This is a genomic window from Prevotella veroralis, from assembly GCF_018127765.1.
GTDB lineage: Bacteria > Bacteroidota > Bacteroidia > Bacteroidales > Bacteroidaceae > Prevotella > Prevotella veroralis.
This window is the reverse complement of sequence record NZ_CP072331.1, coordinates 807,402-998,136: the sequence shown is the minus strand read 5'-3', so window position 1 is coordinate 998,136 and position 190,735 is coordinate 807,402. Positions and strand designations below refer to the sequence as shown.

157 protein-coding genes, 1 tRNA gene and 3 pseudogenes (1 of these 161 running past the window's edge) are annotated in these 190,735 nt (G+C 43.1%); 105 read left to right on the top strand and 56 right to left on the bottom strand.

What is annotated here, in order from left to right; all coding sequences use genetic code 11:
* Positions 1-337 precede the first annotated feature (337 nt).
* Complete coding sequence (locus J5A55_RS12225; RefSeq protein WP_004381972.1) at positions 338-2,410, top strand: GDSL-type esterase/lipase family protein; 2,073 nt, start codon at positions 338-340, stop codon at positions 2,408-2,410.
* A 627-nt stretch (positions 2,411-3,037) separates the two neighbouring features.
* Here the strand turns inward: J5A55_RS12225 and J5A55_RS12445 are convergent.
* Together J5A55_RS12445 and J5A55_RS12220 are read right to left on the bottom strand one after the other, a co-directional pair.
* A pseudogene (locus tag J5A55_RS12445) lies at positions 3,038-3,223 on the bottom strand (hypothetical protein); the annotation flags it as partial.
* A 322-nt stretch (positions 3,224-3,545) separates the two neighbouring features.
* A complete protein-coding gene (locus J5A55_RS12220; RefSeq protein ID WP_234396046.1) occupies positions 3,546-4,745 on the bottom strand; it encodes an esterase in 1,200 nt (399 codons plus the stop codon).
* 354 nt (positions 4,746-5,099) lie between these two features.
* Here J5A55_RS12220 and trxA point away from each other — a divergent pair, with 354 nt between their 5' ends.
* Both trxA and J5A55_RS12210 read left to right on the top strand, forming a co-directional pair.
* Positions 5,100-5,621, top strand: a complete 522-nt coding sequence (gene trxA / locus J5A55_RS12215; RefSeq protein ID WP_004381977.1) for a thioredoxin — start codon at positions 5,100-5,102, stop codon at positions 5,619-5,621.
* A 17-nt stretch (positions 5,622-5,638) separates the two neighbouring features.
* Positions 5,639-5,998, top strand: a complete 360-nt coding sequence (locus tag J5A55_RS12210; RefSeq protein WP_004381978.1) for a MarR family winged helix-turn-helix transcriptional regulator — start codon at positions 5,639-5,641, stop codon at positions 5,996-5,998.
* Positions 5,999-6,416: 418 nt separating this feature from the next.
* Here the strand turns inward: J5A55_RS12210 and J5A55_RS12205 are convergent, their stop codons facing one another.
* A complete protein-coding gene (locus tag J5A55_RS12205; protein WP_004381979.1) occupies positions 6,417-6,716 on the bottom strand; it encodes a hypothetical protein in 300 nt (99 codons plus the stop codon).
* 49 nt (positions 6,717-6,765) lie between these two features.
* Positions 6,766-6,996, bottom strand: coding sequence for a YecH family metal-binding protein (locus J5A55_RS12200; protein ID WP_004381981.1), 231 nt, complete (start codon positions 6,994-6,996; stop codon positions 6,766-6,768).
* Between the two features lie 266 nt (positions 6,997-7,262).
* On the opposite strand from J5A55_RS12200, the gene J5A55_RS12195 reads away from it, so the two are divergent.
* Positions 7,263-7,703, top strand: a complete 441-nt coding sequence (locus tag J5A55_RS12195) for a hypothetical protein (protein WP_004381983.1) — start codon at positions 7,263-7,265, stop codon at positions 7,701-7,703.
* A 581-nt stretch (positions 7,704-8,284) separates the two neighbouring features.
* On the opposite strand, the gene rpsA is transcribed toward J5A55_RS12195, so the two are convergent.
* Together rpsA and J5A55_RS12185 are read right to left on the bottom strand one after the other, a co-directional pair.
* On the bottom strand, positions 8,285-10,060 hold the full coding sequence (gene rpsA, locus J5A55_RS12190; RefSeq protein ID WP_004381985.1) for a 30S ribosomal protein S1: 1,776 nt from the start codon (positions 10,058-10,060) through the stop codon (positions 8,285-8,287).
* A 110-nt stretch (positions 10,061-10,170) separates the two neighbouring features.
* Positions 10,171-14,640 (bottom strand): translocation/assembly module TamB domain-containing protein, encoded by a 4,470-nt coding sequence (locus J5A55_RS12185; RefSeq protein ID WP_039850872.1) that lies wholly within the window; start codon positions 14,638-14,640, stop codon positions 10,171-10,173.
* A gap of 136 nt (positions 14,641-14,776) precedes the next feature.
* Between J5A55_RS12185 and J5A55_RS12180 the strand changes: the two genes are divergently transcribed.
* The 7 genes from J5A55_RS12180 (at position 14,777) to J5A55_RS12150 (ending at position 21,497) form a co-directional block, all read left to right on the top strand.
* Positions 14,777-16,126, top strand: a complete 1,350-nt coding sequence (locus tag J5A55_RS12180; RefSeq protein ID WP_004381988.1) for a Na(+)-translocating NADH-quinone reductase subunit A — start codon at positions 14,777-14,779, stop codon at positions 16,124-16,126.
* Positions 16,127-16,383: 257 nt separating this feature from the next.
* Positions 16,384-17,535 (top strand): NADH:ubiquinone reductase (Na(+)-transporting) subunit B, encoded by a 1,152-nt coding sequence (locus J5A55_RS12175; protein WP_004381990.1) that lies wholly within the window; start codon positions 16,384-16,386, stop codon positions 17,533-17,535.
* 17 nt (positions 17,536-17,552) lie between these two features.
* The gene (gene nqrC, locus J5A55_RS12170) at positions 17,553-18,266 is read left to right on the top strand and encodes an NADH:ubiquinone reductase (Na(+)-transporting) subunit C (protein WP_004381991.1); all 714 of its coding nucleotides are present in this window, start codon (positions 17,553-17,555) and stop codon (positions 18,264-18,266) included.
* Between the two features lie 29 nt (positions 18,267-18,295).
* Positions 18,296-18,925, top strand: coding sequence for an NADH:ubiquinone reductase (Na(+)-transporting) subunit D (locus J5A55_RS12165; RefSeq protein WP_004381992.1), 630 nt, complete (start codon positions 18,296-18,298; stop codon positions 18,923-18,925).
* A gap of 2 nt (positions 18,926-18,927) precedes the next feature.
* Positions 18,928-19,554: an NADH:ubiquinone reductase (Na(+)-transporting) subunit E gene (gene nqrE, locus J5A55_RS12160; RefSeq protein WP_004381993.1), complete on the top strand. Its 627-nt coding sequence runs from the start codon at positions 18,928-18,930 to the stop codon at positions 19,552-19,554.
* 7 nt (positions 19,555-19,561) lie between these two features.
* A complete protein-coding gene (nqrF, locus tag J5A55_RS12155; RefSeq protein ID WP_004381994.1) occupies positions 19,562-20,830 on the top strand; it encodes an NADH:ubiquinone reductase (Na(+)-transporting) subunit F in 1,269 nt (422 codons plus the stop codon).
* 232 nt (positions 20,831-21,062) lie between these two features.
* On the top strand, positions 21,063-21,497 hold the full coding sequence (locus J5A55_RS12150; protein WP_004381995.1) for a hypothetical protein: 435 nt from the start codon (positions 21,063-21,065) through the stop codon (positions 21,495-21,497).
* Between the two features lie 255 nt (positions 21,498-21,752).
* On the opposite strand, the gene J5A55_RS12145 is transcribed toward J5A55_RS12150, so the two are convergent.
* The 3 genes from J5A55_RS12145 to J5A55_RS12135 form a co-directional block, all read right to left on the bottom strand.
* On the bottom strand, positions 21,753-22,334 hold the full coding sequence (locus J5A55_RS12145; protein WP_004381996.1) for a DUF417 family protein: 582 nt from the start codon (positions 22,332-22,334) through the stop codon (positions 21,753-21,755).
* 191 nt (positions 22,335-22,525) lie between these two features.
* On the bottom strand, positions 22,526-23,233 hold the full coding sequence (locus tag J5A55_RS12140; protein WP_004381997.1) for a DUF4230 domain-containing protein: 708 nt from the start codon (positions 23,231-23,233) through the stop codon (positions 22,526-22,528).
* Positions 23,234-23,902: a DUF4230 domain-containing protein gene (locus tag J5A55_RS12135; protein WP_004381998.1), complete on the bottom strand. Its 669-nt coding sequence runs from the start codon at positions 23,900-23,902 to the stop codon at positions 23,234-23,236.
* Between the two features lie 311 nt (positions 23,903-24,213).
* On the opposite strand from J5A55_RS12135, the gene J5A55_RS12130 reads away from it, so the two are divergent.
* Positions 24,214-25,422 (top strand): L-serine ammonia-lyase, encoded by a 1,209-nt coding sequence (locus J5A55_RS12130; RefSeq protein ID WP_004381999.1) that lies wholly within the window; start codon positions 24,214-24,216, stop codon positions 25,420-25,422.
* Positions 25,423-26,054: 632 nt separating this feature from the next.
* Here the strand turns inward: J5A55_RS12130 and hisS are convergent.
* The 3 genes from hisS to J5A55_RS12115 form a co-directional block, all read right to left on the bottom strand.
* On the bottom strand, positions 26,055-27,416 hold the full coding sequence (gene hisS / locus J5A55_RS12125) for a histidine--tRNA ligase (RefSeq protein ID WP_004382002.1): 1,362 nt from the start codon (positions 27,414-27,416) through the stop codon (positions 26,055-26,057).
* A 189-nt stretch (positions 27,417-27,605) separates the two neighbouring features.
* A complete protein-coding gene (locus J5A55_RS12120) occupies positions 27,606-28,880 on the bottom strand; it encodes an adenylosuccinate synthase (RefSeq protein ID WP_004382004.1) in 1,275 nt (424 codons plus the stop codon).
* Complete coding sequence (locus tag J5A55_RS12115; protein WP_004382005.1) at positions 28,877-29,383, bottom strand: Fur family transcriptional regulator; 507 nt, start codon at positions 29,381-29,383, stop codon at positions 28,877-28,879. Before J5A55_RS12115 ends, J5A55_RS12120 begins: the two co-directional genes overlap by 4 nt.
* 852 nt (positions 29,384-30,235) lie before the next feature.
* Here J5A55_RS12115 and nrfH point away from each other — a divergent pair.
* The 5 genes from nrfH to pncB all read left to right on the top strand — a co-directional run bounded on the left by nrfH (position 30,236) and on the right by pncB (position 36,552).
* The gene (gene nrfH / locus J5A55_RS12110) at positions 30,236-30,865 is read left to right on the top strand and encodes a cytochrome c nitrite reductase small subunit (protein ID WP_004382008.1); all 630 of its coding nucleotides are present in this window, start codon (positions 30,236-30,238) and stop codon (positions 30,863-30,865) included.
* Between the two features lie 23 nt (positions 30,866-30,888).
* Entirely contained in the window at positions 30,889-32,385 is a 1,497-nt protein-coding gene (nrfA, locus tag J5A55_RS12105) for an ammonia-forming cytochrome c nitrite reductase (RefSeq protein WP_004382009.1), read from the top strand.
* A 212-nt stretch (positions 32,386-32,597) separates the two neighbouring features.
* On the top strand, positions 32,598-33,911 hold the full coding sequence (locus tag J5A55_RS12100; RefSeq protein ID WP_004382010.1) for a cytochrome c biogenesis ResB family protein: 1,314 nt from the start codon (positions 32,598-32,600) through the stop codon (positions 33,909-33,911).
* On the top strand, positions 33,908-34,696 hold the full coding sequence (ccsA, locus tag J5A55_RS12095) for a cytochrome c biogenesis protein CcsA (RefSeq protein ID WP_004382011.1): 789 nt from the start codon (positions 33,908-33,910) through the stop codon (positions 34,694-34,696). Before J5A55_RS12100 ends, ccsA begins: the two co-directional genes overlap by 4 nt.
* Positions 34,697-35,346: 650 nt before the next feature.
* Positions 35,347-36,552, top strand: coding sequence for a nicotinate phosphoribosyltransferase (pncB, locus tag J5A55_RS12090; protein ID WP_004382014.1), 1,206 nt, complete (start codon positions 35,347-35,349; stop codon positions 36,550-36,552).
* A gap of 329 nt (positions 36,553-36,881) precedes the next feature.
* Here the strand turns inward: pncB and J5A55_RS12085 are convergent, their stop codons facing one another.
* The 4 genes from J5A55_RS12085 to J5A55_RS12070 form a co-directional block, all read right to left on the bottom strand.
* Complete coding sequence (locus J5A55_RS12085) at positions 36,882-38,237, bottom strand: MATE family efflux transporter (RefSeq protein WP_004382017.1); 1,356 nt, start codon at positions 38,235-38,237, stop codon at positions 36,882-36,884.
* Between the two features lie 256 nt (positions 38,238-38,493).
* Positions 38,494-39,072, bottom strand: coding sequence for a porin family protein (locus J5A55_RS12080; protein ID WP_004382018.1), 579 nt, complete (start codon positions 39,070-39,072; stop codon positions 38,494-38,496).
* A 299-nt stretch (positions 39,073-39,371) separates the two neighbouring features.
* The gene (locus J5A55_RS12075) at positions 39,372-40,373 is read right to left on the bottom strand and encodes a 2-hydroxyacid dehydrogenase (protein ID WP_004382020.1); all 1,002 of its coding nucleotides are present in this window, start codon (positions 40,371-40,373) and stop codon (positions 39,372-39,374) included.
* A 207-nt stretch (positions 40,374-40,580) separates the two neighbouring features.
* Complete coding sequence (locus J5A55_RS12070) at positions 40,581-42,566, bottom strand: OPT family oligopeptide transporter (protein ID WP_004382021.1); 1,986 nt, start codon at positions 42,564-42,566, stop codon at positions 40,581-40,583.
* Positions 42,567-42,651: 85 nt separating this feature from the next.
* Between J5A55_RS12070 and tsaA the strand changes: the two genes are divergently transcribed.
* Both tsaA and J5A55_RS12060 read left to right on the top strand, forming a co-directional pair.
* Positions 42,652-43,317 (top strand): tRNA (N6-threonylcarbamoyladenosine(37)-N6)-methyltransferase TrmO, encoded by a 666-nt coding sequence (tsaA, locus tag J5A55_RS12065; RefSeq protein ID WP_004382022.1) that lies wholly within the window; start codon positions 42,652-42,654, stop codon positions 43,315-43,317.
* 230 nt (positions 43,318-43,547) lie between these two features.
* Positions 43,548-43,994, top strand: coding sequence for a hypothetical protein (locus J5A55_RS12060; protein ID WP_249118610.1), 447 nt, complete (start codon positions 43,548-43,550; stop codon positions 43,992-43,994).
* A gap of 486 nt (positions 43,995-44,480) precedes the next feature.
* On the opposite strand, the gene J5A55_RS12055 is transcribed toward J5A55_RS12060, so the two are convergent.
* Both J5A55_RS12055 and J5A55_RS12050 read right to left on the bottom strand, forming a co-directional pair.
* A complete protein-coding gene (locus tag J5A55_RS12055; protein WP_004382024.1) occupies positions 44,481-44,801 on the bottom strand; it encodes a hypothetical protein in 321 nt (106 codons plus the stop codon).
* Positions 44,802-45,380 carry a hypothetical protein gene (locus J5A55_RS12050; RefSeq protein ID WP_004382025.1) on the bottom strand — a complete coding sequence of 193 codons (579 nt, stop codon included), beginning with the start codon at positions 45,378-45,380 and terminating at the stop codon, positions 44,802-44,804.
* 62 nt (positions 45,381-45,442) lie between these two features.
* Here J5A55_RS12050 and J5A55_RS12045 point away from each other — a divergent pair, with 62 nt between their 5' ends.
* The 6 genes from J5A55_RS12045 (at position 45,443) to J5A55_RS12020 (ending at position 52,708) form a co-directional block, all read left to right on the top strand.
* On the top strand, positions 45,443-46,039 hold the full coding sequence (locus tag J5A55_RS12045) for a DUF3256 family protein (RefSeq protein ID WP_004382026.1): 597 nt from the start codon (positions 45,443-45,445) through the stop codon (positions 46,037-46,039).
* A gap of 74 nt (positions 46,040-46,113) precedes the next feature.
* Positions 46,114-47,379, top strand: coding sequence for a nucleoside permease (locus J5A55_RS12040; protein ID WP_004382027.1), 1,266 nt, complete (start codon positions 46,114-46,116; stop codon positions 47,377-47,379).
* A gap of 15 nt (positions 47,380-47,394) precedes the next feature.
* Positions 47,395-47,946: a UvrB/UvrC motif-containing protein gene (locus J5A55_RS12035; RefSeq protein ID WP_004382028.1), complete on the top strand. Its 552-nt coding sequence runs from the start codon at positions 47,395-47,397 to the stop codon at positions 47,944-47,946.
* 38 nt (positions 47,947-47,984) lie between these two features.
* The gene (locus J5A55_RS12030) at positions 47,985-48,752 is read left to right on the top strand and encodes an RsmE family RNA methyltransferase (RefSeq protein WP_004382029.1); all 768 of its coding nucleotides are present in this window, start codon (positions 47,985-47,987) and stop codon (positions 48,750-48,752) included.
* A gap of 275 nt (positions 48,753-49,027) precedes the next feature.
* Entirely contained in the window at positions 49,028-52,288 is a 3,261-nt protein-coding gene (locus J5A55_RS12025; protein WP_004382030.1) for a TonB-dependent receptor, read from the top strand.
* An 87-nt stretch (positions 52,289-52,375) separates the two neighbouring features.
* Positions 52,376-52,708: a cupin domain-containing protein gene (locus tag J5A55_RS12020; protein ID WP_004382031.1), complete on the top strand. Its 333-nt coding sequence runs from the start codon at positions 52,376-52,378 to the stop codon at positions 52,706-52,708.
* Positions 52,709-52,799: 91 nt separating this feature from the next.
* Here the strand turns inward: J5A55_RS12020 and J5A55_RS12015 are convergent, their stop codons facing one another.
* Complete coding sequence (locus tag J5A55_RS12015; RefSeq protein WP_004382032.1) at positions 52,800-53,183, bottom strand: DUF1573 domain-containing protein; 384 nt, start codon at positions 53,181-53,183, stop codon at positions 52,800-52,802.
* 247 nt (positions 53,184-53,430) lie between these two features.
* On the opposite strand from J5A55_RS12015, the gene aspS reads away from it, so the two are divergent.
* The 5 genes from aspS to J5A55_RS11990 all read left to right on the top strand — a co-directional run bounded on the left by aspS (position 53,431) and on the right by J5A55_RS11990 (position 58,448).
* Complete coding sequence (aspS, locus tag J5A55_RS12010; RefSeq protein ID WP_004382033.1) at positions 53,431-55,188, top strand: aspartate--tRNA ligase; 1,758 nt, start codon at positions 53,431-53,433, stop codon at positions 55,186-55,188.
* Between the two features lie 174 nt (positions 55,189-55,362).
* Positions 55,363-55,650: a winged helix-turn-helix domain-containing protein gene (locus tag J5A55_RS12005; protein ID WP_004382034.1), complete on the top strand. Its 288-nt coding sequence runs from the start codon at positions 55,363-55,365 to the stop codon at positions 55,648-55,650.
* A 65-nt stretch (positions 55,651-55,715) separates the two neighbouring features.
* Positions 55,716-56,042 carry a hypothetical protein gene (locus J5A55_RS12000; protein WP_004382035.1) on the top strand — a complete coding sequence of 109 codons (327 nt, stop codon included), beginning with the start codon at positions 55,716-55,718 and terminating at the stop codon, positions 56,040-56,042.
* A gap of 222 nt (positions 56,043-56,264) precedes the next feature.
* Positions 56,265-57,332 (top strand): mannose-1-phosphate guanylyltransferase, encoded by a 1,068-nt coding sequence (locus tag J5A55_RS11995; RefSeq protein WP_004382037.1) that lies wholly within the window; start codon positions 56,265-56,267, stop codon positions 57,330-57,332.
* Between the two features lie 90 nt (positions 57,333-57,422).
* Positions 57,423-58,448: an esterase-like activity of phytase family protein gene (locus tag J5A55_RS11990; protein ID WP_039850874.1), complete on the top strand. Its 1,026-nt coding sequence runs from the start codon at positions 57,423-57,425 to the stop codon at positions 58,446-58,448.
* A 72-nt stretch (positions 58,449-58,520) separates the two neighbouring features.
* Here the strand turns inward: J5A55_RS11990 and J5A55_RS11985 are convergent, their stop codons facing one another.
* Both J5A55_RS11985 and J5A55_RS11980 read right to left on the bottom strand, forming a co-directional pair.
* A complete protein-coding gene (locus J5A55_RS11985) occupies positions 58,521-58,982 on the bottom strand; it encodes an HU family DNA-binding protein (protein WP_004382039.1) in 462 nt (153 codons plus the stop codon).
* Between the two features lie 470 nt (positions 58,983-59,452).
* A complete protein-coding gene (locus J5A55_RS11980; RefSeq protein ID WP_039851056.1) occupies positions 59,453-62,146 on the bottom strand; it encodes a valine--tRNA ligase in 2,694 nt (897 codons plus the stop codon).
* Between the two features lie 146 nt (positions 62,147-62,292).
* Here J5A55_RS11980 and mazG point away from each other — a divergent pair, with 146 nt between their 5' ends.
* The 3 genes from mazG (at position 62,293) to J5A55_RS11965 (ending at position 64,764) form a co-directional block, all read left to right on the top strand.
* Complete coding sequence (mazG, locus tag J5A55_RS11975) at positions 62,293-63,168, top strand: nucleoside triphosphate pyrophosphohydrolase (RefSeq protein WP_004382041.1); 876 nt, start codon at positions 62,293-62,295, stop codon at positions 63,166-63,168.
* Positions 63,169-63,188: 20 nt separating this feature from the next.
* Entirely contained in the window at positions 63,189-63,746 is a 558-nt protein-coding gene (locus tag J5A55_RS11970; RefSeq protein ID WP_039851057.1) for a lipocalin-like domain-containing protein, read from the top strand.
* A gap of 103 nt (positions 63,747-63,849) precedes the next feature.
* Positions 63,850-64,764, top strand: a complete 915-nt coding sequence (locus tag J5A55_RS11965; RefSeq protein ID WP_004382043.1) for a ribonuclease Z — start codon at positions 63,850-63,852, stop codon at positions 64,762-64,764.
* Between the two features lie 315 nt (positions 64,765-65,079).
* Here the strand turns inward: J5A55_RS11965 and J5A55_RS11960 are convergent, their stop codons facing one another.
* The 12 genes from J5A55_RS11960 to pyrB all read right to left on the bottom strand — a co-directional run bounded on the left by J5A55_RS11960 (position 65,080) and on the right by pyrB (position 76,252).
* On the bottom strand, positions 65,080-66,555 hold the full coding sequence (locus J5A55_RS11960) for a glycoside hydrolase family 125 protein (RefSeq protein ID WP_039851058.1): 1,476 nt from the start codon (positions 66,553-66,555) through the stop codon (positions 65,080-65,082).
* Positions 66,556-66,574: 19 nt separating this feature from the next.
* On the bottom strand, positions 66,575-67,672 hold the full coding sequence (locus J5A55_RS11955) for a DegT/DnrJ/EryC1/StrS family aminotransferase (protein WP_004382045.1): 1,098 nt from the start codon (positions 67,670-67,672) through the stop codon (positions 66,575-66,577).
* A gap of 24 nt (positions 67,673-67,696) precedes the next feature.
* Positions 67,697-68,683 (bottom strand): GNAT family N-acetyltransferase, encoded by a 987-nt coding sequence (locus J5A55_RS11950; protein WP_211802947.1) that lies wholly within the window; start codon positions 68,681-68,683, stop codon positions 67,697-67,699.
* A 46-nt stretch (positions 68,684-68,729) separates the two neighbouring features.
* Positions 68,730-69,149 (bottom strand): sugar 3,4-ketoisomerase, encoded by a 420-nt coding sequence (locus J5A55_RS11945; protein WP_004382047.1) that lies wholly within the window; start codon positions 69,147-69,149, stop codon positions 68,730-68,732.
* Between the two features lie 25 nt (positions 69,150-69,174).
* Complete coding sequence (gene purT, locus J5A55_RS11940) at positions 69,175-70,359, bottom strand: formate-dependent phosphoribosylglycinamide formyltransferase (RefSeq protein WP_004382048.1); 1,185 nt, start codon at positions 70,357-70,359, stop codon at positions 69,175-69,177.
* 85 nt (positions 70,360-70,444) lie between these two features.
* On the bottom strand, positions 70,445-71,599 hold the full coding sequence (rfbB, locus tag J5A55_RS11935) for a dTDP-glucose 4,6-dehydratase (protein WP_004382049.1): 1,155 nt from the start codon (positions 71,597-71,599) through the stop codon (positions 70,445-70,447).
* Between the two features lie 26 nt (positions 71,600-71,625).
* A complete protein-coding gene (locus J5A55_RS11930) occupies positions 71,626-72,126 on the bottom strand; it encodes a metallophosphoesterase family protein (RefSeq protein WP_004382050.1) in 501 nt (166 codons plus the stop codon).
* The gene (locus J5A55_RS11925; protein WP_004382051.1) at positions 72,123-72,740 is read right to left on the bottom strand and encodes a cytidylate kinase-like family protein; all 618 of its coding nucleotides are present in this window, start codon (positions 72,738-72,740) and stop codon (positions 72,123-72,125) included. The genes J5A55_RS11930 and J5A55_RS11925 overlap by 4 nt, the downstream gene beginning before the upstream one ends.
* Before the next feature lie 30 nt (positions 72,741-72,770).
* Positions 72,771-74,129 carry an MATE family efflux transporter gene (locus J5A55_RS11920; RefSeq protein WP_004382052.1) on the bottom strand — a complete coding sequence of 453 codons (1,359 nt, stop codon included), beginning with the start codon at positions 74,127-74,129 and terminating at the stop codon, positions 72,771-72,773.
* 252 nt (positions 74,130-74,381) lie between these two features.
* Entirely contained in the window at positions 74,382-74,837 is a 456-nt protein-coding gene (gene pyrI, locus J5A55_RS11915; RefSeq protein WP_004382054.1) for an aspartate carbamoyltransferase regulatory subunit, read from the bottom strand.
* A gap of 13 nt (positions 74,838-74,850) precedes the next feature.
* Positions 74,851-75,270, bottom strand: a complete 420-nt coding sequence (locus tag J5A55_RS11910) for a BACON domain-containing protein (RefSeq protein WP_004382055.1) — start codon at positions 75,268-75,270, stop codon at positions 74,851-74,853.
* A 37-nt stretch (positions 75,271-75,307) separates the two neighbouring features.
* Positions 75,308-76,252, bottom strand: coding sequence for an aspartate carbamoyltransferase (gene pyrB, locus J5A55_RS11905; RefSeq protein ID WP_018910029.1), 945 nt, complete (start codon positions 76,250-76,252; stop codon positions 75,308-75,310).
* Positions 76,253-76,416: 164 nt separating this feature from the next.
* Here pyrB and J5A55_RS11900 point away from each other — a divergent pair, with 164 nt between their 5' ends.
* Positions 76,417-78,720 (top strand): transglycosylase domain-containing protein, encoded by a 2,304-nt coding sequence (locus J5A55_RS11900; RefSeq protein WP_039850875.1) that lies wholly within the window; start codon positions 76,417-76,419, stop codon positions 78,718-78,720.
* 631 nt (positions 78,721-79,351) lie between these two features.
* Here J5A55_RS11900 and J5A55_RS11895 read toward each other — a convergent pair.
* Together J5A55_RS11895 and J5A55_RS11890 are read right to left on the bottom strand one after the other, a co-directional pair.
* Entirely contained in the window at positions 79,352-80,515 is a 1,164-nt protein-coding gene (locus tag J5A55_RS11895; RefSeq protein WP_004382059.1) for a penicillin-binding transpeptidase domain-containing protein, read from the bottom strand.
* A 145-nt stretch (positions 80,516-80,660) separates the two neighbouring features.
* Positions 80,661-81,371 carry a glycoside hydrolase family 25 protein gene (locus tag J5A55_RS11890; RefSeq protein ID WP_039850876.1) on the bottom strand — a complete coding sequence of 237 codons (711 nt, stop codon included), beginning with the start codon at positions 81,369-81,371 and terminating at the stop codon, positions 80,661-80,663.
* Positions 81,372-81,541: 170 nt separating this feature from the next.
* Between J5A55_RS11890 and J5A55_RS11885 the strand changes: the two genes are divergently transcribed.
* The 13 genes from J5A55_RS11885 (at position 81,542) to crcB (ending at position 97,788) form a co-directional block, all read left to right on the top strand.
* Entirely contained in the window at positions 81,542-82,486 is a 945-nt protein-coding gene (locus J5A55_RS11885) for a serine O-acetyltransferase (RefSeq protein WP_004382061.1), read from the top strand.
* Positions 82,487-82,536: 50 nt separating this feature from the next.
* A complete protein-coding gene (locus tag J5A55_RS11880; RefSeq protein ID WP_004382062.1) occupies positions 82,537-84,024 on the top strand; it encodes a THUMP domain-containing class I SAM-dependent RNA methyltransferase in 1,488 nt (495 codons plus the stop codon).
* Positions 84,014-86,218: a S9 family peptidase gene (locus tag J5A55_RS11875; protein WP_004382063.1), complete on the top strand. Its 2,205-nt coding sequence runs from the start codon at positions 84,014-84,016 to the stop codon at positions 86,216-86,218. The genes J5A55_RS11880 and J5A55_RS11875 overlap by 11 nt, the downstream gene beginning before the upstream one ends.
* 8 nt (positions 86,219-86,226) lie before the next feature.
* On the top strand, positions 86,227-87,495 hold the full coding sequence (gene purD / locus J5A55_RS11870; protein WP_004382064.1) for a phosphoribosylamine--glycine ligase: 1,269 nt from the start codon (positions 86,227-86,229) through the stop codon (positions 87,493-87,495).
* Between the two features lie 3 nt (positions 87,496-87,498).
* Positions 87,499-88,440 carry a hypothetical protein gene (locus tag J5A55_RS11865; protein ID WP_004382065.1) on the top strand — a complete coding sequence of 314 codons (942 nt, stop codon included), beginning with the start codon at positions 87,499-87,501 and terminating at the stop codon, positions 88,438-88,440.
* On the top strand, positions 88,416-88,868 hold the full coding sequence (locus J5A55_RS11860) for a YqaA family protein (RefSeq protein ID WP_004382066.1): 453 nt from the start codon (positions 88,416-88,418) through the stop codon (positions 88,866-88,868). Before J5A55_RS11865 ends, J5A55_RS11860 begins: the two co-directional genes overlap by 25 nt.
* Positions 88,869-89,505: 637 nt before the next feature.
* Positions 89,506-90,252 carry a nucleotidyltransferase family protein gene (locus tag J5A55_RS11855; RefSeq protein ID WP_004382069.1) on the top strand — a complete coding sequence of 249 codons (747 nt, stop codon included), beginning with the start codon at positions 89,506-89,508 and terminating at the stop codon, positions 90,250-90,252.
* 2 nt (positions 90,253-90,254) lie between these two features.
* Positions 90,255-91,079: an ATP-grasp domain-containing protein gene (locus J5A55_RS11850; protein WP_004382070.1), complete on the top strand. Its 825-nt coding sequence runs from the start codon at positions 90,255-90,257 to the stop codon at positions 91,077-91,079.
* Between the two features lie 53 nt (positions 91,080-91,132).
* Positions 91,133-92,809 carry an HAD-IA family hydrolase gene (locus J5A55_RS11845; protein WP_004382071.1) on the top strand — a complete coding sequence of 559 codons (1,677 nt, stop codon included), beginning with the start codon at positions 91,133-91,135 and terminating at the stop codon, positions 92,807-92,809.
* A 91-nt stretch (positions 92,810-92,900) separates the two neighbouring features.
* Positions 92,901-94,208 (top strand): inositol-3-phosphate synthase, encoded by a 1,308-nt coding sequence (locus J5A55_RS11840; RefSeq protein WP_004382072.1) that lies wholly within the window; start codon positions 92,901-92,903, stop codon positions 94,206-94,208.
* 160 nt (positions 94,209-94,368) lie between these two features.
* Positions 94,369-97,026 carry a DUF5686 and carboxypeptidase-like regulatory domain-containing protein gene (locus tag J5A55_RS11835; RefSeq protein ID WP_394357747.1) on the top strand — a complete coding sequence of 886 codons (2,658 nt, stop codon included), beginning with the start codon at positions 94,369-94,371 and terminating at the stop codon, positions 97,024-97,026.
* 243 nt (positions 97,027-97,269) lie between these two features.
* A complete protein-coding gene (locus J5A55_RS12500; RefSeq protein ID WP_004382075.1) occupies positions 97,270-97,401 on the top strand; it encodes a hypothetical protein in 132 nt (43 codons plus the stop codon).
* Between the two features lie 9 nt (positions 97,402-97,410).
* Positions 97,411-97,788 carry a fluoride efflux transporter CrcB gene (gene crcB, locus J5A55_RS11830; RefSeq protein WP_004382076.1) on the top strand — a complete coding sequence of 126 codons (378 nt, stop codon included), beginning with the start codon at positions 97,411-97,413 and terminating at the stop codon, positions 97,786-97,788.
* A 687-nt stretch (positions 97,789-98,475) separates the two neighbouring features.
* Here crcB and J5A55_RS11825 read toward each other — a convergent pair.
* Both J5A55_RS11825 and nspC read right to left on the bottom strand, forming a co-directional pair.
* On the bottom strand, positions 98,476-99,171 hold the full coding sequence (locus J5A55_RS11825; protein ID WP_004382079.1) for a DnaJ domain-containing protein: 696 nt from the start codon (positions 99,169-99,171) through the stop codon (positions 98,476-98,478).
* 60 nt (positions 99,172-99,231) lie between these two features.
* A complete protein-coding gene (gene nspC, locus J5A55_RS11820) occupies positions 99,232-100,398 on the bottom strand; it encodes a carboxynorspermidine decarboxylase (protein ID WP_004382080.1) in 1,167 nt (388 codons plus the stop codon).
* Positions 100,399-100,471: 73 nt separating this feature from the next.
* On the opposite strand from nspC, the gene J5A55_RS11815 reads away from it, so the two are divergent.
* From J5A55_RS11815 to J5A55_RS11785, 8 genes and pseudogenes are all read left to right on the top strand, one after another.
* Positions 100,472-101,080 (top strand): beta/alpha barrel domain-containing protein, encoded by a 609-nt coding sequence (locus tag J5A55_RS11815; RefSeq protein ID WP_039851063.1) that lies wholly within the window; start codon positions 100,472-100,474, stop codon positions 101,078-101,080.
* Positions 101,081-101,137: 57 nt separating this feature from the next.
* On the top strand, positions 101,138-102,076 hold the full coding sequence (locus J5A55_RS11810) for a ribose-phosphate pyrophosphokinase (RefSeq protein WP_004382082.1): 939 nt from the start codon (positions 101,138-101,140) through the stop codon (positions 102,074-102,076).
* A 953-nt stretch (positions 102,077-103,029) separates the two neighbouring features.
* Complete coding sequence (locus J5A55_RS11805) at positions 103,030-103,623, top strand: TetR/AcrR family transcriptional regulator (protein ID WP_004382086.1); 594 nt, start codon at positions 103,030-103,032, stop codon at positions 103,621-103,623.
* Between the two features lie 26 nt (positions 103,624-103,649).
* Entirely contained in the window at positions 103,650-104,396 is a 747-nt protein-coding gene (gene fabG, locus J5A55_RS11800; RefSeq protein ID WP_004382087.1) for a 3-oxoacyl-[acyl-carrier-protein] reductase, read from the top strand.
* A 159-nt stretch (positions 104,397-104,555) separates the two neighbouring features.
* Positions 104,556-105,227, top strand: a complete 672-nt coding sequence (locus J5A55_RS11795; protein ID WP_004382089.1) for an RluA family pseudouridine synthase — start codon at positions 104,556-104,558, stop codon at positions 105,225-105,227.
* A 164-nt stretch (positions 105,228-105,391) separates the two neighbouring features.
* Positions 105,392-105,439: pseudogene (locus J5A55_RS12615) on the top strand (hypothetical protein); the annotation flags it as partial.
* 6 nt (positions 105,440-105,445) lie between these two features.
* Entirely contained in the window at positions 105,446-106,291 is an 846-nt protein-coding gene (locus J5A55_RS11790) for an IS256 family transposase, variant Zn-binding type (protein WP_039851358.1), read from the top strand.
* Positions 106,292-106,459: 168 nt separating this feature from the next.
* Positions 106,460-107,074: a DNA alkylation repair protein gene (locus J5A55_RS11785; RefSeq protein ID WP_155813770.1), complete on the top strand. Its 615-nt coding sequence runs from the start codon at positions 106,460-106,462 to the stop codon at positions 107,072-107,074.
* Between the two features lie 782 nt (positions 107,075-107,856).
* Here the strand turns inward: J5A55_RS11785 and J5A55_RS11780 are convergent.
* Positions 107,857-108,666: a hypothetical protein gene (locus tag J5A55_RS11780; RefSeq protein ID WP_039851066.1), complete on the bottom strand. Its 810-nt coding sequence runs from the start codon at positions 108,664-108,666 to the stop codon at positions 107,857-107,859.
* Between the two features lie 779 nt (positions 108,667-109,445).
* On the opposite strand from J5A55_RS11780, the gene J5A55_RS11775 reads away from it, so the two are divergent.
* The 4 genes from J5A55_RS11775 (at position 109,446) to J5A55_RS11760 (ending at position 114,723) form a co-directional block, all read left to right on the top strand.
* Positions 109,446-112,157 (top strand): C10 family peptidase, encoded by a 2,712-nt coding sequence (locus J5A55_RS11775; protein ID WP_004382096.1) that lies wholly within the window; start codon positions 109,446-109,448, stop codon positions 112,155-112,157.
* Positions 112,158-112,221: 64 nt separating this feature from the next.
* Positions 112,222-112,767, top strand: a complete 546-nt coding sequence (locus J5A55_RS11770) for a hypothetical protein (protein ID WP_039850877.1) — start codon at positions 112,222-112,224, stop codon at positions 112,765-112,767.
* Positions 112,768-113,299: 532 nt separating this feature from the next.
* A complete protein-coding gene (locus J5A55_RS11765; protein WP_004382099.1) occupies positions 113,300-114,091 on the top strand; it encodes a Cof-type HAD-IIB family hydrolase in 792 nt (263 codons plus the stop codon).
* On the top strand, positions 114,091-114,723 hold the full coding sequence (locus J5A55_RS11760) for a cation diffusion facilitator family transporter (protein WP_004382100.1): 633 nt from the start codon (positions 114,091-114,093) through the stop codon (positions 114,721-114,723). Before J5A55_RS11765 ends, J5A55_RS11760 begins: the two co-directional genes overlap by 1 nt.
* 41 nt (positions 114,724-114,764) lie before the next feature.
* On the opposite strand, the gene J5A55_RS11755 is transcribed toward J5A55_RS11760, so the two are convergent.
* The gene (locus tag J5A55_RS11755; protein ID WP_004382101.1) at positions 114,765-116,780 is read right to left on the bottom strand and encodes a TonB-dependent receptor plug domain-containing protein; all 2,016 of its coding nucleotides are present in this window, start codon (positions 116,778-116,780) and stop codon (positions 114,765-114,767) included.
* A 175-nt stretch (positions 116,781-116,955) separates the two neighbouring features.
* Between J5A55_RS11755 and J5A55_RS11750 the strand changes: the two genes are divergently transcribed.
* From J5A55_RS11750 to J5A55_RS11730, 5 genes are all read left to right on the top strand, one after another.
* Positions 116,956-119,619 (top strand): endonuclease MutS2, encoded by a 2,664-nt coding sequence (locus tag J5A55_RS11750; RefSeq protein ID WP_004382102.1) that lies wholly within the window; start codon positions 116,956-116,958, stop codon positions 119,617-119,619.
* 101 nt (positions 119,620-119,720) lie between these two features.
* Entirely contained in the window at positions 119,721-121,808 is a 2,088-nt protein-coding gene (gene porE / locus J5A55_RS11745; RefSeq protein ID WP_004382103.1) for a PorE family type IX secretion system protein, read from the top strand.
* Between the two features lie 35 nt (positions 121,809-121,843).
* Positions 121,844-123,238, top strand: a complete 1,395-nt coding sequence (locus tag J5A55_RS11740) for a methyltransferase RsmF C-terminal domain-like protein (protein WP_039851067.1) — start codon at positions 121,844-121,846, stop codon at positions 123,236-123,238.
* 15 nt (positions 123,239-123,253) lie between these two features.
* Positions 123,254-124,048: a thymidylate synthase gene (locus J5A55_RS11735; RefSeq protein ID WP_004382105.1), complete on the top strand. Its 795-nt coding sequence runs from the start codon at positions 123,254-123,256 to the stop codon at positions 124,046-124,048.
* A gap of 5 nt (positions 124,049-124,053) precedes the next feature.
* Positions 124,054-124,539, top strand: a complete 486-nt coding sequence (locus J5A55_RS11730; RefSeq protein WP_004382106.1) for a dihydrofolate reductase — start codon at positions 124,054-124,056, stop codon at positions 124,537-124,539.
* Positions 124,540-124,642: 103 nt separating this feature from the next.
* Here J5A55_RS11730 and J5A55_RS11725 read toward each other — a convergent pair whose 3' ends face one another.
* Entirely contained in the window at positions 124,643-125,245 is a 603-nt protein-coding gene (locus J5A55_RS11725) for a DUF4890 domain-containing protein (RefSeq protein ID WP_234396049.1), read from the bottom strand.
* Positions 125,246-125,509: 264 nt separating this feature from the next.
* Here J5A55_RS11725 and J5A55_RS11720 point away from each other — a divergent pair, with 264 nt between their 5' ends.
* A complete protein-coding gene (locus J5A55_RS11720) occupies positions 125,510-126,001 on the top strand; it encodes a DUF4112 domain-containing protein (protein ID WP_004382109.1) in 492 nt (163 codons plus the stop codon).
* A gap of 27 nt (positions 126,002-126,028) precedes the next feature.
* Here the strand turns inward: J5A55_RS11720 and J5A55_RS11715 are convergent, their stop codons facing one another.
* The 3 genes from J5A55_RS11715 to J5A55_RS11705 are packed head-to-tail and all read right to left on the bottom strand — an operon-like array spanning position 126,029 to position 128,614.
* A complete protein-coding gene (locus tag J5A55_RS11715; RefSeq protein ID WP_004382110.1) occupies positions 126,029-126,784 on the bottom strand; it encodes an SDR family oxidoreductase in 756 nt (251 codons plus the stop codon).
* A gap of 29 nt (positions 126,785-126,813) precedes the next feature.
* A complete protein-coding gene (locus J5A55_RS11710; protein WP_004382111.1) occupies positions 126,814-127,683 on the bottom strand; it encodes a DMT family transporter in 870 nt (289 codons plus the stop codon).
* Positions 127,684-127,696: 13 nt separating this feature from the next.
* The gene (locus tag J5A55_RS11705; protein WP_039850881.1) at positions 127,697-128,614 is read right to left on the bottom strand and encodes a DMT family transporter; all 918 of its coding nucleotides are present in this window, start codon (positions 128,612-128,614) and stop codon (positions 127,697-127,699) included.
* Between the two features lie 737 nt (positions 128,615-129,351).
* On the opposite strand from J5A55_RS11705, the gene J5A55_RS11700 reads away from it, so the two are divergent.
* The 6 genes and pseudogenes from J5A55_RS11700 (at position 129,352) to J5A55_RS11675 (ending at position 141,440) form a co-directional block, all read left to right on the top strand.
* Positions 129,352-129,828, top strand: a complete 477-nt coding sequence (locus J5A55_RS11700) for a low molecular weight protein-tyrosine-phosphatase (RefSeq protein ID WP_039850883.1) — start codon at positions 129,352-129,354, stop codon at positions 129,826-129,828.
* 220 nt (positions 129,829-130,048) lie between these two features.
* Positions 130,049-130,138: pseudogene (locus J5A55_RS11695) on the top strand (low molecular weight protein-tyrosine-phosphatase); the annotation flags it as partial.
* A gap of 492 nt (positions 130,139-130,630) precedes the next feature.
* Complete coding sequence (locus J5A55_RS11690; RefSeq protein ID WP_004382119.1) at positions 130,631-135,757, top strand: translocation/assembly module TamB domain-containing protein; 5,127 nt, start codon at positions 130,631-130,633, stop codon at positions 135,755-135,757.
* Positions 135,744-138,158: a translocation and assembly module lipoprotein TamL gene (gene tamL, locus J5A55_RS11685; RefSeq protein ID WP_004382120.1), complete on the top strand. Its 2,415-nt coding sequence runs from the start codon at positions 135,744-135,746 to the stop codon at positions 138,156-138,158. Before J5A55_RS11690 ends, tamL begins: the two co-directional genes overlap by 14 nt.
* Before the next feature lie 17 nt (positions 138,159-138,175).
* The gene (locus J5A55_RS11680) at positions 138,176-138,865 is read left to right on the top strand and encodes a peptidylprolyl isomerase (protein WP_004382121.1); all 690 of its coding nucleotides are present in this window, start codon (positions 138,176-138,178) and stop codon (positions 138,863-138,865) included.
* Between the two features lie 73 nt (positions 138,866-138,938).
* Positions 138,939-141,440: a zinc-dependent metalloprotease gene (locus J5A55_RS11675; protein ID WP_004382122.1), complete on the top strand. Its 2,502-nt coding sequence runs from the start codon at positions 138,939-138,941 to the stop codon at positions 141,438-141,440.
* 409 nt (positions 141,441-141,849) lie between these two features.
* Here the strand turns inward: J5A55_RS11675 and J5A55_RS11670 are convergent, their stop codons facing one another.
* Positions 141,850-142,281, bottom strand: coding sequence for a hypothetical protein (locus J5A55_RS11670; RefSeq protein WP_004382124.1), 432 nt, complete (start codon positions 142,279-142,281; stop codon positions 141,850-141,852).
* A 159-nt stretch (positions 142,282-142,440) separates the two neighbouring features.
* Between J5A55_RS11670 and J5A55_RS11665 the strand changes: the two genes are divergently transcribed.
* Entirely contained in the window at positions 142,441-143,862 is a 1,422-nt protein-coding gene (locus J5A55_RS11665; RefSeq protein ID WP_004382125.1) for a PepSY-associated TM helix domain-containing protein, read from the top strand.
* A 33-nt stretch (positions 143,863-143,895) separates the two neighbouring features.
* Here the strand turns inward: J5A55_RS11665 and J5A55_RS11660 are convergent, their stop codons facing one another.
* The 3 genes from J5A55_RS11660 to J5A55_RS11650 form a co-directional block, all read right to left on the bottom strand.
* Positions 143,896-144,570, bottom strand: coding sequence for a phosphatase PAP2 family protein (locus J5A55_RS11660; RefSeq protein ID WP_004382126.1), 675 nt, complete (start codon positions 144,568-144,570; stop codon positions 143,896-143,898).
* Positions 144,571-144,638: 68 nt separating this feature from the next.
* On the bottom strand, positions 144,639-145,334 hold the full coding sequence (locus tag J5A55_RS11655) for an HAD family hydrolase (protein ID WP_004382127.1): 696 nt from the start codon (positions 145,332-145,334) through the stop codon (positions 144,639-144,641).
* Positions 145,335-145,337: 3 nt separating this feature from the next.
* Positions 145,338-146,375 carry a hypothetical protein gene (locus J5A55_RS11650; RefSeq protein ID WP_004382128.1) on the bottom strand — a complete coding sequence of 346 codons (1,038 nt, stop codon included), beginning with the start codon at positions 146,373-146,375 and terminating at the stop codon, positions 145,338-145,340.
* Between the two features lie 312 nt (positions 146,376-146,687).
* Here J5A55_RS11650 and J5A55_RS11645 point away from each other — a divergent pair, with 312 nt between their 5' ends.
* Positions 146,688-146,879: a hypothetical protein gene (locus J5A55_RS11645; RefSeq protein WP_004382129.1), complete on the top strand. Its 192-nt coding sequence runs from the start codon at positions 146,688-146,690 to the stop codon at positions 146,877-146,879.
* 613 nt (positions 146,880-147,492) lie between these two features.
* Here the strand turns inward: J5A55_RS11645 and J5A55_RS11640 are convergent.
* Both J5A55_RS11640 and J5A55_RS11635 read right to left on the bottom strand, forming a co-directional pair.
* Positions 147,493-149,598: a dipeptidyl-peptidase 3 family protein gene (locus J5A55_RS11640; protein ID WP_004382132.1), complete on the bottom strand. Its 2,106-nt coding sequence runs from the start codon at positions 149,596-149,598 to the stop codon at positions 147,493-147,495.
* 26 nt (positions 149,599-149,624) lie between these two features.
* Entirely contained in the window at positions 149,625-150,083 is a 459-nt protein-coding gene (locus J5A55_RS11635) for a helix-turn-helix domain-containing protein (RefSeq protein ID WP_004382133.1), read from the bottom strand.
* A 375-nt stretch (positions 150,084-150,458) separates the two neighbouring features.
* Here J5A55_RS11635 and hcp point away from each other — a divergent pair, with 375 nt between their 5' ends.
* From hcp to J5A55_RS11585, 10 genes are all read left to right on the top strand, one after another.
* Positions 150,459-152,111, top strand: a complete 1,653-nt coding sequence (gene hcp, locus J5A55_RS11630) for a hydroxylamine reductase (protein WP_004382134.1) — start codon at positions 150,459-150,461, stop codon at positions 152,109-152,111.
* A gap of 661 nt (positions 152,112-152,772) precedes the next feature.
* Positions 152,773-153,864 (top strand): GDP-mannose 4,6-dehydratase, encoded by a 1,092-nt coding sequence (gmd, locus tag J5A55_RS11625; RefSeq protein ID WP_004382137.1) that lies wholly within the window; start codon positions 152,773-152,775, stop codon positions 153,862-153,864.
* Between the two features lie 17 nt (positions 153,865-153,881).
* Positions 153,882-155,084 (top strand): GDP-L-fucose synthase family protein, encoded by a 1,203-nt coding sequence (locus tag J5A55_RS11620; protein WP_004382138.1) that lies wholly within the window; start codon positions 153,882-153,884, stop codon positions 155,082-155,084.
* Positions 155,085-155,105: 21 nt separating this feature from the next.
* Positions 155,106-157,220, top strand: coding sequence for a prolyl oligopeptidase family serine peptidase (locus J5A55_RS11615; RefSeq protein ID WP_004382139.1), 2,115 nt, complete (start codon positions 155,106-155,108; stop codon positions 157,218-157,220).
* Between the two features lie 170 nt (positions 157,221-157,390).
* Positions 157,391-158,161 (top strand): YaaA family protein, encoded by a 771-nt coding sequence (locus J5A55_RS11610; RefSeq protein ID WP_004382140.1) that lies wholly within the window; start codon positions 157,391-157,393, stop codon positions 158,159-158,161.
* 33 nt (positions 158,162-158,194) lie between these two features.
* The gene (locus J5A55_RS11605) at positions 158,195-158,392 is read left to right on the top strand and encodes a hypothetical protein (protein ID WP_004382141.1); all 198 of its coding nucleotides are present in this window, start codon (positions 158,195-158,197) and stop codon (positions 158,390-158,392) included.
* Positions 158,393-159,093: 701 nt separating this feature from the next.
* Entirely contained in the window at positions 159,094-162,426 is a 3,333-nt protein-coding gene (locus tag J5A55_RS11600) for a DUF2723 domain-containing protein (RefSeq protein WP_004382144.1), read from the top strand.
* Between the two features lie 139 nt (positions 162,427-162,565).
* Complete coding sequence (locus tag J5A55_RS11595) at positions 162,566-163,198, top strand: polysaccharide deacetylase family protein (protein ID WP_004382145.1); 633 nt, start codon at positions 162,566-162,568, stop codon at positions 163,196-163,198.
* Positions 163,195-164,172, top strand: a complete 978-nt coding sequence (queG, locus tag J5A55_RS11590) for a tRNA epoxyqueuosine(34) reductase QueG (protein WP_004382146.1) — start codon at positions 163,195-163,197, stop codon at positions 164,170-164,172. Before J5A55_RS11595 ends, queG begins: the two co-directional genes overlap by 4 nt.
* An 83-nt stretch (positions 164,173-164,255) precedes the next feature.
* Positions 164,256-164,579, top strand: coding sequence for a cupin domain-containing protein (locus J5A55_RS11585; RefSeq protein WP_004382147.1), 324 nt, complete (start codon positions 164,256-164,258; stop codon positions 164,577-164,579).
* A gap of 124 nt (positions 164,580-164,703) precedes the next feature.
* Here J5A55_RS11585 and J5A55_RS11580 read toward each other — a convergent pair whose 3' ends face one another.
* A complete protein-coding gene (locus J5A55_RS11580) occupies positions 164,704-165,084 on the bottom strand; it encodes a hypothetical protein (RefSeq protein ID WP_039851073.1) in 381 nt (126 codons plus the stop codon).
* A gap of 209 nt (positions 165,085-165,293) precedes the next feature.
* On the opposite strand from J5A55_RS11580, the gene glyA reads away from it, so the two are divergent.
* Complete coding sequence (glyA, locus tag J5A55_RS11575) at positions 165,294-166,574, top strand: serine hydroxymethyltransferase (RefSeq protein WP_004382149.1); 1,281 nt, start codon at positions 165,294-165,296, stop codon at positions 166,572-166,574.
* 211 nt (positions 166,575-166,785) lie between these two features.
* Here glyA and J5A55_RS11570 read toward each other — a convergent pair whose 3' ends face one another.
* The gene (locus J5A55_RS11570; protein WP_004382150.1) at positions 166,786-167,196 is read right to left on the bottom strand and encodes a hypothetical protein; all 411 of its coding nucleotides are present in this window, start codon (positions 167,194-167,196) and stop codon (positions 166,786-166,788) included.
* A 484-nt stretch (positions 167,197-167,680) separates the two neighbouring features.
* On the opposite strand from J5A55_RS11570, the gene J5A55_RS11565 reads away from it, so the two are divergent.
* Together J5A55_RS11565 and J5A55_RS11560 are read left to right on the top strand one after the other, a co-directional pair.
* Positions 167,681-167,753 (top strand) — tRNA-Lys (locus J5A55_RS11565).
* Between the two features lie 255 nt (positions 167,754-168,008).
* Entirely contained in the window at positions 168,009-169,178 is a 1,170-nt protein-coding gene (locus tag J5A55_RS11560) for a site-specific integrase (protein WP_004382152.1), read from the top strand.
* A 56-nt stretch (positions 169,179-169,234) separates the two neighbouring features.
* On the opposite strand, the gene J5A55_RS11555 is transcribed toward J5A55_RS11560, so the two are convergent.
* Complete coding sequence (locus tag J5A55_RS11555; RefSeq protein WP_199879816.1) at positions 169,235-169,393, bottom strand: hypothetical protein; 159 nt, start codon at positions 169,391-169,393, stop codon at positions 169,235-169,237.
* A 407-nt stretch (positions 169,394-169,800) separates the two neighbouring features.
* Here J5A55_RS11555 and J5A55_RS11550 point away from each other — a divergent pair, with 407 nt between their 5' ends.
* Together J5A55_RS11550 and J5A55_RS11545 are read left to right on the top strand one after the other, a co-directional pair.
* Positions 169,801-170,181, top strand: a complete 381-nt coding sequence (locus J5A55_RS11550) for a hypothetical protein (RefSeq protein WP_004382154.1) — start codon at positions 169,801-169,803, stop codon at positions 170,179-170,181.
* A gap of 68 nt (positions 170,182-170,249) precedes the next feature.
* The gene (locus J5A55_RS11545; RefSeq protein ID WP_004382155.1) at positions 170,250-171,812 is read left to right on the top strand and encodes a relaxase/mobilization nuclease domain-containing protein; all 1,563 of its coding nucleotides are present in this window, start codon (positions 170,250-170,252) and stop codon (positions 171,810-171,812) included.
* Between the two features lie 6 nt (positions 171,813-171,818).
* Here the strand turns inward: J5A55_RS11545 and J5A55_RS11540 are convergent, their stop codons facing one another.
* Positions 171,819-172,385 (bottom strand): hypothetical protein, encoded by a 567-nt coding sequence (locus J5A55_RS11540; protein ID WP_004382156.1) that lies wholly within the window; start codon positions 172,383-172,385, stop codon positions 171,819-171,821.
* A gap of 448 nt (positions 172,386-172,833) precedes the next feature.
* On the opposite strand from J5A55_RS11540, the gene J5A55_RS11535 reads away from it, so the two are divergent.
* The 17 genes from J5A55_RS11535 (at position 172,834) to J5A55_RS11455 (ending at position 188,544) form a co-directional block, all read left to right on the top strand.
* Complete coding sequence (locus J5A55_RS11535; RefSeq protein ID WP_004382157.1) at positions 172,834-173,523, top strand: ParA family protein; 690 nt, start codon at positions 172,834-172,836, stop codon at positions 173,521-173,523.
* Positions 173,520-173,927, top strand: a complete 408-nt coding sequence (locus J5A55_RS11530) for a hypothetical protein (RefSeq protein ID WP_004382158.1) — start codon at positions 173,520-173,522, stop codon at positions 173,925-173,927. The genes J5A55_RS11535 and J5A55_RS11530 overlap by 4 nt, the downstream gene beginning before the upstream one ends.
* Positions 173,920-174,522: a helix-turn-helix domain-containing protein gene (locus J5A55_RS11525; RefSeq protein WP_004382159.1), complete on the top strand. Its 603-nt coding sequence runs from the start codon at positions 173,920-173,922 to the stop codon at positions 174,520-174,522. Before J5A55_RS11530 ends, J5A55_RS11525 begins: the two co-directional genes overlap by 8 nt.
* A 12-nt stretch (positions 174,523-174,534) precedes the next feature.
* Positions 174,535-174,915 (top strand): hypothetical protein, encoded by a 381-nt coding sequence (locus tag J5A55_RS11520; RefSeq protein ID WP_004382160.1) that lies wholly within the window; start codon positions 174,535-174,537, stop codon positions 174,913-174,915.
* A gap of 103 nt (positions 174,916-175,018) precedes the next feature.
* Positions 175,019-175,381 (top strand): DUF4134 domain-containing protein, encoded by a 363-nt coding sequence (locus J5A55_RS11515; protein WP_039850887.1) that lies wholly within the window; start codon positions 175,019-175,021, stop codon positions 175,379-175,381.
* A gap of 62 nt (positions 175,382-175,443) precedes the next feature.
* Entirely contained in the window at positions 175,444-175,722 is a 279-nt protein-coding gene (locus J5A55_RS11510; RefSeq protein WP_039851074.1) for a DUF4133 domain-containing protein, read from the top strand.
* A 5-nt stretch (positions 175,723-175,727) separates the two neighbouring features.
* Complete coding sequence (locus tag J5A55_RS11505) at positions 175,728-178,613, top strand: TraG family conjugative transposon ATPase (RefSeq protein WP_004382162.1); 2,886 nt, start codon at positions 175,728-175,730, stop codon at positions 178,611-178,613.
* Positions 178,595-179,323, top strand: a complete 729-nt coding sequence (locus J5A55_RS11500) for a hypothetical protein (RefSeq protein WP_004382164.1) — start codon at positions 178,595-178,597, stop codon at positions 179,321-179,323. Before J5A55_RS11505 ends, J5A55_RS11500 begins: the two co-directional genes overlap by 19 nt.
* Before the next feature lie 14 nt (positions 179,324-179,337).
* Positions 179,338-180,033 (top strand): hypothetical protein, encoded by a 696-nt coding sequence (locus tag J5A55_RS11495; RefSeq protein WP_004377175.1) that lies wholly within the window; start codon positions 179,338-179,340, stop codon positions 180,031-180,033.
* On the top strand, positions 180,030-180,707 hold the full coding sequence (locus J5A55_RS11490; protein WP_004382166.1) for a DUF5045 domain-containing protein: 678 nt from the start codon (positions 180,030-180,032) through the stop codon (positions 180,705-180,707). Before J5A55_RS11495 ends, J5A55_RS11490 begins: the two co-directional genes overlap by 4 nt.
* 17 nt (positions 180,708-180,724) lie before the next feature.
* A complete protein-coding gene (locus tag J5A55_RS11485) occupies positions 180,725-182,083 on the top strand; it encodes a TraJ family protein (protein ID WP_004382168.1) in 1,359 nt (452 codons plus the stop codon).
* A 16-nt stretch (positions 182,084-182,099) separates the two neighbouring features.
* Positions 182,100-182,696: a conjugative transposon protein TraK gene (gene traK, locus J5A55_RS11480; protein ID WP_039850888.1), complete on the top strand. Its 597-nt coding sequence runs from the start codon at positions 182,100-182,102 to the stop codon at positions 182,694-182,696.
* 4 nt (positions 182,697-182,700) lie between these two features.
* Positions 182,701-183,180: a hypothetical protein gene (locus tag J5A55_RS11475; protein ID WP_004382170.1), complete on the top strand. Its 480-nt coding sequence runs from the start codon at positions 182,701-182,703 to the stop codon at positions 183,178-183,180.
* 1 nt (position 183,181) lies between these two features.
* On the top strand, positions 183,182-184,567 hold the full coding sequence (locus J5A55_RS11470; RefSeq protein ID WP_004382171.1) for a conjugative transposon protein TraM: 1,386 nt from the start codon (positions 183,182-183,184) through the stop codon (positions 184,565-184,567).
* 31 nt (positions 184,568-184,598) lie between these two features.
* Entirely contained in the window at positions 184,599-185,522 is a 924-nt protein-coding gene (gene traN / locus J5A55_RS11465) for a conjugative transposon protein TraN (protein ID WP_039851076.1), read from the top strand.
* 18 nt (positions 185,523-185,540) lie between these two features.
* The gene (locus J5A55_RS11460; RefSeq protein ID WP_004382173.1) at positions 185,541-187,874 is read left to right on the top strand and encodes a type IV secretory system conjugative DNA transfer family protein; all 2,334 of its coding nucleotides are present in this window, start codon (positions 185,541-185,543) and stop codon (positions 187,872-187,874) included.
* Between the two features lies 1 nt (position 187,875).
* Positions 187,876-188,544, top strand: coding sequence for a TraX family protein (locus J5A55_RS11455; RefSeq protein WP_004382174.1), 669 nt, complete (start codon positions 187,876-187,878; stop codon positions 188,542-188,544).
* On the opposite strand, the gene J5A55_RS11450 is transcribed toward J5A55_RS11455, so the two are convergent.
* The 3 genes in view from J5A55_RS11450 to J5A55_RS11440 are tightly spaced (at most 4 nt apart) and all read right to left on the bottom strand, a layout consistent with a single transcriptional unit that may run on beyond the window.
* Positions 188,541-189,242 carry a hypothetical protein gene (locus J5A55_RS11450; RefSeq protein ID WP_004382175.1) on the bottom strand — a complete coding sequence of 234 codons (702 nt, stop codon included), beginning with the start codon at positions 189,240-189,242 and terminating at the stop codon, positions 188,541-188,543. The genes J5A55_RS11455 and J5A55_RS11450 overlap by 4 nt on opposite strands.
* Entirely contained in the window at positions 189,242-190,234 is a 993-nt protein-coding gene (locus J5A55_RS11445) for a PD-(D/E)XK motif protein (RefSeq protein WP_039851077.1), read from the bottom strand. The genes J5A55_RS11450 and J5A55_RS11445 overlap by 1 nt, the downstream gene beginning before the upstream one ends.
* Before the next feature lie 4 nt (positions 190,235-190,238).
* A protein-coding gene (locus tag J5A55_RS11440; protein WP_004382177.1) for a Z1 domain-containing protein crosses the window boundary here: on the bottom strand, positions 190,239-190,735 show its end. Its footprint extends 1,693 nt past the window's final position; only the last 497 of its 2,190 coding nucleotides appear in the window; its start codon lies off the right edge, out of view; its stop codon occupies positions 190,239-190,241.

Genomic DNA, 190,735 nt, shown 5'->3' with positions numbered 1-190,735 from the left:
TTATCCTTTATTCATTTCTACCCCTGTTGATTATCTGAAAGATACAATCTTCTTGAGTCTTTTGCGGGCTTATTCCTCATTATCGTGTTGTTATTGCTACCATAAAGGTACATATTTTCGAGCAAAACACAACTTCTCCGACTTATATACTGACGATGAAATAGTTGTTGTTGCTACCATAAAGGTACATAATTTCAGGTAAGTTACAATGCTAATAATGCTATTTAATGACACTTTCTCTTGCTGTTTAATAAGAAAATAATTAACTTCGCAGATGTTCTGATATAATTAAAACAAGGTGAGGAGACGCCGATCTACTCACTTAGAAGAATCTATTATGCGAAGACTTGCTATATTATTAATAGTGCTCTTGACGGCTGTCTTGGCTTTTGCTGACGGTTGCATTAAGGTGGCATGTGTGGGTAACAGCGTTACATGGGGCTATGGTTTGACCAACAGGGAGGCGGATTGTTACCCTGTGCAGTTGCAGAGGATGTTAGGAAATAAGTATGATGTGCGTAATTTCGGACACTCTGGTAGTACGCTTTTGAGCCACGGTCACCGTCCATATATCGACCAGCAGGAGTATAAGGAGGCGTTGGCTTTCAAGGCAGATAGGGTTATTATCCACTTAGGACTCAATGACACGGACCCGCGTAATTGGTCGGAATACGCCGAGGAGTTCAATGCTGACTATATAAAACTCGTCAACTCGTTCCGCAGAGTGAACCCGAAAGCACAGATATGGATATGCTTGATGTCGCCTATCTTCGAACGTCACCCTCGCTTTGAGAGTGGAACAAGGGACTGGCACACGCTTATCCAGCAGCATATCAAGCAAGTGGCAGTGGCAGAGAACCTCCCGTTAATCGACCTCTATACGCCTCTTCACAGTCGTCCCGACCTCTTTTCCGATGCGCTCCACCCCAATGCTGAGGGCGCAAAGATCATTGCCGAAACCGTTTATAAGGCTCTGACGGGTAATTATGGAGGTCTTTCTCTTGCGCCACTCTATACCGATGGGATGGTAATGCAGCGTCATGCGCCTATCAGCTTCCGTGGTCTTGCCAATGTGGGGAGCGTTGTCAAGGTCACTTTCGATGGTCAGAACCAGTCAACGACAGCGGCTACAGACGGCACATGGAGCATTCGCTTCCCTGCTCATGAGGCTGGCGGACCTTATAAAGCGGTGATAATTGCAGGGAAAGAGAAGCTGATTTTGAGGGATATATACGTTGGTGAGGTGTGGTTGTGTTCGGGTCAATCGAACATGGAATTGCCCGTTTCTGCCGTACAAAGTCGTGAGCAAGACTTGGCGGAGGCTGATCAACAATCGTTGATCCACCTTTTTAATATGCCAACACGCTATCCGACGGATGCAAAGAGTTGGTCTTTAGCAGCGTGCGATTCGGTGAATCGGCATCAACTCCTGCGTGTTGGACCCTGGAAAAACTGCTCGCACGAGTCGTTGTCGGGCTTCTCTGCGGTGGCATATCACTTCGGTAAGACCTTAGCGGATAGCCTGCAAGTGCCCATCGGACTGATTTGTAATGCTGTGGGAGGCACTACCACCGAGTCATGGATCGACCGATCGACGCTCGAAAGGGCTTTCCCAGCCATCTTGCGCAACTGGTTTCATGGCGACTTCGGTATGAAGTGGGCGCGAGAACGTGCCTTGCTGAATGTCGCCAACAGCACGAATCCTTTGCAGCAGCACCCTTATTCGCCTGCATATATGTACGAAACGGGCATGACGCCATTGTCGGGTTATGCGGTGAAAGGTATTGTATGGTATCAAGGAGAGTCGAATGCGCATAATATCGAACTGCATGAACGCCTCTTCCCATTGCTTGAGAAGAGTTGGCGTAACTTCTTCCACCAATCGAATCTACCCTTTTATTTCGTACAATTATCTAGTCTGAACCGTCGTTCTTGGCCGCGTTTTCGCGATTCACAAAGGCGTATGGCATCACAATTAGAGCACACTTGGATGGTGGTAACGAGCGACTTGAGCGATTCACTCGATGTGCATTACACGAATAAGAAACCCGTTGGTGAGCGATTGGCAATGCAGGCTTTGCACCATAGTTATGGGCGAAATATCACGTCCGAGGGTCCTGTCATAGAGCGAGTGGAGCCTGTTGATGGAGGGTTGTTATTGACCTTCTCGAATGCAAAAGGGCTCCACGCCGCGGATAACCGATTGATTGGTTTTGAATTAGCAGGTGCTGATGGCATCTATTATGAAGCGCAAGCAACGATAGAGAATAGCAATCAGGTGCGTGTGACCAGTGCGCCTTCAGTGCCTCATCCTGTTAGTGTTCGTTATGCTTGGCAGCCCTTTACTCGTGCCAACTTAGTTAATGATAAGGGGTTACCGTGCAGCACATTTGAAATAGAGGAACATTAGGATAGAGTACATAGTAGGGGATAGTTAAGATAGAGTAACATATTAACAGAGGTGCTGGTAACGGATCCTTTCGACAGAAGAAATGTGTTTTAACGACAGAGTAACATATTAACAGGGGGATTAGTAACAGGGTATTAGATAGGAAGTGTATCATGAATAGAACTTGGTGGAACGCATTTTTATCACGGAAGGAATATAATGAACAGAACTTAATGGGAATACAGAGTTCCTAAAGGATCATGGGCGTGTACTGGATCTGATGCCATCGCATAATTCAAGAAAGCCTCTTCTTCATTTGACGAGGGCGTTTCTTCATAGTGAAGAGAGGCTTTCTTCACATCAAGGAAACGCCCCCTTTGTTTTAAGGATACCTTTTCCTAACCTGCTCCCGCTAGGCACTCCTCCCCTTGGGGGAGGCTGGGAGGGGTTATTCCATTCGGAGAATGGTTTGGGGGAGAGGCTTCAAAGTAGGGACAGACGCCCTCGTCTGTCCGCTTTTTCATTCCTTTGTGGCATCCCATCAGGCAACAGACCCTCCCTCAGAGGGGGTGGGGGAGGCTTTTATTAGCTGCGTTCTGGCGGACAGACGAGGGCGTCTGTCCCTACTTGTTGCTATGTCTTCCATCTTTAGAGGGGGCTGGGTGGGGTTTCAGGAAGCACCACCACACCCTCTTGTCGTTTACCATCCATTATAATCTTAAGCGGCTTTTGGAAACGAACATGGCGTACCCATTGCGTTTCCTCTACAGCTGGAAGAGCATCAAGAACGCTCCGTTGATAGAAGCCATCAGCCTTATAAGGATTGATAGTGAAGGTGGGAGTATCTTCCTTATAACATCTTTAAAGTAGGGACAGACGCCCTCGTCTGTCCGCACAAATAGAATATTGAGACAACAAGGAAGATGTCATTACAACAATATATCCTTAATCATTCTGTCGTAAAATCACGTTGTTTTGCGGACAGACGAGGGCGTCTGTCCCTACTTTGTGGCTTCATTGGGTAAGAAAAAACATCCTAACTAATTTCTGCTAAGCACTCCTCCCCCTTGAGAGAGGCTGGGATGGAATTCCATCCAAAGGCGTCTGTCCCTACTTTGAAAACTCTCCTTCGTTCCTTTTTCGGGTTCCCTCACCTCTACTCCTTAAACAACTTCTGCGCAAAGGTGGTTAGATAGATGCGCCAGTTACGCCAAATATGACCGCCATTGGTCTCGAGGTAGGTGTAAGGATGATGCTTGGAATCAAGGTAATGACGTAAGTCTGCATTCTCTTTATATAGGAAGTCGGTGTTGCCGATACCTATCCAAAGGAGCTTAGGAGAGTGCTTGAAGAGGTTGTCAACCTTGCTTTCTGGATCCTTGTATATCGGTGATGAGACCTCTTTCTGACGAGGTTTAATGGCTGCAGAAAACAGTCCGATGTAATCGAAGGAACTGGGGTTATTGATGGAGATGTACAATGAGTGGAATCCTCCCATTGATAAACCTGCGATTGCCCGGTGCGCCTTGTCCGCCTTTACTCGATAGTTTTGTTCAACGAAATTAACCACATCTTGGAAGGCAGTTTCAAAGTTTCCATCCATCGTCTTAGGCAGTTGCATGGATGGAATCTTCAGTCCTTCGGAAGATTCACCGGGTGCTGCTTCCTGCGAAATGTTGCCATTTGGCATCACAACAATCATTGGTTTCGCCTTGCCGGAAGCAATGAGATTATCCATAATCTGCGTTGCCCGACCTAGTTCCGACCACGCATTTTCATCGCCACCCATACCGTGTAAGAGGTAAAGAACGGGATATTTCTCCTTACTCTGTTCGTATCCTGCAGGCGTATAGATGGTTAGGCGGCGTGTCATATTAGCCGTTGGACTCTTATACCAAGTCTTTGAAACGGTGCCATGAGGTACATTCTGCACCTGATATAAGCCGTCAACACCTCCCTTAACCATAAAGATACTGAAGGTACTAGAGACATCTCGGATTGCATAAACATTGAGTGGATCGGTCACCTTGACGCCATCAACGAGGATATTATACATGTAGAGTTCTGGTTGGAGGGGTGCAGAAGTGAATGACCACACGCCCTTTTCATTCTTTCTCAAGGCTTGTGGACCTTGGTGTTCAGATTCTCCTTGATCAGTCTTCACCTTCTCTATAGGGAGAAAATCGCCCACAATCTCCACCTTTTGAGCCTCGGGAGCAGCGACATTAAAGGTTACGGAGTTGTCAGCATTTACCACTGGCGATGCCAGAGGAGCCTTGTTCCAATCGAGCGCTTGCTGTGCGAATCCCGTTGCAGCAGCCATTGTGCAGGCAAGGGATAAGATAATTTTTCTCATACCAGTGATGTTTTTTATGATTGATAATTTGTTATCTCAGCTTCTAAAGACCCTCTTCTGGGTCAGATATACAGCCCATTATAAATACGATTGATTGTTTACAAAGGTACAAAAAATAATGGCTAGTACGTCAGGAGTTTGTAGGCAGGAGTGAAGAAGAGAGCCGATTTTAACAAAAATAAGTCTCACGTGCGATATTGTTAATACTTAATAATTTCCATTGGAAATTTGGTTGTGTCGGTAAAAGTACGTATATTTGCACCGTTTTCCATAGGAAACAATATTAAAAGAGTAATTCTTTAAGGATGCTCGAAACCTTTAAGTAATAATAAAAATAGGTAATATTAAAAGAATATGAAGCGTAAATCGACCCTTGCATTAGCCTTCATGCTATTAGGAATGACGGCATGCACTGCAAATAGTAAGCCTGCCAATGGTGCTGATAATGGTACAACTGGGGGGAAGACAACGGAACAAACAAATACAAATAACCATAACGAAGGAAAGGAAACAGAAATGAATGTAACTGAAATGACCGCTGAGATGTTTAAAGAGAAGGTGATGGACTATGAGAAGAACCCACAGTCTTGGGTTTTCAAGGGTGACAAGCCCGTCATAGTAGACTTCTATGCGACATGGTGCGGACCCTGTAAAGCAACGGCTCCAGTGCTTGAAGAGATAGCAGGAGACTATGCCGGTAAGATCGACGTATATAAGGTTGATGTCGATAAACAGCCTGAATTGGCTTCTCTCTTTGGCATTCGTTCAATCCCATCATTGCTCTTTATCCCTAAAGAAGGTAAGCCCACAATGCAGACGGGAGCAATGAATAAGCCACAGTTTGAGGAAGCTATCAAGTCAACCTTACTGAAGTAAGGGTATAGAAGGGGCTAATGAATAGTGAATGTATTCGTAAGATCCGTGATATATCACGTGTTGTAACCGTCTTCGAAACTGACTTGCAGCAGCGAGTAGGGCTGAACATCAATGAGGCTGCACTGCTTTGTTTGCTCTCCGAACACGATGATCCCATGTTAGCAAGTGAGATTGCTGATGAGCTGGAGATGACTCGTTCGAATGCTTCGAAGGTGATTGCAGCACTTGAGCGATGCTCGTTGATTCGTCGCCGAGCCTGCTCGGAGGATGGACGGTGCCAACGATTCCACATTACCAAACATGGTTTAGAGAAGTTGGCACAGATACATTGCGATTCGATTGTGGTTCCTGAAGGATTGAAAGGACTTATCGAGTAGTTGCTTGATAGGTTCTTTTAAAGTGGTAAAATGGTGGCAGTTCTATTTAAGCAAGGGTATTTTATCTATTAAACGATAGCTTTTATTGTCGAATGATTGACGTATATCAAAAAGTAAGGGAAGCTCTTCTATCTTTCTGAAACTATGACAATGACTATCAATTATTTGTAGTATCTTTGCAAAAGGAGGATTGAGAAGGTTAGAGATAAGTAGTAATATGCAACTGTTCCCATCTTCTTTGATTAAATAAATAGTGATTGTTACAATAGAGGAATTGGTTTATTAAGATTAGATTAATTATTGTTCAAGAGAGACACGTTAGACTGTCTGTCGACAGTCAAGGGGAGGCATAATCACAGGTAACTGTGGCTATGTCTCCTCTCATTATATATTACTTTTGTTGAAAAGAGCTTTTCGCTTAGCAGCCAGAGCCATCCAAACGGCAAGAAGCTGCTGCGGGTGCATCATCAAGATGGATACCGGCCTCCTCGGGAGATAGCGTCACGGTGCCATCTTCAAGTAGGAAACAAGGAATACCAGCGTAGCCATGCTTCTTCGCATCGTCGAAAACAGGGCTATTGTCACGTAGACGGAGGAATTCCTTGAGGTTTCTTACGTGTGCGCCAATGTCTATCACTTCATAGCGATCGTCTCCTTTTACATGCTTGTCAACGGCTGTGCAGTCCGGACAAGTGCTCATTCCATATATCTTTATCATGTTTCTTTGTTTTTATTAAATGCTTGATTATTAATTAAAAGACCTTTGTTTAGTGATTACAAATCTTTGTTGTATCCACTGTGAATCCGTCAGTTGCAGGTATAAATTTGCCTTTTTTTGTGAGGAAATCAACTAATTCTGTTGCATTCATGCCCTCTCGAGAGCAGGTGTGAAACTCCTCCTCTGATCCGAAGTGCTCAATGATTGCTTTTACTAAATCCTCTTTTGTTTTGTAACTATTGCCCTCCATCATGTGGAGAACATCATGTCCATGTGCCATATTATTGATAGTTTGATATGTTTATAATATTTGTCAAAGAAAGAATCTTTGTACGTTATATGTACTAACAAAGGTTATGCCATTAAGAGTATTAACCTCTTTTAAGGGCAAAAGTGTACTTTTTTAGCGATAAAGTGGTTACTTTTGTGATGATAGATAGCTTATTATGGCATTCTGTCAGTTGTGTTACAGGGATTGTGATAGGCTTTAGGACGATATGAGGAGGATATTTATTTTTAATAATTAAATGATTTTGATTTTAAGAGATGAAGAGACTTTTAATTGTTTTTAGTGTTGCATTAATGTTGTTATCATCATGTGTAACAAGTAAGAAGACGTCTAATACTGGTAATCCTGTAGCTTTTGTAGAGGCGAGAAATTACTTTCATATTGGTGACGAAACGAAACCTATCATCAAAAAAATTACTTCTCAAACTGAGTTTGAAAAGCAATTTGGTGAAGCAGCATATATGGGGAAGGGTGGTCAGCCTACCCACATTGATTTTAAGAAAAGCTTTGTAGTGGCTTACATCCTACCTGTTACGAATCTAAAGACTGATCTTCGTCCTATTTCTCTCACGGAGGTTGGCAACAAGGAGTTGCTTTTAACTTATGATTTAAAGCAAGGCGCAAAACAGAGTTATTCTACACAACCGTTCTTTATCCTCATTGTTAATAGGAAATATGAGGGGTACAAAGTAAAGTAAATGTAGTATTTTTATTTACAGAAAACTTCTCTCTTAATGCTTGCTTAAGTGTAGAAAGAAGACAAGAGTAAAGGATGATAGATTGATATGAAGGTTAACTGAAAATCATCAGTTTTCATTTTCCTGTCACTTCTGTCATCCTTTTGCTATGTATAATTCATTAATAACCAGCAAATTAAGCGAAACGTTAAAACTGACAGTAACCATGATTAAAATATAACTTGCATATTTAGGGAAAGTAAGGAACCTGTGTAACATTGTAGAAAGTATAATAGAATGCACCTCTCAATATTTACTTCATCTTCTATCAATACTATGAAAATACTTTATCTCAAGTAAATTACAAAAGAGTTTATCAATCCTATAATCTATAGTGTTGGATGAAAAGAATGGTTTTAGGATTGAATTTCTTTATTTGCGTTTGTTGGTTATGTAGGAATAGATGGTGTTTTGCATGGTTACAGGCGCTTACTTGATATCATACTAACACCTAATTGATATGGTGCTAACACTTTAGAAACAAAAAAGGTATCAGGCTTTACAGCCTGATACCTCATATTTATCAGATGTGCAAGTAGTAATTACTTACCCTCTTCCATCTTCTTCTTCAAATCAGCAAGTACGTCAAGATCGCCGAGAGAGGTGCTAGCAGCTACATTGTTAATGCCAGTTGCATCCTTCTGTGCCTTTGGTGCGCGTTGACGACGTGGCTCTTCCTTAACCTCTTCGAATGTACGAGAGTGAGAAAGGATAATACGCTTTGTGTCCTTAACAAACTCGATTACCATGAATGGGAGAACCTCACCAAGCTGAGCCTGTGTGCCATCCTGCTTAACAAGGTGCTTTGGTGTTGCGAAACCTTCGCCACCTTCTGTAAGAGTAATCACTGCACCCTTATCCATAGACTCGGTAATCTTACCTTCGTGGATAGTACCTGGAGTGTAGATCTTCTCGTATTCATCCCAAGGATTAGTCTCTAACTGCTTGTGACCGAGGCTCAAACGACGATTCTCCTTATCTATTTCGAGAACAACAACATCAATATCTGCACCTTGAGTTGTAAACTCTGATGGGTGCTTAACCTTCTTAGTCCAAGAGAGATCGCTGATGTGAATCAAACCATCAACACCTTCCTCTAACTCTACGAAGATACCAAAGTTAGTGAAGTTACGAACCTTTGCTGTGTGCTTAGAACCTACAGGGTACTTAACCTCGATGGTCTCCCATGGGTCTTCTTTGAGCTGCTTGATACCGAGAGACATCTTGCGCTCCTCGCGGTCGAGTGTAAGGATAACTGCCTCAACCTCATCACCAACCTTCATGAACTCCTGTGCAGAACGTAGGTGCTGACTCCAACTCATTTCTGAGACGTGGATCAATCCCTCTACACCTGGCTGAATTTCTACGAATGCACCATAGTCTGCCATAACGACAACCTTACCCTTAACGTGGTCGCCAACTTTGAGGTTAGGATCGAGTGAATCCCAAGGATGTGGAGTGAGTTGCTTCAAACCGAGAGCAATACGCTTCTTCTCTTCATCGAAGTCGAGGATAACAACGTTGATCTTCTGGTCGAGAGCAACAACCTCATGAGGATCACTTACGCGACCCCAAGATAGGTCTGTGATGTGTACGAGTCCGTCAACACCACCGAGGTCAACGAATACGCCATAAGAAGTGATGTTCTTAACAGTACCCTCGAGGATCTGACCTTTCTCCAAGTGAGAGATAATCTCCTTGCGTTGTGCTTCAAGTTCTGCCTCAATAAGTGCCTTGTGTGATACGACTACGTTACGGAACTCTTGGTTGATCTTAACGACCTTGAACTCCATTGTCTTACCAACGAATACATCGTAGTCACGTATAGGATGAACGTCAATCTGGCTACCAGGAAGGAATGCCTCAATACCGAATACGTCAACAATCATACCACCCTTAGTGCGGCTCTTGATGTAACCTTGGATAACCTCATCGTTCTCCAAAGCCTTGTTGATATTCTCCCAGCTCTTCTGGAGACGAGCTTTTTTATGAGAGAGAACGAGTTGACCACGCTTGTCTTCTTGGCTCTCTACATAAACCTCAACCTTGTCACCAGGCTTGAGATCTGGGTTGTAACGGAATTCAGAAGCAGGGATAATACCATCGCTCTTGTAGCCGATGTTAACAACTACTTCCTTCTTGTCAGCTGAAATAACAGTACCTTCAACTACTTGGTGTTCCTGGATCTTGTTGAGTGTTTCGTTGTAAGCCTTTGCAAGGTCATCCTTACTAGCTTCGGTTTGTGTACCGTTTTCGAACTCATCCCAGTTAAAGTCAGCTAAAGGCTGTACATTCTGGACGTCTTTGTAATTTGTCATAAAGTGTTTAAAAAATAATTTAATTAATAAAGTTTGACTTTATATTACCTTGTACGAATGGGCTGAGTACGCCCAAATCGGGTGCAAAGATACTAATAATATTCTGTATATCAACGTTTTTGATTGCCTTTTTTTACCTTTTTCCTCTTCTTCTTCCAAATATCACTTAACTTATTGAAGTCTTTTTTCAGGATAAGTCCTATTCCCTGTGTTGTAAGTGAGTTGCGAGTAAAATAGCGATCATTCGTTTGATTATAAACTCTGAAAGCGAAATTTCCGTTTGGTGATAAGAGATAACGGATGTCAAAATCACCAATGAAAGAAGAGCTGTTCTTCGCTACATTATCACGATAACCGAATTGCCCATTGAATAAAAGTCGATTATTGAGTATGCTACCAGATAAAGTTCCTTCGTATTCAGCATTATCGAATCCTTCGTTACCTGTGGCAATATTAGCACCGAAGTTCCAGTTATTCGTGTTGATTACATTTGACAACACAGTGTTAATCTGTTGAGATATTGTTCCCGATAAGAGGCTCTGCATAGCGAGTGAAGTCCCACTTGGAGCTCTATTCCCTTGTGCTGTACTGTTATTGTTACTCTGCGGATAAAAGCGTCCTACAGCAAGTAGATAAAGCACCTGCTGGTTAAGTTCTTGTTCCGAATTTAATACAGATCGAACCATTTGCTGTGCATCAGAAGAGAGACTGGGGAGGTCGAGCCCAAAGGTAACTGTAGGCGAAGCTGGTGTACCTTTTATATCTAATAAACAATTGACCTTTGTGTTGTTAGAACTAAAAGAATTGCCAAGTCCAAGGTCACTCAATGGTACGGAGTTGATAGTGTAGACTCCCTTTAGATCCAATGCTGCATTGAAAGGGTCACCCCCAAATGCAATAGTAGAGCCTTGTTGGAATGTAAACTGCTTCTTAATGATGTTCTGTATAGTGAGGTTATATTGCCCGTAGTTTACATTGTAATTGCCAAAGAGTTGGAATGCTCCTTTATTATAATAGGTCGCACGGATGATACCAGAGCCGTTGAGTTTGATATTATCACCTGTTGCTTCATCCATTAAGACACCTAATGTTAGGTTAGGATTGGTCTTTAAGATGAAGTTCATACGCAAGTCACTTGATATGTTAGCAAGTTCGGAGTTGATTATTGGATGTCCTGAAGAGGTCGTCTTAGCCATTGATGGTGTCTCCTTAGTCTCTACATTCTCTTTTTGTGTACTATCTTTCGGGATGTTCACCCAATGGATAAAGTTGTTCGTTCCAGCTTCATTGGTTGATACCGCATTGTAAGTAATAAATGTATTCTTACAAGGTTTCAATTCAACATCCAATGTCGTTGTACCTGGAGCCCCCTTAATATGACAATTGCCAGTGGCGTATACCACTCCCCAGAACGATTCCTGTCCCAGATGTTTAGGGAAGTTATAAGAGAGAAGGTTCTGTGCTTCGATATTTATATCATACGTGAGGTGTCGCAAGCTATTGTGGTGTAATCCTCCTGTTACAATACCAAGATGCCCATAGGAATCTGTAATTGTGTCATTGGCAAAGATAATCTCGTTTGGAATGATACGCACATGCCCATGCGTTAAATCGTAGGTCGTTCCTGTTGGCTTGATATAAACATTGCCATAAGCCTCCATGTCTCCCTCAAGATTTACGTCACTTAGAGGTCCAACAACCTTACACCATCCGTTAGCTCTAAGTTTTATCTTGTCCATGAAAGAGTTACAAAAAGTCTTGAGGAATGATAGATGAGTGTTATGTGCATAAATAGGAAGGTTGATATAACTGTTCTTTATGTCTACATACCCCTTGATATCAGTTATAGCCCCATCGTTTGTGTCGGCGTGTGCATCAATCCCAATCTTACCCTCCTTGTCGTAATTTGCATTAGCATAGAGGATCCCCATGTCTCCATCCTCAAACTTAAAGTTATGTACTTCAAGGTTCGCTTCCATCTTTGGTTGATGGAAGAAAGATTTGATAGATGCTGTTCCTGATGCGATACCAGCAAAACTAACACTATGGAAGTTAACGAGATCGAGAATATATGGTACATCAATTTCCTTGAACTTTACGATGATAGAATCATTCATACTACCTGAAGTAACACCATTCACAATAATGTGTTGATTGCGATTGGATACCTCGAAATGACTGATATTGAGGTTGTTTTTACGATAAGATAAGTCGGATGGTAATACACTTAATGTGATAGTATCAATGTTAATCTCAGACGGATTGAAATGTAATTGTGTCTCCAAATCACCATTATGACGTGAAAAAGCAGTAAAACTACTGATATTCCCGTGCATTATCGTATGACCTGGTATTTGAAATTTAATGTCGGAATTGATCGTATTGTTTTTAATGAGTCCCTCTGCATTGACCGTTATATGAGGTCCTTTAGTTCCCTTTCTTTCTCCACAAAGTCGAGCGTGTAGTCCTTCTGGCTGGGTGGAGAGGTTAATGGACAAGTTCTGTAATAGTTGTCCTGCGTATGTAACATTAGCTGCACCAATAGATAAGTTTATCTCATTCCGCCCCTCGTTAATCATACCATTAGCTGTGATAGGATAGGGGGAAACGATGGTGGTGTTTAGTAATTGATTGATTAATTGTGTGTTGTTAAGCCTTAGTGAGAATGTATAAGCATTTCTCCCTTTTGCTATAGAATATTTTGGATGTGAATAGACAATACTCGGGAGGTAATGTCCTAATACACTTTGAATACTCTGAGGAAGTGTTTGGTAATCGTATTGCCCATTAATATCAATCTCTCCGAAATCGGTCTTTGCCTTTATTGATTTGGCAAGAAGTCCGTTGTTCATTGCCACATTGATATGGTCTAAATTTATATTCTGTTGCTCTCCACCCATAGCGATTTGGGAGACATCCAACATACCTATTATATTATCAAGGTTCGATCCGGCTCCCTTAATATGACTTCTGAAAGAGAAGGTTCTGTTTCCCAGTGCGTTGGTTAAATGCAATGCAGAAAGATTGACACTTTGAGCATTGATAGATATATCTACAGACAGTCTCTCTCTCTTTTTGATAAAGGCTAAAATATTATTGGCTTTACCCTCGATTGCTAGTTTCCCATTAGGATCATTGATTGCTATTTTTCCTATAAAAGCATCATTTCTGAATAAACCATCAAGGTGAATGTTTTTATAGCTGTATCCTTTATATCCGAAAGAATGAATATCACCCTTAGCTAAGATATACGAAAGGTCTGCTTTACCATCAATAAGGATGTTTGTACTAATGGTACCAAAGTCAGGGTTGGCGATTACTCGTCCAATGTTAAAGTCAGATGTGTTTACCTTAGCACGGATATTCTTACCATGTATATTGGTCGTTAATTGTGCTGTTCCAGCACTACTCCTTAATATTCCATGTGCATTGAGATTACCCCGAATAGAGGAGATAGAACCTTTATAATAAAGGTCACCAAGGTTGTTAAGTGCCGATGGTAGTGTTTGGTGTGCAAGTTTCGCAATGATATTTAATGTTTCATTGTTGACTTTTACAGGATTAAGGAAGAACTTCCAATTGGGCTTATTGCCAATATTATTAATCCAACCTTTGGCATGCAATAGTGTTGATTGTGCGTTGTTGTTTATCGACAGATGATTGATACTAAGTTTACGATATGTACCATTTGCTTCTACTATGATTGAATATCTGGTGTAGATATTCCTTAAGTTGGTTGACAAAGGGGCGAAGTCTGTGGGTGTTATCTCTGCTTTGAATCCTTTTATAGCGTATTTCAAGCTATTGTCTACAAGCTTTTTATCTTTTAATTTGTAATTAGTAGATAGCTTTTTAAAACTTATATAACTATTGGATAATGTGAGATCAAAGTCTTTAATAGTAGCATGCTGTTGGTTTGCTTTCGTTTCAAAAGCAAGTTGTTTAACCGTTGCTCCAGAAGCATCACTAAATGATAAGGATTTAAGATGAAGCCAAAGATTATTGTCATCTAGTTTGTTTAAGATAATATGTGAAGAAATATTACTTAATTCAAGATGGCTTATATTGAGCTTATTGGGTGTCTTCGGAGCATCGAATACATCATATTTTAATTTACCATTGCGAATGACAAGACTATTAATAGATAAGTGCAATGGCGATTTCTTGCTATTGTCTTTGGAAGCTAAAGAATCTAAGACAAATTGGAAGTTGGACTTAGCATCTCTGTTTGTCTTGTATAAGTTAGCATCTAATCCAAAGATTTGTGCAGATGAGATGTTTATGTCCCCAGTACGGAGTAAGGGTAGAATGTCAACTTTCGCACCAATACGAGAAGCTGAAATCATCTTCTTTTTACTTTGATCATATATGAGAATATCATCAAGAATGAATCTGTTGAGAATGCCTAAGTTTATGCGTCCAATGCGAACTTCTGTTCCTAATTTTGTCGAAGCGGCGTCAGCTACCTTATGTGCAACAAAAGCTTGTATCGTTGGTATGTGCAACAATACGATCAAGGTAATATAAAGACCCACTAAAGTCCATATAATCCATCGGAAGGTAGTTCTAAGCTTCTTCAATGCGTCTGCAAAACTACTAAAAAAAGACTTCGTGCTGAAATAAATACATATAAATGTTCCTAATGTCCTTAAATTTTGCTACATTTGCACAATATTCATGAATGAAATAAGATAATATCGCATTTATATCATTGTTATGGCAAATGTAATTAAGTTACGAAAGGGCTTAGACATTAACCTTACAGGACGTGCACAGGAGCAGATGTTGTCTGTGAAATCACCTACGGAATATGCTTTGGTTCCTGATGATTTCCCAGGATTGACACCTAAGGTGACCGTCCGTGAAGGTGACCATGTTCGAGCTGGTGACCCCTTATTTGTTGACAAAGGGTGCACTGAAGTTAGCTTCGCTTCTCCTGTGAGTGGTACAGTCACAGCTATTGAACGTGGAGAAAGACGTAAGGTGTTGCGTGTGAAAATTGCTGCCGATGCGCAGCAAGAGTATGCTGACTTTGGTGTGAAGGACGTGGCGGGCTTATCCGCAGATGATGTCAAGGCTTCATTGCTGCAGGCAGGATTGTTTGGTTATATCAACCAGCTACCTTATGCTATTGCTACACGTCCAGACACAGAACCAAAGGCAATCTTCGTGTCTGCACTTCGTGATAAACCTTTGCAGGGCGACTTCGAGTTTGAGTTGAATGGTCAGGAGAAGGACTTCCAGACGGGTTTGACTGCTCTTGCCAAGATTGCAAAGGTTTATTTGGGTATTGGTGCTAAGCAGTCGGCTGCTGCTTTGATTAGTGCAAAGGACGTAGAGGTAACAGTTTTTGATGGTCCTTGCCCAGCAGGTAATGTTGGTGTACAGGTAAATCATATCGACCCAGTCAATAAAGGTGAAGTGGTATGGACTGTTGACCCAACAGCCGTTATCTTCTTTGGTCGCTTGTTCAATACAGGTAAGGTTAACCTCACTCGTCGTGTTGCTATAGCAGGTAGTATGGTAAAGCAGACAGGTTATGTTGATGCCCTCGTGGGTACTCCATTGAAGCAGATTCTTACAGACAACATCGTTGATGGTTGTAGCGTTCGTATCCTCAATGGTAATCCTCTCACTGGCGTTATTGCTAACGACGAGTCTGTGCTTGGTGCACATACTTCAGAGGTTACTGTTATACCAGAAGGTGATGATGTAAATGAAATCTTTGGCTGGATATTACCCCGTTTCAATGATTTCTCAACCTCGCGTAGTTACTTCACTTGGTTACAGGGAAAGAAGACCTATAACCTTGATGCTCGTATAAAAGGTGGTGAACGGCACATGATTATGAGCGGAGAGTATGATAAGGTTTTACCCATGGATATATATGGTGAATATCTCGTTAAATCAATTATCTCTGGTAATATTGACCGTCAAGAGGAATTAGGAATTTATGAAGTAAGTCCTGAAGACTTCGCTCTTGCAGAGTTTGTTGATAGTTCAAAATTACCATTGCAGAAGATTGTTCGTGAGGGATTAGATATCCTTAGAAAAGAGAATGCATAGGGGGTCAAAAGCCCACAATAACTTTAACTATAGTTTTAAATGAAGTTTCTCAGAGTGTTATTAATGATAATTCCATCAGCTGTTATAGACGTAAAAGGATGTAAACCATGCTTGATGAGTGCATTACAAATGCTTTGTAGTAACATTACAAAATGCTTGTAATAACATTACAGCTAACTTGTAATAGCATTACAAATGCTTTGTAACAATTTGGAAACTGAAACTTTGGACTTTAAGAACCCTATAATAAAAGTATTATGAGTTTAAGAAATTATCTCGATAAGATACGCCCGAACTTTGAAGAGGGCGGAAAGCTTCACGCTTTCAAGAGTGTCTTCGATGGTTTCGAGACGTTCCTTTATGTTCCTAACGAGACATCAAAGAGCGGTGTATCCATCCATGACGCTATTGACTCGAAGCGAATAATGAGTATAGTAGTACTTTCGTTGGTACCAGCTATGCTCTTCGGTATGTATAATATCGGCTATCAGAACGCTTTAGCAGCTGGTAAGCTGGCTGATGCTACCTGCTGGGGAATGTTCCTCTATGGTATGCTTGCCCTGTTGCCAAAGATTCTTGTGTCTTACATTGTCGGTCTGGGCATTGAGTTTGCTTGGGCACAGTGGAAGGGTGAGGAAATTCAGGAAGGTTATCTTGTGTCAGGTATTCTGATTCCATTGATTATTCCTGTGACCACACCACTTTGGATTCTTGTGCTTGCAGTAGCCTTTGCTGTTATCTTCACGAAGGAAATCTTCGGTGGAACAGGTATGAATATCTTTAACGTTGCATTGGCTGCACGTGCATTCCTCTTCTTCTCTTATCCAAGTAAGATGACTGGCGATAGTATATGGGTAGCAAAGGATTCTATCTTTGGGCTTGGTTACACCTTGCCTGATGGCTTCACTATGGCAACCCCACTTGGGCAAATTGCACAAGGTACTCACATTGGTCACAATCTGAACGATATGATCATAGGATTGATCCCTGGCTCTGTCGGTGAGACATCTGTTATTGCCATTGCAATAGGTGCTATCATTCTTTTATGGACCAATATTGCAAGTTGGAAGACAATGTTAAGTGTCTTTATCGGTGGAACAGTCATGGGGCTTATCTTCCAATCAAGTGGTGCAACGCCAATCCACTGGTATGAGCACCTCGTACTTGGTGGCTTCTGTTTTGGTGCAGTCTTTATGGCAACCGACCCAGTTACCTCTGCTCGTACAGAGACTGGTAAGTGGTTCTATGGATTCTTCATTGGTGCAATGGCTATCATTATCCGTGTGTTGAATCCAGGCTATCCAGAGGGTATGATGCTCGCCATCCTCTTTGGTAATATGTTTGCACCACTTATTGATTATTGTGTAGTTCAGTCAAACATCAGCAAGCGTGCAAAGCGTGCTAAATAAATAAGGAGGAGAAAGAAATGAAAACAAATAGTAATTCTTATACAATTACCTATTCTATCATCCTCGTGCTGATAGTGGCTTTCTTACTTGCCTTTGTATTCCAAGCATTAAAACCAATGCAGGATGCTAACGTACAGCTTGATCAGCAGAAACAGATCTTGTTTGCACTCAATCAGGATCGTAACATGACCAATGAACAGGCTGTTGAGCTATGGAAGAAGATTATCATTGCGGATGATATTATCAATAGCGATGGCAAAGTGGTTGAGGCTGGTAAGCAAGGGGGCGTTGATGCTGGTTTTAAGCTGAATAGTAAAGATGCTAAAGAAGGTAAACTCGCCTTATTCCGTTGTAAGGTAAATGGAGAGGTTAAGTATGTCATTCCTGTCTATGGTAATGGCCTTTGGGGACCTATCAATGGCTTTATTGCTATTAATGGCGATAAGAAAACTATCTTTGGAGCTTATTTTAATCATGAGAGTGAGACAGCTGGTCTTGGAGCAGAAATAAAAGACAATGCTGACTGGCAAGCTAAGTTCAAGGGAAAGAAGCTCTTTACTGATGATAACAATCAGAAGATTGCCTTGTCTGTGGAGAAGAAGATAGAAGATCCAAAGACACAAGTCGATGCCGTTACTGGTGCTACACTTACCAGTAATGGTGTGACAGAGATGTTCCATTCAGATAAAGGTGGACTTCAACCTTACGTTAAATTCCTGACAAGCAAATAACATTCATAATCTTTTAGAACGATAAGAAAATGGATTTATTCTCAAAGCAAAATAGAGAAGTGTTCAGTAATCCGCTGAATCTGGATAACCCAATTATGGTTCAGGTACTCGGTATCTGTTCTGCACTTGCTGTAACTTCACAGTTGAAGCCAGCAATTGTTATGGGGCTTGCTGTGACCATCATTACAGCTTTCTCCAATGTTATTATTTCACTCATCCGCAACACAATCCCTAATCGTATCCGTATCATTGTACAGTTGGTGGTTGTTGCTGCACTTGTAACCATCGTAAGTCAAATCCTCAAAGCAGTAGCTTATGATGTTAGTGTACAGCTCTCTGTCTATGTCGGCTTGATTATTACCAACTGTATTCTTATGGGTCGCTTAGAAGCTTTTGCCATGACTAATAAGCCTTGGCCTAGTTTCCTTGATGGCATCGGAAACGGCTTGGGGTATGCTATGATCCTCGTTATCGTTGGTGCTTTCCGAGAGTTCTTCGGTCGTGGATCATTGCTTGGTTTCAAGATTCTCCCACAGAGTCTTTATGATGCAGGCTATATGGATAATGGTATGATGACAATGCCGGCAATGGCGCTCATCCTACTTGGTTGTGTTATTTGGATTCATCGTTCATATTTCTATAAAGAAGACAAGAAGTAATTATGGAACATCTTATTAGTTTATTCTTCCGGTCCATCTTTGTGGACAATATGATTTTCGCATTCTTCCTCGGTATGTGTTCTTACCTTGCTGTATCAAAGAGTGTGAAAACGTCATTAGGTCTTGGAGCAGCCGTAACATTCGTATTGCTCGTTACGACACCAGTCAATTATCTACTATTAACAAAGGTTCTCGGACCTGATTGTTTAGCTGATGGTGTCGACTTGACCTACCTTAGTTTTATCCTCTTTATCGCAGTCATTGCAGGTATCGTTCAGATAGTTGAAATGGCAGTAGAGAGGTATTCTCCTTCTCTCTATGGTGCTTTGGGTATCTTCTTACCATTGATTGCAGTGAATTGTGCTATCATGGGAGCATCGCTTTTCATGCAACAGCGTATAGGTCTTGATCCATCAAGTACACAATATATCGGCTCTTTCTGGGATGCTCTCATTTATGGTCTTGGTTCTGGTTTGGGCTGGACTTTGGCTATCGTGGCAATGGGTGCTATCCGTGAGAAGATGGAGTATTCAGATGTACCAAAGCCTTTGCAGGGACTTGGTATCACGTTTATCACAGTAGGACTGATGGCTATGGCAATGATGTGCTTCTCTGGTCTTAAAATCTAAGTAAACAATGGGACAATTCATAACAACAAGTATTATAGTATTCTTGATCACTATCCTTGTATTAGTGATTCTGCTGCTTGTGGCTAAAAAGTATCTCAGTCCAAGTGGGAAAGTGACGATAACTATTAATGGTGACAAGCAGATGACTGTTGATCAGGGTAGCTCGGTTATGGCTACACTGAATGAGAATGGTGTCTTCCTTCCATCTGCCTGCGGTGGAAAGGCTAGCTGTGGTCAATGTAAGGTACAGGTAGTTGAAGGCGGTGGCGAGATACTCGATTCTGAACGTCCACACTTCAGTCGTAAGGAGATAAAGGATCATTGGCGCCTTGGATGCCAGTGTAAGGTAAAGGGTGATATGTCACTCAAAGTACCTGAATCTGTCATGGGCGTTAAGGAATGGGAGTGTACAGTTATCTCTAACAAGAACGTTTCTTCCTTCATAAAGGAGTTCAAGGTTGCATTGCCTCCAGGCGAACACATGGACTTTATTCCAGGCTCTTATGCACAGATCAAGATCCCTGCATACGATTGCATTGACTATGACAAGGATTTCGATAAGAATGATATTGGTGAGGAATATATCGGTACATGGAAGAAGTTTAACATCCTTTCTCTAAAGGCTCACAACCCTGAAGAGACAGTGCGTGCCTATTCCATGGCGAACTATCCAGCTGAGGGTGACATCATCACATTGACGGTTCGTATTGCTTCAACCCCATTCCTCCCACGTCCACAAGTAGGTTTCCAAGATGTACCAACAGGTATTGGTTCATCTTACATTTTCTCACTTAAGCCAGGAGATAAGGTTATGATGAGTGGACCATACGGTGACTTCCATCCTAACTTCACCTCAGGTAAGGAGATGATATGGATTGGTGGTGGTGCTGGTATGGCTCCTTTGCGTGCGCAGATCATGCACATGACAAAGACCTTACACACTCGTGATCGTGAGATGCACTTCTTCTATGGTGCTCGTGCATTGGGTGAGGCCTTCTTCTTGGAGGATTTCTGGGAGCTTGAAAAGGAATATCCAAACTTCCATTTCCACCTTTCTCTTGACCGACCAGACCCTGTTGCTGATGCTGCAGGTGTGAAGTATTACACTGGTTTTGCAGTTAATTGCATTCGTGATGAGTACTTGAAAGATCACGAGGCACCTGAGGATTGCGAGTATTACCTATGTGGACCTCCAATGCTTATTAAGACTGTTACCGATTATCTCGATAGTCTTGGTGTTGAAAAGGACGCAATTATGTACGATAACTTCGGATAATTTAAAACTGATAAAGCATGTTCTGTGAAGTAAGTCATAGGACATGCTTTTTAAAAATAGGGATGACTCCATGTGAGTATCTCCGTTTCTTGATTTGTAGAAAAGGTTATGTGCGCTTTTTTCATCGGTCGGTAAAGTTCTATTGTGGTATCATCATCCAAAGAACTTTCTCTTTTAATTTGAATAGATAATGCTTACAAAGAATTTAGTTTATAAATAAAGAGTCATAATTATGAAGAATCTTTTGATTAAAGCTAACATATTTCTGTGTCTGTCATTGATGACAATTTGCGCTCATGCACAATCTGGCAAAGTCGTAATAGGCAAGGGAGGCATAGAAGCTCGTTACTTAGGTGAATCGAAGACAATGTATCATTGTGAAGTGCAAGACGATTTTTGGATTTCTAAGACGAAAGCTCGTGTTATTGTGTACAGGGCTGTGAAGGGACAGGGTTTTGTTATTCCTAATTTTGAAAAGGTTCTTGTTTATCAGCAACCGAGGAAGTCTAAAGTTCTAGCAATTATAGTGACACCCCAAGGCGACTTACCTGATTGTTATCGTTGTCTTGGTGTTGTTAATAACTATTATAAGGTTCAAACAGTACGTGGTATTGTTGGTTATGTGTTGAAAAGCCGTTTCTTTTGGGATTCTATTTGTACATTTTAATACTTCATAGCGGTACTATCAGTTTCTGTAATTTATCTTTATGAGGATGAAATATCTAAAACTTATTTGGAGGCATTGGTAATATCGAACACATCTGTTTTATAATTTAGAACCTTTCGATGTGTTTCAATGAGTGTAGTCGTGTAAATCTTTATTGCAGATACAAGACAAGAAAGTGTGCCAAAATGCTGATTTAGCATCCGACACACTTTCTATTATAATTAAACTCTTTAGTCAGGCAATATAAGATATTACCTACTTGCGTTTTAAGATACGCTGTGCACAATCTGATAAGACTACTACCGCGGATGCTAAAATACAGACATCCTTGATTACTAATCGCCCTGCACCTGTCAATAACGGGAATCCATGTTCGCCACTACCAAGGTCGGGTACCCATGCTTCGGGCGTTGTGACAAGGAACGACAGAGTACCTAAAGTCATTAAGATGACTAACCCCGTACCAACGAAACCAACCTTTGGAAACCATATACCTAATAATGTCAAGATACCGAAAGTCATAATTGCAATACCCAAACCATGTGAGAAGGTATAAGTGTTGTTAGCCTCGTGCCACTCGTGTTTAACCTTATCGAACTCACCTTCCTTTAGCTTATAATCCTTGTATTCAGGCGCATCTTTCGTATAAAAGAAGCTCATAAACGGACTGTTAGCAACGAATGGAACGATTCCTTCTGCCTCATAGTTCCAGAACTTCAAACCGCCTATCCATACGAAGATAATGAATATCGCAATACGTATAAAATTAATTCCCACGCCCTTAATTGAGGCTGCAATCTCAAGTACTGTATGCACCAGTGCTGTGATCTTATTCATAGATTCTTAACCTTTTAATTAATTGATAAATATTCTTTTAACGCCTGCAAAGATATATACTTTTGCCCAATTAAAACGAAAGAAGTTGTATTTATTACAAAAAATACCGCATTCATGGTATGTAATCATGCTGTAAGAGGATGATAGCTAACCCTGATGTGTAAAAGAGGTGAGTGCTTGAACGTTAATTCCTATCCCTCTTTTTGCATCAACGACTTCGGGCTTTGTGGAGCAGATAACGTCACTTTCACATTCTTATAACCCATTGCCTTTAGGAATTGAGTGAACTGTTCGCGTGCATTCTCTTCGGCTATCTTGATATTTGCAGGCGTCATGCAGCGTGCTATCATCTTGTTATATGCACGTCGATAAAGGGCTTCGCGGTCGGCTGATGACCAATTTCCTTTCTCAAAGAACGAGCGTGTGTGCGCTTCATCAATGAAGTTTCTGTCCAAGAGTTCGATAGGAGGTAGCTTGGCAACTACGATACTGTCATCCTCAACTTGCAGCCATTGCGGTTCTGCGTGATGCAGGTCTATTCCCATGCGAATCGTTCCGTAATAGATTCTTACCAGTTCGTCGTCGGAAAAGAAACCATGATTAATGGTGTCAATGAGTTCCTCATCATTGATAGAAAGGAACTCCCACTGTCCGATGTCTTGTATTTCTTGTATGCGAGTAGGCGTTATGTCAATCTTATTGTCAGTTTTTATACCAATCTCATTGGACGCATTCAACCATGAGAAAGCACCAATGAAGATAATAACAAAGACTCCGAGAAGCAACAGACAACCTATTGCTTTCTTCTTCTTTGTGATGAAATCAACCATCTTTTGCCCTTTCTTTTCTTGCTGATGAGCCTTGGGTAACTTGTTCATAGGCGTTTTCTCTTCCATCATTTAGTCCTCCTTGTTAGCTTCAATAAAGTTACGTATATCATTGATGGTAAACTTCTTGCGGAAAGAAATCGTCACATCGGAATCTTTATAACCAAGTTGTGTGAAGATAGGAACCAACTGCCGGGCAGCACTCTTCTGTGCTTCTTCAATAATTCCCATCTGTGGGATAGCATTAAGAATCTCTTTCCTGCCTTGCGCCTCATAGTTAGTTAGTTCAGCATCAGAGAAGTTCTGCCGTGTTAAAGCTACATATTTCTTTACTTCCTGATGGTCTATTTTAGTCGAAGTAAGTACAATCTTAGGGTCAGGAAGTGTGATAATAATCTGCTTCCCATGGCGTTGCACGTTCTTCGCGTCGAACGATGAGAGATCAATATACGCTTTTATCGTCGCCGTCATGGGGATGGCAATGCGGCGTTCACCCAATGGCAGGTTCACACTGAAGTCTTTTTTCATAAACGAACCAGACACTTTCATCTCGTCATCGTGCGTGATAATCTTATGAATATGGTATTCTGTCGTATAGAGTCGGGAGCATTCTTGTACCTGCGTGACCAACATCGGTATTGTATCGAGAGCCTTATTGGTTGCACCATCATCAGTGTTCTTGTTCTTACAAGCCCCCAATGTGAGAACCAGTAAAGCAATTATAGGAATTATTCTCTTCATCTTCTTCGTTGTTAAACACCGCAAAGATACAAAAAATAGTTGTCTCTTTTCATTCAAAATAATAATTAGTTTAAGTTGACGTATTAATGCGTTGGCGAGTAGACACAACTCTTTTACCTTTTTACTCTTTTACCTTTTTACTTTTCAGAGTCCCTGTTTCCTTGTCAACCAGTCAATTCATTATCCTTTCCCAATTATGAATTTTAATTGAGGAAGTGTGTTTTTTAGATGTTACCAGCATCTCATTGCCTTTTTTTTCGTACTTTTGCACCTTTAAAAATCATAGTTTGAAGTATTGAGGATAATAGTCAATGGAGTCACTCAAGGAAATCTTTAGAATAGGAAAAGGTCCATCCAGTAGCCATACGATGGGGCCTCAGCGCGCTGCAATCATCTTTGCCGAGCGTCACTCGGAGGCGTCACGTTTTGAGGTAACGTTGTATGGCAGTTTGGCAGCAACAGGCAAGGGGCACATGACGGATAAGGCGATTATCGATGTGCTAAAGCCCATTGCACCTGTTAACATCATCTGGCAACCAAGCATCTTCTTGCCCTATCATCCCAACGGGATGGAGTTTAGGGCTTATAATGAGGCTGGGGAGGAAATTGAAGAATGGATTGTTTATAGTGTCGGAGGTGGCGCGCTATCGGAAGGAAAGGCTACGGATGATTACTTCAAACATCCAGAAGTGTATGATCTGCATACTCTGAAGGATATTCAAGCATGGTGCGAACATCACGGAAGGGGCTATTGGGAATATGTAAAGCAGTGTGAGGATGATGATTTCTGGGACTATCTTCGTGAAGTGTGGCATACTATGCAGGCGGCTGTTGAGCGTGGATTGGATAGCGAAGGGGCATTGCCTGGTCCATTGAATTTGGCTCGTAAAGCTCCAACTTATTATATCAAAGCACGTGGTTATAAGCCTTCCTTACAGAGTCGCGGTATGGTTTATGCCTACGCCTTGGCGGTGAGTGAAGAGAACGCATCGAACGGTACGATTGTTACAGCACCTACTTGCGGTGCGTGCGGAGTAGTTCCAGCGGTGCTTTATCACCTCTCCAAGGGGCATGACTTTACAGAGACAAAGATCTTACATGCCCTTGCAACGGCAGGACTCTTTGGTAACATTGTGAAATATAATGCGTCTATATCAGGAGCGGAAGTAGGTTGTCAAGGTGAGGTGGGGGTTGCTTGTGCTATGGCATCAGCTGCTTCTTGCCAGCTATTCGGTGGTAGTCCGTCACAGATTGAATATGCTGCGGAGATGGGACTTGAGCACCATTTGGGAATGACCTGCGACCCAGTTTGTGGTTTAGTACAGATTCCTTGTATTGAGCGTAACGCCTTTGCAGCCTGTAGAGCATTAGATGCTCAACTCTACGCATCGTTTAGTGATGGTAGTCACCGTGTATCTTTTGATAGGGTTGTAGAGGTGATGAAGCAGACAGGACACGATATCCCGTCATTGTACAAAGAGACGAGTGAGGGTGGATTAGCGAAGGATTATCAGGTATAAGACGAGGACGTAAGCCCCACCCAGCCTCCCCCAAGGGGAGAGAAGGAGCCTCACCCCCAGCCCCTCTCCGAATGGAGAGGGGAGTAAATACTACTATTAGCAAACAAAGAGGGCGTTTCTTCGAGATGAAGAGATGCCCTTTTCATTGCAAGGAAACGCCCTCTTCGATTGAAAGAAGGCGTTTCTTTCATTTTAAAATACTATTACCTCTGTATCTGTCAGGTATTGGCGTACATGTAAATGGGAGTATTCACGCCCCTCTCCATTCGGAGAGGGGAAAGGGGGTGAGGCTTCAAAGTAGGGACAGACGCCCTCGTCTGTCCTCCCATTTACCCCTATGTATCATCCCGTCAGGCAACATCTTCTCCTTTTGAGGGGCTTGGGGAGGCTTTCGCTGGTTGTGTTCTGGCGGACAGACGAGGGCGTCTGTCCCTACCTTGTGACATTATCTTTAATTAAAGAAACGCCTTCTTCGCTTTGAAGAGGGCGTTTCCTTGCAATGAAAAGGGCGTCTCTTCACATCGAAGAAACGCCCTCTTTGTTTGCAAATAATGCTATCTACTCCTCTCTCCATTCGGAGAGGGGGCGGGGGTGAGGCTGGTTGTTGACGGGGGTGAGGCTTTTCCTCTTTATTACTTTACCCTCGCTATCAACTCTTCTGGCGTTACAAGCGTTTGTTCACCAGTAGTCATATTCTTCAAAGTAACCTTTCCCTCTTTCATTTCCGACTCTCCAGCAAGAGCCACGAAACCGATGTTCTTTGCATTCGCATAGCTCATCTGCTTCTTCATCTTTGCTTTATCGGGGAACATCTCGGTGCGAATACCCGTACGACGAGCGGCTGCTACGATTGGAAGACAGTATGCTGTCTCCTGCTCACCGAAGTTGATAAAGAGTAATTGAGTGCCTTGTACACTCTCTTTTGGATAAAGGTCTAAGGTGTTCAAAACGTCATATATGCGGTCAGCACCAAAGCTGATACCAACGCCAGAGAGCCCTGGCATACCGAAGATACCCGTGAGATTGTCATATCGACCACCACCAGTAATAGATCCAATCTGCACATCTAACGCCTTAACCTCAAATATGGCGCCAGTGTAATAATTAAGTCCTCGTGCCAAGGTAAGGTCGAGTTGTATCTCATTCTTTAGTCCGGACGTCTTCAACATATCAAGGATAAAGCGTGTTTCCTCAACTCCCTTTAGTCCAGTCTCACTCTCCTTCAAGGCTTCCGCAATTACTGCTAACTTCTCTTCGTTGGTTCCTTCTAACTTAATGATAGGTTGCAACTTAGCAATAGCATCCTCTGATATACCATCAGCACGCAACTCTTCGTTTACATTCTCAAGTCCTATCTTATCGAGCTTATCAATGGCAACAGTGATATCAACAATCTTATCCTTCTCACCAATCACCTCGGCAATACCCGTGAGAATCTTTCTATTGTTAATCTTTATCTGTACTCTCACTCCCAACTTGGTGAAGACTGTGTCCACAATCTGCATTAGTTCCACCTCATTTAATAGTGAGTCAGAACCTACAACATCGGCATCACACTGGTAAAACTCACGATAACGACCCTTTTGTGGGCGATCGGCACGCCATACTGGTTGTATCTGATAACGCTTGAAAGGCAACTGTAATTCTTCACGATGCATGACTACATAGCGTGCGAAGGGGACTGTAAGATCGTAACGAAGTCCCTTCTCGCATAGTTTCGTTTGCATCTTCAACGTGTTACGCTCCTTTAATTCATCGTCACTAACCGACTTCAGATAGTCACCAGAGTTCAACACCTTAAAGAGGAGTTTGTCTCCTTCATCGCCATACTTGCCCATTAAGGTGTGTAAAGTCTCCATGGCAGGTGTCTCAATCTGCTGAAATCCATACAAAGCATAGACACTTTTGATAGTATCGAATATGTAGTTACGTTTTGCCATCTCCTCTGGTCCGAAGTCACGGGTGCCCTTTGGGATGGAAGGTTTATTTGCCATTGTCTGTTATTGTTATTCTTCTAAATATAAAAAAGGAGTTAAGAGCGTCAAAAGAGATAGAGAAGTGAAAGAAACGATATTGTCAGTTATAGAGGAGAGAACCATCTAATGACCTTATATCCTTGTTCTTTTACTTCCCTAACAACCTTATTCTCTTAACTATTCAAAATTCTTTTGTTCCTATATTGATTATAAAACGATTGTCTGCTCGCGGTCAGGACCGATAGAGATAATACCGATTTTTGTCTCAAGATACTCCTCCAAGAAAGCAACATAATCGCGGAACTCCTGTGGAAACTCTGCTGCTGAGCGACATTGAGTCATATCCTTCTTCCAGCCACGGAACTCCTTATAGACAGGCTTAACATCGTCTATCTCGTATGGGAAATCCTGTGTTTGCGTACCGTCAGGAAGCTCGTATGCAACACAAGCCTTGATGGTTTCGAAGGTATCAAGTACGTCACTCTTCATCATAATAAGCTCTGTCACACCATCAACCATTACTGAGTAACGAAGCTGAACAAGGTCTATCCAACCGCAACGACGCTCTCTTCCAGTTACAGCACCATACTCATGACCAAGGTCACGGATCTTCTTTCCAGTCTCATCAAACAGCTCTGTTGGGAATGGACCAGCACCAACTCGAGTGCAGTAAGCCTTCATAATGCCATAGACATTACCTATCTTATTAGGTCCAATACCTAATCCCGTGCAAGCTCCGGCACATATAGTATTGGATGAAGTAACAAATGGATAAGAACCGAAGTCGACGTCAAGCATCGTTCCTTGAGCACCTTCGCAAAGAATGTTCTTACCGTCACGCAATAGGTGATTGATTACATGTTCTGAGTCGATGAACTCAAACTCTTTCATGTACTCAATACCTTCCATCCATAGCTTCTCGGTCTCTTCAAAACCCTCAAAGTCAGTCCAGCCCAATGCTGCCAACATCTTCATGTGACGTTCCTTGTGCTCCGTATATTTGCGCTCAAAGTCACATAAGATATCACCAACACGCAATCCATTACGGCTAACCTTATCTGTGTAGGTAGGACCAATACCTTTTCCAGTTGTGCCAACCTTATCCTTTCCCTTTGCAGCCTCGTATGCTCTGTCAAGGATGCGATGGGTAGGCATGATGAGATGAGCCTTCTTTGAGATGCGCAAGCGTTGCTTAAGTGGGTGCCCACTAAGCTCTAAGTCCTTTGCTTCTCCCATAAAGAGATCTGGAGCCAATACCACTCCATTGCCAATGATGTTGACCTTTCCTCCCTGGAAGATACCCGATGGAATGGAACGCAAAACATACTTCTCTCCCTCGAATTCAAGCGTATGTCCAGCATTAGGACCACCCTGAAAACGGGCAATAACATCATAATGTGGTGTGAGCACATCTACGACCTTTCCTTTACCTTCATCACCCCATTGGAGACCCAACAGGACATCAACTTTACCTGTGTTCATTTGCTTTTATGTGAGTTTTTACCTTGCTTTTGGGTTAAGAACTTGCTCTTCTGACGTGACAGAACAGCCTGGCAACGAGAGCATATACCATATATATATAAGGAGAAACCATCTCTGCGGAACCGATGAAACTTAGTGTTCTTAATCGCCTCAGTGATCTCCGGAGATTCAACTTCAGTCACTGTTCCACAGACAGTACATATCTGGTGGATATGATCTTCATTATCGTAACAAGCCTCATACTTGGTTTGTCCGATGAAACGATGTCGAACAACAAGGCGCAATTCTATGAACAGGCGCATTGTATTGTACAGTGTTGCACGGGATACACGAAAGTTCCTTGCCTCAAGTTCTGTACCCAACTCTTCTAAAGAGAAATGCCCTTTCATGTCATACACCGCATCAAGAATGGCATACCGCTCTGATGTCTTGCGATGATTATTCGCTTCGAGGTACTCATCCAGAATATCTCGAACTCTTTTCTTGACTATGTCTTTAGTCACAACTAACTGATTAAATTCGCACAAAGTTAGTATTTTTAAATGATATAACTATTATGTGGTAATAAAAAAAAGTTAAAGGGTTGCGGAATGACTATAACTCTTATGAGCACTGATATATGGTGAGTTCCTCTACGATGAGGCTTATCTATGACAGTGCCTATTATGGTTTAATATAGTTGATGGTTATTGTCTAAGCTTATTGGAATGTAAGATGGGTAGACGATAGTGTTCCTTCTAAACCACTCAAAACCCTATTTTATTTTTAATTTTAGTTGCTGTCATTTTTAACATTTGCGTTAGTATGTTGGTAATCAGCGTGTTATTTGCTTTAAATGAGTGACAGAAGTGACAGCAAAATTATTTTCCGTCTTTCGTTCCTGACCTTTATCTCTTCTCTTTCTTCGCTCCTTATGTCTACTTCTGAAGAGTAGAATCCTATTCAGAACGTACTGATACTTTTTAAGTAAGATTGCTTGTTTTGTTCACCAATGATACCATTATACAACTACTTTTACTACCCTCTATATTAATAATGTGGTGTTTGAGAAAGCCGTGATAGATACGTCAGTATCGTAGTTGAGATTTTCTTCCATTTGAAAGAGGTGTTCCCTTGATGTGAAGAGAGCCTTTCTTCAACTACAAGAGGGCGTTTCTTGCGCATGAAGGAACGCCCTCTTCAAATGGAGAAGAGCCTCTCTTTGTGTCAAAGGAATAGTGAAAAACGTCCGTCTTTATGGTATTTGATGACCTTAATAAAACTTTCTCATCATTAATAATGATGTTTTCTGATTTCTTTACAAGACTTTTGAGAGTTATTGTTTATATTTACAAACGAAACATTATGTGATACACATGAACCTAAAAACAACTCTAAACAAGCTAAAGACTAAATGGTTTAACTTTCTGGAGAGGATGTCCTATCGTCAGAAAGTGTCGTTAGTAATGCTTTGCGGTGTTATCGTTGGACTGGCAGGGCTGTTCTTTTACCTCCTTCGTATGCATACATATATAATAGGTGATGACCCTGCAGCATGTATAAACTGCCACATCATGTCGCCTTACTATGCAACGTGGTCACATTCAGCACATGCCCGCAATACCACATGTAACGATTGTCACGTGCCTAATAACAATATAGCTTCCCATTACGCATTCAAAGGAATGGATGGAATGAAGCATGTTGCTTATTTCGTAACACATAGTGAATCGCAGGCTATCGAAGCAGAGGATGCATCGGCAGAGGTCATCATGGATAATTGTATAAGGTGTCATAAGCAGCTGAATCAAGAGTTTGTGAAGACGGGGCGTATCGACTATATGGAAGCAAAACGAGGCGAGGGCAAGGCTTGCTGGGATTGCCATCGCGATGTAGCCCACATGAGAAAGAACTCCTTGTCGAGTACTCCTGGGGCAGAGTTTGTCGAACCCATGCCTCCGTCCCCAGTCCCTGATTGGCTTCAGAAAGTGTTAGGTAGAAAATAAAATAACAATAAAAACCGATATTTATGGCAAAAACATTAAAGAAATGGCAGGGCTGGTTGCTCTTCGGAGGAGCAATGGTCATCGTGTTCTTCCTTGGTTTGCTGTGCTCGTCCATGTTAGAACGAAGGGCGGAGATAGCAAGTGTGTTTAATAATCGACGTACCCAGATGACTGACTCTATCGTAGCTCAAAACGAGAAGTTTGCTGAAGACTTCCCCCGTGAATACGAGACTTGGGCGATGACAGAAGATACCAGTTTCGTTAGTAAGTATAACTCTTCACAGGAAGTCGATGTATTAGGACAACGACCAGAGATGGTGATCTTGTGGGCAGGATATTCTTTTTCACGTGGATATAACACCCCTCGTGGACACCGCCATTGCGTTGAAGACTTACGTAAAATAATGCGTACTGGTAGTCCAGGAGTGGATGGGCAAGATGATATGCAGCCTGGTACGTGCTGGACATGCAAAGGTCCTGATGTGCCAAGGTTGATGAGAGAGAAGGGAACAGACAAATTCTATGCTGCCAAGTGGAGCAATTGGGGACCAGAGGTCATGAACACCGTCGGTTGCTCTGACTGCCATGATGCACGGACGATGGAGCTTCGTCCCGCTCGTCCTGCACTCTATGAGGCATGGGCTCGCGTAGGTAAAGACGTGAAAAAAGCCACACATCAAGAGATGCGTAGCCTGGTCTGCGCACAGTGCCACACGGAGTATTACTTCGAAAAGGACAATGGTAACTATCTACACTTCCCTCAGGAGAAGGGTATGACGTGTGAGGCAGCAGAAGAATATTACGATAGTATAGGCTTCTATGACTATATCAATCCACTCTCAAAGGCTAAGATCTTGAAGGCACAGCACCCTGGTTATGAACTTTACTTACAGGGTATTCATGGACAGAGGGGCGTTTCTTGTGCCGATTGTCACATGCCTTACATCTCTGAAGGTGGTGTGAAATACACTGACCACCACGTTATGAGTCCATTAGCTCACATTGATCGTACCTGTCAGACATGCCATCGTCAAGATGCAGAGACACTTCGCCAGAATGTTTATGAGCGTCAGCAGAAGATTTATGACTTCCGTACTCATGTGGAGAAAGAGCTTGCTGCAGCACATATCGAGGCTAAGTTTGCTTGGGATAAGGGTGCTACAGAAGCGGAGATGCAGCCTGTTTTGACCGATTTACGTAAGGGGCAGTGGCGTTGGGACTATGCCGTTGCGAGTCATGGAGCAGCTTTCCATGCACCTCAAGAAGTAATGCGTTTGCTCGCAAGTGCTATGGAGTTTGCTAAGGATGCACGCCTACAAATAGCACGAGTTGTCGCTCGTCATGGCTTTACAGGACAAATTCCTCTGCCTGACATATCGACTAAAGCAAAGGCTCAGTCATATATAGGATTAGACATGCCAAAGATTAACAGTCAGAAAAAGCAGTTCCTCGACACAATCGTACCGAAGTGGATTGAGACTGCAAAGAAGAACAAACGGTTTATAACTAAGCCGATGTAAGTTAGTGAAAAGTCCAAAGATAGTTGGTAGCTAACGGATGATTCCGTTGCTATCGACTATCAGTTTTTAAATTCTAATCTATTAATGTGATAGAAACAAGTGGTAGTCTTGTATCTGAAAAAGCATGAGAAATGCAGCAGAAACAGTGCAAGTATTGAGGATAATATCAAAGATTACAACTGAAGATACCATTTCTTTTCCTTAAAATAACAATGTGGAATAAACCTTATACATTAAAAGAAGGGACGGCAATCGTCGTTGGCTTGCTCATAACTGGTCAGTTATTACAGTTTACAATGGGACCTTTGGAGTGGGCTATCTTCGCTTGGTCGGCTAATATCGAGGCGCTCCTTTTCCTATTGATAGCTATAGTTGTTGTTTATGCCATGCGTAAGAAGGTGTACTTCTTCCGCTTTATGACCACCATGCAAGCGGCTATCCCTGCCATAGCAAGTGCTGCTTTGCTAACGTTGATCATGGGTGTTACGAAGCAAGTAGCCGAAGGGAGGAACCCAGCAGACCCCATCGGACTAACGAAAATGCTGAACTATTGGCCTTTCGTACTCGTCTATCTCTGGTTGACCATCATAGTGGGTGAGGTCACACTGAACCATATCTTCCATTTTTCTTGGCGTCGTTTGCCGTCTTTTGTGAGCCATGCAGGATTGTTCATAGTGCTCACCTGTGCAACACTCGGTAGTGCAGATATGCAGAAAGTGAAGATGTATTGCGAAAAAGGGCAGCCTGAATGGCGTGGACTGGACGCTATGGACAATGTGCATCACCTACCAGTTGCCATTCAGTTAGAGAAGTTTACCATTGATGAATACCCTCCCAAACTGGTGTTAATAGGGCGTGGTGGCTTCCCACTCCCTAAGGATAAGCCTGAGAATCTATTGTTAGATAAAGGTATGCGAGTAGGTCAGTTGCTCGATTGCAAGGTAGAGGTTCTTAAACGAATAGATAATGCTGTCCCTGCCATGTTGAGCAAGATGATAGGCAAGATGCCCACTGGAATGATGGGAAATATTCGAATGGATTCACTCGGGCAAGCACGTAATAAGGATGGATATATAGCCTCGGATGCAGCTGGTTCGGCTTGTGCTTTATTGGTGAAGGTCACTACTGGCAACGTTCCCTACAAGGGGGTACAACATACCTACACAGGTTGGGTGACCAGCGGAAGCTACCTCTTCCCTTATCAAGCCCTACGTTTGGATGATGGGCGCATGTTGGCTATGCCTAACCGAGAGCCTCGCCGTTTTGCATCCCTTGTCGACATCTATACGAAGAGTGGGCAGAATATCCAGACAGAGATAGAGGTTAACAAGCCATTCAGCATTGAGGGATGGACGATCTATCAGCTCAGTTACAACGAGCAGATGGGTAAGTGGAGTAATCTCAGTATCTTTGAGTTAGTCACCGACCCATGGTTACCAGTGGTGTATGTCGGTATTTTCATGTTATTAATAGGTGCTGTAGGAATGTTCCTAACGGCCAGTCGTAAGAAGGAGAATCAGTTATGATCTGGAGTTATTTCGTCGTTTTCGCAATCATCTCAGTATTGTTATGGGCAGTCGGAGCATGGGCTTCGTGGCGTAATCGCCGTAGTCTTGCCTTCATAACAACAGGTCTTGGACTCTGTGTGTTCTTCTCTTACATCCTTATCATGTGGATAACTCTTGAGCGACCACCGCTCCGCACGATGGGAGAAACGCGTCTTTGGTATAGCTTCTTCCTCCCTTTAGCAGGCGTGATAGTGTATAGTCGATGGCAATACAAGTGGATTTTGAGCTTCTCAACACTCCTTGCAACCGTCTTTGTATGCGTCAATCTCTTCAAACCAGAGATACATTCAAAGACGCTCATGCCTGCTTTGCAGAGTCCATGGTTTGCCCCTCACGTCATCGTTTACATGATGGCTTATGCCCTCTTGGGTGCAGCTGTGGTCATGTCGGTGTATCTGCTCTTCTTCAAGAAAGGCACAGATACCACGAAAGAGATGGAGATTACGGATAATCTCACCTATGTTGGGCTCTCCTTCATGACGCTTGGAATGCTCATGGGAGCGCTCTGGGCAAAGGAAGCATGGGGTCATTACTGGGCATGGGATCCAAAGGAAACATGGGCAGCTATCACTTGGTTCTCTTATCTCGTTTATGTTCATTATCGCCAGTATCGCCCTCATCATCTGCGCCCAGCCCTCATCATCCTCATTATAGCCTTCTGCTTGTTACAGATGTGTTGGTGGGGTATCAACTACCTACCATCTGCGCAGGGTATGAGCGTGCATACTTATAACTTGAATTAAGGTCTTTTTATAACCCTATTCAGCCTCTCCTTTAATTCAAAATTCATAATTCATAATTCAAAATTATGATTAGGTAGAGTGGACGAGTGGACGGGTTGACGAGTAAACAAGTTATTAGTTCTATTGAATGTAGTGCCAAAAGTAGGGACAGACGCCCTTGTCTGTCCGCTCCAACATTCCACGTTACATTACAAGTAGCCTCTCTTATGCGGACAGACGAGGACGTCTGTCCCTACTTTGAAGCCTCACCCCCTTTCCCCTCTCCGAATGGAGAGGGGAGTGAATACTCCCATTTACATGTACGCCAATACCTGCCAGATACAGAGGTAATAGTATTTTAAAATGAAAGAAACGCCTTCTTTCAATCGAAGAGGGCGTTTCCTTGCAATGAAAAGGGCGTCTCTTCACATCGAAGAAACGCCCTCTTTGTTTGCTAATAGTAGTATTTACTCCCCTCTCCATTCGGAGAGGGGAGGGGGTGAGGCTCCTTCTTTCCCCTTGAGAGAGGCTGGGAGGGGGGGCAGACGAAAGGCGTCTGTCCCTACTATGGTACCAACTGCAATATTTGATGTGTATGTTTTCCTGTAAAATACTTTGTTTTTCGGTTTCTTTTTTATACTTTTGACGACAGAAAAAGACTTACAAGATAAATGAGACAAATCATCAATTATTTCACTGACGATGACCTTTATAAGCTGACAATGTGCTGTGCTGTCATCGATAACTTCCCTCGTGCACATGTTTGTTACCAGTTTGTTGATCGTGATGACACGGTTTATCCCGATGGATTTGCGCGTGAAGTGGAACATCAGATAGAGCTTTTAGAGTCGGTTATCATCACTCAGGAGGAGATAGACTTCCTACGAAGAAAGTGCAACTATTTGCCTGAATGGTTCTTAACTTACCTACGTGGTTTCCGCTTCTCACGCGATTGGGTGAAGGTGTGGCAGACCTCGGAAGGGCACTTGCACATAGAGTTTGAAGGCTTATGGGCCGACACTATCTTGCTTGAAGTGAAGGTTCTTGCCATCGTATCAGAGCTTTTCTATATGTTTAATGAGCAAGCACAAAGTTTCGATTATCAGCTCCTCTACGATAAGACTTACCATAAGGCGGAACGCTTATTAGAGGCTGGTTGTGTCTTCTCCGACTTCGGTACGCGTCGTCGTGCCAGCTTGAAAGCAGAAGAGATAGCCGTTCGCGCGATGAAAGACTGTTATGAGAGTAAGGTGTGGAAGGGCAAGTTTGTGGGTACTAGCAATATACACCTTGCGATGAAGTATGACCTCATGCCAGTGGGTACAATGGCGCATGAATTCATCTGTGCAATAGGTGGTATGTTTGGTCCGCAGATGGCTAATTACATGGCAATGGAGGCTTGGCGCAAGACTTATAGGGGTGCTCTAGGTACTTATTTGTATGATTCTTTCGGTTGGGACATCTTCTCTTACAACTTCTCGGAAGACTTTGCTAATCAGTTCAAGGGACTTCGCATTGATTCAGGCGACAATCATGAGCAGTTGGATAAGATTATTGCTAAGTATAAATCGTTCGGTATCGATGCCCGCGACAAACAGATTCTTTTCTCCAATGCACTCGATACTGATCGTGCGATAGAGTTACAAAGCTACGCCGAAGGAAAGGTAAAACCTGCATTCGGGATAGGCACTCACTTCACCAATGACTTCCCACATGTAAAGCCCATGAACATCGTTATTAAGCTCGTTGCTGTTAAGATAACTGAGTCGTGGCCATACTATAATGACACCTGCAAGATATCGGAGGATAAGGGCAAGCATACGGGTAAGCCCGAGGTTATCAAGCGTTTTATGGAGGCGATACATTATAAGGAGTGAGGTGTATTAGATGGTTATTTCCAATCAAAATAGTACACCAAAGTAGGGACAGACGCCCTCGTCTGTCCGCCCATTTACCCTTATATGGCTTCCCGTTAGGCAACATCCCCTCCTTTGGAGGGGCTTGGGGAGGCTTTTATTTGCCGTGATTTGGCGGACAGACGAGGGTATCTGTCCCTACTTTGTGACATGTTTTTTAATCAAAGGAACGCCCCTTTCAAAATGGCGAAGGCGTTTCCTTGATACGAAGGAGGCGTTTCCTTACAATGAAGAAGGCGTTTCTTCGTATCGAAGAAACGCCCCCTTTGTTTACTAATAATAGTATCTTCCTATTCAGCAGACTCTTCTATGCGCTTCAAACCCTTCTGGTAATAAATGTAATAAAGTATTCCTGCGGTCGTTAAACCAAATGGGAAGGCATACCAAATACCCAGAAGTTGATAATTCATAACCACTCCGAAGAGGTAACCCAATGGCAATGACACGATGAAAAAGGCGATGAATGCAATCCAAATTAGTGGTTTCACAACAGCGATTCCACGCATGGCATTGGCGTAATTACTCTGCATTCCGTCGCCAAACTGGTAGATCATAAAGGGGACAATAGTCATGGATACCATCGAGATAACATCTGTATTGTCTGTAAATAAGCCTCCAATGCTATGGCGGAAGAGGAAGACAGGGATAGAGGTCGTCATCGCAAGGAGGAAAACAAGGTGTATGCCAGCTGTCGCCGTATGCCTAACTGCGGTGTAATCACGCTGTCCCATGAAGTTACTGATGCGTACCGCTACTGCTGCCGCAAGCCCATAATAAATCATATAACCCAGTTGGGAGATGGTCAACATGACCTGATGTGCAGCTAAGGCGGTTGTTCCGAACCATCCAACCATGATACTCGATAAGCTGAAAGCGGCGGTTTCCATACCCATTTGTAAGGCTAATGGCAATCCGAGAACAGTGATTTTTCTGAAGTCAGGGCGGTTTGTGTTGCCCAGACTCCAGCCCTTTCTGTATTCTTTGTACTTCTTACTAAAGAAGAAGATACCCACCATTACGATTGCCATCGCTATACGAGAAATCATCGTAGAAAGCCCTGCTCCGATCAGACCTAACTCACTCATTCCAAGGTGACCATATATGAGAACCCAGTTACCGAATATATTCATAACGTTGCCACTGATCAGTATCCACATAGCCACTCGGGTGTCTGTAATGCCATCCGTGAACTGTCGGAAGGTGTTAAACCAACATACGAAAGGAAGTGAAACAAGCTGTATGATGAAGTAAGGACGTATAAGAGGAAGAAGCTCTTTGGGCTGTCCCAAATGTTCGAGATTAGCGTATAATAACCCCATGATAGCCGATAAGAACACCGCCATACAAGTGTTAGCTGCCACCGCACTCTTCATGAGTTCGCCAATACGGTGCGTCTTTTCCTGTCCGTAAAGCGTACCGACAAGAGCCGTGATAGCGTAAGTGAAGCCCACAGCAAAGATGATTACCAACGTAAACATATTGTTGACAAATGCCGCAGCAGCCAACTCCTTGGTGCTATGATGCCCAATCATCAGGGTGTCGGCGAAGTTAAGAATGAGGTTACCTAACTGTCCGATGATGATAGGTACACCTAAATAAGTAAGGTTGCGATAGTGTGTTTCGTATCTTGAAAACTGATATGACATACTGTTGTATCCTGCTTTTATATGATTAATGGTGCAAAGGTACGAAATAAAAACGTATTGTTATGCGCTTTTATAATAATCTTCTCTCATCTAATTGAATACTGTAAGTTTTCCTCCCGTTGCTTTTCTTGGTTTGAATGAACCTTTTTCTTTTTGTAACAAAACCTATCCACTCGGTACCAGATAGGCTGGGGTAGGTACGAAAAAGAGGAAACCTGTGGGCTTCCTCTTTGTTATTTCATTTGTAAATAAGGGTTTACAAGTCGAATTTATAGCCCAGTGTAATCTGGAATACACTGTTCTTTGCTTTGTTACCTTCGTACACCTTTGTTAGCCCCCAGTTGTAACGAGCATCCAACTGGAAGTTGTTATACTCATAAGAAAGACCTACTGGGACAGAAAGGTCAAATGACTTTGCCTTGCCAGGAACGGGTATGTTACCTCCCTGTGCAGCATCAACTGAAACATCATCACTAACCTTGAAGCCTGGTTGGAGACCTAACTTCACTGCAAGACCCTTAACAACATAAACGTTAGCAGTTATTGGAACGTTGATGTAATCGAGCTTTTGTGTAATAGTAGCAAGTGGAGTCTTTGCCTTTGCACCTTGCATAGAGTAGAGTAAACCAGCACTAACTGAAACGATGTCGGTTGCTTGGTACTCACCTTCAGCACCTGCAACAAGACCTACGCGGGCGTCTGGTTTGCCGTCACCAGTTAGATTTGCAATGTTCAAACCAACCTTTGGCTGGATGTTAAAAGAACCTACTGCGTGTTGTGCGAATGTAGCTACTGATGATAACATCAGGGCTGCTACTAACATAATCTTTTTCATAATCGTTATGAATTAATTGTAAGTAAAATTGTTATCTATACTTTGTTACTTTCTTGTTAATTACTTAGTCTATTGGTTCTAACCGAACTTCTCCCTTTAAAGATACTACCTACTAATAGTGAGAGCAAAGTTATGTTTTATAAAGAAAACGGCAAATTATTTCCAATTAATAAGTGTTAAAGAAGGTATTTGGATAACATTTATCATAAAAAAAGGCGAGTATTGGAGATCAATCAACCAGCACTCACCTTATTATATATATGCTTTGAAACTTGTTTATAACGGATAGTTACAATGCTTTATGCGTTCTTTACTTCACAAGTCAAATCTTTGCCATCAGCAAACTCCTTCACACTGTTGAGTGTAGAAATGGCTATGTTGTGCAAAGCCTCCGCTGTGAAGAAAGCCTGATGAGAGGTTAGAACCACGTTAGGAACCATCAACAAGCGAGCCAATACATCGTCATCTATCATCTTATCACTTCTATCTTCATAGAAGTAGTCACGCTCTTCTTCATATACATCAAGCCCTGCGGAACCCACTTGCTTGCTACGAAGTCCCTCAATAAGATCCTCTGTGTGGATCAGTTTTCCACGCCCAGTATTGATGATCATAACGCCTTTCTTCATCTTAGCAATGCTATCCTTATTAATCAGGAACTTTGTGTCTGGCGTCAGTGGACAGTGCAGAGAAATAATGTCACTATGGGTATATAACTCGTCAAGACCAACCACTTTCACATCATACTGTTTAGCAAACTCGTGGTCAGGATACAAGTCGTAAGCCATCACATTCATACCGAAACCATGCAGGATCTTGATGAGTTCTTTTGCAATACGCCCCATTCCGATGATACCGGCAGTCTTTCCATACATGTCAAAGCCCAACAATCCGTGTAGAGTAAAGTTACCTTCACGGGTGCGATTAACGGCTCGGTAGATCTTACGATTTAGACTTAGCATGAGCGAAACAGCATACTCTGCCACTGCATGTGGTGAATAAGCAGGAACGCGCGTAACCCTTATTCGTCCCTCAGCTGCTTTAAGGTCAACGTTGTTAAAGCCTGCACATCGCAATGCAACTAACTTGACTCCATTGTTGACCAACTCATCTATCACCTTTGCATCACACTCTGCATTCACAAAGATACAAACGACATCTGCATCCTTAGCAAGTGGTACCGTGCTAATACTCAGGCGTTCCTGATAATAGCGAATATCGAAGTTATAGTCCTTGTTAACTGCGTTGAACGACTCTATATCGTATGACTTTGCGTCGAAGAAAGCGATTCTTAATGCCATGTATCCTAAATATTATAATTGTTATGAGTGTTTGATAAAATTCTTATCAGCCTTTTCTCTTATTGAAACAATGCAAAGGTACGCATAAATTGTAATATTTGCAAGTGTTGGACTATAATTCATTTCATTAATAGATATGGGTCAAGTGGGCTGCTCCTTATCGTGCCTTACAGCCTACTTGACCTCCCTTTCGTTACATTGTACAATCTATTCCAACTCTTTTTTACTAAGCTTTGTTGCAAGAATAAAGTAGAATATAAGCGCAATGTAAGCAACAAGTGACAGAAGTTCAGATAGATGATTTTCCCACCAAGTAGCATATTGGAACTCAATACCGCCAAACTTCAGTAGGGCAGAGATAACTCCCATCAATGCTCCACCGGCAATAAAGCCTGAAGCTATTAGTGTTCCCTTCTCGCCTCTCGCCTTGTTGATCGTTTCTTCCTTAGAACGACTTGTGACATACCAGTTAATTGCTCCACCAACTAATAATGGAATATTCAATTCAAGTGGGATGAACATACCTAAAGCGAAGGCAAGGGCAGGAACTTTGCATCGGTCTAATACTAAAGCGATGACTGCACCAATAGCATAAAGAATCCAAGGCGCACCTTGACCGCTCATCAAAGGTTTGATAACTGCTGCCATAGCATTTGCTTGAGGAGCAGCTAATTTACCCGAAGTGAAGCCATAAGTCTTATTTAATACGATCATAACACCAGCTACCGTTGCGGCTGAAATGATGGTTCCGAGGAACTTCCATGTCTCTTGTTTCTTAGGAGTTGTTCCAAGCCAATAGCCAATCTTTAAGTCAGTAATAAACGATCCAGCCATTGATAACGCTGTACAAACAACTCCGCCCATAAGTAACGCTGCCAACATACCAGCATTCCCTTTCAATCCAACGGCAACCATGACCACAGATGCTAAGATAAGCGTCATAAGTGTCATACCAGATACAGGATTACTTCCGACAATTGCAATCGCATTAGCTGCAACTGTTGTGAAAAGGAAGGCAATGATTGTTACGAGAATAATACCCACAACAGCGTGGAGTAGGTTGAAATTCATTACTCCGAAATAGAAGAATAAGAAGGTAATAATAAGCGTTGCGATACTTCCAAAGGCTATAATCTTAAAGGAAATATCTCTTTGAGTGCGTAACACTTCTGCCTGATCGCCGCCTTTGCCCTTCATTTCCCGAGCGGCTAAGCCAACTGCACTCTTAATGATACCCCAAGACTTTACAATTCCAATGATTCCTGACATTGCGATACCGCCAATACCAATTGAGCGAGCGTATGCTTTGAAGATTGCTTCAGGTGCCATTTGCCCGACGGCAGTAGTGATTGTTGGATCCCATTGGTTCAAAACCGTGTCAGGGAATAGGAGAGCCATACCAGGAACTATAAGCCACCAAACAGCAAGTGAGCCTAAGCAGATGATGAAAGCATATTTAAGTCCGATGATATAACCCAGACCTAACACAGCCGCACCCGTATTTACCTTGAAAACCAGCTTAGCTTTATCGGCAATCGTCTCGCCGATTCCAATCATTCTACTTGTTACATTCTCATTCCAGAAACCAAAAGTTGCAACAATGAAATCGTATAAACCACCAACAAGTCCCGCAAGAAGTAATGGTTTTGCCTGACTGCCTCCTTTCTCTCCACTAACAAGAACCTGTGTCGTAGCCGTCGCTTCAGGGAAAGGATACTTGCCATGTTGGTCTTTCACAAAGTACTTTCGGAAAGGAATTAGGAATAAAATGCCCAAAACGCCACCCAAAGCTGCTGCAATAAATATCTTGAGAAAGTCGGCTTGCAGATCCAACATATAGATAGCTGGCATAACAAATATGCCACCCGCTACTACTGCTCCCGAACAAGCACCGATACTTTGGATGATAACGTTCTCTCCAAGTGCGTTCTTTCGCTTAGTGGCTGAGGACAATCCGATGGCAATAATAGCAATAGGGATGGCTGCTTCAAAGACTTGTCCAACCTTCAAACCCAGATAAGCTGCGGCTGCGGAAAACAAGACGGTCATAAGAATACCCCAAGTTATAGACCACGGACTCACTTCTCGATAAGTCTTTTGAGGAGACATGATCGGCTCATATTCCTCCCCATCCCTTAATTCTCTGAAAGCATTTTCAGGGATTTCAATGTTTTGTTCTGTTTTATTTTCCATTGTTTAATAGTATTATTTGGTTGCAAAGATAAATAAAAATCGTTTATTCGATACCAAATAAAAGCAAAATATTAACTTTGCATTCGTGAAAGAAATAGAACCGATAGCATTTTTCCGCTCACCGCTTACGTCGAAGTTTGGTATTCCTCGACAAAGCGGATTAGCCAATAACCTCGTAGGGCGCATTGTCTTTGAGAAGAAATATCAGAGGGAAGAGGCGTTACGAGGCTTAGAAGACTTCGATTACCTATGGTTAATATGGGGATTTTCAGCCAATCCTCCGTCAGATGAGATTAAGTTTACCGTTCGCCCACCACGCTTAGGAGGCAATAAACGCTTAGGTGTTTTCGCAACCCGCTCACCTTTCCGCCCTAACGGACTCGGTTTATCTTCGGTTTTTATAAAGCAGATAACCGAAGGCGAGATAGAAGTCGTTGGTGCCGACCTGATGGATGGCACGCCAATCTATGATATCAAACCCTATATTCCCTACGTTGATAGTCATCCAGAGGCTAAGGGAGGATTCACTGACAAGAAGGAATGGCAGAAACTTTCGGTGGTTATTCCCGATGATATTGCCATTCTGTTTAAATCAGACGAGCTGGCAGCCTTGAAAGAAGTCTTGGCACAAGACCCCCGTCCGCAATATCAACACGATGCGGAGCGCATTTACGTTATGCCTTTCGCTGGGAAGGAAGTACATTTCCGCGTATTTGATGACCAATTAAAGGTCGTTCGTGTGAGTCATTAAGATAGGATATTTACATTTAAAAAGCTAAAAATATGCACTACAAACGTATCATCTTTTGTATAATTTCATTCCTTTTACCCTCAATGATGCTTCATGCTCAGATAACTTTCCAGTCTCTCCACGTGGAAAAAGGAATAATAAAAGGATATTACGAGCTATCCTCCAGCGGATTATGCTATGATCGCAAGGGGCATACGATATCAATAAATGGTAAAACCTACCCATTTTATATGCGGATCGAAGATAACAGTACCATCCGTAAATGGGAGAATCCATTAGATTCGTTAGGATGGAAGGAGTTTATCAATATGGATTTTGCTTTGGATGCCCAAAGAGAAATCTATAAACGAGATTTGTATTTATCGCCGTTTGAGTATGGATATGATGGAACGCTCGTTCATTCTGCTGGTGCGCTCTATTATTCGAAGCGCAATCGCCGTAAGATTGTTGCCTGTTATTACTTTTCGGGTGATGTGATCCTCTATAAAATCAACCGATTTTGTACTAAAAAAGACGATGAAAAACTCTCGTTTATTCTAAAAAAGATGCTATCCGAACGGGAATTTGTCATATTGAAAGAGGCAAATTCGGTAAGCCACTTATCGAAAAAGGATATTTCGTTAATGGGACTTGAACCTACTGCTATTTATTCTTTTTTCTATTGCTTGGACGAATAGAAGGGTACAAATCATTGTAATGTATTAGTAGATTGGTTAGGAATATTCTTTACATTGAGTTTTTTCAATCTAGGATTTTCTAAGTAAGAATATTGGTGTAAAATCATTCAAATATCATGTTTTTCAGAAACGTATATACGTTTTTACTAAAATGTATATACGTTTTTGGTGAAACGTACCTCCGTTTTTAGTAAAACGTACCTCCGTTTTGGGTGAAATGTACCTCCGTTTTTAGTAAAATGTACCTCCGTTTTGCCTAAAACGGAGGTACGTTTTGCCAAAAATGATAGTACTTTTTGATGGAAACAATTATATAATTCTATAAGTTGCTGTATATCAATCGTTTATAAAGATGGTGCAAAACTCTCTCAAAATTCGCGTATTTGAGCGAGAATAGGGGATTGGTGAATAAAAACGCAGTTACAGCGTCGGAAATGACAATATTCTATTACAAAATTCTCGCTATATCAAATGCCCTTAAACCTATTATGATATTAGATATTTGAACCATGCAAATGGCTTGCGATGTTCTAAGTAATTGAGGTTATCCATATTCTTATATGCCTCTTTTTCAAATGATAAATTCATATAAGCGCGACCGGGAAGGGGCAAACGGATAAGCCATTCAAGCAAATACCATAGATAAAACGGGATAATGAGCATTTCAATCATCTGGCGTGTATGGATGCGTTCATGATTAATAAGCTCCTTGGTGAGAATTATCTCGGGATGAACGAAAAGAAACCCAAGAATATTGATGGCATCATAATTCTTGGGTGGGAGATATTTGGTTCTAATAATAATCATTTATTCCATTTCGATTGACTCGATGTGAGGCTTGGTTGGGGCTGGCGGAGGGGTTGGACTTGGAGAATTTGAAGGAGTTTCCGGCTCGTTGCTCCCCTCATTTGTTGATCTTGAAGCCTCGCTATGACTGCGATTGTGGCGAGTGTGACTGCGTCCGCGGATACTATTATACACCTTTTCAGCCTGCTGTTCCTCCTGTTTGTCAGTAGAATCCGTCTTGGTTGTATCTACAGGCACGGTATCAAACTTAGCCTTATTGGTCTCGGCTAAATTAGAATCTGGCTCAATCGAAGTTTGGGTATATTCCGGATCATTCTTGTGCTGACCATAATAGATGAATCCAAATGCCACAAGAAATATAGTGCCTAAGATGATAAAGATAATCATTCCGCGCCCTAAGGTCGGTTCGTCGTCATAATCTTTACGCTGATTGTTCGCACCATTCTTAAGGTTATTCTGCTCTTTATCATGCTCTTCCGTATGATTCTCTGGACTTTTCATATCTATTGTACTTCTGATTTTGGCAACAAAGGTAAGCGAAAAGGTAGAGATTCCAAAACGATTTAGGTTTTTATTCATTTGTTCTTTTCTTTTTTGTACCTTTGCAATCGAATTTAATAGATATTATTCTGAAAATAGATATGAAGAAGTATTTAATAATCATTTGTTTCCTTACTTGTTGGCTGGGTGCATCTGCGCAAAATCTTCGTGAGGTTTGGATTAATATGCCCGATACAATCTCTCCTTATTTGAATAAGAATTTGCGAACAGAGTTAGTCGATGATGTGAAAATGGGCGTTGAGCCTGCGGTAAAGAATCTATTGGATGATACGACACGGATAGACCGAATAACGAAAGATTATATGCTTGTGAGGCTGAGCGATGCGAGCTCTATGGAGATAAAGTTATTAGATAATTCGACTATTGCGCTGATTCAGACTTGGAATGCTCCTGTCGCAGAGAGTAAATTGACCTTGTTTAATCAGCAATGGCAACCACGGGGGACGGTAATTCTTCCTCAAGAAACGATTGAAAAACCAGACACAATAACTGAAACTAAGTTTAACGATATAAAATCTTTAATGACTCCTTGCTTGAGAGAATTGCATTTTAATGCAGATGATAACTCTTTAATTGTAAGCTATGACTATCCGCTTCTGTCGAAAGATGAGAGAAATAGAGTGAAAGCCTATCGCAAACCAGTGATTTTGCATTGGTCGGGAAAAGATTTTCGTTAGTAAAAATGATTGAAGATTTGGTGGTTTCTTAGAAAGTTACTACTTTTGTCGGCACAAAATTAATAGCTGAAGACATGAATTTGAAGGTACGTTTGGCCTTAATGAACTTCTTGGAGTTCGCAGTTTGGGGAGCCTATTTGACTTCTATGGGGCGTTATTTGGGGAATATTGGTATTGGTTCGGAAATAGGTTGGTTCTATTCTATGCAAGGTATAGTGTCAATATTCATGCCTGCCTTGATGGGAATTGTAGCTGACCGATGGGTTCCAGCTCAAAGACTATTAGGTTTTTGTCATTTACTTGCTGGAGTATTCATGTTTGCCACCGCTGGTTATGGTTTGAGCGTCGGAGGAAATGCCAATTTTGCTACGATCTTTACCTTATATTCATTGTCGGTTGCTTTCTATATGCCTACGTTGGCACTGACAAATTCCGTTGCGTATAGTGCTTTAACCAATGCGGGAATGGATACAGTGAAGGACTTTCCTCCGATTCGTGTATTCGGAACGATTGGTTTTATCCTTACAATGTGGCTGGTTGATATTATGGGATTCCAAAGCAATCAGAACCAATTTATCACATCAGGCGTTGTAAGTATCATTCTTTTCCTCTATACATTTACATTACCTAACTGCGAAGTTAGTAAAGGGACGAAACAGAAGAGCTTTATTGATGCTTTCGGATTGCGTGCATTCTCTCTCTTTAAGCAAAAGAAGATGGCTATTTTCTTTATTTTCTCCATGCTATTGGGTGTAAGTCTTCAGATTACGAATAGTTTTGCTAATCCATTTTTATTTAGTTTTGGTGCTCAACCGGAATTTGCTGATAGCTTCGGCGTGCAGCATGCTAATATATTGATAAGTCTTTCGCAGATTAGTGAAACCTGTTGCATACTACTTATTCCTTTCTTTATGCGTCATTATGGTATAAAGAATGTGATGTTAATCGCAATGTTTGCTTGGGTTCTCCGATTTGGATTATTCGGAGTTGGTAATCCGGGCTTCCCTGGAATCTTATTGTTCGTACTTTCAATGATAGTTTATGGTGTGGCTTTCGACTTCTTTAATATCTCGGGGTCATTATTCGTTGATAATAGTACCGAACCTTCTATCCGGTCTTCTGCACAAGGACTATTCATGTTGATGACAAATGGCGTTGGTGCAACGATAGGAACGCTGGCAGCTCAGGCGATTGTAAATGTCTATACTCATCCACAGGCAGTTGGTTCGGATACATTGACAGTCGGTGATTGGTCATCCTGTTGGTTCATCTTTGCTGGTTATGCTTTCGTTGTAGGTGTTTGCTTTGCACTGATATTCCGTCCGAAGAAAGCTAAATGAATTGAATACTATTAGATGGGTAAAGTTCAATTAATACATGTTGGTGTTTCTCAGATTGTAGGAGGTTCAGAGTTTGGGCTTTTAGTTCTTTCTGATATGTCGGAGACTCGGCAAATAGCTATCGTCTGTGATGAACACATGGAGTATGAATTTGGACTTAGAACAGATAAAAAGGTAAATACGGAGCGATTATTACCTGAAGTGCTTTGCAGTATTAACCCATCTATGACAAGTGAGCATTATGAGATTCTCTTTAATTCAGTTGTGAATGGGCAATATAAAGCCTTACTTGTAAATAAGGATGACTTGAGTCTTACCCCTATGCGTGCTTCTGATGCTATCCTTTTAGCGTATATTGCTAAATTGAATATCTTTATGGAAGAGAACTTATTTAAACGTCAAAGCGTTGTTTGTGGTTCTACTAAGAATAAATTGGCTGTACCTATTAATACTTTGACTTTGGATATGCTGCAAAAAGCATTGGACAAAGCAATCGAAGATGAAAATTATGAGTTGGCTTCTTTATTGAGAGATGAACTAAAGCATAGAAAGACAGAAACAGAATGACAAGCATTGCCCCTTGTTATGAGGGAAATATATAGATAATGAAAGAAGTTAGATATTTCTTTGTGCCTAATGCTAATGTAGAGAAAGAACTTCCAACAGAGGAAGCTATTCATGCTTTGCGTGTTCTTCGATTGAAAGAAGGGGATGAAATCTTTTTGATGGATGGTGAAGGATCTTTCTATCAAGCAGAAGTTTCATTGGCTACATCGAAAAAGTGTTTCTATACTATCAAGCAAGTATTAAAGCAAGAACCTACTTGGTGTGGGAAAATACATTTGGCTATTGCTCCAACTAAGGATATGGGGCGTATGGAGTGGATGGTAGAGAAAGCTACAGAAATAGGTTTTGATGAGATTACCTTCTTAAATTGCAAGTTCTCTGAACGTAAGGTCTTACGTACTGATCGTATCGAAAAGATAGTTATATCGGCTGTTAAACAGAGTCATAAGGCTTGGAAACCTGTTGTAAATGATATGACTTCATTCTGTAAGTTTATAGATAATCATAAATGCAATGGGCAGAAATATATTTGTCATTGCTACTCTGAAATAGATAGAGATGATTTCTTCACTTTGATTGATACCTTCGCTCACAATGTTCAAGACATTAAGCCTTCTATTGGAAATGATATAACCGTATTAGTTGGTCCTGAAGGTGATTTCTCTATTGAGGAGGTACGTTATGCTATTGATCATGGTTTCAAGAGTGTTACTTTGGGTAACAGCCGTTTGCGTACAGAGACAGCAGGGCTTAGTGCCGTAATGATGTCACAGCTTGCACGAAGAGTATGTACTGGAGGTATATAAGACATACGATTTTGGACAGACGTGTCCAATCAATTGGACAAACGTGTCCAAGAAGCTGGACAAACGTGTCCAATCAATTGGACAGATGTGTCCAAAAGGCTGGACAAACATGTCCAACATCGTTAATACGGAATATGATGATAGGATATACTTCTCTGTGAACAAGAGCTTAGAAACATTTTCACATTGCATCATGTAGGAGTCGAATATTTTATTTATATTTGCAACATACATTTAAATAACGTTATTATTTCATTTTAATCTCTTAGCTAATTATGCAGAAAAGATTACTCTTCTTGGTTACGTTGTTATTAGCAATGACAACTTCGGTCATGGCGCAGATAACGACATCAGGAATCAGTGGCAAGGTGACGTCTCAAGGTGAAGACGTGATTGGTGCAACCGTTACAGCTACCCACTTACCATCAGGGACTATTTACAGAGCTGTGACCAACATTGATGGTCGCTACACTATTCAGGGTATGCGTGTTGGTGGACCTTACAAGATTCAAGTGGCTTATATTGGTCAAAAGACTAAGACATTTGAAAATGTAACGCTTCGTCTTGGTGAGACGGAGGATTTCTCTTGTTCGCTTCAAGATGATTCTAAGGAACTTCAAGAAGTTGTTGTAACTGGTAATGCGGGCGTCAATGGGACGAAGACGGGAGCAGCACAGAGTATCTCGTCTAAGCAAATTGCAGACATGCCAAGTATTACTCATGGTATTGCTGATGTAGCTCGTCTTAATCCTCAGCTTACGACATCAAGTAATGGTGCCATGTCATTTGCAGGTGCTAGCAATCGTTATAATTCATTTATGATTGATGGTGCGATGAATAATGACGTGTTTGGTTTAGCAGCTGATGGTTCTAATGGTGGTCAGGCTGGCACACAACCTGTATCAATGGAAACGATTGAGCAGATTCAAGTAAACGTTGCTCCATTCGATGTTCGTCAAAGTGGTTTCACTGGTGGTTCTATCAATGCTATTACTAAGTCTGGTACTAACCAGTTCCATGGTAGTGTCTATGGTTTTGGTAACAACCAAAGTCTTATCGGTCATCATTATCCCTACTCTGATGGAACAGGTTATGCACCAAAATATCAGAAACAGGAGCAGTATCAATGGGGTGTAACATTGGGTGGTCCTATTATCAAGAACAAGTTGTTCTTCTTTGTAAACTATGAGAATGCAAATAAGACTTATCCAAATCTTAATGGCTATCGTCAGGCAGGCTCACGTGTAAATCCAGATGAAGCTGATGATGTTCTTCAGAAGGTTAAGGATATGGCTCAACGTCAAGGTTTATCGTATGATGGCACCTTCGCAAACCCTGATATCTACACGAAGAGTAATAAATTAGGTGCAAAGATTGATTGGAATATCAATGACTTCAATAAGTTCTCTTTCCGTTGGAGTTATGTTGATGCTAAGCAGTTGAATGTTGTAAGTTCTTCTTCTTCTTTGAATGATGATCATTATTACTTCCCATTTACTAGCAAGACAAATTCTTTCACAGCCGAGTTACAGAGCCGTATCTCTCCTACAATAAGTAATGAGGCACGTGTAAGCTATGTACGTGTTCGCGATAAACGTAATGTTGCTTCTGCATTCCCAATGATTTCTTTGCAAGTAACTGGTGGATCAGTAAATATTGGTAACGAACGCTCTTCAATGGCTAACTCTCTTGACCAGGATATCTATACTGTAGAAGATAACTTGACTTGGTATAAGGGTAATCACACCTTTACTTTCGGTACTCATAATGAGTTCTATAAGTTTGCTAATCTCTTTATTCAGGATGCGTATGGTTCTTATAACTTCACCGATAAGGCGCATTTCGATAAGTATTATACAGACTTTATGGCTGGTACGATTGATCCAACCTATAACTACTTCCGTCAGTATCGTTATGGTGTAGCAAATGTTGATGTTACTGGTGACCCACGTTGGAAGACACCTTTCTCTGCTGGTCAGCTTGGCTTCTATGCACAAGATAAGTGGAATATAACTCCATCATTCCAGTTGACTTATGGCTTGCGTATGGAGATTCCTCTTTTCTTCAAGACTCCAACGGCTAATGAACCTTTCAATACTTATGCTGCACAGCATAATTGGAACGTTCGTACAAACCATAAACTTTCTAGTACTCCTTTGTGGAGTCCACGCGTTGGCTTCCGTTGGGATATTAATAAGGATCGTCAGTTTATTCTCCGTGGTGGATTGGGTATCTTCACAGGACGTATACCATACGTATGGATTAGTAACAACTTCGCAAAGACTGGTTTGCAGATGCAGACCTACTCTGTAAATAGCCCTAAGGGACTGGAGCTTATTCTTAATCCTAATGGACAGGAAGCTAATGCTGCTCGATTGAGAGCTGCTGGTAGTCAGGAAGTGAATGTGTTTGAAGATAAGTTCAAGTTTGCCCAGACCCTGAAAGCTAACTTAGGTTTTGATTTCCATCTCCTTGGTATTGACTGGACAGCAGAAGCCATTTACTCAAAGACTTTGAACGATATCTATTATAAGAATCTTGCTGTTGATAAGACAGGACAAACATTTGCACAGGTTACAGGTTACGAATGGGATAATCGTCCAATGTATGAGCGTACAACCAACGGCACTCCTTATTCTTATGTCTATGCACTCTACAACACAAGCAAGGGATATACAACGAGTCTTTCGCTAAAGGGTGAGAAGCATTTTAACTTCGGTCTCGATCTTATGGCAAGTTACACATGGACTCGTTCTATGAGTGTTAATAGCGGAACTTCATCTGTTGCTGGTAGTAACTGGATGTATAATGCAACTTATCGTGATGTTAATGATCCTGAACTCAGTCTTAGTGCATATAACGTTCCCCATCGTCTTCAAGCAAGTGCTTACTATCATGTAAAGTATGGTGCAAGGAAGCAATGGGAATCAACAATTGGAGTGATTTATCAAGGTCGTAGTGGTTCCCCTTACGTAATCGAAGTTTATGGTGACATGAATGGCGATGGGGCTAATGGTAACGACCTGATGTGGATTCCTACAGATGCACAGATCGATCGAATGAAGTTTGCAAGTGGCGTAAAGGTTAATAATAGTAAGGATATCTACCCATTGATTACGAAGGTTCTTGGCTCTGGCTTCAATGGAACTCTCACAGAGGCACAGCAACGTGCTTTGATGAAGCAGTGGATTGCTGATGATCCTTATATGAGTCGTCATCGTGGCGAGTATTTCAAGCGTTATGCTGATAACCTTGCTTTTGAGAATCACTTTGACGTACACCTCGCACAGAAGTATAGCTTCAAGGTTGCAGGTCAAACCAATTCTCTCGAGCTTAGCTTTGATATCATAAACGTTGGAAACCTCCTAAACAAGGATTGGGGACATACATACGGTGACGGATTCGGTCGTTACTTTAGTCCTTTCAATTATGAAGGTAATGGAGTATTCAAATTTGATGGTACACACGTTGCACGAAACTATGATACATATTATAGCCGTTGGCGTGGTCAGTTAGGCTTACGTTATACCTTCTAATAACGCATATATATAAAAAGAGCAGAGACCAAGTTTGAGTCTCTGCTTTTTTAATTATCTTTGCATCATAATTAAAACTCAAACATTATGATTATTGATTTCGATAAGATTGCTGAAAAGCATATAGAAGGTTTCAAAGGCGGGAAAGGGAAACTTGATATGCGTGCGTTTGTTGATGATAACGCTCGTATCATGTATTCAACATTGCGACCAGGTGCATGTAGTGGAAAGCATCAGCATGTTGGTACTTTTGAAGCGATGTTTGTTATTAGTGGTGAGTTGACTGTACACTATGATGATTGTACGGAGGTTGCAAGGGTGGGGCAGTTACATTATTGTCCAGAGGGGCACTTCCATTGGTTTGAGAATTGTACAGACCATGATGTCGTATATCTTGCTATTGTACCAACATTGGGATAGTAATTGCCAGTAGGGTATATACAGAATTAGCGGCAGACAGTAATGTCTACCGCTAATTCTGTATTATTTCCAATGGTTTATTCTATCCTTATTATCTTTCCATTACACCTTCAATGTAAAGACGAGTCATTTCATTTTTACCATTCGTGCGTACAGTAATGCTTTTCTTAAAGTGCCCTGCGAACTTTCCCGTACCATTATAAGTTACCTCTATGCTACCCTTCTGACCAGGAGCAATGGGACGCTTGTCGTAACGTGGGATGGTGCAACCACAACTAGCAATTACTTGATTGATTACCAATGGTGCATTACCAACGTTTGTAAAAGTGAATGTAGTCTTGTGTACTGGATCATTCTCACTGAATGTACCAAAGTCGTAACTTACCTTATCGAATTTAATTTCTGCTTGATTCTGTGCAACTGCGAAAGTTACTCCCATAACAAGTAGCAGTGTTATTAATAAGAACTTTTTCATATCGTATAACTTTTTAGTTGTTCCGTATTATTATGATGCAAAAGTAATCAGAAAGTTTATAGTTACCATGGTGTTTTACAATAATTAAGGTGGAATTATTAAATATTAGTCATCAAATTAGCATTAGAACTGAAAGTTTTGTTTGCATTCTTATATTTTTATAAGGTAACTCCTGTTTCTCATTTAAAGTTAGTATCTTTGCATAACTTTATAGTTCAGAGGATAAATATAATCAACATAATCAATTATGTATAGAACGAATACTTGTGGAGAGCTGCGCCTTTCGGATGCAGGCAAGGAAGTAACCCTAGCTGGCTGGGTACAGCGCTCGCGTAAAATGGGAGGTATGACCTTTATTGACCTCCGTGATCGCTATGGTATTACTCAGTTGGTATTTAATGAAGCTGATGATGCTAGTCTGTGTGGTGAAGCCAACAAGTTGGGACGTGAATATTGTATTCAAGTAAAAGGTATTGTTAGCGAGCGACAGAGTAAGAACAACAAGATTCCTACAGGGGATATTGAGATAATAGCAAAGGAACTGAATGTTCTTAGTCCTTCTTTGACGCCTCCTTTCACCATTGAGGATAATACTGATGGCGGTGATGATTTGCGAATGAAGTATCGCTATCTTGATCTTCGTCGTGAAGCTGTACGTAAGAATCTTGAGTTACGTCATAGAATGACAATCCTTATCCGTAATTTCCTCGATTCACAAAAGTTTATGGAGGTGGAGACTCCTATCCTTATTGGTTCTACACCAGAGGGTGCTCGCGACTTCGTTGTACCATCACGTATGACCCCTGGGCAATTCTATGCTTTACCACAGAGTCCACAAACTTTGAAGCAATTATTGATGGTAGCAGGTTTCGATCGTTACTTCCAAATTGCAAAGTGTTTCCGTGATGAGGACTTGCGTGCCGATCGTCAGCCAGAGTTTACACAGATTGATTGTGAGATGTCATTTGTAGATCAGGATGATGTTATCAATCTGTTTGAGGAAATGGCTCGTCATCTCTTCCGTGAGATTCGTGGTGTTGAACTTCCTAAGTTAGAACAGATGACATGGCATGAGGCTATGAAGCGTTTTGGTTCTGATAAACCAGACTTGCGCTTTGGAATGGAGTTCGTTGAATTGATAGATGAGTTGAAGGGTACTGGTTCTTTCTCTGTATTCGATGAAGCTAAATATATTGGCGGTATCGTCGTTCCTGGTTGTGCTGATTATAGCCGTAAACAGCTCAATGAACTTACAGATTTCGTCAAGCGTCCACAGGTTGGAGCACATGGTCTTGTATTTATCAAGTATAACACGGATGGAACAATTAAGAGTTCTATTGATAAGTTCTATACCCCCGAGCAATTACAGAAAGTAAAGGAGACAACTGGTGCCAAAGATGGTGATCTTGTTTTGATATTATCAGGTGATAATGCAAATAAGACACGTGTTCAGCTCTGTTCTCTACGTCTTGAGATGGGTGACCGCTTAGGTCTACGTGATAAGAATGTATTCAAGTGCTTATGGATTATTGACTTCCCATTGTTTGAATGGAGCGATGAAGAGCAACGTCTTATGGCTACACACCATCCGTTTACAATGCCTAATCTTGATGATATCCCATTGCTGGACGAGCATCCAGAGCAAGTACGTGCTAAGGCTTACGACTTTGTTTGCAATGGAATTGAAGTTGGTGGTGGTTCACTCCGTATCCATGATACCCAATTACAAGAGAAGATGTTTGAGGTTCTTGGCTTTACTCCAGAACGTGCAGAAGCACAATTTGGTTTCTTGATGAATGCCTTTAAGTATGGAGCACCACCTCATGCAGGTCTTGCTTTCGGTCTTGATCGTTTCGTAAGTATCCTTGCTGGTCTTGATTCTATTCGTGATTGCATAGCATTCCCTAAGAACAATAGTGGGCGTGACGTAATGTTAGATGCACCGTCTATTATTGATCAGAAGCAATTAGATGAATTGGAACTGAAACTTGATGTCAAAGAATAGCTTAATCATTGATTTAAGTCAATAAAATAGCAATAAATGAAGTGATGTTCTCTAAGCCAACTTAGTTTATGTAAAAAGTATTTGATACTTCAAGAAATTTGATGTATTTTTGTAGGCAAATACTAATAAATTGTGATTTGGTCAATTTAATTGAGACTTTAATTTTATAAGATTATGACTGAAAAGAAAGAAGTTAAGGCTGCAACTAAGGCAGTAAAGAAAGCCACTACCAAGAAGTCTGCTACAAAGGCAACAGCCACTGTAGTTTCTATCAACGAGGTAAATGTTGGTTACAGGGCAGGTGATGTTTATAACACGCTTGCAGCAGAGGCGAAGGCTTTAAGCGTAGCAGAGATTGCAAAGGCAGCTAAGATCTCAACTGAAGAAGTTTATTTGGGAATTGGTTGGCTTTTAAAAGAAGGAAAAGTTAAGGATGAAGGGAATAAGGTTACATTAGCCTAATCCGACATATTAACGATAGAATAGAAAGGGAGCCGTATGAAAAGTATATTGACTCCCTTTTTTATATGCAATACGATAAAGAAATAATTCGAGTGCTTGTAGAAGCTGGTGACGAGGGACTTTCTGTTTGGAAAATCTCTCACCATGTTTATAATGCTTGTAACTCTCTATTTCATCCGATCGTACAGGAAGATGTCCGCAAGTATGTGCAAAGCTATCTTCTGAGGAATAGTAAATTACCAACTTCCTTAATCGAAAGAATCAGAAAAGGAACATACCGTCTCAATATAAGCAATAGCTTTTCACAGCAATTCATACTTCAATTTCGCGATGAGAAAGAGGATAATGTAGAGGAAAAGCCCCAGAAAGACCAAAGCCTTTCTCTGTTTTAAATGGTTTATATTGCTATACTTTGCGACAATAGTGTTTTTACATTTGAATAGATGCCTTCCTCGACTTGAGTAAAGCCTTCCCTTGATAGTAGATAAGCCCTCCCTCCTTTTAAGGAATATTCTACCATCATCTACCAGATAAACAAGAAAAAGCCTTGATAAAGCTGGGCATTAAGTTTTTTATTTGTATATTTGCAATTATATTAATTTAAGCAGCAATCTATGGCACAATCAAATAATCATTTAGTTATTATGGCTGGCGGAGTTGGTAGTCGATTCTGGCCAATGAGTACAACGGAACATCCAAAACAGTTTATTGATGTATTGGGCGTGGGACAAACTCTATTACAATTGACTTATGATCGCTTTTCGGGTGTTGTCCCTTCTGATAATGTTTGGGTAGTAACCAATCAGAAGTATGTGGATTTAGTCCATGAACAATTACCTGAGATGCCATTGAATCATATTCTAAGTGAGCCTTGTCGCCGTAACACAGCTCCCTGCATTGCGTATGTTAGTTGGCGTATTAAGAAGGAAAATCCCAAGGCAAACATCGTTGTTTCTCCAAGTGATCATGTTGTTATGGATAACACCGAGTTCCGAAGAGTGGTAACAAACTGTATGAAATTTACCGCGGAAACGGATGCTATAGTGACATTAGGAATGAAACCGACGCGCCCAGAAACCGGATATGGCTATATTCAAGCAGATCTTTCAACGGCTTCTGCACGTAATAAGGAGATATATCGTGTTGATCATTTCCGTGAGAAACCCGATTTAGAGACGGCAGAACGCTATATTCGGCAGAATAATTTCTTCTGGAATGCAGGTATTTTTATTTGGAGTGCATCTACAATCGTAAATGCTTTCCGCATCTATCAACCCAGCATTGCGCGTATTTTTGAGCAGATAATGAATGTTCTTGGAACATCCGAGGAGCAACGAGTTATTGATGAGGTATATCCTGAATGCGAAAATATATCTGTTGACTATGCAATTATGGAACGAGCAGAGGAGATTTTCGTCTGTCCTGCATCTTTTGGCTGGAGCGATCTTGGCACATGGGGCTCACTGATGGCACAAAGCCAGCGAGATTTATATGGAAATGCAATTATAGGTAATGAAATTCATCTCTTCGATAGTCGTAATTGTATTGTCCATACCACCGAAGAACGCAAGGTCGTTATTCAAGGCTTGGATGGCTATATCGTTGCGGAACAAGGGGGGAAATTGCTTATTTGTAAGCTCTCTGAAGAACAAAGGTTGAAGCAATTTACGGGAGAAGGGTAATCTCATTCCCCCTTTTGATAGCCATTGATTGTTTATATCCACATATTATCTTCATGTAATGTGTGGATATATTAGTATTTCAAAGTTCCTATGACGTTTCTTTCTAAGATAATATTTTCCATTTGTTTCGTTCATTCCCTCACTTCTTTCGCCCAAACGTCGAAGTTAGTAAGGATGAATCCCCAACATTATTTCCATCATAATCTGCCAAAGGGCAATTACAGTGGCTTGACTTCTTTAGGAAATGAAACTTATGCAGTGGTATCAGACAAGGCTCCTAAGAGTGGGTTCTTCGTGTTTCATATACAGATTGACCATCAGACGGGCGATATTCTGGACATAACTTCAGATGGTTTCCGCCCTTCTTCTGACGCAAATCAGGATGAAGAGGGGATTGCATTCTTTCCCAAAGACAGTACGATTTTCATTTCCCGTGAGGGCGATAATGCCATTTTAGAGTATGCGATGGATGGACATCTGACGGGGAAAAGATTAAAAATCCCCGCTACTTTCAAAGATATTACCCATCAATATGGCTTTGAAGCATTGACTTATAACAAGCAAACGCACCTGTTCTGGACAACTTCTGAGAGCACCTTAAAGCTGGATGGTGTGCAAGCCAATGCTCAGAATCAGGTTAATAATCGCTTGCGGCTACAAAGTTTCGATGAAGATTTCATGCCTCAAGCGCAATTTGCTTACCTGATGGACAAACCAATCTCGCATAAGAGTGCTTCCAATTATGCGATGGGCGTACCAGCTTTGACCGCATTAGATGATGGAAAGCTATTAGTCTTAGAGCGCGAGTTCCTTGTAACATCGGGTAAATTAGGGTCGTTTGTGAGCAATAAGATCTATTGCGTCGATCCTCTTTCCGCCGATTCTATTCCGTCAAATGCCCCACTTCAAGCTGCTTCTCCCTATCTTCAGAAGACATTGATAGCAGAATGGAAGACCTCCTTAACGCTATTCCGACAAGATTTAGCGAACTATGAAGGGATGTGCCTCGGTTCAAAACTGTCTGACGGAAGCCAAGTCCTTATCCTTTGTGCCGATAGTCAGAATCAATATGGCGGAGTTTTGAGAGATTGGTTCCGCACGATTGTCATACGATGATAATGCATTGCATAAAAACAGAAAGCCACGGGCAAGTGCTCGTGGCTTTCGTCTTTCTGGATTGAATGGTTTTCAACCAACTTGAGGTCCTGACTCCTCATTCTCTTTCTTGTTCTCTTTTGGTTTTTTCTTGCCTTTCACCTTCTCCTGTGGAGCTACTCGGAAGAACTCAATACCCTTGAGTTGGCGGAACTCCTGTGTAGGAGTGAAGAGAATCTGCGTTCGAGAGATGCACTCCGAAGGCTTGAAATCTTCTTCTTTCAACACAGATTTTGAGGTGAATGTGGGTCGGAACGTACCGATTGGTCCCCCGTCGACAATGTAACCTCTCGAACAAAGTTCGTTTAACACTTTGCGGAAACGATAGAATACAGCCGCAATGTCAGCTTGACCAACGGTTGAATCGTCCGCCATGCGATCACATAGTTCATCAAAAGTGATGTGATGTTTCTGACAAACAGGGTGAGCAATGAAGACATCTTTGCCTTTTAATTTACCCATGTTGACCGTTCTCTTGGTTAGTGAAAAATCCATAAGCTAAATGGTTTTTTAATGTGTTTTAAATAAATTAGAGTGGGGTATCTGCACACTTCACAGTACTTACACTCAGATTGTATGGCGCAAATATAATGAAAATATTTTATTAAAACAATAAATCGAAGCTATTTTTTTGATTGTTTTTATATCCTTATTTTCAATAAGCAATCTGACTTTTGTAAATATTGTATATTGCTTTCTAAAAAATCGTACCTCCGTTTTAGTAAAAACGTACCTCCGTTTTGATGAAAACGTACCTCCGTTTTTGGTAAAATGTACCTCCGTTTTTTGGGGATTTATTATTGGCTTTGTATTGTGCTGATAATCAATGATTTACAAAGGTACGTAAAAGGGGCTAAAAACGGGTGATTTTCATGTGCAGAATGACAAAAAAAGAGAGTAGGAATTAAGCCTGCTATTCGCTAATAAGCCTAATTCCTACTCGGATATTGTTAGGTAAAATTAGTTTACTTTTTCCTCAATTCCTCCAAACTTGCTTTGAGAGCTGCAATCTTTTCTTCGGAATCGCTTTGCTTTTTGCGCTCACGTTCGATGACTGCCGCAGGGGCATGAGAAACAAAATTCTCGTTAGATAGTTTCTTCTTGATGCCAGCGAGGAAGCCTTCCAGATGGTTGAGTTCTTTCTCTTGCTTTTCGATTTCGGCTGCAACATCAATCAAATCGCCAACAGGTACGGCAAAACTGTCCGTTCCGACCATGAAGCCTGATGCGTCGCTGGGCTTCTCTGCCACCACTTCGATTGTCTTTAAGTTCGCCATCTTATGGATTACGCTGTTGTATGCCTCGTAGTTATTTTGCCCAATGGCATTGAGTTCGAGTTCAACCTTAGGTGCGATATTCTTCTGATTGCGCACCGTTCTGACACCGCCGACGATTGCTTTCACCTGTTCTATGTCTTCGATTAACCGCTCTTCGTCCTTGGTTGGAGCTGGGAGTTTCAGTTCATCGCACATAATGCTCTCGCTGTCTTTGCGGTCATAGATGTGCTGCCATAGCTCTTCGGTGATGAAAGGCATGAAGGGGTGGAGCATCTTTAACAAAGAATTGAAGAAACGGAGCGTTGCATCGTAGGTCACTTTGTCGATAGGTTTGCCATATTCTGGCTTAATCATCTCCAAGTACCAGCTTGAAAACTCGTCCCAGAAGAGGCGATAGACCGTCATCAATGCCTCGGAAATACGATAGCTCTTGAATTGTTCGTCCATCTCTTTGTTCACAGCTTTCAGTTTGGCATCGAACCATTCAACGGCGATTCGGCTTGCTTGTGGCTGTTCAATATCGGCAGTTTGCCAACCTTGTACGAGGCGGAAGGCATTCCAAATCTTGTTATTGAAGTTACGTCCTTGCTCACAGAGCGTCTCATCGAAGAGAATATCATTGCCGGCTGGGGCTGAAAGCATCATACCCATACGGACGCCATCGGCACCATATTTCTCGATAAGCATAATCGGGTCAGGCGAATTACCAAGACTTTTGCTCATCTTCCGCCCGAGCTTATCGCGCACAATACCCGTGAAATAAACGTGCTTGAATGGGAATTTACCACGATATTCATAGCCTGCCATGATCATTCGTGCCACCCAGAAGAAGATAATGTCTGGACCTGTCACGAGATCGCTCGTAGGGTAGTAGTAGTTTATTTCCTCATTATCGGGGTTGTTAATGCCATCAAACACAGAGATTGGCCATAACCAACTGGAGAACCATGTGTCCATGCAGTCGCTTTCCTGCTCTAAATCGGCTGCAGTTACGTTAGGATTCTTCTCTTTTGCAAGTTTCAATGCCTCGTCTGCGGTCTCTGCAACGACTATTGCGTTCTTACCTTCTGCGTCCTTGAAATAGTAAGCAGGGATGCGATGCCCCCACCAAAGTTGGCGACTGATACACCAGTCTTTGATGTTTTCAAGCCAGTGGCGATAGGTGTTTTTATATTTCTTTGGATAGAACTCTATCTCATCGTCCATGACTGGAGCGAGCGCAATGTCGGCAAAGTGCTGCATTTTGAGGAACCATTGTGTGGAGAGTTTCGGCTCGATGGGTACGTTGGTACGCTCCGAGAAGCCTACTTTATTGTCATAGTCTTCTACCTTTTCCATCAAACCAGCCGCCTCTAAGTCCTTAGATATCTGCTTGCGCACGTCCATTCTATCTTGACCTACATACAAACCAGCCGCTTCGGAGATGGTTCCGTTATCATTGAAGATGTCGATTGTCTCTAATCCATGCTTCAAACCGAGCGCATGGTCATTGACATCGTGTGCAGGAGTAACCTTCAAACAACCTGTTCCGAACTGAATATCTACGTATGAATCCTCAATAACCGGGATTACGCGGTTAACCAATGGTACGATGACATGCAAACCTTTGAGCCATGTGTTCTTCACATCTTCTGGATTAATGCACATAGCCGAATCGCCCATAATCGTTTCAGGGCGGGTTGTTGCAACCACAGCGTAGTAACCTTTCTCATCTTTGTGCATTACATTGCCCTCGTCTTTACGCTCCACTTTAGCCTGATCGTCGGCAGCAACATAATATTTAAGGTGATAAAGTTTAGAGTGTTCGTCCTTATAAATCACCTCCTCGTCCGATAGAGCAGTCTGTGCCTGTGGGTCCCAATTAACCATTCGCACGCCACGATAGATATAACCTTTATTATATAAGTCGCAGAATACCTTAATAACACTCTTACTTCTGGTGTCGTCCATGGTGAAAGCAGTACGATCCCAATCGCAAGAGCAGCCCAAACGGCGCAACTGTTTCAGGATAATACCACCATGCTCATGCGTCCAATCCCACGCATGCTCAAGGAATTGTTCACGGGTGAGATCTGTCTTTTTGATACCTTCTTGCGCCAACTTGTTTACAACCTTTGCTTCGGTGGCGATACTTGCATGGTCAGTACCTGGAACCCAGCAAGCATTTTTACCCTCCATGCGCGCACGTCTTACAAGAATGTCCTGAATAGTGTTGTTAAGCATGTGTCCCATGTGGAGTACACCAGTAACATTTGGTGGTGGAATCACCACAGTATAAGGCTCACGCCCATCAGGTTTAGAACTAAATAGCTTATTGTCCAGCCAATACTGGTACCATTTTGATTCCACAACCTGTGGATCATACTTGCTTGCTAATTCCATTGTTTCATATATTTTTTTATTCTTTATTATCATAAAATGCGGTGCAAAAGTACAAAAAATCCGCTTAAATAGTGTATCTTTGCAACGATAATAGTACAGGTTAGCAAGTACTTTAACGTTTATCTTTAACTTTAAACATCAAGACATTGCATACAAAAGAAGAAAAATTAAAAGCCTTTGCACGTTTGTTGGATGTCCAGGAACGTCTTCGCAAGGAGTGCCCTTGGGATAGAAAACAAACCAATGAGAGTCTTCGTCCTAATACTATTGAAGAGACTTTCGAGTTAGCTGATGCTCTTCTCAAGAACGATTCAAAGAATATCTGTAAGGAATTGGGAGATGTTATGGAGCACGTTGTGTTCTATTCAATGCTCGGTCAGGAGAAAGAAGAGTTTGATGTTGCTGATGTTTGCAATGCGCAATCAGATAAATTGATGTTCAGACATGATTTTATTGACTGGACAGGATGGGAGGTTTCTCGCTCGGATATGGCTGTAAATGCTAATGGGCAGGTGGTTTACAAAGATGAATTGAAACAGCAAACAAGCGATAATCAGCAAGCAGCACCTAATACGGCAACGCAAGTTGAATCTACTTGGGAACAGCGAAAACAGCGCGAAAGAGATGGAAATAAGTCTGTTCTCTCTGGTGTTCCAGAATCATTGCCAAGTCTTATAAAGGCTTATCGCATACAAGACAAGGCTCGTAATGTGGGTTTTGATTGGGAAGAAAAAGAGCAGGTATGGGACAAGGTTTATGAAGAGTTAGGCGAATTGAAGGCAGAACTGCAGAAAGAAGATAAAGAGCGTTCAACCGAAGAGTTTGGCGACTTTATGTTTTCGCTTATCAATGCAGCCCGCCTCTATCATATTAACCCTGATAATGCACTCGAACATACGAATCAGAAGTTTATAAAACGATTTGATTACATCGAAAAGAAAGCGCGTGAAAAAGGTGTCTCTATAAAGGATTTGACACTCGCAGAGATGGATCAATATTGGGAAGAAGCAAAGAAACTATAAGAACTAAAGATATTAAGCACATGAAAAGGAGTTTTTATTTAGTTATTTCATTGATTATCCTTGCTGCTGTTTACGCTTGTAAGGATAATAAGGCAAAGTCGTCATTGGCTCAAGCAAGTGGTAGTACCGATTCTTTGACTGTGGGCGATAGTACTGTTTATGGTACTATGGTTGACGGTGCAATGAACTCATTAATCTTACTTACGGATAAAGGCGATACGGTTGAGTTCTTAGTAAATCCAGATGACACTGTCGAAGTTGTTAAAGGAGGAAAGATTAATGGTGACCGCTTTGCCGTGATTGGGTATAAGGAATATGGCGATAACTTCATGCGTTCTGCCATTAATCTAACTTCTCTATTAGGAAACTGGACAAGTCTTGATCGTAACTTCGAGATTAAAGAGGGCGGAACGGTTAGTTCCAGTCTTCAATCAGAGAAGAATCCTTGGACTTCATGGAAGATTTGGAATGGTAAGTTGATCTTATCAAAAGATACCTTTGATGTTGATAACCTCGGTGCGGACTCACTATCATTAGAAAATCACAATGGTATTTTTGTCTTTACAAGAGGAAAGTAAGATTTAGCTGATAAAACATTATAATGCTCGTGTCGTGTAATAGCTCTTTGAATGAGATTTAGCTAAGCGATTCGAGCATTTTTATATTCGTTCGTATTGCTGTATGGAACCATTTACTGTACGTATTTTAGGCTGTGGAAGTGCCTTACCTACATTGAGACATTATCCTTCTTCGCAGGTTATTGAACTGAGGGAAAAGCAATTTATGATTGATTGTGGAGAAGGAACGCAGATACAATTACGTAGGTTGCACATCCATTTCTCTAGAATTATAGCTGTATTTATTAGTCATCTTCATGGCGATCATTGTTTTGGATTACCAGGAATGTTGTCTACATTTGGTATGACGGGGCGCACCGCTCCTCTACATATCTATGCTCCTTCTTCTTTTGAGCCTATCCTTCAGCAAACACTCGACTTCTTTTGTCAGGGATTAGGGTTTGAGGTAATATTCCATGGCTTAGATACAACTCAACAGAAAGTTATTTATGAAGATCGTAGTCTGACAGTTGAAACGATTCCTTTGCAGCATAGAGTAGAATGTTGTGGATTCCTTTTTAGAGAGAAACAAATGCTCCCGCATATTCGTCGAGATATGATTGATTTCTATCATATCCCAATCAGTCAGATTAATAACATAAAGAATGGTGCTGATTGGATTACTCCTGATGGAGATATTATTCCGAACGACCGACTTACATCGCCTGCTACTCCTGCCCGTAGTTATGCTTATTGTTCCGATACGAGATATATCAAGTCACTTTCTAAGCAAGTTCAAGGAGTTAATACACTTTATCATGAAAGCACATATCTTGCGAAGGATGCCGATCGTGCTAAGCTCTATTGGCATAGTACGTCAGAACAAGCAGCGAAGGTAGCACATGATGCAAAGGTTGGTAAATTACTTTTAGGTCATTATTCCGCTCGATATAATAATGAAGAGCTACTATTAAAAGAGGCTCAAGCTATCTTTCCGAATACTATCTTATCACAAGAGGGGATGGTCATTGATGTTTAAGACAAAGTTAACCTACAATTAAAACAGAGTGGAATTAAAATGACCATTGTGTAGTAACATAATCTTTAAGTAGAATGAAAGAAAGCTATAAAATATCTACTAAACCATGAAACAAGATAGGGTAGTATTAGAGTTTACCGAATAAAAAAGTCCCAGACGAATGGTCTGGGACTAAAGATTACTTGTCTCACGACAACTAATCTTCTAACCTTAATAATCTAATACCATGAAAAACACGTTGCAAAGATATGCTTAATTCACAATCATTCCAAACTTTTTTAGTTAAAGAAAGTAAACTTATTGATATTTAGAGTATTATTCTTTAATACTATTCAACAAGCCTAACTTTCCTTCATTTACTAGCTTGATAATGAGCTCACCAAATAGTGTGTTCTGCCAAGCAAACCACTCTCTAGTGTAGTTATTAGCATCATCTTTGTTAAAACTCTCGTGCATGAAGCCCGTACCAGCGTCTGTGTTCATCAGCATCTCAATGCACTTTCGTATCTCATTATCGTCTTTTGACGTGAAAGCACGCATCATGATGGACATAGGCCACACCATTTCATAACCGATGTGAGGCCCTCCAATACCCTCACCGACCTTTCCTCGGAAGAAATAAGGATTATCCTCGCTCCACACGAAACGGCGAGTATTCTGATAGATAGGGTCGTCCTGGCTTACATCTCCTAAATAAGCCATGGCAAGCAAACTAGGTACGTTAGCGTCATCCATCAGTAGATGATTACCGAAACCATCTACTTCATAAGCGTAAATCTTGCCATACTTGGGGTGATCATACACCGCATACTTCTTCAAAGCCTCACTAACTTCATCAGCCAAAGCCGTACACTCCTTTGCAAGACCAGCCTCTTTATTCACCTTCAATAGGATTTCAGCAGCCTTACGAAGCGATGACACCGCCATAAAGTTCGATGGAATGAGGAAGAGAAAGGTTGTTGCATCGTCCGACGGACGGAAAGCTGAGGCGATCAAACCCACTGGCTTCACTGGAGCACCCCATCCCGCATTGTTCATAGTGTCCAATGCTCGATCCGTAACACGCAAGAACTTATAGCTGCCGCGGCCTTCTTTCTTCTGTTGTTCACGGAATGTCTTGAGGATATTCTCTACTGCTTTGAGCCACTCGGAATCAAAGACACTGGTGTCACCAGTGGTTTTCCAGTATTCAAAAGCAAGTCGGATAGGGTAGCAAAGAGAGTCTATTTCATACTTCCGTTCGTGCAGTTCGGGCTTCATAGCCGTTTCGTCACTCATCCAAGGGCCTTTCGAATCAGGTACCTGATTGAAGGCATTGGCGTAAGGATCGATGTTTATGCACTTCATCTGGCGGTTGATAACACCTGCCAACATCCTTCGTAGCTTCTTATCTTTGCCTGCCAGTTGCACATAAGGCCATACTTGAGCCCCCGAGTCACGCAACCACATAGCGGCAATGTCGCCTGTATAGACAAAAGTATCAGGTGTCCCGTCAGGGTTCTCACCATAGTGTACGGTGGTATCAAGCGTGTTTGGGAAGCAATTCTCAAACATCCATGCCAGTCGTTTATTAGTTAGTTCACTCACAATAAGCCTTATCTCTCTCTCAACAGCATCCGATTTAAAGAGTCGGTCAGCCTCTTTAGGACGCTTAGAAACAAGTGTCACAGCATCAGTTGGGCAAGTAAAATGACTGACCGAAGCTTTTTCTATATTCAAGGCGTTGGCTGACTGCGTATGAAATGCAATGAGTGTGAGGCATACTGAGGCGATAAAGATTTTCTTATGCATATATGTTTTAATTAGTTTTCTATTGATATTCATTTATGTAATCGATAATCTTCTGACATTGATCATCGCTCATTGTTGGGTTACAAGGGAGAGATAGTTCTTGCTGATGTATGCTTTCTGTAATGGGATAAGAGAGCTTATTCCATTCTGCATAAGCCTTTTGTTGATGTGGTGGGATAGGGTAGTGGACCATTGTTGATATTCCGTTATCATTCAAGTAAGACTTTAATCTATCACGGGAGGGGCATAAAACAGGGAATATATGATACACATTATCACAGTCGCCATCGGTAGTCATTGTGATTAGTGGGTTCTTAATACCTTGTTGATAAGTTTTGGCTATCTCCTTCCGTTGTGCATTTTCTTGATCAAGATAACGGAGTTTCACATCTAAAACAGCTGCTTGAATCTCATCCATACGGCTATTTACGCCCTTAAAAGAGAACTCATATTTACGTGCCGAGCCATAGTTAGCAATGCTACGGATAGTCTCTGCCAATGTAGCATCATCTGTTGTCACGGCACCAGCATCGCCTAATGCACCGAGATTCTTACCTGGGTAGAAGCTATGGGCAGCTGCATTTCCCAATGAACCAGTGCGTTTCTTGCCATAAAAACAGCCATGTGCCTGTGCGTTGTCTTCGATGAGAAGGAGGTTATGAAGCGTACATAGCTCGCCAATCAGCGGTGTATAAGCACATCGCCCATAGAGGTGTACGAGTAAGATAGCCCGTGTCTTCGATGTTACGGCAGCTTTGATGAGTTGGTCGTCAAGCTCCAGTGTATTAATATTAGGCTCTACCAAGACAGGAGTCAAATTGTTTTCTGTAATGGCAAGGATAGTTGCAATGTAGGTATTAGCGGGTACGATGATTTCATCTCCAGTCTTCAATCGTCCTAACTCCTTGTAGGCTCGAAGGATGAGAGATAGCGCATCAAGTCCATTTCCACATGTTACGCAGTGTTCCGAACCAATGAATTTAGCGTAATCAGCCTCAAATTGCTTCGTTTCCTGCCCTTGCAAATACCAACCAGAACGTACAACACGTTCCAAAGCGTTAGTAATTTCATCACCGTGAAGGGCTGTTATATCCTTGAGAGAAAGGTAGTTAATCATTTTCCTTACCAGTTAGTTATGTCCTTACTTACCCTTGCTTACCGGATTATTCAGCTTTTCCATGGGCATAACATCCCACTCATAGCAATCGTAGCAAACACCCCGCCCCCCAAAGCCTTCCTTTTGGAAAATGAGAGGAGCATTGAGTTTCCGCCCATTCTCTTCGGTGCTTTTACCAAAGTCAAAGTATCCTTGGCGGTCAGCATATACCTTATTTATAAGATAATCGAACAGAAAATCCAGTGCACCGAGGCTCTTTCCCTCTGGAGAAGCAGATATATACTGTGTGTGAATGACTTGCGGTGTCTCGAAGATGAGGGTTCCGCCAAGTGGATTACCAACCTTATTAAATGCCATGAAAAGGCGGATAGACTTAGGGAAACGGCTCTTTAGCAATTTAAGTTCAGCTAGAGAATGAACAGGGTGAGTATTATATTTATTTGAAAGATTATCGTTTAATATCCCCCAAAAGGCTTCCATGTCCCCGCTTTCAGCAATGGTAAGTTCTGAGTGAGTGGCTTTTCTAATCCCACTCTTACGACTTTCCGTGAACTTTAGATGCTGGAGAAGAGGAATAGTTGTGGATATATCACGAATTGTTAAACGTGCTTTGCACACATTAAGAAGTGCGTATAAGTCTTCTTCAGCGGGATATTTGTGGTAAATCCATGGTATAGACTTGTACACTACATGCTTAAATCCTTGTTTGTTAAGATATTCGTTGATGGAAAGGAATACCTCACAAATATCCTCTGCACATGCTTTTGTGTTTGTAAGAAGTCCTCCGTAGGTTAGTCCTTGGTGTGAGTAAAGCGTTGTATCAACCTTATTGGCAGGCAAAAGGGCGTAGGGTCGTCCCTTCCGATAGACCATTAAGGAACAATCAAGGAATCTATCGGCATGGTAATCCATGTAAGAACGATTGAAAAGGAACGTTCCTTGCTTCGATCTCTGCACGAAGTTATCCCATTCAAGTACCTGTTCTCTAGTATATTGCCTTACTTCAAACATGCTGTATTAGGTGCATCAATCTTGGAATAAAAGCATTATTTCTAAACTACTTATGGCTTAAATAGTTTATAAACTCGTCATAGTTACGAATGTAATCAGCCTCATCAAAAGGGGCTTCAGCCAATACAAGACACACAGCACCCGATGAGAAATCATCGAGCGTGCGCCATATATCAGTATCAACAAGTAGCCCTTGATAAGGATGATTCAGTAGGAAGGACTCCTTTCTGTGCCCATTATCAAGTGTAACAGTGAATGATCCACTTACAGCAATAATGAATTCGCGACAGTGTTTATGTGCATGTCCACCTCGAGAAGTACCTGATGGAACATCATAAGTCCAATAAGCACGGGCGACATGGAAGGGTATGTCCTTCATACCTTGGGCTACTGTCAGGTTTCCCCGAGGGTCAACAACCTTCTGCAATGATATTATCTTTCCTAATGAAATCGCGTTGTCATTCATTACTTAATGTGTCATTACCTCCTTATTAATACTTCTTCATATAAGGATCAGTGCCCAATACGGTTGCAGCAATACGTTTCGTTTTATCGCGCAGTTCGTCCATATCGGTTCCAACCTCACCATAACAGAGAGCTACTCCCATACGTCTTCCAACATGAGCGATAGGCTTTCCGAAGATACGCAAGCGTGTTCTGTCTTCCTTACAGGCTTCTAAAAGATTGTAGAACAGCGGCTTGCTTGAGTCAATTGGAGACAAGATGACAGCCGAACAACCTGCATGTTCAAGGTGAATAGCGGGTATTGGCAGTCCCATCACAGCCCGGAAATGAAGCTCAAACTCGTTGAAATTGGTGGTATGAGCCAATGTTACCATACCAGTGTCATGTGGTCTTGGAGATAACTCGGAGAAGATTACCTCTCCTTGTTTGGTTAGGAAGAACTCAACTCCCCATATACCATAACCTGTAAGAGCATTTGTTACCTTTTTAGCAATGTGTTCTGCCTGTCGTAAAGCGTCTTCGGAGATAGCGTAAGGTTGCCAACTTTCACGATAATCGCCTCCTTTCTGTATATGACCGATAGGTGGGCAGAAGAGGGTAGGACCGTTCTTTTGGGTGACGGTAAGCAATGTGAACTCGCTATCAAAGTCTATGAACTCCTCGATGATTACCTCTTTTACATCGCCACGAGCCCCTTCCATCGCATTTTTGAAGGCTTCTTCGAGTTCTGCATCATTGTGAACATAGCTCTGACCATGCCCACTTGAACTCATCAAAGGCTTTACTACACATGGAAAACCTATTTCATCGGCAGCTGTCTTGAACTCTTCATAAGTCTTGGCATAGAAGTATTTGGCTGTTCGTAAGCCTAATTCACGAGCAGCAAGATCACGAATAGCACGTCTATTCATCGTGAAGTTGACTGCACGAGCAGACGGGGCAATCTGTATACCTTGCTGTTCATAGTTGAACAAACGCTCTGTCCGGATTGCTTCTATCTCTGGAACGATGATGTCGGGACTATGGAAGTCGACAACAGCATCAAGTGCTGTGCCATCAAGCATGTCGATTACTTCCGATTCATCGGCTACTTGCATTGCAGGGGCGTTATCGTAACTATCACAAGCCACAACATACTGTCCGGCACGCTTAGCAGCAATAGCAAACTCCTTACCCAGCTCTCCGGAACCTAATAGCAGGATCTTTTTCATGTGTAGTTTGGGGGATTGTTAATTATAAAATAGGATGTCCTTATATATAATAAGGTGTAAAGGGGAGTACAAGCATTGCACTCTTTTACCTTCCCTTCTTAGTGTACATCATGTCATAATACTTCTGATAATCACCAGAAGTGACCTCTTGTATCCAGTTCTGATGCTCTAAGTTCCAACGAATAGTCTTCACAATACCATCAGCGAACTTAGTTTCTGGATACCAGCCAAGCTCTTCCTTGATCTTTGTTGGGTCTATGGCATAACGTGCATCATGCCCGAGACGATCTGGAACATGCGTTATCAAGTCATTATTAATCCAACTGATATCAATGTCACCATTGGCATCCTTCACTTGTTTCTTTAGTATGGTACGTAGGTTCTTATCCTCGGCCATCATGTCATGAATGGTCTTGATAGTAAGTTTCACAATGTCTATATTCTTCATCTCATTGTGTCCACCAACGTTATAGACTTCTCCCTCACGTCCTTCACGTACTACCATATCTATTGCCTTGCAATGATCTTCAACGTAAAGCCAGTCTCTTACATTCAGTCCCTCACCATAGACAGGGAGCTTCTTGCCCTCAAGTATATTGTTGATGATTAATGGGATGAGCTTCTCGGGGAAGTGATAAGGACCATAATTGTTAGAACAACGCGTAATACTTACAGGCATGTGGTAAGTGTCACGATACGCCATTACAAAGTGATCAGCACTTGTCTTACTAGCAGAATAGGGACTATGAGGGCAAAGAGGAGTTTCCTCTGTGAAATAGCCTTCGGCTCCGAGCGATCCATAAACCTCATCGGTTGATACTTGATGATAGCGTTTCCCAGCCTTCCATGTAGGATAGCCCTGTTCGTCCTTACCAGTTACCCATGCCCGACGAGCTGCGTCCATGAGGTTCTGTGTACCAAGGATATTCACAGAAAGGAACAACTGGGGGTCTTCAATGGAGCGGTCTACATGACTCTCTGCAGCAAAGTTTACGAGGTAATCAATATCATTCTCAGCAAAGAGACGATCAACTAATTCGCGGTCACGAATATCTCCTTTCACAAAGATACAACGCTTTTCATCAATGTTATCTTTGATTGTTCCGAGGTTTCCAGCATAAGTAAGTGCATCAAGGATAATCACCTTGATATCCTCATTAATATATTTCTTATGGAGCAGATACTTGATGTAATTTGCACCAATAAAGCCTGCCGCACCAGTTACAAGATAGGTCTTCATATTCAAAACTATTATTTATTATATATTTATTTCTTATCACTTAATGTTATAACTTCACAATCCGTGAATTTATTGCCATCGATGGTCAGTCTTACTAAAGTTCGTTCTTTATGCCACCCACGTATACCAGCTGCACCGGGATTGATATGTAACATGTTAAGCGTTTTATCGAACTGCACCTTTAATATATGTGAGTGTCCATCAACGAAGAGATTAGGTGGTGAAGCGTAAAGCATACTTTGTACCGAACGATCATATCGACCAGGATAACCGCCAATATGCTTTAGTAAGACATCAACATCCTCACATTTGAAACGTAGAATATCGCGATAACGCGCCCGCATCTCATAATCATCTATATTGCCACAGACGGCTCGGAAGATAGGTTTCATTGCTTCGAACTTATCTGCAACCTCCATAGATCCAATGTCACCAGCATGCCATATCTCATCACAAGCACCTAAGTAATACTCGTACTTATCGTCCCAGTAGCCATGAGTATCAGAGATTATACCAATCTTCTTCACACCCTTCTCCTTATAAAATCGGCTATTAGATCCTTCGTACCTTCCAATCCTAAAATGCTTGCATCTATACAAAGATCATAGCTTTCTGCGTGCCCCCATGTCTTAGCGGTGTAATAGTTGTAATACTTTGCCCGCTCACTTTCACCATTTTCAATGAGTTTTCGTGCTTCATCCTCCGTACATCCACGACGCGCACAGACGTTAGCAATGCGAGTTTGCATCGGTGAGGTGATAAAGACATTCACGCAGTTTGGATTGTCACGAAGTATGTAATCTGCCGTTCTACCTACAAAAACACAACGATCATTCTGCTTAGCTACATCACGTATAGCATCACTTTGGAATTGATAAAGGCTCTCTTGCGAGAAGTTACTCTTATAGAAATCGCTATCAGCTAATAGTGGGAGGCGGATGTTAAAATGGGTCTTCAAGAAACCTTTCTGCTCATCATTCTGTTCAAAGAACTTCTCTGAAAAGCCGCTCTCTTTGGCTGCCAGATTAAGAATTTCACGGTCATAAAACTTGCAATCGAACTCCTCTGCCAATAGTTTGGCTATAATTCGTCCACCGCTTCCAATCTGTCTACCGATGTTTATGATTAGCTTTTTTCTCATATTTTAGATTGTTATTTATAACACAAAATATTATGCTGTCTTTGTCTGTCGTTTAATCCGACGAACAAAGATAAACATGATAATGGCAGCAATGAAAGATGCTGTAAAGTCACTCGAAGGCAATGCTGCCCACACGCCATCCAGTCCGAAGAAGTGGGGGAGGGCTGCAAGTAGAGGTAAGAGGAACAACAGCTGGCGTGAAAGAGACAAGAAGATACTAACCTTCACCTTGCCAATACACTGGAAGAAGTTGGTCACCACCATCTGATAACCTATGAAAGGATACATCATCATATTGATTTGTATGGCTTTGATAGCCTGTTTTATCAATTCCGGGTCATTAGTGAACATACGCGCACAATAGTATGGTGCCAAGTGAGCGATGAGCCATCCTGTCACCATAATTCCCGTTGCTGCAAAGGCTGCGTACTTCACTACGCGCATGAGTCGATCGGTCTGCTGTGAGCCATAGTTGTAGCCCGCAATAGGCTGCATACCCTGATTTAAACCGATAACAAACATCACGAAGATCATGGCAATACTATTAGCAATACCATAGGCACCCACTGCGATGTCACCACCATATCGAACTAATTGGTTGTTGATGAATATGACCACGACACAAGCACACACATTCATTAAGAAAGGAGAGATGCCAATAGAGATAATATTGTTTACCAAGTTACGCTTCAATCTATAGATTCCCTTTTTCAGATGTAATAGTTCCTTCTGATTGGAAAAGAGCCTCATTTGCCAACAAAGAGCCAATGCTTGTGAGATAACAGTAGCAAAAGCTGCACCCCTAATACCCCAATGCCACCACCATATAAAGATGATGTCTAGGAGTATATTCATTAACACCGTGAAAATGGTTGCAGCCATTGCTTGACGTGGCTTAGACGCTGCACGTAACACGGCATTCATCCCGAAGTACATGTGAGAGATAACATTTCCTGCCAAGATAACTTGCATAAAGCTCCGAGCATAGGGTATTGTTGCATCGCTTGCACCGAAGAATCGCAAGATAGGATCAAGGAAGGTGAGGCAGATAACACTAACCCCTATACCTATAATTAGGTTGAGTGTCACCGTGTTCCCCAAGATGTTCTCGGCTGCAGCATAGTCTCTTTGACCTAACTTCACACTAATAGCTGTGGATGCTCCTATTCCAACGCCAGCACCAAAGGCGGTACCTAAGTTCATAAAAGGAAATGTAATAGCAAGTCCGGAAATAGCCATCGGACCTACCACTTGACCTATAAAGACTCGGTCAATGATGTTATATAAAGAGGCTGCCGTCATAGCTACTATTGCTGGCAAGGCATACTGCGCCAACAATCTACCAACAGGCTTTGTGCCCAACTCTAATGTAGCTTTCTTATTATCCATCAGGGGGGTATTACATACCTTTAAACCATTTCTATTGAAAGAAATAGGTAATTTTTACTTCTGAAATAGTCGACTTCCATGTATAGAAAAAGCAATTACCAATGATTAAACAAGCAATGCTAATCTTACTAATACATCCTCTTCACTATGTTGCAAAAGTACGAAAAAAAACTGATATTTGCCTTTTATCCCAAGTAAATATCAGTTTTATAATCCTTATTGATAATGTTTTGCACTATTAAAGATGAACTCTTAAACCAGTTCCACCTTATCCATCTCTTGTTCCTTATCACAATAATGACACTTGAGAATACCTTTCTCTTTGTCAACAACATGGAAGATGGTGTCCATTGGTTCGTTGTTTGTGATACATTTAGGGTTGTTACATCTTACAATGCTCCGAAGCTCATCTGGTGTTACGACCTTCTTCTTCTCTACCACTTCATAGTCATTAATGATGTTCAACACCACGTTCGGTGCTACAACCGACAGACGGGAGATCTCATCATCAGTGAAGAATTTATCACTAACTTTGATGATTCCCTTTGTGCCTACCATCTTCGATGAGAAGTTATAACCGATAGTAACAGGCGTAGAGAGCTTCTGGAGCTGTAAGAGGTTGACCACCTGAAAGGTCTTCTCAGATGGTATATGATCAATAACAGTACCGTTTTCAATAGCGGCAACTAAGCGTTCTTTCTTTGACATAATAGGTTCCTTATTATTTTGCTTGCGTTACTTCAATATGGTCGAAGACATCTCCAGCTGTCACTTCTATCCCGAGTTTGCGAGCTTTCCCTGTTTTATTTGCTTTGATAAGGATATGATATGTATTTTCAACTACCTTGATGTCAAACCAATCATGTGATATCTGATAGAAGTTCTGGGGCTTTACACCAGCATAAATAGTTTTGTCACCAGTTGAAGCATGTGACAACCATGGTCGCTGATAGTTCTTACATATCAAAGTATAGGTACCACCTTCAGCAGGAACAGTGATACTCTTTGGATCACCAGAATAGTTCGCTTCCCATTTCATAGGTTCCCAGCTACCTTCTATTTCTTCGTTGCTACAACTAACCAGAGTTGTGAAAATAACTAAGAACAGTGCTGCCAACGTAATTTTATTTACCCTTTTCATAAGCTTTATATGTTAGATGTCATTTGATATAGGTCTATTATAATATCGTCTTATCGGCTTTCACCTCCTCTAACGATATACCCAGACAATGGCAGAAGATGGCTTCTCGAGCGAAAAGACCATTGCGTGCTTGCTGAATGTAATAAGCATGTTCGCTATCATCAACATCGTATGCAATCTCATTCACACGTGGGAGAGGATGTAAAATCTTCATGTTTGGACGTGCTTGTGAGAGCATATCACGATGGAGAATATAGACATTCTTCACCCGTTCATACTCCATTAAGTCAGAGAAGCGTTCCTTTTGTACGCGCGTCATATATAATATGTCTGCATGAGCTATTACATCAGGAGTAAACTCCTCATGCTCTTCAAAGCGAATACCATGCTCTTTGCAATAGAGCTTATATTCGTCCGGCATAGCCAGTTCCTTTGGTGCAATAAAGTGAAAAGTAGGGTTAAAATGGCGCATAGCCATGATAAGCGAATGTACAGTACGCCCATACTTCAAGTCTCCAACGAGGTAGATATTGAGGTTCTCAAGCGTTCCCTGCGTCTGATAGATGGTATATAAGTCCAGCAAACACTGTGAGGGATGTTGGTGCGCACCATCTCCTGCATTAATAATAGGTACAGGAGCCACTTCTGAAGCATATTGCGCAGCCCCTTCAATATAGTGTCGCATGACGATAGCATCCGCATAATTGGAAACCATGAGGATGGTATCTTTCAGCGTCTCCCCCTTACTTACGCTTGAAACTTTCGCATCCGTAAAACCAATGACACGTGCTCCAAGGCGATTAGCAGCCGTTTCAAAACTTAGTCGGGTACGTGTAGAAGGTTCATAAAAAAGGGTTGCTACCACCTTACCTTTTAGTAATTCACGATTAGGATGAGCCTCAAACTCCTTCGCCATATCAATGAGGTAAAGCAGTTGTTGACGATCCAATCCTTCGATATTCACAAAGTTCTGTCTTCCCATCTCTATCCTGTGATGATTTGATTGATTTCTGTTTGTAAAGGTAATCATTATTTTCTTTTCTGTCAAAGGGCATGAATAGAAATATAGACAGACGCTAAAAAAAGTTTTAATTATTTTGCTTATCCATTGATTTACATTATCTTTGCACAATATTTTCACGGTATATGAGAAGACACTTTGTACATTTCCTCTGGGGAACATTGATAGCTATTTTAGGATTCACAAGCCTTTTCTTCATCGCTGTATGGAATGGTTGGGTAGGCTATATGCCTAATATGGAAGAGCTATCAAACCCTATTGATAAGTTTGCTTCACAGGTTTATTCTTCCGATCAAAAGCTCATCGGCACATGGAATCAAGATAATAATAACCGTATAGCGATCGACTATAACGGGCTTTCTCCACATCTTGTTCATGCACTGGTTGCCACTGAAGACGAACGCTTCTATGAGCATTCAGGAATCGACTTCATTGCTTTAGGACGTGCAATCGTCAAACGCGGCGTGATGAGACAGGCTAGTGCTGGAGGTGGATCAACCATCACTCAACAGTTAGCCAAACAGCTTTTTTCAGAGAAAGCACATAGCACGATGGAACGCTTGCTACAAAAGCCTATTGAGTGGATCATCGCTGTTAAGCTAGAACGACACTTCACTAAGGAGGAGATTCTAGCAATGTATTTCAATTACTTCGACTTCTTGCACAATGCTGTGGGTATAAAGCGAGCAGCCAACGTGTACTTTAATAAGGAACCGCGTAACCTCAATGTCACCGAGGCGGCATTGTTAGTTGGATTGTGCAAGAACCCTTCCATGTTTAATCCTCTTCGTTATCCAGAGCGTTGCCGACAGCGTCGTAACGTCGTACTCATGCAGATGGTGAAGTCTGGTTATGTAACGAAAGATGAATACGAAGAACTTTCTCAACGTCCATTAGGTATTCATTTCACAAAGGCGAAACCGGTTGATGGAGCTGCAGACTACTTCCAGGCATTCCTCAGACAGTATATGATGGCGAATAAACCAGAGCGTGAGAACTATCAGACATGGCAGAATCGTCAATTCGTTCTCGACTCTATCGCATGGGAACAAGACCCTCTCTATGGATGGTGTAACAAGAACCTCAAGCGTAATGGTGAGCCTTATAACGTAAACACGGATGGTTTGCGTATTTACACAACGATTGACACTCGCATGCAAACCTATGCTGAAGAAGCTATCCGTAAACATGTGGGTGGCTACTTGCAAGCGCAGTTTAACGCTGCAAGTAAGTACAAGAAGAATGCCCCTTTCTCATCTAATATCTCTCGAAAGACCATCAAAGAGATCATTAATAGGTCTTGTCGACTTAGCATGCGTTACCGTAAATTGAAAGAGCAAGGTGCTACTCCAGAAGAAATAAAGCGTAGTTTCCGCACACCGCATGAGATGACGATCTTCACTTATCATGGTGATGTAGACACGGTAATGACGCCTATCGACTCTATTAGATACTACAAGTCGTTCCTCCGTTCAGCCTTTATGAGCATGGATCCACACACCGGAGCCGTGAAAGCCTACGTGGGGGGCATTGATTACCAGCACTTCAAATACGATGTTGTAATGGGTGGTCGACGACAGGTTGGTTCGACTATCAAGCCTTTCCTCTACGCCCTTGCAATGCAAAATGGTATGACTCCTTGCTCGCTCGCGCCTAATGTTCAGCGCACTTATGGAGGCTGGACTCCCCGCAACGGATCGCATGCACGTTATGGTCAAGAGGTTCCTTTGAAATGGGGATTACAGCAGTCTAACAACTGGATATCAGCTTATCTCATCAATCTCTTAGGGCCTACTCAATTCGTGAATATCCTCCATGACTTCGGTTTAAACAACCCAGACATTGAGAGAACAGCAAGTCCTGTACTCTGCTTAGGTCCTTGTGAGGTGTCTGTGGGTGAGATGACAAGTGCCTACACAACCTTTGCCAATGGTGGTATTCGTTGTGCACCACTCTTCGTAACAAAGATAGAAGACAGTCATGGAAACGTCATTGCGAAGTTCCAACCACTGATGACTGAAGTTATATCAGAGGTTAGCTCTTATCAAATGATAGATATGTTGCGTGCCGTTGTACAAGGTGGTACAGCCAATCGGTTACGTTTTGCGTATAATATTAACGTTGACATGGGAGGCAAAACAGGTACAACTAATAACAACGCAGATGGTTGGTTTATGGCTGTAACGCCTAACCTCGTAAGCGGTTGTTGGGTTGGTGGCGAGGATAGAGACATCCACTTCGATAATACCAGCATGGGGCAAGGGGCTTCAATGGCGCTTCCTGTATGGGCATACTTCATGCAGAGCGTTTATGCCGATAAGCGTCTTGGATACAGCAAGGACGCTAAATTCCCTATTCCGGCGCACTTCAATCCATGCCAAGCTACTGATACTATCAATGTAAATGGTATACAGGAGGAATACTTCTAAGGGTTGTTGGAATCTTTCCCAGCCTCCCCGATAACCCCATCCAGCCTCCCAGAGGGGGAGGAGTACCTAACGGGAGTCAGCTAAGGTATGGTCGGTTGGTGTGTAATGAGGCAGTGCCTCGTTAGCTGGAACAGTAGGACTAAAAACAAAGAGACGCTTTCTTCAATATGAAGAGGGCGTTTCTTCATATCGAAGAAAGCCTCTCTTGGCAATGAAGAAACGCCCCCGTCGTTTTCAGATGACACTATCTACTCCCCTTTCTATTCGGAGAGATGTTAGGGAATAAGGTGCTAAAGTAGGGATAGACGCCCTCGTCTGGAAACCCTACCCAGCCTCCCCTAAGGGGAGGAGTGCCTAACGGAAGTCAATTTAGATGGTTCTTCTCAATCAAAATAACACCCCAAAGTAGGGACAGACGCCCTCGTCTGGAAACCCCACCCAGCCTCCCCTAAGGGGAGGAGTGCCTAACGGAAGTCAATTTAGATGGTTCTTCCCAATCAAAATAACACCCAAAAGTAGGGACAGACGCCCTCGTCTGTCCGCTAACCAGTTGACCCTTTATTGATTAATTGAGGTAGACGGATTTCCAGCCGAGGGCTCCTGTCCTTACTTTTAGTGTTTTTTCTTATTGTTACTGGATAATGGTTTGTATCTTCTCCACCCTCTTTGCCAATGCTATAGACTTAGGACTAAGTTTCCCTTTAAGGTACTTCTCCATGATAAGACCAGCTATCGGGGCAGCTACATCAGCACCGAAACCAGCATGTTCAACGTACACGGCGATGGCAATCTTCGGATGATTCATTGGTGCAAAACCAATGAATGCAGAGTGATCTTTGCCTGCGTTCTCTGCAGTACCCGTCTTTCCACAAACTGGATAGGTTGTTCCATTTAGTATTGTAGCCGTTCCTTTCGTCACAGCCTGACGCATTCCTTCTATCACAGGACCGTAAGCAGCAGCCGAAACTTTGGTTGGACGCGGTGTAAGGAAGCGTGAAGGGAGGGGAGCATAATCGGTGTTTTTGTGAATATGAGGGGTGAAGAAGAACCCACGATTGGCTATTGTGGCTGCGAGGTTACACAGTTGAAGAGGCGTAACAGTGATGTCTCCTTGCCCCATACCAGCCCACATAATGGTCTTGGGAGTCCAACCTGTCTTGTAACGACGCGTTAGGTAGTTCACATTCGCTACCAGTCCGCCTCGTTCGCCAGGCATATCTATACCCAAAGGACCGCCTAATCCCATACTAACCAAGTAATCGCGCCACACCGTGACAGCCTCTTCTTTAGAGCCATACTTATGTGTATTGCCTATCATGGAGAGGTAGGACTTGAGGAACCAAGTGTTACATGAGACAGCCAAAGCACCTGTCAAGGGTTCTGGAGAGTAATGGTGATGACACTTCACCCTTATGTTTCCGTCACGAAAACCATCGTGACATGCTATCTTCGTATCGGCTTTTACCAATCCTTCCGACAAGTAAATCAAGGCTTGCGCAGGCTTGATGGTTGAGCCAGGAGCGTATGCCGTGGCGATTGCTAAGGCATCATTCGGTCCATCGGGCGAGTTCGTTACCATGCAAAGAACCTCTCCCGTGGCTGGATCAAGTGCCACGATACTCCCTTTCTTACCCTTCATCAGATTCGTTCCAAGCTCTTGCAGCAATGGACGGAATGTGAGGGGAGCTTGCTCATGGAACTCTTGTGCGTGCAAGCTACCGATACTTAGGAATGGTAATGATAACATTGCTATCTTGAAAGAAGCAATTATCTTGCTACTAAATGACTTATACATCTATTATTAAATTTTATCTTAAACAATTATTTCTATGCCTATCTATCATATAGGAAAGCAAAATTACAAATAAAAATGACGCCCATTAGCAACTTTCGGATAGTTTATAATTTATTTAGAAAGGGCTCAATAAATGTCAATCAAACTAAAGACGAATGTCCCTAAGGGACGTTCCTGACATGAAACGATCTAAGTCCACGAAGCCTCGAATGCCGTTTACTCTACCTCGTTCGCTAAACTGCCAGATGTTATGTCGGCCTACTCCCTTAATCGAAGGACGCTCCGCACTATACTTACCAAGGAACAGGAAGTTCTGATTAAAGCGTGGTGCAAGGTGCGAGTTATAGAAGTTTGCCTGCGAGTAAATCAATGGTCTCTTACCAAAATACTTCTTTATTAACCCTGCAAAGACGGCTACGCTGTCCTGAACCTGCTTGCGTGTCCACCCCCGAACACCCTCTCGTTCAACGTCAATCATCGGTATGAGGTCTTGAGAATAGCGTTTAATCGTTCGATAGAAATGGCGGAATTGCGCACGAATGGGCGTCTTTGAGGATAGATAATGATAGGAGCCGCACCGCAAACCATGCTTACGAGCCTCGCAAATATTGCGTTTGTAATATTCATCTGTTATAGTAGTTCCTTGCGTCGCCTTGATATATACGAATTGAATCTGGCGGTTTTTTGTCACTTCCGACCAGTTGATTTTACCCTGATGGTGCGATACGTCGATACCATCAAAGCGTCGTTTCTCTTGCTTAGAAGACTTACCAAGAGCCGATTGAACACTTGTCAGGAGGAAAAAAGACAACAAGAAGATGATACTGAAAGGTCTAATAAAAGATGAGTTCACCATTGATTCTAATCTAAAAAAGGATAATCTACGCCTTAAAAGTACATTCGTTTTATCCAAAACAACAACTAATATTAACTGCAAAATTACCATATTTTTCCCAAACAAACACATAAAAATCCGAGAATAATAACTATCTTTGCAACGTAAATACATATTGTTACATCTGTCAAATGAGTAGTCAGGACATCACTCAACAGCTCATTCTCACCATCAATGAGCTCTCGAAGCCTCAAGCCTTGCAAGGTCTCTTCCACGAACATCGTGATGGTGACCCCTTGCCATCGGCTTCTGAACTGGAAGAAATTATCGGTCTGTCTCGGTCCATACTCTTTCCTGGATTCTTCGGGAGGTCTTCGGTGAACACAGATACTATAAAGTATCAAATCGGAGTGAACGTTGAAAAGCTGCATAAACTACTAAGTCGTCAGGTGATGGCAGGGCTTTGCTTTAATGAAGATTGCCATTGCCCCAATGCCGCCGATAAGCGAGTATGTATGAAAGAGGAGGCTGACAAGATCGCAGGACGCGTCATTGAGAAGTTTCCAACACTACGTAAGACACTCTCAACAGACATTCAGGCGGCTTTCGATGGAGACCCTGCTGCAAGCAACCAAGGCGAGGTGATTTCGTGTTACCCAGCCGTTAAGGCTATCATCAACTATCGATTAGCACATGAATTAGTGCTGGAGAACGTTCCACTCATCCCTCGTATGATTACGGAAATGGCGCATTCTGAGACGGGAATAGACATCCATCCTGCTGCAAGCATTGGTTCTTACTTTACGATAGACCATGGAACTGGTGTCGTGATAGGGGCTACTTGTATCATAGGAAACCATGTTAAATTGTATCAAGGAGTGACACTTGGAGCCAAAAGTTTCCCTCTTGATAAGGATGGAAAGCCTATCAAGGGTATTCCCAGACATCCAATACTCGGAGACAATGTGGTTGTCTATGCCAATGCAACCGTCCTTGGGCGCATCACGATAGGTCGAGATTGCGTTATAGGAGCCAATGTTTGGGTGACGAGAGACATGCGCCCGAAGTCGAAGAAGTATAAACAAACAAAAGTAGACATCCTTAACACCGACTTTGATAATGGTGGAGGAATATAAGAGAGAACCCTTATCAGCACTTTAATTGTATATAATTTATATCACACATAATGCAAGAATTTGAACTTATCGCTAAGACCTTCATGGGCTTGGAACAAGTATTAGCAAAGGAGTTAACCGATCTCGGGGCTAACAATGTACAAATTGGTCGACGCATGGTAGCGTTTACGGGCAATAAAGAAACTATGTATCGTGCCAACTTCCAGTTGCACACTGCGATCCGAATACTTAAGCCCATCGCACACTTCAAAGCACGTAGTGCGGAGGACATGTACGATGAAGTGCGTAAGATCGAATGGAGTCAATACATCCAAGAAGGCAAGACTTTCTCTGTCGATTCAGTAGTTTATTCGGAAGAGTTCACCAATTCTCGCTTCGTTACTTATAAGGTGAAAGATGCCATCGTAGACCAGTTTAGAGAGCGAACGGGTACACGTCCAAACATCTCGGTAAGCAATCCGGACATTCGTTTGAACATACATATAGCAGAAGACAATGCCACACTTTCACTTGATTCGAGTGGTGAGTCTCTACACCGCCGAGGCTATCGGCAAGAGAGCGTTGAGGCACCTTTAAATGAGGTGTTAGCGGCTGGTATGATTCTAATGACTGGTTGGAAGGGTGAGACCGACTTTATAGATCCGATGTGTGGATCAGGCACTTTGCCTATCGAGGCAGCGTTAATTGCGCGCAACATATCGCCGGGTGTGTTCCGAAAAGAGTTCGCTTTTGAGAAGTGGGCAGACTTTGATCAGGAGCTATTCGATATGATTTATAATGATGACTCACAAGAGCGTGAGTTCAAACATCACATCTTTGGATATGATACAGACATGAAGGCGGTCAATACGGCACGCATGAATGTAGCTGCAGCAGGCTTCTCTCGTGATATAACTATCGAACAGCAAGACTTCAAGGACTTCTCTCAACCAAAGGAGAAGAGCATTATTGTGATGAATCCCCCGTATGGCGAACGCATATCAACACCTAATCTTTTAGGCACATATAAGATGATTGGCGAGCGACTCAAGCACCAGTTTATGGGTAATGAGGCGTGGATATTGTCTTATAGAGAGGAGTGCTTCCGTCAAATAGGGCTCAAACCAAGTATTAAGATACCTGTATATAATGGTTCGTTAGAGTGTGAGTTCCGTCGTTATCAGCTCTTTGATGGTAAGATGAGCACCTTCCGTCATGATGGAGGAATCATCAAAACCGAAGAAGAAAAGCGTGAGATGGCACAGAAACACCGCTTTAAAAAGGAGCGAGAGTTTAAGAAGAGACTTGAAGAGAACGATGAGAACGCTGAGGCGGACATACGTTCTTTCACATTCCACAGCCTTGACAAGGGTAGATTTGGTGGTGGCAAGTTCCGCGATGAACGCCCAACTCGTCGTCCAAAGTTCGATGGTGAGGATCGCAGCCGCAGCCGTTCTTTCAAGCAGAAAGACGATCGGAAGTTTGGTGGGAAACGCTTTGATAAATCTAACAAGCGCGGTGGTTACCGTGGCAAAAACACGTATAAACATGAAGATTAAATCATTACTTAGTCTCGTGGGGCTCGTTGCTCTCACGGGACTTTTACGTCCTACTCCAAGTATGGCACAGCGTCAGTTCACCTTAGAAGACCTTAACTTCGGTGGTACCAATTATCGTAACATGCGCCCAGAAGCACGTTATCTAACGTGGTGGGGAGGCAAGTTAGTAAGACAAGACCTTAACTCTTGCTCTCTTGTTAATAGTAAGACTGGTAAGGAGACAAGCCTTTTCAGCCTCGATGACATCAATCGTTGGGCAGGCTTGGAGAAGTCGAATGAGATTGTACGGCACCTCTATTCAGCTGAATTTCCATACCCTGATCGCCCCGTGGTGATGGTTAAGAATGGCACAGAGGATATATATGTAAACTTCAAGACTCATAAACTTGAGAAGCGGATCACACGCCCTTCTAACACACAGGCAAGCGATCGGAACGAACAAGATATGACCGCTTTCGTGCGCAATCATCAGTTGTTTGTCACCGAGAAGAGCGGTAAGGAGCATCAGTTAACGACTGATGGTTCAAGCGATATAGTATATGGTCAGAGTGTTCACAGAGATGAGTTTGGAATCAACGGAGGACTTTTCTGGAGTCCAAAAGGTAATCGTCTTGCCTTCTATCGCATGGATCAGAGCATGGTTAGTGCATATCCTCTTGTTGACATTCCAGAGCTTGATTGGACACCAGAAAAGGGTGAATCTCGTGCTGCAAAGGCTGCTCCTATTAGATATCCTATGGCTGGTGAGACCTCACATAAGGTGACTGTCGGTGTCTATGACGCCTCTACTGGCAAGGTTTTGTACCTTCAAGCAGGTGATCCAACCGATCGTTACTTTACGAATATAGCATGGAGTCCTGACGAGAAAACCATCTATATGTTTGAAGTCAATCGTGATCAGAATGATTGCCGACTTGTTTCTTATGACGCAACAACGGGTAAGAAGCTCAAAGAACTGTATCGAGAGACAGATGCGAAGTACGTAGAACCAACGCACCCAATCGTCTTCTTACCTTGGAACGACAATGAATTCATTCTTCAAAGTCAAAAGGATGGATACAACCACATATATCTATTTAATAAGGAGGGACAGCAGATTAAGCAGCTCACAAGCGGTAAGTGGGTTGTAATAGACGTACTCGGCTTTAACACGAAACAAAAGAGTATCGTCTATGTATCCAACGAGTGCAACCCAATTCAGCGTAATACGTGGCTTGTGAACGTATCTACTGGCAAACGAACACTGCTTGACAATGGTCGTGGTTACCACTTCGCAACATTAAGCAAAGATGGTGGTATGTTGCTGGATAACTATAGTGAGCCTACAGTTCCACGTAAGTATGACATCATCGCAGTAGGTGCTAACCCACAGCGAACCAATTATTTCACCGCACCTAACCCTTGGAAGGGATACAATGTACCGGAATACTCCAATGGAACTATCAAAGCGGCGGATGGCAAGACAGACCTCTATTGGCGCATGGTAAAGCCTGTTAACTTTGATCCTAATAAGCAGTATCCAACCGTGATATACGTCTATGGAGGTCCACATGCACACAACGTGGATGCTTCATGGAACTGGGGTTCACGTGGATGGGAGACTTACATGGCTCAAAAAGGCTATCTCCTCTTTATATTGGACAATCGTGGTAGTGAGCACCGAGGCAAAGACTTCGAGCAAGCAACATTCCGTCACCTTGGTCAAGAAGAGATGAAAGACCAAATGGAGGGCGTTAAGTATCTTCAATTATTGCCTTATGTCGATAAGAACCGCATAGGAGTTCATGGTTGGTCATTCGGTGGTTTCATGACGATTTCACTACTTACTAACTATCCAGAGGTGTTTAAAGTGGGTGTTGCCGGTGGTCCTGTCATTGATTGGAAATGGTATGAAGTGATGTACGGAGAGCGTTATATGGACACACCACAGGCTAATCCAGAGGGTTACGCACAAACTTCTCTCCTGCAGAAGGCTAAGGATCTCAAGGGCAAACTACAGATCATTATCGGTCTAAACGACCCTGTCGTTGTCCCTCAACACGCATATTCTTTCTTGAAAGCATGTATCGCTGCGGGTACTCAACCAGACTTCTTTGTCTATCCAGGAGAGCCTCACAACATGCGAGGACACCAGAGTGTACACTTACACGAACGTATTACACAATACTTTGAGGATAACCTCAAGCAAAAGTAAAAGGCTTTATGAGAATATTACTATTAGGCAGTGGAGGGCGCGAACACGCCTTAGCTTGGAAGATTGCGCATAGTAAGCAATGTCGCAAACTCTTCATTGCTCCAGGCAACGCAGGCACTGGTGCGGTTGGAGAAAACGTCTCCATCGGTGTGAACGACTTTGAACGTCTCAAGGAGTTCGCCGTTAACCAGAAGGTTGATATGGTCGTTGTGGGACCTGAAGACCCGTTGGTTAATGGGATCTATGACGCTTTCAAAGATGATAAACGTACTGCTCATATCCCTGTCATAGGCCCTTCTAAAGCTGGTGCAGTGCTTGAAGGCTCTAAAGACTTTGCAAAGGCTTTTATGAAGCGGCACAACATTCCAACCGCAGCTTATGCCACTTTCGATGGTACAAGCATTGAGGAAGGATTGCAATTCCTCGATACGCTCAAGCCACCTTACGTACTGAAAGCTGACGGACTGGCAGCTGGTAAAGGCGTACTGATCGTTCCTACACTTGCAGAAGCAAAGGAGGAACTGCGCAAAATGCTTGATGGTATGTTCGGAAATGCCTCTGCTAAGGTTGTTATTGAGGAGTTCCTCTCTGGTATCGAATGCTCTGTATTTGTCTTAACAGATGGTTCTCACTATCAAATACTACCTGAAGCGAAGGATTACAAACGTATTGGTGAACATGACACAGGGCTTAATACGGGTGGTATGGGTAGTGTTTCGCCTGTTCCTTTCGTAACGAAAGAGTGGATGGAAAAGGTTGAGAAGCGTATTATTCGCCCCACTGTTGAAGGCTTGAAGGCTGAAAATATAGATTACAAGGGCTTTATCTTCTTCGGACTTATCAATGTTGATGGTGATCCAAAGGTAATTGAATACAACTGCCGAATGGGTGATCCAGAGTCTGAAAGCGTCATGCTACGATTGAAGACAGATATTGTCGATCTCTTCAAAGGCGTTGCCGAAGGGAATCTTGACCAATACAAGGTGGAGTTCGACAGCCGTTCAGCTGTTTGCGTAATGCTTGTTAGCGGTGGATACCCCGAAGAGTACGTGAAGGGTTATCCGATTACTGGACTCGACAAAGTGGTCGATTCCGTTGTATTCCATAGTGGTACAGCCCTCAAAGACGGGCAGATTGTAACGAACGGAGGGCGCGTCATTGCCGTATCATCGTATGGCAAAAACAAGGAAGAGGCGTTACAAAAGAGCTTCGAAGAGGCTAATAAGATTGAATTCAAGGACAAATACTTTAGAAGAGATATAGGACAAGACTTGTAACCTATGCAGAAGAAGCGTATTCAAAACCGAATAGCAGAGAGCCGCTGGACCCAAGCATGGGTGGTTTCAGCGGCTATGCTTGTATGGATAGTGGCTGGTTTACACAACCTAACAGTGGTTGCGCCAGGTGTTTGTTTGCTATTAGCTACCTATTTAATGATGGAACTTAACAATGCAAATGCACTCATTCGCATCTACAGCCGACTGGTGTCTTGCTCGTTCATCGTGCTTGCGACGATGGCTGTCTTTATGTTTCCATCTATCCGTTCATCGATTGTCATGTTAGGAATGGTGGGCTTTTACATCCTTTCCTTCCGCTGTTATCAAGACACAAATGCGCCTGGATGGACTTTTTATGCGTACTTCTGTATCGGTATGGCAAGCGTGGTATGGGTACAGATGCTCTACTTCTTGCCCATACTTTGGGTTATCTCACGCACTAACCTACTCTCTTTAAGCGGAAAAAGTTTCGTTGCTTCTCTGCTTGGTATCACTCTCCCCTATTGGTTCTATGCGCCTTATCTTGCAGCAAAGGGCGAGATCTCTTTGCTAGCTAAGCATTTCTTACAATTAGGTGTATTTGAGAAACCACTCGATTTCACGTCCTTAACCACAAGTAACATAGCCGTCTTGACTTATGTCCTATTATGTGCTATTATCGGAATCATACACTTTACGAATCAAAAACGCAATGACAGCATCCGCATACGATTGTTCTTTCAAGTCTTTATCACCATTGATATTGCCACAATCGTATTCCTCTTCTTACAGCCGCAACACTTCGAAGCATTGCTAAGTGTGCTCATTGTGACCACTTCCCCACTCATTGCTCACTTCTTTGCACTAACCCACACACGTATAACTAACTGGGTGTTTATCCTCTTGTCGGCTGCTGCACTCTTCATAACGATCCTCAACTTATGGATGCTATCACCCACTTTCTAATCGACTACGGCTATTGGGGCATGTTTATCTCAGCCTTCCTCGCTGGTAGCGTATTACCTTTTAGTAGCGAAGCTGTTATGCTTGGACTTCTTGCAGCAGGCGTTGATCCTGTGCCACTACTCATCTATGGCAGCATAGGAAACGTCATGGGCGGTATGGTCAACTATGGGTTAGGACGATTAGGAAAGCTCGAATGGCTTAAAAAATACTTCCATCTCAAACAGAGCTCCATAGATCGTGCCTATAAATTCATGGGCGGTCATGGTGCATGGATGGGCTTTTTTGCATTCCTCCCCATCCTCGGTAGTGCCATAACAGTGGTTCTCGGACTTACCCGTGCGAACCTTCCTTTATCAGTATTCAGTATTACCTTGGGGAAGGTAATGCGTTATTCCTTACTCATCTGGGGTGCTAATTTGTTTATGTAAAGCCTCTCTCAAGGAGAGGGACACCTACTAGAAAGTAGCAAGAATATATTTTTTTATATTAGAGAAGAAGCCTCACTCCCAGCCCCCCTTCGAATAGAATAACCCCACCCAGCCTCCCCCAAGGGGAGGAGTGCCTAACGGGAGCCAGTTAGGTAAAGCCTCTCCCCCGTCCCCTCTCCGAATGGAGAGGGGTGTAGATACTACTATTAACAAACAAAGAGGGCGTTTCTTTGATGTGAAGAGATGCCCTCTTCATTGCAAGGAAACGCCCTCTTCAATGCGAAGAGGGCGTTCCTTTACTTAAAGAACATGCCAACTTGTAGGGACAGACGCCCTCGTCTGTCCGCCAAAACACAGCAAATAAAAGCCTCCCCAAGCCCCTCAAAAGGAGGGGATGTTACCTAACGGGATGTCATGAAAGGGTAAATGAGCGGACAGACGAGGGCATCTGTCCCTACTTTGTGGCATCATTTTGATTAAAATAATATGTCATTAAAACAACATGTCATTATGTCCTTCTGTCTTAAAACTATGTTGCAAAGTGGGCAGGCAAGGGCATTTCCCCTGCTTGTTACTACAGCTTCTGACAAAACTAATCATAACTTTACATTATGAATTGTGTGTTTTGAATAGATAAATGTGTATCTTTGCATGGATGAAGTATGCAATCATAGCCGCTGGAGACGGCTCCCGACTGGCACAAGAAGGTGTTACTGATGCCAAGCCATTGGTTAAGGTGAATGGAGAACGGCTTATCGACCGGTTGATAAGAGTGTTTGTTGCGAATGATGCAACCGATATTCTCGTTATCTGCAATGAGCACATGATGGATGTTGCAAGGCATCTCGTTGAGGTGGAGGAACAGGGTTTGAATGGGCATCATGTCCCTCTGCAATTCCTGATCAAGACGACTCTTAGTTCCATGCACAGCCTCTATGAGCTGCGAAAATACCTACTTGACGAACCCTTCATACTGACAACTGTTGATACAATCTTCGATGAGCAAGCGTTCAGTTCGTATGTCTCTACTTTCCGAGAAAGGCTACATCAGGGGGTGGATGCACTGATGGGTGTGACCGATTATATCGATGATGAGAAACCGCTCTACGTGTCGACTGATTCGCAACTACACGTTACGGGCTATTATGACCATGCACAACCTGATACGCAATATATCTCTGCGGGCATCTATGGACTTACCCCTCTGACCCTCTCCGTACTGAATGATTGCATTGCAAAAGGGCAACATCGCATGCGTAACTTTCAGCGTGCTTTGGTGGCAAATGGGCTTCACGTTGAGGCTTATCCATTGTCGAAAGTCTTTGACATAGACCATGCCTCTGACATAACAAAGGCTGAAGAATATTTGAATAAAAGGCTCTAACCATGTTACTCATACAACGGGCAAGGCGTTATTCGCCCCATTCTGAAGAGAAAGATAGGGTTATCTTGGAGGCAGTGGGTAGGCTGTTAGGCAAGGTAGACATCGTGGGTGAAGAAGCGTTGGAAACCTTTTTACAATCGCATGAGAGGGTAGGGGAGAATCTATCAAAAGCCGGAGTGCCCACCGAGCGATGTCTCATTCTCTCTATGGGGCGTGCTCCGCAGACCTTAGATTATCTATCCACATTGGAGGAAAAAGGTGTCTGTGTGCTCAATCCCACAGCTGGTGTGCGAGCCTGCCAACGTAGTAATATAGAACGAGTGATGCGTGAGAATCATCTTCCATTGCCACCATCAGAAGGCGAAAAAGGATATTGGCTGAAGCGTGGTGATCAAAGTGCAGAGACCCAAGAGGACGTTTGCTATTGTGCGAATCGGGTTGAATTGGAGCTTGCTAAAGAGCGTTTCCAACAGCGAGGAATCGTCGATTTCATTGTACAAGCGCATGTGGAAGGCGATTTAATCAAGTTTTATGGCGTTGAAGGAACGAATTTCTTTCGTTGTTTCTATCCTTGTGACGATGGCGAAACGAAGTTTGGTGCAGAGCAGCGGAACGGCATTTCTCATCATTTCAACTACTCCAAAGGGCAGTTGCAACACGATGCAGAACGGTTGTCGAGGCTTTTGCAAACCCCTATCTATGGTGGCGATGCTATTATCCGAGCCGATGGAACCTATGTAATCATCGACTTCAATGATTGGCCGAGTTACTCCCGTTGTCGTCAAGAGGCAGCTCAAGCAATTGTTGAAAGAGTACGTCAGCTGTGAAAGTCATCCCCTTTTGACTATTAACAAACGATAATGAAAGTCTTGAAAGATACATGATAATAAGAGAGAAAATAGATAAATTCCGCACATTACTACGTGCTTCTATGAAGTCGGAAGACACCGAAGAGTGGCTAGATGTGCATTTCACACGTCCCATCGGACTTGCTTTTGCCTTGCTCTGGCACCGCTTTGGCGTCACTCCTAACAGCATTACAATCCTCTCCATATTCCTCGGTGTGGCGGCAGGAGTGATGTTCTCTTTCACAGACACATTATATAATGTAGTGGGCGTAGTGCTCTTGATGCTTGCAAACTTTTGTGATTCCACCGACGGGCAACTAGCTCGTCTTACCAACCAGCGGTCGATGAAGGGGCGTTGTTTGGATGGTTTCGCAGGCGATACATGGTTTTTTACAATCTATATAGCCCTCGTCTTGCGCCTTTGGAACGAACCTATACCCCTTACAACAGTGCCTTGGGGCATTGGAGGATTGGCTTTGGCAGCTGTTGCAGGTCTATTGTCTCACTCGCCACAAAGCTCCTTGAGTGACTATTATCGTCAGATACATCTTTACTTCCTGATGGGTAGGAATGGGTCAGAATTAGGCTCTTATGCACAGGAACAAGCGATAGTTGAATCGCTGAAAGGCAAACCGAATGCCTTTTGGGAGCGTGCCTTCCACGCTAATTATCAGTATTATTGTAAGAGTCAGGAGCGTCGCACACCTGCTTTTCAGCGTTTCCACAAAGCGTTGATGGCACAATATGGCAGTATAGAGCAGGTTCCGCAAGAGCTGAAAGAGCGTTTTTTGAAAGGGAGTCGACCGCTCATGCCCTTCACAAACCTGCTTACTTTTAACAGTAGAGCCATCCTCCTTTACATTACCTGCTTACTGAATTACCCTTGGATCTACCTCCTTTTTGAAGTCACGATATACAACCTCATGTACATATATATGCACAAGAAACACGAGAAATTATGTGCGTCTTTGATGCAGAACATCGGTGAGGAGGGGCAGACAAAGCCGTCCGTTATCCTCTTCGACTTCGGTGGAACGCTCGATACACAGGGCTGTCACTGGGGCAAAATGCTTTGGCATGGATATGAAGCGATGGGTGTTTCCGTGACAGAAGAGCAGTTTCGGGAAGCCTACGTGTATGCCGAACGAAAGTTAGGGAGCGAACCTTTGATTCATGCCAACGACACTTTTCGTAGGATGTTATCGGTGAAACTCGGCTTGGAGTTCGATTACCTCTTAGAGAAAGGGTGGCTGACTGTTGATGAGCAAAGTGCGAGGAAGATGCAAACAGAGCTTGAAGAGCATATATATAATAAGGTGGAAACGACAATCGGAAGCAGTAAGAATGTCCTTGAACAGCTTCGGAAGCAATACAGATTGGGCTTAGTAACCAACTTCTATGGTAATATGTCCGTTGTTCTCAAGGAGTTCCAGCTGTCCAATTTCTTTGAGACTGTGACCGAGAGTGCCGTTGTTGGTGTTCGTAAACCATCCCCAGAGATCTTCAGAAAAGCCGTTGCCGCCATACAAGTGCCGCCTGACAGGGTGTTAGTAGTGGGTGATAGCTATACAAAGGATATTCTTCCTGCCCATGAGATAGGCTGCCAAACCTGTTGGATCAAGGGTGAGGGATGGAACAAGGAAGAGCCACAAGTACCTGTTGCCGACCTTATTATTCATGAGTTAAAGGAACTTTTATCCTACGAATAAGTACTATTTGAAGTTTAAATAAGCTGAAAAATAATTAGAAGAAAGCAATATTAGTAAAGTAAGAGCGTTTAGTTTATAACATAAAAGGCGTATGAAAGAAATAAATGTAAAGCCTGCAGAGGGTAGACTCGGAGTGTTGGTCGTTGGGTGTGGAGCCGTTGCTACAACATTTATAACGGGTGTATTGATGGCACGTAAGGGTCTTGCAAAGCCTATCGGGTCGATGACACAATATGACAAGATACGTGTTGGGCATGGAGTCGATAAGCAGTATCTGCACTACAAGGACATTGTTTCGATGGCAGACCTTCGTGATCTTGTCTTCGGGACATGGGATGTCTACCCTCAAAACGCATATCAAGCTGCGGTCTATGCAGAGGTCTTGAAGGCTAAAGACATTGAACCTGTTCGGGACGAGCTGATGGCTATTAAGCCTATGAAAGCAGCCTTCGACAAGAATTACGCCAAGCGTCTTGATGGCGATAATGTTAAGGATTGCAAGACGAGATGGGATATGGTTGAGGCGTTAAGAGCCGATATCCGCGACTTTAAAGAGCGTGAGCAATGCGATAGAGTAGTGGTTATCTGGGCTGCTTCCACAGAGATATTTGTACCTTACGATGCGGCTTATCACAAGACACTCGACCAACTGCAAGCTGCGATGAAAGCTGACGACAGAGAGCACATAGCCCCTTCCATGTGTTATGCCTACGCTGCTTTGGAGGAGAGGTGTCCGTTTATCATGGGTGCTCCTAACACTACTGTTGACATTCCCGCGATGTGGGAACTGGCAGAGAAAACGCACATGCCGATTGCAGGAAAGGACTTCAAGACAGGTCAAACACTGGTGAAATCAGGCTTCGCACCTATCATTAAGACCCGCAATTTGGGCTTGGCAGGATGGTTCTCAACCAATATCCTCGGTAATAGGGATGGGCTTGTTCTGGACGAGCCAGCCAATTTCCACACTAAAGAAGTTAGTAAGCTGTCCACCTTGGAGACCATTTGTAAACCAGAGGAGCAGCCCGATTTATATGGAAACATCTATCACAAGGTGCGTATCAACTACTATCCTCCACGCAACGATGACAAAGAAGGATGGGATAACATTGATATCTTCGGATGGATGGGATACCCAATGCAGATCAAGATAAACTTCCTTTGCCGTGATTCCATCCTTGCCGCACCCTTGTTATTAGACCTTGTTTTGTTGTCAGATGTGGCTGTTAGGGCTGGAAGATATGGTATTCAACGCTTCTTGAGCTTCTTCTTAAAGAGTCCAATGCATGACTTCACGCAAGGTGAAGAGGCTGTGAACAACCTTTTTGAGCAGTACACAATGCTCAAGAATGCCATCCGTGAGATGGGAGGCTACGAGCCGGATGAAGAGATAGATTAGTTGTCTCTGTCTGAGTAAATAAGACTTTGGGTCTTAAAAGAGTTATAAAATGATTGTATTAGATAGATTAAGAAAATCCCAAAAGTCCGTGTTCTCCGTGTTTCGGGACCGACTGAGAATAATGCTGTTGATGTGCCTATTGTTTATAGTAGGCACATTGATGGCTCATGCGCAACTAACAATTCCTTCAGTCTTAAAGGTAGATTCCCTACCAGTTAAGACTGATTCGTTGTTATTAAGCACTGACTCTATGTCGCTTGCCACCGATTCCCTCATTCAGATGATGGACTCTCTGGCAAAGGAGGTAAGCAAGCCTGCACCTGCAGTCGACAGTACTCTATTACAGTGTTATGTGGTTGACTCACAGACAGGCGACAGTATTCCTTATGCTAATGCCATCTATAAAGCACTGAAGATAGGGACTTCGGGCGATGCTGACGGTCATTTCACAATTAAGAGGAAGGCTGGCGAACAACTCACCGTAACGGCTGTTGGCTATAAACCTCGTCGAATCAAAGTGACGGATGACACGCCTAATACACTGCATATAACGCTTATTGCCGACTCGAGACAACTGCAAGGTGTGGTGGTAAAAGCCAAACGCCGGCATCGTTACTCTCGCAAGGATAACCCCGCAGTAGAGCTTATGAGGCGTGTAATAGCAGCCAAGAAGGAATCGTTACTATCGAACCACAGCTACTATCAATATGATAAGTATCAGAAGGTAACGATGGCTGTTAACAACCTAACTCCCGATGATCTTGAGGGCAAGATGTTCAAGAGAGCACCTTGGCTAATCGATCAGGTGGAGGTGTGCCCATATAACAATAAGCTCATACTTCCTATCTCCGTTGATGAGACACTCACGCAACACATCTATCGCAAAGAGCCTCGCGATGAGAAAGACATCGTGTTGGGTCAGACCACAAAGGGTATCTCTAAGCTCATTCAGACAGGTGAGGCGGTGAACACAATAGTAAAGGATCTCTTCAAAGATATCAACATCTATGATGATCAAATCGACCTTCTGCAAAAGAGATTCCCCTCTCCAATAGGCTCAACTGCTATCTCCTTTTATCATTTCTATATAGATGATACGGTCTATGTGAACCAAGATCAATGTATCAGACTACAGTTTATGCCAGCTAACCAACAGGACTTTGGCTTCCGTGGTGAGCTTTATGTGCTGAACGACAGTACGCTGCATGTGAAGAAGTGTGACATGCAGTTGCCTGCAAACACAGGCGTTAACTTTGTCGATGCGATGAAGTTTGAACAGGAGTTTACTAAGTTGGACAATGGCGAATGGGCGTTGACAACGGATAACATGGTGGCTGAGTTGAAACTCACAGACTTTCTCCAGCGTGCCATTGTGATACGTACAACGGGCATGAATCACTATGCCTTCAATCCTATTGACGACAAACTCTTCAAAGGGAAAGCAAAGGTTACGTATGATGCCAACGCTAAGATGCGTGATAATGAGTTCTGGGCAGAACATAGAACGACGCAGTTAACGAAGAGCGAAGCCGGTATGGACTCGTTTGTGAAACGCATGTCTAAGACCAAGCACTTCAAGTGGGTGCTGTTCGCAACGAAAGCTCTTGTGGAGAACTTCATCGAGACTGGCAATGAAGATAAGCCCAGTAAGGTGGACCTCGGACCGGTTAACACCTTCATTTCAAAGAACTTCGTCGATGGCATCCGTTTGCGTGCTTCAGCCCGAACAACGGCTAAGTTCAATCCACACTGGTTCTTTGAAGGCTATTACGCATACGGTACCAAGTCGCATGACCATTACTATGATGCGAAGGTAACATACTCTTTCAATAAGCCAGAATACCAACCGATTGAGTTCCCGATACGTACTATCTCCATCGAATCCAATAAAGATATAGAGTCGCCATCGGATAAGTATTTGAAGCATAATAAGGATAACATCTTTATGACCTTCCGCCCAGTTAAGGTGGAGAAACTCTATTTCTATAATCGCCAGAAGATAACCTTTGAGTGGGAGACAAGCTATGGCTTGAAAACAGGTATTGGTCTTCGCACAGAGAGCAATCGCCCAACTGGAAAGTTGATATACGAACGGATGGATGGCTCCTTGGTAGATCGTATTCGTATGACAGAGCTTTCTTTGAGTTTAGACTTCCGTCCCGGACAAACCTATGTGAACTCGAAACAGAGACGAATGGAGGTTAATCTCGATGCACCAGAGTTCAAGTTAAAGCACATCATGGGCTTGAAGAACTTCCTCGGAGGGCACTTCACGACCAATTTCACAGAACTCTCCATCTATAAGCGATTCTGGTTAGGGAGCTGGGGACACGTTGATACACGTGTAGAAGGGGGTGCGCAGTGGAATAAGGTGCCTTTCCCTTTCCTCATCACACCACCTGTCAACACCTCATACTTCGAACACCTTGGTACGTTTAACTTGATGCAACCACTCGAATTCCTTAATGATCGGTATGCCAAATTTAACCTTGCTTGGGATTTGGAAGGCAAGGTTTTCAATCGAGTTCCATTGTTGAAGAAGTTGAAATGGCGTGAGTATGTAGCCTTCAAGGGCATGTGGGGGCACCTAACAGATAAGAACAATCCCTTCTTACCACAGAACTCTAACGATCGAGTTCTATATAAGTTTCCAGAAGGAACAGGCGTTATGACGAATGATCCTTATTTAGAGTTTGTGGTCGGAGTGCATAATATCTTCAAGTGTTTGGAGGTCGATTATGTGCGCAGACTGACCTATACTCATGCGCCAGGGATCTCTAAGAATGGTATAAGATTCGGTTTTAACTTAGTGTTTTAGAGCTCTCTTGTAATTCAAAATTCATAATTCACAATTCAAAATTATGATTAGGTAGAGTGGACGAGTTAACTGGTTGACGGGTTAACAAGCTGTTTGTTCCGTTGAGGAAAAGCCTCACCCTCAATCCCTCTACGTATGGAGAGGGGAGTAAATAGTGCTTTTTGCATACGAAGTCAGTATCATGAAGTAGGGACAGACGCCCTCGTCTGTCCGCATAAATACAATATATGCGATAAAAGGAATATGTCATTAGAACAATATGTCCTTAGTCATTTTGTCTTTAAACTATGTTGCGAGGTGGACAGACGAGGGCGTCTGTCCCTACTTTGTGGCATTATCTGGGAGGTAGATGAGTTCTTTAAAGAGTTGATATAAGTACAGATTATGTTGAAGGATATTATCTTAGTAGGTATTGGAAGTTTTGTAGGAGGAAGCCTGCGAATGGTTATCTCAAAGTATATTCAGCTTGCCATTGCAGGGTCGTTCCCCTTAGGAACGATGGTGGTAAATGTTTTGGGCTGTTTTCTGATTGGTGTTTTTTCCTCTTTATCAGGTGAGAATGGAGGTATTAGTACGTCTACTCGCCTCCTACTAACTACTGGTTTTTGTGGTGGCTTCACGACCTTTTCCACCTTTATGAACGAGAATGTCGGTTTGATAAAAGGCGGTGATGGCTTCATCGTATCCGTTCTTTACATCCTTGTCTCCCTCGCTTTGGGATTCATCGCAGTGTTAGCTGGTAGGGTAGTGGTGGTGCATTAAGGAGCACTAAACCCCCTCTTTTAATTCAAAATTCAAAGTTCATAATTCAAAATTATGATTAGGTGGAGTTGACGAGTGGACTGGTTGACAAGTTAACGAGTTGCTTGTTCTGTGGAAAATAGCACTATCTACGCCCCTCTCCATTCGGAGAGGGGGTGGGGGTGAGGCTTCTCTTCACACGGAATACACGGATGGCACGAAGCCTGAAGGCTACACAGAGTTCCTAAAGGAACACGAGATTCCACAGAAGCTGATGCCCTTGTCTAATTCAAAATGCAAAATTCATAATTCAAAATTATGATTAGGTAGAGTTGACGAGTAGATGAGTAGATAAGTAAACGAGTTGTTTGCTCTATCAACGGGGGCGTTTCTTCGATGTGAGGAGACGCTTTCCTTAATGCAAAGAGACGCCCTCCTTAATGCAAAGAGACGCCCTCCTCGAATAGAGAAGGGCGTCTCTTCATTTGCTGCTTCATGGCTCTCGCTAACGAGGCAGTGTATCGTTACACTGGACTATATGATACAGAGTATCTTAACAAACCCTTACATCAAACAGAACTAATCATAATTTTGAATTATGAATTTTGAATTTTGAATTAAAAGAGGTGTCTACTTGATAATCAGAAGGGTTACAAGGTAGCTTCTGAAGCATGTCGGAAGAGCCATGAATGAGCCTTTTCTTGAGGGTTAGCCTTCGCGTCTCATCTGCTCTATAAGCTCTTTTTGATGCTCCGTCAGATGGTCAGGAAGTTTCACGTTATAGGTGATGATGAGGTCACCAAAGGTACCGTCACCACGATCGTAACCCTTTCCACGTAGCCGAACCTTCGTTCCGCCTTGTGTTAAAGGCTTTACTTTCAGTTTCACCTTAGTACCACTAGAGAGCTGAATAATCACTTCGCCACCCAATAAGGCAGTGTAGAGATCAATGCCAACAGTGGCTTCCATTTGTCCAGGACTGGGTCGACCGTAAGCTCTACCAGTGCTTCCTGCCGATGAACGACGCCTCCCTGCACCTCCGAAAAGGTCTTGGAAGAAGCTACTGAAGCCGCCACCTCCACTGCCAAAGCTGCTGAAATCGAATCCGCTAAATGCACCCCCATCACCTTGCGCACCATTGAAACCACCGAAGCCACCCGCTTGCTCGTAGGCTTCAGCATTACGCCATTGCTCGCCATACTTGTCATATTTAGCTCGTTTGTCGGGGTCTCCAATCACTTCAAAGGCTTCGCTCAATGCTTGGAACTTGGCTTTTGCCTTCGGATCGTTAGGATGTAGGTCTGGATGAAACTGCTTTGCACGTTTCCTATAGGCTGCCCGCACATCCTTTTGAGGGATGTTTCGGTCAACACCTAAAATCTTATAATAATCTATGAATGCCATATCTTACCTCCTTATATATAGTTAATTCTTTCTTTAAAGAGGGTAGCAAAGAGCGTGCCATTAGTCCATTCGGTCTCGATAATCCTCATAGGTAAACTCGCGCAAAACCTCTAATTCGTTGTCAGGATGGAGTAGGGCGATAGCCGGATGACTGATACCATTGAACATATTAGTCTTCACTGTCGTGTAATGAAGCATATCTTCAAAGATGATGTTCTCGCCTATCTGCAACGGATGATCAAACCTCCATGACCCCATCCAGTCGCCACTTAAACAGCTGTTTGCGCCCAGTCGGTACGTATTCTCACCCTCGGCAGAGCCGTCTTCATCAACTAATTCCGCATTGCGAACGGCTGGGTGGTAAGGCATCTCTAAACAGTCAGGCATGTGACAAGTGAAACTTACGTTTAAGATAGCCGTTTTTATGCCATGATCCTCCACCACATCGAGCACTTGAGCGACCAGTGGTCCCGTCTGCCAAGCGAAGGCACTACCTGGTTCGAGTATCACCTTTAACCAAGGATAGCGTTTCTTAAACTCTTTCAAGGCGTGAATAAGACGTGGAACATCGTAGTCTTTGCGTGTCATCAGGTGTCCGCCGCCGAAGTTAACCCACTTCAGTTGAGGGAACCAGTTGGCGAACTTCGCCTCAATATGCTCCAATGTGCGTTCGAAAACATCGCTACCACTCTCGCAATGACAATGAATATGGAAGCCATCGACGCCCTCTGGCAGTGTAGCAGGTAGTTTTGAAGATGTGATACCGAACCTGGTTCCAGGCGCGCAAGGGTTATATATGAGTGTTTCTACCTCTGAGTACTCCGGATTCACACGTAGACCGAAACTCAAGCGAGTGTTTTCTAACTTTGCTCTAACGTGGTATCGCTCAAATTGCGACAATGAGTTGAACACAAGATGAGACGAGCATCGAGCAATATCATCGATCTCGTAATCCGTATAACCAGGTGAGAAGGTATGCGTGGGAGCACCAAATTCCTCAAAACCAAGGCGTGCCTCATACAGAGAAGACGCTGTTGTGGCATGGATATACTCACGGAAAATGGGGAAGGTACGCCATAGAGCGTAGGCTTTAAAGGCTAGGATAATCTCAACATCAGCCTCCTTAGCAACACTGGCGATCAGTTGGAGGTTCTTTCGTAAACGCTCTTCTTCCAATATGTACATCGGTCGGGAGAGTTCGTTGTAAGTCTTTGGATTTACTTTCATGGTGCAAATATAAGGAAAAATTTGCGGTTATCAGAAATAATATCTACCTTTGCAATACAAATAAAGTATGAGCATGAAGCTGGTTATTATGACTAAATCCACCTTCTTTGTAGAGGAGGATAAAATAATAAGTATGCTCTTCGAGGAAGGACTTGACTGCCTACACATCTCGAAGGTGGATCCATCTCCACTTTATTTGGAACGCCTCTTATCCCTTATTCCATCCCATTATCATAGCAAAATAGTTGTACATCAGCACTTTCAGACGAAAGGTGAATATGGTTTGGGTGGTATTCACTTGGATAACCCCACAATTTCTGCCCCTCGGGGATATAAAGGTCACATCAGTAGAAGCTGTGATGACGTGATGAAACTAAAGGCGATTAAGAAACAATCAGACTATGTTCTTCTTAAAAACATCCATCAGCCACGTGAGCAATCGGCTGCAACTGAACACATCCTATCGGATATTGAGTTGGAAGAAGCCAGTCGGCAAGGACTCTTAGGAAAGCATGTTTATGCCATGGGAGGCATTACGGTGGATGATTTCCCACGTTTGCATGACCTCGACTTTGGTGGAGTAGTGGTTCGAAACGACCTTTGGGATCAGTTTTGTATCCATAGTGAGCAGAACTTCAATCCTATAATTAAATACTTCCACAAGCTCCGTACAATTTGTTAAGGGCTTCGGATAGATAACAGTTGATTTATACCTTATCAATATAAACAATAGAAAGAAATGAGTGAAAACAACTCTTTTTTGGTCTTCTCAGGTACTAAGACGAGATATCTTGCTGAGAAAATCTGTGCTAGTTTAGGCTGTCCTCTTGGCAACTTAGTGATGACTCGCTTCTCTGATGGTGAGTTTGTCGTTTCTTATGAGCAGAGTATTCGTGGCAAAGATGTCTATCTTGTACAGAGCACCTTCCCTAACTCTGATAATCTCATGGAGCTTCTCTTGATGATTGATGCAGCCAAGCGTGCATCTGCCCGACAGATTATTGCTGTTGTGCCTTACTTTGGTTGGGCTCGTCAAGACCGTAAGGACAAACCACGTGTCAGCATTGGTGCAAAGCTAGTAGCCGACTTGTTAAGTGTTGCTGGTATTGATCGCCTAATGACAATGGATCTCCATGCTGATCAGATTCAAGGTTTCTTCAACGTTCCTGTTGACCACCTCTATGCTAGCGGTGTTCTTCTTCCTTATGTACAGAGTCTCCACTTGGAAGATTTAGTTATTGCCAGTCCTGACGTCGGAGGCTCAAAACGTGCTAACACATACGCTAAGTATTTGGGTTGTCCGCTCGTTCTTTGCAATAAGACACGTGCTCGTGCCAATGTAGTAGATACGATGCAGATCATTGGTGATGTAAAAGGTAAGAACGTCATCATCGTTGATGATATGGTTGATACAGCCGGAACCATTACCAAGGCAGCTGATATTATGAAAGAAGCAGGTGCAAAGAGTGTTCGTGCTATTGCTTCTCACTGCGTTATGAGTGGTCCTGCAACCGAGCGCGTAGAGGCTTCTGCCTTGGAAGAGATGGTCTTCACAGATTCTATTCCATATACTGCTCGCTGCTCAAAGGTTAAGCAGATCTCTGTTGCTGATATGTTTGCAGAGACGATCAAGCGCGTTTTGAATAATGAAAGTATCTCTAGTCAATATCTTATCTAATTGATAGATTAGATAGATCGGAACTTGTGATTAGACACATAATAAGGGATGGAATGAAGAGTTCCATCCCTTTTTTGTGCTTTTAAGACAAGTTTCGTTGATATAAGTCAATAAATGAAGAATCATATAGAAAATAGTCCCCAAATGTTTTGGTGTGTGCGAAAACAGTTATACCTTTGCATCGTCAAAAGACAAATAGATTGTTTAGGTTAGTAGTAATAGATTTAGGTTTTTAGTTATTTAGTTTAAGGTAGAACAAAAGAGATTGTTCAGGTTTCAATTAAATAGGTTTAGTTAAGGTTATAAATAAGATTGATTAAAGGATAACAATGATGCAAGATGATTGGGTAAACGCCGTGAGGCGAGAACCCAAAAATCAAGCTCAAACATTCACCAAAGCGTGAATTGGCAAAGGGTATAGCACTTGAAGCTATACCCTTTGTTAGTTTCTTCCTACTTATCAAAGCCTATCTGATAGTGGAGAGAGGGTCTTGGAATGATTGTGTTGATGGCAACCACGACTTGTGCTAACCATCAGCACAGATTCTATAAGGTATCACGGGGAATAATCAAACTGAAGTGGTTAAAGGAAAGTAAGAATCTACTGTGAAAGAAGAAAAATAATTTTACTGTCACTCCTGTCATACCTTTGATGCTTATAAGTCGTTGGAATATAGATAATTAGCTGAAATGTTAAAAGTGACAGCAACTTAAATCTAAAATAAACTATGTGTTTTAGAGGGATGAGAGGGGCTTGGGCGGGTTACTGGCTATATAAGATAAGGAATACTTGCATTAGATTAGTAAGGATGTTTTCTATACTTTGTTTCCTTCTTGACTATAGGTAAATCATAAAGTTTTGTAGCCTTAAATTTGCCCATGTGGGATATAATATATACTTTTGCACATAAGATTTGCAACGTGCAAATCAGTGATTAGAGGAGTAAAAAGGTATGTCAATATCAAAAACAAGGCAGAAACTCGTTGATGTCGCACGGCAACTTTTTGCAAAGAATGGTATAGCCAATACGACAATGAACGACATTGCGAAGTCGTCTGGTAAAGGAAGACGCACGCTCTATACCTACTTCAAGAGTAAAGATGATGTATATTATGCGGTGATAGAATCAGAGTTGGAACGTCTATCAGATAAGTTAGATGAGGTTGCCTCAAAGCGTATTAGACCGCAAGATAAGATTATCGAACTGATTTACACCCATCTAAGTATGATTAAAGAAACGGTTATGCGCAATGGAAACTTACGTGCTGAGTTCTTTAGAAATATATGGATGGTAGAGAAGGTACGCAAGAATTTTGATGAAGACGAGATCGAGCTCTTTCGCAAAGTATATGCAGAAGCGAAAGAAGATGGCGAATTTGATATTGACAATGTAGAGCTAGTTGCAGACATCACACACTATTGTATCAAGGGCTTGGAAGTACCATTTATCTATGGTCGGTTAGGTCATGGACTAACCGAAGAGTCCTCCCGTCCGTTAGTAGCAAAGGTTGTGTATGGTGCATTAGGTAAGAGTATTATAAAGTAATAACTAACAATATAAACTAAGGCAATATGAAATTATTGGAAGGAAAGACAGCCCTTATCACAGGAGCTGCACGTGGTATTGGTAAAGCTATCGCATTGAAATTTGCAGAGGAAGGCGCTAACATTGCTTTCACTGACCTTGTTATCGATGAAAATGGTAAGGCTACTGAAGCAGAGATAGCTGCTAAAGGCGTTAAAGCAAAGGGTTATGCAAGTAATGCCGCAGACTTCGCTCAAACAGAAGAAGTCGTTGCTAAGGTAAAAGAAGAGTTTGGTTCTATCGATATCTTAGTTAATAACGCAGGTATCACGAAGGATGGTCTTATGCTCCGTATGACCGAACAGCAGTGGGATGCCGTTATAGCAGTTAACTTGAAGAGTGCCTTTAACTTCATTCATGCTTGCGTACCAGTCATGATGCGTCAGCGCAGTGGTAGCATTATCAACATGGCTAGTGTCGTTGGAGTACATGGTAATGCTGGTCAGGCAAACTATGCTGCTTCAAAGGCAGGACTTATCGCTTTGGCAAAGAGTGTAGGTCAGGAAATGGGTCCAAAGGGCATCCGTGCTAATGCTATTGCACCTGGATTCATTGATACAGCAATGACTCAAGCACTCTCACAAGAGATTCGTAAGCAGTGGATCGATAAGATTCCTCTCCGTCGTGGTGGTACTGTTGAGGATATTGCTAACACTGCTGTTTACCTCGGTTCAGACCTTTCAAGCTATGTATCTGGTCAGGTTATCCAGGTAGATGGCGGTATGAATATGTAATTAAAAGCCTCCCTATTCCCCAACAAGGGGAAGGGAGGCATTCTTGCTAAGGCTTCAAACTTGCGTTAGCAATACTCTTGAAAATCATAAATCACTAAAAGGAAATATACACCGAACCACAAGCTCTCTTTTAAATGAGGCTTGGAAAAACTATATACTATGCAAGTACTTTACGAAGATAACCATGTCATAATTGTCTATAAAGAGGCTGGTGAGATTGTGCAAGGCGATAAGTCGGGCGATATACCATTGTCAGAGATTGTCAAACAATGGTTGAAAGAAAAATATCAAAAGCCTGGTAATGTCTTTCTAGGGGTTGTTCACAGACTTGACAGACCTGTTTCTGGTTTAGTTATCTTTGCTAAGACGTCCAAAGCACTTACTCGTTTGAATAACATGTTCCGCAATGGTGAGGTGCATAAGACCTATTGGGCAATCGTTACTCGTCCTCCTTTTGAACCCGAAGCGACGTTAACTGACTGGCTTGTGCGTAATGAGAAGCAGAACAAGAGTTACGCTTATAACCATCAAGTGCCCACTTCCAAGAAGTCAATCTTACATTACAAGGTGATCAATCAGACGGATCATTACACGCTCTTGGAGGTTAACCTTATGACAGGAAGACATCATCAGATACGTTGCCAACTGTCAAATATGGATTGTCCTATCAAGGGTGACTTGAAGTATGGGGCTCCTCGTTCCAATCCAGATGGCGGTATCTGTTTGCTAAGTCATCGTGTAGAATTTATTCATCCAGTGTCTAAAGAACTCATAAAAGTGGAGTCTCCTCTTCCTAACGACAATCTTTGGCAAGCGATTGGAAGGTTCTAACTCGATAAGTCTCCGCCCTTTATATATAATAAGGTGGGATTCCTTGATTCCTCCCTTTGGCTTCTTCTCCTAGGCGTAATGGACATTTGGTAGGCTGAAACCTCTCGGAATTCTTTTATTTACTACCTTTGCAGCATTTGAAAACCTATGAATAAAAAAACTGTATCTTCTGTAATAGCTCAAATGTTAAAAAGAATGGGCATCAACGTTCTGTTCAGATGTATTCCTGCAAGGATTGTGGTAGACAATTTCAAGGTGGTCTGCGTATAAATAATATTTCTCTATGTAATGACTATCTGACGGCAAATCGAACGATATCTGATCTATCCACTCTTTATAAATGTTCAGAGCGAACCATACGACGTAGGTTGAGCTTAGTGGTAGATAGCTTTACTGCTACTTACCCCAAATCTGCAGTAATAATATTGGATACAACATACTTTTCCAGGACATTTGGTGTGATGCTTTTTCAGGATGCTTCATCAGGCAAAATACTCTATCGCAAGTTTGTCAAAAACGAAACTAACAGAGATTATCTTGATGGACTTTGGTATATTGCGGAACGTGGAACTATGATAAAAGCAGTGGTGTGTGATGGGCATATAGGACTTTTACAAGCTATAAGTTTCTGTCCCGTACAAATGTGTCAATTTCACCAATTTCAGATAGTTAGAAGACTCCTTACTAACAACCCACATTTGCCTGCAGGCGTTGAACTATTGGCATTAATGAGAAGGATGTTCTATATGAAAAAAGAAGAGTTTATAACCGCTTTTGATAAATGGTGTGATAAATGGAAAGAGTTCCTAAATGAACGAACTCTCCTAATCTCGGGTAAGACAACTTATACACACAGAAGACTGAGAACGGCAAGACGTTCTATTAAGACACATCTGCCATGGCTCTATACGTGCGAGCAGCATCCAGATATACAAATACCTAATACAACAAACCTGTTGGAAGGATTTAACTCACAACTTAAAAGAGCACTGCATAATCATAATGGATTGAATGAAGCTAACAAGAAGATGTTTATAGATGGATTCATAAATACAAAAAAGTAGGCTGGAATAACCAGCCTACCAAATGTCCATTACGCCAAAAATGTGAAGGTCGGATAATGATTATCGTTTTTTTCTTGTAAATTTGTAGACCTTTAAGTCGGGATGATAAGTTGGTTCCGATAAAGCAAACAAAGTTTAATCCTATACATATTATATAATAAGACGATGATAACTGATCAGACTCACGAGAAACTAAAGCAAATAAAACAATCATTCCGCCTGTTGATGAATGGTGTGGCTTCACAGTCAATGCGCGAGAAAGGGGTTTCTTATAAGATAAATTGGGGTGTCCCTGTGCCTGAACTGCAAAAGATGGCGGTAGAATATGGCAAAGATTATGATTTAGCCATTGAACTTTGGAAAGAAGACATACGTGAGTGTCAAGTGCTGGCAACACTGATTATGCCTGCTGAACGAATGTCGGAAGATCTTGTGGACGTATGGATGGAGCGTTTACACACGCAGGAAATGGCAGAGCTATTGGCCTTTAATCTTCTTCAACATCTTAATTTTGCTCCTTCATTGGCATATCAATGGATAGCATCTGATAAGGATATGTATCAACTTTGTGGTTATCAGTTGTTAGCAAGATTGTTTGCCAAAGGTATGGAACCTAACGAGCGTGGTATTAATGAGTTTCTTGATCAGGTACATACGACGCTTGCCGGTAATAATTTAGCACTGAAGCATGCTGCTTTTAACTGTGTCTTAAACTTCTGTGAATTAAGTGAAGAGATGGAGATAATTGCAAAGAAAGCTCTGTCCGACCTTGATCTCCTTTGAAACCCTATATTGTTTAAAAATAGAAAGAGCCGATACATTAATTAATGTACCGGCTTTTAAAATTATTTATCTCCGTCTGTTGGATTTTACCAAACAGTCTTTTAATGGAATACTAATTTCCTCCTCCTTTCCTTCTTACTAATCAAGGTCTATCTTCTTAGATACAATCAAGACCTCTGCAAGTACTGCTGCAACGATTGTTGCAATACCAAATGTCAACATAATATTGTCCTTTCTTCTTTTGTGCGAAGCCCCTTTGGCTCTGCGGTTATTACTTAATTCTACTTGAAATTCATTGCAAAGGTACGATTATTGTATAATACTTTTAAGCCATAAAGTATAAATATTAAATTCTTAGCCGTATTCTTGACTTTAATCAAATAGGTTGATTATCATCAAAAATATAATCTAAGTGGATAAAAAATAGAACTTTTTTCTGGTTTTATTAATTGGAAGGGTGTATCTTTGCAACGAGTTGTGTTTAAGATAACAAATGATTATGAACAAGCTAATTGCAATGAACAAGGAATTCGATAGCAGTATAGATGCTCGTTTCCTACAGATTCAGAACGCACGTCGTGAGGCTCTTGCTCGTAAGGCAAAGCGTAACTAAAAGAATGTAACGTGCGCATTGGGCATCTCAGAAACAGGTTTGAAGTTGATGTGATCGCCAACAAGATTAAAGAAGAAGCATACAAGCAAAATGAAAGGAAACCTTGTTGAAGTTAATTCAACAAGGTTTCCTTTCATTTTAATATTATATATCAAGGTGAAGAGATGACCTAAAAGTCATCATCATCACCAACCTCTTCCGCCTGTATTTCTAACTCTTCTGGATTTGTGTCGAAAGTGGTGCGATAACTTTCCTCCGTCAACTTATCATCATCGAAGTCGTCATCGTCATCATCTACAGATGATTTTTCATCTTTCGGCAAGTCCTCCTCATCATCTAAATTATCAAAGTTATCATCATCATCTTGCTCCTCTGGTTGAGAGAACTTAATATGATTGAGAGTTGTCATAGGCTTCTCTTTCGCAAAGATAGCCTCTGTCCATGAACCTTTTGAAATCTCTAAGACTTCAAAACCATCAGAAGTCTTCTTGTCATACAAACCTCCTGGTTTCTTGAGGCGAGCTGTAGGTAGGGTAGTTGTACTAATGTCGAAACCACTCTGGATAATATCCTGTACACTTTGAGGAAGGCTTTCCCAGCCACCACCGAAATTGCGTTCCAGCACTTCGATGAGCTTTTGGGCTGAGATATGATGTATATTTTCCCATGTTAAATCAGTGATTCTGAGGATTGGTTTCTTCTTCAATGCCCACTTAACAACAGTACTTTCATCAAGTCTAATAGTACCTACTTGATATCCACGATCCTCATACTTCTTTATGACTTCAGGCTTATCTACCTTTACTTCTTCGATTGTAAAGGCACTTTTAAGCACGTCAATGTAGTGGTGCTCGTTATCCTTAAGGTCTGCATCACGCTCTGCTTGTGCCCAAAGACGGAAGACATCGCTCTCCTGAATGTCCCAAACATTACTTTTCGTAAGATTCTTCAATGATAATGATTGTCCTTTTTGCTTCATATATATTACTCTTTCAATTTGCTTTTGGGGGGTTCTCTGCAACGGAACTAAGCCCTTCATATTGGTTGCAAAAGTATAGACTAAAACGTAAACCTCCAAACTTTTTCACAAAAAAGATTTATCTCTAAGATGAAAAAGAGGCTCTTGTAAATTCTTTAAACGTAGGAATAGATCCACACCTAATGACTATCACAATAAGAAAAAATAATCTCCTTTTGGTAAAGAGGCGCTTTTTAAAAGTAATGGCAATTATGATAAACAGAGGCAAGAAACGTCCTTGTTTATTGCTTTAGGATAATCATTGTTGAGGATAAGGGGCTGTTTTTTAAAAAAGAATATGTAATTTTGCGGCTGATTTAATTATACCATTGATTAGAGGTGATACGTTTCTATATCTGACACAAGGTTTCCGCCAAGTGAAGTAAATAGATTATTATCATCTGACGAAATACTGTGGTCAGATCGTGAAGCTATGTTATAAAAGTAAACAAAATGCTTTTATCAGATGGTAAAGCTATCTTATTAAAAGTAAACAAAATACTTTTATCAGATGGTAAAGCTATCTTATTAAAAGTAAACAGGACACTTTTATCAGATGGTAAAACTATCTTATTAAAAGTAAACAGGATACTTTTGTCAGATGGTAAAGCTATCTTATTAAAAGTAAACAGGATACTTTTGTCAGATGATGGAATATGTCTTCAAAAACAAACAAAATACTTTTGTCAGATGGTGATGACATATCTTTAAAAGTAAATATAGAACTTTTTTGAATCAAGATGATACATTTTATTAATATTAAAAAGACTTTCCAACAAACCAAGATGATGAACTTATCGTTACAAATGAAGGCTAATAAAAATGATAGCAGACATTCAGCTATGAGGTTGATTACCATTTGCCTTTGTGTGATATTATCGCTTTGTACAGAGGCGCACGCCGATAATATTACTCCTAAAGAGGCTCTCCAGATTGCAAAAAGATATGTTCGTGTAGACAAAAAGACACAGAGGAAGATTCTTACCAGAACTTCTTCTGCGTCCCAATCGAGCTTCTCTCAGAAGCAAGGAACTACACCTTATTATATATATAACGATTCTAAAGGCAACGGATTCGTAATTGTTGCAGGCAATGATGCCATGGGGCAAGTGTTAGCCTATAGCCATGAAGGAGTGATAGATACAACCCGTTTGAATCCTGAAGTAGCTTATTTACTTCATGAATACCGCCAAGTTTACAAAGAACTCAATAGCAATCAGAAGCTATCAACAGCGGCAGCAGTATCCCAATCTATCGCTTCGAAGAATGAAGTGAAGCCCCTCCTCCATTCTCATTGGAGCCAAGAAGAACCTTATAATAAGTACACTGGTTATTACACGGGGTGCGTTGCTACGGCAGTGGCACAAGTGATGTTCTACCATAAATGGCCACTCGTGGGAAGAGGCCAGCATACATATACCACGAGAATTGACCAACAGCAACGTTCTGCAGACTTCTCCAAATCAACCTACCAGTGGCTCAATATGGATAATGACTATCGATATGGTCAATACAACGAAACGCAAGCCAATGCCGTTGCTCACCTAATGAGTGACGTTGGAATAGCGGTTAACATGCAGTATTCCCCTAGTGGAAGTGGAACCCAGGATGGCAATGCCTTGAATGCTCTCCGTGAGTATTTTAACTATGACGCAACGATAATTACCAAAGCAGATGAGGGTCCTTACCATTTCACGGAGATAATTAAGAACGAATTACGTAACGGTTTTCCGCTATACATATCGGGTAGTCCTGGTGGCGGCAGAAGCGGTCATGCGTGGGTGGCTGACGGCTTCGATCGTGACGACTTGATACACATGAACTTTGGTTGGGGCGGTAATGCTGATGGCTATTATTCGTTGAAAGCACTGAATCTGACCACCTCTGGCAAGGAATTCAGCGGTAGAGCCTTGAGTTTTGGCAAGCAGTTAGTCATCATTCTCGCCCACCCCAATAAGGAAGGAGTTGCCAAGATTGATTATAACCTACGTGAGGATGCCCCCAACATAGCCTTTAACAACGAGGCAGATATGCACTTTGTTGGTAATGAGCCAACTGCTTTAGAGAAGTGCCAAATAGCTTATAAGAACTTTACAAACCAAAGTACAACACCGTTCCAAGGCGACTTTGGTATTGGAATCTACGATGAGAAAGGAAAGAGTATAGCTGTTTTTCCATCTGATACTCACGATAAGGGAGGCTATACAAAGGAGTATTTTAAGGCGAACGAGGGCAAGATTGTTTCCGGAGGACTTGTCTTCCAAGATATCAACTTCACCATTGATTTAACCCAACTCACCGATGGATTATACAATCTCTCACCTATTGCCTGCACTCGAAAAGACGATGGCGAATGGGGCAAATGGGTAAAGATTAAGAAGGCACCTCGCTATGTTTTCGAGGTCAAGGATGGTAAAATCACCTATCGTGAAAAGCCTTCCGTGGATGCGTCCTTCCAGTTTGCTACGATGCCAACAACCGATGATAAGCTACAGACAGGCAGTGAGGCTAAGCTCCATCTTGCCATCAAAAAGCTCTTTGCAAGACCTTTCGATGGCAAGATCCGATTAGACTTCTTGGATGCTAGCAACCAGTCTGTTTATACGCATACAACCAAGAGTGTCGACTTTGAAGACTTCGTTACAACCCGCTTGACATTGACCCTTTCCCTCCCAGATGACCTCCCTTCCGGGCGTTACCGACTGCGCGCAACGATCATTAACGACTATAGTGATGAAACGTGCCAGGTGCGTGATGCCAATCAGAACGAGTCTTGTTATGTTGAAGTTGTAAAGGTGGAACGCCCCAAGGAACTCCTTTCTGGTGTGGTCGGATTCGTCCAAAATAATGCAGAAGAGTCTATCGAGGGGCTTAATATAGATGTGAAACGAGAGGGACTCTTCAAAGTTGGATGTGTTATCTACGCCAATAAAAACGTTGATTACAATGGATCTATCACCTTAACGCTTGTAGATACCAAGACAAATGAGCATATTTCCTTACCCAGCTATCCGAAGCCAATCAACCTTGCTAAGGCTTCCGATGGCGTTACCATTACGAGTGGATGGCTGAAAGCAAGTGACATAAAACTCATTAATCATCATCTATATCGCTTAGCACTCATCGCCAATATTGATGGAGAAGAGCAGGATTTATTGCCAAGGAAGGCTACTCCCCTACTCGTCTCAATCATCAATGGACCTAACAATGATGTGCCTAATGCTATTGACGAACTGCATACAACCAGTCAAATGAGATATGTGGACGGTCAGTTGGAGATAATTCAAACAGACTTGAAATACGTTGACATCTACACGATGAATGGCTTACATCTCCTCCATAAAGCGGCTGCCGAAAGTAATAGAATCGCTTTCCCATTAGCTCCATCAGCCTATATTATAAAGGTGACAACCGATAAGGGCAGTTACACAAAGAAGCTGCTTGGCAATTAAACGAAGCCTTATAATTCCCATGTTAAAGCCATTGACCGCCTTTACACATCAAACAATAAGAATAATGGAAACGACAGATTTGCAATATCCAAACGAAGAGAAGTTCAAGAGTGATTTGGTAAACTATCTGCAAGAACGTGGTCTTGTGGATGAGATGTTACCCAATGCACCAGATATTGAAGAGAAGTGGCAGGGGATTGCCGAAGCCTATCTTCCTGATGGAATAAAGGAGTTTTCGGCTTATCCCACCGTATCATTAGGTTGGATGATGTATGTTGGTATGGCGATTGCCAAGTATTGGGATGAAGATTGGGAACTATATAATAAGGTGGAAAACCTCTACACCTATCTTCGTAATCGTATTGATTATGACCACATGGACGACTATATTTGTGAGAAAGTCTTACTCCTTTCTACCGAAGACCATCAGCAACTAACAACCATCGTGGGTGAGTGTGCAGCTCGAACGAACAACCTTCTCCATCACCTCAGATTAGCTCCTGGCAGTCCAGAAGCCTTCCACTCATACGTAGCTGCGCTCCATCAACTTTATTATATAGGTGCTGCTGTGCAGTTGAAGCGTATGGGGTATCACATGAGGAAGATGTAAATAGAAGCCTCCCCAAGCCCCTTTTTAATTCAAAATTCAAAGTTCACAATTCAAAATTATGATTAGGTAGAGTTGACGAGTGGACTGGTTAATAAGTAGACAGGTTATTTGTTCAGTGCAATAGAGCACCACGATGTAGGGAAGGATGCCCTCGTTGGAAACCCCACTCAGCCTCCCCTAAGGGGAGGAGTACCTCACGGAAGGTAGTCAGGAAAGGACTGGGCGGTGTGTAACGAGGCACTGCCTCATTAGCTGGAACGGCAAGACTAAAAACAAGGAAACGCCCTCTTCACTTTGAAGAAGGCGTTTCCTTATTATGAAGAAAGCCTCTCTTTGATACAAAGGAACGCCCTCCTTAAATGGAAAAGATACAAACCTGTAGGGACAGATGCCCTCGTCTGTCCGCAAAAAGAGTAGATACTTACGGACAGACGAGGGCATCTGTCCCTACATTATGATATTGTTTTCTTATGCAAATAGTACTATCTCCTAATATTTTTTGTACCTTTGCTGTTCAAAAGGTAATAGGTATATGGCAATCAAAGCAGCATTCTTCGATATCGACGGGACATTGGTCTCGTTCACTACTCATCAAATTCCTCCATCCACTATAAGGGCTATTGAACAGGCAAAGGAGCATGGCGTAAAGATCTTCATATCAACAGGTCGACCTGTCGCCATCATCAATAACATCGATGCAATCCGTCATCTCATAGACGGATACATCACTTTTAATGGTGCGCGAACGTTCATTGGCGATGAAGATATTACATTGATGCCTATTCCTGAGGCTGAAGTTCGACTCATGATAGCCGATGCCAAGGAACGAGATTACGCTGTTGTGGTGTGCGGAAGGGATGATATTGGCATCTACAACCACTCTAAGATTTACGAAGATGTGTTTGTTAAGGGCTTGAAAGTGACGAATATTGATGTGCATAAACCCATAGAGCCAATGCTTGATAAGCCTGTCTTACAATTAACGCCTTTTTTCCGTGTAGAGGAGGAAGCTACCATTTTGCCCGCAATGAAGCATTGTATCTCTGCCCGTTGGAACCCTCTTTTTACTGACATCACCGTCAAAGGTGCCGATAAGGGGAGTGCGCTCTTGAAGTTGGCAGCACATATCGGACTCGAACCGAGCGAGTGTGTCGCTTTTGGAGATGGCGGGAACGACATGAGCATACTCCGTGCAGCAGGCATCGGAGTGGCTATGGGCAATGCAAATGAGGAGGTTCAGGCTGCCGCCGATTATATCACAACGAGCGTTGATGAGGATGGTATCCGCAACGCTTTCATACACTTTAATATAATAGAAGAGTAATGTCAAATAAGATAGAACGTACTTCGCAGGAGAAGAGAACAGCCTTTGTTGTTGTCTTCACTTTCGTTATGATGTTGGCAGAAGTGGTCGTTGGACTCCTCTCCCACTCGATGGCTCTCTTTGCAGATGGCGTTCACATGGGATCACATGTACTTGTCATCGGTTTGAATTGGGCTGCCTACGTATTGGTGAGGCACCTTGAGAGCAAGGGAACAAGGCTATACGACTCGGATAAGATACTGAATTTATCGGCTTTTACAAGCGGTATCTTCCTTATCTTAATGGCTATTTTTATTATTGTCGAAGCCGTCGAACGACTCTCTTCCCACGTAGGAATACTCAATTACGAGTTTGCTCTTGGCACTGCAATCGTGGGCTTGATTGCTAATACCATCAGTGCTTCTGTGCTCCACGGACACGATGGTACGACCGATTATAACAGTCGGGCAGCCTATCTCCATGTACTTTCTGATGCCTTAACAGAGATTGGTGCAATCATTGGTTTACTATGTGCAATGTTCTGGAACATCACTTGGATTGATTCATTGGTAGCCGTTGTGAGTGCGATAGTAGTGCTCCGTTGGGCAAAGCGATTGCTTTGGGACACAGGTAGAGCATTGACTAAGTGTTAATAGAGAGGCTTCTTAACTGGCGAGCAAAACCTTATTAATCATCAACGAACATAGTAAATAAGACGTCCCTCACTGGTTACTCCCTCTATAATAAGGTGGTAACCCGATTCTAAAAGAGCAGGGAGAGCAATCTTAAAAGACGTTCCGCGCATGACAGGTTGCCAATAGGCTGTATGCGAATTGGGCGTATAAGGCGTTGGAGTTTGATAGCCAAGAGTGGTGAAAGTCTTGGTATTTGTGAGTGGAACCGACGTCACATTATAGTTCCCCTTCTTAGTTGATATAGAGATAACTCCCATCCCTCCGGCTGTTCCCCATAGTACTGTTGAACCCGTCTTAAACACATCTACGCGTTCAACATCAGCCATCTGGATATTGTCTAAATCATAGTCTTCATTCGCAAAGATACCATCCACGGCAATAGCCGCAGGATGCCTGCCTTCAATAGTCATAGCTCCACGAACGTAACACTTACCGAACTCGACCGTTACACCGGGCACTCTCCGCAACAACTCATGCAGACATGTGGCACCAATGTCCTCTATGTCGCGCAGACCAAACGAATAATCGGCTGTGCGGGCGTATGCATCTGAACGCGAAGCATAGCTCGGTCGGTGACTGAACACATGTATTTCGTCCAGCTTAATACTCCCATCTGTGACCGTCAAAGGCGCTTCCGTGGCAAGAGAATCATTATCGCTAAGCCATTTAAAAGGCGGTAATGAAGATGCAAAAGACGGATAGCTGTCCTCGTCCAAATAGAGCTTCACCCATCCTTTACCAGCCTTCGTGAAAGCATTGAGTACGTATTGCGTGCCATCAGGATAGTCCATTCCATCGAAGACGAATTGCCCTTTTTCGTCGGTTTTAACGGCTGCGCAGAATCCACGATTAGGCGAGATGAGATTGACCACGCCCCCTTTAATGGGTCTGTGACCTATGAGTGTCTCCACTTTCCCACGTATCTGTGCTGTCGTTTCTACCTTTACTAATGGTTGTTGATACTGTTTCTTCAAGACATCCGATAGGTTATATCGCTGCCAGAGATGGTTTCTTATGAAGCCGTCAAGCCTTGGATCGTTCAGTAAAGAGGCTGGTTGCTCTAAGGAGTAACGTGTGTCTTCATCTATCAAGAGGTGAGACAGGATATTAGAATATCCATCCCTATTCTCCTTGGGTAGGCTCTTCACGAGGCGGACAGCAACGTCCATCGTCTCATCGGGATGGAGGTCAGGGGCGGTGATAAGGCATGGGAGGGTTCCATTCGTTGCTTGTGAAGTGCTATCAAGACTAACTTTTAGGGTGCAAAACTCTTTTTTCTGATTGATAAAACATTGCTGTTCACTGAGCTTATTAAGGTCTGAATCCAACAATACAAACGAATGAATCCCATCTTGATTGAAGTCTTTTAGAGGGAAGACAAGGGCGGTATGGGGGCTTACTTTCGCAAAGTAGAAAGGTACGGAACGGCAGTGTCCCAACAACCAAAGTTCTCTTTTAGCAGCAAGGAGGCTATCCTTTATAGATACTCTAACCTTATCTTTTAACCTATTGATTGTTATGTAGTTATCATAAATTACTTCTATACTATCTTGAAGATTGTTATCAAATGCAGAAAGGAGCTCTCCCGTTCCACCAATAAAAATACTCTTCGTACTTTCATAGCCCTCTACATTCGTCATATTACGGGTGTAGGCGCGCAGGAGATAACGCCCTTTGGCAGCGTTATCGGGTATGTCGATATAACCTGTGAACGTTTGTTGGTTTTGCAGAAGGCGGATGCGTCGAATGGTAACACGCTCTGGATTGATCAATTCAACATATACATACTGGCTCATGTCAGTAGGTTGATGTGTGATAGCATTCACTACGAAGACACGTAAAGAGATTCGTTGCCCTGCTTGATAACAATTCGCATCCGTGCAAACGTAGGTTTTCTCTTGTGGAAATACATTCGCCTGATGGATAAAAGGGGCATAGAGCGCATTGCTTGTCTGCGCTGATAAGGACAGAGCGAATAGAAGTGCAAGGTATGAGAGTATTATCTTTTTCATCATTCAAGCGCATTGTTTGTAGTTGACAGGACAAATATAGTAAATAAAATTGGATTCCTTTTGCTCTTCAAAAGATTTATGTCTTTGTTACAAGTAAATTTTAGTAATTTTGCAGGTAATAATGTGTGGAAGGTGAGAAAAGTACCTTCTGTGATGGAAAAGAAAGTAAAAAGCAACAATGATATACCCTAAGAACTTTGAACAAAAGATTGGTTTCAGTGAGGTGAGAGCCTTGCTTCGTGCTCGTTGTCTGTCCCCCTTGGGGAAAGAACGTGTAGATGGAATGGCGTTCTCAACCGATGTTAACGAGGTAAACAGGTGGTTGGAAGAGATAAGGGAGTTCCGTCGTGTACAGGAAGGACAGGATGATTTCCCACTTGATAACTTCTTTGATGTGCGTGAGAGCGTGTCCCGCATCCGTTTAGAGGGCACGCACATGGAGGTAGAAGAGCTTTTCGACCTAAAGAGATCACTGGAAACTATCATTGCAATCGTTGCTTTCTTGAGTCGCGGTGAGGCAACGGAGCAAGGAGAGATAAAGCACTTTTATCCTGCTTTATACGACTTGGCGGATGGGATTGCGACTTTCCCACTATTGGTACAACGCATTTCGCAAATCATAGATAAGTTCGGTAAGATGCGCGACAATGCGTCACCTGAATTGCTCCAGATACGTCGGGAGTTGGCAAGAACAGAGGGAAGTATATCTCGAACACTATACAGTATCTTGCGTTCGGCACAAGGAGAAGGACTCGTGGAAAGGGATGTTACACCTGCAATACGTGATGGTCGTCTGGTAATACCAGTAGCTCCTGGATTGAAGCGAAAGATCTCTGGCATTGTTCATGATGAGAGTGCGACGGGTAAAACGGTGTATATTGAACCAACAGAAGTCGTTGAGGCTAATAACAGAATACGTGAGTTGGAGAGCGAGGAACGGCGAGAAATGATCCGAATACTCACTGACTTCGCTAAGAAAATGCGCCCTAATGTGCGTGAGATCATCGATTCCTATAGTCTCATGGCAGCGATCGACTTCATCAGAGCAAAGGCTGAGTTGGCTCGTTACTTCAAGGCTTTTGAACCAGAGGTAAAGGCTGATCCGCATATAGACTGGATTCGCGCGATACACCCACTATTACAACTCTCATTGGAAAGAAAGGACAAGGAGCGATTAAGTCGTTCGTTACCAGCAGAAGAGAAAACAACGATCTCGGAAGAAGAGGATGTAACGGGAAACGTGCCAGCAAGCGTTGTTCCACTTGATATTCAGCTAACGGAAGACAAGCACCTGTTGGTTATCTCGGGTCCAAACGCAGGTGGTAAGTCAGTGTGTTTGAAGACAGTTGGCTTGCTTCAATATATGCTTCAATGTGGCTTATCAATACCTGTTAGCGATCGTTCCACTACTGGTCTCTTCTCCGATATAATGATAGATATAGGCGATGAACAGAGTATTGAAAATGACTTGAGTACGTATTCTTCACACCTGATGAATATGAAGGTGATGATGAGACAAGCCTCTGATAAGACCTTGATACTTATTGATGAGTTTGGCACGGGGACGGAGCCTCAGATTGGAGGGGCCATTGCGGAAGCTGTGTTAAAGCAGTTTTGGGAGAAGCACGCATGGGCTGTTATCACCACACACTACCAAAACCTTAAGCACTTCGCAGAGGCTCATCCAGGTACAGTCAATGGTGCCATGCTTTACGACAGACATGAGATGCGACCTTTATTCCAGCTTGCTATCGGTAGACCCGGTAGCTCATTTGCAATAGAGATAGCCCGCAAGACAGGTATTCCAGAGGCTGTTATCGAGGATGCCTCATCGATCGTTGGCAGTGATTACATTCGAAGTGATAAGTACTTACAGGACATAGTTAGGGACAAAAGATACTGGGAAGCTAAGAGGCAGATGATACATAGTCAGGAGAAGTCCTTATCGAAGAGTATTGCTCAATATGAGCGTGAGCTTGATGCCTTGGAACAGAGTAGAAAGGATATTCTCAACCGTGCGAAACGACAAGCAGAAGAGCTTATCAAAGAGAGTAACAGGCGTATTGAGAATGCGATCAAAGAGATAAGAGAGAAGCAAGCAGAGAAGGAGGAAACAAAGAGGATACGCCAGGAACTGGCGCAATATGAGGCTGGTTTGATAGAGGAAGATCGGTCGGAGGCATCTGACAAGTCGAATAAGAATAATCTTAAAAATGGTGGTTTGCTTTCTGATGAGGACTTCCAAAAGAGAGTAGATAAGATTAAGAAGCGCAAAGAAAAGCATGAGCAACACCTCAAGACGAAAGCTGAAAAGCAGCAAGTAGCCGCTGAAGCCCTGAAGAATGCAGTGCGTAAACAGCAAAGCGGAGGCGTTATCATGGTTGGTGATAACGTGCGCATCAAAGGCTTGACATCGGTTGGTAAGGTTGAAGCAATTGATGGGAAACAGGCGACAGTCATCTTTGGTGGTATGCGAACAAAGATGTCTATCAGTCGATTAGAGCGTGTGGATGGAGCGACGCTACAGCAGGAACAGAAGCAATTTCAGGCTTTTAACTATAGTAGGGAGACCCGTGAAACCATCGATAAGCACCGTAATCAGTTCCACCAAGAGCTCGATGTGCGTGGTATGAGGGCTGACGAAGCATTGAATCAAGTGCAACATTTCATCGATGATGCTATCCTCGTTGGGGCAAGTCAAGTGCGTATCTTACATGGAAAAGGTAATGGTATCTTGCGTCAACTCATACGTCAATACCTCGGAACAGTGCCTAATGTGACGAATTATCACGATGAACACGTACAATTCGGAGGTGCTGGAATCACCGTAGTAGAGCTTTAAAGCTGGGCAGTCCACCTTATATAATAATACAACTCATCGGTATTCACAATGTCACCGAGTACCAAACAATAATAAAAACAGATGTACGTTTATATGATAATATGGGTTATCTAAGGCTTTTACATATCTTTGGTACACAACAGAAAAGCGTTGTCATGGCTATTAGTATTCTATTGATACTTAGTTCATGTGGCGCAGATCGCAATATAAAGAAAGGTGACAAGTACCTTTCCATGGGTGAGTATTATAATGCCGCAACACAGTTTAAGACTGCTTACCAGCGTACCCCACCTAAGGAGAGACGGCAACGTGGGCTCATCGCAACGAAGTTAGCAGCGTGTTATGACCGCATTTCGTCTTATCAAAGTGCGATAGCTGCCTACCGAAATATCATCCGTTATAAACAAGATAATGGTGAAACGCATAAAAAACTGGCTGACAATCTGATGAAGAATGGTAGTTACAGGGAGGCTATAAAGGAATATCAAATAGCTTTGGATTCGTTACTTGGCAACCAACTCATCATTCAGAGCCTTGAAGCAGCTACTTTGGCAACACAAACGAAGGAGTTGGGTTCGAAGTACATAGTCAAGCGGATGGATGTATTTAACTCTCGTCGGCAGGATTACTCACCAATGCTTTATGGCGACAAGTTCGATCAGCTCTATTTCTCCTCGACTCGCAATGATGCACAAGGAGACGATATCAGCGGTATTACTGGTGCTAAAGCGGGTGACATCTTCATAAGTGAAAAGGACGACAAAGGCAAGTGGAGCGTACCTCAGGATATAGCTTCTGGACTCAACACAGACGCTGATGAGGGTACACCAGCATTCTCTGTGGATGGCAGAGAGATGTATATTACACAATGCTTAACGGATCCCACTTATCCTCGATATGCCCAGATCGCCGTGAGCAACCGCACGGATGCAGCGTGGAGTAAGGCTACTAAGCTCGAAATCAGTCGTGACTCGCTGTCGAGTTTCGCACATCCAGCCCTCTCACCAGACGGTAATTGGCTTTATTTCACCAGTGACATGCCAGGCGGAAAAGGTGGTCTTGACATCTGGAGAGTGCGCCTTAGCGGTGGAACCACTGGTGGTGTTGAGAACCTCGGAGAGCCTATCAACACCTCAGGAGACGAAGAGTTTCCAACCTTCCGACCCAACGGTGACCTCTACTTCTCTAGTAATGGACATGGAGGAATGGGCGGTTTAGACATCTATATAGCAAAGGTTGGTGACGACCATCACTATCATTTAGAGCATCCGGGATACCCTCTTAATTCACAGGGAGACGACTTTGGTATGACATTCGAGGGTCGATACAACCGCGGATTCTTCTCTTCTAATCGTAACGATGGGCGCGGTTGGGATCATATCTATAGTTTTGAACTCCCCGAAGTGATACAGACTATCAAGGGATGGGTATATGAGATGGATGGTTACGAACTACCTGCAGCACAGGTATTCATGGTTGGTGACGATGGAACTAACAAGAAGTTGGCTGTCAAGGGAGATGGTTCTTTTGAGCAGGAGATACGTCCGGGCGTCAATTACGTACTACTTGCAACCTGTAAAGGATACTTAAATCATAAGGAAGAGATACATGTTTCACCTGTTGGAGAGTCCAAGGAGTACACGCTCCAGTTCCCTCTTGCCGGCATTAACGTACCTGTCTTGATTGATAACATCTTCTATGACTTTGACAAAGCGACGCTTCGACCAGAGTCCGAAAAGGCTTTGGACGATCTCGTTAAGCTCCTTAACGAGAATCCAAACGTAACGATTGAACTCTCAGCACACACTGATTGCATCGGATCTGCCGATTACAACAAACGCTTATCACAGCGTCGTGCGGATGCAGTAGTGGCTTATCTCACCGCACATGGGATTGCGCAAGACCGCTTGACACCTGTTGGTTATGGTAAGGAACGCCCTAAAAAGATCAGAAAGAAGCTCACGGAGAAGTACAACTGGCTGAAGGAAAACGATGTTCTGACCGAAGACTTCATCAAGAAACTACCAAAGGATAAACAAGAGGTATGCAATCAACTCAATCGTAGAACGGAATTTATTGTTCTTCGAACTACCTATGGCATGTTTGATGAAAAGGGCAATTTAAAACAGAAACCGAAGCCGAAAACAACGCAGAAGAGCGATGATGAATATGAAATCTTCATCGAATAGGCTATTTATCGCCCGATAGTTTGATGTGTAATGATATGGTAAAAGATAAGAATCAACGGCAGGCAGTGGAACAGATCGGCACCTGCCCTATTATATATAAGGTGGAGAATGCCCCCACGTTACCCCCTGCTTTTGTCGACTATACCCGTAAACTCTTTGGGGAGGAATTGTTTGATGTGTTCCTCAAAGGGCTTACCGAACCTGCACCAACCAGTATTCGAAAGAACAGCTATAAGCTATCAGCTACGGAGGAAGTGAACCCTAATCTTCATCCTGAGCCCATTCCATGGTGCAAAGAGGGCTTTTGGCTGGCAGAGCGACCGAACTTTACCTTTGATCCCATGCTTCACACAGGTGTTTACTATGTGCAGGAAGCATCGTCAATGTTCCTCTCTCACGTACTTCGCCATTATGTGAAACACCCCGTAATGGCACTTGATCTCTGTGCAGCACCTGGTGGGAAGACCACTTGCGCACGCTCTTCCCTACCCCAAGGGTCGTTCCTCTTTAGTAATGAACCTATCCCCAAACGTGCCCAAATACTTGCTGAAAATGTACAGAAGTACGGTCATTCGGATGTAATAGTCACCAATAACTACCCAAGGGAATACCAGAAAACGAAACTAACATTCGATGTTATCATCGCAGATGTACCTTGTTCGGGGGAAGGGATGTTCCGTAAAGACCCGCAAGCCATTGCTGAATGGAGCACAACGAACGTTGAGAACTGTTGGAAACTACAGCGTAGTATCATCTCAGATATATGGGATAACCTCAAGCCAGGTGGTCTCCTCATTTACTCCACATGCACTTTCAATGCCCATGAAGACGAAGAGAATGTGGCGTGGATACTTGATGAATATAATGCAGAGTTGCTTCCTGTGCCAACAGAAGAGGCTTGGAATATCACCAGTTCACTGATTGGTAATCCTTCAAAAACGGCTTCTAACTTCCCTGTTTATCGTTTCATCCCTGGTAAGACACGTGGTGAAGGGCTTTTCATGGCGGTTATCCGCAAACGAGGAGAGGATGAAAACTTACAAAAAGAAGTAGCTCTTGACCCCTCAAAAGCCGTTGCCGAGGCAAAAAGACGGCTTCGCATCCTTAGTTACGGAGTAAAGGCAGGAATACAGAAGGGCAAGACCATCATCCCAGACCATACGTTGGCTCTTTCGATAACAGGCGACACTTCCATTTATCCCAATATAGAGGTTGACTACCCCACTGCCATTAGCTATCTTCGACATGAAGCTATCACACTCGGCAGTGAAGTCCCTCGTGGCATTGTCCTCCTTACTTATAAGCACCATAAAATAGGCTTTGCAAAGAACTTAGGGAACCGTGCCAACAACCTTTACCCACAGGAGTGGAGGATAAAAAGCGGATATATTCCCCAAGAGGTAAAGGTCATTACAGAAACAAATAAATAATAACACATCCATAACATGCAACAGTATTTAGACTTACTAAGCCGCATTCTCAACGAAGGAGTGCATAAAGGCGACCGCACGGGGACGGGTACTCTATCCGTATTTGGTAATCAGATGCGCTTCAATCTACGTGATGGTTTCCCATTACTAACCACTAAGAAGCTCCATTTGAAGAGTATTATTTATGAGTTACTATGGTTCCTTCGCGGTGATACTAATATACATTATCTACAAGAGCATGGCGTTCGGATATGGAATGAATGGGCTGATGAGCATGGCGACTTAGGACCTGTCTACGGTCATCAGTGGCGTTCTTGGCCTGATTACAAAGGTGGAACTATTGACCAGATAACCAATGTCCTTGATCAGATAAAGCATAATCCTAACTCTCGCCGCATGCTTGTTACGGCATGGAACCCAGCCGAGGTTGATGAGATGGCATTACCCCCTTGCCATTGTCTCTTTCAGTTTTATGTGGCCGACGGACGCCTTTCTTTGCAGCTTTATCAGCGATCGGCAGATACCTTCCTCGGCGTTCCGTTTAATATAGCCTCTTATGCTCTTCTCTTGCAGATGATGGCTCAAGTGACAGGATTAGAGGCTGGGGAATTTATCCACACAACGGGTGATACACATCTATACAGCAATCATCTCGAACAGGCGAAACTACAACTCACACGTACACCTCGCCCTCTTCCGAAGATGAAGATTAACCCTGATGTGAAGGATCTGTTCGCCTTTAAGTACGAAGACTTCGAACTCGTAGATTATAACCCATACCCACATATATCAGCAGAAGTGGCTGTCTAACGCTTATGGAACTAAATATTATAGCAGCAGTAGCGGCTAATCGCGCTATTGGATATCGAAATGATATGGTCTATTTCATACGTGAGGACCTAAAGAGATTCAAGCAGTTAACGACGGGACATACCGTTATCATGGGGCGTAAAACATTCCATTCTCTACCCAAGGGAGCACTCCCTAACAGAAGAAACATCGTATTGAGTCGAACGGAGAAGGACTTTAAGGGTTGTGAAGTCTATCCTTCTTTAGATGAGGCAATGCGCCATATTCATGCTGACGAACAGGCTTTTATCATCGGTGGTGCGAGCTTATATAAGGAGGCATTAGGCATTGCCAACCGTTTATATCTTACCGAGATTGCTGATACCCCAGCACAGGCTGATGTCTTCTTTCCACCTTATAACGATGGTACTTGGCGTGTTGAATCGCGTGAGGAACACCCCGCTACGGATGATACCCCACCCTATTCATTTGTAAATTACGTTCGGAAGTAGTTTTAAAAGCTACTTCCTACATACGAAAAAGGTGCGAAGGCTCGGACAATCGAGTGTCCTGACCAACGCACCAATAATCTAGTATTATGAAAGGGGTGTATCTTTAACGTCTCATGTATTTATCAAACTGAGCCTTGGTAAGAATCTTCTTCAACTCAGCGTTGTATGCTGTACGCTTCTCACAAGGCTTATCTTTCTTACATTCTTGCGCTCCTGACTGACATTGCTTATCGTCTCTTTTACATGCTGTTGAACCACTCTTGCAATCAGACTTAGCCTCCTTATTACATTCATTTGTACACTCCTTCTTGCAACCAGATGTACAATTTCCTTTTCCAGCAGCACTGCAACAAGCCTTATTCTCGGCTTTCTCGCATTTCTGTTCAGCTGTATCACATGGCTTTTCACAGCTACCTTTCATCCCACAAGACTGTCTCTCAGAATTATTACAACCGCTATTCTTTACAAAAAGATCAGCATATTTCTCATTAAGTTGCAATAGTTTCTTAGCTTGCTTAGCGTTAAGTCCCAACTTGCTAACCATCTTATCTGTTACATGCTGTGGTGTTGCAGTGTGCTTATAACAGCCACCTTTTTGTTGAACCCATGCTATTTCGTTAGCATTGATAGCGTTTACATCCTTTGCAGATAACGCCATTGATGACATTAAGCAAACTGCAATCAGTGATAATGTTATACGTTTCATATAAATCTTTTATTTGTTATTACTATATCGTTCAAGCCCCACAAACAATTAAATTAACTTGCCTATGTGTTTGAACGAATGCAAAGATACAATACAAAAGGGATTTGTACAAATTACAGATAAGTATTATTAGTCGTGAAAGAGGCTTTTTAATAATTATTAATGAAAGCCCTTTTCTTATGTATGATATATATGTTGTATCTTTGCGCCCACAATCAAGTCTGATTGTACTTATTATCTTTTAATACAGAGAAGGGTAATTTTATGAAAGAAGCAAATAGATTGAAAGCACAAGAGCGGATGAATGATAGCAATGTTTATAAGGCTATGGAGCAAACGCAAAGAGTTATGGATGACTATTACTTAGACGGTATTCTCGGTCTTCTTCCCTATGGTATTGGCGATATCCTTTCGGCTCTCTTCGCCCTACTCTATGTATGGTTTGCCTTCGTAAAGATACGTAGTATTCCTCTTGCCTTAGCCATTATCAATAATAGTTTGCGTGATGTTCTGCTCGGACTGATACCTTTTTATATCGGAGATGTCATCGACTTCTTCCATAAGGCGAACCGAGAAAACATGCAACTTGTGCGTGGCTTCGTTGAAGGAGACAAAGAGGTGATACGCGATGTGAACCGCAAAGCTGTACAAAGTGCCCTTCTCATTGTATTAATGATCGTCTTAATCATTGCGATGATAGTCCTTCTTGTAAGTCTGACTACGTGGCTTATTCATCTTATCGGCTCTTTATTTTAGCCGATAAGACGAATGATTGTTTCGGAATCAATCACGATGTATCACACTACCACTGCCTTGGTGTGTGGCAAGAACTAATACTTCTGCCACTTGTACATGCTCCGGAGCCGATGCTGCATAATATGCCACATCAGCAATATCTGCGCCTGTCAAGGGTTGAATACCTCTATATACACCATCTGCACGAGCGTCATCTCCATGAAAGCGAACATTTGAGAAGTGGGTCTCTACAAGTCCCGGTTTGACATTCGTAACACGTATATTGGTTGAAGCAAGGTCTATCCTTAATCCATCAGTGAAGGTTTTCACTGCTGCTTTCGTTGCACAATAGACATTCCCATTAGCATAGGCTGCATCGCCAGCAACCGACCCTATATTAATAATGTGTCCGCTATTGCGTTGCACCATACGTGGGGTAACGAGGCGAGTCATGGTCAGTAAGCCCTTAATATTCGTATCAATCATAGTCTCCCAATCGTCCCAACGCCCTTCATAAGCAGGTTCCAAACCAAGAGCCAAGCCCGCATTATTAATCAAGACATCAATCTGTTGCCATTCATCCGATAGACTCTCAATAGCTTTCGTGGCAGCTGCTCGGTTCCTAACATCAAATGCCAAGGCAAGAACTTTCGCTCCTTCAGCCTCCAGTTTCTTCCTTAGTTCGGCAAGAAGAGGTGCTCTTCTGCCTGTGATAATCACGTTATACCCTCCTTGAGCAAACCGATGGGCACAAGCCTCACCGATACCACTTGTTGCTCCAGTTACTAATACTGTTTTCTTCATATATTTGTTTATTAAGACGTTATCATCGGTTATTTGTTCGACACCGCAACCCCAATTAAGATCAAGGCACTACCCATGTAGGCTATTGCCGTCATAGGTTCACTTAGGAAGATAGCACTTGCCACGACTGTTGTTATTGGGTTCAGATATTGATAGTTAGACGCTGTCATCACTCCAAGTCGTGCAATGACAACCGTCCACAAAGCGAAGCATAAGAACGAAGCAATTAGTCCTAAGAACAAGAGATTGAGCACCACTTTGGGCGTCATAAGCATAGAGAACGTTGCTGTCCATGGATTGATTAGGAACATCGGGAGCACTGTCACGAGTCCATAAAAGAATATTTTGCGGGTGATGAACACGGCTGAATACTTGCTTGAAACAGCCTTCATCAATAGCGAATAGACCGCCCAACACACCGCAGTAAGCAGTGCCAAGAGGTCGCCCCAAGGGTTCAGATGCAGGATAAAACTACCGTTGAAAATCACTATTCCTACACCCAGAAGGGCTATTAACGAGCCTGTTATTAACGTCCAAGTTGCTTTAATGCTCTTCACGAAGACGATCCCGAGGATAACAGTTATTAGTGGAGAAGTGGACGTAATAAAGCTTACGTTGTTCACATAAGTTAGTCCGACGGCAGAGTTCTCAGCGACAAAGAAGAGCGAACCACCCGTTATTCCGAGTAAGAGCATGAGTCCTTCATCGCGCCAACTATCGGCGAATAGCTTTCGAGGAGAGATAAACCAAATAGCGACATAAGCGATAAGGAATCGCAGAAAGAATATCTCCGAAGGGGTGAGACCACTATTATACAAGACCTTAGTATTTACAAAGGTTGTGCCCCAAACAGCGACCGCTCCCACTGCTATTAAGTGCCATAAAAGCTTCTGGTTCATAATGATGTATAGTCTACGTGGTGAAGTATTTGTGTAAAGGATTGGCTATCTTGCGCCCTTTAGTGATGAGTATTAGCACCGAACTAATGATGAGTACGGAGCCTATCACTACTGTTGTTGTGAGCGGTTCACCCATCAGTGCGATGCCGATAGTCATGGCTGTCAAGGGCTCGAAAGCCCCAAGTATGGCGACACTGGCCGAATCAATCAAGGTTAAGGATCGAACGAGAGTAACGTTACTGATGGTAGTTGGCACGAGACCGAGCAATATCAATGAAAGCAGCGAACTGCTATCTGTTATCTTCTGCACGCCTCCCGTGGTAAAAGATGAGTACAACATCAAGAAGAGCATAGCGATGAAGAAGATATAAAAATTCACCTTCAACGCTGGTAACTTACTAACGCGCATGTGCGGAAAGATAACCATGTAGATGGCATAAAGCAATCCGGACGACATGGCAAGGACAACGCCTAACATCGACTTAACATTTCCTGTTTGTCCAATACCACCCAGGAAGAACACGCCAAGGATAGCGAGAACGATGGCAGAGACGATTCTTAACGTCACTTTCTCATGGTAGAAGAGGATGAGAAGAACCTCTGTCCAAACGGGATAAGAGAACAGTAAGGTTGTAGCAACGCCTCCCGGCATATACTCATAACTACTGAACAGTGCCACAGCAGATACCGAATACATCAGTGAAAGGAATGCTAATCGCAATCCATCTCCCCATCTCAAGTGCAAGTTCTGACGCCTCCAAAGAAGGAAGCCCATCATAAACAAGCAACCGAAGGCGAAGCGATAAATGAGTACAGAAGGCAACTCCATTCCTGCTTCCATCACTGGAATGGAGAACAGGGGGATAGTTCCGAAGGTGATAGCAGACAGACTGGCATAACCGTAACCCTTGATGTTTGAGGATGTATTCACTACTTATTGTGTATGTTTTAGATAATCGTTTACACTTGCAAAAGTACTCATTTTATTGCAAAGAGGCTAATGAAAGGATAAGAAAAGATGTATTGGAATGGGAGTAAAAAGCACTCATCTAATAGCACCGAACCAAAGGTGACAAAGAAAGAGACGCCCTTCTCCATTTGAAGAGGGCGTTTCTTCGATGTGAAGAAAGCCTCTCTTTGAATCAAGGAAACGCCCTCTTCAAATCAAGAGGATGCCACAAAGTAGGGACAGACGCCCTCGTCTGTCCGCCCAAGTTGGATATTTTTGATAGAAAGAATATGTCATTAGGACAATATGTCCTTATGCTTTCTGTCTTAAAACCGCAATGCGAGACGGACAGACGAGGGCGTCTGTCCCTACTTGTGGTACTATCTTCGTATGCAAAAAGCACTATTTACCCCCCTCTCCATTCGGAGAGGGGACGGGGGTGAGGCTTCTCCTCCCCTTAGGGGAGGCTGGGTGGGGTTTCCAACCGATGGTATCTGTCTATACTTTGAGTATTCTTCTTGATTATTAACTACTTACACTTAAAGTGTTCATGATTAACTTTACCTATCAAAAATATGTAATTATCTCAATAAAAATAACGCTTATCTCAGTTTTTTTTCGTTACTTTGTCGACTCAAAAGTATTAGTCAGACGCGTTACGATAGATACTATTCACAATGTGTCGGAAAATGATATAACAATAAAGAAAGGTAACAACTATGTGCAAGACAACGAACAACAAGAAGCGAATATTATTCATTTGTTTAGGGAATATATGCCGTTCTCCAGCGGCACATGCCGTTATGCAGCATTTAGTAGACAAACGGGGCTGTAGCAATCAGTATGAGATTGACTCGGCAGGGATAGGCGATTGGCATGTGGGACAGCTCCCCGACAAGCGCATGAGAGAGCACGGAAAGAGGCGAGGATACGATGTGAACCACCATGCAAGGCAGTTTGATGCACGCAAAGACTTCGCTTATTTCGATCAAATCGTGGTCATGGACGAGGACAACTATCGGTATATTACGTCGCAAGCTCCCGATGCGACCGCTCGAGGAAAGGTCGTTTGCATGGCTGATTACTTCACTCGTCATAAGAATGCAACCTGTGTTCCGGATCCTTATTATGGTGGTGCAGAAGACTTCGAGTTGGCTTTGGATTTAATAGAAGATGGTTGTGAGGGCTTGATTTAGCCTCCCTCAATCCCCTAAAAGAGGAAGGGATATTCCCCAAACATAGCTCCAAAGTAGGGACAGACGCCCTCGTCTGTCCGCTTTTCAACATGGTTTAAAGACAAAATGACATAAGGACATATTATCCTAATGACATATTCCTTTTCTCTCAAATAGCGTATTTATGCGGACAGACGAGGGCGTCTGTCCCTACTTTGTGGTACTATCTTCGTATGCAAAAAGCACTATTCCGGATCCTTATTATGGTGGTGCAGAAGACTTCGAGTTAGCTTTGGATTTAATAGAAGATGGTTGTGAGGGCTTGATTTAGCCTCCCTCAATCCCCTAAAAGAGGAAGGGATATTCCCCACACATAGCTCAAAAGTAGGGACAGACGCCCTCGTCTGTCCGCTTCTCAACATGGTTTAAAGACAAAATGACATAAGGACATATTGTCCTAATGACATATTCCTTTTCTCTCAAATACTGTATTTATGCGGACAGACGAGGGCGTCTGTCCCTACTTTGTGGTACTATCTTCGTATGTAAAAAGCACTATTTACTCCCCTCTCCATTCGGAGAGGGGACGGGAGAGAGGCTTCTCCTCCCCTTGGGGGAGGCTGGGAAGGGTTTCCAATCGAGGGCGTCTGTCCCTACTTTGTGGCATTGTTTCAGATATAAGTATGTAATTTTTCGCCTACTATCTATCGTTAATTCAATTTTTTTCTGTTACTTTGTAGTCTTAAATTAGATATTAGTAATAAAAGACTTAACGCCTATTAGCACTACTGATAATGGACGGAACGCTAGCAAGACTAACGTGATGAATATAAAAAAGAGCATGAGGTGGCTGGTTGCTATTGTAGCAACTCCGGTCGTCCTATTCCTCCTCTTGGTTGTTCTACTTTACTGTCCCCCTGTTCAAAACTGGGCTGTAAAGCAGGTTGCTACCTATGTTTCAAATCACACGGGGATGCGGGTTAGTATCGACCGAGTGAACCTTTCTTACCCTTTAGACCTCCAGTTGGATGGTTTAAAGATGATAAAAGCAAACGACTCTATCCCCACGCAGAAGGATACAGTTGCTGATGTACATCGTTTAGTGGTTAGTATTGGCTTATTGCCATTGCTTGAGAAGCGTGTAGAAGTAAACGAACTGACATTCACAGGACTGAAGGCTAATACCACAAACTTCATTGGTGACTTACGAATTAAGGGTAACTTGCAACGCTTACACATTGTGAGTCATGCCGTAAACCTCGTTGGTGATTCCGTAAGAGTGAATAAGGCGGACATTGAGGGAGGCTGGATTGATGTTGCATTGGGCGACACTGTGCCCGAAGACCCACATAAGCAGAAACCCTTGTGGCGCATAAATATAGACAAGATGAACCTTGCCAAGACTGATTTCAAGCTCCACATGCCGGGCGATACGATGATTGTTCGGGCGCAATTCGGCGATGCTAAGGTTCGAGGAACAGAACTTCTCTTGCATGACAACATATATAAAGTGGCGGACATAGACTGGCATGGAGGTGCATTCAACTATGACCAACCTTTCGTCAAGCGTGCTGCTGCGGGCTTTGATGCGGCTCACATCGCTATGACGGACGTTAACTTGGGTATAGACTCATTCTTTTTTGCTGCGCCAAAGATAAGTCTTCGTGTGCGTGCAGGCAACTTCAAAGAGCGAAGTGGACTTGTGGTACGTGACTTGCGATGCCCCTTTAGGATGGATGCAACGTCTATTCAATTACCATCCCTTTATCTTCTCATGCCGAATAGTGAGTTTTCAGGACGCCTGCGGATGGATATGAATGCCTTTGATGACGCCCATCCCGGTACACTTAACGCCCACATGGATGGCTATGTGAGCAAGGCTGACTTGCATCCGTTCCTTACTTCCATTCCACGAAACATCTATCAGGCGATGCCGGGAGGGCGATTAACCATACAGGGAACCCTTGCAGGCAATCTTCGTTCGGCTTCCTTCCAACGGTTGAGACTTGCTATGCCGGGCTACTTCGACCTTACGGGGACGGGATGGGTGGCTGATATGATGGCAAAGAACAAGCCTTTACGCAGTGACTTACGCCTCAAAGGCGTGGCTCAAAACCTTGGTTTCGTTCGGAAACTATTGCCTGCAAGTATTCGGAAAACCATTGCGCTGCCTCGAGCTGTGGCTGTTGATGGAGATATACATGTACGGGAAAACCTTTATTCTGGCTCTATTTCATTGGCACAAGGAGGTGGTAAGATTCGTGTCAAAGGTGCTTTTAATCCTTCAAATAGCCTGTATCGCCTCGAAGCTGATGCTACGAACTTCCCTATACAACGCTTCTTACCACACATGGGATTGTCGCCTTTCACGGGAAGTGTGCGTACGCATGGACGCGGAACGGACTTTATGAGTCCGCAATCGTCCACTAATTTAAGTCTTCGTATTCGTCGTTTCAGTTATGGGAAATATGTGCTTGATGGACTGAATGGCGATATTTCTAAACATGGAGACCTACTTTCGGCACACGTAAAGAGTGTGAATAAGATGCTGGGAGGCGACTTCACTTATAAAGGACGTGCTAACCAGAAGTTAGTTGATGGTCATTTGCATGGCTGGTTGAGCCGTGTTGACCTCCATGCGTTGGGCATTATGACGGAAAGATACGTCGTTTCGACCTGGACTGACATGGATGTTCGTTCGGATATGAAGGCTAATCACCATGTACAAGGTGTTGTTCGTAAGTTCAAAGTGTTGCAGGAAGGTCGCAAGCGGAGTGCTCTCTTGGCTGCAGGCGACTTCAATGTGAAAGCCGATATACGCAATAATCGTTTGTTATCTCACCTTAATGGCAATCTTACCGAAGCTAACTTGAAAGCCTTAGGACTGATTGATAAACCCTACATAGTAGCTGCTGGGGCTGATCTGGAGCTTCGGTCGGATCTCAAGAATAGCTTTGCAGTGAATGGGCACATAGCTGATTTGGCTCTGGATGACGTTCGGAAGGGTGGAAGAGTTGCTTTGGCACGAGGCAGCTTCAACCTTGATCTAACGAAGGAAGGCACTAAGATGGATGGATCCATCAATGGGCTCTTCCCGCAAGTGGACTTCTATCAACTTGGAGTCATCGATAAGCCGCTATCAAGCAAGTTTGCTATTAATGCCGACTTCGGCATGAATGGGGCTGATAATATGCGTTTCAATGGTAAGTTGGGAGACTTACAAGTGAACGATAGCAAGCGTACCTACGCACCAGGAGACGTCAATCTGGATTTGACGAGTATGCGTGATTCGGTACATGTAGCCGTCGATGGCGGTGATTTCCATCTCAATACGGCATTCAATGGGAGTGTTGATCAGATGGCAAAGACGGGAAATCAACTTGTAAAGACACTACGGGAACAGATTCATCATAGGCGTATTGATCAGCCCGCTATCATCCGCTTGTTACCAACTGGGCATTTCACGTTGCGTAGCGGACGCGGAAATCTGTTTAGCAATATGCTTGCGAAGGATGGATACGCATTTAGTTTGGCAGATATCAGCATATCATCTTCACCGCATGAGGGCGTAAATGGTAAGATAAACATTGACTCCTTGGTTTATGACAATGTGCATTTAGATAGCGTAAGGGTAAACCTTTCCAGTGTAGATGGGCAGTTGAATTATGATGCCGCCATACTGAATAAAGCCGATAATACCTATCCTTATCATGGACATCTGCGTGGTGTACTCTATGAACACGGCTTACAAACACATGCAACAATACTTGATAACAAGGGAGATACAGGTTTCGACTTGGCATTGCAGGCTGCGATGGTGGGTCGGGGCATACGCCTTTCTATCACTTCTCCACAAGCCATCTTAGGTTATAAGGCATTTACAGCGAACGACTCGAACTATATCTATATAGCACGCGATCATCGCTTATCGGCTAATCTACGCCTTTTGGCATCAGACGGAGCTGGTATGACGATAACAACAGAGGATGAGGACACAACTTCGTTACAGAATGTTACGATCTCAATGAACCAATTCGAGCTGGGCAGTCTATTTAAGGTTCTCCCCTTCTCACCCAACATGTCTGGTATTCTTAATGGTGATTATCATATCGTGCAAACGACCTCTGACCTCACAATCTCTAGTGATATGACCATCAATAAACTGGTCTATGAGAATTGTCCGATGGGTAACGTCGGTACGCAATTCGTGTATATGCCGAAGGAAGATGGCTCTCATTACGTTGATGCTATTATAACACAAGATGGCAAAGGAGTGGGCTCCTTGTCGGGTGTATATCGTGGAGAAGGACAGGGAGAGTTGGATGCTACGTTGGAAATGAACCGTTTCCCACTGAATTACATCAATGGTTTTGTACCTGATCAGATCGTGGGTCTCGATGGCGTGGGAGAAGGTTCTCTAACGTTAAAAGGACCTTTGAACAAGTTAAACATCAATGGGGAGGTGTACTTGGATTCGACTTACTTGGTTAGTGTCCCTTATGGAATTAAGATGCGATTTGCCGATGATCCAGTCACAATACGTAATAGTCATATAGAGTTCGAGAACTTTGAAATGATCGCAAGTAACGGTTCGCCGTTAGACATATCAGGCTATCTTGACTTCTCATCGTTGGATAATATGCGCCTTGATACACGTATGCAAGCAAAGAACTTCCAGCTTATCAATGCCAGAAAGAACCCACGTTCTGAGGTCTACGGAAAGGCATTTGTAGACTTTGGAGGTCGAATGAGTGGACCGTTAAACAACCTTACTTTGGTTGGAAAACTGGATGTTCTGGGGACTTCCGACATGACTTATATAGTGCGAGATGGTACCTTGGCAACAGATACGGAACTGAAGGATCTTGTGCAGTTTACAAACTTCAAGGATTCAACTGTTGATGTTGTTAAACGCCCGGACATAACTGGTTTCACGATGTCAATGCTTGTCAATGTTGACGAACAGGCTCATCTGATGTGCTCACTCAATGCTGATAATTCCAACTACTTAGCCTTTACGGGTGGAGGTGATCTACGATTAGAATATAACCCAACTAATGGTGTGCGATTGAGAGGACGCTATACTCTGAATGACGGAAAGATGAAGTACTCCCTTCCTATTATACCGCTTCGTACCTTCAACATACAAGATGGAAGCTATGTAGAGTTCACTGGAGACCCCATGGAACCAACGCTTAGTATTGTCGCAACCGAAGATGTGCGCACGAGTGTATCGAGTGGTAATGATGGAAGAATCGTCGACTTCAAATGTGGAGTGAGCCTTTCTAAGCAATTCCCAAAGCCTGGTGTCCAGTTTATCATTAGTGCTCCAGAGGATCAAGAAATGCAGAACACACTGAATACTAAGAGTGTTGAAGAGCGTTCAAAGCTTGCTGTAACGATGTTGGCATCGGGTATGTATTTAGATGGAGATAAGTCTACGAGTGCCAATACAGCGATGGGTGGTGCCTTAGCGGGCTTCTTGCAGACCCAAGTTAACGCCATTACAGGCAAAGCACTCAACTCTATGGGACTCGACCTATCGGCTAACATGGAGAGTGCAGCAGACATTAACGGAACGTTGCACACTGACTATACGTTCAAGTTCAGCAAGAGGTTGTGGAATAACAGGCTTCGCATCATCATGGGCGGACGCGTTTCTACGGGCTCACAGTTCTCTGAAGAGAATGGAGCCTACTTCGATAACTTCTCGTTGGAGTACCGTCTTAACCAGAAGGAAACCAAGTATCTCAAGCTTTACTACGAACGGGAAGCATACGACTGGTTGGAAGGTAACCTCAGTGAATACGGTGCCGGATTCATGTGGAGACGCAAGTTAAAGAGCTTTAGAGACATCTTCCGCTTTAAAAACGACGATCCCGTAGTGGTTCCGAAGGTAGAGAAACCACGCAAGGATAGCTTAATTAATTTTGTTAATGAGAAGAGATAAAAATCATAAAGGACGTCTCGCGCTCATAAGTCTATCGGTGATGAGTGCCTTTCTATTACTCCTTTCGGCATGTAGCACAACCTCTGCTATCCCCGATGGAGAGCAGTTGTACATCGGAATGGAGCCTACTCTGTATAAGAATTACCAGTCAAATAAACACTTTGCAGCTACTCAAGAAGAACTTGATTTGGTGCTTGCAACAACACCAAATGCCGCTTTGTTGGGTAGTCCCAGTCATCGTTCTCCATTTCCTGTAGGGCTTTGGATATGGAATGCCTTTACACCAGATACAACGAAGTTCAGCCGTTGGATCGTGCGTACCTTTGGGTCTACTCCTGTCTTAATGAGCAATACTACGCCCGATCTACGCGTCACTGTGGGACAGAACCTACTACGTAAGAGAGGTTATTTCAATGGTAAGATCACCTACGAGAAACTAACCCAGAAGAATCCAAAGAAGGGTAAGTTGCAATACACAGTGGACATGGGTCACCTATGGACGATCGATAGTTTGCGGTACACGAACTTCCCTCCTGTGGCTGACAGTCTCATCACGAAGAACTTAGATAAGGCTCTCCTCCATAAGGGCGATGCGTTCGATGTGGCCACATTAGAGCAAGAACGCAAGCGCATAACAGACCTCTTTCGGAACAACGGATACTACTATTACCAGAATAACGATGCAAGTTATCTGGCCGATACAACCAACGTGTATGGTGTAGCTAACGTCCGTTTACAAATGGCGGACTCGGTTAGTTCGAAGGCACTAAGACCTTGGCAGATAGGGAAAGTGACGATTAACTTGCAGCGACAGTTCATGGAGCAGTTACACAATAAACAGTCTTTTCGAGATGTAACTGTCAATTACAATGGTAAACGAACGCCTCTCCGCCTACGCACAATAGCTAATGATCTGAAGGTATGGCCGGGTTCTTTGTACAATAATGAACTTGTTGAGCGCAGTCAACAACAGTTGAATGGTAGCGGATTGTTCGCTGCCACCAACTTTACCTTTACTCCTCGCGACAGCACGGACAGTTGTAGTATATTGGACATGACGGTTGATTGCACCTTTGATAAGCCTTACGACTTTTATATCGAGGCGTATGCGAAAGGCAAGACAAGCGGTCAGTATGGTCCAGAAGGAAACATCGGACTCATCAAGCGCAATGCTTTTCGAAATGGAGAGAAGCTCGACTTGCGCGCACATGGCTCTTATGAGTGGTCGTTCAACAATGATGGTAATGGGCAAGATAGGCTTGGTGTGAGCAATTATAACTATGGTCTTGAGGGTAGCCTACAAATTCCTCGCCTCGTAAATCCCTTTGTCTTATCTCCAAGAAAGAAGTGGGAACGCATCCAGAAGAAGATTGCTGAGGCTGAAGCAAGGGGCATCGAATATACTCCGAAGCCTCCCCGCACTTACTATACTACTCCAACAACAACCCTAAAGGCATCAGTTGATGTGCTAAACCGCGCTAAGTACTTTAAGAGACATGTAGTTTCTGGAGAGCTAACGTACCAATGGCAGCCTAATGAACGCAATAGTTTCTCTTATTCTCCACTCTCTCTAACATACGAATATATGCACAAGGTGACCAATCGTTACCGCACCTTAATAGCAAGCCTCCCCTATCTTGAAGTCTCAATGGCGGATCAGTTCATACCAAAAATGCTGTTCCAATATACCCATACGAGCCCTTTTAACTATCGAAACCCCATCAAGTTCTGGGCAACAGTTAGTGAGGCATCCAACCTTTTAGCTGCTTCTTATGCTGTAACAGGGCATCGCTGGAGTGAAAAGAATAAACAACTCTTTAAGAATCCATTTGCTCAATTCTTTAAAGTAGAGCTTAACTTCACTAAAATATGGGCTTTGGCAGAAAAGAGCAGTATTGCTTTTCATGCCAACACTGGTGCAGTCTGGGCTTATGGCAATAGCAAGGTAACTCCTTACACAGAACAGTTTTTCGTTGGAGGAGCCAATAGTATTCGTGCATTCAACGCCCGACAGATAGGTCCCGGAAGCTATCGTTCATCCTTCCGAAGCCGTTCCTACGTTGAACAAACAGGTGACTTGAAACTCCAAATGAACCTCGAATACCGTCCCCACCTGCTTGGTTCACTCTATGGGGCTGTCTTCCTCGATGCAGGAAACGTGTGGACACTACATCACGATACGGCTCGTGAAGGTGGACAATTCGTCTTTAAGAATGCTTTTAAGCAAATGGCATTAGGCACAGGGGTGGGTCTTCGATATGATATAGGCTACTTCATGCTACGTATCGATTGGGGAGTTGGACTGCATGTACCCTATAACACGGGCAAGAGAGGACTATATAACATAGCTAAATTCAAGGATGCCCAGACCCTCCATCTGGCTATTGGTCTGCCCTTCTAAACTATTTCTAAGAATATATGAAAAGACTTTTTTTATTATTACTAATGGTTGCTTCTATTGTGACAAGCCATGCACAGGAAAGCGCAGAAGCCCCTCGCCATGAGGTGCTCTTAGAGACTGACAGTGGAAATATACGTATCCAACTCTTTAACGAAACACCTCTACACCGTGATAACTTCCTCAAGTTAGTACGCAGCGGAGCCTATGATGGGGTGCTATTCCACCGTGTTATCAAGGACTTCATGGTGCAGACTGGTGACATGGGATCGAAGAATGCCAAGCCGGGACAGGCTCTTGGTGATACGCCGGAACGCTATTCTCTACCTGCTGAGATACATTATCCCGAGTTGTTGCACCGCCGAGGTGCAGTCGCAGCAGCGCGTGAAAGCGATGATGTAAACCCACAACGTAAGTCGTCATCAACGCAGTTCTACATCGTTTGGGGTGTACGTTTTACGGACAAGCAACTCGATTGGGCGCAAGAGAGACTGGATGCTCATACAGGTGGAACAGTGAGGATGTCGCCTGCAGTTCGTCAGTTATATAAGACCGAGGGAGGCTCTCCTCACCTCGATGGACAATATACTGTTTTCGGTCAAGTAGTCGATGGTTTGGATGTTGTTGATCGAATACAACGACAGCCCGTAGACGATAACGACCGTCCAACGACAGACCTCCGTATTCGCAAGGCAATTGTTTTGAAGTAAAGTGATGATGTAATGGTAAGGTCGTTTTTAGCACCTTGCCATTGCCTATATATAATAAGGTGTAAAACAGAAAATGGTAATCAATAAGAAACTAATAGGTTGCTTGGTTGCTCTCCTACTTGCTTCTGGCACGGGAGTAGCCCACAGCAGGTATATATATTATGCTGTTAACGATTCTACGGACACACAATCAGTAGCAGCAAAGACGAATGATAGTAATGATAAGAAAGATGGCAAGGATAAGGAGAAGCCCTCTTCTTACGAACAACTAATGAAGAAAGGCGGTAGTGTACACGATGGTCTCTTCACGATAAGGCATATCGAAGACAAGTGGTATTTCGAACTCCCAGACTCCATTCTGGGTCGTTATCTATTGGCTGTAACGCGTTTCACCGCCGTACCACAGAGCTTCGGCAAGTTCTCGGGAGAGGCTATTAACCAACAGACCCTCTATTTCGAGCAACGCGACAATAAGACTATTAACCTCCGCGCATACGTTCTTTCACAGGAAGCAGACCCAAAGAGTCGCATATCCCGAACGCTCAAAGCCTCCACTGCCGACCCTATCATCGCCTCGTTCAAAGTAATTGGTCGCAACAAGAAGACTAATAACCAGCTCATCGAAGTGACCCCCTTATTCATCAAGGATAATGGTGTCGTCAGTATTCCGCAGAATGCTGCTAAACAACTGAAAATCGGTTCGCTGCAGTCCGACAGAACCTTTATTGACACGATGAAGGTCTATCCGATCAATGCCGAAATAGCCACAACACGCACCTATAGTAGTACTCCTTCTTCCGCTCCGGCATCATCAACTGGAGCCATGACCATCGGCCTGAACACGAGTATAGTACTACTTCCTAAGACTCCAATGCGCAAACGTATATGGGATCCGAGGGTTGGTTACTTCACCAATCGATATACTATCTTCAGTGATGATCAGACCCGCGCCGACCGCGAACAGTTCATTTCTCGCTTTCGCTTAGAGCCTAAAGACAAGAAAGCCTACGCCCGAGGCAAACTCACAGAACCGATTAAGCCCATCGTTTTCTATATAGATCCTGCAACGCCAAAGAAGTGGGTTTCTTATCTAAAACAGGGTATTGAGGATTGGAATGTAGCCTTCGAAGCGGCTGGATTCAAGCATGCCATCCAAGCAAGGGATTGGCCGGAAGATGATTCAATGATGAGTGTTGACGATGCACGTTACAATGTTTTGCGTTACTTACCAGCTGAGATTGAAAACGCATACGGCCCCCACATTGTCGATCCTCGCAGTGGAGAGACCATCGAAAGTCATATTTGTTGGTATCACAATGTGATGAATCTATTGACAAAGTGGTACATGACGCAATGCGGGCCACTTGACAAACGAGCACAGACAATGCACATGGACGACCGACTTATGGGTGAATTGATACGCTTCGTATCGAGCCATGAGGTCGGACATACACTCGGTTTGCGTCACAACATGGGTGCCAGTCACGCCACACCAGTGGAGAAGTTGCGTGATAAGAAGTGGGTTGAGGAGCACGGACACACTGCAAGTATCATGGACTATGCCCGCTTCAATTACGTAGCTCAGCCCGAGGATCATATCTCCGAACGTGGTCTTTTCCCACGAATAAATGACTATGACAAGTGGGCAATACGTTGGGGCTATCAGTACAGACCTGAGTTTAAGGACGAGATAGACGAGAAGGAAGGGTTGTTAACAGAGACTTCTAAGGTCTTGGCAACTAATCCGCGCCTATGGTTCGGAGGCGAGGGTAAGAACGAAGACCCACGTGCGCAGACTGAAGACTTGGGTGATGACAATGTGAAAGCGAGTGAGTATGGCATTAAGAACCTTAAGCGCATCATAGTCGCCTTACCTACATGGACGCATCAAACTAACGATAGATACGAGGACAGGATAGAGATGTGGAAGAGTGTTATCAGTCAGTTCAATCGATACACAAACCACGTTCTTAAGAACGTTGGAGGGCGATACATCAATAACATGCCAGGGCAGAAACCTTACGAGGTGGCACCTGCACAAAAGGGAAGAGACGCTGTTAACTATCTCTCCCGACAGCTCTTTGATGCTCCAGTCTGGCTCTATCCGTCAACGATGACAGATGTTTCTGGAGCAAATGCTGTCGATGAGATCGCTGCACAACAAGGGCGAGTTTTGAAGGTATTGTTGAATGGTTCGCTGATAGATAAGATTTACAAGGATCAATTTGCGGCTGGTGCTTATCAGGTCAAGGACTATTTGAACGATGTATTCAAGGCTGTTTGGCAACCCTTGACATCGACTAATGACGTGAAAGTTCGTACACGTCGTTTGTTGGAGCGTACCTATATCAAGCAGCTCGATACATTCCTTAATCAAGAGGAGAAAGATAAGTCCATAGCTATAGACCGCGCTCGTCCGTCAGATATATCGCTGTATCTTGGACAGCAGCTTGATACTATCGAGAAGTATTGCAAGGCGCAGGCTGCCATCAGCACAGACCTCAATCTCCTGCATTACAACGACATTCTGCGCCAGATAAAACTGATTCGTGAACGGCAGAATAGCGTGAAGTAAGGAAGTCTCTTCAATCCTCTCCACTGGAGGGGATGTACCTAACGGAGTGAAGAGGGCGTTTCTTTGCATCAAGGAGAGCCTCTTCTCACATCAAGGAAACGCCCTCTTCCAATGGAGAAGGGCGTTTCTTTGTTTGCAGTCTTTTGTTCGCAGCTAACGAGACACAACTTCTTTACACACCAACCTGTCTACTACTACCCTATAGAATATTGAACTTTTAAATTTAATTTAACGATTCTATAGATGTCATAAGTTCGTCCCATGTGGTTTGCGAAAGCCTTTGGTGATATCTTTTCAGCCCATATCCTCGGTCATTCTAACCTATATGATATAGATTTCAGTATCGTTTTGTTCAACTAAAGAGATTCACTTACTTGAGCGTAATAAGGTGTTAATACTTAACAAGCAATTACTTGATAGCCGACTTCCATATCCATAGTTTTCCTACTTGGAAACTAACAAGTGCCTTCGTTTCTGTCTCTATCTCCTTGATACCTTGTTCCCCTCTTTGCAAGATAAAGACGTCCCCAGCATTGAGCTTAGCGATCAATGAGGAGTCTTTACGCGTCACCTCGTCAAGTCGAGGGAGCATATCAAGGTCGTCAGCATTGTGCACTCCGAAGCAAGGGGTGGTGATTCTCACTTTCACCTCACCCACCTCTCTAAAGCCGGCATTACTTGCATTGATTGCTTGAACATTCTTGTTACCCTTATCGGAACTCTCTTTTAGTGTGTCAATAGTCTTTTCGATTTCCGTAGACTTAGCCTCCTTCTGTCCGTGCCCACAAGCGCAAAGGAGAAAAGAAGCCATTATTGAAACCGCTGTTAATTTCTTTATCATTGAGTATATACGTTTATCAATGAATGCAAAAGTACGCTTTTTCAATCATAACAAGCAAAGTTAGCAATGGAAAATACCGATTATTCCTCTTTTTTATGTAAGTTTGCAGACTTAAAGATATACTCTTTTTAATTACATCTCACTAATCAATAGTAATCAATGAAACGCAAGACATGGCACAAGTACCATAAGTGGTTAGGACTTATTATTTGCTTTTTTGTCATCATGTTCAGCCTCTCTGGCATCATTCTCAACCATCGCAGCACCTTTGCAAACCTATCTGTCAGTAGGAAATTCTTGCCTTCCTCTTATTCTTTCAAGCGTTGGAACAATGGCTTATTACGGGGTACTTTACGTTATAAAGATCGACTGTCAAAGAGCGAGAAAGTGCTTATTTATGGTGCTGCTGGCTTTTTCTTAACCGATAGCACAGCTTCTTCTATTACCGAATTTAACAATGGTTTACCCGCAGGAGCCGACTACCGACAGATAAGGGGAGTAGTACAAACTCCACAAGGCGAACTCTTTGCCGCTGGAATCATGGGCTTATACCGATTGAAGGAACACAATACTTGGCAGCAAGTGAGCCTCCCGAAAACGGATGATGACGAACTCTTATCGGATATAAGTATGCGTGGTGACACCTTGGTAGTGCTTAGTAGATCGTATCTATACATCTCCTCCGCTCCATATAACCATTTCCAACGTCTTCAACTACATGCTCCTGCAGGTTACGATGGCAATGTTAGCCTCTTTAAACAGCTTTGGCTCTTGCATTGCGGAGGCTTATTTGGTACTTGGGGAAAGCTCTTTATGGATGCAATAGCCCTTGTTCTCATTCTTCTAAGCGTCACTGGAATTTGGTTGTGGGTACGTCCTCGCAGTATAAAGATGTTTAAGTGGCATAAACAAGTGGGTATCTACACCTTCTTCCTCACCCTCTTCATCGCAATAACGGGCTGGGCATTGCGTCCACCTCTTATGATTCTCCTTGCCACCAACAGCACTCGTCCACTGCCGGGAACGGTCTTGAATAGTGATAACGCATGGTATGACAAGTTAAGGATGATACGTTATGACGACCAAAAACACGATTGGATGATTTCAACCTCCGATGGTTTCTATTCCTTGACATCATTAATAAGTCAGCCGAAAGCCCTCACCACTACCCCACCTGTTAGTGTGATGGGGCAAAATGTATGGCAACATGAATCGACGGGGACGTGGCTTGTGGGTTCGTTTGATGGTCTCTACCGATGGAATAGACAAACAAATTATATTGAACCATGCGATGCCTCCTTGTATACAGGAGTCCTCGTACCAGGCACAGCACCAACAGGACAAACCATATCAGGCTATAGTTCAGATTTTAAAGGGCATCTCTGTTGGGCTGATTACTTCACTGGTACACCTTTCCCAGCCCAACCTTCCGACTTAGAAGACCGTCCCATGTCGCTTTGGAACGCGGCATTGGAGGTGCATACAGGGCGTATCTACATGGGAAGTATTGGTTCCTTTGCCTTCATCTTTGTTATGGGTATTCTTTTAGTAATCGTCTTGGTATCAGGGAAGAAACTATAAAGACTATTCGAGCATACGATTTGCTCGAATGGTCTAAGCCATCATATACATTACCAAGGAGGCAACAGTAATATAAGCAAATATGCCTAAGCCCACCCAAACAGGTAAGAGCGTCCCCTTGAGCTGACGGCTATGATAAGGACCTTCTACATATAATAAGGTGCGATAAACGAGTGCAGAACCAATCAAAGCAAAAGTTAATCCGCCAAGAATATCACCTGGGTAATGCACGCCAAGATACATCCTTGAATAGCAAACTACCGTTGCCCACCCTATCATAAACACCGACAACCATCGCTTCCGAAGCAGGAAACAGATGAAGAACGCCAACCCGAAGCAATTACCAGCATGATTGGAGGGGAAGCCGTAAGCCCCACCTCGATAATTATTAACGACATGTACCAAATGACCAATCGGACAGTTAAGGTTACTTGGACGCATCCTTCCTATCATCGGACGTATCCACTGCGCTGTTAGAGTGTCTGTTATGAGTATCATTACACCGATTGCCAACAGACTAAAAAACACTGCCTTGAAAGTGAAATTACGTATGAGCAACACAAGAATCAACACATACAAGGGTAGCCAGATGAGCTTTCCACTAACGGAAACCATAAACAAGTCCCAATAAGGATTGTGTAAGCTGTTCACTGCCAATAGGGCATGTTGATCATAATTGAGGATATTTTCAATGAAAACTTCTTTCATTTTGGCTGTAGATTAGTTATATTCTTAATCTCTGTTATCTATTATCTGTATTCTTTCTAATGCTGATTTCATCCATTAACGAGCGTTTCCAGTTCGCTAAATGACTTCATCTTCAAAAGATGAGGATGCTCATATTCATCGACAACTTCGTGTTGCCAGACAGTAGGAAAGGGTATATGGGCAGCCCAACCACCAAGTTTTAGCACTGGCTCAACGTCCGATTTGAACGAATTACCCACCATTAAGAGCTGCTCGATGCCGATTCCATATTGCTTACAAAGTCTTTCGTAAGCTGCAGGAGTCTTATCCGACACCACGACAATATCGTCGAAACAATCTCTCAAACCCGATCGTTTGAACTTAGACTCTTGGTCTAATAGCTCGCCTTTAGTAAACACTACCATCTTATATAAGCCCGATTTGCGTAGCTCCTGCAAGGTTTCTTCTACTCCTTCAAGCGGCTTGCCTGGTAGTTGCAAGAGCGATTTTCCCATCTTGATGATGGCTGCTACTTCCGCAGAAGTCAGTTTCCCGTCACTTACGTGTGTAGCGTTTTCGAGCAAGGAGAGGATGAACGCCTTACTACCATAGCCCAACAACTCCATGTTGGCGGTCTCTGTCGCAAACAAAGCCTGCGATATGTCTCCGGCAGGAGCATAGTGTTTCAATAAGTCACAATAATCTTTCTCCACTGAAGCAAAGTAAGTTTGACATTCCCAAAGGGTGTCATCAGCATCGAAAGCAATCAGTGATATATCCCTCATCGTCTATTCAATTACGAACATAACATTGCGGAACTGTTCCTTAGGAGCCGCCTCATTCGTTAATACCTCGGGGACTTTTACAAGGTTGCGAGCCTGTAAAAGGTCGATAGTATCCCACATTATTTCATGAAAGAGGACGATGGAAGTGCGCTTATCATCAATCTTTGTAATCGCTTGAGCACGTGTGATATTATCCTTAACGGCTGAAGCTAAGCTCGCAGACAATCGATGACAAAGATTGTTGACAGCATCTTGTTTCTCCCTGTCAATTACTGGTATCTGTAACTTCCCAGCCTCATTAACAATGCCGTAAGGCTTTAGGTGGTCGATAACAGTGGCATCTTTCAACTCCTCATTATCGAGTAGGCATTGTGCTAAAGGCATTAAGTCAGCATGTTGTGGGGCATTTTTAAGGCTCGTTCTTGTCCATGTTTCTTGTATAGGACCATAGCTGTTAGTGCCGAACTGAGTTTTCTTTCTTGGTTCACAAAGTATCCAAACCACTCCTTTCCAGTCTGCTTTGTTATCCAATTTATATCTATCTGGTGCTATCGCATCCCATGCTAAGCCATCAAGCATATAGGAAAAAGCAATGCTAAAAGCGTTATCAGCAAAATTACTCTTGCCTAATTCAGTAACAAGCTGTCGGTAATCACCCTCCGACTTGTCCATCACGTCTGTTGCAATAGATCGACTTAATTGACGAAGCGCAGCCGTTTGTTCGATGTCAAAGATAGGTAAGGTGGTTTGCCATTTATTACTTTCCACCTGCTTTACCATCCCTGCTTTCTCTAAGTAAGTGAGTTGCTCATCATTGAAAGTAAGCCCCGCTTTGCGCAAAGCCTTAGCCGTACTCGGTGTGCGAAGCATGTAAAGTAATTGCCAGTTGTTATCCTTCTTGATGTATTCGAAGGGGTGGACAGACTTAAAATCACTGTATGCAACGCGTTCACACTGGCTTAGATTACGCATTACATTTTGCGCGAAAACAGTCGTTACAGCCATGCTTAACGCAGCTATAAGTATCATTTTTAGTTTCATAATCAAATAGTTTGAATCGCAAAGGTACATTTTTTATCGTATAATTCAAAACATAATGCTCATTAATTCATGCTCACATCCATTTCACACGGGCGTACTATTCATTCAAAATAATGATAGGTTTAAGTTAACGGGGTAACGAGTTGACAAGAAAACAAGTTATTAGTTCTGTTGAATGTAGTGCTACAAGTAGGAACCGACGCCCTCGTCTGTCCGCCATAATCCCCACTTTATGCACACAACTATAGCAGGGTTACGGACAGACGAAAGTATCTGTCCCTACTTTAAAGCCCCGCCCTCGCCTCCATATTGATGGTTGAAGCAAAGAAAGAAGCACACCGGCTGAATATCTCCTACCCTACTTCTGACCTCAAAGCAGTCATGGACTTGTGGCTCAAAGCTCGCACGAAGGTGAGTGCTCTACTTGCTCCTTCAGCCCAATCCGCTTATAATCAGCCCACCTCTCTAATGGTTCATTCACTGATTTATACCTTCTTTTATTAAACTTGCATTTTCATTTTGCTGTCATTCCTATCACTACTTATCGTGTTATAATCTCCTAATTACAAAGGTGTTATACGAAGTGTTAAAAATGACAGCAACTTAAATTTAAAATAAACTCTGGTATTTAAGCCTTTATCAATCATCCTTTTTCGTTTATAAGACACATGATATACCTCTCTTACAAATATGCCTCAATTGATAACGAGGCAGAGATTACCATCAAATGGCAGCATTAGGATTGAGAAAGAGTATTGTGGCTATTACTAATTCTGGTAAAACATCTCTGCTATACTTACAATTCGTATGGCGTACTACGTCCTTCCTTACTACCCTTTCTGTAAGATCTTCTTCTCAATAAAGTCGTTCAGGTCGCGGGTAGCAGTGTCCTACGAACAGTGATTAATCTCCGCAAATATACAAATGATGGCACTTTAATTAACGTGAGTTCGACGAATTGCTTGCATTATTCTGAATTCGTCGAACTCACGTTAATATAGAAAGAACGTCTACTTACATTAACTGCCCTTTCCTTTTGAGGAGGCTGGGTGGATTCTACGGCGACACCTATTAAATAAGGGATGGGAACATTATCTGATTCCATCCCTAACTTTTTCTATAACGTTTGATATTCTCTTGAATAACGGAGCATCTGCTCGGTATAGCTCTCAGAATAGTCTACAACAATATCCGTTATATTGCCTTTATCATCACGGATAGGCTTTAGAACTGGGTTAATAAAGCCTTTATACGGGGCAATATTTAATCGCTTGTATCGTCGGAGCACCTCCTCATGGAGGTTAGCATCCAATTGGATGGCATAACGCTCAACCAGCTTTCGAGCTGCTTCAAAGTCGCCTTCGCTCTTAATACGCTGTATCTCGGCTAATTCATGTGCAAAGATACGGCGCAAAGCAGCATAGTCATTGATTTGAACATAGGTTTTCTCCTCACCAGTAGTTGCATCTTTGCGTGTGACCAGTTCGATTACCTTATCCGCTTTACCTAGTTCCATTGCCCATTGAGCAATGAGTGCTCGGTTCTGCATGTGGGACTCTTCAATCTGTTTACCAGGCTTAATGCGTACCTGCTGAGTAAGTAGTCCGTTCATCATATAGCCATAATACTGGGCTTTGTAGGCCTCTTTGTCATCGAGTAAACCAAGTTCAATGAGCTTATCATCGGCTATATAATAGAGTCCGAAGAGGTCGGCACGAGCTTCCTCAATGGTGTTTCCGTAGTTCTTCAGCGCATCCGGATCGGTTCCAGGGAGCAGCCTACCACTTCCGTGACCAAGACATTCATGCAAATCGGTGTGTAAGTTGTCCGTTTTATCAGCATATTTATCCATCAATTTGCGGGTTTCTTCATCGATAACGAACTCCTCTTTGAATCCGTTACCCTTAGCTGCCATATCATAAGCATGCGTTAGATTGGAGATAGTAACACTCTTAGAACCATACTCCGCACGTATCCAATCGGCATTGGGAAGATTGATTCCAATAGCTGAAGCAGGGTACTCGTCACCACCAAGCATGGCTGCACAAATGACGTTCGCAGTGACTCCCTTCACCTTTGCCTTGCGGAAAATAGGATTAACGGGGGAATGATCTTCAAACCACTGGGCATTTGTTGAGATTGTTTGTGTGCGATGCGTTGCTTCAAGATCCTTGTATTCTACAATGCCTTCCCATGATCCTTTTAGTCCCATGGGGTCTCCATACACTTCAATAAAACCGTTGATGAAATCAATACGACCGTCTTGCTCTTTAAGCCACTCTATCGAGTAAGCATCAAAGTCACGCAGGTCTCCTGTAATATAATAATGTATAAGCAGACTTATAACACGGCGTTGTTGATCATTCTCGGCATAAGTCTTTGCACGTTCCAGCCAATAGACGATCTTCTCAATGGCTGCTCCATACTTGCCAGATAGCTTCCATACGTCCTCGCGAATGATTCCATTCTCTTTTATAAGGGTCGAATTTAGACCATAGGAGGGTGCACCATACAGGTGTGGAGAGGTCTGTTCAACCGATAAACTATCGCTAACAGACATCTTATTATTAACATCATCCAGCTTCATTTGGGCATAGAACGCCTCTACTTCATGCTGATTTACACCTTCATAGAAGTTACATGCAGATGCTTGAACTATATCAATACCATCCGACTTATCCACCCGCTTGGGCAAAACCGTAGGGTCAAAGATAATCGGGCAAAGCTCATCAAGCATGGCTTCAACGCTTTCGCCTTCTTTAAGTGGAAGCAACTTGGGATCAACACTCAATGTAGCTTCACGCAAAAAGTCCTCAGAGAATAAAGGGACAAACTTGTCACAAGCATAATGATGGTATATACCATTGGCAAACCACACCTGCTTCAAATATTGTTCTAAGCCTTGAAATTCATCCTCAAGTTTGTTTCTTTGCTTAAAAATTCTATCACTCTGACCATCAATATTACCTTTCCAACCAGAGAGTTTATCCTTTTGAGCATATACGAAAATAGTCTCCAACATCTTTCGAATGCGGAGATTATACTTTCCAAACTGGTCAAACGTAATGTCACGTCCAAATAGTGTCGCCTTAGAGAGGCAATAAATGAGTTGCTTCTGATTGAGTGTCAGTGTTCTAAACTCGGGTAGCCGATACCTTAACATTTGTATATCGGCAAAATGTTCACCTAGATAATTAAATTCTTCTTCTGCTTTTTCAATCATAGACTTAATGATATACTTGCCACCGATTACTTCCTTAGTGGCTTCTTTAATCGCATCTCTTCTGAAGGATGTTGTGATAGATGACGCATCTTATAGTCACGTGGAGTCACACCATTAATACGATAGAATGATGCATAGAAAGACTGTCTATTAGAGAAGCCAACCATGTCACTGATATCCTCCATATTGAGATCCTGATAGCGTTTGTCAACTAGTAAGGCCATTGCTTCCTCGATTCGGAACTTGTTAACGAACGATGTATAGTTCATGTGAAACCTTACATTTACTACTGCAGAGATGTAACGCGTGTTAGTTCCTAAGTCCTCAGCCAGTTGTTTCGCAGAATAATTCTTATCTTTGTAACGCTGCTGGATTAGAATGATATTCAGAATTTTCTCCTTAAGTTCATCCATCAATTGCGGACTTACCAAACTACGGTACGCGGCCATCTTCTCCTTTTTTTCAGTTAAATTATACTTAGCCATAACCGTGGATTTTTAGTTACCAATATGTTATTACAATGCAAATATAGCATAATTAATTAATATTGTCAAGTGCTATGTATAATTTTTAATATCTGTTAGTTGTTGTTTTTCCGATTACCATAATTGTCCCTTCATTTGTAAAGAGCTAAATATTTACATGCACATAACTCATACCTTTGTATAATAGGGACTTTATCTTTATCCTTGTTAATGTTCTTTTTTACACTTAACAAGTCTTATACAGGATATTAGAAACGATTAACATTTAATATACTTTAACCTTGCAAAGTCACAAATGTTACCTTATAGCCATGATTTAGTCTATATTTTTGCAGCCGAAAACGAAATTAAAACATTACATAGAAATAATTTAAAATGGCAGAGAACAAGATGTTTTGTTTCCAATGTCAGGAAACAGCAAAAGGCACAGGATGTACTATTCAAGGTGTGTGTGGTAAAAAGGCAGATACAAGTCGTTGGCAAGATTTATTACTCGCAGTGACTCGTGGTATTGGAACTATCGCTGATTCACTTCGCAAAGCAGGTGTTGAGACAAGTCAGGAAGTAGGTGACTATATCGTTGACTCACTCTTTGTTACCATCACCAATGCTAACTTCGATGACCAAGCAATATTAGCTAAAGTGGATAAAGGTGTACAATTGAAACGTGAGTTACTCGATCTTGCAGCTTCAAAGAATATTACCCTCCCTGATTACCAAGAGATTAAGTGGGGTGGAGAAAAGGCTGATTATGAAGCCGAAGGAAATCGAGAAGGAGTGTTACGTACCGAGAATGAAGACCTTCGTTCACTAAAGGAATTGACCGTATTAGGCTTGAAAGGTATGGCTGCATATTATGAGCATGCATCACGCCTCGACGAACGCAACGACGAGATCATCGCCTTTATGGAGAAGGCATTAGGCATTGTTTCCAACCCAAACGCTGATATGGAAACCTTGCTCGCAACCGTTATGGAGACTGGTAAATATGGTGTTGATGCGATGGCTCTACTCGATAAGGCAAACACACAGGCATATGGTAATCCAGAGTTGACAAAGGTTAACATCGGTACTGGTAATCGTCCTGGAATCCTCATTTCTGGTCACGACTTGAAGGATATTGAGCAATTGTTGGAGCAGACAGAGGGTACTGGTATCGACGTTTACACCCATGGTGAAATGTTGCCAGCACACTATTATCCACAGTTGAAGAAGTACAAGCATCTTGTTGGTAACTATGGTAACGCATGGTGGAAACAGAAGGAAGAGTTCGAGACCTTCAATGGTCCTATTGTCTTCACAACGAACTGTATCGTTCCTCCTTCACCAAAGGCAAACTACAAGGATCGTGTCTTCACAACTAATGCAACAGGTTATCCAGGTTGGAAACATATCACTGCTGATGTAAACGGACACAAAGATTTCTCTGAAGTTATCGAGATTGCCAAAACTTGTAAAGCACCAACAGCTATTGAGCAAGGCGAGATTATCGGTGGATTCGCACATGCACAAGTATTCGCACTTGCCGATAAGGTCGTTGATGCTGTAAAGTCTGGTGCTATTCGCAAGTTCATTGTTATGAGTGGTTGTGATGGTCGTATGAAGAGCCGCGACTACTATCGTGACTTCGCAAGTCACCTTCCAAAGGACACAGTTATCTTAACCAGTGGTTGTGCAAAGTTCAAGTATAACAAGCTAAATCTTGGCGACATCAATGGTATTCCACGTGTATTGGATGCTGGTCAATGTAATGACTCTTATTCATGGGCAGTCGTAGCTATGAAGCTAAAAGAGATTTTCGGTGCTAACGATATCAATGATCTTCCAATCGAATTCAATATTGCATGGTATGAGCAGAAGGCTGTTATCGTTCTCTTAGCCTTACTCTATCTCGGTATAAAGAATATCCATATCGGACCAACGTTGCCAGCTTTCGTTTCACCAAACGTACTGAAAGTATTGGTAGAGAACTTCGGTCTCGGTGGTATCACAACAGTTGATGAAGACCTCAAGAGCATGGTTGGATAATTTTTCTACCTAATTTAATTAGATAACAATGTGCCTTCTCTGTTACAGGAGAAGGCTTTTTGTTTTAAAGGAAAGCCTTACTTGCAATCAAAGGAAGCCTCTTCTCACACTCAAGAAAGGCTTTCTTCCATTTAAGGAAAGCACATATTTGTTTTGAGGGAGATCGTAGACTATATAAAACTAACATATACGAATAATTCTTCGATAGATAAATTTAGAAGGAACTAAATCCTAATTGTAAAGTTAAAAACAAAAGGATGTAGAAGAGTGTTAGACTATATAAAAAAGAGAAGATGCTGGTTGCTGTCACTCCTATCATTCCTTTATAGCTTTTAATCTACTGAAGAACAAGTCATTACCATAAATGTTAAAAATGACAGCAACTATAATTAAAACTAAATTAGGGATTTTGTATGCTTGATATACGAATGATTTTCCACGGATTAAGTAAATTAAAAGTACTTTTAGAGCTATATACTGTATAGTTCGATCACATGGCTCTTTACACCCAAACATGGGTTAAATCCAAAACTGTTAACGCATAATTCTAAAGAATATACCCGTTGAAAACTTTGATTATTAATAATAATTTGTATCTTTGTAGATTGGTAAGTGATGACATAACGACTTACGACAAAATAACAGATAATAATTAGAAACAATGCAAAAAACAGCTCTTATCACAGGAATCACTGGTCAAGATGGTTCTTATTTAGCAGAATTTTTACTCAAGAAAGGTTATGATGTTCATGGCACTATACGCCGTTCATCAGTAGACTTCCGTGAACGAATCGCCCATTTAGAGGGGCATCCTCATTTCCACTTACACTATGCTGACCTTGGAGACTCTATGAGTATCTTGGGCGTTATAGGTAAGGTTCGCCCCAACGAGATATACAATCTCGCTGCACAAAGCCACGTGCAAGTGAGCTTTGACTCGCCTGAGTTCACTGCAGATGTTGATGCTGTCGGTGTGTTGCGAATCTTGGAAGCAGTTCGCCAGTTAGGTTTAACAAAGACTTGTCGAATCTATCAGGCATCAACATCAGAGTTATATGGTAAGGTAGAGGAAGTTCCACAGAATGAGAACACACCTTTCCACCCATATAGCCCATACGCTGTAGCAAAGCAATATGGCTTCTGGATTGTAAAAGAATATCGAGAGGCTTATAACATGTACTGCTGCTCTGGCATCCTTTTCAACCATGAGAGCGAACGCAGAGGAGAGACCTTTGTGACTCGAAAGATTACTCTCGCAGCAGCAAGAATAAAGCAAGGTAAACAGGAGAAGCTCTATCTGGGCAACCTGAGTTCATTACGTGACTGGGGTTATGCAAAGGACTATGTCGAGTGTATGTGGCTTATCTTGCAACAGGAAGAACCAGACGACTTTGTTATCGCAACGGGCGTTCAACACAGTGTTAGGGAGTTCTGTTATCATGCTTTTAAACGTGTTGGTATTGAATTGGAGTTTAAGGGTGAAGGTATGAATGAGAAAGGTATTGACAAGGCAACTGGTAATGTCTTGATTGAAGTTAGCCCTGACTTCTATCGTCCAACAGACGTTGTTAACCTCTGGGGTGACCCTACCAAGGCGAAAGCTAAGCTGGGATGGAATCCTAATAGTACGAGCTTTGAAGAACTTGTCAATATCATGGTTGACCACGATATGGCTAAGGTTGCATCGGATGGTGCGGCTGAGAAGGTTAGAACAAACTTAGCAGAATATCTGGAGAAGGGTATTGTGAAATAAAGCAAGAATATGGAAGTATGAATAAAGATAGTAAGATCTATGTAGCTGGACACCATGGTTTGGTGGGTTCAGCTATATGGAATAACCTTGAAAAAAGAGGTTACAAGAATCTTGTGGGTAGGTCACATAAGGAGTTAGACTTAACCGATCAGCTTGCTGTAAAGCGATTCTTTGATGAGGAGAAACCCGATGCAGTTGTATTGGCTGCAGCCTTCGTTGGTGGTATCATGGCGAACTCTTTGTATCGTGCAGACTTCATTATGCAGAATATGAAGATGCAATGCAATGTCATAGAACAGAGCTATCTCCATGGTGTGGAGAAGTTACTTTTCTTAGGAAGTACTTGTATCTATCCTAAGAATGCACCACAACCAATGAAGGAGGATGCGCTTCTCACTTCTCCTCTTGAATATACAAATGAGGAATACGCCATCGCTAAGATCGCGGGACTAAAGATGTGCGAGAGTTACAACCTACAATATGGAACGAATTACATAGCCGTTATGCCAACCAATCTCTATGGTCCTAACGACAACTTCCACTTAGAAAACTCACATGTAATGCCAGCCATGATGCGTAAGATCTACTTGTCTAAACTCATCCACGAGGACAACTGGAATGCTATACGCAACGACATGGACAAACGTCCCATCAACCCAACTGACCAGTTGAGGGCACTCATTGGCGAAGGAAATGTTGATGGAAAGAACGCTAAGGAACGCATTTTAAAGGCATTATCATTCTATGGAATCGAGAGCAATAAAGTGACACTCTGGGGTGATGGTAGTCCACTTCGTGAGTTCCTTTGGAGCGAAGATATGGCTGATGCCAGCGTGCATGTCCTCTTGAATGTAGACTTCAAAGACATCATCGGAATCGATAAGTATTCAAGTGTTTTCTATGGTGCTAAGATTGATGGAGCCGTCGATCGCAACAATTCAGAGGGTCGTGGAGGTGCTATCCCATCGTTAGGTGAGATTCGAAACTGCCACATTAATGTTGGTACTGGCAAAGAATTAACCATTAAAGAACTGGCGGAACTCGTAAAGAAAACCATTCATTTCGAGGGAGAAATTGTCTGGGATGCTGATAAACCCAATGGTACTCCACGCAAACTCATCGATGTTGAGAAGCTCCATAGACTTGGTTGGACACATAAAGTAGAGATAGATCAAGGTGTAGAGAAGCTCTATGAGTGGTATCAAGAAAGCCTAAGATAATTCATTTTAACCTTTTACCATATGAAGAAGCAAGTATTATTAACAGCGGCAGTAATGTCCGTAACGAGTGTAATGGCACAGAAGATTAACTATCCGCAAGCGCCTAAAGACAACACAGTTGACACCTATTTCGGTGTAAAAGTGGCTGACCCTTATCGCCCATTAGAGAATGATAGCTCTAAAGCAACAGCCGAGTGGGTGAAGAAGGAGAATGAGGTAACACAACAGTACCTTGCTCGCATTCCTTTCCGAAGCAAACTCTTCCAACGCATGAAAGAGTTAGCTAATTACGAGAAGTTATCTGCACCTTCTTATAATAAGGCTATCGGGAAGTGGTTATTCTATAAGAATAATGGTCTACAGAACCAAAGCGTCCTTTACGTAATGGACCATCTTGGTGATGAGAAGAACGCTCGCATCCTCCTTGACCCTAATAAGTTATCAGAGGACGGAACGGTTGCTTTGAAAAGTATTAGCTTCTCTCATAATGGTAAATATGCGGCTTATGCCATATCACGTAGTGGTAGTGACTGGGAGGAGTTCTATGTTATGAACCCTCAAACAGGCGAACTCCTTGATGATCATATCATGTGGGCTAAGTTCTCAGGTGCCGCTTGGCAGGGGGATGGATTCTACTATAGTGCCTACGACGCACCCGTTAAAGGACATGAATATAGTAATGTGAATGCAGTGCAGAAGATCTATTATCACAAGATTGGAACACCGCAGTCTGAAGACCAGTTGTTCTATCAGAACCCAGCTAATCCCATGCGTTTTTACTCCGTATCTACCAACGAGGACGAGACAATGATGTTCCTTTACGAAAGCGGTGCAGGCTCTGGTAATTGCGTATATGTACGTGATTTACGCAAACCCAATAGTCAGTTCATTCAGATGACATCAAATCTTGACTTGCAATATAGCCTTGTACAGACTATAGGTGATAAGATGTACTTCCTCACGAATGATGGTGCTCCTAAGAACCGATTGATGGTTACGGATATAGAACACCCTGGATTCAATGAGTGGAAAACGCTTGTCCCTGAAAGTAAAGATATGTTGGAAGACGTGACCTTCGTAGATGGTAAGATGATACTAAACTATATGAAGGATGCGTCCAATCATGCTTTTGTCTATGACTTAGATGGTAAACAACTGGCAGAAATCAAGTTACCAACAGTGGGAAGTGCCGCTTTCTATGGTAAAAAAGACCGCAAGGAAGTATTCTATTCATTCTCTTCCTTCACCATTCCAAACTCTATTTATCAGTACGATATAGCGTCAAATGAAAGCAAAGTATATGCTACTCCGAAGGTTAAGTTTCGGTCTTCTGACTACGTAACAGAGCAAATCTTCTATCCAAGTAAGGATGGTACACGTGTCCCACTATTCATTACTTATAAGAAAGGACTTAAACGCAACGGCAAGAATCCGGTGTATCTTTATGGTTACGGAGGCTTTAACATTGCCATGCCACCCTACTTCGCATCTAACAGAATACCATTCCTTGAGAATGGAGGTATCTATGCACAAGCATGCTTGAGAGGCGGTAGTGAGTATGGAGAAGAGTGGCATCTCGCTGGAACGAAACTACATAAACAGAATGTGTTTGACGACTTTATCTCTGCTGGGGAATGGTTGATTACAAACAAATATACCAGCAAGGATTATCTCGCCATAGTGGGTGGTTCAAATGGCGGACTGCTTGTTGGCGCTTGTATGACGCAACGCCCTGACCTCTTTAAGGTATGTATTCCACAGGTGGGAGTAATGGATATGTTGCGTTACCACAAGTTCACTATTGGTTGGAACTGGGCTCCTGACTATGGAACAAGTGCCGATTCAAAGGAGATGTTTGAGTATCTTCGTTCGTATTCTCCGCTTCATAACCTTCGTCCTGGCACTCATTATCCAGCCACACTCATAACAACTGCCGACCACGATGACCGTGTTGTGCCTGCACATTCATTCAAGTTTGCTGCCACTTTACAAGCTTGTAATGCTGGCGACACACCTACTTTGATTCGTATTGATACTAAGGCGGGACATGGAAGTGGTAAGCCTCTATCTAAACAACTAGAGGAACAAGCCGATATCTATGGTTTCATCCTTTATAATATGGGGTTGAAGTATTAGGAAATAGACTTCTATAGGAGTGAAAGAAGTGAAGGAGTGAATGGAGTTAAGACATCCCTTCTGTTGCTTGTAGTCGTATGAAAGCAATGCAATCAACGGCAGTATTGTCTTTACTTCATTAACTCCTATAACCTTATTAACTCCTGCAAAGCCCCCAATATGCACTAAATATGCAAATACTACTTGCTTCGGCAAAGATAATGAATAGCACCACTTCGGTGCAAGTACCCTTCACGCACGAACCACACTTCGGTAAGGAAGTGGGGAGAATGGCGTTAGAACTGGGCGAGATATCCGTTGATATCCTATCCAAGGAACTACATTGCAATGAGAAAATAGCCCTGGAAAACAAGCTACGTTATCAAGACTTCTTCAATCGGGAGGCACTTCTTCCGGCTCTCCTAGCCTATTATGGACAGGCTTATAAGTGCTTGAAAGCACAGCAATATAGTCCCGATGACTTCCGTTTTGCCGATGATCATCTATGGATAACGAGCTTTCTTTATGGACTCTTGCGCCCCTTGGATCTCATTCACCCTTATCGTCTTGAGGGTAAAACAAAACTCACATCGAACGAAGGAAAAAATATGTTTGCATATTGGAAGCCCTTACTAACCGATATGCTCATCAATGCGGTGCAAGATGATGACGGCGTGCTTGTACACTTGGCAACGGCAGAGTTTCAGCAACTCTTCGACTGGAAGCGACTACAAAAAGCTGTTCGTATTATCCAACCGCAGTTTATGGTAGATCAAGGTAGCCGTGTGAAGGCTGTGAGTGTATATGCCAAGAGCTGTCGAGGAGCGATGACGAGCTATATTCTTCGCAATCGTCTCACAAAACCAAGCGACCTCCTTTCATTTGAATATGAGGGCTTTACTTATCAAGCTAACTATGGCGATGAGGCGCACCCACACTTTATTTTAATGCAAAACGTATAACTCTTTTACTCCAAACAATAACCTATTAGTATTATGTCAATCGAAGAATTCCGCAAAGAAATACTATCAGCTCTACTCGCAAAGACCAACACAAAGGGTGAACCACGCTTTGATGAGGCATCCGCAAAAGAGCTTCTTAATCAGTTATCAGATAATGAGTTGGAGGAAGGAATCCTATTCAATACACCCGAAGATGTGGCTGATGTACTGTCAGAAATCGGTCGGTTATAATTCAATAGTAGCCTTCCCAAAATCCCCCTAAAAGCCCCACTCTACCTCTCCGAAAGGCGAAAAATACTTAGCGAAATGTGTGTTTACATGGTAGCTGAGTACTGGGAGATGTGTAACGAGACTTGGTCTCGTTAGCAACAAACAAGAGGTTACAAAGAAAGAGACGCCCTTCTCGCATTCAAGAGAGCCTTTCTTTGAAGCAAGGAAACGCCCTCGTTGATATAAAGAAACGCCCTCGTCAATTGGAGTAGATGTCACAAAGTAGGGACAGACGGGGAGAGATTTAGAGACATCCCCTCCTCTCTCAAGACATGGAGAGGCTTCTGATACAAAAAGCTCATACTTGGCAGACTAAGAGCAATTTCATTTTTACTGTCATTCCTGTCAGTTAATTGTATATCATAAAGTGCTGTAAACCAATAAACTACGCGAAGTGTTAAAAGTGACAGCAAACTAAATTAAAATTAAATTCGTGTTTTTATGGTGAGTTGAATGGCTTAATAACAACCTTAAAACAGCAAAGAAAGGATATATTCCAGACGGAGCTAATCGAAGAGAAAAGCATTTTAATATATTTTCAAACCATCTTTCATTGATTCTTAATATATAATTGCTACCTTTGCAGAGATTATTTCGGAATAAACAGATTCTGCCCTTTTCCCATGCTGATAAGCGGTAGATTGTAAATACTAATCACACAAATGAAACAATTCAGATTGGTGGACAACATCGTAGGATGGGTGGCTTTCTTAGTCGCCGCATTCGTATATTGTTCCACAATTGAGCCAACAGCCAGCTTTTGGGACTGTCCAGAGTTCATTACAACAGGCTATAAGTTAGAGATAGGTCACCCTCCCGGGGCACCGTTCTTCATGCTTACTGCTAATTTATTCTCACACTTTGCGAGTGATCCAACACAAGTTGCAAAGATGGTCAACACGATGAGTGCATTGCTGTCGGCTACTTGTATCATGTTCTTGTTTTGGACTATTACCCATCTTTCACGCCGTCTTATCGTTCGTGATGGTAGTACTCCGTCACTTGCAAAGACTATTGCTATCGAGGGAGCAGGTCTTGTCGGTGCATTGATTTACACCTTCAGTGATACGTTCTGGTTCTCTGCTGTTGAGGGTGAAGTGTATGCTTACTCATCAGCCTTTACTGCTGTTGTCTTCTGGTTGATACTCAAGTGGGAAGATGTTGCAGACCAACCACATTCCGACAGATGGTTGGTATTAATCTTCTATATGACTGGTCTTTCAATCGGTGTACACCTGTTGAACCTCCTTTGTATCCCTGCCATTGTTCTAATTTACTATTATAAAAAGGTGCCAGATGCCAATCTTAAGGGGTCGTTATTCGCTCTTCTCATCTCGGTAATATTAGTTGCTGCCGTCCTCTATGGCGTTGTTCCTGGTATTATCACCGTAGGTGGATGGTTTGAATTGTTCTTTACTAACACCTTGGGCATGCCATTCAACACGGGTACCATTATATATATAGTACTGCTTGTATCCGCTTTTGTGTGGGGCATTTATGAGACTTATCAGGATAAGAGTCAGGCTCGCCAGAACATTGCATTCCTATTGGCTTTTGCCTTAATTGGTATTCCTTTCTATGGTTATGGATGGAGTGCTTTCTTCATCGGAATTGTTGTTTTAGCCATTGTTTTCTTCCTTTTGCGCTGGCGCAGACCAGTTAACAAGGATGGTAAGAATCAACCGGTAATGTTGGTAACTGCACGTGTCAAGAACACAGCTTTACTATGTATGCTGATGCTGATAATCGGTTACTCATCTTATGCCGTAATAGTTATTCGCTCTACAGCTAACCCTCCGATGGATCAGAACTCACCAGAGGATATTTTCACACTGGGTAGTTATCTGAGTCGTGATCAGTATGGTGATCGTCCCCTACTCTACGGTCAGGCTTATTCGAGTCAACCGGCAGTGGCAGAGGATGGTATGCACTATAAATTCAAGGAGGGAGCGCCTGTCTATGAGCGTAAAGAGAAGGCTTCTAAGGATGAGAAAGACTCTTACTTCCTCGTTAGAAACAAGGCTACGCAGGTGTTCCAACAGAACATGTTCTTCCCACGAATGTATGATGACGCTCATGCTGCACAGTATGAACAATGGATGGGAGGCGTTACGGGGCATGATGTTGACGGTGTGAAGATGCCTACACAATGGGAGAATCTAAAGTTCTTCTTCTCTTATCAATGTAATTTCATGTACTGGCGTTACTTCATGTGGAACTTTGCTGGACGTCAAAACGACCTACAAGGCAATGGTGAACCAGAGCATGGTAACTGGATAACAGGTATATCGTTCATCGATAACGCACTCTATGGGGATCAGAGTCAACTGCCAGATGAGCTAAAAGCAAACAAAGGTCACAATGTATTCTATTGTCTTCCATTATTGCTCGGACTACTTGGGTTGTTCTGGCAAGCATGGCGTGGCAAGCGTGGAATACAGCAGTTTTGGGTGGTATTCTTCCTGTTCTTTATGACAGGATTGGCTATTGTCATCTATTTGAATCAGACTCCTAGCCAGCCACGTGAGCGTGATTATGCTTATGCGGGATCATTCTATGCCTACGCAATATGGTGTGGCTTGGGTGTTTTGGCACTCTATGATTGGGCAAGAAAACTGAAGATTGCACCAGTGCTATCGGCATCTGTGATCTCACTTGTTTGTTTGCTCGTGCCAATTCAGATGGCATCACAGACTTGGGATGACCATGATCGTTCTGGTCGTTATACATGTCGTGACTTCGGACAGAACTATTTGATGTCACTTCAAGATAAGGGAGCTCCTATCATCTTCACCAATGGTGATAATGATACTTTCCCACTTTGGTACAATCAAGAGGTTGAAGGTGTAAGGACAGACACACGTGTTTGCAACCTTTCTTACCTACAGACTGACTGGTATATAGACCAGATGCGTCGCCCTGCTTACAACTCTCCGAGTGTGCCAATATCATGGCCACGACTTGATTATGTGAGTGGTACGAATGAGATTATACCTATTCAACCAGAGTTCAAACAGCAGGTTTTGGACTTCTATAAGCAGAATCCAGAGGCTGCAAAGGCTCAGTTTGGTGACGAACCATTCGAGTTAAAGAATATACTAAAGTACTGGGTACGTTCAAAGAACCAAGACACTCACCTCATTCCAACCGATACCATTTACATGACTATCGATAAGGAAGCGGTGAAACGGAGTGGTATGATGCGTCCGGGTGACTCTATTCCTGATCGTATGGTTATCTCTTTGGCAGGGAAGCAGGCATTATATAAGAATGACTTGATGATGCTTGAGATGATTGCTAATTGTAATTGGACTCGCCCACTCTATGTAGCTGTTACCGTAGGAAGTGAGAACTTCATGAATCTCGGTGATAACTTCATTCAAGAGGGATTAGTAAATCGTATCACACCATTCAATACGACACAAGGTGGAAACAATCCATTGGGAATCAATCTACGTAATTTCGATACAGAAAAGACCTATAACGTCATGATGAATCGATTTAAGTGGGGAGGTCTCAATAAGCCTGGTCTCTACATTGACGAGACTGTTGCACGTATGTGTTATACGCATCGTCGTGAGATGGCAGACCTTGCGCTCCACCTTATTGCTAAGGGTGAGAAAGCCAAAGCACTGAAGGTTCTGCAGAAAGTAGAGAAAGAGATACCTTATTATAATGTACCAATAAGTTACATGAGTGGCTCTGGTGACATGGCGCAGGCTTATGCCATGTTGGGACAGAAAGCAAAGGCTCGCCAGTTATATGACGCTCTTTGGAAGACTTCAATGCAGTACGCTAATTACTACATGTCGCTTCCTCCACGTTACTTTGATATGTCTCAAAGCTCATGCAAGATGCACTTTCAAATTATGATGAATCTTGTTAATGCTAATGATCATACTGATAGAGCATGGGCTAACAAGCATGCTCAACAGTTGAACGGGCTTATGAACAGGTTTGCAAGTATAGGAGGTACATGGAAGCAGGGTGAATAATCCAACTTTAAAAGAACCTATGTCTTGATAAAGACGGAATAAATAAAACTGGAGCGTGGTCTACCTTATATGGATGACTACACTCCAGTTTCTTCTTATATCATACTTCATCACTTATTAAAAGCAGCTATAAGTATCAATGTTAATAGAACAACCAGCACGATGGCTACGCCTCTTTTATCCTCACGCATTATGGCGTATGGATAAGAATGACCATTCTGTATACCTTACCTTTGATGATGGTCCCATCCCAGAAGCCACTCCTTTCATCCTTGATGTATTGGATGAATTCGGTGCAAAGGCTATGTTTTTTATGGTGGCAGATAATGTAAGGAAACATCCAGACCTATATAAAGAGGTGATAAGAAGAGGGCATAAAGTGGGAAATCACACCTATCATCACCTCGGATCATTTAGACATTGGACGTTAACTTACGCTGTTGATGTCACAAAAGCTGATAACTTACTTAATACCCCCTACTTCCGCCCACCTCATGGATGGCTTCGACACACTGTTTACTGGTGGGTGAAACAGAATTACAGGGTTGTAATGTGGGATCTTGTCACACGTGATTATTCTAAGTTATTGACTGCAAAAGACGTGGTGGAGAACGTAAAACGATATGCAAGAAATGGTTCTATCATCACCTTTCATGATTCTTTAAAGAGTATAGATAAGCTCCGTACTGCACTTCCAGAGTCACTTCAATGGCTCAAAGAACAGGGTTATGAGTTTAAGACATTCCCCGATAATCCCGAAGAAACAAGATGATTAATATCAACGCAACATGGATAAAGGAAGAAGCAAAGCGTCTCGGATTCTTCACTTGTGGGGTTGCAAAGGCAGAACCTGTCGATGAAGAGGTTGCAAAAGGGTATCGGAAATGGTTAGAGAATGGTGAGGAAGCAACCATGGCATATATGTCGAATTATTTAGAGAAGCGTCTCGATCCTTGTAAACTGGTTCCTTGTGTGCGAAGTATAGTATCTCTTGCCCTCAATTATGCCCCTTCTCAACACCTACCTAAAGGTGAATATCAGTTTGCAGCATACGCTCTTGGACAGGATTACCATGACTTGATGAAGGTAAAGATGCGGGAGTTGGCTAATAAGATAATGGAATCAGAACCTTATCCTAATGCTTTTCAAGAAAACAAGGAAGGACAAGAGGAGGAATTAGAGATACGTTGCTTCTGTGATACAGCACCTGTTCTTGAACGTTATTGGGCACAGAAAGCAGGCTTAGGATGGGTTGGGCGGAATCATCAACTTATCATTCCTCATGCTGGTTCGATGTTCTTTCTCGGGGAGATATTCCTTCCTTTCGACGTTGATAAATATGACGAACCTATGGAAAGTAGGTGCGGTAACTGTCATAGATGTATAGATGCTTGCCCTACAAAAGCCATCATTCCGAATGAAGACTTTCATACAGATAGATGCTTATCGTACCAACTGATTGAGAATAGAGGGGACTTGTCAGAGGATGCAAAGGCAGCTATGGGCGACACAATCTATGGTTGCGACAGATGTCAAACAGCCTGTCCTTGGAATCGTTTTGCCACTCCTAACACCGAACCAAGTCTACAACCGAAGTCCGAACTACTCTCAATGAGTAAGGAAGCATGGCACAATCTCTCTATTGAAGATTATCGACGATTATTTAAAGGGTCAGCTGTTAAGCGTGTAAAGTTCGAAGGTTTGAAACGAAATATAGCTGCAACACAGCATAAAGAGAACGAGTAACATTTGTTACCAAGGCTTTCTATGGCATTATAATTGCTTGTTAGGAGATAGAAAACAATTATAAACAATTTAATTATAAGGATATGGCAAAACTAGAGAAAGGTACTATCTTTTCAGCAAACAAGGTAATTGATTACGCTGACGGTGGTGTAATTAGCAAGGAATTAGTACATAGCAACGCAGGAAGTGTGACACTCTTCAGCTTCGATGCAGGTCAGGGTTTATCAGAACACTCCGCACCTTTTGATGCTCTCATACAGGTGATTGAAGGTAAGATGGAGCTAACAGTCGAAGGCACAAAGCACGTTATTAGTGCAGGTGAAAGCTTCATCATCCCTAACAATGCCCATCATTCAGTAAATGCAGCAGAGCGTTTCAAGATGATAATTACAATGATTAGAGGTTAAAAAATACTTTTACGAGACAAAGGTAAAAGTCTCATAAACAAATTTCCGAGGTATCATAGAGTCCTAATAACATCTATGATATCTCGAGAAATTATATCTTACCAAACTTCAAACTACTTATATCTTACTTTATAATTGCTTGATAATCTTTGTCAAAGGGGCGAGGATGACGACCAATGAGGACTGTATTAAGCAGACAATTAGCCACTAACTCCTCATCCGTTAGGTCTACTTTCGGCTCTTTCTTCACTTCCTTGCCTAATAACACATCCCATGGACCATTGAAATCATGGTCGTCAGCACCAAAGAACATCTCATTTGTATCGGGATCTTCCATCAGTTGATACCGGATCTGCTTCTTTGATAACACAGGATTAATGCTTAATAACAAGTCGTATGCATTACGGAACTCATTCCGCAAATGCCGCCCTTTAGGAAACATAAGACCTATGTGTGGATAAATCTCATCAAACTCGTAGGCTTGAAACAACTCTTTAAGTTTCATAATATATTGCTGTTTAATTATCAGAACTAATCTTTTATTCGTCAGAAGATTATCCTTACTAATCAAGAGAATAAGAGATTGTGCCTGCAAAGATACATTATTTTTTTGATACGTTTGCATGTTAGAACATTAATTCGTATATTTGCGGCATATTACTAACCCCGAGTTCGTCTAGAAAAACACGGACTCCTTTAAAACTTTTGATACACATGAGAAGAGATCAAGAAATTTTCGACCTCATTGAGATGGAACATAAGCGACAGCTGAAAGGCATGGAGCTGATTGCATCTGAGAATTTTGTTAGCGATGAAGTAATGCAGGCTATGGGTTCTTACCTCACTAACAAGTACGCAGAGGGTTATCCCGGCAAACGCTATTATGGTGGATGTCAAGTGGTTGACCAAGTTGAGACACTTGCTATTGAGCGTGTTAAACAACTCTTCGGAGCAGAGTATGCCAATGTTCAGCCACACTCTGGCGCACAAGCAAACCAAGCTGTTTTGCTCGCAGTACTAAAACCTGGTGATACATTTATGGGGCTCGACCTTGACCAAGGAGGGCACCTCTCTCATGGTAGTGAGGTGAATACATCTGGAATCCTTTATCACCACGTTGGTTACACACTGAATCGTGAGACGGGAAGAGTGGATTATGATGAGATGGAAAGGCTCGCTCTCGAACATAAACCAAAGCTAATTATTGGTGGAGGATCAGCTTATAGCCGTGAATGGGACTATAAGCGTATGCGCGAAATAGCTGACAAAGTAGGTGCATTATTGATGATTGACATGGCACATCCTGCTGGTCTCATTGCTGCAGGATTGTTGGATAACCCAGTAAAGTATGCTCATATTGTTACAACAACAACCCATAAGACACTTCGTGGACCACGTGGTGGTGTCATTCTAATGGGTAAAGACTTTGAGAATCCATGGGGACTTACTACAAAGAAAGGCGTTGTAAAACCAATGTCAATGCTCTTCAACTCTGCAGTATTCCCTGGTAACCAAGGCGGACCATTAGAGCATGTCATAGCAGCAAAGGCTGTTGGCTTCGGTGAGAACCTTCTTCCAAGTTGGAAGGAATATGCAATGCAGGTAAAGAAAAACGCTTCTGTTCTTGCACAAGCACTCGTTGATAAGGGCTTCAGCATTGTTAGTGGTGGTACGGATAACCATTCTATGTTGCTCGATCTACGTCAGAAATATCCAGACCTTACTGGAAAGGTGGCAGAGACGGCGCTTGTTGCTGCTGATATCACAGCCAATAAGAATAAGGTACCATACGATGAGCGTTCAGCATTCCAGACAAGTGGTTTGCGTCTCGGAACAGCAGCTATGACAACACGTGGATGTAAGGAAGACATGATGTTGCTCACTGCAGAACTCATTGATGAGGTTCTTGCTGATCCAGAAAACGAACAGGTAATCAAGAGAGTACGTGAGAAAGTAAACGAGACAATGGCTGCTTATCCTCTCTTTGCTTACTAATAGTAAGGCTTACTAGCATTTAAAAGATTACAAGAAGGGAGCTATTAAAAGTAAGGATATAATGATTTATGTCCAACGGATGGCAATCCATTAGTATTAGCGAAGCTATATAACTAAATAAGATTGAATAATCCATACTTTTAATATCGCCCCCTTTTTGTATATGATAATCTTATTACGTTCTTTAAAGTTACACACTAAAAGAAAACAATCACCTTAATTGATACCTTACATACTTCGCCCTTTGAATCTCATCACTACAGAGTATATTATATCTGTCAGGGATATACAATGCACCATCAAGTATTATGAATGGTTCAGGAACATCCCGCTCTATCCTATAGACCAATCCCTTTTTATTATCCGTCAACTTTATAAAGGCTAACCAGGGTCCCGTTATTGTAGCTACATCTTCTAACGAATACCTCAAACTATCTATAGAATCAACTACAAGGAGCGCTCCCGTTGAAGGGTCGCAAGGCTTAATTGATGACAAGCGAAGCCTTACTTCCTTTGGTAATTCTTGATAGGAAAGTTCTTTACTTGGTAGCGATGATACTTTATAGTCATAAGAGCTACAACCACAAAGAACTAACAAAACATTCAAAAGAAAATATTTCATTGCAATGAAGTTATCTTTACCTAATCATTATGCAAGCATACATCACTCATAGAATGTATACTTAATAAGAACGTACAAACTTACATAAAATAATTGAGCATAGCATAAATTACAAAAGAAAAACATAATCTTTCTAACCCACAAATACCTTAATTTAGTTTTAATTATAGTTGCTGTCACTTTTAACACTTCGCATAACAAGCTGTAAACCAGAATATTATAACATCAAACTGAATGACAGGAGTGACAGCAAAATTGGTTTTCATTTTATCAGATCAATCTCTCATCATTTCATCTCCATCATTTCTACGCTTTCATTGGAGGCTGCGCACCACATGTGTCTACCATCGACACTTACCAAGGAAACGCCTAAAAGCATAAAAGAACTCTATGAACAAGGTTAAAAGAAAGAAATGTCTCAAATTATTTGGTACGCTCAGAAAAACTTAGTACCTTTGCAACCGCAATTAACAAGAGCAATGGAGATCCGCTAGCTCAGCTGGTAGAGCACAACACTTTTAATGTTGGGGTCATGGGTTCGAGCCCCATGCGGGTCACTAAGCACTAAAAAGAGGATTTCAGAAATGAAGTCCTCTTTTCCGTTTATACACGGCACTTGTTAGCTAAATGGCGCATTTAGAGGAAGTTATGCTAAATGTTGAACCTACGGCTAACAGGACATAACGGGAATTAAAAAGCCCTGTCGGGAACGAAATGTGTTACCAAATGTGTTACCACCCCCAAAAAATGTGTTACCACTTGCACATTCAGACCCCAAAATCACTCCTTTAGCCGATTTAATAAGTTAAACTATGCTAAAAGAGAACGTAACAGTTATTTTTGACAGAAAGAAACAAGCGGCTAAACGTGGCTCCGGCAAAGTAGAATTACGCATCTACCTTGGCAGAACAGAGCGTAAGTACATTTCTTTAGGCGATGTTCCTGTTGGAAAATGGGAAAAGTTTGCTTCCTCACCACAGGTAAAAGCCGAGCGAAGAAAATGTGAACAGATTGTCGGAGCTATGGAGTTACTGGGCAATGAGATGACGATTGCCACCTTCGATGCTTATTATTATGGTGAAGAAGAACAGCCATCATTCATCTCCGCCCCAAAGAAGGTTGTTACTGCAAAGCCCAAGACAAAAGTTCAACCTTCCATCAACTTCATAGAATATATGAAGGAGCATATCGAGACTGAAGATATTAGTGAGGGGACTCGAAAACATAAGCAATGCACGCTGAACGCATTGAAGAGATTTGGCAAGATTCAAAAGCTTACAGATCTTACGAGTAATAATTTGGTGGCTTTTGATGAATGGCTACACGACGGTACGCGATCAGATGTTGGAATACATACCTATCACAAACATCTGAAGAAGTATTCCCACCTATTATATATTGAGGGTAAGATTGGAGTTGATCCATATACTCAAGTAAAATTCAAGCGTGGAGAGTGCAAGGAAAGAGAACCACTGACAGAGGCTGAGCTGCAAAAGTTGAGAAAGATTAAGTTGGACGATAAATTAGACAAGGTTCGCGACCTGTTCGTCTTTTCTGCATACACCGGGCTTGCCTATTGTGATGTGCAGGCCTTCGACTTTGAGAAAATGACTGAACAGCAGGGAAAGTTGTATTACATAGATGGAAGCCGCATCAAGACAACATCGAAGTTTTTCACCCCTATCCTGGGACCAGCCATGGAAGTGCTAAAAAAGTACAAGTTCGTTCTTCCTAAAATCTCCAATCAGAAAGCAAACGATTTTCTTCACCTCATTGAGGCTGCCCTGAAGTTGAACAAGCCGTTGACTTTCCATATAGCCAGACATTCATTTGCAACGCTGGCGCTCGCCCACGACATACCCATAGAGAATGTTTCGCGCATGCTCGGACATAAAAACATCCGAACGACGCAAATCTACGCAAAGGTGCTAAAGACTACGATTGAGCGGCACGCCGAGAATCTTCAGCGAGCAATCAGATGATTTGATGACACACCACATAGAGCCATACCTCCAACTCCGAGGCATGGCTTTATGTTTTACGCTCCATCAGGTAGTTCACCAAATATGCGATGCCACCAAAGAGCATCCACAAGACATACAAAAAGCCCTGTATCACCCAACCTATCAGTTGGAAGATAGCCCTGAATATGATATATACAAACAGAAATACTTGCATCTGAAACATTATTAGCCATACCAAAGATACGAAAAATATCTGAAAAAAGCAAATAATACAGCATCTAAAACACTGGCTATCAGCATGTATTTCACGGTTTAATATTCTCGTATTATCCCTATTTAGCAACTTCGTTTCTTTGCTAATTCGTAAAGAAACGGTCTTGTGACTTAGTTTTTTCCCTATATCGCTAAATCGGGATTTCATTATCCCGATTTCACGAAAACGCTTTTATCGAAAAAGATGCACAGGAACACGGCGGCTCGTCATTTCTTGCTAACTTTATGTCAGAGAGGCAGGAGGCGGGACTACATTTCCCTTACGGAGTTTGGGTAGCAAGTTGTACTTTTGTGCGGACAAAAGTGACTTGCCAACTCTGTCAAGTTGGGGATTATTCTTCGCAACTCAGAATAAAAATGGAAGAATATGGAACGGAAAACGAAAAGACTCTGGATAAGGATTTCTGCACAGGATGCCGAGCTGATTAAACAGAAGGCTACTAACTACAAAACGGTAAGTAGCATGATTTGGGATGCTATCAAGCAATTTGACGACACGGGAACAAAGCGGAAGATAGCCGCACTCAACGAGATGACAGCCTTCTACAAGAAGTATCAGCAGGACTTGGCATGGATGGGCGGTAACTTCAATCAGGTGGTCAAGCGAGCCAACGAACTGGCGATAGCCAATGAGCTGACACTTCCCTATTTTGAGAAAGTGCTTTATCCTCAAATCATGGAGCTACAAAAGCTCTTAACAGCGATAAAACAGGAACAGCATCAGATAGCCAAACGATTAACACGATAAAGCGAAAAGCCGTAATCGGTAAATACCGATTTATCAATCACATCTTTTCACGAACACACAAGAAAACGATGATAGCAACCATATTACCCTCCAGCACGACATTCCATGCCGTTGAGTACAACGAGCGAAAAGTTGCCAAAGGCCAGGCTGTGCTTCTTGAAATGAAGAACTTCGGTTATGTGGGAGCCGCTGATAGCTATACTCCCGAACAGCTGCAACAATACCTGATTGACTATTCGGCAAGAAACGAGCATATCCGCAAGGCGCAGTTTCATGTTGCCATCTCCTGCCGAGGACATGAATATTCCCAGGAGCAGCTTCTGGATATTGCCCACCAGTATCTTCATGAAATGGGCTATGATGATGAAGGGCAACCGCTTCTTATCTATGCGCACAATGACACCGACAATAATCACCTGCACATCATCACCAGTCGGGTGAATCCCAACGGGCAGAAGATAGACCATAACCATGAGCGCATCCGATCGCAGGAGGCTATCAACAAGATCGTCGGCGAAGATGAAGAACTGCGTGCCGACCTATTCTTGAAGGAAGCCCTCGGTTACAAGTTCAATTCTCTCTCTCAATTCAAAGCTATCATGGAGGCATCCGGCTATGAATGTTTCGAGCGTGACGGCAACCTCGAAATAGCACGCGGCGGTCGTGTACGCACCAAGATTACTAAGGATGACTTGATAGCAGGGTTTTCAACCATTGATGAAAAGGAATCCTACAAACGTCGTAGGCAGTTGGGGGCTATAATAAAGAAGTACCGTAACATGGTTTCCAGCCGTGGCGAGTTGTCAAACATCATGCAAAAGAAGTTTGGTGTATCGCTCGTCTTCTTCGGTTCAAAGGACAAGCCATACGGCTACATGATTGTGGATCATCACAAACAGGCGGTGTATAAAGGTGGCAGTGTGCTCTCCATCAAACAGCTGCAACACTTCATGAGCGAAGAGGAACGTATCAATAAGGTGGAACTCTATGTAGATGCCATGCTGGAGGATAATCCCCGGATGATTGCCTACGAACTCAATAGAATGTTGTGGCGACAGTACGGTACCCGCATTGCCAAGGGGCGTTTCAAATTACTTGGTGGCGGGGAGGTTGCCCTGAGCGATAACGTGCAAAAGGTATTGAAGTTCAACTTCATGCTGCGCCGTGTCCAGGCATTTTTCCCTACCAACGAGACCGAGCGTGACATTCTCTGCCATATCTGGAAGATTGAGAATCCCCACCTTATTTATATAGAGCCACACAGCAAGCCCAATAATGGCTTTGCCGTAGAAATGCTGAACAATCTGGCAGCATCAACTGAGAAGCAAGACTTGGAGGTGGCATTAAAAGAGAATCACCTCGCCATTTTCAAGCAAGGTGACCAATATTATTGTGTCGATTTCACACACAGGTGCATCTTCAATTTAGTTTCAGAAGGCATCGACTTCAAAGCACTCCTTCCGGCTCTGCAAGAACTTCGACCTATGGCAGCTCGAAGAACCCATCCTTCTAACGGTCTCCTCAATAACGTCCTTTCGCACCAAACCTCGGCATCCGACCGCAATGCCGAATGGGAAGTGGGTAGCAACGGTGGATATGAGGTAGATGGAGAGTGGAAGCTGAAAAGATAGTCGTTTTTACCACTCCACCTTCAAGTCCTTAAACATAACAGACTCCTTGTTCTCTCCATTGAGAACATCGAAGCGCAACAGTTTGATTTCCTTAACCTTATCTATATCCACATCGTTGAAGATGATACGACCATTGGTTGGGGTATCTTTGAATACCCTGACCATAACATCGTTGCCTACGGTAAGATGCTCTGTCTTTTGTCGTTCTCCATACAGATCTACATAGGAGGCTTCGTAGCCGGAAACTATCATATCTACCATTTCACTTGTGGTGGACATCTGAAAAATTGCCGTGATAGATTTCTCCGCCTTATTACCCTTCAGTGAGATTAGTTTGTAGGTAATGCCGTTGCTACCCTGCATCGTTGTGATGGCCTTGCCAAAGTCCATCGCTTTACGCAAATTGACATTCAACTGTTCTACCTCACTCACACGTTGAGAGAGTCCATTCAACTGTTGCTGCTGTGCTTCTATCTTTTGTTTTAACTCTGTAATCTGGCTTTCAATGGTTTGCTGCGCCATCGCTGAAGCCGACAACATCAAGGTACATACGACAACTAATAGTTTTTTCATAGACAGAAAAATTATGATAATGATTTTTATTTCCAATGACAAAGATACGACAATCTTCGTATATTCTCCTTTGACTGCACCAAAAACTATCCGTACATTTTCACCACTTGCGGATCTCTAACCGTTAAATAGTCTTAATCTTTATTCTTCGTCTGATTTTTGGTCAATCCCCACACATCGCTTTCCCTAATCTTACATCTTATTACATTTACACAAAGGGACATTAACCATCTATAAATGAGGATATTCTGGGATGAAAGACCATTTGCAAGTATAAAGCGGAAACACTATCTTTGCCAATGATTTCACGATTTAACATCTTCTTCATTTACCTACTTCTTAAGATGCTTATTTCACGAAATAACGCTACTGGGGCCCAACTCCATTTGATAACCGGCCTTCCAAAAAGGAGTTTGTTATTATCTCACAACTAATAACAAACTCGACAATGAGAGACAACATCATGATAACCTTTGCCAATCAGAAGGGCGGTGTCGGAAAGACCACGCTCTGCACGATGTTCGCCGATTACCTGGCAGCAAAGGGAGAGAGCGTGCTCGTTGTAGACTTCGATCGTCAGCAGACTATCTATTCCAAACGGCAGGAAGACCTTGGGAAATATGAAGGTGTGCGACTGCCTTATACCGTGCAGACATTCGACATCAAAGACACCAACAACGTGAGAGAGTTCCTGACGAATCTGCGTAACGGCTATAAAGGCTTCGTACTGATGGACACTCCCGGCAATCTGTCGCAACAGGGACTGGTGCCCATCTTCGCCCTGAGCCATTACATCGTTTGTCCCTATCAGTTCGAGGCGACCTCCATCAGTTCTACCGCCACTTTCATCGGCTTTATCGCCAAGCTACAGCACATGCTGCCCATCATGAAGAGCCGGTTCATCTTCGTTGTGAACAAATGGGACAAGCGGTATGGCCGGAAGGCGGAACTGGAGCTGTGGGATAAGACGGAGGAAAGGCTGCGCCACTTCGGACTGGTTGCGCCACGCATTGAGGTCAAGGCAGATATGCAACGCTACAACACCATTGAACTGATGGGACCGCAAAACGACATCGTGTCGCCTACCTTCGACTTTATGTATCAACAGATCATCGAACCTAAAGAGCTGACAAAATGAAAACAACCATTCCACATTCACAGACTACGCCTACCAACGACCTACTCAACCTGCCCGACATAGACGGTGTTTTTAATGAGGTGAAAGGACAATCAGCCCCAGAGCCTTCGCAAACCACGCTAAAGGCAGCACCGACTGACATCCGTCAGACGAATGGCAGTTGGCAGCTCTTTCAGCAATATGCCCAGCAGTACGGCTACCGTGTCAAGAAGTACGACCGCAAGAACTACGAGATAGACAACGAGGTGGTGGATTTGCTGAAGCTGTGCAATATCAACAACATGTCGGTTACCGACATCATCAACGCTGCCCTCCGTGCCTTCATCGGCACCAACAGCGGCTACCTCAAAGAGTTTCTACGCAGTAACGATTATATTGTCAATAACCTTCAAGATCATGTATAGGCAAAGTATTATCTGGACCGCACCAATGGTGGATTTCCTTATCAACCACTACAAGGAGATGAGCAATACCGCTTTAGCAGGGCATTTGGGCATTTCTCTGAGCTGCTTACGCCGAAAGCTGCATGAGTTGGGCTTGCGTAAACACCCTGTCACCAAGGCGATGACGGTAGTAGAGACCGTCTGTCGGCTATACAGCAGCCATTCCCATAGTGAGATTGCCCGGCTTACAGGCATTTCCACCCGGACAGTTTCACGTATCGTGAAAAAGTATCATCTTGGCAGGACGGCGGATGAAGCCCGGCAGATATGGTCGCGCAGCAGAAAGAGCATCATCAAACGGGAGAAGGCCCGCGTGTTGTTCGGATTGCCACAAAAGACAAACATCAAGGTGGTGGGCAACAAGAAACGGGTGGTCTTGAAGAGCATCTTGAAATCGTGCGGCTATCTTGTCATCCCTGGGCACAACACCTTATATTATAATGAGCAGTTGAAGCGCCGCCCAATACGTGAGAGCAATGGACAGAGAATGGGATTGACCTTTCAACCAATGAGTGCCTATCTTGCCGCATCAGCTCAATGTTCATCATTCATCTAAAGACTATTGCTTATGAATTTTCAAATATTCCTCGGTTTTATCGTGGTTTGCTACCTTTGCTATTACTTCGGCACGGTGGCCTACGACCTGTTGACAGGCAGAAAACGTACTGCCAGCGAAGACGACAAGGTGCAGGAGGAAGCCATCGACATTTCTGATGAAGTAAGGGAATTTACCCCCGTGCTTATCACTCGTCCCATCGTCAAGAAGCAAAAGGCGGCTGCTATGAAGCGGAAGCAGACGGCAGAACTTCTAATGACCGGCGGCATTGAAGTAAACGACCTGCTGGTCAAGGTGGAAGATCTGTCGAAAGAAGGAGAGAACAGCGAGCTGGGCGACTTGCTTGCCGAATGGAAGGAGTTTGATCCCGAAAGAGAGGGCATTTCTTTATAATAACATATCGACCTTTATCTTTAACATTTCAGACGTAGCACTTTAACTTGTTTCACTTACGGCTTTAACATGGAATTGAATTTGAAATTTAATCCATTCGATTATGTCGCAATTAAGAGAACAAGCAGTAAAATGCGTAAAACGTGCTTGGAGCTTTGCGAAGCGTCAGTCTTTGAAATTAGCAGTGTGCGCATGTATGTTCACCCTGAGTACAGGAACAGCGTTGGCCAACAGCAAGGGTGCGGGCGGCTTCTCCAAGGCCACCACGGAGATATCTTCGTATCAGACCCCAGTGTCCAACCTGATGAAGGCCATTGCAGCCGTCATCGTGCTCGTAGGCGCGTTCAATGTGTATTTCAAGATGCAGAACGGCGACCAGGACGTGAAGAAGACCATCATGCTCACCATCGGTGGCTGTGTGGCTTTCATCGCCATGTCGGAGGCACTTCCGCTCTTCTTCAAGTAATCAACCGGTGGGAGCCGGACCATTTGACCATGCGTCTGGCTCCTGCCAAATTTCAAAGTTCTATGGAAGATTTCTATCCTATATACAAGGGCATACAGAAACCGTTGGAGTTCATGGGTATCAGAGGCCGCTTCCTGACCTTTGCCGCCGTTGCCATCGGTGTGTCCTTCCTCGGCTTCTTTCTCTTTTCCATCATCTTGGGTAAACTGGCGGGCTTCATCGCCATGATTGTCCTTGCCCTTGTCGGACTGGCTACCATCTACATCCGGCAGCGCAATGGGCTTCACGCCAAACATCGGGATAAGGGTATCTACATCTATCATGGAATCTTCAAACACTAACGGTTATGGCACAGAAAAGAAAACCATTCGATAAACTCTTTGCCCAGTTGCAGGACATCAGGGATAAGGACGGGAAAGTGCTTAACACGGTGCTGTGGTCTCAAAAAGGCAATCCATCAGTCTTTTTTGAGATAGAGAATCCTGTGCAACAGTATTGTACAGATGCCGACCTGTATCGGCTCTTTCAGGACGTACTGACCAACATCGTCAAGACACTCGGCGAGGGCTATGCCCTGCAGAAACAGGACATTTTCTGCAAACAGGAGTATCACCATGAGGCAGAAGGCGAACAGGAGTTTTTGACCGAAAGCTATTTCAACTATTTCGAGGGACGGCCTTATACCGATATTCGCACCTTCCTCATCATTACCCAGGAGTGTACGCACAATGCCTTCGTGAAATACGATGCTAAACGATGGGAGGACTTCCATGTGAAGGTGGCGAAGGTAGCCGACATCCTGCAAGAGAAAGGTATCACCCATCGCAAGCTGAATAAGCAGGAGATAGAAGAATATCTCCACCGCTTCATGGCATTCCAGTTCAAGCAGGGGCCGTTTTCCATGACCAACTTCAAGTGCTCAGATGAGAACCTGAAGATTGGTGACAGGACGGTAAAATCCTTCCCATTGGTCGATATAGATGAAATCAACATGCCCAACTTCGTGCGACCGTTCCTCTCTGTCAATATCAATGGTACTTACATTGCCACCGACCTCTTCTCCTTCCTGACGGAGATTCCTTATACCGATTGCGTCATCTACAATCAGGTCATCCAGATACCTACTCAACGCAAACTCATGCGGAAGCTGCAAGGCAAGGCAAAACGTCACGGCTCCATGCCCGACCCGTCCAACCGCATCGCTAAGGAAGATATAGAACGGCTACTGGACACGTTGGCCGTGGATAGCAAACTGATGGTCTATACCAACTTTAATATCCTCGTCGGTTGTCCGCACGATAAAATTACCCCGGTCACCTCCTTCATCGAGACAAAACTCTACGACTGTGCCATCATGCCATCCCGCTCAGCCTATAACCAGTTGGAACTCTTCACATGTAGCTTTCCAGGCAACGGCTATGCCTTCAATCCTGACTACGACCTTTTCCTCACTTTATCGGACGCGGCCCTTTGCCTTTGCTTCAAGGAGCATCTGAAACACTCGGAGGAGACTCCACTCAAAACCTACTATACGGACCGGCAGGGGCTGCCTGTGGCAATAGACATTACCGGCAAGGAAGGTGCACACAAGTACACCGACAATGCTAATTTCTTCTGTATTGGTCCCAGTGGCAGCGGCAAGAGCTTCCACATGAATAGCGTCGTGCGCCAGCTTCTGGAGCAGAACACGGATGTGGTGATGGTTGATACTGGCGACAGCTACGAGGGCATATGCAGCTACTTCGGTGGTACCTATATTACCTATTCCAAGGAGCATCCTATCTCCATGAATCCATTCAAGATTACCAAGACGGAGTACCGACAGAACTTCGGGGAGAAGAAGAACTTCCTCAAATCCCTCATCTTCCTGATCTTCAAGGGTAGCGAGATGCCCTCCAAGATTGAGGATGCCATCATCAATCAGGTCATTGTGGAGTATTACGATGCCTACTTTCATCCTTTCCGTGGCTTTTCTTCCGAAGAAAAGGACAGACTGCGCCACCGACTTTTGCTGGAGGATAAGAAGAACGGCGAGTATGAGAAGTATGGTGAGAAGGTGGAGCATCGCTATTATCAGGACTTTGAGGAACATCAGAGCGACATTTCCACAAAGGACTATGCAGAGGGTAAGGACGACATCTTTTCAGAAGCAGAGGTGCGGCATCAGGTCAAGGCAAAGCGTCAGGTGGAGAAACTACATGCCTTGGTCAATGACAAAGCTGCGACCGAAGGCGAAAAGGTGGTGGCCAACCGTCAGCTTATGCGCATCATGGCGGAGGTGATCAAGGGCAGCTATCTCATGCGCATCGAACAGAAGATAGAGAAGATGGAACAGCGCAGACGGAAGATGACCGTCAGGAAACTGTCCTTCAATACCTTTTATGAATATGCCTTAGAACGCATTCCGCAGCTGATGACGGAGAAGAAGATTGCCTTTGACATGGACAACTTCGCTGCCATCCTCGAACAGTTCTACCGTGGCGGTGAACTGGAGAGTACTTTGAACAACGACTTGGAGCAGTCACTTTTTGATGAGCGGTTCATTGTCTTTGAGATAGACAAGATCAAGGACGACCCAGTGCTGTTCCCTATCGTGGTGCTCATCATCATGGATGTGTTTCTCCAAAAGATGCGTATCAAGAAAGGGCGCAAGGCTCTCATCATCGAAGAGGCATGGAAAGCGATAGCCTCGCCTACGATGGCAGAATACATCAAATATCTGTATAAGACGGTGCGTAAGTTCCATGGCATCGCCGGTGTGGTGACACAGGAGCTGAACGATGTGATTGACTCGCCCATTGTCAAGGAGGCAATCATCAACAATAGTGATGTGAAAATCCTGCTCGACCAGGCCAAGTTCAAGGACAGATACGATGAAATAGCGGGCATCCTCGGACTGACAGCGGTGCAGCGACAGCAGATTTTCACCATCAATGCGCTTAACAACCACGAGGGGCGTAACTACTTCAAGGAGGTGTGGATATGCCGTGGGCAGGTATCTGACGTGTACGGCGTAGAGGAACCACCAGCATGTTACTGGGCCTATACTACGGAACGGGCAGAAAAGGAAGCCCTCAAAATCTACACAAGACATTATGGTGGCAACATCCAGCGTGCCATCACGGAGATAGAGAAAGACCGCAGACAGGCAGGGGTAAGCAAATATCTCGACTTCGCGCGGCAGGTTAATGAACATCAAAACATTATGGGCTTATGGAAAAGTCAAGGTTAATTCTCGTTCTGGCGATGCTCCTTGCCTCGCTGAATATTCAAGCTGGCTGGCGTGTGGTAATCGACAGGAAAACCACAGCTGCCGTCTTGTCCAATGCAACCTCGCAGAAACTCATAGAGGATAAGCACAATGGGCGTTTGGATTCCATCAAGTCCAAGCAGGAGAAATTGATGAAATACACCGCTACGATGGCAAGCATCAAGGAACTTTACCAGCTCTCCATGCAGAACATTACAGGCTTTGGGGAGGAAAGCAAATATTATGGCGAAATCGTTTTGCTCACAGCTGGTATCTTCAAGGATGTGCCCATCGTGCTGAAACAACTCGGCAAGTCGCCGGGCAAAAACTATGTGGTATGCCTCAATGAGATGACCAACCTCGTGTCCGAAACGGAGGGATTGGTACACGACTTTGTGGATATTGTGAACAATGGCAAAGTGCGCAATCCCTTAGGTACAGCAAAAGAGGACGGCAAGGACGACGGATATAACCTGCTCAACCGCTATGAACGGCTGACGATGGCCAACAAAATCTACAGTCGTCTGCTTGAAATTCACTATAAACTGGAGGTTATGGTGATGATGTGCCAGTTCGGTAACAGCTGGGGAGATGTGCTCATGGCCATTGACGTGGAGTCGTGGGCTGCCTATATCACGGTCCGGAACTCCGTTGACGGACTGATTGACAACTGGAACGGCTTGGGTGTCTAAAGGAGTTTGAGCCTATGAAAAGAGCATGGAATATAAAAAGGTATGGGCTGTTGTTATGGTGCTTCATGGTAACAGCTCCCATCTTTGCCGATGTAATCCCCACGCCGAGGGATCCGGCAACCATTGAAGCCCTCATCAGTCTGCATAAACTCATCAAAGGTGAAGAAGATAAGGCATTGGCAAAGGTAACAACGAGTTTTGGCGAGCAGAGCATTATTACAAAAGGTGCCACCAAGTTCAACAATGTCAGGACGACTTTGGACAGTAAATTGAATAATGGCTATTCCTACGTCATCTTGGCCGGTGCGTTGGGTTCGACGGCCAACAGTATGTACCGCCTGATACAGGAGTATTCTCAGTTTACACGCTCCACCTTCCAATACACGTTCAAGAAACCGATGGTGGCATGGTATTATACCGAAGCGAACATGGCGTGTGCAAGGGAAATCAAGAACATCAAAACTCTTTATGCCACGCTTACAGCCAGTGGCATAAATGTAATGAAGGCCTCAATGGACGAGAGACTGCACCTTATCATGGAATTGAGAACTTCCATTGAGAACATGAGGGGAATTATTGACAGTGCCAATGTATGGTGCAGCCTTATTACCGTTGGTGGCTTTAGATATGACTACATCTGGGACATTCTCAACAGTGAGGTGACGGATAAGATAGCAGAGGGTGTAATCAATAAATGGAACAGCGTATGAGCAAGTATCTATTCGTCATTGTCGGGATGCTTTATTCCCTAACAGCTTCAGCACAGTATTTTACCTACGACGACCAGAAAGAAAAACAGTGGAAGTCGATGGAAAACGGACCATGGGACTTTTCCCCGGCATGGTATTATTACCTACTGCATAAGAAGTATAGTGGCGGTGAGACTTATTGGCAATGGAGATTCCTCAAATCCGGCTGGAGAGTACGGTTCAAGGAGAGTAAATCCAACGTGAAGCGAATTATGCCCACCCGTATCACCACCGAAGAGACGCAACGGCAGAAGGTGAAGAAAGCCGAAGAGGAACCCATGAAGATAGAAGATCTCTACAAAGAAGAAGTTGCTCGTGCAGCTGACAGGAATGTCGATTTGGTTTATTCTTCGTTCAAGGCCGACTTTGACCGTATGCAGCAATCCATTGCCGACGGACTGCTCTTCTGTATGCAGCGAAGCAAGGGCAAACTGAAATATCAGGTCGATGAACTGACACGGCAGAATGAAATGATTTGCCAGGACATCGCCTACATCCATCGGACAGGTGCAGGGTATGAACTTGAAAACGCCAAGCGGCAGAAAGCCTACCAGCAATACAAGAAACAGATGGAGGAGATGGTCAGCCGGGTGGCGCACCTTGTCGGCATGGCGCAGAACTATTACAAACGATAACATTATGATTTAAGAATATGGTTACAGACATCTTATTGAATATCACAAGTCAGCTGCTCACGATGGGATTGCCTTCCATCGACGAGAGCCTGGACAAGCTGTTAGTGGCGATGGAGACCTTCCCGAAGTCGGCGGTACTAGGCGACACCGTGGGCTATGCCCGTGTCATCGGCTTGTGCCTCGCCCTTTGTGTGGGTTCCTACGAGTGCTGGATGATGATGCTGGGGCGCAGGGCGATGGACGTGATGAAACTTCTCCGCATTATTGGTTTTTCTATCTGTATCACTTATAGCTCATGGATTTGTCAGGAACTGGCCCGGCCGGGCAAGGCATTGGAGGCGACCACCAAACAGATGGCAAGCAGCAAGAACAAGGAGGTGGCAGCTTTGGAGCTAAAAGTGGCGCAAAAGCAGTCGGACTACCTCAAACGGCTCCGACAGGTGCAGGACAGCATCGAGACGGCGAAGCAGGTACAGGAGATTGGCGAGGATGCTCATTGGTGGGACAAGCTCATCTACAACATGGAGAACTTGGGCTCGACCATCAACAATTATGCACAAAGGGCTACGGTAGCCGCAGAAACAAAAGTGTCGGAATGGATCAACGACGTGATACGCTTCATCGGGGAGTTGATCTTCCAGATGTCCTATTATGGCATTTTGGTGGCCCAGCGTATCTTCATGACGATACTGGCGACCTTTGCTCCTATCATGTTTGCCCTGTCCATCGTACCGCCATGGAGCAGTGCGTGGTCGCAATGGATTAGCAAGTACCTTTCCTTGTCGCTATGGGGTTTCGTCACCTATATGTGCCTATACTACATCGACTTTATCCTGATGTATAACCTCGGAGAAGACCTAACCGCTTACGGTAGGCTTTTGCAAGGTCAGGTGAACTCCTGGGGGCAGATTGGCGCACTGGGTATTCAAGGAATTGGCTCAAACTGTATGTATGCCATGGGTATGCTCGTGGGTGCCTACATCATTCGCTTTGTTCCAGAGGTGGCTTCATGGCTGATACCGGGTGGCGTGAGTTCGAGTGCGGGCAGTGCCGCAGGTGGTGTCGTGGCCGGTGCCGTTGGCGGAGCTGTGGGCAGTGCCGCTTCTACAGGAGTGGGCATCGCTTCGGTTGTTACGCCAGTGGCAGGCTCGGCGGTATCCGGGGCTGCTCATCTCGGAGCGGCAGGTGTGGCCGGAGCCGTGAGTGGCGCAAGTGGCTATTCCGATGGCGGCGCGGCTACTTTGGCTGGAGCCATGGGCGGTGCTGCTTCAGGTATGGCGAAAGAGGCCAAGCACATGTTCACCGAAAGCTCTGCCGGCAAGGCAGCATCGAAGATGGGCAGTTCCATGAGTGATTCTTACAACAGAGGAAAATAAACTAAAACGACAGGATATGTTAATACAGAGTTTAGAACAGAAAACAAGGCTCGCGCTGACGACCGTACTGCTGACCATCATCGGCAGTACGGTGATCTGTGCCTGCTGCATCTTCTACTGTGCCAAGTTGGTAACGGAAGAGCGTAATCAGATTTATGTCCTCGACGGCGACATCCCTTTCCTCGCTGAAAGGAGCAAGCAGGAGGCAAACTTCGTGATGGAGGCTAAGGCGCACATTCAGCTCTTCCATCAGTACTTCTTCAACTTGCCGCCCGACGATGACTATATCAAGTGGACGCTGGCCAAGGCAATGTATATGGCAGACGGTACGGCACTGAAGCAGAAACAGGCGATGGAGGAAAATGGTTTTTACTCGGACATTGTCTCTTCTTCGGCCGTGTGCATGATCATCTGCGACTCCATCCAACTGGACGAGCAGTCGAGGAAGTTCAAATATTATGGTACGCAGATTATCAAACGCCGTTCAAGGGACATGAAACGCTCCCTCGTCACGGTGGGCAGTATCGAGAATGTGCCCCGTACAAGGAACAATCCGCATGGTCTGCTGATTACCAACTGGAGAACGCTGGAGAATAAGGATTTAGACTACTAAGGTTATGAGGAAGAAAATGAAACGTGCGAAAGCAGCCAAGGCAAGATGGGAACAGGAAACCAGGGGTAAGGTGAAGTCCTTTGTAAGGAAGCTCTCTTTGCAATGGAAGATACGGGAGCGGATAGATGCTGCCAACGCATGGGCAGTGAAACACCCGAAACATACGGCAGCCATGACCGTCGGTGCGCTGGTCTGCTCGCTCTGCTTGGGGATAGTCGTTTCCCTCTATTCTCCACAGTCCAACAAGGATATTGTGGGGGAGATAGAAAATGTGCAGCCTATGTTCGCCGGACTACAGAGCATACAGAATGGCAAGAACGTGCAGGTTCGTGAGGTAGGACAGCTGGCCCTCAGAGGCCAGCGACTGAAAGGGGAGTTGGATTCTTTGGTGCGTATTCCTATCAAGACGCATCAGGATTCTGCGCTTATCATCTATAAATACAAGCAACTCGAAATGATAGTGGCAAACTTAAAACATCAATGATATGAAAGAACTGATAAAGAAATTCTTGTTCAAAGTAGGACTGGGAAAGGAGAGAGAACCATCGGCTACGGTAGAGATGGAGGTTGATGCTGAAACGCAGGATGATAACAAGGCTAAGGGCGACGAAAGGGAAAAGACAAGTCCGAAAGAGCCGCCTGTGGCGAAGCCCTTATCACAGGGCAAGAGTTGGTGGCGCATCGACTTCAAACAGCCCAAGTACATCTTTCCTTTGGCCATTCTTCTGCCTATCTTGTTCTTAGGCTATGAGTTGATGGGGGTATTCGGAGGTACGGACAATGCCAAGAAGGGTGTGGCCACGGACAGCATCAATGCCTCGCTGCCCACGGCGGCCAATGACGAAATGGGCGATAAGATGACGGAGATGAACAAACGCTATAACGAGGAAGATGCAGCATCGGCTGTGAACGGAATCGGTGAGGACCAGCCACAGCAGGACTCACTCGGCAACGGCTATCAGGAGCATGAACTGGACGAGATAGACCGGCAGAACGCCATCAATGCCAAGCGACAGAAGGACATGGAAGTCTTGCAGCAGCGACTGGCACAGTCCCGGAAACATATCAACGCCTATGAAGGTGGTAGCTATGGGGGCGCATCCGGATATGGTTCGGCCAGCAGTTATGGGTGTGGTTCCCGTCAGGCTGAAATGGATGACTATGCAAGGGAGGTGGACGCCATTCAGAAGCGAAGCCTTGCCCGTCAGAAATCCCTGGAGCGGAGCATGGGTATCGAAGAGGACGAAAGTGCCAAAGTGTCAAAAGTGTCACAGTCTTTTGATACCTCTCATCGTAAGCCCGAAGAGAAACCGGCCATCGTCAAGAAAGTGGTGGAAGGCAATGCTGATAAGTTCAACACCGTCAGTGCCGAGCCTACAGCGGAGGTTCCGTTGATCCGTGCCATGATAGACAAGACGACGAAGGCACACGAGGGTACACGCCTCCGCTTCAAGCTCCTCGACGATGTGACGCTCAAAGGGACAAAATTGAAGAAGGGCACCTACCTCTATGGTACGGTGACGGGATTCGGTCAGCAGCGTGTGATGGCGACCATCACCAGCATCCTGGTCAGGGATAAGTTCATCAAGGTGGGACTGTCGGTCTATGACAACGACGGCATGGAGGGCTTTTATGTCCCGGAGTCTGCCTTCCGTGACCTGATGAAGGATGCCAAGGCGAATGCCTTGCAGAGCAACATCAACTTTGACGGTGGGTATGGCAGTGGACTGAGTTCCGAAGCGGTGGCGCTGCAGGCCCTACAGAATATGTACCAGTCGGCAACATCAGCCGTGTCTACCAATATCCGAAAGAACAAGGCTCGTATCAAGTACAACACCATCGTCTACCTGGTCAATACCAATGCAGAATAGCTTTCAAAAATTCATCAAACATTTAGGAAATATGAAAAAGATTTTAGTTCTCATGGTTGCCCTCATGGGATTGTGTGGCAGCCTTCAGGCACAGAAGAAGTATAAGAACATCGAGGCAGACTCGGCTTCGGTGAGGTATATCCGCAACGCCAAGCCTACGGACAGCTACATCTTCGACGAAAACAGGCGTAAGGATGTGGTGTTTGTCAACGAGGAAGTGACGACACATCTGCTGATGCCTGAGAATATCAAGCTCGTAGACATCTCGACGAGCAAGATTATAGGTAACCAGTGTACGGACAACATTGTGCGCATCAAACCGTCAGGGAGGATGTATGATAATGAGCTGGTGGGTACGATTACCGTTATCGGTGAGCGGCATATCGTACAGCTCAACGTGGTTTATACTTCCGGACCTGCCAAAGCCAACTCCATCTACCGCATCAAGGCCGGAGAGATGGGCAGGTACGAAAATCCCGACGTGACGATGCCGCGCAAGGAAATGGCTGCCTACGCCTGGGCTATCTTTGCCAGTAAACCACAGAAGAATATCCACTCAAACAAGAACGGTATCAAGGCAAGGGTGAACAACATTTATAGTATCGGTGATTATTTCTTCATCGATTATTCGCTCTACAATGCCACAAAAATCAAGTATGACATCAGTGAGGTACGTATCAAGCTCACGGATAAGAAGGAACTGAAGGCCACCAACTCACAGACGATTGAGCTGACACCAGTGTATAGTCTGAGCAGTGCCAAGAGTTTCAAGAAGGCATACCGTAACGTGCTGGTGCTCGATAAACTCACATTCCCTGAAGAGAAGGTGCTGAAGCTGGAGATTTCGGAGGAGCAGATTTCGGGGCGTATCATCACGCTCGATATCAACTACAAGGATATGCTGCACGCTGACGGGGTCAGTGAGCAGATGGTATCGTATCTGCCAGTGTTTTAACCATCAAACTATCAAGTCATGGCTGTAGAAGAGACAAGGGAACAGCAACAGATGTACAACATCTTCAGGAGCTGCATCTATCTTTTCCTGATTGTGGAGCTGATTATGAATCTGCCCATCACGGCAGACAACCGTGTTACGGGGTTCATACTGGAACTCATCGCTCGTTTCAAGGTGTTCAACAATGTGGCATCGTGCAAACTTGTCGAACTTATCTGCATCGGTGTGACATGTATCGGCACACGTCCGCAGAAGGTACTGAAGTTCAATGTCAAAACGATGGTGCTTTATCCTATCGGCATCGGCATCACATTCATCGCACTCTGCATGATGTTTCATAAGGGCATCTGGGGAGGAGTCTCTTTTGGTTTTCCGACCAACCGCATCCTTTATGCCATGACTTCCATCATCGGTACAATGCTCCTGCATCAGGGGCTGGACGGTATCTCGCGCTTCTACAACTATAAGTTAGGAGAGGACCGCTTCAACTTCGAGAATGAATCGTTCCAGCAGTCGGAGGAACTGAATGAGAATCCGTATTCGGTCAATATCCCGATGATTTACTATTTCAAGAGACGGATGCACAAGGGCTGGATCAACATTATCAATCCCTTCCGTGGAACCATCGTACTGGGTACGCCCGGCTCTGGTAAGTCCTTCGGCATCATCGACCCGTTTATCCGTCAACATGCGGCCAAGGGGTTTGCCATGATGGTGTACGACTATAAGTTTCCGACACTGGGAAAGACGCTGTTCTATCAGTACTGCAAGAACAAGAAACTCGGTAGGTTACCAGAGAACTGTGGTTTCCATATCGTGAACTTTACCGATGTGGAGTACTCCAACCGTATCAATCCTATCCAGCGAAAGTATATCCCTGATTTGGCGGCGGCAGCAGAGACGGCAGCGACCTTGCTGGAATCGCTCAATAAAGGGGGCGACAAGAAGGGTGGCTCGGAGGCGTTCTTTCAGAACTCAGCCATCAACTTCCTCTCTGCCATCATCTATTTCTTCGTCAATTTCCATCCGACAGGGTTCAAGGACGGCAAAAAACTTACAAGGTACATCAAGTACAGGGGCAAGAAACTGAATTTGATTACAAAAAACTGGCATGACTACCGGGCTGTAGATAAAGACGGTAACATGATTCTCGACTTTGTGGATGAGTTGAGCCACGATGTGTCGGTGGATGAAGATGGCATGTTCGTGGATCTGAATGACTTCACTTATACGAGCCGTAACGGACAGCGGGTGCATATCACTTCGTCATGGTACGAGGATGAGCAGGGGCAGGTGGTGGAACCGGACACCATTACCGGCGAATACTCGGACATGCCTCATGTACTGTCTTTCTTAGGCAAGCAGTACAGTGACGTGTTCGACATCCTGATGCAGGACCAGAAGATTCTATCACTCATGGCTCCGTTCCAGTCGGCTTATACCAACAAGGCGATGGATCAGCTCGAAGGTATGGTGGGTACGCTCCGTGTCAATGCGGCTCGGTTGGTGTCGCCCGAAGCCTACTGGATATTCACGGGGGATGACTTCGACCTGAAGATTTCAGACCCTGCCAGCCCCTCGTATCTTGTGATTGCCAACGACCCAGAGAAAGAGCAGATAGTGGGTGCGCTGAATGCGCTGGTGCTCAACCGTCTAGTTACCCGTGTGAACAGCCGTGGAAACATTCCCGTGTCCATCATCGTCGATGAGCTGCCGACCTTGTACTTTCATAAGATTGACCGACTGATTGGCACAGCGCGTAGCAACAAGGTGGCAGTGACACTGGGCTTTCAGGAACTGCCACAGCTGGAGGCGGACTATGGCAAGAACGGTATGCAGAAAATTATCACCACTTGCGGTAACATCTTCATGGGTGCCGCCCGTAACAAGGAGACACTGGAATGGGCACAGAACGACGTGTTCGGCAAGGCGAAGCAGACTTCCAAATCCATCACCATCAATGACCAAAAGGTTTCCACGTCTATATCGGAACGGCTGGACTATCTGGTGCCAGCTGCCAAGATAGCGGACATGGCAACGGGTTGGCTGGCAGGTCAGTCGGCACGTGACTTCACGCCTACCGAGGGTAGTATGATGCAGGGCTTTGATATCGAGAAGTCGGAGGAGTTTAAGACTTCCAAGTATTTCTGCAAGACGCACTTTGATATGGAGCAAATCAAGCAGGAGGAAAGTCTATATGCCGACTTGCCGAAAATCTATCAGTTTGCCTCCGACCGTGAGAAGGAAATCATGCTCGGTCGTAACTTCAAACGGGTCAATGACGAGGTGGATGAGATGATAGCTGAACTTTTGGGTAAAGACAGAAAAAAGAAACAGGAAAATAAACAGTAGTATGGTACTTGAGCAGTGGAAAGGTTTGTCGGGCAGTGCCCTGAAAGCAATAGCGTTGGTGTCCATGACTGTAGACCATATCGCTTATTACCTGATGGAACATGGTACTTGGACGTATGACATGATGCGGACGGTGGGGAGAATGGCTTTCCCCATCTTTGCCTTTCTGCTGGTGGAGGGGTATGGCCATACTCGTTCCACAAGGAAATATGCACTGAATCTTTTGGCTTTTGCGCTCATATCTGAAATCCCATGGTGGCTGCTTAATCACGACAACACCCACAATGTGTTCTTTACTCTGCTATTGGGGTTGATAGCGATAGAGGGGATGTGCAGAATCGGAGACAAGCCCCTGATATGGTGCATCATCATTGCCTCAATTTGCGGCAACGCCATTTGGCTGCACGTCGATTATGAGTATTCCGGCATCCTGCTGATATGTGCGTTCCATATCTTCCAGCCGGACAAGGTGACGAAATGCCTATTAGCCACCCTGTTCATGTACCAGTACGGTGTAATCGGGCTTTGGTTGGGCTTGGCTGTTATACTTTGTTACAATGGGCAGAGGGGATTTATTAAGGGACAGTATGCAAAATATATTTGCTATGCTTTTTACCCATTACACCTCTCGTTTCTTTTTCTTCTAAACTATTATAGTTGCGTATATTAATCCTTATAAGTGACTGTTTTGACAAGATTCGCCCAATCCCTAAATTTCATACTAGGCAACTCACCATAAAACTCTTGTACTACCTTTATGGCCTCTAATGTATGGGGCGTACTAATATCCAATAAAGGTTTTAATTTTGCTAATAAGGCTTCATCCGTGATAGATAATATTTTCCCATCCTTTGTTGGAGACTGTTCTGAAACGTACTCACAGCCGGACTCTTCAAAGAAGTTGTGAATGTTTTCAAAGAAAAGGATTATATCTTTTCGCTTAAATAGAACAGGTACGTCATCGTTCTTAAGTTTTTTTCTTAACAATTCTCCTCCAACAACCTCTTCTTGATAAAATTTTCTAGAATAGAAAGAAACACTTTTCTTTTCATTTAGTCGTTTCTTTGCTATGTAGAAATTCCAGCATACTAATACATCGTTAAGTTGATCGTAGCCTAAAAAAATGAATGGAATTGAAGAAGACTTTATTGTATCAAACTCATCCCGTCGAGGTAACTGGGCTCTTGTTGTATCTGGTCTATCGTTAAAATAGGCAGAAGACAAGTTTTTTACATAGACGTAAAAAAAATCGTTCTTAAACTTCATTAGAAAAGGTTGCACACCATTGATATACTCAAAATCAGACGATTTTCCGAGCACACTTATTATCAGTTGTAACAATGTCTCTGGCTGTATCTTATTATTCATTACGCTTTGATTGACTTAAAAAGTTCTGAATTAGGAAACCTTAGAGCAACTTCATTTATTGAATTAATTGAAGTTATATCACATTCAAAATGGATATTTGAAATTTCTTTTGGAACTTCTTTTACCGGAATAGATGGGATATCCTTATAGTAATATAACTTGTACGAATCTGTAGCTAATTGGTAATCATAATAAAAATCACCAGCCTTTTCAAAATCTGTTCCCAAAGTTCTAGAGACAATTTCATCAAGTTTAATCTTGGTCTCTAAGGATGAAAGTTTATTCTCGATTGATTTTATTAAATCAAATATTGTTAGCCCTTTTCCTGAAACTGTAACAAATAAAGAGGCAACAACTAAGTCTGATCCTTGATTAGGAGAAAGTTGACTTAAGGAGAAACTATGCATTCGCTTCCCTCTCGATGTACTCTTAACCTCTAACTTGTCTATGCCATCATTAAAATCAAATATATCATTAGTTTCTGTATGCCATGATTGGATAAGATATTCTGGCGAAATAGACTTTTCGATAACAAATAATTCAGCCCACAAACCTTGTATCGTTTTTCTTGGAGGTTTTGAAAAACAATGGAATAGTTCCACTAACTTTTCTATCTCAGATTCTAACAGTTTCGGATTAGGCTCATCGCCAATTCTCTTCAATACAATACATATAACGTCTATAAAATAGTTTGTCAAATCCGTATTGTCCGTTTTTAATGCAACTATTGTGTAAGTATTATCAATAGTCTTATCTGCTTCCTCCAGTTTTAAGGAGCACTGTTGATTAAATAATACAGAAATTAAATCAAGATTGAAATTCGTCATAATACCCATTAACGAACTTTGAATAAAAAACATAGGTGTTCCTTTCTCTGAAACACCTATTTTATGTGTATCAGAGAAAGGAAGTCTTTGAGCTGTAAAACAGTTCCCAATGCTCTTGTTACGAGATTGTAATTCCCTAAAAATCAAATTGACATCATTATTCATTATCTTATTCTTCCGTTTCAACATAGTTAATTGCAAAATCCGAAGGATAATAGATGGCCAACGTATAAGCTACTTTTCCTCCCCATTGTACAGAATCGCATTTTAATTTGACCTTATGAATCTGTATACAAATAGAGTCCTCGAACTTTATTGCAGCATCACCTGGATAAACTTTAGCTCCATTAGTAGAACGGCCAGAATGTAAATTAACAAGCCTTTGAGTTTCTACATTGAAAGCACGTACTCTAGGTTCTCCCTTGTATGCCATGTTTATGATATAAGCATACTTCAATGGATTAGTCCTTTTAAACTTTAAATATTTCATATACCTTAATGTCGCTTGTTTTCTTGCGGCATCTGGCATATTCTGGAATTTGAATTCTGTTAAAAATTCAACGACGTCCTGTATGTCTAATTTTACATATGAATGATTACGGTCTGCAGTTCCATAATCTTCGTATAAATTCCAGTCATGTCTTCCAATAAATGTGTTGACAAAAG

Bases quoted from the DNA above. Each gene is read 5' to 3' on its own strand.
- J5A55_RS12225 (WP_004381972.1), top strand. From the start codon at position 338: ATGCGAAGACTTGCTATATTATTAATAGTGCTCTTGACGGCTGTCTTG.
- J5A55_RS12220 (WP_234396046.1), bottom strand. From the start codon at position 4,745: ATGAGAAAAATTATCTTATCCCTTGCCTGCACAATGGCTGCTGCAACG.
- trxA (WP_004381977.1), top strand. From the start codon at position 5,100: ATGAAGCGTAAATCGACCCTTGCATTAGCCTTCATGCTATTAGGAATG.
- J5A55_RS12210 (WP_004381978.1), top strand. From the start codon at position 5,639: ATGAATAGTGAATGTATTCGTAAGATCCGTGATATATCACGTGTTGTA.
- J5A55_RS12205 (WP_004381979.1), bottom strand. From the start codon at position 6,716: ATGATAAAGATATATGGAATGAGCACTTGTCCGGACTGCACAGCCGTT.
- J5A55_RS12200 (WP_004381981.1), bottom strand. From the start codon at position 6,996: ATGGCACATGGACATGATGTTCTCCACATGATGGAGGGCAATAGTTAC.
- J5A55_RS12195 (WP_004381983.1), top strand. From the start codon at position 7,263: ATGAAGAGACTTTTAATTGTTTTTAGTGTTGCATTAATGTTGTTATCA.
- rpsA (WP_004381985.1), bottom strand. From the start codon at position 10,060: ATGACAAATTACAAAGACGTCCAGAATGTACAGCCTTTAGCTGACTTT.
- J5A55_RS12180 (WP_004381988.1), top strand. From the start codon at position 14,777: ATGGCAAATGTAATTAAGTTACGAAAGGGCTTAGACATTAACCTTACA.
- J5A55_RS12175 (WP_004381990.1), top strand. From the start codon at position 16,384: ATGAGTTTAAGAAATTATCTCGATAAGATACGCCCGAACTTTGAAGAG.
- nqrC (WP_004381991.1), top strand. From the start codon at position 17,553: ATGAAAACAAATAGTAATTCTTATACAATTACCTATTCTATCATCCTC.
- J5A55_RS12165 (WP_004381992.1), top strand. From the start codon at position 18,296: ATGGATTTATTCTCAAAGCAAAATAGAGAAGTGTTCAGTAATCCGCTG.
- nqrE (WP_004381993.1), top strand. From the start codon at position 18,928: ATGGAACATCTTATTAGTTTATTCTTCCGGTCCATCTTTGTGGACAAT.
- nqrF (WP_004381994.1), top strand. From the start codon at position 19,562: ATGGGACAATTCATAACAACAAGTATTATAGTATTCTTGATCACTATC.
- J5A55_RS12150 (WP_004381995.1), top strand. From the start codon at position 21,063: ATGAAGAATCTTTTGATTAAAGCTAACATATTTCTGTGTCTGTCATTG.
- J5A55_RS12145 (WP_004381996.1), bottom strand. From the start codon at position 22,334: ATGAATAAGATCACAGCACTGGTGCATACAGTACTTGAGATTGCAGCC.
- J5A55_RS12140 (WP_004381997.1), bottom strand. From the start codon at position 23,233: ATGATGGAAGAGAAAACGCCTATGAACAAGTTACCCAAGGCTCATCAG.
- J5A55_RS12135 (WP_004381998.1), bottom strand. From the start codon at position 23,902: ATGAAGAGAATAATTCCTATAATTGCTTTACTGGTTCTCACATTGGGG.
- J5A55_RS12130 (WP_004381999.1), top strand. From the start codon at position 24,214: ATGGAGTCACTCAAGGAAATCTTTAGAATAGGAAAAGGTCCATCCAGT.
- hisS (WP_004382002.1), bottom strand. From the start codon at position 27,416: ATGGCAAATAAACCTTCCATCCCAAAGGGCACCCGTGACTTCGGACCA.
- J5A55_RS12120 (WP_004382004.1), bottom strand. From the start codon at position 28,880: ATGAACACAGGTAAAGTTGATGTCCTGTTGGGTCTCCAATGGGGTGAT.
- nrfH (WP_004382008.1), top strand. From the start codon at position 30,236: ATGAACCTAAAAACAACTCTAAACAAGCTAAAGACTAAATGGTTTAAC.
- nrfA (WP_004382009.1), top strand. From the start codon at position 30,889: ATGGCAAAAACATTAAAGAAATGGCAGGGCTGGTTGCTCTTCGGAGGA.
- J5A55_RS12100 (WP_004382010.1), top strand. From the start codon at position 32,598: ATGTGGAATAAACCTTATACATTAAAAGAAGGGACGGCAATCGTCGTT.
- ccsA (WP_004382011.1), top strand. From the start codon at position 33,908: ATGATCTGGAGTTATTTCGTCGTTTTCGCAATCATCTCAGTATTGTTA.
- pncB (WP_004382014.1), top strand. From the start codon at position 35,347: ATGAGACAAATCATCAATTATTTCACTGACGATGACCTTTATAAGCTG.
- J5A55_RS12085 (WP_004382017.1), bottom strand. From the start codon at position 38,237: ATGTCATATCAGTTTTCAAGATACGAAACACACTATCGCAACCTTACT.
- J5A55_RS12080 (WP_004382018.1), bottom strand. From the start codon at position 39,072: ATGAAAAAGATTATGTTAGTAGCAGCCCTGATGTTATCATCAGTAGCT.
- J5A55_RS12075 (WP_004382020.1), bottom strand. From the start codon at position 40,373: ATGGCATTAAGAATCGCTTTCTTCGACGCAAAGTCATACGATATAGAG.
- J5A55_RS12070 (WP_004382021.1), bottom strand. From the start codon at position 42,566: ATGGAAAATAAAACAGAACAAAACATTGAAATCCCTGAAAATGCTTTC.
- J5A55_RS12060 (WP_249118610.1), top strand. From the start codon at position 43,548: ATGCGGATCGAAGATAACAGTACCATCCGTAAATGGGAGAATCCATTA.
- J5A55_RS12055 (WP_004382024.1), bottom strand. From the start codon at position 44,801: ATGATTATTATTAGAACCAAATATCTCCCACCCAAGAATTATGATGCC.
- J5A55_RS12050 (WP_004382025.1), bottom strand. From the start codon at position 45,380: ATGAATAAAAACCTAAATCGTTTTGGAATCTCTACCTTTTCGCTTACC.
- J5A55_RS12045 (WP_004382026.1), top strand. From the start codon at position 45,443: ATGAAGAAGTATTTAATAATCATTTGTTTCCTTACTTGTTGGCTGGGT.
- J5A55_RS12040 (WP_004382027.1), top strand. From the start codon at position 46,114: ATGAATTTGAAGGTACGTTTGGCCTTAATGAACTTCTTGGAGTTCGCA.
- J5A55_RS12035 (WP_004382028.1), top strand. From the start codon at position 47,395: ATGGGTAAAGTTCAATTAATACATGTTGGTGTTTCTCAGATTGTAGGA.
- J5A55_RS12030 (WP_004382029.1), top strand. From the start codon at position 47,985: ATGAAAGAAGTTAGATATTTCTTTGTGCCTAATGCTAATGTAGAGAAA.
- J5A55_RS12025 (WP_004382030.1), top strand. From the start codon at position 49,028: ATGCAGAAAAGATTACTCTTCTTGGTTACGTTGTTATTAGCAATGACA.
- J5A55_RS12020 (WP_004382031.1), top strand. From the start codon at position 52,376: ATGATTATTGATTTCGATAAGATTGCTGAAAAGCATATAGAAGGTTTC.
- J5A55_RS12015 (WP_004382032.1), bottom strand. From the start codon at position 53,183: ATGAAAAAGTTCTTATTAATAACACTGCTACTTGTTATGGGAGTAACT.
- aspS (WP_004382033.1), top strand. From the start codon at position 53,431: ATGTATAGAACGAATACTTGTGGAGAGCTGCGCCTTTCGGATGCAGGC.
- J5A55_RS12005 (WP_004382034.1), top strand. From the start codon at position 55,363: ATGACTGAAAAGAAAGAAGTTAAGGCTGCAACTAAGGCAGTAAAGAAA.
- J5A55_RS12000 (WP_004382035.1), top strand. From the start codon at position 55,716: ATGCAATACGATAAAGAAATAATTCGAGTGCTTGTAGAAGCTGGTGAC.
- J5A55_RS11995 (WP_004382037.1), top strand. From the start codon at position 56,265: ATGGCACAATCAAATAATCATTTAGTTATTATGGCTGGCGGAGTTGGT.
- J5A55_RS11990 (WP_039850874.1), top strand. From the start codon at position 57,423: ATGACGTTTCTTTCTAAGATAATATTTTCCATTTGTTTCGTTCATTCC.
- J5A55_RS11985 (WP_004382039.1), bottom strand. From the start codon at position 58,982: ATGGATTTTTCACTAACCAAGAGAACGGTCAACATGGGTAAATTAAAA.
- J5A55_RS11980 (WP_039851056.1), bottom strand. From the start codon at position 62,146: ATGGAATTAGCAAGCAAGTATGATCCACAGGTTGTGGAATCAAAATGG.
- J5A55_RS11970 (WP_039851057.1), top strand. From the start codon at position 63,189: ATGAAAAGGAGTTTTTATTTAGTTATTTCATTGATTATCCTTGCTGCT.
- J5A55_RS11965 (WP_004382043.1), top strand. From the start codon at position 63,850: ATGGAACCATTTACTGTACGTATTTTAGGCTGTGGAAGTGCCTTACCT.
- J5A55_RS11960 (WP_039851058.1), bottom strand. From the start codon at position 66,555: ATGCATAAGAAAATCTTTATCGCCTCAGTATGCCTCACACTCATTGCA.
- J5A55_RS11955 (WP_004382045.1), bottom strand. From the start codon at position 67,672: ATGATTAACTACCTTTCTCTCAAGGATATAACAGCCCTTCACGGTGAT.
- J5A55_RS11950 (WP_211802947.1), bottom strand. From the start codon at position 68,683: ATGTTTGAAGTAAGGCAATATACTAGAGAACAGGTACTTGAATGGGAT.
- J5A55_RS11945 (WP_004382047.1), bottom strand. From the start codon at position 69,149: ATGAATGACAACGCGATTTCATTAGGAAAGATAATATCATTGCAGAAG.
- purT (WP_004382048.1), bottom strand. From the start codon at position 70,359: ATGAAAAAGATCCTGCTATTAGGTTCCGGAGAGCTGGGTAAGGAGTTT.
- rfbB (WP_004382049.1), bottom strand. From the start codon at position 71,599: ATGAAGACCTATCTTGTAACTGGTGCGGCAGGCTTTATTGGTGCAAAT.
- J5A55_RS11925 (WP_004382051.1), bottom strand. From the start codon at position 72,740: ATGAGAAAAAAGCTAATCATAAACATCGGTAGACAGATTGGAAGCGGT.
- J5A55_RS11920 (WP_004382052.1), bottom strand. From the start codon at position 74,129: ATGGATAATAAGAAAGCTACATTAGAGTTGGGCACAAAGCCTGTTGGT.
- pyrI (WP_004382054.1), bottom strand. From the start codon at position 74,837: ATGTCAAAGAAAGAACGCTTAGTTGCCGCTATTGAAAACGGTACTGTT.
- J5A55_RS11910 (WP_004382055.1), bottom strand. From the start codon at position 75,270: ATGAAAAGGGTAAATAAAATTACGTTGGCAGCACTGTTCTTAGTTATT.
- pyrB (WP_018910029.1), bottom strand. From the start codon at position 76,252: ATGGGAAGACAGAACTTTGTGAATATCGAAGGATTGGATCGTCAACAA.
- J5A55_RS11900 (WP_039850875.1), top strand. From the start codon at position 76,417: ATGAGAAGACACTTTGTACATTTCCTCTGGGGAACATTGATAGCTATT.
- J5A55_RS11895 (WP_004382059.1), bottom strand. From the start codon at position 80,515: ATGTATAAGTCATTTAGTAGCAAGATAATTGCTTCTTTCAAGATAGCA.
- J5A55_RS11890 (WP_039850876.1), bottom strand. From the start codon at position 81,371: ATGGTGAACTCATCTTTTATTAGACCTTTCAGTATCATCTTCTTGTTG.
- J5A55_RS11885 (WP_004382061.1), top strand. From the start codon at position 81,542: ATGAGTAGTCAGGACATCACTCAACAGCTCATTCTCACCATCAATGAG.
- J5A55_RS11880 (WP_004382062.1), top strand. From the start codon at position 82,537: ATGCAAGAATTTGAACTTATCGCTAAGACCTTCATGGGCTTGGAACAA.
- J5A55_RS11875 (WP_004382063.1), top strand. From the start codon at position 84,014: ATGAAGATTAAATCATTACTTAGTCTCGTGGGGCTCGTTGCTCTCACG.
- purD (WP_004382064.1), top strand. From the start codon at position 86,227: ATGAGAATATTACTATTAGGCAGTGGAGGGCGCGAACACGCCTTAGCT.
- J5A55_RS11865 (WP_004382065.1), top strand. From the start codon at position 87,499: ATGCAGAAGAAGCGTATTCAAAACCGAATAGCAGAGAGCCGCTGGACC.
- J5A55_RS11860 (WP_004382066.1), top strand. From the start codon at position 88,416: ATGGATGCTATCACCCACTTTCTAATCGACTACGGCTATTGGGGCATG.
- J5A55_RS11855 (WP_004382069.1), top strand. From the start codon at position 89,506: ATGTGTATCTTTGCATGGATGAAGTATGCAATCATAGCCGCTGGAGAC.
- J5A55_RS11850 (WP_004382070.1), top strand. From the start codon at position 90,255: ATGTTACTCATACAACGGGCAAGGCGTTATTCGCCCCATTCTGAAGAG.
- J5A55_RS11845 (WP_004382071.1), top strand. From the start codon at position 91,133: ATGATAATAAGAGAGAAAATAGATAAATTCCGCACATTACTACGTGCT.
- J5A55_RS11840 (WP_004382072.1), top strand. From the start codon at position 92,901: ATGAAAGAAATAAATGTAAAGCCTGCAGAGGGTAGACTCGGAGTGTTG.
- J5A55_RS11835 (WP_394357747.1), top strand. From the start codon at position 94,369: ATGGCTCATGCGCAACTAACAATTCCTTCAGTCTTAAAGGTAGATTCC.
- J5A55_RS12500 (WP_004382075.1), top strand. From the start codon at position 97,270: ATGTCATTAGAACAATATGTCCTTAGTCATTTTGTCTTTAAACTATGT.
- crcB (WP_004382076.1), top strand. From the start codon at position 97,411: ATGTTGAAGGATATTATCTTAGTAGGTATTGGAAGTTTTGTAGGAGGA.
- J5A55_RS11825 (WP_004382079.1), bottom strand. From the start codon at position 99,171: ATGGCATTCATAGATTATTATAAGATTTTAGGTGTTGACCGAAACATC.
- nspC (WP_004382080.1), bottom strand. From the start codon at position 100,398: ATGAAAGTAAATCCAAAGACTTACAACGAACTCTCCCGACCGATGTAC.
- J5A55_RS11815 (WP_039851063.1), top strand. From the start codon at position 100,472: ATGAAGCTGGTTATTATGACTAAATCCACCTTCTTTGTAGAGGAGGAT.
- J5A55_RS11810 (WP_004382082.1), top strand. From the start codon at position 101,138: ATGAGTGAAAACAACTCTTTTTTGGTCTTCTCAGGTACTAAGACGAGA.
- J5A55_RS11805 (WP_004382086.1), top strand. From the start codon at position 103,030: ATGTCAATATCAAAAACAAGGCAGAAACTCGTTGATGTCGCACGGCAA.
- fabG (WP_004382087.1), top strand. From the start codon at position 103,650: ATGAAATTATTGGAAGGAAAGACAGCCCTTATCACAGGAGCTGCACGT.
- J5A55_RS11795 (WP_004382089.1), top strand. From the start codon at position 104,556: ATGCAAGTACTTTACGAAGATAACCATGTCATAATTGTCTATAAAGAG.
- J5A55_RS11790 (WP_039851358.1), top strand. From the start codon at position 105,446: ATGTATTCCTGCAAGGATTGTGGTAGACAATTTCAAGGTGGTCTGCGT.
- J5A55_RS11780 (WP_039851066.1), bottom strand. From the start codon at position 108,666: ATGAAGCAAAAAGGACAATCATTATCATTGAAGAATCTTACGAAAAGT.
- J5A55_RS11775 (WP_004382096.1), top strand. From the start codon at position 109,446: ATGATACATTTTATTAATATTAAAAAGACTTTCCAACAAACCAAGATG.
- J5A55_RS11770 (WP_039850877.1), top strand. From the start codon at position 112,222: ATGGAAACGACAGATTTGCAATATCCAAACGAAGAGAAGTTCAAGAGT.
- J5A55_RS11765 (WP_004382099.1), top strand. From the start codon at position 113,300: ATGGCAATCAAAGCAGCATTCTTCGATATCGACGGGACATTGGTCTCG.
- J5A55_RS11760 (WP_004382100.1), top strand. From the start codon at position 114,091: ATGTCAAATAAGATAGAACGTACTTCGCAGGAGAAGAGAACAGCCTTT.
- J5A55_RS11755 (WP_004382101.1), bottom strand. From the start codon at position 116,780: ATGATGAAAAAGATAATACTCTCATACCTTGCACTTCTATTCGCTCTG.
- J5A55_RS11750 (WP_004382102.1), top strand. From the start codon at position 116,956: ATGATATACCCTAAGAACTTTGAACAAAAGATTGGTTTCAGTGAGGTG.
- porE (WP_004382103.1), top strand. From the start codon at position 119,721: ATGGGTTATCTAAGGCTTTTACATATCTTTGGTACACAACAGAAAAGC.
- J5A55_RS11740 (WP_039851067.1), top strand. From the start codon at position 121,844: ATGGTAAAAGATAAGAATCAACGGCAGGCAGTGGAACAGATCGGCACC.
- J5A55_RS11735 (WP_004382105.1), top strand. From the start codon at position 123,254: ATGCAACAGTATTTAGACTTACTAAGCCGCATTCTCAACGAAGGAGTG.
- J5A55_RS11730 (WP_004382106.1), top strand. From the start codon at position 124,054: ATGGAACTAAATATTATAGCAGCAGTAGCGGCTAATCGCGCTATTGGA.
- J5A55_RS11725 (WP_234396049.1), bottom strand. From the start codon at position 125,245: ATGAAACGTATAACATTATCACTGATTGCAGTTTGCTTAATGTCATCA.
- J5A55_RS11720 (WP_004382109.1), top strand. From the start codon at position 125,510: ATGAAAGAAGCAAATAGATTGAAAGCACAAGAGCGGATGAATGATAGC.
- J5A55_RS11715 (WP_004382110.1), bottom strand. From the start codon at position 126,784: ATGAAGAAAACAGTATTAGTAACTGGAGCAACAAGTGGTATCGGTGAG.
- J5A55_RS11710 (WP_004382111.1), bottom strand. From the start codon at position 127,683: ATGAACCAGAAGCTTTTATGGCACTTAATAGCAGTGGGAGCGGTCGCT.
- J5A55_RS11700 (WP_039850883.1), top strand. From the start codon at position 129,352: ATGTGCAAGACAACGAACAACAAGAAGCGAATATTATTCATTTGTTTA.
- J5A55_RS11690 (WP_004382119.1), top strand. From the start codon at position 130,631: ATGAATATAAAAAAGAGCATGAGGTGGCTGGTTGCTATTGTAGCAACT.
- tamL (WP_004382120.1), top strand. From the start codon at position 135,744: ATGAGAAGAGATAAAAATCATAAAGGACGTCTCGCGCTCATAAGTCTA.
- J5A55_RS11680 (WP_004382121.1), top strand. From the start codon at position 138,176: ATGAAAAGACTTTTTTTATTATTACTAATGGTTGCTTCTATTGTGACA.
- J5A55_RS11675 (WP_004382122.1), top strand. From the start codon at position 138,939: ATGGTAATCAATAAGAAACTAATAGGTTGCTTGGTTGCTCTCCTACTT.
- J5A55_RS11670 (WP_004382124.1), bottom strand. From the start codon at position 142,281: ATGATAAAGAAATTAACAGCGGTTTCAATAATGGCTTCTTTTCTCCTT.
- J5A55_RS11665 (WP_004382125.1), top strand. From the start codon at position 142,441: ATGAAACGCAAGACATGGCACAAGTACCATAAGTGGTTAGGACTTATT.
- J5A55_RS11660 (WP_004382126.1), bottom strand. From the start codon at position 144,570: ATGAAAGAAGTTTTCATTGAAAATATCCTCAATTATGATCAACATGCC.
- J5A55_RS11655 (WP_004382127.1), bottom strand. From the start codon at position 145,334: ATGAGGGATATATCACTGATTGCTTTCGATGCTGATGACACCCTTTGG.
- J5A55_RS11650 (WP_004382128.1), bottom strand. From the start codon at position 146,375: ATGAAACTAAAAATGATACTTATAGCTGCGTTAAGCATGGCTGTAACG.
- J5A55_RS11645 (WP_004382129.1), top strand. From the start codon at position 146,688: ATGGTTGAAGCAAAGAAAGAAGCACACCGGCTGAATATCTCCTACCCT.
- J5A55_RS11640 (WP_004382132.1), bottom strand. From the start codon at position 149,598: ATGATTGAAAAAGCAGAAGAAGAATTTAATTATCTAGGTGAACATTTT.
- J5A55_RS11635 (WP_004382133.1), bottom strand. From the start codon at position 150,083: ATGGCTAAGTATAATTTAACTGAAAAAAAGGAGAAGATGGCCGCGTAC.
- hcp (WP_004382134.1), top strand. From the start codon at position 150,459: ATGGCAGAGAACAAGATGTTTTGTTTCCAATGTCAGGAAACAGCAAAA.
- gmd (WP_004382137.1), top strand. From the start codon at position 152,773: ATGCAAAAAACAGCTCTTATCACAGGAATCACTGGTCAAGATGGTTCT.
- J5A55_RS11620 (WP_004382138.1), top strand. From the start codon at position 153,882: ATGAATAAAGATAGTAAGATCTATGTAGCTGGACACCATGGTTTGGTG.
- J5A55_RS11615 (WP_004382139.1), top strand. From the start codon at position 155,106: ATGAAGAAGCAAGTATTATTAACAGCGGCAGTAATGTCCGTAACGAGT.
- J5A55_RS11610 (WP_004382140.1), top strand. From the start codon at position 157,391: ATGCAAATACTACTTGCTTCGGCAAAGATAATGAATAGCACCACTTCG.
- J5A55_RS11605 (WP_004382141.1), top strand. From the start codon at position 158,195: ATGTCAATCGAAGAATTCCGCAAAGAAATACTATCAGCTCTACTCGCA.
- J5A55_RS11600 (WP_004382144.1), top strand. From the start codon at position 159,094: ATGAAACAATTCAGATTGGTGGACAACATCGTAGGATGGGTGGCTTTC.
- J5A55_RS11595 (WP_004382145.1), top strand. From the start codon at position 162,566: ATGTTAATAGAACAACCAGCACGATGGCTACGCCTCTTTTATCCTCAC.
- queG (WP_004382146.1), top strand. From the start codon at position 163,195: ATGATTAATATCAACGCAACATGGATAAAGGAAGAAGCAAAGCGTCTC.
- J5A55_RS11585 (WP_004382147.1), top strand. From the start codon at position 164,256: ATGGCAAAACTAGAGAAAGGTACTATCTTTTCAGCAAACAAGGTAATT.
- J5A55_RS11580 (WP_039851073.1), bottom strand. From the start codon at position 165,084: ATGAAACTTAAAGAGTTGTTTCAAGCCTACGAGTTTGATGAGATTTAT.
- glyA (WP_004382149.1), top strand. From the start codon at position 165,294: ATGAGAAGAGATCAAGAAATTTTCGACCTCATTGAGATGGAACATAAG.
- J5A55_RS11570 (WP_004382150.1), bottom strand. From the start codon at position 167,196: ATGAAATATTTTCTTTTGAATGTTTTGTTAGTTCTTTGTGGTTGTAGC.
- J5A55_RS11560 (WP_004382152.1), top strand. From the start codon at position 168,009: ATGCTAAAAGAGAACGTAACAGTTATTTTTGACAGAAAGAAACAAGCG.
- J5A55_RS11555 (WP_199879816.1), bottom strand. From the start codon at position 169,393: ATGGCTAATAATGTTTCAGATGCAAGTATTTCTGTTTGTATATATCAT.
- J5A55_RS11550 (WP_004382154.1), top strand. From the start codon at position 169,801: ATGGAACGGAAAACGAAAAGACTCTGGATAAGGATTTCTGCACAGGAT.
- J5A55_RS11545 (WP_004382155.1), top strand. From the start codon at position 170,250: ATGATAGCAACCATATTACCCTCCAGCACGACATTCCATGCCGTTGAG.
- J5A55_RS11540 (WP_004382156.1), bottom strand. From the start codon at position 172,385: ATGAAAAAACTATTAGTTGTCGTATGTACCTTGATGTTGTCGGCTTCA.
- J5A55_RS11535 (WP_004382157.1), top strand. From the start codon at position 172,834: ATGAGAGACAACATCATGATAACCTTTGCCAATCAGAAGGGCGGTGTC.
- J5A55_RS11530 (WP_004382158.1), top strand. From the start codon at position 173,520: ATGAAAACAACCATTCCACATTCACAGACTACGCCTACCAACGACCTA.
- J5A55_RS11525 (WP_004382159.1), top strand. From the start codon at position 173,920: ATGTATAGGCAAAGTATTATCTGGACCGCACCAATGGTGGATTTCCTT.
- J5A55_RS11520 (WP_004382160.1), top strand. From the start codon at position 174,535: ATGAATTTTCAAATATTCCTCGGTTTTATCGTGGTTTGCTACCTTTGC.
- J5A55_RS11515 (WP_039850887.1), top strand. From the start codon at position 175,019: ATGTCGCAATTAAGAGAACAAGCAGTAAAATGCGTAAAACGTGCTTGG.
- J5A55_RS11510 (WP_039851074.1), top strand. From the start codon at position 175,444: ATGGAAGATTTCTATCCTATATACAAGGGCATACAGAAACCGTTGGAG.
- J5A55_RS11505 (WP_004382162.1), top strand. From the start codon at position 175,728: ATGGCACAGAAAAGAAAACCATTCGATAAACTCTTTGCCCAGTTGCAG.
- J5A55_RS11500 (WP_004382164.1), top strand. From the start codon at position 178,595: ATGGAAAAGTCAAGGTTAATTCTCGTTCTGGCGATGCTCCTTGCCTCG.
- J5A55_RS11495 (WP_004377175.1), top strand. From the start codon at position 179,338: ATGAAAAGAGCATGGAATATAAAAAGGTATGGGCTGTTGTTATGGTGC.
- J5A55_RS11490 (WP_004382166.1), top strand. From the start codon at position 180,030: ATGAGCAAGTATCTATTCGTCATTGTCGGGATGCTTTATTCCCTAACA.
- J5A55_RS11485 (WP_004382168.1), top strand. From the start codon at position 180,725: ATGGTTACAGACATCTTATTGAATATCACAAGTCAGCTGCTCACGATG.
- traK (WP_039850888.1), top strand. From the start codon at position 182,100: ATGTTAATACAGAGTTTAGAACAGAAAACAAGGCTCGCGCTGACGACC.
- J5A55_RS11475 (WP_004382170.1), top strand. From the start codon at position 182,701: ATGAGGAAGAAAATGAAACGTGCGAAAGCAGCCAAGGCAAGATGGGAA.
- J5A55_RS11470 (WP_004382171.1), top strand. From the start codon at position 183,182: ATGAAAGAACTGATAAAGAAATTCTTGTTCAAAGTAGGACTGGGAAAG.
- traN (WP_039851076.1), top strand. From the start codon at position 184,599: ATGAAAAAGATTTTAGTTCTCATGGTTGCCCTCATGGGATTGTGTGGC.
- J5A55_RS11460 (WP_004382173.1), top strand. From the start codon at position 185,541: ATGGCTGTAGAAGAGACAAGGGAACAGCAACAGATGTACAACATCTTC.
- J5A55_RS11455 (WP_004382174.1), top strand. From the start codon at position 187,876: ATGGTACTTGAGCAGTGGAAAGGTTTGTCGGGCAGTGCCCTGAAAGCA.
- J5A55_RS11450 (WP_004382175.1), bottom strand. From the start codon at position 189,242: ATGAATAATAAGATACAGCCAGAGACATTGTTACAACTGATAATAAGT.
- J5A55_RS11445 (WP_039851077.1), bottom strand. From the start codon at position 190,234: ATGAATAATGATGTCAATTTGATTTTTAGGGAATTACAATCTCGTAAC.